Annotated in this window: 211 protein-coding genes, 2 tRNA genes and 3 pseudogenes (2 of these 216 running past the window's edge); 137 read left to right on the forward strand and 79 right to left on the reverse strand. The window is 35.1% G+C overall.

Annotated elements, in window-relative coordinates:
- The 7 genes and pseudogenes from argG to argH form a co-directional block, all read left to right on the forward strand.
- Positions 1-559, forward strand: the 3' portion of a protein-coding gene (gene argG, locus J3D55_RS10135; protein WP_259130792.1) for an argininosuccinate synthase. Its footprint begins 629 nt before the window's first position; 559 of the gene's 1,188 nt are visible here — the last part of the coding sequence; the start codon falls outside the window, past its left edge; it ends in the stop codon at positions 557-559.
- Between the two features lie 169 nt (positions 560-728).
- Positions 729-1,716 (forward strand): annotated as a pseudogene (gene argC / locus J3D55_RS10140) (N-acetyl-gamma-glutamyl-phosphate reductase).
- 313 nt (positions 1,717-2,029) lie between these two features.
- Complete coding sequence (locus J3D55_RS10145; RefSeq protein ID WP_259130794.1) at positions 2,030-3,169, forward strand: aspartate aminotransferase family protein; 1,140 nt, start codon at positions 2,030-2,032, stop codon at positions 3,167-3,169.
- 172 nt (positions 3,170-3,341) lie between these two features.
- A complete protein-coding gene (locus tag J3D55_RS10150) occupies positions 3,342-4,301 on the forward strand; it encodes an N-acetylornithine carbamoyltransferase (protein ID WP_259130796.1) in 960 nt (319 codons plus the stop codon).
- A 75-nt stretch (positions 4,302-4,376) separates the two neighbouring features.
- A complete protein-coding gene (gene argB / locus J3D55_RS10155; protein ID WP_259130798.1) occupies positions 4,377-5,171 on the forward strand; it encodes an acetylglutamate kinase in 795 nt (264 codons plus the stop codon).
- Complete coding sequence (locus tag J3D55_RS10160) at positions 5,146-6,228, forward strand: M20 family metallo-hydrolase (RefSeq protein ID WP_259130800.1); 1,083 nt, start codon at positions 5,146-5,148, stop codon at positions 6,226-6,228. The genes argB and J3D55_RS10160 overlap by 26 nt, the downstream gene beginning before the upstream one ends.
- A gap of 245 nt (positions 6,229-6,473) precedes the next feature.
- A complete protein-coding gene (gene argH / locus J3D55_RS10165) occupies positions 6,474-7,778 on the forward strand; it encodes an argininosuccinate lyase (protein ID WP_259130802.1) in 1,305 nt (434 codons plus the stop codon).
- A gap of 129 nt (positions 7,779-7,907) precedes the next feature.
- Here argH and J3D55_RS10170 read toward each other — a convergent pair whose 3' ends face one another.
- Positions 7,908-8,369 (reverse strand): Lrp/AsnC family transcriptional regulator, encoded by a 462-nt coding sequence (locus J3D55_RS10170; protein ID WP_081986772.1) that lies wholly within the window; start codon positions 8,367-8,369, stop codon positions 7,908-7,910.
- A gap of 240 nt (positions 8,370-8,609) precedes the next feature.
- Here J3D55_RS10170 and J3D55_RS10175 point away from each other — a divergent pair, with 240 nt between their 5' ends.
- The 7 genes from J3D55_RS10175 (at position 8,610) to J3D55_RS10205 (ending at position 16,123) form a co-directional block, all read left to right on the forward strand.
- A complete protein-coding gene (locus J3D55_RS10175) occupies positions 8,610-9,500 on the forward strand; it encodes an aspartate carbamoyltransferase catalytic subunit (RefSeq protein ID WP_259130806.1) in 891 nt (296 codons plus the stop codon).
- Between the two features lie 206 nt (positions 9,501-9,706).
- Positions 9,707-10,792 carry a carbamoyl phosphate synthase small subunit gene (locus J3D55_RS10180; RefSeq protein WP_259130808.1) on the forward strand — a complete coding sequence of 362 codons (1,086 nt, stop codon included), beginning with the start codon at positions 9,707-9,709 and terminating at the stop codon, positions 10,790-10,792.
- A gap of 41 nt (positions 10,793-10,833) precedes the next feature.
- Positions 10,834-11,187, forward strand: coding sequence for a four helix bundle protein (locus tag J3D55_RS10185; RefSeq protein WP_259130810.1), 354 nt, complete (start codon positions 10,834-10,836; stop codon positions 11,185-11,187).
- A gap of 57 nt (positions 11,188-11,244) precedes the next feature.
- A complete protein-coding gene (carB, locus tag J3D55_RS10190) occupies positions 11,245-14,427 on the forward strand; it encodes a carbamoyl-phosphate synthase large subunit (RefSeq protein ID WP_259130812.1) in 3,183 nt (1,060 codons plus the stop codon).
- Between the two features lie 161 nt (positions 14,428-14,588).
- Positions 14,589-15,143, forward strand: coding sequence for a hypothetical protein (locus J3D55_RS10195; RefSeq protein ID WP_259130814.1), 555 nt, complete (start codon positions 14,589-14,591; stop codon positions 15,141-15,143).
- Positions 15,144-15,146: 3 nt separating this feature from the next.
- Positions 15,147-15,575 carry an SRPBCC family protein gene (locus tag J3D55_RS10200; RefSeq protein ID WP_259130816.1) on the forward strand — a complete coding sequence of 143 codons (429 nt, stop codon included), beginning with the start codon at positions 15,147-15,149 and terminating at the stop codon, positions 15,573-15,575.
- A 14-nt stretch (positions 15,576-15,589) separates the two neighbouring features.
- A complete protein-coding gene (locus tag J3D55_RS10205) occupies positions 15,590-16,123 on the forward strand; it encodes a hypothetical protein (protein ID WP_259130818.1) in 534 nt (177 codons plus the stop codon).
- On the opposite strand, the gene J3D55_RS10210 is transcribed toward J3D55_RS10205, so the two are convergent.
- Positions 16,124-16,354, reverse strand: coding sequence for a hypothetical protein (locus J3D55_RS10210; protein ID WP_259130820.1), 231 nt, complete (start codon positions 16,352-16,354; stop codon positions 16,124-16,126).
- A 116-nt stretch (positions 16,355-16,470) separates the two neighbouring features.
- Between J3D55_RS10210 and J3D55_RS10215 the strand changes: the two genes are divergently transcribed.
- Positions 16,471-16,968, forward strand: a complete 498-nt coding sequence (locus J3D55_RS10215) for a hypothetical protein (protein WP_259130822.1) — start codon at positions 16,471-16,473, stop codon at positions 16,966-16,968.
- Here J3D55_RS10215 and J3D55_RS10220 read toward each other — a convergent pair.
- Positions 16,965-17,813, reverse strand: a complete 849-nt coding sequence (locus J3D55_RS10220; protein ID WP_259130824.1) for a hypothetical protein — start codon at positions 17,811-17,813, stop codon at positions 16,965-16,967. The genes J3D55_RS10215 and J3D55_RS10220 overlap by 4 nt on opposite strands.
- A 122-nt stretch (positions 17,814-17,935) precedes the next feature.
- Here J3D55_RS10220 and J3D55_RS10225 point away from each other — a divergent pair, with 122 nt between their 5' ends.
- The 8 genes from J3D55_RS10225 to J3D55_RS10260 all read left to right on the forward strand — a co-directional run bounded on the left by J3D55_RS10225 (position 17,936) and on the right by J3D55_RS10260 (position 24,384).
- Complete coding sequence (locus J3D55_RS10225) at positions 17,936-19,087, forward strand: ABC transporter ATP-binding protein (protein ID WP_259130826.1); 1,152 nt, start codon at positions 17,936-17,938, stop codon at positions 19,085-19,087.
- Between the two features lie 23 nt (positions 19,088-19,110).
- Complete coding sequence (locus J3D55_RS10230) at positions 19,111-20,988, forward strand: hypothetical protein (protein ID WP_259130827.1); 1,878 nt, start codon at positions 19,111-19,113, stop codon at positions 20,986-20,988.
- A 65-nt stretch (positions 20,989-21,053) separates the two neighbouring features.
- A complete protein-coding gene (locus J3D55_RS10235) occupies positions 21,054-21,923 on the forward strand; it encodes a hypothetical protein (RefSeq protein WP_259130828.1) in 870 nt (289 codons plus the stop codon).
- Between the two features lie 69 nt (positions 21,924-21,992).
- Positions 21,993-22,502: a methylated-DNA--[protein]-cysteine S-methyltransferase gene (locus J3D55_RS10240; protein ID WP_259130830.1), complete on the forward strand. Its 510-nt coding sequence runs from the start codon at positions 21,993-21,995 to the stop codon at positions 22,500-22,502.
- Between the two features lie 28 nt (positions 22,503-22,530).
- Positions 22,531-23,136 (forward strand): DUF2911 domain-containing protein, encoded by a 606-nt coding sequence (locus J3D55_RS10245; RefSeq protein WP_259130832.1) that lies wholly within the window; start codon positions 22,531-22,533, stop codon positions 23,134-23,136.
- A gap of 3 nt (positions 23,137-23,139) precedes the next feature.
- The gene (locus tag J3D55_RS10250; RefSeq protein WP_259130834.1) at positions 23,140-23,676 is read left to right on the forward strand and encodes a GNAT family N-acetyltransferase; all 537 of its coding nucleotides are present in this window, start codon (positions 23,140-23,142) and stop codon (positions 23,674-23,676) included.
- 106 nt (positions 23,677-23,782) lie between these two features.
- Positions 23,783-24,151, forward strand: coding sequence for a cupin domain-containing protein (locus J3D55_RS10255; RefSeq protein WP_259130835.1), 369 nt, complete (start codon positions 23,783-23,785; stop codon positions 24,149-24,151).
- Between the two features lie 2 nt (positions 24,152-24,153).
- Positions 24,154-24,384 carry a hypothetical protein gene (locus J3D55_RS10260; protein WP_259130836.1) on the forward strand — a complete coding sequence of 77 codons (231 nt, stop codon included), beginning with the start codon at positions 24,154-24,156 and terminating at the stop codon, positions 24,382-24,384.
- Positions 24,385-24,435: 51 nt separating this feature from the next.
- On the opposite strand, the gene J3D55_RS10265 is transcribed toward J3D55_RS10260, so the two are convergent.
- Both J3D55_RS10265 and J3D55_RS10270 read right to left on the reverse strand, forming a co-directional pair.
- A complete protein-coding gene (locus J3D55_RS10265; RefSeq protein ID WP_259130838.1) occupies positions 24,436-25,179 on the reverse strand; it encodes a dienelactone hydrolase family protein in 744 nt (247 codons plus the stop codon).
- A gap of 182 nt (positions 25,180-25,361) precedes the next feature.
- On the reverse strand, positions 25,362-25,790 hold the full coding sequence (locus J3D55_RS10270; protein WP_259130840.1) for a type I restriction enzyme HsdR N-terminal domain-containing protein: 429 nt from the start codon (positions 25,788-25,790) through the stop codon (positions 25,362-25,364).
- 7 nt (positions 25,791-25,797) lie between these two features.
- Between J3D55_RS10270 and holA the strand changes: the two genes are divergently transcribed.
- From holA to J3D55_RS10285, 3 genes are all read left to right on the forward strand, one after another.
- Positions 25,798-26,835 carry a DNA polymerase III subunit delta gene (holA, locus tag J3D55_RS10275; protein ID WP_259130841.1) on the forward strand — a complete coding sequence of 346 codons (1,038 nt, stop codon included), beginning with the start codon at positions 25,798-25,800 and terminating at the stop codon, positions 26,833-26,835.
- A 185-nt stretch (positions 26,836-27,020) separates the two neighbouring features.
- Complete coding sequence (trxB, locus tag J3D55_RS10280; RefSeq protein WP_259130842.1) at positions 27,021-27,962, forward strand: thioredoxin-disulfide reductase; 942 nt, start codon at positions 27,021-27,023, stop codon at positions 27,960-27,962.
- Positions 27,963-28,179: 217 nt separating this feature from the next.
- Positions 28,180-28,264: transfer RNA gene (locus J3D55_RS10285), tRNA-Ser, on the forward strand.
- A gap of 617 nt (positions 28,265-28,881) precedes the next feature.
- Here J3D55_RS10285 and J3D55_RS10290 read toward each other — a convergent pair.
- Positions 28,882-29,541 (reverse strand): 3-keto-disaccharide hydrolase, encoded by a 660-nt coding sequence (locus tag J3D55_RS10290; protein ID WP_259130844.1) that lies wholly within the window; start codon positions 29,539-29,541, stop codon positions 28,882-28,884.
- 412 nt (positions 29,542-29,953) lie between these two features.
- On the opposite strand from J3D55_RS10290, the gene J3D55_RS10295 reads away from it, so the two are divergent.
- From J3D55_RS10295 to J3D55_RS10330, 8 genes are all read left to right on the forward strand, one after another.
- Positions 29,954-30,382: a YybH family protein gene (locus tag J3D55_RS10295; protein ID WP_259130845.1), complete on the forward strand. Its 429-nt coding sequence runs from the start codon at positions 29,954-29,956 to the stop codon at positions 30,380-30,382.
- 14 nt (positions 30,383-30,396) lie between these two features.
- The gene (locus tag J3D55_RS10300; protein ID WP_259130847.1) at positions 30,397-31,089 is read left to right on the forward strand and encodes an alcohol dehydrogenase catalytic domain-containing protein; all 693 of its coding nucleotides are present in this window, start codon (positions 30,397-30,399) and stop codon (positions 31,087-31,089) included.
- Positions 31,070-31,363 carry a zinc-binding dehydrogenase gene (locus J3D55_RS10305; protein ID WP_259130849.1) on the forward strand — a complete coding sequence of 98 codons (294 nt, stop codon included), beginning with the start codon at positions 31,070-31,072 and terminating at the stop codon, positions 31,361-31,363. The genes J3D55_RS10300 and J3D55_RS10305 overlap by 20 nt, the downstream gene beginning before the upstream one ends.
- An 18-nt stretch (positions 31,364-31,381) precedes the next feature.
- Positions 31,382-32,365, forward strand: coding sequence for an L-histidine N(alpha)-methyltransferase (locus tag J3D55_RS10310; protein WP_259130851.1), 984 nt, complete (start codon positions 31,382-31,384; stop codon positions 32,363-32,365).
- A 17-nt stretch (positions 32,366-32,382) separates the two neighbouring features.
- Entirely contained in the window at positions 32,383-33,576 is a 1,194-nt protein-coding gene (gene egtB, locus J3D55_RS10315; RefSeq protein ID WP_259130852.1) for an ergothioneine biosynthesis protein EgtB, read from the forward strand.
- A gap of 5 nt (positions 33,577-33,581) precedes the next feature.
- A complete protein-coding gene (locus J3D55_RS10320) occupies positions 33,582-34,490 on the forward strand; it encodes an ABC transporter ATP-binding protein (RefSeq protein WP_259130854.1) in 909 nt (302 codons plus the stop codon).
- Entirely contained in the window at positions 34,487-36,052 is a 1,566-nt protein-coding gene (locus tag J3D55_RS10325; protein ID WP_259130855.1) for an ABC transporter permease/substrate-binding protein, read from the forward strand. The genes J3D55_RS10320 and J3D55_RS10325 overlap by 4 nt, the downstream gene beginning before the upstream one ends.
- 77 nt (positions 36,053-36,129) lie before the next feature.
- Entirely contained in the window at positions 36,130-36,807 is a 678-nt protein-coding gene (locus tag J3D55_RS10330) for a Crp/Fnr family transcriptional regulator (protein ID WP_259130857.1), read from the forward strand.
- A gap of 82 nt (positions 36,808-36,889) precedes the next feature.
- Here the strand turns inward: J3D55_RS10330 and J3D55_RS10335 are convergent, their stop codons facing one another.
- The 3 genes from J3D55_RS10335 to J3D55_RS10345 form a co-directional block, all read right to left on the reverse strand.
- Positions 36,890-39,169, reverse strand: a complete 2,280-nt coding sequence (locus J3D55_RS10335) for a glycoside hydrolase family 95 protein (RefSeq protein WP_259130859.1) — start codon at positions 39,167-39,169, stop codon at positions 36,890-36,892.
- The gene (locus tag J3D55_RS22705; protein WP_259130861.1) at positions 39,132-39,356 is read right to left on the reverse strand and encodes a glycoside hydrolase N-terminal domain-containing protein; all 225 of its coding nucleotides are present in this window, start codon (positions 39,354-39,356) and stop codon (positions 39,132-39,134) included. The genes J3D55_RS10335 and J3D55_RS22705 overlap by 38 nt, the downstream gene beginning before the upstream one ends.
- A gap of 1,283 nt (positions 39,357-40,639) precedes the next feature.
- A complete protein-coding gene (locus J3D55_RS10345) occupies positions 40,640-41,338 on the reverse strand; it encodes a MurR/RpiR family transcriptional regulator (protein ID WP_259130862.1) in 699 nt (232 codons plus the stop codon).
- A gap of 343 nt (positions 41,339-41,681) precedes the next feature.
- Between J3D55_RS10345 and J3D55_RS10350 the strand changes: the two genes are divergently transcribed.
- A complete protein-coding gene (locus J3D55_RS10350) occupies positions 41,682-41,873 on the forward strand; it encodes a hypothetical protein (RefSeq protein ID WP_259130864.1) in 192 nt (63 codons plus the stop codon).
- A gap of 431 nt (positions 41,874-42,304) precedes the next feature.
- Positions 42,305-43,411, forward strand: coding sequence for a putative porin (locus J3D55_RS10355; RefSeq protein WP_259130865.1), 1,107 nt, complete (start codon positions 42,305-42,307; stop codon positions 43,409-43,411).
- A 149-nt stretch (positions 43,412-43,560) separates the two neighbouring features.
- On the opposite strand, the gene J3D55_RS10360 is transcribed toward J3D55_RS10355, so the two are convergent.
- Complete coding sequence (locus tag J3D55_RS10360; RefSeq protein WP_259130867.1) at positions 43,561-44,457, reverse strand: helix-turn-helix domain-containing protein; 897 nt, start codon at positions 44,455-44,457, stop codon at positions 43,561-43,563.
- A gap of 193 nt (positions 44,458-44,650) precedes the next feature.
- Between J3D55_RS10360 and J3D55_RS10365 the strand changes: the two genes are divergently transcribed.
- The 10 genes from J3D55_RS10365 to J3D55_RS10410 all read left to right on the forward strand — a co-directional run bounded on the left by J3D55_RS10365 (position 44,651) and on the right by J3D55_RS10410 (position 52,706).
- A complete protein-coding gene (locus tag J3D55_RS10365) occupies positions 44,651-45,502 on the forward strand; it encodes an aldo/keto reductase (protein ID WP_259130868.1) in 852 nt (283 codons plus the stop codon).
- A 27-nt stretch (positions 45,503-45,529) separates the two neighbouring features.
- Positions 45,530-46,672, forward strand: coding sequence for an aldo/keto reductase (locus tag J3D55_RS10370; RefSeq protein WP_259130870.1), 1,143 nt, complete (start codon positions 45,530-45,532; stop codon positions 46,670-46,672).
- Between the two features lie 35 nt (positions 46,673-46,707).
- Positions 46,708-47,787: an alpha/beta hydrolase gene (locus tag J3D55_RS10375; RefSeq protein ID WP_259130871.1), complete on the forward strand. Its 1,080-nt coding sequence runs from the start codon at positions 46,708-46,710 to the stop codon at positions 47,785-47,787.
- 18 nt (positions 47,788-47,805) lie between these two features.
- Entirely contained in the window at positions 47,806-48,423 is a 618-nt protein-coding gene (locus J3D55_RS10380) for a flavodoxin family protein (RefSeq protein WP_259130873.1), read from the forward strand.
- A 115-nt stretch (positions 48,424-48,538) separates the two neighbouring features.
- Positions 48,539-49,189, forward strand: coding sequence for a carboxymuconolactone decarboxylase family protein (locus J3D55_RS10385; RefSeq protein ID WP_259130874.1), 651 nt, complete (start codon positions 48,539-48,541; stop codon positions 49,187-49,189).
- Between the two features lie 18 nt (positions 49,190-49,207).
- Positions 49,208-50,305, forward strand: coding sequence for an alpha/beta hydrolase (locus J3D55_RS10390; RefSeq protein ID WP_259130875.1), 1,098 nt, complete (start codon positions 49,208-49,210; stop codon positions 50,303-50,305).
- A gap of 40 nt (positions 50,306-50,345) precedes the next feature.
- The gene (locus tag J3D55_RS10395) at positions 50,346-50,810 is read left to right on the forward strand and encodes a cupin domain-containing protein (RefSeq protein WP_259130876.1); all 465 of its coding nucleotides are present in this window, start codon (positions 50,346-50,348) and stop codon (positions 50,808-50,810) included.
- A gap of 106 nt (positions 50,811-50,916) precedes the next feature.
- Positions 50,917-51,186, forward strand: coding sequence for a hypothetical protein (locus J3D55_RS10400; RefSeq protein ID WP_259130883.1), 270 nt, complete (start codon positions 50,917-50,919; stop codon positions 51,184-51,186).
- Between the two features lie 93 nt (positions 51,187-51,279).
- Positions 51,280-51,873 (forward strand): dual specificity protein phosphatase family protein, encoded by a 594-nt coding sequence (locus J3D55_RS10405; RefSeq protein ID WP_259130884.1) that lies wholly within the window; start codon positions 51,280-51,282, stop codon positions 51,871-51,873.
- Between the two features lie 248 nt (positions 51,874-52,121).
- The gene (locus J3D55_RS10410; RefSeq protein WP_259130885.1) at positions 52,122-52,706 is read left to right on the forward strand and encodes an HD domain-containing protein; all 585 of its coding nucleotides are present in this window, start codon (positions 52,122-52,124) and stop codon (positions 52,704-52,706) included.
- 59 nt (positions 52,707-52,765) lie between these two features.
- Here the strand turns inward: J3D55_RS10410 and J3D55_RS10415 are convergent, their stop codons facing one another.
- The 3 genes from J3D55_RS10415 to J3D55_RS10425 all read right to left on the reverse strand — a co-directional run bounded on the left by J3D55_RS10415 (position 52,766) and on the right by J3D55_RS10425 (position 57,160).
- Positions 52,766-53,464, reverse strand: coding sequence for a DUF1826 domain-containing protein (locus tag J3D55_RS10415; protein ID WP_259130886.1), 699 nt, complete (start codon positions 53,462-53,464; stop codon positions 52,766-52,768).
- Positions 53,465-53,581: 117 nt separating this feature from the next.
- Positions 53,582-54,769, reverse strand: a complete 1,188-nt coding sequence (locus J3D55_RS10420) for a GAF domain-containing sensor histidine kinase (RefSeq protein ID WP_259130887.1) — start codon at positions 54,767-54,769, stop codon at positions 53,582-53,584.
- Between the two features lie 510 nt (positions 54,770-55,279).
- Positions 55,280-57,160 (reverse strand): amidohydrolase, encoded by a 1,881-nt coding sequence (locus J3D55_RS10425; RefSeq protein ID WP_259130888.1) that lies wholly within the window; start codon positions 57,158-57,160, stop codon positions 55,280-55,282.
- Between the two features lie 742 nt (positions 57,161-57,902).
- Here J3D55_RS10425 and J3D55_RS10430 point away from each other — a divergent pair.
- The 19 genes from J3D55_RS10430 to J3D55_RS10520 all read left to right on the forward strand — a co-directional run bounded on the left by J3D55_RS10430 (position 57,903) and on the right by J3D55_RS10520 (position 84,139).
- A complete protein-coding gene (locus J3D55_RS10430; RefSeq protein WP_259130889.1) occupies positions 57,903-60,902 on the forward strand; it encodes a LamG-like jellyroll fold domain-containing protein in 3,000 nt (999 codons plus the stop codon).
- Between the two features lie 337 nt (positions 60,903-61,239).
- Positions 61,240-61,911, forward strand: a complete 672-nt coding sequence (locus tag J3D55_RS10435) for a contractile injection system cap protein (protein WP_259130891.1) — start codon at positions 61,240-61,242, stop codon at positions 61,909-61,911.
- Between the two features lie 12 nt (positions 61,912-61,923).
- On the forward strand, positions 61,924-63,876 hold the full coding sequence (locus J3D55_RS10440) for a phage tail sheath C-terminal domain-containing protein (protein ID WP_259130893.1): 1,953 nt from the start codon (positions 61,924-61,926) through the stop codon (positions 63,874-63,876).
- Between the two features lie 24 nt (positions 63,877-63,900).
- On the forward strand, positions 63,901-64,338 hold the full coding sequence (locus tag J3D55_RS10445) for a phage tail protein (protein ID WP_259130895.1): 438 nt from the start codon (positions 63,901-63,903) through the stop codon (positions 64,336-64,338).
- A gap of 11 nt (positions 64,339-64,349) precedes the next feature.
- Positions 64,350-64,808 (forward strand): phage tail protein, encoded by a 459-nt coding sequence (locus J3D55_RS10450; RefSeq protein ID WP_259130897.1) that lies wholly within the window; start codon positions 64,350-64,352, stop codon positions 64,806-64,808.
- Between the two features lie 12 nt (positions 64,809-64,820).
- On the forward strand, positions 64,821-64,994 hold the full coding sequence (locus tag J3D55_RS10455) for a DUF5908 family protein (protein WP_259130899.1): 174 nt from the start codon (positions 64,821-64,823) through the stop codon (positions 64,992-64,994).
- Positions 64,991-65,761: a CIS tube protein gene (locus tag J3D55_RS10460; protein ID WP_259130901.1), complete on the forward strand. Its 771-nt coding sequence runs from the start codon at positions 64,991-64,993 to the stop codon at positions 65,759-65,761. Before J3D55_RS10455 ends, J3D55_RS10460 begins: the two co-directional genes overlap by 4 nt.
- A gap of 6 nt (positions 65,762-65,767) precedes the next feature.
- Positions 65,768-67,438 carry a phage baseplate assembly protein V gene (locus J3D55_RS10465; protein ID WP_259130903.1) on the forward strand — a complete coding sequence of 557 codons (1,671 nt, stop codon included), beginning with the start codon at positions 65,768-65,770 and terminating at the stop codon, positions 67,436-67,438.
- A 1-nt stretch (position 67,439) separates the two neighbouring features.
- Positions 67,440-67,730 (forward strand): PAAR domain-containing contractile injection system baseplate protein, encoded by a 291-nt coding sequence (locus J3D55_RS10470; protein WP_259130906.1) that lies wholly within the window; start codon positions 67,440-67,442, stop codon positions 67,728-67,730.
- 12 nt (positions 67,731-67,742) lie between these two features.
- Positions 67,743-68,159 (forward strand): gp25 family contractile injection system sheath assembly initiator, encoded by a 417-nt coding sequence (locus tag J3D55_RS10475; protein WP_259130908.1) that lies wholly within the window; start codon positions 67,743-67,745, stop codon positions 68,157-68,159.
- A 4-nt stretch (positions 68,160-68,163) separates the two neighbouring features.
- A complete protein-coding gene (locus J3D55_RS10480) occupies positions 68,164-71,514 on the forward strand; it encodes a baseplate J/gp47 family protein (protein WP_259130909.1) in 3,351 nt (1,116 codons plus the stop codon).
- Between the two features lie 2 nt (positions 71,515-71,516).
- On the forward strand, positions 71,517-72,272 hold the full coding sequence (locus tag J3D55_RS10485; RefSeq protein ID WP_259130912.1) for a hypothetical protein: 756 nt from the start codon (positions 71,517-71,519) through the stop codon (positions 72,270-72,272).
- A complete protein-coding gene (locus J3D55_RS10490; protein WP_259130914.1) occupies positions 72,241-74,544 on the forward strand; it encodes a baseplate wedge protein in 2,304 nt (767 codons plus the stop codon). Before J3D55_RS10485 ends, J3D55_RS10490 begins: the two co-directional genes overlap by 32 nt.
- Before the next feature lie 11 nt (positions 74,545-74,555).
- Positions 74,556-77,534, forward strand: a complete 2,979-nt coding sequence (locus J3D55_RS10495; protein WP_259130916.1) for a hypothetical protein — start codon at positions 74,556-74,558, stop codon at positions 77,532-77,534.
- Positions 77,535-77,558: 24 nt separating this feature from the next.
- A complete protein-coding gene (locus tag J3D55_RS10500) occupies positions 77,559-78,155 on the forward strand; it encodes a hypothetical protein (protein WP_259130918.1) in 597 nt (198 codons plus the stop codon).
- 3 nt (positions 78,156-78,158) lie between these two features.
- Positions 78,159-79,640, forward strand: a complete 1,482-nt coding sequence (locus J3D55_RS10505) for a contractile injection system tape measure protein (RefSeq protein ID WP_259130919.1) — start codon at positions 78,159-78,161, stop codon at positions 79,638-79,640.
- 45 nt (positions 79,641-79,685) lie between these two features.
- Positions 79,686-82,847, forward strand: coding sequence for an eCIS core domain-containing protein (locus J3D55_RS10510; RefSeq protein ID WP_259130920.1), 3,162 nt, complete (start codon positions 79,686-79,688; stop codon positions 82,845-82,847).
- Complete coding sequence (locus J3D55_RS10515; RefSeq protein WP_259130921.1) at positions 82,831-83,037, forward strand: hypothetical protein; 207 nt, start codon at positions 82,831-82,833, stop codon at positions 83,035-83,037. The genes J3D55_RS10510 and J3D55_RS10515 overlap by 17 nt, the downstream gene beginning before the upstream one ends.
- A complete protein-coding gene (locus J3D55_RS10520) occupies positions 83,021-84,139 on the forward strand; it encodes an ATP-binding protein (RefSeq protein WP_259130923.1) in 1,119 nt (372 codons plus the stop codon). The genes J3D55_RS10515 and J3D55_RS10520 overlap by 17 nt, the downstream gene beginning before the upstream one ends.
- Positions 84,140-84,346: 207 nt before the next feature.
- On the opposite strand, the gene J3D55_RS10525 is transcribed toward J3D55_RS10520, so the two are convergent.
- Together J3D55_RS10525 and J3D55_RS10530 are read right to left on the reverse strand one after the other, a co-directional pair.
- Entirely contained in the window at positions 84,347-84,565 is a 219-nt protein-coding gene (locus J3D55_RS10525; RefSeq protein WP_259130924.1) for a CsbD family protein, read from the reverse strand.
- Positions 84,566-84,670: 105 nt separating this feature from the next.
- Positions 84,671-85,231 (reverse strand): helix-turn-helix domain-containing protein, encoded by a 561-nt coding sequence (locus J3D55_RS10530; protein WP_259130927.1) that lies wholly within the window; start codon positions 85,229-85,231, stop codon positions 84,671-84,673.
- Between the two features lie 168 nt (positions 85,232-85,399).
- Here J3D55_RS10530 and J3D55_RS10535 point away from each other — a divergent pair, with 168 nt between their 5' ends.
- The 3 genes from J3D55_RS10535 (at position 85,400) to J3D55_RS10545 (ending at position 87,158) form a co-directional block, all read left to right on the forward strand.
- Complete coding sequence (locus tag J3D55_RS10535) at positions 85,400-85,531, forward strand: hypothetical protein (RefSeq protein WP_259130928.1); 132 nt, start codon at positions 85,400-85,402, stop codon at positions 85,529-85,531.
- A gap of 593 nt (positions 85,532-86,124) precedes the next feature.
- Positions 86,125-86,784 carry a DUF6766 family protein gene (locus J3D55_RS10540; RefSeq protein WP_259130930.1) on the forward strand — a complete coding sequence of 220 codons (660 nt, stop codon included), beginning with the start codon at positions 86,125-86,127 and terminating at the stop codon, positions 86,782-86,784.
- A 104-nt stretch (positions 86,785-86,888) separates the two neighbouring features.
- A complete protein-coding gene (locus tag J3D55_RS10545; RefSeq protein WP_259130932.1) occupies positions 86,889-87,158 on the forward strand; it encodes a heme oxygenase in 270 nt (89 codons plus the stop codon).
- A gap of 86 nt (positions 87,159-87,244) precedes the next feature.
- Here J3D55_RS10545 and J3D55_RS10550 read toward each other — a convergent pair whose 3' ends face one another.
- The 13 genes from J3D55_RS10550 to J3D55_RS10610 form a co-directional block, all read right to left on the reverse strand.
- The gene (locus tag J3D55_RS10550) at positions 87,245-87,961 is read right to left on the reverse strand and encodes a peroxiredoxin family protein (protein WP_259130933.1); all 717 of its coding nucleotides are present in this window, start codon (positions 87,959-87,961) and stop codon (positions 87,245-87,247) included.
- Positions 87,962-88,103: 142 nt separating this feature from the next.
- Entirely contained in the window at positions 88,104-88,742 is a 639-nt protein-coding gene (locus J3D55_RS10555; RefSeq protein WP_259130935.1) for an NAD(P)H-binding protein, read from the reverse strand.
- A gap of 69 nt (positions 88,743-88,811) precedes the next feature.
- Positions 88,812-89,609 (reverse strand): DJ-1/PfpI/YhbO family deglycase/protease, encoded by a 798-nt coding sequence (locus J3D55_RS10560; protein ID WP_259130936.1) that lies wholly within the window; start codon positions 89,607-89,609, stop codon positions 88,812-88,814.
- A 56-nt stretch (positions 89,610-89,665) separates the two neighbouring features.
- Positions 89,666-89,875, reverse strand: coding sequence for a hypothetical protein (locus tag J3D55_RS10565; protein WP_259130938.1), 210 nt, complete (start codon positions 89,873-89,875; stop codon positions 89,666-89,668).
- A gap of 64 nt (positions 89,876-89,939) precedes the next feature.
- The gene (locus tag J3D55_RS10570) at positions 89,940-90,206 is read right to left on the reverse strand and encodes a hypothetical protein (RefSeq protein WP_259130940.1); all 267 of its coding nucleotides are present in this window, start codon (positions 90,204-90,206) and stop codon (positions 89,940-89,942) included.
- A 28-nt stretch (positions 90,207-90,234) separates the two neighbouring features.
- A complete protein-coding gene (locus J3D55_RS10575) occupies positions 90,235-91,557 on the reverse strand; it encodes an antibiotic biosynthesis monooxygenase (protein WP_259130942.1) in 1,323 nt (440 codons plus the stop codon).
- Positions 91,558-91,913: 356 nt separating this feature from the next.
- Positions 91,914-92,729 carry an alpha/beta fold hydrolase gene (locus tag J3D55_RS10580; RefSeq protein ID WP_259130944.1) on the reverse strand — a complete coding sequence of 272 codons (816 nt, stop codon included), beginning with the start codon at positions 92,727-92,729 and terminating at the stop codon, positions 91,914-91,916.
- A gap of 34 nt (positions 92,730-92,763) precedes the next feature.
- Positions 92,764-93,750 (reverse strand): aldo/keto reductase, encoded by a 987-nt coding sequence (locus J3D55_RS10585; protein WP_259130946.1) that lies wholly within the window; start codon positions 93,748-93,750, stop codon positions 92,764-92,766.
- A gap of 124 nt (positions 93,751-93,874) precedes the next feature.
- Complete coding sequence (locus J3D55_RS10590) at positions 93,875-94,447, reverse strand: carboxymuconolactone decarboxylase family protein (RefSeq protein ID WP_259130948.1); 573 nt, start codon at positions 94,445-94,447, stop codon at positions 93,875-93,877.
- Between the two features lie 4 nt (positions 94,448-94,451).
- Entirely contained in the window at positions 94,452-95,030 is a 579-nt protein-coding gene (locus J3D55_RS10595) for a cupin domain-containing protein (RefSeq protein WP_259130949.1), read from the reverse strand.
- 2 nt (positions 95,031-95,032) lie between these two features.
- A complete protein-coding gene (locus J3D55_RS10600; protein ID WP_259130950.1) occupies positions 95,033-95,260 on the reverse strand; it encodes a 2TM domain-containing protein in 228 nt (75 codons plus the stop codon).
- A 223-nt stretch (positions 95,261-95,483) separates the two neighbouring features.
- Positions 95,484-96,506, reverse strand: coding sequence for a bestrophin family protein (locus J3D55_RS10605; RefSeq protein WP_259130952.1), 1,023 nt, complete (start codon positions 96,504-96,506; stop codon positions 95,484-95,486).
- A gap of 85 nt (positions 96,507-96,591) precedes the next feature.
- On the reverse strand, positions 96,592-97,161 hold the full coding sequence (locus J3D55_RS10610) for a Crp/Fnr family transcriptional regulator (RefSeq protein WP_259130954.1): 570 nt from the start codon (positions 97,159-97,161) through the stop codon (positions 96,592-96,594).
- Positions 97,162-97,483: 322 nt separating this feature from the next.
- Here J3D55_RS10610 and J3D55_RS10615 point away from each other — a divergent pair, with 322 nt between their 5' ends.
- From J3D55_RS10615 to J3D55_RS10635, 5 genes are all read left to right on the forward strand, one after another.
- Positions 97,484-98,392, forward strand: a complete 909-nt coding sequence (locus tag J3D55_RS10615) for an alpha/beta fold hydrolase (RefSeq protein ID WP_259130956.1) — start codon at positions 97,484-97,486, stop codon at positions 98,390-98,392.
- Between the two features lie 201 nt (positions 98,393-98,593).
- On the forward strand, positions 98,594-99,157 hold the full coding sequence (locus tag J3D55_RS10620) for a TetR/AcrR family transcriptional regulator (RefSeq protein WP_259130957.1): 564 nt from the start codon (positions 98,594-98,596) through the stop codon (positions 99,155-99,157).
- 301 nt (positions 99,158-99,458) lie between these two features.
- Positions 99,459-100,373 carry a PNPOx family protein gene (locus J3D55_RS10625; protein ID WP_259130958.1) on the forward strand — a complete coding sequence of 305 codons (915 nt, stop codon included), beginning with the start codon at positions 99,459-99,461 and terminating at the stop codon, positions 100,371-100,373.
- A gap of 84 nt (positions 100,374-100,457) precedes the next feature.
- Positions 100,458-101,924, forward strand: coding sequence for a nucleoside-triphosphatase (locus J3D55_RS10630; protein WP_259130960.1), 1,467 nt, complete (start codon positions 100,458-100,460; stop codon positions 101,922-101,924).
- Complete coding sequence (locus J3D55_RS10635; RefSeq protein WP_259130962.1) at positions 101,917-102,381, forward strand: nucleoside deaminase; 465 nt, start codon at positions 101,917-101,919, stop codon at positions 102,379-102,381. The genes J3D55_RS10630 and J3D55_RS10635 overlap by 8 nt, the downstream gene beginning before the upstream one ends.
- Before the next feature lie 23 nt (positions 102,382-102,404).
- On the opposite strand, the gene J3D55_RS10640 is transcribed toward J3D55_RS10635, so the two are convergent.
- The 12 genes from J3D55_RS10640 to J3D55_RS10695 form a co-directional block, all read right to left on the reverse strand.
- On the reverse strand, positions 102,405-102,884 hold the full coding sequence (locus tag J3D55_RS10640; RefSeq protein ID WP_259130964.1) for a hypothetical protein: 480 nt from the start codon (positions 102,882-102,884) through the stop codon (positions 102,405-102,407).
- 71 nt (positions 102,885-102,955) lie between these two features.
- Complete coding sequence (locus tag J3D55_RS10645) at positions 102,956-104,203, reverse strand: condensation domain-containing protein (RefSeq protein WP_259130965.1); 1,248 nt, start codon at positions 104,201-104,203, stop codon at positions 102,956-102,958.
- The gene (locus J3D55_RS10650) at positions 104,200-105,468 is read right to left on the reverse strand and encodes a condensation domain-containing protein (protein WP_259130967.1); all 1,269 of its coding nucleotides are present in this window, start codon (positions 105,466-105,468) and stop codon (positions 104,200-104,202) included. The genes J3D55_RS10645 and J3D55_RS10650 overlap by 4 nt, the downstream gene beginning before the upstream one ends.
- 4 nt (positions 105,469-105,472) lie before the next feature.
- Positions 105,473-107,869 carry a glycosyltransferase gene (locus tag J3D55_RS10655; protein ID WP_259130968.1) on the reverse strand — a complete coding sequence of 799 codons (2,397 nt, stop codon included), beginning with the start codon at positions 107,867-107,869 and terminating at the stop codon, positions 105,473-105,475.
- Positions 107,862-108,653, reverse strand: a complete 792-nt coding sequence (locus tag J3D55_RS10660) for an alpha/beta fold hydrolase (protein ID WP_259130970.1) — start codon at positions 108,651-108,653, stop codon at positions 107,862-107,864. Before J3D55_RS10660 ends, J3D55_RS10655 begins: the two co-directional genes overlap by 8 nt.
- The gene (locus J3D55_RS10665) at positions 108,644-108,943 is read right to left on the reverse strand and encodes an acyl carrier protein (protein ID WP_259130972.1); all 300 of its coding nucleotides are present in this window, start codon (positions 108,941-108,943) and stop codon (positions 108,644-108,646) included. The genes J3D55_RS10660 and J3D55_RS10665 overlap by 10 nt, the downstream gene beginning before the upstream one ends.
- A complete protein-coding gene (locus tag J3D55_RS10670; RefSeq protein WP_259130974.1) occupies positions 108,931-110,856 on the reverse strand; it encodes a 4'-phosphopantetheinyl transferase superfamily protein in 1,926 nt (641 codons plus the stop codon). Before J3D55_RS10670 ends, J3D55_RS10665 begins: the two co-directional genes overlap by 13 nt.
- Positions 110,795-113,167, reverse strand: a complete 2,373-nt coding sequence (locus J3D55_RS10675) for a type I polyketide synthase (RefSeq protein ID WP_259130976.1) — start codon at positions 113,165-113,167, stop codon at positions 110,795-110,797. The genes J3D55_RS10670 and J3D55_RS10675 overlap by 62 nt, the downstream gene beginning before the upstream one ends.
- Before the next feature lie 18 nt (positions 113,168-113,185).
- Complete coding sequence (locus tag J3D55_RS10680; protein WP_259130977.1) at positions 113,186-114,049, reverse strand: SDR family NAD(P)-dependent oxidoreductase; 864 nt, start codon at positions 114,047-114,049, stop codon at positions 113,186-113,188.
- 61 nt (positions 114,050-114,110) lie between these two features.
- The gene (locus J3D55_RS10685) at positions 114,111-116,198 is read right to left on the reverse strand and encodes an acyltransferase domain-containing protein (RefSeq protein ID WP_259135084.1); all 2,088 of its coding nucleotides are present in this window, start codon (positions 116,196-116,198) and stop codon (positions 114,111-114,113) included.
- On the reverse strand, positions 116,104-118,443 hold the full coding sequence (locus tag J3D55_RS10690) for a type I polyketide synthase (protein ID WP_259130978.1): 2,340 nt from the start codon (positions 118,441-118,443) through the stop codon (positions 116,104-116,106). Before J3D55_RS10690 ends, J3D55_RS10685 begins: the two co-directional genes overlap by 95 nt.
- 88 nt (positions 118,444-118,531) lie before the next feature.
- Positions 118,532-120,196 carry a nitronate monooxygenase gene (locus J3D55_RS10695; RefSeq protein ID WP_259130979.1) on the reverse strand — a complete coding sequence of 555 codons (1,665 nt, stop codon included), beginning with the start codon at positions 120,194-120,196 and terminating at the stop codon, positions 118,532-118,534.
- A 651-nt stretch (positions 120,197-120,847) separates the two neighbouring features.
- Here J3D55_RS10695 and J3D55_RS10700 point away from each other — a divergent pair.
- The 4 genes from J3D55_RS10700 to J3D55_RS10715 all read left to right on the forward strand — a co-directional run bounded on the left by J3D55_RS10700 (position 120,848) and on the right by J3D55_RS10715 (position 125,381).
- Positions 120,848-122,263, forward strand: a complete 1,416-nt coding sequence (locus tag J3D55_RS10700; RefSeq protein ID WP_259130980.1) for an aldehyde dehydrogenase family protein — start codon at positions 120,848-120,850, stop codon at positions 122,261-122,263.
- Positions 122,264-122,275: 12 nt separating this feature from the next.
- Complete coding sequence (locus tag J3D55_RS10705; protein WP_259130982.1) at positions 122,276-123,136, forward strand: helix-turn-helix domain-containing protein; 861 nt, start codon at positions 122,276-122,278, stop codon at positions 123,134-123,136.
- A 389-nt stretch (positions 123,137-123,525) separates the two neighbouring features.
- Positions 123,526-124,356 (forward strand): alpha/beta fold hydrolase, encoded by an 831-nt coding sequence (locus tag J3D55_RS10710; RefSeq protein WP_259130983.1) that lies wholly within the window; start codon positions 123,526-123,528, stop codon positions 124,354-124,356.
- A gap of 236 nt (positions 124,357-124,592) precedes the next feature.
- Positions 124,593-125,381, forward strand: a complete 789-nt coding sequence (locus J3D55_RS10715) for an SDR family oxidoreductase (RefSeq protein WP_259130984.1) — start codon at positions 124,593-124,595, stop codon at positions 125,379-125,381.
- Between the two features lie 52 nt (positions 125,382-125,433).
- Here the strand turns inward: J3D55_RS10715 and J3D55_RS10720 are convergent, their stop codons facing one another.
- Entirely contained in the window at positions 125,434-126,123 is a 690-nt protein-coding gene (locus J3D55_RS10720; protein WP_259130985.1) for a DUF6261 family protein, read from the reverse strand.
- A 348-nt stretch (positions 126,124-126,471) separates the two neighbouring features.
- Between J3D55_RS10720 and J3D55_RS10725 the strand changes: the two genes are divergently transcribed.
- Positions 126,472-127,023 carry an REP-associated tyrosine transposase gene (locus J3D55_RS10725; RefSeq protein ID WP_259130986.1) on the forward strand — a complete coding sequence of 184 codons (552 nt, stop codon included), beginning with the start codon at positions 126,472-126,474 and terminating at the stop codon, positions 127,021-127,023.
- A 293-nt stretch (positions 127,024-127,316) separates the two neighbouring features.
- Here J3D55_RS10725 and J3D55_RS10730 read toward each other — a convergent pair whose 3' ends face one another.
- The 5 genes from J3D55_RS10730 to J3D55_RS10750 all read right to left on the reverse strand — a co-directional run bounded on the left by J3D55_RS10730 (position 127,317) and on the right by J3D55_RS10750 (position 137,800).
- Positions 127,317-128,738, reverse strand: a complete 1,422-nt coding sequence (locus J3D55_RS10730) for a sugar MFS transporter (RefSeq protein WP_259130987.1) — start codon at positions 128,736-128,738, stop codon at positions 127,317-127,319.
- A 278-nt stretch (positions 128,739-129,016) separates the two neighbouring features.
- Complete coding sequence (locus tag J3D55_RS10735; protein ID WP_259130988.1) at positions 129,017-131,476, reverse strand: glycoside hydrolase family 3 C-terminal domain-containing protein; 2,460 nt, start codon at positions 131,474-131,476, stop codon at positions 129,017-129,019.
- Between the two features lie 477 nt (positions 131,477-131,953).
- Complete coding sequence (locus J3D55_RS10740) at positions 131,954-132,832, reverse strand: alpha/beta hydrolase (protein WP_259130989.1); 879 nt, start codon at positions 132,830-132,832, stop codon at positions 131,954-131,956.
- A 392-nt stretch (positions 132,833-133,224) separates the two neighbouring features.
- The gene (locus J3D55_RS10745; RefSeq protein ID WP_259130990.1) at positions 133,225-135,525 is read right to left on the reverse strand and encodes a glycoside hydrolase family 3 protein; all 2,301 of its coding nucleotides are present in this window, start codon (positions 135,523-135,525) and stop codon (positions 133,225-133,227) included.
- Between the two features lie 10 nt (positions 135,526-135,535).
- Positions 135,536-137,800: a TonB-dependent receptor gene (locus J3D55_RS10750; RefSeq protein WP_259130991.1), complete on the reverse strand. Its 2,265-nt coding sequence runs from the start codon at positions 137,798-137,800 to the stop codon at positions 135,536-135,538.
- Between the two features lie 608 nt (positions 137,801-138,408).
- Between J3D55_RS10750 and J3D55_RS10755 the strand changes: the two genes are divergently transcribed.
- Both J3D55_RS10755 and J3D55_RS10760 read left to right on the forward strand, forming a co-directional pair.
- A complete protein-coding gene (locus J3D55_RS10755) occupies positions 138,409-139,158 on the forward strand; it encodes an NUDIX hydrolase (RefSeq protein WP_259130992.1) in 750 nt (249 codons plus the stop codon).
- Positions 139,159-139,165: 7 nt separating this feature from the next.
- The gene (locus tag J3D55_RS10760) at positions 139,166-139,627 is read left to right on the forward strand and encodes an NUDIX hydrolase (RefSeq protein WP_259130993.1); all 462 of its coding nucleotides are present in this window, start codon (positions 139,166-139,168) and stop codon (positions 139,625-139,627) included.
- An 8-nt stretch (positions 139,628-139,635) separates the two neighbouring features.
- Here the strand turns inward: J3D55_RS10760 and J3D55_RS10765 are convergent, their stop codons facing one another.
- Positions 139,636-139,866: a hypothetical protein gene (locus J3D55_RS10765; protein ID WP_259130994.1), complete on the reverse strand. Its 231-nt coding sequence runs from the start codon at positions 139,864-139,866 to the stop codon at positions 139,636-139,638.
- 163 nt (positions 139,867-140,029) lie between these two features.
- On the opposite strand from J3D55_RS10765, the gene J3D55_RS10770 reads away from it, so the two are divergent.
- From J3D55_RS10770 to J3D55_RS10800, 7 genes are all read left to right on the forward strand, one after another.
- A complete protein-coding gene (locus J3D55_RS10770) occupies positions 140,030-142,921 on the forward strand; it encodes an AsmA-like C-terminal region-containing protein (RefSeq protein ID WP_259130995.1) in 2,892 nt (963 codons plus the stop codon).
- Positions 142,922-142,934: 13 nt separating this feature from the next.
- Positions 142,935-143,546 carry an alpha-ketoglutarate-dependent dioxygenase AlkB family protein gene (locus J3D55_RS10775; protein ID WP_259130996.1) on the forward strand — a complete coding sequence of 204 codons (612 nt, stop codon included), beginning with the start codon at positions 142,935-142,937 and terminating at the stop codon, positions 143,544-143,546.
- A 128-nt stretch (positions 143,547-143,674) separates the two neighbouring features.
- On the forward strand, positions 143,675-143,890 hold the full coding sequence (locus J3D55_RS10780) for a hypothetical protein (RefSeq protein WP_259130997.1): 216 nt from the start codon (positions 143,675-143,677) through the stop codon (positions 143,888-143,890).
- 632 nt (positions 143,891-144,522) lie between these two features.
- Positions 144,523-145,398: an SDR family oxidoreductase gene (locus tag J3D55_RS10785; RefSeq protein ID WP_259130998.1), complete on the forward strand. Its 876-nt coding sequence runs from the start codon at positions 144,523-144,525 to the stop codon at positions 145,396-145,398.
- Between the two features lie 534 nt (positions 145,399-145,932).
- Positions 145,933-146,967: an IS110 family RNA-guided transposase gene (locus J3D55_RS10790; protein ID WP_259127999.1), complete on the forward strand. Its 1,035-nt coding sequence runs from the start codon at positions 145,933-145,935 to the stop codon at positions 146,965-146,967.
- Between the two features lie 146 nt (positions 146,968-147,113).
- Positions 147,114-148,295, forward strand: a complete 1,182-nt coding sequence (locus J3D55_RS10795) for a glycoside hydrolase family 88 protein (protein WP_259130999.1) — start codon at positions 147,114-147,116, stop codon at positions 148,293-148,295.
- Between the two features lie 173 nt (positions 148,296-148,468).
- Positions 148,469-150,274 (forward strand): hypothetical protein, encoded by a 1,806-nt coding sequence (locus J3D55_RS10800; protein ID WP_259131000.1) that lies wholly within the window; start codon positions 148,469-148,471, stop codon positions 150,272-150,274.
- Between the two features lie 127 nt (positions 150,275-150,401).
- Here the strand turns inward: J3D55_RS10800 and J3D55_RS10805 are convergent, their stop codons facing one another.
- Entirely contained in the window at positions 150,402-151,652 is a 1,251-nt protein-coding gene (locus tag J3D55_RS10805) for a hypothetical protein (protein WP_259131001.1), read from the reverse strand.
- A gap of 319 nt (positions 151,653-151,971) precedes the next feature.
- Here J3D55_RS10805 and J3D55_RS10810 point away from each other — a divergent pair.
- The 5 genes from J3D55_RS10810 to J3D55_RS10830 all read left to right on the forward strand — a co-directional run bounded on the left by J3D55_RS10810 (position 151,972) and on the right by J3D55_RS10830 (position 160,048).
- Positions 151,972-152,056: transfer RNA gene (locus tag J3D55_RS10810), tRNA-Ser, on the forward strand.
- A gap of 252 nt (positions 152,057-152,308) precedes the next feature.
- Positions 152,309-153,535 (forward strand): site-specific integrase, encoded by a 1,227-nt coding sequence (locus tag J3D55_RS10815; RefSeq protein ID WP_259131002.1) that lies wholly within the window; start codon positions 152,309-152,311, stop codon positions 153,533-153,535.
- A gap of 788 nt (positions 153,536-154,323) precedes the next feature.
- On the forward strand, positions 154,324-155,484 hold the full coding sequence (locus tag J3D55_RS10820; RefSeq protein WP_259131003.1) for an efflux RND transporter periplasmic adaptor subunit: 1,161 nt from the start codon (positions 154,324-154,326) through the stop codon (positions 155,482-155,484).
- A 3-nt stretch (positions 155,485-155,487) separates the two neighbouring features.
- Positions 155,488-158,643 carry an efflux RND transporter permease subunit gene (locus J3D55_RS10825; RefSeq protein ID WP_259131004.1) on the forward strand — a complete coding sequence of 1,052 codons (3,156 nt, stop codon included), beginning with the start codon at positions 155,488-155,490 and terminating at the stop codon, positions 158,641-158,643.
- A 16-nt stretch (positions 158,644-158,659) separates the two neighbouring features.
- Positions 158,660-160,048 (forward strand): TolC family protein, encoded by a 1,389-nt coding sequence (locus J3D55_RS10830; RefSeq protein WP_259135085.1) that lies wholly within the window; start codon positions 158,660-158,662, stop codon positions 160,046-160,048.
- Positions 160,049-160,359: 311 nt separating this feature from the next.
- On the opposite strand, the gene J3D55_RS10835 is transcribed toward J3D55_RS10830, so the two are convergent.
- The 3 genes from J3D55_RS10835 to J3D55_RS10845 all read right to left on the reverse strand — a co-directional run bounded on the left by J3D55_RS10835 (position 160,360) and on the right by J3D55_RS10845 (position 162,729).
- On the reverse strand, positions 160,360-161,280 hold the full coding sequence (locus tag J3D55_RS10835; RefSeq protein ID WP_259131005.1) for a helix-turn-helix domain-containing protein: 921 nt from the start codon (positions 161,278-161,280) through the stop codon (positions 160,360-160,362).
- Between the two features lie 65 nt (positions 161,281-161,345).
- Positions 161,346-162,119 carry an SDR family NAD(P)-dependent oxidoreductase gene (locus tag J3D55_RS10840; RefSeq protein WP_259131006.1) on the reverse strand — a complete coding sequence of 258 codons (774 nt, stop codon included), beginning with the start codon at positions 162,117-162,119 and terminating at the stop codon, positions 161,346-161,348.
- Positions 162,120-162,387: 268 nt separating this feature from the next.
- Positions 162,388-162,729, reverse strand: coding sequence for a DUF2511 domain-containing protein (locus J3D55_RS10845; protein WP_259131007.1), 342 nt, complete (start codon positions 162,727-162,729; stop codon positions 162,388-162,390).
- Positions 162,730-163,278: 549 nt separating this feature from the next.
- On the opposite strand from J3D55_RS10845, the gene J3D55_RS10850 reads away from it, so the two are divergent.
- Positions 163,279-163,605, forward strand: coding sequence for a helix-turn-helix domain-containing protein (locus J3D55_RS10850; protein WP_259131008.1), 327 nt, complete (start codon positions 163,279-163,281; stop codon positions 163,603-163,605).
- Between the two features lie 825 nt (positions 163,606-164,430).
- Here the strand turns inward: J3D55_RS10850 and J3D55_RS10855 are convergent.
- On the reverse strand, positions 164,431-164,787 hold the full coding sequence (locus tag J3D55_RS10855) for a response regulator (protein ID WP_259131010.1): 357 nt from the start codon (positions 164,785-164,787) through the stop codon (positions 164,431-164,433).
- A gap of 230 nt (positions 164,788-165,017) precedes the next feature.
- Here J3D55_RS10855 and J3D55_RS10860 point away from each other — a divergent pair, with 230 nt between their 5' ends.
- A complete protein-coding gene (locus J3D55_RS10860; protein WP_259131012.1) occupies positions 165,018-165,470 on the forward strand; it encodes a hypothetical protein in 453 nt (150 codons plus the stop codon).
- Positions 165,471-166,021: 551 nt separating this feature from the next.
- Positions 166,022-166,636 (forward strand): DUF4142 domain-containing protein, encoded by a 615-nt coding sequence (locus J3D55_RS10865; RefSeq protein ID WP_259131014.1) that lies wholly within the window; start codon positions 166,022-166,024, stop codon positions 166,634-166,636.
- A 146-nt stretch (positions 166,637-166,782) separates the two neighbouring features.
- Here the strand turns inward: J3D55_RS10865 and xth are convergent, their stop codons facing one another.
- Complete coding sequence (gene xth / locus J3D55_RS10870) at positions 166,783-167,562, reverse strand: exodeoxyribonuclease III (RefSeq protein ID WP_259131016.1); 780 nt, start codon at positions 167,560-167,562, stop codon at positions 166,783-166,785.
- An 872-nt stretch (positions 167,563-168,434) separates the two neighbouring features.
- Positions 168,435-168,986 (reverse strand): TetR/AcrR family transcriptional regulator, encoded by a 552-nt coding sequence (locus tag J3D55_RS10875; RefSeq protein WP_259131018.1) that lies wholly within the window; start codon positions 168,984-168,986, stop codon positions 168,435-168,437.
- Between the two features lie 115 nt (positions 168,987-169,101).
- Between J3D55_RS10875 and J3D55_RS10880 the strand changes: the two genes are divergently transcribed.
- The 3 genes from J3D55_RS10880 (at position 169,102) to J3D55_RS10890 (ending at position 171,212) form a co-directional block, all read left to right on the forward strand.
- Entirely contained in the window at positions 169,102-169,956 is an 855-nt protein-coding gene (locus J3D55_RS10880) for an AraC family transcriptional regulator (protein WP_259131020.1), read from the forward strand.
- A gap of 133 nt (positions 169,957-170,089) precedes the next feature.
- Positions 170,090-170,626: a DUF417 family protein gene (locus J3D55_RS10885; protein WP_259131022.1), complete on the forward strand. Its 537-nt coding sequence runs from the start codon at positions 170,090-170,092 to the stop codon at positions 170,624-170,626.
- A 52-nt stretch (positions 170,627-170,678) separates the two neighbouring features.
- Positions 170,679-171,212 carry a carboxymuconolactone decarboxylase family protein gene (locus J3D55_RS10890; protein WP_259131024.1) on the forward strand — a complete coding sequence of 178 codons (534 nt, stop codon included), beginning with the start codon at positions 170,679-170,681 and terminating at the stop codon, positions 171,210-171,212.
- 552 nt (positions 171,213-171,764) lie between these two features.
- Here the strand turns inward: J3D55_RS10890 and J3D55_RS10895 are convergent.
- A complete protein-coding gene (locus J3D55_RS10895; RefSeq protein ID WP_259131025.1) occupies positions 171,765-172,355 on the reverse strand; it encodes a hypothetical protein in 591 nt (196 codons plus the stop codon).
- A complete protein-coding gene (locus J3D55_RS10900) occupies positions 172,339-172,836 on the reverse strand; it encodes an RNA polymerase sigma factor (RefSeq protein WP_259131026.1) in 498 nt (165 codons plus the stop codon). Before J3D55_RS10900 ends, J3D55_RS10895 begins: the two co-directional genes overlap by 17 nt.
- A 643-nt stretch (positions 172,837-173,479) precedes the next feature.
- On the opposite strand from J3D55_RS10900, the gene J3D55_RS22520 reads away from it, so the two are divergent.
- Complete coding sequence (locus J3D55_RS22520) at positions 173,480-173,713, forward strand: IS1 family transposase (RefSeq protein WP_374759485.1); 234 nt, start codon at positions 173,480-173,482, stop codon at positions 173,711-173,713.
- Positions 173,714-174,076: 363 nt separating this feature from the next.
- Here J3D55_RS22520 and J3D55_RS10905 read toward each other — a convergent pair whose 3' ends face one another.
- From J3D55_RS10905 to J3D55_RS10910, 3 genes are all read right to left on the reverse strand, one after another.
- Positions 174,077-174,346 (reverse strand): hypothetical protein, encoded by a 270-nt coding sequence (locus tag J3D55_RS10905; RefSeq protein WP_259131027.1) that lies wholly within the window; start codon positions 174,344-174,346, stop codon positions 174,077-174,079.
- A gap of 98 nt (positions 174,347-174,444) precedes the next feature.
- A complete protein-coding gene (locus J3D55_RS22330; protein ID WP_310467502.1) occupies positions 174,445-174,525 on the reverse strand; it encodes a DUF6766 family protein in 81 nt (26 codons plus the stop codon).
- A gap of 5 nt (positions 174,526-174,530) precedes the next feature.
- Positions 174,531-174,791, reverse strand: coding sequence for a DUF6766 family protein (locus tag J3D55_RS10910; protein WP_259131028.1), 261 nt, complete (start codon positions 174,789-174,791; stop codon positions 174,531-174,533).
- A 1,197-nt stretch (positions 174,792-175,988) separates the two neighbouring features.
- Here J3D55_RS10910 and J3D55_RS10915 point away from each other — a divergent pair.
- Entirely contained in the window at positions 175,989-176,132 is a 144-nt protein-coding gene (locus tag J3D55_RS10915) for a hypothetical protein (protein WP_259131029.1), read from the forward strand.
- A gap of 734 nt (positions 176,133-176,866) precedes the next feature.
- Here J3D55_RS10915 and J3D55_RS10920 read toward each other — a convergent pair.
- Positions 176,867-177,421: a hypothetical protein gene (locus J3D55_RS10920; RefSeq protein WP_259131030.1), complete on the reverse strand. Its 555-nt coding sequence runs from the start codon at positions 177,419-177,421 to the stop codon at positions 176,867-176,869.
- A 471-nt stretch (positions 177,422-177,892) separates the two neighbouring features.
- On the opposite strand from J3D55_RS10920, the gene J3D55_RS10925 reads away from it, so the two are divergent.
- The 3 genes from J3D55_RS10925 to J3D55_RS10935 all read left to right on the forward strand — a co-directional run bounded on the left by J3D55_RS10925 (position 177,893) and on the right by J3D55_RS10935 (position 179,253).
- Complete coding sequence (locus tag J3D55_RS10925; RefSeq protein ID WP_259131032.1) at positions 177,893-178,654, forward strand: hypothetical protein; 762 nt, start codon at positions 177,893-177,895, stop codon at positions 178,652-178,654.
- Positions 178,655-178,769: 115 nt separating this feature from the next.
- Positions 178,770-179,039, forward strand: a complete 270-nt coding sequence (locus tag J3D55_RS10930) for a hypothetical protein (RefSeq protein WP_259131034.1) — start codon at positions 178,770-178,772, stop codon at positions 179,037-179,039.
- Positions 179,040-179,064: 25 nt separating this feature from the next.
- On the forward strand, positions 179,065-179,253 hold the full coding sequence (locus J3D55_RS10935) for a hypothetical protein (protein WP_259131036.1): 189 nt from the start codon (positions 179,065-179,067) through the stop codon (positions 179,251-179,253).
- Positions 179,254-179,632: 379 nt separating this feature from the next.
- Here J3D55_RS10935 and J3D55_RS10940 read toward each other — a convergent pair whose 3' ends face one another.
- A complete protein-coding gene (locus J3D55_RS10940) occupies positions 179,633-180,526 on the reverse strand; it encodes a cation diffusion facilitator family transporter (RefSeq protein WP_259131037.1) in 894 nt (297 codons plus the stop codon).
- 598 nt (positions 180,527-181,124) lie between these two features.
- On the opposite strand from J3D55_RS10940, the gene J3D55_RS22525 reads away from it, so the two are divergent.
- The 3 genes and pseudogenes from J3D55_RS22525 (at position 181,125) to J3D55_RS10945 (ending at position 183,230) form a co-directional block, all read left to right on the forward strand.
- Positions 181,125-181,259 carry an ester cyclase gene (locus J3D55_RS22525; RefSeq protein ID WP_374759486.1) on the forward strand — a complete coding sequence of 45 codons (135 nt, stop codon included), beginning with the start codon at positions 181,125-181,127 and terminating at the stop codon, positions 181,257-181,259.
- 915 nt (positions 181,260-182,174) lie between these two features.
- A pseudogene (locus tag J3D55_RS22530) lies at positions 182,175-182,351 on the forward strand (SBBP repeat-containing protein); the annotation flags it as partial.
- A gap of 60 nt (positions 182,352-182,411) precedes the next feature.
- Positions 182,412-183,230, forward strand: a complete 819-nt coding sequence (locus J3D55_RS10945; protein WP_259131039.1) for a T9SS type A sorting domain-containing protein — start codon at positions 182,412-182,414, stop codon at positions 183,228-183,230.
- A gap of 431 nt (positions 183,231-183,661) precedes the next feature.
- On the opposite strand, the gene J3D55_RS10950 is transcribed toward J3D55_RS10945, so the two are convergent.
- A complete protein-coding gene (locus tag J3D55_RS10950) occupies positions 183,662-184,348 on the reverse strand; it encodes a BON domain-containing protein (RefSeq protein WP_259131041.1) in 687 nt (228 codons plus the stop codon).
- 146 nt (positions 184,349-184,494) lie between these two features.
- On the opposite strand from J3D55_RS10950, the gene J3D55_RS10955 reads away from it, so the two are divergent.
- Positions 184,495-186,996, forward strand: coding sequence for a cation-translocating P-type ATPase (locus J3D55_RS10955; RefSeq protein WP_259131042.1), 2,502 nt, complete (start codon positions 184,495-184,497; stop codon positions 186,994-186,996).
- A 258-nt stretch (positions 186,997-187,254) separates the two neighbouring features.
- Positions 187,255-187,812, forward strand: coding sequence for an inorganic diphosphatase (locus tag J3D55_RS10960; RefSeq protein WP_259131043.1), 558 nt, complete (start codon positions 187,255-187,257; stop codon positions 187,810-187,812).
- 21 nt (positions 187,813-187,833) lie between these two features.
- Here the strand turns inward: J3D55_RS10960 and J3D55_RS10965 are convergent, their stop codons facing one another.
- From J3D55_RS10965 to J3D55_RS10990, 6 genes are all read right to left on the reverse strand, one after another.
- Positions 187,834-189,297, reverse strand: a complete 1,464-nt coding sequence (locus J3D55_RS10965; RefSeq protein ID WP_259131045.1) for an SLC13 family permease — start codon at positions 189,295-189,297, stop codon at positions 187,834-187,836.
- A gap of 46 nt (positions 189,298-189,343) precedes the next feature.
- Positions 189,344-190,186, reverse strand: a complete 843-nt coding sequence (locus tag J3D55_RS10970; protein WP_259131046.1) for an MlaD family protein — start codon at positions 190,184-190,186, stop codon at positions 189,344-189,346.
- Positions 190,116-190,403, reverse strand: a complete 288-nt coding sequence (locus tag J3D55_RS10975; RefSeq protein ID WP_259131047.1) for an MlaD family protein — start codon at positions 190,401-190,403, stop codon at positions 190,116-190,118. Before J3D55_RS10975 ends, J3D55_RS10970 begins: the two co-directional genes overlap by 71 nt.
- Before the next feature lie 12 nt (positions 190,404-190,415).
- On the reverse strand, positions 190,416-191,195 hold the full coding sequence (locus tag J3D55_RS10980) for an ABC transporter ATP-binding protein (protein WP_259131048.1): 780 nt from the start codon (positions 191,193-191,195) through the stop codon (positions 190,416-190,418).
- Positions 191,195-191,959, reverse strand: a complete 765-nt coding sequence (locus J3D55_RS10985) for an MlaE family ABC transporter permease (protein WP_259131049.1) — start codon at positions 191,957-191,959, stop codon at positions 191,195-191,197. Before J3D55_RS10985 ends, J3D55_RS10980 begins: the two co-directional genes overlap by 1 nt.
- Positions 191,960-192,074: 115 nt before the next feature.
- Positions 192,075-192,737, reverse strand: a complete 663-nt coding sequence (locus J3D55_RS10990; RefSeq protein ID WP_259131050.1) for a BON domain-containing protein — start codon at positions 192,735-192,737, stop codon at positions 192,075-192,077.
- Positions 192,738-192,978: 241 nt separating this feature from the next.
- Between J3D55_RS10990 and J3D55_RS10995 the strand changes: the two genes are divergently transcribed.
- Positions 192,979-193,914 carry a 1-phosphofructokinase family hexose kinase gene (locus J3D55_RS10995; protein WP_259131052.1) on the forward strand — a complete coding sequence of 312 codons (936 nt, stop codon included), beginning with the start codon at positions 192,979-192,981 and terminating at the stop codon, positions 193,912-193,914.
- A gap of 176 nt (positions 193,915-194,090) precedes the next feature.
- Here the strand turns inward: J3D55_RS10995 and J3D55_RS11000 are convergent, their stop codons facing one another.
- The 5 genes from J3D55_RS11000 to J3D55_RS11020 all read right to left on the reverse strand — a co-directional run bounded on the left by J3D55_RS11000 (position 194,091) and on the right by J3D55_RS11020 (position 199,486).
- Positions 194,091-194,564 (reverse strand): Dps family protein, encoded by a 474-nt coding sequence (locus J3D55_RS11000; RefSeq protein ID WP_259131053.1) that lies wholly within the window; start codon positions 194,562-194,564, stop codon positions 194,091-194,093.
- 269 nt (positions 194,565-194,833) lie between these two features.
- Positions 194,834-195,496: a BON domain-containing protein gene (locus tag J3D55_RS11005; protein ID WP_259131055.1), complete on the reverse strand. Its 663-nt coding sequence runs from the start codon at positions 195,494-195,496 to the stop codon at positions 194,834-194,836.
- A gap of 113 nt (positions 195,497-195,609) precedes the next feature.
- Positions 195,610-197,943, reverse strand: a complete 2,334-nt coding sequence (locus J3D55_RS11010) for a glycosyltransferase (protein ID WP_259131057.1) — start codon at positions 197,941-197,943, stop codon at positions 195,610-195,612.
- Positions 197,924-198,979, reverse strand: a complete 1,056-nt coding sequence (locus tag J3D55_RS11015; protein WP_259131058.1) for a glycoside hydrolase family 130 protein — start codon at positions 198,977-198,979, stop codon at positions 197,924-197,926. Before J3D55_RS11015 ends, J3D55_RS11010 begins: the two co-directional genes overlap by 20 nt.
- A gap of 27 nt (positions 198,980-199,006) precedes the next feature.
- On the reverse strand, positions 199,007-199,486 hold the full coding sequence (locus tag J3D55_RS11020; protein ID WP_259131059.1) for a hypothetical protein: 480 nt from the start codon (positions 199,484-199,486) through the stop codon (positions 199,007-199,009).
- A gap of 438 nt (positions 199,487-199,924) precedes the next feature.
- On the opposite strand from J3D55_RS11020, the gene J3D55_RS11025 reads away from it, so the two are divergent.
- From J3D55_RS11025 to J3D55_RS11100, 16 genes and pseudogenes are all read left to right on the forward strand, one after another.
- The gene (locus J3D55_RS11025) at positions 199,925-201,298 is read left to right on the forward strand and encodes a L,D-transpeptidase family protein (protein WP_259131060.1); all 1,374 of its coding nucleotides are present in this window, start codon (positions 199,925-199,927) and stop codon (positions 201,296-201,298) included.
- Positions 201,299-201,305: 7 nt separating this feature from the next.
- Positions 201,306-202,181, forward strand: coding sequence for a universal stress protein (locus tag J3D55_RS11030; RefSeq protein ID WP_259131061.1), 876 nt, complete (start codon positions 201,306-201,308; stop codon positions 202,179-202,181).
- 140 nt (positions 202,182-202,321) lie between these two features.
- Positions 202,322-203,509: a PAS domain-containing sensor histidine kinase gene (locus J3D55_RS11035; RefSeq protein ID WP_259131063.1), complete on the forward strand. Its 1,188-nt coding sequence runs from the start codon at positions 202,322-202,324 to the stop codon at positions 203,507-203,509.
- Between the two features lie 25 nt (positions 203,510-203,534).
- Positions 203,535-204,587, forward strand: a complete 1,053-nt coding sequence (locus J3D55_RS11040; RefSeq protein WP_259131064.1) for a response regulator — start codon at positions 203,535-203,537, stop codon at positions 204,585-204,587.
- A gap of 79 nt (positions 204,588-204,666) precedes the next feature.
- Complete coding sequence (locus tag J3D55_RS11045) at positions 204,667-205,023, forward strand: Rossmann-fold NAD(P)-binding domain-containing protein (RefSeq protein ID WP_259131066.1); 357 nt, start codon at positions 204,667-204,669, stop codon at positions 205,021-205,023.
- A gap of 84 nt (positions 205,024-205,107) precedes the next feature.
- Positions 205,108-205,539, forward strand: a complete 432-nt coding sequence (locus J3D55_RS11050) for an Hsp20/alpha crystallin family protein (RefSeq protein WP_259131067.1) — start codon at positions 205,108-205,110, stop codon at positions 205,537-205,539.
- Positions 205,540-205,646: 107 nt separating this feature from the next.
- Positions 205,647-207,014: an MBL fold metallo-hydrolase RNA specificity domain-containing protein gene (locus tag J3D55_RS11055; protein WP_259131069.1), complete on the forward strand. Its 1,368-nt coding sequence runs from the start codon at positions 205,647-205,649 to the stop codon at positions 207,012-207,014.
- 622 nt (positions 207,015-207,636) lie between these two features.
- Positions 207,637-207,945, forward strand: a complete 309-nt coding sequence (locus J3D55_RS11060) for a heme-binding domain-containing protein (protein ID WP_259131070.1) — start codon at positions 207,637-207,639, stop codon at positions 207,943-207,945.
- A 56-nt stretch (positions 207,946-208,001) separates the two neighbouring features.
- Positions 208,002-208,391, forward strand: a complete 390-nt coding sequence (locus J3D55_RS11065; protein WP_259131071.1) for a hypothetical protein — start codon at positions 208,002-208,004, stop codon at positions 208,389-208,391.
- A 125-nt stretch (positions 208,392-208,516) separates the two neighbouring features.
- Positions 208,517-208,963, forward strand: coding sequence for a thioredoxin family protein (locus J3D55_RS11070; protein WP_259131073.1), 447 nt, complete (start codon positions 208,517-208,519; stop codon positions 208,961-208,963).
- Between the two features lie 7 nt (positions 208,964-208,970).
- Positions 208,971-209,897, forward strand: a complete 927-nt coding sequence (locus J3D55_RS11075) for an FAD:protein FMN transferase (RefSeq protein ID WP_259131074.1) — start codon at positions 208,971-208,973, stop codon at positions 209,895-209,897.
- 42 nt (positions 209,898-209,939) lie between these two features.
- A complete protein-coding gene (locus tag J3D55_RS11080) occupies positions 209,940-210,188 on the forward strand; it encodes a DUF4266 domain-containing protein (protein ID WP_445432966.1) in 249 nt (82 codons plus the stop codon).
- 11 nt (positions 210,189-210,199) lie between these two features.
- The gene (locus J3D55_RS11085) at positions 210,200-211,369 is read left to right on the forward strand and encodes a DUF3570 domain-containing protein (protein WP_259131076.1); all 1,170 of its coding nucleotides are present in this window, start codon (positions 210,200-210,202) and stop codon (positions 211,367-211,369) included.
- Positions 211,370-211,375: 6 nt separating this feature from the next.
- Positions 211,376-211,606: a hypothetical protein gene (locus J3D55_RS11090; RefSeq protein WP_259131077.1), complete on the forward strand. Its 231-nt coding sequence runs from the start codon at positions 211,376-211,378 to the stop codon at positions 211,604-211,606.
- Positions 211,607-211,670: 64 nt separating this feature from the next.
- Positions 211,671-212,150 carry a phosphatase PAP2 family protein gene (locus tag J3D55_RS11095; protein WP_259131079.1) on the forward strand — a complete coding sequence of 160 codons (480 nt, stop codon included), beginning with the start codon at positions 211,671-211,673 and terminating at the stop codon, positions 212,148-212,150.
- A 1-nt stretch (position 212,151) separates the two neighbouring features.
- Positions 212,152-212,247 (forward strand): annotated as a pseudogene (locus J3D55_RS11100) (VIT1/CCC1 transporter family protein); the annotation flags it as partial.
- Between the two features lie 234 nt (positions 212,248-212,481).
- Here the strand turns inward: J3D55_RS11100 and J3D55_RS11105 are convergent.
- From J3D55_RS11105 to J3D55_RS11115, 3 genes are read right to left on the reverse strand one after another with little or no spacing between them, the layout of a single operon-like run.
- Positions 212,482-212,988: a YceI family protein gene (locus tag J3D55_RS11105; protein WP_259131081.1), complete on the reverse strand. Its 507-nt coding sequence runs from the start codon at positions 212,986-212,988 to the stop codon at positions 212,482-212,484.
- Between the two features lie 60 nt (positions 212,989-213,048).
- The gene (locus J3D55_RS11110) at positions 213,049-214,332 is read right to left on the reverse strand and encodes a hypothetical protein (RefSeq protein ID WP_259131083.1); all 1,284 of its coding nucleotides are present in this window, start codon (positions 214,330-214,332) and stop codon (positions 213,049-213,051) included.
- A gap of 34 nt (positions 214,333-214,366) precedes the next feature.
- Positions 214,367-214,903, reverse strand: coding sequence for a YceI family protein (locus tag J3D55_RS11115; protein WP_259131084.1), 537 nt, complete (start codon positions 214,901-214,903; stop codon positions 214,367-214,369).
- A gap of 539 nt (positions 214,904-215,442) precedes the next feature.
- On the opposite strand from J3D55_RS11115, the gene J3D55_RS11120 reads away from it, so the two are divergent.
- Together J3D55_RS11120 and adhP are read left to right on the forward strand one after the other, a co-directional pair.
- Positions 215,443-216,846, forward strand: a complete 1,404-nt coding sequence (locus J3D55_RS11120) for an NAD-dependent succinate-semialdehyde dehydrogenase (protein ID WP_259131086.1) — start codon at positions 215,443-215,445, stop codon at positions 216,844-216,846.
- Positions 216,847-216,956: 110 nt separating this feature from the next.
- Positions 216,957-217,991: an alcohol dehydrogenase AdhP gene (gene adhP / locus J3D55_RS11125; RefSeq protein ID WP_259131087.1), complete on the forward strand. Its 1,035-nt coding sequence runs from the start codon at positions 216,957-216,959 to the stop codon at positions 217,989-217,991.
- Positions 217,992-218,701: 710 nt separating this feature from the next.
- Here adhP and J3D55_RS11130 read toward each other — a convergent pair.
- Both J3D55_RS11130 and J3D55_RS11135 read right to left on the reverse strand, forming a co-directional pair.
- Complete coding sequence (locus tag J3D55_RS11130; protein ID WP_259131088.1) at positions 218,702-219,427, reverse strand: YoaK family protein; 726 nt, start codon at positions 219,425-219,427, stop codon at positions 218,702-218,704.
- Between the two features lie 91 nt (positions 219,428-219,518).
- A complete protein-coding gene (locus J3D55_RS11135) occupies positions 219,519-220,205 on the reverse strand; it encodes a Crp/Fnr family transcriptional regulator (protein ID WP_259131091.1) in 687 nt (228 codons plus the stop codon).
- Between the two features lie 129 nt (positions 220,206-220,334).
- On the opposite strand from J3D55_RS11135, the gene pckA reads away from it, so the two are divergent.
- The 8 genes from pckA (at position 220,335) to J3D55_RS11175 (ending at position 226,776) form a co-directional block, all read left to right on the forward strand.
- Positions 220,335-221,954, forward strand: coding sequence for a phosphoenolpyruvate carboxykinase (ATP) (gene pckA / locus J3D55_RS11140; protein ID WP_259131092.1), 1,620 nt, complete (start codon positions 220,335-220,337; stop codon positions 221,952-221,954).
- Positions 221,955-221,970: 16 nt separating this feature from the next.
- Positions 221,971-222,351: a glycine cleavage system protein GcvH gene (gcvH, locus tag J3D55_RS11145; protein ID WP_259131093.1), complete on the forward strand. Its 381-nt coding sequence runs from the start codon at positions 221,971-221,973 to the stop codon at positions 222,349-222,351.
- A gap of 3 nt (positions 222,352-222,354) precedes the next feature.
- Positions 222,355-223,452, forward strand: coding sequence for a glycine cleavage system aminomethyltransferase GcvT (gene gcvT, locus J3D55_RS11150; RefSeq protein WP_259131095.1), 1,098 nt, complete (start codon positions 222,355-222,357; stop codon positions 223,450-223,452).
- A 13-nt stretch (positions 223,453-223,465) separates the two neighbouring features.
- Positions 223,466-223,834: a glycine cleavage system protein H gene (locus J3D55_RS11155; RefSeq protein WP_259131096.1), complete on the forward strand. Its 369-nt coding sequence runs from the start codon at positions 223,466-223,468 to the stop codon at positions 223,832-223,834.
- A complete protein-coding gene (locus J3D55_RS11160; protein ID WP_259131098.1) occupies positions 223,831-224,427 on the forward strand; it encodes a methyltransferase domain-containing protein in 597 nt (198 codons plus the stop codon). The genes J3D55_RS11155 and J3D55_RS11160 overlap by 4 nt, the downstream gene beginning before the upstream one ends.
- A 100-nt stretch (positions 224,428-224,527) precedes the next feature.
- On the forward strand, positions 224,528-225,790 hold the full coding sequence (locus tag J3D55_RS11165; protein WP_259135087.1) for an aminotransferase class I/II-fold pyridoxal phosphate-dependent enzyme: 1,263 nt from the start codon (positions 224,528-224,530) through the stop codon (positions 225,788-225,790).
- A 240-nt stretch (positions 225,791-226,030) separates the two neighbouring features.
- Positions 226,031-226,231: a phage integrase SAM-like domain-containing protein gene (locus tag J3D55_RS11170; RefSeq protein ID WP_259131100.1), complete on the forward strand. Its 201-nt coding sequence runs from the start codon at positions 226,031-226,033 to the stop codon at positions 226,229-226,231.
- 341 nt (positions 226,232-226,572) lie between these two features.
- Positions 226,573-226,776, forward strand: coding sequence for a tyrosine-type recombinase/integrase (locus tag J3D55_RS11175; RefSeq protein WP_259135089.1), 204 nt, complete (start codon positions 226,573-226,575; stop codon positions 226,774-226,776).
- A 630-nt stretch (positions 226,777-227,406) separates the two neighbouring features.
- Here the strand turns inward: J3D55_RS11175 and J3D55_RS11180 are convergent.
- Positions 227,407-227,667 carry a helix-turn-helix domain-containing protein gene (locus J3D55_RS11180; RefSeq protein WP_374759487.1) on the reverse strand — a complete coding sequence of 87 codons (261 nt, stop codon included), beginning with the start codon at positions 227,665-227,667 and terminating at the stop codon, positions 227,407-227,409.
- 213 nt (positions 227,668-227,880) lie between these two features.
- On the opposite strand from J3D55_RS11180, the gene ccoN reads away from it, so the two are divergent.
- Together ccoN and J3D55_RS11190 are read left to right on the forward strand one after the other, a co-directional pair.
- Positions 227,881-230,160 (forward strand): cytochrome-c oxidase, cbb3-type subunit I, encoded by a 2,280-nt coding sequence (gene ccoN / locus J3D55_RS11185; RefSeq protein ID WP_259131103.1) that lies wholly within the window; start codon positions 227,881-227,883, stop codon positions 230,158-230,160.
- A gap of 15 nt (positions 230,161-230,175) precedes the next feature.
- Positions 230,176-230,686, forward strand: the 5' portion of a protein-coding gene (locus tag J3D55_RS11190; protein ID WP_259131104.1) for a cbb3-type cytochrome c oxidase N-terminal domain-containing protein. Its footprint extends 377 nt past the window's final position; the window shows 511 of its 888 coding nt (coding positions 1-511); its start codon is at positions 230,176-230,178; its stop codon lies beyond the right edge, outside the window.

Here is a 230,686-nt window from a genome sequence, read left to right on the forward strand (position 1 = left end):
GCCTTCAGAACTGGAAATTGAGTTCAAAAATGGGGAGGTTATAGCCGTGAACGGAGAGAATTTTGAACACTCTGTGTATGCGATTCAAAAAATTGAAGAATTAGCTTCTGCGTACGGAATAGGTCGTGATATTCACGTTGGAGATACGATTGTGGGAATTAAAGGAAGAGTAGGATTTGAAGCAGCAGCGGCATCTGTGATTATCAAAGCACATCATTTATTGGAAAAACATACGCTTTCAAAATACCAACAAATGATGAAATCCCAACTGTCAGATTGGTACGGAAACTGGCTTCACGAAGCACTTTTTTTAGATCCTGTGATGAGAAATATCGAGTCTTTCTTAGATGATTCTCAAAAAACAGTAAGCGGAAAAGTTTTTGTAACGCTTCATCCATACCGGTTTATTTTAAATGGAATTGAATCTAAGCATGATCTGATGTCCGACAAATTCGGAAGCTACGGTGAAGCAAACAGAGCTTGGACAGGCGAAGATGTGAAAGGCTACACGAAAATCGTAAGCAATTCCTTAAATATATATCATCAGATAAATAAATAAGATTTGGGCAGCTTATCCGCCTTCCGCTCCCAATCTTTTGTTCGTCGTTCCTCCTCACAAAAGGATTTCCGCTCAAGTCGGGCTGCACGCAATTCACCGCAATAATAGGAGTCCTGAAAGGACGACTTAAATTAGGATAGGATGAAAATCCTATCAAAAGAAATATAAAATGATTGAGATTAATCAAAAAGAAATAAAAACAGCAGGAATCATCGGAGCCAACGGTTACACAGGAAGCGAATTAGTTCGTCTGTTGGCTTTTCATCCCAATGTGTCTTTGCGTTTTTTATATAGCCGTTCAAATTCAGGGACAAAAATTTCAGATTTGTACCCGGATTTAGCGACGGTTTGTGAAATGGTTTTAACAGATCAGCCTGAAGAGGTAGATATTTTATTTTTATGTCTTCCTCACAAAGAAAGTCAGAATTGGCTGACTCAAAATGATATAAAAGATGATACGTTAGTAATCGATTTAGGAAATGATTTTCGTTTAGATGGTAATTTTGAAAACAGAGATTTTATCTACGGATTACCTGAAATCAACAAAAAACAACTTTCAGGAGCGAAAAGTATTGCTAATCCGGGATGTTTTGCAACGGCGATTCAGCTGGCTTTGCTTCCATTAGCTCAAAAAGGTTTGTTGAATGAAGTTTACACAACAGGAATTACAGGTTCAACAGGTGCTGGTCAGTCTTTACAGGCAACGACGCATTTTACTTGGAGAAACGATAATATTTCGGCGTATAAAACTTTGACACATCAGCATGTAGATGAGATTCTACAGCAGTTAGTTTCTTTTAATACGAATGAAATCAGTCTGAATTTTGTTCCATGGAGAGGGGATTTTTCGAGAGGGATTTTTACGAGTTTCCACGGTGAAAACAGATGTAGAACTTTCAGATATTGAGCAATTGTTTAGGGATTTTTATGCAGATGCGCCTTTTGTGAAGGTAAGTGAGAAAGCAATTGATTTAAAACAGGTTGTCAATACCAATCGCTGTGTGATTCATATAGAAAAGAATGGAAATGTTACAGTTATTCACTCAGCGATCGACAATTTGTTAAAAGGAGCTTCCGGACAGGCAGTTCAAAACATGAATCTTGCAATGGGTTGGGAAGAAAATTTAGGATTGAATTTAAAACCGATTGCATTTTAATGTGAATCGTCAATAAGTCAATTGTGAATTTTTAAACTCAAAGTAAAACCGACCTAGGAAAATGGAGCGTTAAGAAAAATAAATTTGTGAACGTTAAGAAAATTCTACTGTTCGAAGCGCGAGACAAAAGTCGAATCGAAGAACAAATATCAAATTCGCGCAAGTTTTAGAATTTTTAGAGAGCAAAAATATTTTTTAGCGAAAGTTTCCAGTCTTGAACTTTTGTTTCTTTTGTTTCAAGACAAAAGAAAAATATAATAAATAATGAAGTTGTAAAACCAGCAACTATCAACCAACAAGAATCAACTAAAAAATGAATTTATTCAACGTATATCCATTATTTAACATAAATCCGGTAAAAGCTCAAGGATCATTTCTTTGGGACGATAAAGGAGAAAAATATCTTGATTTTTACGGAGGTCATGCGGTAATTTCCATTGGGCACAACCATCCGCATTATCAAAGTCAATTAAAAAGCCAATTAGATAAAATATCTTTCTACTCAAATTCGGTTCAGAATGAATTGCAGACTGAATTAGCTGAAAAATTAGGAAAACTTTCAGGCTTGGAAGATTACAATTTATTTTTATGTAATTCAGGAGCGGAAGCGAATGAAAATGCTTTAAAACTGGCTTCTTTCCACAACGGAAAGAGCAAGGTTCTTTACTTTTCAGGTTCGTTTCATGGAAGAACTTCGGCAGCGGTTTCTGTGACTGATAATCCTAAAATCGTTGCTCCAGTAAACTATGACGAAAGATTTATTAAATCTGATTGGAATAATATCGAACAGCTTGAAGCGATTTTTGAAAAGCAAGGAAGCGAAATTTCATCAGTAATTATCGAAGGAATTCAGGGAGTTGGAGGAATTATGATTCCAACGGTTGAATTTTTAACTAAAATCAAAGAGCTGTGCGGAAAATATGATGCTGTTTTGATTTTGGATGAAGTTCAGTCAGGTTACGGAAGAAGCGGATATTTCTTTGCACACCAAGAATTTGGAATTGAAGCAGACATTATCACGACAGCAAAAGGAATGGGGAATGGTTTCCCGATTGGCGGTGTTTTGATTCACCCGAAATTTCAGGCAAGCAACGGTTTGTTGGGAACAACTTTCGGTGGAAATCACTTAGCTTGTGTTGCTGCGATCGCTGTATTAGACGTGATGAAAGATGAGAGTCTCATCGAAAATGCTCAGGAAATGGGCGAATATATTGAAAATGAAATGAAAGATTTTCCACATATTAAAACCATCCGAAGGAAAGGCTTGATGATTGGAATCGAACTCGATAGGGATTGCTCGGAAGTGAGGAACAGCCTGTTGTACAATCATCATATTTTCACAGGAAACTCCAATGATAAGGCTGTGTTAAGGATTCTTCCGGCGCTTAACATTAAAAAAGAAGAAACCGATCTATTCATCGGTGCTTTAAAAACTGTTTTAGAAAATCTCTAATTAATGAACCACAAAAATTTTAAACACTTTAATTTAAAGTTAAAGAAGTTCACTTAAGATTTTGAAAATCTTTGATTTTCAACTCATGTGTTCTACTATTTTCAAAGTTTTTAAACTTAAATCTAATGTAACTTATGTGTTAAAAAACTTTTGTGCTAAAATACTCAAAAAAATGAAAAAATTCACCTCTGTAAGCGACGTTGAAAACTTACAGGAAATTATAAAAAAAGCTTTACAAATTAAAGAAAACCCTCTTTCGGAAACCGAGAAAGGAAAAGGAAAAACAATCGGACTTGTATTTTTAAATTCAAGTTTGAGAACACGTTTGAGCAGCCAGATTGCAGCGCAAAATTTAGGTTTAAATGTTTTGACATTAAATGCAGCTCAAGAAGCATGGAACCTGGAATTTGCAGACGGAGCTGTAATGAACGGTGATACTGTTGAACATATTAAAGATGCCATTGAAGTATTAAATCAATATTGTGATATCATCGCCGTTCGTTGTTTTGCAGGAATGAAAAGCAAGGAAGATGATGTTAACGAAAGCATTTTAAGCCAGTTCGAGCGACATGCGAAAGTCCCGGTTATTTCTCTGGAATCTGCAACGCGTCACCCTTTACAAAGCTTGGCAGATTGCATCACGATTACAGAAAACTGGAAAAAAGAACATAAACCTAAAGTAGTTTTAACCTGGGCACCTCACATCAAACCGATTGCTCATGCGGTAGGAAATTCTTTCGCAGAATGGATGCAGGAAATGGATGTTGAGCTAGTAATCGCTAATCCGGAAGGTTATGATTTAGATAAAAATTTCACGAAAGATGTAAAAGTAATCCATAATCAGGATGAAGCGTTGAAAGATGCGGATTTTATTTATGTGAAAAACTGGTCGTCTTTTGATGATTATGCAGCAATGCCTGAAGTGAAGGAAAGCTGGATGTTGACGAATGAAAAACTAGCTAATACCAACCAGGGAAAAGTGATGCACTGTCTTCCGGTTCGTCGTAATGTAGAATTAAGTGATGAGGTAATGGATGGTGAAAATTCGATAATTTATCAACAGGCAAAAAACCGAATTTTCTCTGCACAAGCTGTCTTCTCTGAAATCTTGAATGGATTGAACTCTAAATAACTAAACCTCATAGGTTTCAAAAACCTATGAGGTTTTCACTCGCAAACCTTGACAAGGTTCTCAAAAAGTTTTGCAATGAAAGAAAAAATATACATCATAAAAATAGGAGGCGCATTAATCGATGATGAAGAATTATTGAACGAATTTCTGGGGCAGTTTTCTGAAATCAAGGAAAGGAAGATTCTTGTTCATGGCGGCGGAAAATTAGCAACAATTTTGGCTGATAAATTAGGCGTTGAACAAAAAATGATCAACGGACGAAGAATCACGGATAAAGATACATTGGATATTGTGGCGATGGTGTATGCAGGAGGAATCAATAAAAATATTGTGGCAAAACTTCAGCAGAAAAAGTGTAAGGCAATAGGTTTTTCAGGAGCTGATGCGAATTTAATTAAGGCTACAAAAAGAGAAGATGCCGAAATAGATTTCGGATTTGTAGGAGATATTGAGAAGAAAAGCGTGAATAAAAAATTGATTTCAAAATTGATTAAACTTAATCTCGTTCCTGTTTTTTCTGCAATTACCCACGACAAAAAAGGGAATCTTTTCAATACCAATGCTGACACGATTGCTTCGGTCATTGCGCAGGCTTTGTCTTCAAAATATGATGTTGAATTATTGTATTGTTTTGACAAAGAAGGAGTGTTGGAAGATATCGAAAACCCTGAATCTGTTATCAAAAATATTTCCGAAGAAGAATTTTCAATCTTAAAAAATGAAGGAAAACTTCACAAAGGAATTTTACCAAAACTGGAAAATGCTCTTGGAGCGATAAAAAATAATGTAAATAAGGTATTCTTAATAAAAGAAACCGAATTGAAAAACCATATAGAAAACCATCATGCAGGAACTGAAATCTGTTTATAGTAAAGAAGAATTACTAAAGAACGCGGTGGATTTGTTGAAAAAACTGATTGAGATTCCGTCATTCAGCAAAGATGAATTTAATACGTCTGTGGAGATTGAAAATTTTTTCAAAAAAAACAATATTCCGACAAAACGTTTTAAAAATAACATTTGGGCAGTGAACAAAAATTTTGATGTTTTCAAACCGTCAATTTTGCTGAATACTCATCACGACACCGTAAAACCGAATAAAGCCTATACTTTGGATCCGTTTTTAGCAATTGAAAAAGACGGAAAGTTATTCGGATTGGGAAGCAACGATGCAGGAGCTTCTTTGGTTTCGATGGCGCAGGTTTTTTTGCATTTTTATGATAAAGAAGATTTAAAATACAATGTAATTATTGCTTTGACAGCGGAGGAGGAGATTTCAGGTTTTGACGGAATTGAAGCTTTATTTCCCCAATTACCCAATATCGAGCTCGCCATTGTGGGAGAACCGACGCAGATGAATTTGGCGATTGCAGAAAAAGGATTATTGGTTATCGACGGGGAAATGAAGGGCACTCCTTCTCACGCTGCTCATCCGAACAACGATAATTCGATTGTGAAATGTTTGGAAGATTTGCAGCAAATTTTAAGCTTTAAATTTCCCAAAGTTTCGGATTATTTAGGGGAAGTTAAAATTACCTTGTCGGGAATTCATGCGGGAGTTCAGCATAATGTTGTTCCTGAATCGTGCCAATTTACGTTGGATGTAAGAGTTACGGATGAATATTCTAATCAAGAAGCATTTGAGATCATTCAATCGCAGATGAAATCAACTTTGACAGCGAGGTCTTTCAGATTAAATTCTTCAAAAATCGAAATGGATCATCCTTTTGTACAGGCAGGTTTGGAAATCGGGAGGACAACTTACGGTTCGCCAACTTCATCCGATCAGGCAATTATTCCTTGTACATCGGTGAAACTCGGTCCCGGCGACAGCACACGTTCTCACACCGCGGATGAATACATCTATATAAAAGAAATAGAAGAAGGAATTGAGATTTATATTAAGATTTTAGAGACGGTTTTATAGGTTGGAAGCTGGAAGAGGGAGGATGGAGGTTTATGTAGTTTGTCATTCAACTTTAGTTTTCAAAATAAATAATTATGTTATTCTGAATATAACTTGAAACTAAAAAGACAGAGTTAAGAATTACTTAAAAAGGATTCCATCTTTGTTATAATGATATGATTTTAGTTAAAATAAAATGAAGATAAAGCAGTTGGTAATAAACTTCCAGCACCAAGCTTCCATCTTCCAACAAAAAATTAAATTTTATGAAAAAAATATGGCAAAAAGACGATAATGCCACCAATATATTAGTCAATAAATTTACAGTCGGGAAAGATCTTGATTTTGATGAGCGTTTGGCAAAATACGATGTTAAAGGTTCGATGGCGCACTGTAAAATGTTGGCAGAAGTTGGAATTATCTCCAATGAAGAATCAAAGCAGATGTTGTCTGTTTTGGAAGAAATTTTAAATGATATCGAAAACGGAGCTTTTGAAATCGATAAAAGTGCGGAAGATATTCATTCGCAGATTGAATCTATTTTAATTGAGAAATTAGGAGATACAGGAAAGAAAATTCACACGGCAAGATCAAGAAATGATCAGGTTTTGTTGGATATAAAATTGTATTTGGTGGATGAAATCCGTGAAATTACGTCTTTAACGGATGAGTTTTTTCAAATCTTAATTAAACTGGCGGAACAACATAAAAACGTTCTGCTTCCGGGATATACGCATTTACAAATCGCCATGCCTTCATCGTTTGGATTATGGTTTGGAGCGTATGCAGAAGCCTTGTTAGATGATGTTGAAATGCTTTTCTCGGTTAAAAATATCATTAATAAAAATCCCCTTGGTTCAGCGGCGGGTTATGGCTCATCTTTTCCGATTGATCGTGAGAGTACGACGTATAATTTAGGTTTTCAATCGATGAATTATAATTCGGTTTACGCTCAAATGACACGCGGAAAGTCAGAGAAAATGTTGTCGATGGCAATGGCAACTTTGGCGGGAACATTGGGAAAATTTGCGTATGATGTTTGTTTATATTTAAGTCAGAACTTCGATTTTATAAGCTTTCCGAAAGAGTTTACAACAGGAAGCAGCATTATGCCTCACAAGAAAAATCCGGATATTTTCGAATTGGTTCGTGCACGTTGCAACAGAATTCAGTCGTTGCCTAATGAGTTTATTTTGTTGACGAATAATCTTCCTTCAGGCTATCACAGAGATATGCAGTTGACGAAGGAAATTCTTTTCCCTGCAATTGATTCATTGAAAGAATGTCTTGAAATTTTAAGCTATACGTTACCGAATATCCAAGTGAAAGATGAGATTTTGGAAGATGAAAAATACAAGTATCTTTTCAGTGTGGAGAAAATCAACGAAGAGGTGAAAAATGGAAGTTCATTCCGTGATGCGTATGTAAAAGTAGGGCAGGAGATTGAAAATAATGAGTTTGATTTTGAGATAAAAAACCTAAATCATACTCATCAGGGAAGTATTGGGAATCTTTGTTTAGATAAGATAGAATATCAGTTTAATAAATTGAAAAACAAATTATTGGGTTGATTTACTGCTGATTAAAACTTTATATAATGCTTCGACTTCGCTCAGCATGACAGCGCTACAAAATAACGTTTAGTATTAGAAATGTCATGTTGAGCGAAGTCGAAGCATCTTTTTAATTTATTAATATTTTTACCCCAAATCAATCTTAAATTTAGTCGATTTTTTCACCTCATGAAGCACAATAGAACTGTGATATTGTCCGATATTAGGAATATTTGAAATCACATTCACCGTAAAGTCATTATAAGAATTAATATCTTTTGCAATGATTTTCAGCATATAATCATATTCGCCGGAAAGACTGATAATTTCCTGAACTTCATCGTGTTGCATGATATTTTTCTCGAAAGTTTCCAACACTTTTTTAGATTGTTCTTTAAGGCGGACGTTGCAGTAAACGACAATATTTAAGCCTAATTTTTCACGGTTTAAAAGACCTACATATTTCTCAATAATTCCTTGCTTCTCCAGTTGTTTGATACGTTCATAGGTCGGAGTAAAGGTAAGACCGATTTTTTCTGATATTTCTTTTACAGAGTAGGTAGAGTCTTCCTGAATGATACTGAGAATCATTTTGTCTTTTAAATCCATAAATAAGGGTTGGTTTTAACAAAAATAGTATTTAAAAATGAAAATAATGAGATATTAATATTTTTTAATTTAATCTGAATTTAGATTTTGTCAATTCGCGGAAATGTTATATCTTTGCACCTAATGAATAACACAGTATTTATATCATTAGAATTACCGGGCGTAGACGCCCTTTACGATATTTATTTATTTTAAGCGAAGATATTTTCTTCGCTTTTTTTTTGTGAAAAATTAAGATATATGTTTACGATTACAGAACTAAGCACCGAGAGAATCAACAGTATAGTAACAGAAGCACTGGCTTTTGCCAACGGAAAAACTGCTAAAATTGAAGGAGAAGTTTTTTGCTCAAATCTCTTTTTTGAAGACAGCACAAGAACGAAAACAAGCTTCGATATCGCCGAAAGAAAATTAGGATTGCAGGTCGTTCCTTTTGATGCAGCCAACAGTTCTGTGAATAAAGGAGAAAGTTTATACGATACCGTAAAAACGATTGAAAGTTTAGGAGTAAATCTTGTCGTGATAAGAGATAAAAAGGACAGATATTTTGATGAATTAGAAAATATCAACATTCCGGTGATCAACGGAGGAGACGGAACGGGAAACCATCCCTCTCAATGTATGCTGGATTTATTGACGATTTATCAGGAATTTGGAAAATTTGAAGGCTTAAAAGTAGGAATTGTAGGAGATGTAAAACACAGCCGAGTTGCCAATTCAAATGCAGAAGCTTTAAGAAGATTGGGCGCAAAAGTATATTTCTCAGGACCAGAACAATGGTTTGATGAAGGCGCTTTAATTAACGGAACTTATCTTTCAGTAGATGAATTGATTAAAGAAGTGGATGTTTTAATGTTATTAAGAATCCAGCACGAAAGACACGATGCAAAAATGAGTTTCTCGGCTTCAGATTACCACAGAAAATATGGTTTGACGAAAGAAAGAGAAAAAGGAATGAAAAAAGAAGCGATTATCATGCATCCTGCGCCGATCAACAGAGGTGTGGAAATAGATACAGACTTGGTAGAATGCGAACGTTCAAGAGTTTTCAAGCAAATGCAGAACGGAGTTTTCGCAAGAATGGCAATACTTAAAGAAGCCTTAGAAAAAGAAGGACATACTTTTAAGTAAAAAAGAGCCAAGATAAAAGTAAAAGTTGTAGAGCCCTGAAAGGGCGACCTATTAATAGAAATGAAAGATAAAATAATCTGAGCCCCATCGGATCGGTCTGTTAATAGCCATGGGTGAAACCCTTGGAAAATAATAATAAAGGCAAAAAATTATGTCAGCCCCGTAGGGGCGACCTGTTAATAAAAATAGAAAATCTAAATAAAAAAATGAAGAAAAAGTTAATACTGGAGTCCGGTGAAGTGTTTCATGGAGAAGGTTTCGGAACAGAATTGGAAACTGCAGGAGAAGTGGTTTTCAATACCGGAATGACAGGATATCAGGAACTGATTTCTGACCCGTCTTATTGCGGTCAGATTGTTTGTATGACCTATCCGCTTATCGGAAATTATGGGATTAATAGAGATGATTATGAGAGTATCGAGCCGGCTATTAAAGGTCTTATCGTAAAAGAAGTTTGTGATTTACCATCCAATTTCCGTACTCAGATTACTTTAGATGAATTATTTAAAAAGAAAAACCTTTCAGGAATTTCAGGAATCGATACAAGAAGACTGACAAGAATTCTTCGTAACTCTGGAGTCGTGAAAGGAAAAATCGTAAATGCTGATACTGATGATGAGTCAGTAGTTTCAGAATTAAAATCAACAACTTTCCCAACCAATCAGGTAGAGCAGGTTTCTACAAAAACGCCTTACGCGAATCCGGGTAGAGGTTTCAAAGTTGTTTTAGTAGATTTTGGTTCTAAATTAGGAATCATCAGAGAGTTATCTCAAAGAAGCTGTGACATCATCGTAGTTTCACAAGATACAACGGCGGAAGAAATTTTATTGATGGATCCGGACGGAATCATGTTGTCAAACGGTCCTGGAGATCCGGAAGACAACCAACATGCGTTGGAAATGATCCGTGGATTATTAGGAAAAGTTCCAATCTTCGGAATCTGTTTGGGACACCAATTAATCGGATTGGCTTGTGGAGCAAAAACGTTCAAGCTAAAATTCGGTCACAGAGGAGGAAATCACCCAGTTTTAGATTTAGAAAAAAACAAAGTGGCAATAACTTCTCAAAATCACGGTTACGCGGTTGATCAGGAAAGTTTAAAAGGAACAGACTTAATTGAAACACACATCGCATTAAACGACAGAACAAACGAAGGTCTGAAACACAAGATTCACCCTTGTTTCTCAGTTCAGTATCACCCGGAAGCTAGTCCAGGTCCAGAAGATGCGAACTACTTATTTGATGACTTCATCCACTTGATGGAAGATTTTAAGAATAAGAAGAATCAGTAAAAAAGATTTAAGATATTAGACATCAGATAACAGACTTTATTATGCATAATTTTGAGAAATTACTTTTCTGGCAGAAGTCAATAGAATTAGCGAAAGAGGTTTATACAATTTGTGCTGAGTTACCGAAAGATGAAAAATTTGGTTTGATTTCTCAAATTAAAAGAGCTGCAGTTTCAATTCCATCAAATATTGCGGAAGGAGCTGGAAGAAACAACGACAGAGAATTTTACCATTTTCTTGGAATTGCAAATGCTTCCTCTTTTGAATTGCAGACACAATTAATTTTAACTCGAGAGCTCAATTTATTAAATGCAGAAAAAGTCAACAGTTTAATATCAAATCTAAATGAAATTCAAAGAATGATTTACTCATTTAAATCTAATCTAAAAAAGTAAAACAAAACGCTGGAAGTCTGAAATCTGACATCTAGCATCTCATATCTAAATTAGAAAATGGCAAAACGTACAGATATAAAAACAATTTTAGTAATCGGTTCCGGACCAATTATCATCGGTCAGGCGGCGGAGTTTGATTACGCAGGAACGCAGGCTTGTTTGTCTTTGAGAGAAGAAGGCTACAAGGTAATTTTGATTAATTCAAATCCTGCAACGATTATGACGGATGTTGAAATCGCTGATAAAGTATATATCGAGCCGATTTCACTTCAATTTGTAAGTCACATCATCAGAAAAGAGCGTCCCGATGCACTTTTACCGACTCTTGGTGGACAAACTGGGTTGAACATGGCGGTAGAATTGGAAAAATCAGGAATTCTTGAAGAATGTAAAGTTGAGGTTCTTGGAACTACGCTTTCTGCGATCAACAGAGCGGAAGACAGAGATCTTTTCCGTGAATTGATGAGAGAACTGAACGAACCGGTTCCTGAATCTGATATCGTAACGACAGTAGAAGGAGCAATTGATTTCGCAAATGAAATCGGTTATCCGGTAATTGTTCGTCCTGCCTTTACGATGGGTGGAACAGGAGGCGGAATCGCTGCAACAGAAGCTGAATTGAAAGAAATTGCAGAATTAGGTTTGAAATATAGCCCGGTTACGCAATGTCTTATTGAAAGATCAATTGCAGGTTTCAAAGAAATTGAATACGAAGTAATGCGTGATGCAAACGACAACGCGATTGTGGTTTGTAACATGGAAAATATAGATCCGGTAGGAGTTCACACAGGTGACTCGATCGTTGTAGCGCCTTCTCAGACACTTTCTGACAGAGAATATCAGATGTTGAGAAATGCTTCTTTAAAAATCATCAGAGCATTAGGAATTGAGGGTGGATGTAACGTACAGTTGGCTTTAGATCCCCATTCATTCGAATATTATATCATCGAGGTTAACCCGAGAGTTTCTCGTTCATCGGCTTTGGCAAGTAAGGCAACTGGTTATCCGATTGCTAAAATTGCTGCTAAAATTGCGGTAGGATTAACGTTAGATGAAATCATGAATCCGGTTACAGGAAAGACTTACGCTTGTTTCGAGCCGGCTTTGGATTATGTGGTAACAAAATTCCCGAGATTCCCGTTCGATAAATTCGAAACGGCGGACAGAAGATTATCAACACAGATGAAAGCGACGGGTGAAGTAATGGCAATCGGAAGAAATTTCGAGGAATCTTTACAAAAAGCAATCCGTTCTCTTGAAACTGGTCTTACTCATTTAGGTTTAAAGAAAAAACAGGCTGAAGCGCTTACTGAAGAAGAAATTGAAAGAAGAATCAGAGTTTGTGATGACGAAAGATTATTCATTATCGGAGATGCTTTAAGAAGAGGGTACGATTGGGAAAAGATTGTAGAATGGAGCAAGATTGATAAATTCTTCATCTGGAAAATCAAGAAGTTAATTGATTTTGAAACAACAATTGCTAATAATAAATTTGACTTAGAAACTTTAATTCAGGCTAAAAAATTAGGTTTTGCAGATGTACATATTGCAGAGCTTTGGGAAGTTTCTCAGCGTGAAGTTTATAATTTCAGAAAAGAAAATGGAGTAGTACCGGTTTTCAAAATGGTAGACACTTGCGCCGCAGAATTTGAATCTGAAACACCATATTTCTATGGAACTTACGAAGAAGAAAACGAAAGTGTAGTTTCGGATAAGCAAAAAGTAATCGTTTTAGGTTCAGGACCCATCAGAATCGGACAGGGCGTTGAGTTTGACTACGCGACAGTTCACTCGGTTTGGGCGATCAAAGAAATGGGTTACGAAGCAATTATTATCAACAACAACCCTGAAACGGTTTCTACAGACTTCTCGATTTCAGATAAATTATACTTCGAACCTTTAACGGAAGAAGACGTAATGAACATCATCGATCTTGAAAAACCAATGGGAGTTGTCGTTCAGTTTGGTGGACAAACAGCGATCAATTTAGCCGATAAACTGGCAAGTTACGGAGTGAAAATCTTAGGAACTTCTCTGGAAGATCTAGACAGAGCTGAAAACAGAGATAAATTTGAAAAAGCCCTTCAGGAAATGGGGATTCCTCAACCTTTAGGAAAAACTTCAACTTCAAAAGAAGAAGCGATAAAAATTGCCAACGAAATCGGTTATCCGGTGTTGGTTCGTCCAAGCTACGTGTTGGGAGGGAGAGCAATGGAAATTGTTTACACAGAAGCAGAACTTTCTCACTACATGGAATTTGCGGTAGAAGCAAGTCCAGATCAGCCGGTTTTAGTTGACCGTTATATCACCGGAAAAGAGGTTGAAGTAGATGCAATCTGCGACGGCGAAACGGTAATTATTCCTGGGATTATGGAGCATATCGAAAGAGCCGGAGTTCACTCAGGAGATTCAATCGCAGTGTATCCGCCACAGAATGTTTCTCAGGCAGAAATCGACACTTTGGTAGATTATACCGAAAGATTAGCTAAAGGATTGAATGTGATTGGATTAATGAATATTCAATATGTTTTATTGGATGGTAATGTTTACGTAATCGAGGTAAATCCGCGTTCATCGAGAACAGTTCCTTTCTTATCTAAAATCACGGAAGTTCCGATGGCAAACTTAGCAACGAAAGCTATTTTAGGTCAAAAACTGAAAGATTTAGGCTACAAAAACGGATTGGTTCCTAAAAAAGAAGGAGTCTTCGTAAAAGTTCCTGTCTTCTCATTCTCAAAACTAACGAAAGTTGACATCTCTCTAGGACCAGAAATGAAGTCTACAGGAGAAGTTATGGGGAAAGACACAACACTGGAAAAAGCACTTTACAAAGGATTAATCGCGGCAGGAAGAAAAGTTCCGATGCATGGTTCAATCTTGTTCACGGTAGCTGATAAACACAAGCAGGAAGCGGCAGATTTAGCAGCGAGATTCCATGAGGTTGGTTTCAGAATCTGGGCAACGGAAGGAACTGCAAAATTCTTCGGAGAACAAGGAATTCCTTGTAAAATCGGATATAAAATAGGAGAAGAAAGCGTAAACTTAATCGACTTGATTCAAAAAGGAAAAGTACAATATGTTGTCAACACCATGACGAAAGGAAAACAGTCTGAAAGAGACGGTTTCCAGATCAGAAGAATGAGTGTGGAAAACGGTGTTCCTTGTTTAACATCAATGGATACGGTAGAAGCAATCTTGAAAGTTATCGAAAGCATGAGTTTCAAAATGGAGACGATGTAATTTTCGGATTTAAATATATTTTTAAACCTCGTAAGTTTTCTTACGAGGTTTTTTGTTTGTTGATTTTTAGAAATTTTGTAGAAATTAGAAATATTAAATGTAAGTTTAATTCTGTTTTAGCAAATTTTCAAAAATGCATCAAATTATACTGAATTAAACCTATGATAATTACTTTAGAAAATATTAATGCTTTCTTTCAAGAATATCCGGTAAAAAACATTAAATGTGATCATAAGATTTTAACTGATTATGAGAAAATTTTTGGGGTCTTTGATGGGAGCTTTGGATATTTAAGTTACCTTGAATTTAAATCTAATGATAATTCAACAATATTTTTGGGATCGTACCCATTCAATGGTTCCGATTTGTGGAAATGTAAAAAATGTGGAAAACTTAAATTCTTTTATACAGAAGCAGGAGGTCATTTTCCAAAAATGATTGCTATTGATGTTGATTTTGACAAAAATTATAAATCAGATCCTTTTGTAAAACTTGTTTCAATTAATAAAGACAAATTAAGTAATTTTATAGAGAAATTTAATTTCAATGAATTAAAAAATCCAGAAAATATTCAAAAATTTGATGGTGTGAAAATTATAGATAAAGATATTGAATATATTTTTGGTTATCATGAATATGGTAATACGATAACTTTTAATATCGTCGCTGATAGAGATACTCTTAGAAAATTATTTGAATTTGAAAAATCTGATTAAAACATGTCAACACAAAATTTTTCATACTCCTTCACAACTTCAAAATCTCCGGAAGAAGTTTTCAATATTTTAATTGATCCTAAAAAATGGTGGATCGGTTTGCATAACGAAATCATAACCGGAAATTCTGAAAAATTAAACGATGAATTTACCTTTACTGCAGGAAATGGAGCTCATCATTCCGTACAAAAATTAGTAGAATTAATTCCAAATGAAAAGATAGTTTGGGAAGTTATAGACAGCAATCTGACGTTTTCAAAAAAAACAGACGAATGGACTGGAACTAAAATACGTTTTGAAACATTTAAAGAAAATGACAAAACAAAAGTAGTTTTCACTCACGACGGTTTGACGCCACAATTTGAGTGTTATGGCGGATGTTCAAGTGCATGGTTGCAGTATTTGAAAAACTTAGAAAAAGAATTGAATTAATTAAACAAAAATCTGTGCAAAAACCTATTAAAACTATCCTAATTTTTCTTTTCGTATTGATTTCGACCATATTTTTTGGGCAAAATCAAACTGAAAATTCTCTTTTAATTAAAGAGAATTTGGATTTCCCTTTTGGAACTATTGTAAAAATGAAGGTTGAGATTATTGACGGAGCCAGTTTAAATTTAAAAGCTCTTCAAGGGCAATATTTAATAAAAATTAAAGAAATCAATGATAAATCTCTTGAAAAACCTGTAATTATGGAATTTGTAGATGAATCAAGAGAATTTCCTACAAACAATTTTGCGCTGTACGAATTACTTTACGAAAAAGAAGTTGAAAATGGTTTAAGTTCCGATAAAATTGCAGAAATGAATAAAAACTATGTCGGAAAAATAGTTGTTGTTTTAGGATATGAGTCAGGGAAATTTACAGGAAGTCCGAATAAAAGCGAATATGTAAAAACTAATGTAAATTCATTTCAACTGGTAAATCAGGATTATGGATTTCATTTTAAAAATTATATTGTGATTGATTCGAAGTTGTAATTAAATGCCATATTTTGAACTCATTTCATCAAGAAAAGTTTCAATTTCGATAGGTTGATCGTAAGATCTTTTTTTTATTTTTTGAAGACTTTCTATTTGTTCTTCTGATAGCTTGAAATTGCTTTTTTCCTCTTGAAGAATTCCTTCAATATAGCCCAAAACCCGCTCCAAAATGTTTTCAGGTGCATCTTTCAGAATTTCATTGATGTTTTTTAATGTAACAGATTCCATCTCTTTTTGTTTTAAACAAATTTATGAAATAATTAATTTCAAATGTAATGCATCAAAAATTAAGTTGCTGGATGATAAAAATTGTATAATTTAGAAATTAGTAAAACAATACAATCATGGCAGAATATCAGGCAAAATCAGATAGCAGTTTATCTTTTGAATTAACAAAAAATGATAAATTAATAGGGAAACTTGCGTATAAAAGTTGGTTTAAGTTCAGTGCGGAAATTGAAATTTTAAATTCAAAATATCAGATTGAGCCGAAAGGTTTTTGGGGAACAACAGTCGAGCTCAAAGATGGAGGAAATGTCTTGATGAAATTCACCATGAATTGGAATGGAGATATCGTAATTCATACTTATTTTGACAATATTGAGGAGGATTATATTTTTAAATATAGAGGTATTTTTAAAGAATCATTTGTACTGACGGATCAAAATGGAAGCGAACTTTTAATTATGAAACCAGATTTGAAATGGTTTTCAATGAATTACGAATATAATCTTACAACATCCGATATTTTTGAAAACCTTCCGCATAAAGGAATATTGTTAATGAATTCAATACATTGTGCCAATTATTTTATGTCGATGATGATGTCAGGAATGGGTTAATTAATCTTATAATAAGGTTCATTAAAATATTTACTAGGCTTAATATAAACCACCTTTCTGTCTTTGTCAAAAATCCAGTTGAATCTGCGCATAACATCAGCTGCAAAATAATTTGCGTGCTGAGTTTTGAGGTCACCTGTAAAAAATCCGGCGGAGATATTTTTTAGGACAATATTTCCAAGCTTTAAAAAAGGTAAAACTCCTTGTTTCGTTGTGATGATTTGTCCGGCAGAATTTTTCATTGATTTTTCGCCTGTAATTTTTAGCTTTTCATTCAAATCATTGGCTTCTGCGAATTCATTACTGTACAACAAACCTCCTGAATAACCCGATTGCAGAAGAAAATAAGCTTCCTGCTGTTTGTCTTCAACCACGTTATCTGCAACGATGTAGAACTGTCCGTTTTTTACGTAAAGATTCATCGGCTGATAATCCTTTAGATCAGGTTCTTTATCATAAGAAACAAACTGATTGTTGTTGTAATCGATCTTAAAATATTTGTCTTTAAAAATTCCGGTTCCGATTTTTCCGTCGGCTTCATGACCAGTCAATTCATTGTCAAAAAAACGGATGTTTTCGTACTTTTTATTTCCAATTTTTATAGTGTTGCCATCACTTATTTCATCTTTAAAAATAATATGATCTGCTTTTCTGGTTCTTTCGGGAGAAATTGATGCCTCTTCCATCGCAATCTGGAACATCAGATGAAGAGAATCTTTATCATTTACTAAAGCTTTAACAATAATGTTATTATGTTTTGTAATTCTGAACGGAATGATTTCCTGTGCTTTAACAATAGAAATCGAGATGAAAATCAGGAGGGAGAAAATTGTTTTATTGAGCATTTTTTGTGATGGATAATTCGAGCTAAATGTAAGAAAAATTTGCATCCATTTTTGTTAAAATAAATTTGAAACCACTCAAAATGTATATCTTTAAAAACTAATAATTAATTTTTAAAAGCCAAATGACGAAACATCAACAGAGAATCGGTGAGGTATATCATTTTTTCGACAACAAAGATACCGTTTTAGGTTTCAGAAAGTTACTTGATTGTACCATGGATACTCAGAATATGGAGATTTATAAAGAAGCTATAGAGTTGACCGACTGGAAAGAACAATTCCCGACTTACACCGACGAACTTATAGAGAAATCAAAAAATCTGCTTCAAAAAATCGAGAAAATTCCGGTAAAGGAACATTCTTTGGAAAAATCGGTACTTCGGGCAAAAAATATTCTAAAATCTTACGGAAGCAATCGTTTTTCATTGGGTCCGGTTTCGATGGAAATTAATAAAGGACAGGTTTACGGATTGGTAGGAGAGAACGGAAACGGGAAAACTACGCTTCTTAGAATTTTGGCTAAAGAAATTTCTTATAATGAAGGCGATTTGCATTATTCCTTTAATGAAGAGCCGAAAAATGAGTATGAGCTTCGTACAAAACTGATCTATATTCCGCAACGAACCGCAAAATGGTACGGAAGTTTAAAGGATAATTTAAAATTTGTCCTTTCAAATTATGGTGTAAAAGCGGAAGAAAACGAAACAAGAACACTACTGATGATCGCCCGTCTCGGACTTTGGAATTACAAACACCTGAAATGGAACGAACTTTCTTCCGGCTACAAAATGCGTTTTGAACTGGCAAGAACTCTTCTTAGAAAACCCGAAATTTTATTATTGGATGAACCTTTGGCAAATCTTGATGTTTTGGCACAACAGGTGATTTTGGAAGATCTGAAATCTATTGCAAATTCTGTGAATAATCCGATTGCGTTGATTTTGAGTTCGCAGCAATTATACGAAGTAGAAAAAGTCTCGGATAAAGTGATTTTCCTGAAAAACGGACAATACAAAGATAATTCTGAGCTAAAAAATGAAGAAAACGACGGTTTAATTATAGAAATCGACACATCGAGTTCAAGAGAAGAATTATTGAAAGTTTTTGAAAGCTTTAATCTTGAAAAACTGAATTTCAACGGAGGTGTTTATGTTGCTTATTTCTCCGCAGACACAGCGTTTTCTTATGTGATGGCTGCTTTGGGAAATGCGAAAACAAACATCATTTACATCCGTAATATTTCATCTTCAACGAGAAGATTCTTTGTAAGTTAAAAATTTTCTTTAATTCGAACAAAATGCAAAAAATATATAAATTCAATCAATATTTACTAGAAAAATATCCTACGATTTGGAACACAAAAATTGTATGGATGCTTTTGGCGAGTGTCATTATTCATATTTTATTTTTCATCATTGGTTATATTTCACACGCAGATCCGGTTGCTCTTCAGAAGTTTGACGTAAGAGACGATTATTTTGAAGGAGGAATGATCTTTATTCATTTGATTATCTCCGTTCTGATGATCGTAGGTTGGCTGATTTTGATGTTTAAAAATAATGCTTTCAAGAACTTTTATCCTTTTTCCAGAGGGAAATTATTTTTACAGTTTCTTCAATATTTTGTCATTATTTTTGCATCTACAACATTCTTTTTTTCTTATATGACGGGTTTTAAAATGTTTATTAAAAATAAATATCCCGATAAAGAAATGGCAGAAAATGTAGCGTTGATCAACAAAGTATATCCCTTCTTTTCTCAGGAATTAGAAAATTATACACTCGATAACAAAACATTTCCTCAGTTTTCCAACTTGTATTGTGAAACAGATATTGAAAAAATAAACCGCAATCAGAAGTATTTTGTTTATTATGACAGAGTCTATCAGTACAATACATTATATTCAAAAACAGTTTATCAAAAAGATAAATATGGTGATTATTTATTCCCCGATAATGAGTCTGAACACGATCTTGCCTATGATGAAACCAAAGATAATTCTAAAACGTATTATTTTAAAAAGGATGTCGTAGACGTATCTCCGTATATTAAAACGACAGGGTTATCTTATTATAATTTTTCAACTCTATTTTATAAGAATGATCTTACAGAAAAGGGATATTTAAGAAGAAATCATTACAATGATGACTATATTAATGATGATAAAGAATCTTTCAAAAAAGAAAAATTTGAGATCAATAAAATCACAACAGATTTATTAAATAAAAAGGATCCGGCAGAAATTGAAAAATTAATGAATAATTTTCTTAAAATTTCAAAAAAATTCGGAATTCAGAACAATATTGATGCAAAAGGATGGGCAAAAATGGTCTATGCTCCTGAAAATTTTGAAGTTCATTATTTTATTAAAAAGTATAAAAATAATGCGAATGAACAATATGATCCTCTTAGAAACGGAGATGATAACGACTACAGCTACATTGAAGAAACCGCAACCGCAACAATAGATTCTACGGCTGCAAGTGTCGACGGAGCTGCAAAAAAAGATGCTGTGACGATAAAGGAATTTAATCCGGATATAAACAATCAGCTTTCTCCTACCGATTATTTCAGAGATAATCTTACTGATTATTACTATAGAACAGAGGATCTGAGATACTTCCTTGGAAATGTGGATATTGTAAAATCAACAGATTTTTTCTCAGAAAATATTCATATTTACCTTTGGATCGCTTTTTTCCTGTCAACGTTTATCTTTAGTTTTAGAATTACAGGATTAAAATCGCTTTTATTCAGTATAATAAGTGCTGGAGTTTTATTTTTAGCCGTTATTCTGATTACTGTTTTGTATTCCGTTTCTGTTGGGAGAGGAAGTGAGGAATTTTTTGTTTCCTATTTGGTATTCTTTATCGGGCTACTTATTTTGTTGATTCCTATGTTAATGATGAAAAAAGTTAAGAAACTCATTTCTTCTATTTTCATTAATATTTCTATGAATGGTTTTGTGCTTTTTGTACTTCTGATCGTTTTTATAATCACCCTGCATCAGGAGAAATACTGCCGCGAAATTTCAAGTAGAGTAAAATATAGTGAATGTGAAACCCTTGTAAAAATGTTGGACCTTAATTTAAGTTATATCATTTTGATTTTCGGTTTTATCTTTATGTATCTGTACACATCTGTTCTTCAAAAATGGAAGGCGATGCCGCAGTAATTTTATAATTTTATTACTTTGACTTGCTTAAATTAATTCCTAATTTTGTACTTTAATAATAATGTATGAAAAAATGTTTACTGGGAGTTTTTCTCGTTTTACTATCTTGTGGAAATTCTGATGATTTGGATAATCAAACAGACAATCTTAATCCACCGCAGGCAAAAATTCAAACTCTTACGATTCAAGACGAGGAAATTTCAAACGGAAATGCAACGCTATTAGAAAAACTGGATTTTAAATTTGAATATAATCAAGATAAATTAGTCAAAGTTTGGGATATTCATAATAATTATACGGAAAACCTTACGTACAATAATAATTTGCTTACGGATATTATTATTAATGGATACGTATATCCGGGATTAGAAGATCATGTTCCGTTGAACGTTCAAAGAAAATTAAGTTATGATAATAGTAATAGATTAATAAAATCAGAGAATCCTGTCGTTGCTAATGGTGCAAAATCTTACACAACATTTGAATATCCCTCTGCAGATATTATTATTGCTAAAAAATATACTCAATATGTAAATAATACAGTGAGCCAAATAAGTCTCGATAAAATTCATCTGAATAATGGGAATGTTACAAAAGTTGAAAAAGGAGATGTTAATAATCCTTCAGTTTTGACTAATGGGATAAACTATGAATATGATCAAAAAACTAACCCAAATTCTCTAATAGATAGAAATAGAATATTAGGATTATTCGATTATAGCTTTAACTTATTTATGTTACAGGATTATTCTCAGCTTTCTAAAAATAATGTGATCAAAAGAACAGAATATGTTATTACAAATGGAGGTGAATATTTATATGAGCCTACTAATTTCATATATGATTATCAGAACAATCTCACAAATAAAATAATCTATCAATATGATTGGCCTACTACACCGTCATTAAAAGTCTCTGCGATTTATGGATATTAATTAATGATTTTTTATATAAATTTAAACCTTATAAGTATTAAGCTTATGAGGTTTTATTTTTAAATGAAAATGCAAATACACCAAAAAACCATACAAACGCCACTCGGAGAAATGATTGCGTGTGCAAAAGACGAAGGAATTTGTCTTTTAGAATTCACCGACAGAAAAAATATTGAAAAACAATTAAAATCTTTATCTAAAAGTTTAGATGGAGAGATTATTGAAAAAGATCATTTTCATTTTAAACAATTAGAGCAGGAATTAAAAGAATATTTCGAAGGGAAAAGAGAAATATTTGAAGTTCCGTTATTTGTGAAGGGAACAGAATTTCAGGAAAAGGTTTGGCAGCTTTTAAGAGAAATTCCGATGGGCGAGATCAGAACTTACAAACAACAGTCAGAATTTTTAGGAAATCCGAAAGCAATTCGTGCCGTCGGAACAGCCAATGGAGTCAATAAAATAGCGATTTTAATTCCGTGTCATCGCGTTATCGGATCGAATGGCGAGTTGGTAGGTTATGCAGGCGGAATCTGGAGAAAACAAAAATTATTGGAATTGGAGAAGGCTATTCTGTTTTGATTTTGTAATTTTAGGCAAAATTTTACACGTGAAAAAGTTATTATTTGCAGTTTGCATATCAGCTTCAGTTTTCAGTTTTGCTCAGGATTATTCTGTACCGGCAGCAAGCCCGCGTCAGAAAGTAGAGCAGCAGTTTTCAATGTCTAAAATCTCTGTCGACTACGGAAGACCGGGAGTAAAAGGGCGTAAAATCTTCGGAGAATTAGTGCCTTACGGACAAGTTTGGAGAGCGGGAGCAAATTCATCTACAAAAATTACTTTCGGACAATCTGTAAACTTTGGAGGAAAAGTAGTTCCTGCAGGAACTTACGGACTGTTCATCGTACCAACAGAAAAAGAATGGAAAGTGATCTTAAACAAAGATTTCCAGCAGTGGGGAGCTTATACATATGATGCTAAGCAAGATGTGGTAGACGTTATGGTTCCTGTTAACAAATTGACAGATAAGCAAGAGTGGTTTGAGATTACACTAAACCCAACAGGAGAAAATAGTGGGAACTTGGTAATTAAGTGGGACATGGCTCAAGCTGAGGTCGCTTTAAAACCTTCAAGTCCGGATGCTGTCACTAAGATTGCAGATAAATTAAAAGAGATCAAAAAAATAGAATCTGACGCAGCAAAAACAAAAGGCTAAGAAATGAACTTTTCTATTCAGACTATTTTAGAAAATCAAGAATATCAATTAATCCCCTTACAACAAGGGGATTTTGAGGTTTTATACCAAGTGGCATCCGATCCTAAAGTTTGGGAACAACATCCTAACAAAGATCGTTATCAAAGAGAAGTTTTTGAAAACTTTTTCAAAGGCGCGATAGAAAGTAAAGGGGCTTTCAAGATTGTAGAAAAATTGACTGGAGATGTTTTGGGAAGTACCCGTTTTTACGATTTTGATAAAACTAAAAACAGTATTTTCATCGGATATACTTTTTACGGAACAAAATCTTGGGGAAAAGGGATTAATCCTCAGATTAAGAAAATAATGCTCGACTATATTTTCCAGTTTGTAGATACAGTGCATTTTCATATTGGAAAAGAGAATTTTCGTTCACAAATTGCATTGGAAAGATTGGGCGGACAAAAAGTTGCCGAAGAAGAAGTTGCTTATTTCGGAGAACCAACGAGAACCAATTTTGTGTACGAAATCACAAAAGAAAATCATTTTAAAGTTGATTAAACTAAAATAAATTTCTCACAGATTGTGCTAATTGAGCAGATTTGAATTGCTGAAACTTATCAACGTAATCCGCTAAATCAGCGAGAGATTTAAACAAAAAATTATCATGAAAAAATATAAAATCCAAAAATCACCATTTGTAGTTCCTACAACAGACGGAAAATTAATTGAAGAACATTGGGGAAATTCTACGGATAACTCTAATATTTCCATTGCGCATATGGTGGCACCTCCGGATTGGAGCGAGCCGCATCAGACTCCTGAATTTGATGAATTTACATTAATAATTTCAGGAAAAAAGCAATTTGAAATCGACGGAGAAATAGTTACTTTAGAAAAAGGACAAAGTATTTTGATCGAAAAAGGCGCGCGAGTTCGTTACAGCAATCCATTCTCAGAACCTTGTGAATATGTTGCGATTTGTCTGCCTGCATTTTCGATGGATTTGGTGAATAGGGAAGAAGAAATAATTTAAATATGGCATTACAAATTTGTCCAAAGTGTAAAGAAAACTCTTTTACTTGGTTTATCAACGGAAAAACACATTTAACGAGTTGGAGTTGTTTTAATTGCGATTATGAAGCGAAGGAAACTGAAAACGATCAGTATATTTGTGAAAATTGTGAAGAGCACACAAAAAGGAAGTTGAAAGATAAAGAAACAGAATACTGGTGGTGTTCTCATTGTAATAAAATCAGTGATTTATAATTAAAAACAACCTCAGTGATTGAGGTTGTTTTTAATTTTATTGTAGTTTAATTACTTCAAGATTTCCTTCAAAAACATAAGTGTATGATTCCAGGCTCTTTTTGACATCACTTCATTATAATCCGGCGATTTTGGATCGGTAAAAGTATGTTTTGCATTGGCATACGTAATAATCTGCCAATCTGCTTTACCTTCATTCATCTCTTTAATTAAGTTATTATAATCTTCCGGAGTTACGCCTTTATCTTCCGCTGGATTTTCAACTAAGATTTTAGTCGATATCGGATTGTTTTTTCTGGTTTGATCTTTTCCTATACCCCCATGAATCGAAACTGCGCCTACAACAGGTAGATTTCCTCTTACGGTTTCCAACGCTCCGGTTCCTCCGAAACAATATCCGATCACGGCAATTTTATTCGAAATCGCTCCGCTTTTCTTCAACTGTTCCAACGCCAGCGAAATTCTTTTCTGGTAAGCCTCATAATTTTTCTTGTAATATCCCGCCGTTTTCCCTGCAGATTCTGCATCGGTCGGAATATTTCCTTCACCATAAATATCGGCAACAAAAGCAATATAACCCTGTTTTTCAAGTTCGGCGGCGGCTGTTTTTGCTTCATCATCAATTCCTTTCCAGGCTGGTAAAATCAAAACTCCCGGAAGTTTTTTTCCGGCATTCGATGTTACCAAACCATTCAGTTTTTGCGAACCGTCCTGATAAGAAACTGTTTTTAAATTCTGACTGAAAATTGTTCCTGAAGTCATTAGAATTGTTGATAATAAGATTGAACGTATCATATATTTTGTAATTTAATCAAATCTATCTTAACACAAATGGCACTAATAATTTCACTAATATCACGATTAAAAATTTGTGTATTTTGTGAAAAGATTTGTGTGATTAGTGTTTTTGAATAAAAATCCTCCTCTAAATTAATGAAAATAACTTAGAATCAGGATTAATAGAATGTTATAAAATCTTAAGGTTTGTAAAATTGATACTGTTCGTTTTCGTAATACGCATTAATATGCTGCAAACCATTCGTTAAAATGATCTCTTTTGCTCCGATTACGGAGTTGTATCTTGCGGTTTGTTCGAACGTTTTTTCGGATAATTTAATTTGCGGAGCTTTGCATTCAATCAAAATAATAGGTTCTGTTTTTTCTGTAATTAAAAGGTCGATTCTCTTCGTTAAACCGTTTAAAACAATCTTTTTTTCTGTAATTAAAGCAGATGTAGAGTAGGACTTCACGGTGAGATAATAGTGAATCCAATGTTGGCGCACCCATTCTTCAGGGGTGAGCAAAAGGTAAGTTTTACGAACTAAATCATAAATAAAAAACTTATCTTTGTCTCTCTTGAATTTAAAATCAAAAGTTTCCTGAAAATTCAGTTTTGGAAGTTCCATTTATAAGATGAAAGAATTAGATTTAATCCTCAAAAATATTAAAAATAAAGAAGTTTTACCGATTTATTTTTTCCACGGAGAAGAACCTTACTTTATTGATCTTGCTGTAAAAGCTCTTGAACACGACTTTTTGACTGAAGACGAAAAAGCGTTCAATCAAACTGTTGTTTACGGAAAAGATACCACGTATCAGGAAATTCTTTCGTTGGCGAGACAGTTTCCGATGATGGGTGATAAGCAGGTTCTTATTGTAAAGGAAGCGCAGGATTTGAAATTAACTGAAAGCGAAAGCAAAGCTTTAGAAACATATGTTGAAAATCCCGTTCCATCAACAGTTTTGGTTTTCGCACACAAACACAAGAAATTAGACAGCCGTAAAAAGGTTACGAAATCTTTAGATAAATTAAATGCATTGTTTTTAAGTGAATCGATTAGGGAAAATAACCTTCCGAAGTGGATCGCCGATGAATGCATTTCATTAAATATAAAAACCGCCCCGAATATTTCTCATTTATTAGCAGAATACCTTGGAAACGACCTTTCCAGAATTGCGAATGAACTGAATAAATTAAAAATCATTCTTAAACCCGGTGAACTTCTGGACGGTACAATCATTGAAAACCACATCGGAATTAGCAAAGAATACAACGTTTTCGAACTTCAAAAAGCGTTAGGAACAAAAAATGCAGATGCTGCGTTTAAAATTGCTCATTTTATGGGTAAAAATCCTAAAAATAATCCTTTCGTGATGATGTTGTCGAGTTTGTATAACTATTTTTCTAATGTTATCATTTATAATACGATGATCGGTCAGTCGCCGCAAGTTATCGCTTCGCAAATGGGCGTAAATCCTTATTTTATAAAAGATTACGCAGAATCGGCAAGGCTTTATCCTTTGAAACATGCTACAAGAGTGATCTCAATTCTGAGAGAATTCGACATGAAAGGAAAAGGGTTGGGAGCAGTCAATATGAGTGAAGCGGAACTAATTAAAGAGTTGGTTTACAAGATTATCAATGTCGATAAGATTAAAATGAAAGTATGATTTAGTTGATTGTTTTTGGTTGTTAGTTGATGGTAATGCAATCTATCAACCAAAAACAATCAACAATCAACCATCGACTATTTACATCTTAGATATTGACAAGTATCATTAAAATAACTTTAATTACATATTAAAAATTCCGAAATTAGCAGTCGGAAATTTTTAAATCTTTTGAAAAGCAAATTATGGAGCAAAACATTTTAGATTGTGTGATCGTTGGATCTGGACCTTCTGGTTTCACAGCGGCAATTTATGCAGCAAGAGCAGACTTAAAACCAGAATTATATACAGGTTTGGAGCCGGGTGGGCAATTAACTACAACCACTGAAGTTGATAACTTCCCAGGATATCCGGCAGGAATTACAGGTCCTGAAATGATGATGGATTTGCAAAAACAAGCAGAAAGATTCGAGACAAAAGTGCATTACGAAATGATCACAAAAGTTGAATTTTCTAAAGAAGTTGGAGGTATTCACAAATTATACGCTGGAAATAAAGAGATTTTCGCTAAAACAGTGATTATTTCTACCGGTGCTACTGCAAAATATCTGGGTCTTGATGACGAGAAAAAATATAATGGAGGAGGAGTTTCTGCATGTGCGACTTGCGACGGATTTTTCTACAGAGGAAAAGATGTTGTGGTAGTTGGAGCAGGTGATACTGCGGCAGAAGAAGCAACTTATCTTGCAAAATTAGTAAATAAAGTGACGATGTTGGTGAGAAAAGGGGAGTTCAGAGCGTCAAAAGCAATGATTCACAGAGTTCAGAATACACCAAATATTGAAGTGAAATTTCACCATGAATTAATCGGAATTGAAGGTGAAAACAGCTTGGTAGAAAGAGCGGTTACGATTAACAACCAGACTCAGGAAAAATCTACAGTTGACGTACACGGAATTTTTATTGCTATTGGTCACAAACCGAATACAGATATTTTCGTTGGTCAGATCGATTTAGACGAAAACGGATATATCGAAACTGAAAAAGGTTCTTCAAGAACAAATCTTCCGGGAGTTTTTGCTGCAGGAGATGTTCAGGATCATATCTACAGACAGGCGATTACGGCTGCAGGAAGCGGTTGTATGGCAGCAATGGATGCTGAAAAGTATTTGGCAGAATTACATTAATTTTATTTAATTCAAAATATCAGACGCATCTTTCGGGGTGCGTTTTTTGTTTTTTATTTAAACTTTTTGTAGCATTCATCAAGGTTTTGAAAAATAAATAAACTGATTTTTAGCTTCTTATTAAGTTTTGTTAAAATTTGTATTAAAAATATTTTGTCAGAATTGAAAAACATTATATATTTGCACCACTGAAAACAACGATACCATCGGAGTTTTTGGAGAGATGGCAGAGTGGTCGATTGCGATAGTCTTGAAAACTATTGACTGTAACAGGTCCGGGGGTTCGAATCCCTCTCTCTCCGCTGGTTGAAAAACTAAAATAAGCTAAAACGCTGTAAACATCAATGTTTACAGCGTTTTTTGTTTTACACTGGAGTCAAAAAAAATCAAAACAGGTCACGATTTATATGACCTTTAGTGATCCATCGTGAAAATTGGAAAATGGGTCATGAGAAATTCAGTAAAACCTCTTTACAACCAAATTTTGTAACGATGATTACATCTTTTCTGTAAGGTTGTAATGCTTCTCAAGTACAAAATTCCTGCTTATGGTTCTATTAAAAGTAGTCAGATTGGTCATAGTTGTAGTCTAATTGTACGCGTGACGGGTGGGGTTGTCAGCGGTTGGATGTCTGACGTTTTTTTGAGATTTGATTAAAAAATGGGTATATTAAGAATAATGCTTTTTAGATGGTTACATACTTATAAATACCAAAAGAAGATTCTTCATTGTCTTTCATGAAAATTATAATCCTTCTTAATGATAGAGAAGAATTTTAGGAATATAAACTATTTGATACAGCAAAGTTGGAGATCAAAGGGTTGAAACTTGTATCCGAATCGAGACTATTTGAAGGTGTATTGAGGATTGGTTTCCTTTAGCCAAAAAATAATTTATTTCAACAGGTAGGAAATCTGTTTACTCTGTTGGTATCTGTTTTACTTGAATGTTCCTGAAATCAATAGCAGAACCTTCATAATTTAATGAAATCCTGCCTTCTACAGAAGATGCTTCCACACATTCGTTCACTAGTTTTTCATTCAAAAATTGGGTAATTTTTCCATTAACCGATTTGATCTTGATAGAGTTCCATTCGCCATAAGGCTTTTCATTTTCTGAGAATTTTGGAGAAGTAACACTTGCGCCTGGCTCAACCAGTTTTCCATTTACTTTTGCAGTAATCTGATCCATAAAGATGAAATCCCCTGTCGTATTTTCTTTGATTTGAAACTGAATTCCTTTAGGCCAGATCTTATCAGGTGAATCTGTAGGAATATTATACATGACGCCGCTGTTTTTCTTCCCTTTGCCTTTGTTATATTTCTCATCCATATTCCATCTGTATTCCAGAGAAAGTTCAAAATTCGTATAACTTTTTTTAGACATCAGATATCCGATATTTTCGCCATGCATTTTGATGATTCCATCAGAGAACTCATACACTTTTGAAGGTTCCTGTTTTTCAGAACTTGTTTTTATATAAGCATACCAATCATTCTCAGAACAGATTTTTTGCTGAACACCACATGAATTTAAAATAAAAAGAAAGACAAATAAAAAAATATTTTTTTTAAGCATAAACGAAAATTTAAAAGAACTTTATCAAAAGTTAAAAATAATACCGTAAAAGTAATTATTACATTTTGTATTTGAAGAAAAAAGAAGATAGGATGAGGCAAAATTTGCATTGGTATGCGGAAAGTCGTCCCATTAGCTGTTAACGTAAGTATAAAAATATTCAATCATTGTCGGGTATTTTACTTTGCTGAATTATTTGCCTGTTCCAGCTATTATTCCTAAAGATTTTAGAGGTTTGTAGATATCAATCCTATTTTTTTAAGCTAATAATATTAAATATTTACTGGAATTAAAGTATATCTATTTAACCTGTTATTTTCTTAAACTAGTTCAAGTATATTTCTTGTATTTGTTTATTGAGTTTATGGCTTACTTATAATCAATTTTGCATAGAGTATTTAAATACTTACGAATGAATGCAAACGAATTAATTTTAAATTTAGAAGTCATGAGCAATAACAAGAATTTAGTAGCAGAAGTTGTTGAAAATTATGCAGCTGCGATCAATGCAGGAGAGATTGATAAAATACGATCTTATTATTCAGAAAAAGGAATATTTATGCCTGAAGGTGTAAAAACATTGAAAAAGAATCAGATTGGAAATAAAAAGTTGCCGTTTTTTAAAGAAACAGATTTTAAAATTCAGTACAATGATATTAAAATTAAAGTGGATGACAACTATGCTTTTGTAGAAGCTGTTGCTCAAATTTCGGAAAATGATGTAACGGGATCTTCAAAGGTAGAAAAGAACAGTAGAGATTTTTTTGTTTTTCAAAAAGAAGGGACTGAATGGAAAATTCTTACCTATATTTTTAATAATTTTCAAGATTCTAAAGTTTAAACACCGATTTTATTATGAAAGCAGTAGTTTTATACGAAGCAGGTAGCCCAGAGCATTTGTGTTTGGAAGAAAGAGAAATGCCTTCTCCTGAGGAAAATCAAGTACTCATCAAGGTGAAAGCTTTTGGATTGAACAGATCTGAAATAATGACCAGAAAAGGCTTGTCTCCCGATGTTCATTTTCCCAGAGTATTGGGAATTGAATGTGTTGGAGAGATTATTGAAGATCCTTCGGGAGAATTTAAGAAAGGGCAGAAAGTTGCAGCTTTTATGGGCGGAATGGGACGTGATTTTGATGGCAGTTACGCAGAATATGCTGTTCTTCCAAAGTCTATTATTTCAACTTTTGAAAGCAATCTTCCGTGGGAAATTCTTGGTGCTTTACCGGAAATGTTTCAAACGGTTTTTGGTTCGTTGCATTTAGCTTTAAAAATTAAGAAAGAAGAAACTCTGCTCATTCGCGGCGGAACTTCTTCGATAGGTCTTTTGGCAGCTCAGTTGGCAAAATCAGAAGGTGTAAAAGTGGTTTCAACAACCAGAAATATCAATAAAAAAGAACTTTTGCTTGAGAACGGAGTAGATTTGGTTGTAATTGATGACGGAAATATTTCTCAGCAAATCGAGGATCAACAGATTAAAATAGATAAAGTTCTTGAGCTTGTAGGAAACTTCTACATTGAAGGACTCTTTGGCAACAATCTCAGCTGACGGAATTGTCTGCATGACGGGTATGCTTTCTGAACAATGGTCTATCAAAGATTTTGCGCCGATGGATTATATTCCTGCAGGTGCTTATCTTACGGTTTATGACAGTGGAGCGATGCGTGTCGATAGTCGATATTTTCAGGAATTTATAGATAAAGTTGAAAAAAAAGAAATCAATCCAAAGATCAAACGTATCTTCAAATTAGATGAAATTGTCGCAGCGCATCAGATGATGGAGAGCAATGAAGGTGGCGGCAAGATAGTTGTATTGACTTAATCCGAAAATTAATATCTCATGAATTTACAATTAGTTTCAAATCACAAGATAGAAAATTCACAGACCGATAATTTCCATTCGGATATTGTGGAGGGGTTAAAAAGTACTCCGAAAAAACTACACTCAAAATATTTTTATGACAAGGCAGGTGACAGACTTTTCCAGCAGATTATGGCAATGCCCGAATATTATTTGACCAATTGCGAGCTGGATATCTTTAAAAATAAAACGCAGGAAATAACTGATGCAATTACATTTGATGATTCGCCGTTTGATTTGATAGAATTGGGCGCTGGTGATGCAATGAAATCATCATTTTTGCTAAAAAATCTTACTGATAATCAAATTGATTTTACCTATATGCCAATCGATATTTCGGGTAATATCTTGTCTGTTCTTAATGAAAAACTGAACAACGAAATTCCCGAACTTGAAATTGTATCTTTAGAGGGTGAATATTTTGATATGCTCGACAAAGCAACTTCAATTTCTAACAGAAGAAAAGTAGTTCTTTTTTTAGGCGGAAATATTGGGAATATGGATATGGAAGAATCCTATCATTTCTGCAATGAACTCAGAAGAAAACTCAATCGGGGAGATATTCTTCTCGTCGGTTTTGATTTAAAAAAGAATCCACATACGATATTAAATGCCTATAATGATGCTGCAGGAATCACTTCATCATTCAATTTAAATCTTTTAGTAAGAATGAATCGCGAACTGGAAGCTGATTTTGATGTTTTGAATTATCAGCATTATCAGACTTACGATCCTGTTTCAGGTGCTTGTAAAAGTTATTTGATAAGTCTCGCAGAGCAAAATGTACACATCGGCAATGAAGTTTTCCACTTTGAAGAAAATGAAGTGATTGATATGGAGATCTCCCAAAAATTTTCAAAAAAAAATATTAGAAATATGGCCAATAATTCAGGATTTCATATTTTAAACGAAATTTCAGATTCCAAAAATTGGTTTGTAGACTCTATTTGGCAAGTTGTCTAATTTTAAAATTAATTCAAATGAAAACAAATTCAACTATTATTACTGATAAAATTCATCACAAAAATTGGGCAAAACGCTACTCGCAAATTCGTCAGCATTCCGTTGATATTTGTGAACCTTTGGAAATTGAGGATTACGTTGTACAGCCAATCGTAGATGTAAGTCCGCCGAAATGGCATTTGGGACATACGACGTGGTTTTTTGAAACTTTTATTCTCATTCCAAATATTCCGGATTATCAAGTTTTTGATGCACAGTATAATTTTGTGTTCAACAGTTATTACGAAACGGTAGGAATGAGAGTAATCCGTACTGACAGAGGAAATCTGAGTCGTCCGTCAGTTTCGGATATTTACAAATACAGAAAATATGTTGATGAAAAAATGCAGGATTTTCTTCAAAGTGATTTGATGAATGAAAGTATTGAATCTTTATTGGAATTAGGTCTTAATCACGAACAGCAGCATCAGGAATTATTGATAACCGATATTAAATATATTTTAGGTCACAATCCGCTTTTTCCTGTTTATAAAAAAGAAATTACCCAACAAAATGAGATTGAAAGTCATTCAGAAATGATTCAATTTAATGAAGGAATTTATGAAATTGGTTTTGAAGGCGAAGGTTTTTGTTTTGATAACGAATTGGGAAGACATAAAGTGTATTTAAATGATTTCGAAATTTCAAATCAATTGGTTACCAACGGAGAATATTTGGAATTTATGAAAGCTGAAGGCTATTCAGATTTCAGACATTGGCACGCCGAAGGTTGGGATTGGGTAAAACAGAATCAGGCAAAATCTCCATTATATTGGCATTTTATCGATGGAAAATGGATGAATTATACGCTAAATGGGTTACAGGAAATCAATCGTAACGAACCGCTTTGTCACATCAATTTCTTCGAAGCTTCCGCTTTTGCATCGTGGAAAGAAATGCGTTTGCCAACCGAAGCAGAATGGGAAGTTGCATCTAATCATTTCGATTGGGGAAAACGCTGGGAATGGACGAACTCTGCGTATTTGCCATATCCCGGATTTAAAAAAGAAGCCGGCGCAGTTGGTGAATATAACGGGAAATTTATGGTCAATCAGACCGTTCTTCGTGGTGCTTCAGAAGCAACGCCTGTCAGTCACAGCAGAAATACGTATCGTAATTTTTTCCCGACCAACTTACAATGGCAATTCACAGGAATCCGTTTGGCTAAATAATTTCTATGATAAAAGTTGAATCGGTTTCAAAACATTTTGGCGGAAGACCCGCAGTTGATGATATTTCCTTTCAGGCAAATGATAAGGAAATTTTGGTGCTTTTGGGAACCAGCGGTTGCGGAAAAACGACAACCCTGAAAATGATTAACCGACTGATAGAAGCTGATTCCGGAAATATACTGATCGACGGGAAAAATATCCGTGACCAGAAAGTAGAAAACCTAAGAATGGGAATTGGTTTCGTAATGCAGAATTCCGGATTGTTTCCACATTATACAATTAAAGAAAACATAGCAACTGTTCCAAAACTGCTGAAATGGGATAAAAAGAAAACCGAAAACCGAACTGAAGAACTGTTAAGCAAGCTCAATCTTTCAACAGATATTCTTTCCCGTTTTCCCAATGAATTAAGCGGCGGTCAACAGCAAAGGGTAGGAATTGCAAGAGCGTTGATCGCAAATTCTCCGATTTTGTTGATGGATGAGCCTTTTGGCGCTTTGGATAATATCACCAAAGCCGATATTCATTCAGAATTCAAATCTCTGGAGGAATTAAAAAATAAAACGATCATTCTGGTCACACACGATGTACAAGAAGCTTTTGAATTGGGACACAGAATCTGTTTGATGGATAAAGGAAAAATTATCCAAACCGGAACGCCAAAGGAAATGCTTTATCAGCCGAAAAATGATTTTGTTAAAGAGTTTTTTGCTGCAAACCGATTGTTGCTGGAATATAAAGTCACTATTTTAAAAGATCTTTCCCCGTTTCTTTCTGATGTTGAAATTGATTTTCCTGAAGATTCTACTGTTTGGAATATCTTACAAAAGTTAAGTTCAGACCAGCAAAATACAGCTCATTACGAGAAGATAACGAAGGCATTTAACGATTACCGAAAATTACAGATCGTATGACACAGCAAAGTCTTTGGCAGTTTGTTTCAGAACAGCACGAAAAATTATTAACCCAGATTACCCAGCATTTGGGACTAACGTTTTTGTCATTACTATTAGCGATTATCGTCGGTTTACCGTTGGGAATTCTCATCGCCAGAAAAAGAAAATTATCCGGTTCTGTCTTGGGTGTTGCGGGAATTTTACAGACCATTCCGAGTATTGCATTGTTAGGTTTTATGATTCCTGCTTTTGGAATTGGGGCAACTCCGGCAATTGTAGCCTTATTAATCTACGCTTTGTTACCTATTATCAGAAACACTTATACAGGAATTACAGGCGTAAATCCCGCTGTAATAGAAGCTGCAAAAGCAATGGGAATGAACAGGAAACAGTTGCTTTTCAAAGTAGAGCTTCCGTTGGCGATGCCTGTTATTATGGCTGGAATCAGAACTGCAGCGGTTATTAATGTTGGTGTTGCAACACTGGCTTCATTTGTTGCAGCCGGAGGTTTGGGCGAATTTATTTTTGGCGGAATCTCGTTAAATAATACCAATATGATTCTGGCTGGAGCAATTCCAGCGGCTTTATTAGCTGTTTTGCTGGATAAATTAATAGCCGTTTTGCAAAAAATTAAATATAAGAATTTCCGGAAATTAGAGTACATTATTCCTGTAATATTTGTGATTGTTGGGGCAGGTTATTGGTTCACTTCTAAATCTGAAAATAAATTAAAAGCAGGTTTCACTCCTGAATTTATGGGACGACAGGATGGCGATCTTGGGTTGCGATCTGTTTATGGTTTGAATGTGAATCCAAAGGTTGTCAATGACGCGATTATGTACAAAGCGGCTTATGAAAACGAATTGGATCTGATTAGCGGATATTCTACAGACGGCAGAATTAAAGCGTTTGATTTATACGTTTTGGAAGATGACAAAAAAATATTTCCCCCGTATTTTGCAGCACCGATTATTAAAACAAAAACGTTACAGAAATTTCCTGAACTTGAAAAAACACTTGATTTGTTGGCAGGGAAATTCAATGATTCAATAATGACAGATCTTAATTATAAATCTGATTATCTCAACCAAACGCCTGCAAAAATTGCAAAAGATTTTTTAATTAAAACTCAATTATACAAACATCCACGAAACGGAAATTCAGGAACGGTGCGCATTGGTTCAAAGATTTTCGGAGAACAATATATTCTGACAGAGATTTATAAAATGTTGATTGAAGGCTACACCAATTACAAAGTGGACACAAAAACGGGACTTGGTGGAACAAAAATTTGCTTTGATGCGTTGATGAATGATGCCATCGATTTTTACCCTGAATATACAGGAACCGGACTTTTGGTTTTATTAAAAGTTGACGAAAAAACACTTTCAACCGTCTCCAAAAGCGCAGAAAGCACTTACGATTATGTTAATTCGGAATTCCAGAAACAATACGGAATTCGTTGGTTGAAACCTCTTGGATTCAATAATTCTTATGCGTTGATGATGCGCAGGAAACAGTCGGAACAACTTAAAATTAAAACAATTTCTGATCTTAAAAAATACTTGGACGGAAAATAAAGAAACGAATAAATTATTGATGTTTTTAAACAAAATTAAGGCTATAACTTAAACAGGTTGATGGGAATTGCTAAGGTTTGAAGGAACTTTTTGTACCGAAAAACAATTTAAAGCAATATATTTACCTTTCTAAAAATCTAAATATTCTGGAACAACAACAAAACATAGAAGATCCCTTTGACAAGCTGATTCGAAGTTTTAATAATTCTTTTCCCTTAAATGAAAAAGAAGAGGAAGAAGTGAAAAGGCTTTTTAAAAAGAGGGTTGTGAAAAGGAGAGGCTTTCTTTTGCAGGAAGGTGAAGTTTGTAAGCAGGTCTCTTTTGTGGTGTCCGGATGTTTCAAAATGTATGCGGTAGATACCAACTTTAAAGAACATAATTTGCAGTTTGCTATTGAAAATGAATGGATTTCCGACATTCAAAGTTTTTATGATGAGAAGCCAAGCAAATTATATATTGAAGCCGTTGAAGCTTCAGTCGTTCTCCAAATCAACCACGAAGATTTGCTTTATTTGTATATCAATTATCATAAATTTGACCGCAATTTCAGGATTATCAACGAACGAAAATTTATCAACTTTCAGGACAGAATTTTACAAAGTATCAGTTTTACGGCCGAAGAAAGGTATCTCAATTTTCAACGAGATTTCCCTGAATTAATTAAAAGACTGCCAAACACACAAATCGCTTCTTATTTGGGAATCACACCAGAGTTTCTGAGTAAAGTGAGAAAAAACATCGTCACGAAAAAATAGCCTGATCACAAATATTCATTTATAAAAAAATAATCTGATATAAAAAAGATCGGGCTCTGTATGTTTTGCCTAATAAGTTACATTATTTCACCTCAAAAACATACGTTTTATTTTTCTCCGTATCAAAATCAAAAACCTGAGTTTCAGGGACAGGAAAGCCTTTTAATTCAGCCTTATCCGAAATCAAAGGTGTTTTAATAGTATTTACTTGATAATATTCATTGGGATTTTCTCCTGTTGAATTTTTTAATTGAGTCTTAGATTTCAGATTACTATTTTTCGCAATTCTTATTCTGCAATTTCCTCCTAAAGTAGAGGTAATGGTCAGTTTTGTTAATTGAGAATTTTTCCATTCGATATCAATTTCAAAACCACCTCTGGCTTTTAAACCTTTAATTGAGCCATTTGGAAGAGCGTCCGGAAGCGCTGGTAAAATGTAAATATAGCCGTCATAACTTTGCAACAACATCTCCGCAATTCCTGAAGTACAGCCAAAATTTCCATCGATTTGAAAAGGCGGATGCGCATCCAAAAGATTCGGATAAGTTCCTCCGGATTGTCCTTTTGTTTCCATCGGAGCAGGAGTTAATTGGTCTGAAATTAATTTAAAAGCGCGGTTTCCATCCAATAATCTTGCCCACCAATTTACTTTCCAGCCCATCGACCAGCCTGTTGATTTATCGCCTCTGTAAGTCATGGAATTTTTTGCAGCTTCTGTAAGGTCGGGATTTCTGAAAGGAGAAATTTGCCCGGAAGGAAACAATCCGTACAAATGCGAAATATGCCTGTGTTTATCATCGGTTTTGTCCATATCTTTCAGCCATTCCTGTAATTGAGCGTGTTGCCCGATTTGCATTGGCGGAAGTTTATTTAAAGCTGATTTTACTTCATCCGAAAGATTTTTATCTTCATTAAGAACCTTTGAAGCATTAACAAAATTATTAAAAACATCAAAAACCAACTGATTATCCATCGTTGTTCCCGCAGTGATTCCGACACTTTTCATGTAAGTATTTTCTGGCGACATGGAAGGTGAAACCACCAGATATTTTTTTGAAGGATCTTGCTGAAGAACATCCAGATAAAACAAAGCAGAACCTTTCAGCGCGGGATAATATTTCTTCAAAAATTCTTTGTCTCCGGTGTATAAATAATGATTCCAAAGATGCTGTGTAAGCCACGCTCCGCCCATCGGCCACATTCCGTAGAAACCACCATCCACAATTCCGGTGATTCTCCACAAATCTGTGTTATGATGCATATTCCAGCCTCTTGCGTGGTACATTTCTTTGGCAGATTCTTGTCCGGTGATCGATAAATCCTGAATCATATCAAACAGCGGTTCATGCATTTCGCTCAGATTCGTGTTTTCGGCGGGCCAGTAATTCATTTCTGTATTGATATTGACTGTATATTTGCTGTCCCACGCAGGATTGAGCTGATAATTCCAGATTCCCTGTAAATTAGCAGGTTGAGTTCCCTGTTGCGATGAGGAAATCAGAAGATAACGACCAAACTGGAAATACAAAGTAATCAGATCCGGATCTTTTGAAGTCGCAAATTCTTTTATTCTGACGTCGGTTGTTTTCTTCGCCTGCTCGGTTGTTCCTAAATCAAGACTTACACGCGTGAAATATCTCTGATATTTTTGAATGTGAGCTTTTAATTCAGCATCATATTTTTTGTTTAAAGCTGATTGTAAATATTCCGAAACTCTCGCATCTGGATTTCCCGAAATATCATTATACTTTTTGAAATTAGTCGCAATTGAGACATAAATAATCACTTCATCCGCTCCTGAAATATTAAGTTGATCTTGAGATGAGGTTAATTTTCCACCTTTTAAAACTGGAAAAGCCACCGTTTTGAAATTGATTTTCCCAATTTGATTATCAACCGAACCGCTTGTTCCATTAATTACCAGTTGATTATTCTCAGTGAAAATTGATTTTTTCAAATGTGGAGTAGAAGCATTGATGGAAAAATTCAAGCTTCCTTTTTTGCTTGAAGATAATTTAATCATAATCACATTATCCACAAAAGAAGAGAAAATTTCGCGCTTGAAAATGACTCCGTTTAGTTCATAAGAAACAGTGCTTACTGCTTTTTCAATATCTAAAGTTCGAGTGTAATTTTTAAAATTCTCATGACCTTTAAAATCCAAAAATAAATCGCCCATGGTTTGATAAGGCATCCCGTAATTCAGATCTTTCGGTGCGGCTCGCGGATAAGTTGTATTGGAAAGTTTTTGAGCTTCTTCAAATTTACTTTCATTCAATAATTTTCTTATTTTCTGAATGCTGTCAAACGTGTTTTTCGGCACATTATTTCCCGGTTTCTCCCGCCCAGATTGTTTCTTCATTCAGCTGAAGATGTTCCTGAGAAGCTCCGCCAAAAACCATAGCTCCCAATCTTCCGTTTCCGATGGGTAAAGCTTCGTTCCAGTTTTCTGCGGGCTTATTGTACCTTAGTTTTAAGTTTTGTTGGGCGTAAATGAAAATGGAAGCCAATGTTCCGACAATGGAAAGCGCAATTTTATTTTGAATCATTTATTAATATTTTTATGATTTACGAAAAAAAATATTTATCGATCAATCATTCATAAAGATGTACCTGTTTATGTACTAAACTAATGATTTTATATTAATTCATGACGTATTTTCTAGAGTATGATAAGCCTGTTTTTATAAACAAATAAATAACTGAAAATTAGCACATTGTTTTTGGCTTTTTCCTGTATAAGTATTGTTGATTATATGATTTCTAAGAATATTTAAGAATGTAAAGTATCCAAAATATAGACTTAAAAACTTGCTTACTCGTTCGATTGCATAAATAGGGAATTTTTCTATATCCGGTCTGCATCAATATGACAACTCCATTCAAGTTTTTTTGCTCCTTTCCAGATTGCCTATATCCTCCTTCATTCCTTTAACAGGGAAATCGTTCCTGAGGAGCTTCAAGTTCTTGCAGACAAACAATGTTGGGTTTTATTTTGTAAATTAAGAGTTTGTTTAAATTTAATTCAAACATTTCAAAAAGCAGTACTCATTTTTAACGCAAAGATTTAATTCAATCGTACTTATGATGAAGTGAGCAAAGATGAATCAACAAGTTGATTTGATGAAGCGTTGTTTTCACGCTTCGCGAAGCAAATTTTATTTGCCTTTGCCTTCTAAAAATAATACGGAATGTAAATATAATCTTTGCGTTAAAAAGAATAGCGTATTCTGTTTGAAAAGATCTTAAGTCTCTCAATACAAAGTTTTCAGTTTCAAAAAATATAAAAACCATATTTCAAATAAGGTTACAAAAATTTGTAATATAAAATTTAAACAGGCTCTAAATAGTCTAATAAATCTCAAAATAGTAATATATCAGAATTAATGCTTATCGTTTTCCATAATTTTTTAGAAAAGCTTAAAAATATTTAGAATAATGTGTCTCAAAAAATAAAACTTAAAAGCTCTTGAAAAAATTACCGTTTTTCTTTTTTAAGGAACGGTTTTTGTAATTTTTTTTGCTGAATATTTCTTAACCATCACATCTCAAAAATGATGAAAAATTATCTTTTACCCGCAGTGGTACTGCTTTTTTTCAGTTGTAAGGAAAATAAGAATAAATCCGGAGGGGCAGAACAAAGTGCCGAAGCAATTCTCTTCATTTGCCATTTTATTTTGTTAGATTTAGATGTTTTTTGGATAAAAGTCTGAATTATTATCAAAGAAATTTTATATAAAGACTCATCTTTAATTCTGATTTAAAAAGATGTAAGTCGCATATTATTAAGTTGTTAAATTTAATTCTTTGGTTTTTTAAGATTGTTGTTTTTTTAAGAATGAGATTCCAGCTTTTTGATTACTTCTTCAATAAAAGTGAAAAATGTAGTACGCGTTTTTTCGTGGGGAAGCAGATTCGGGTTTTGTAAATAATTAGTCAAAATAATTACAAAATCATATATTTCCATACAATCAGCAGACCCTTCTTCTAATAGGAAGACCGCTTTTCCGTTTTTTGAAATAATATTTTCATAAAGCGTTTTGAATGATTTACATTTCCCTGTGACAGAGAAAATAATAACCAGATTGTTTTTCTTTAGCAGATTGTTGATCGACGCCTCATTGGGAACAGCCCATACAGGAATGTCTAAAATACTCCTTAATTTATATTCAAAATACTGTCCTACAATAAATGAAGATCCATAACCAAATAGAATTATTTTGTCAAATTTTTGAAAATAATTAATAAAATGATCAACAACTTCCGGATTAAAATGATCTAGAAACTTTTTTAAACGTTCACTTTCATCAGGAATAACCGAAAAAGATTTTCCGCTTATAAGTGTTGAGTATTCTTTATAGCTTTTAAAACCCAATTTCTGTACAAATTTTGATATCTTGGAAGGTGAACAACTGCATGTTGTAGCAGCTTCTGTAATAGACAGCGTATTTTTTTCCTTAATCTCTTTTAATAAAATTGAATGTATATTCTTTTCTAATTCATTAAGTAGGTTTTTGTTAATGACGTACATCGGTTGGTAATTTTAAGGTAAAAGTATCATATTTCGTTAAATAAATAATGTTTCTGTTTATATTTTAGAGGGTGTTTCTTTTTCAGTTTTCCATTAATTGGGTGTATTTATTATATTATTTGTATTTTATTTTCCATTGTGAAATGGTGTTTATTTGCTGTAAAAATGCGTTAATATTGGTTAGAATAAGTAATATTTGAATTTTATGATATTGAATGCAATAATTAATTTTTAGTAGATTTAATTATTTTCCATATTTTTTTAATTAATTAAATTTTATGGAAAATAAATTTTTTAAACAGATAATTTTATTTATGTTTGTTAAATACAACGAACACAAATAATGAGTAATAAAGAAAAATTACACGACATTAGAAATAATCAGTCGATAGTAGACGATTTAAGCAAGATGCTGAAAAAGAGCCCAATTAATATGGCTTCTAATGATCTAGACGAAGCATCCACAGACAGGTATAAGAAATGTTCCCGCTCCTTTAGCAATTATTTATCCGGAATCTGCAGAACAGGTGTCTGAAATTCTAAGATATTGTAATGTATATGCTTGAAAAATTAAAAGCAGTTTTCCATCCTAATTGAATTATGAATTCAGGAACCATTTTCCCCCAAGCTGAAGGCGAAAAATTTCAAAAATAATATCAATCTTAAACTGGGCGTATGAAACGATATATTCAATTTTTCCTCATAGTTCTGGCTTTTATCCTCTTATTTATTTAAGAACCAATGATCGATAAGCAAATAATCAATGCTCGTCGGCTTATTGGGTATAAGGATTCTAATATGAAAAAATTGCAAGTGGCTTATTCCGTTACATTCTTCTTTGCCTAAGCATTCATATTCTTTCAAATCATTCAGTTTTTTAATGTTTAATTATTAATCGTAATACAAGAATTTATGTTTCCCATTAATATTCGATTATTCTTATTATTTATTTTAATAGGTAATTTTTTGTACTCCCAAAAGAGTATCAACACAATAGCCGAACCAGATACCATTGTTATAGATTCTGAAAAGCCCAAACTTAACATTCACGGAGCTTTTAGGGTGCATTATAAAAATGAGTTTTACAATGAAACAAGCACCAAACAGGGCGGAAGATTTGGCTTCGACCTGTGTGGTCTGGTTATTAATTCTTCGTATAAAAGGCTTAAACTTTTTGCAGACATGAGATTTATGCCGGCTTCAAGCGGAGGAACTATGCTGAAAGAAGGGTGGGTAAGCTATAATTTTAAAAATGGAGATGACATTCAGGTGGGTTTGGTACAAGATCCTTTTGGTAATTTAGATTATAACTCATACAGTTGGTTTTTGGGAATAGGATATGGGCTCGGTTTTGAAGGAAAATATGGGATGGGAGCCAAATATCATCATAAAAAAAAGAAATGGGATTGGCAGATTGCCTTTATAAAAAGTGGAATGGAAACATTTACAGAAGATCCCGACTTAAGAGACAATCAATGGTCGGCGGGTGTTTTGGGAGATAATAAAGAAATAAATCAACTGTCGGGACAGGTTTTATATAAAATGAAAACAACATCTGCTTCCCATACAATAGGAGTTTCTGCAAAAGCAGGACAGTTATATAATTTTATAGATGACAGAATGGGGGATCAAAATGCTTTTGCGGTGCATTATCATTTAGACTATAAAAGATGGGGAATAAAAGCTGAAGCATACAAGTATCAGTTTAATTCTAAAACAACAAATCCGGAATATGTAGATATAGGTTCTTTTAATTATACTTATCAGGTTGCTTCAAAAGGAAATGTTTACGCATTATCAGCCAGATATAGCATTCCTTTTAAAAATAAAACCATCAACGAAATTGCTTTTTATAGTGAATACGGATTTTTGGATAAAAAACAAGATATAAAACCTTCCCAAATGCTTACGAATGGTATAATGCTAAGAGCGGCAGATAATATATTTATCTATGCAGAATACGTTGCAGGGTATAATCATCCGTTTTTAGGCGGCGATCAGGCTAGTTTATATAATAGTGTTGATAACAAATGGCATGCCCGTTTTCAGTGTAATATTGGATATTATTTTTAATAGAGTTGGGGTTTTCAAGGTCTTTTTAAAGATTAAATAGTCGTGTACATTTAGTAAAATTATACAACAGCTTGTTCCAAAATGTGATATTTTAATAATTAAATTTAACCCTATAATTTATTTTTTGGAAGTTGATCGTACAGTAAATCTTAGTTCAAACTTCTGTATTCATTTGGTGTTACTCCTGTTCTTTGTTTAAACAGTCTGATAAAATGTTGTGGGTATTTGAAACCCAGTTCGTAAGCAATCTGAGCAATAGATTTATCTGCATCAAAAACCCTTTCTTTGGCTACATCAATTATTTTACTCTGAATGTATTCTTGTGCAGTTTTACCGGTTTCTTTTTTAATTAAATCACCGAAATAATTGGCAGATAAATGCAATTCGTCAGCACAATAAGCAACGGAAGGTAAGCCGATAGAATAAGGCTTTTCAGAAGAAAAATAATTATTTAATAAATCCTCAAATTTTTCCAAAATTCCTTTATTTACATTCTCGCGGGTAATAAACTGGCGATCGTAGAAGCGCTCACAGTAATTAAAGAACAATTCGATATTCGAAGCAATGAGTTTTTTACTGTGTTTATCAACTGATTGTTGCAGTTCTGTATCAATGATCGCAAAAAGATCCAGTACCAACTGCTGCTCCTTGGCAGAAAGATGTAAAGCTTCATTCGTATGATAGCTGAAAAAATGATAATCTGAAATGGTTTTAGCCAATGAAGTTCCTTTTATTAAATCAGGATGAAAAACCAATCCGTGTCCCATTGGCTGATAAAGATCTATTTTATTTTCTACATCCAAAACCTGTCCCGGTGAAACGAAGACCAAAGTTCCCTTTTGGTAATCATACGTTGCACGTCCGTATTTTAAATCTCCGCATTTCACATCTTTTAAAAAGATACAGTAAAGGTTAAAGTTCATTTTAGAGCCTGTTCTTTGGTGAGCTTTTGAGAAATCTATGACACTTACCAAAGGATGCAAAGTCTCATGATTATTAAATTTATTATAATCATCAACGGTTTCAAAATTAACTGTTGTACTCATTGCTTTATTCTTTTCTGATACAAATCTAAATATAAAAATCACCTCTTTTATACATTTTGCTCCATAACAGTAATATTGGTTATAAAACCCGTAATCCATCTACCAATAAGGTTATTAATAGATAGGAAATTTGCAGTAACCTATTGATTAACAATTTTGCTTCTTAGTGAAGCTTATTATTAAAATTTATAAAATGAAAAATATTACATTAAATAACGGCGTAGAAATGCCCATTTTAGGATTTGGAGTATTTCAGGTTCCTGATCCTGCAGAATGTGAAAAAGCAGTAATCGAAGCCATCGAAACAGGTTACCGACTAATCGACACCGCAGCTTCTTATATGAACGAAGCAGCCGTAGGAAATGCAATCAAAAAAAGCGGAGTTCCGAGAGAAGAACTATTTATCACCACCAAACTTTGGATTGACGGAACCGGCTACGAGAAAACAAAAGAAGCCTTCCAAAAATCATTAGAATTACTTCAATTGGATTATCTTGATTTATACCTTATTCATCAACCTTACGGAGATGTTTTTGGTTCTTGGAAAGCAATGCAGGAATTGTATCATGAAGGAAAGATAAGAGCAATCGGCGTTTCAAATTTCCATCCCGACAGAATTGCAGATCTAATTGCCAATAGCGGATTTACACCTGCAATCAACCAAATCGAAACCCATCCTTTTCATCAACAGGCAGAAACTCAGAATTTCCTTGAGGAAAATAATGTTCAGATAGAATCTTGGGGACCTTTTGCAGAAGGGAAAAATGATATTTTCAAGAATGAAGTTTTAACCGATATTTCAGCTAAATATAACAAATCGGTTGCGCAGGTTATTCTTCGTTGGCTGACTCAGCGAGGTGTTATTGTAATTCCTAAATCTGTAAAAAAAGAAAGAATGGTCGAGAATTTTGACATTTTCGATTTTGAACTTTCATCAGAAGATATGGAAACCATTAAAACTTTGGATACCAATGCAAGTCTCTTTTTCGACCACAGAGATCCGAAAATGGTGAAATTCCTTAGCGAACGTCCTCTGAACCGATAAAAAATTAATCACCAAAAACAATATTAAATGAATCGCAGAAATCTTTTAAAAACAGGCGGACTTGCCGCAATCGGAAGTGCATTAATCCCATTTTCATCTTTCGGGAAAAATCTTGAAAATAATTTATTTGAAGATAAAAATCCAATCTTACCTTCAGTAAGTCGCAGGAAATTAGGAAAATCATTGGAAGTTTCGGCAATAGGTTTGGGTGTTCAGAATATGAGCAGAACGTATCAGACGACGATTCCGAACCGTAAAGAAATGCACAATATCATTCAAAAAGCTTTTGATAATGGGGTTACTTTATTTGATACTGCGGAAGCTTACGGACCTTTTGAATGCGAGAAAATTTTAGGGGAAGCTACTTCTTCTTTCCGAAATAAAATTGTTATCGAAACCAAATTCGGCTGGAATATCGATCAGCAAACCGGCGCACGTTTACCCGGATTAAACAGCAAACCCGAACACATCAAACTAGTTGTTGAAGGAATGCTGAAAAGACTAAAAACCGACCGTATTGATTTATTGTATCAACATCGTGTAGATCCAGAAGTCCCGATTGAAGATGTTGTTGGCGCTATAAAAGATTTAATAAAAGAAGGAAAAGTTCTTCATTACGGACTTTCCGAGCCGGGCGTGGAAACGGTAAGAAGAGCGCATAAAATTCATCCTGTAACAGCCATTCAGAATGAATATTCATTGTTGTGGCGAGGTCCGGAACAGAAAATCCTTCCGCTTTGCGAAGAACTGGGAATTGGTTTTGTGGCATGGAGCCCTCTTGGAGTGGGTTTTACAACAGGTGCAATAGATGCCAATACAAGATTTGCTCAAGGTGATATTCGTGGTGGAGAAACCCGTTTTTCTCCTGAAAATATCACTAAAAATTTAGCAATGGTGGACATCCTTAAAAAATGGGGTGAAAAGAAAAATGCCACACCGGGGCAGATTTCACTGGCTTGGTTACTTCATCAAAAACCATTTATAGTACCGATTCCGGGGACTACACAAATGGCGCATATGCTGGAAAATGCAGGCGCAGATAATGTGAAATTTACAGCCAATGAATTTCAGGAATTAAGCAAAGAATTGGATGTTATTAAAATCTTGGGAGAAAGACTTCCTGCTTTTGTGCAGCAATTTTCAGATGTGGAAGCACCATTGAAAAAGTAAAGGAAATTAACAAATCAATCAAAATAAAAATAAATATGATAAAAAAAATAATGCAATGTTTCGGTTTGGTCTGTTTGATATTCCTTTCCAATACTGAAGTTCAGTCACAAAAAAATAGTAAACAGCAACCTTTAATAATTGCTGAGCAGGGCAGTTTTGCTGTAGGAGGAACTATGGTGGCCAATACCGGAACATTTGATCCTTATAAACCGACAGCAGAAGGACAAACTTTCCGCGGAGATCACGCGTATATTTTTTATCAGATTCCTGTAAAAGCCCGTAAATATCCGTTAGTGATGTGGCATGGAATCGGGCAGTTTTCCAAAACCTGGGAAACTACTCCTGATGGACGGGAAGGTTATCAGAATATTTTTCTGAGAAGAAATTTTCCTGTTTATGTAATGGATCAGCCGAGACGTGGAAATGCAGGACGGAGTACAGTTTCTTCTAAAATTGATCCTGTTCCGGACGAGCAGCAGTGGTTCAATGTTTTCAGGGTAGGAGTTTGGCCGGATTATTATAAAGGCGTGCAATTTGCGCGCGATTCGGGAACACTTAATCAATATTTCCGAGCAATGGTTCCCAATGTTGGAACGATTGATATTGAGGTTAATACGGATGCTGCATCGGCGTTATTTAATAAAATTGGATCTGCTATTTTGGTCACGCATTCTCATTCCGGTGGAATGGGTTGGATAACGGCTATTAAAAATAAAAATGTAAAAGGTATTATTTCTTATGAACCGGGAAGTGGTTTTGTTTTTCCTGAAGGAGAATTACCACAACCTATTGCAAGTTCTGCAGGTGCTTTGGAAGCATCTTCTGTTTCAAGAGATGATTTTATGAAATTGACTAAAATTCCGATAATCATTTATTACGGAGATAATATTCCTGAAAAACCCTCTAATATTCTTGGTGCAGATGGATGGAGAGCGCGTCTTGAAATGGCAAAATTGTGGAGAGATGTTGTGAATAAATATGGTGGTGATGTAACGGTGGTGCATCTTCCGGAAGTAGGTCTTAAAGGAAATACACACTTTCCTTTTTCTGATCTAAATAATATTGAAGTTGCCGACTTAATGTCAAAGTGGTTGAAAAATAAAAATTTAGATTAATTATTTAAATCAATATTAATGCAAAAGTTTGTTTTAATAATATTATCGATAATGTGCTTTTTCTCTTGCTCAAAAGCTCAGGAAACCGTGTCTGAAAAAAACGAAGTATCAAAAGGGAAAAAAATGTTGATTGTCTATTTATCCCGAACAAAAAACACAAAAACGGTTGCAGAGATCATTCAGAAAAATATAGGTGGAGATCTTGTTGAATTAATATTGGAAAACCCATATCCGGAAAATTATAAAGCCATTGTCGAGCAGGTAACAAATGAAAATGAAACAGGATTTTTGCCACCTCTTAAAACAAAGATTGAAAATATTGAAAAATATGACGTCGTCTTCATTGGTTTTCCAACTTGGGGAATGAAACTTCCGCCACCGATAAAAAGTTTTCTGAAACAATATAATCTGAAAGGTAAAACAGTCATTCCATTCAATACCAATGCGGGTTACGGAATCGGAAGCAGTTTTGACACGGTGGAAGAACTCAGTCTTGAAAGCAAAATATTGGAAGGATTTACAATAAAAGGAGGCATTGAACGTGACGGAATTTTATTTGTAATGGAAGGCAAAAAGAAAATTGAGGTAGAAAAGAAAGTGAAAGAATGGCTCACCAAAATTGGAATGTCAAAATAGCAAAACAACCAAAATAATCTTAAAAAGTAAAACGATGAAGCAACTGAAAATTTTAAGTTTTATAGCAGCAATAATAAGTGTTTCACTGTTTTCTAATACTATAAAAGCACAACAAATGTCAACATTAAATTCAAAAGATAAGAGCATTATTGCTATTTCGTCATATACAGCTCAAGGCAAATTATCCGAATTAAAAAAGAGCTTAAATACAGGTCTTGATACAGGTTTAACGGTCAATGAAATAAAAGAAATTATGGTGCATACTTACGCTTATTGTGGTTTTCCTAGAAGTATCAGAGGATTGCAGACTTTTATGGAAGTTGTTGAAGAACGAAAATTAAAAGGTATCACCGACAATATCGGCAAAGACGCTTCACTTATTGCCAATGACAGCAGCAAATACGAACGCGGCAAGAAAATATTAGGAGAACTTACCGGAACTCCGCAACCCGACAAGCTTTCCGGATATTCGGCTTTTGCGCCGACAATTGATACATTTTTAAAAGAACATTTGTTTGCAGATATTTTTGAGAGAGATGTATTGAGCTATGCGCAAAGGGAATTGGTAACAATTTCTGTAATCAGTGCCATTGGTGATGCAGATCCGATGCTTCAGGCACATTTAGGAATATCATTAAATGTAGGATGGACTTCGGAACAGTTGAAGGAATTTATTACTGTCATCAATCCGACCATTGGTAAGGAAAAATCAACAGCTGCAACGGCAGTTTTACATCAGGTTTTAAAGAATCGTCCCTCCAAATAAGTATAAAAGTTAAGAGAAATGAAGCAGTTAACAATTTCAATATTAGCAATAATGGCAGTGGTTGCAAACATCAATTTGAATGCACAAACAACAAATGCTCATCAGAAAGCACTCAAAATGGAACAGATAAAAGTCGTAGTTCATCATAATCCTTTTGGATTGGTTTATGATGATGCAATTACAGAAAACGTAGCAGGGAAAGTAAATATTCATCCTGTAACATATAAATTGAACGGGATTGATATTGCTGCCAATGTTTACACTCCCGCAAATTATGACCCTTCAAAAAAATATGCAGCAATCACGGTTGCTCATCCGAATGGAGGCGTAAAAGAACAGACGGCAGGACTTTACGCACAACATTTAGCAGAAGCTGGTTATATTACGATTGCAGCGGATGCTTCTTATCAAGGCGCAAGCGGTGGTGAACCTCGACATACCGATAAACCGATTTACAGAACGGAAGATATCCACGGAATGGCAGATTTCATTTCCCAATATCCCGGTGTTGATGCTAATAGAATTGGTGCTTTCGGGATTTGCGGTGGTGGTGGTTACACCCTAAAAGCCACTCAATCCGATAAAAGGTTTAAAGCGGTTGCGACTTTAAGTATGTTCAATTCCGGTGAAGTAAGACGTAACGGTTTTCAGAATTCAGGGTTGAATACAATACAGCAACGTTTAAAGCAAGCTTCAGATGCTCGAGCGCAGGAAGCTTCTGGTGGTAAAATAATGTATGCAGGTGTAGCGAGTGTTACCGATGAAGAAATTGCGAAAACTCCTACTGACCTGTATCGTGAAGGATATATTTATTATTACCGAACAAATTCACATCCTAATTCCACTTTTCTTTATCCTACAAGTAGTTTATTGGATTTAATGACGTGGGATGCGGCAGAAAATATGGATTTGATTAATCAGCCATTATTGATGATCGCAGGAAGCAAAGCCGACACAAAATATATGACAGATGAAGCCTTTCCAAAAGCGATACATGCCAAAAGCAAAGAATTATTCATTATTGATGGTGCAACGCATATTCAAACGTATTGGAGACCAGAATATGTAGAAAAAGCAGTGAGTAAACTAACTGAATTCTTTGGAAAAAATCTATAAAGCTTAAAAGAAAAGAAAATTCTAATGTATTGATAAATCGATGAAAAATATTGTTCCATTACTTATATCCGTATTGATTGTAGAAAGCTGTCATTCAAGGTCTAATTTTAATAATCATACAACCAGTGTTTTCCCAAAAGGCGAAAAAGTAACGAATAACAATTTTACAGGAATCGTCTGGTTGCAAATGTTAGGACAAGACGATAAATTATTGAATACTGGTGTCGGTAATGTAACTTTTGAACCGGGAGCAAGAACAAAATGGCATTTGCATCCGGCGGGACAGATTATTTTGGTAACCGATGGGATAGGATATTACCAGGAAAAAGGGCAGCCCAAAAAGATATTACGTAAAGGTGATGTCATCAAATGTCCGCCAAATGTAGAGCATTGGCATGGCGCAAGTGAAGACTCTTATTTCGTTCAGGTCGCTGTGACGGATAATGATAAAGGTTCGGTTGTGTGGCTACAACCTGTAACAGAAGAAGAATATCATAAGGAATAATCGATTACTTATTTGTGAAATTTACCTTAAAATTTCACTTTTCAGATCTGTGATTCAGAATTAATTCAGAATTGAGTTTCATTTTTGTCCTATAATAAACTCCATTGTGAAACAACTATCAATACTTTTAGGTTTAATACCTACGATATTAATTAATGCTCAAACTTCAAACCTGGGAACTGCCAATGGAAAACCAGCCGATACTTTCAAGGATAATCGAATTGAAAATATTCAGGAAGTTACCATTGTCGGTAAAAAAGCAGTTGTCGAAAATAAAGTTGATAAAATAGTTTATAATGATGTAACCTCTCAAAGTGGAGCAGCAATCGATGTTTTGAGAAAAGTTCCGCAGGTAACGGTTTGTGAAAACGGGTAAGTACTATTTTTTTAATGAATGTAATCCGGTCAAAAAATAAAGCGTCTCTTCAAAAAAGATGATAGCTTTGTAATATTCAAAAATTCAAACCTTATGAGCCTAAATTCTAAAACCAATATATTTAAAAAAATCGCAATTCCATTGGTTGTGATAGCATTGTTATGTGCTGCTTTTGCGTATTATCAGAAAAAAGTACGTTATAATTTAGTAACAATTTCAGAAAATAAAGTCTATAATTCGGCTGTTATTCCGCCTAATAAATTGCCTGAAGTTTTAAATGACTACAAAATAAAAAGTGTGATCGACCTTCGTGACGGTGCAGAACAGACAGAACTTAATCCTGAAACAAAAAAGCAGGTGAACGCGGAAGAAAATGCGGTAGACAAAATTGCAGGTGTTCATTATTTTAATCTTCCGACGGATCAGATTCCTGAAGACAGTACGGTGCAGAAGTTTTTAAAGATTATGGACAATCCCAAAAATTATCCTGTTTTGATCCATTGCCATCATGGTGTCGGTCGTTCGCGGTTGTTCAGTTCCATTTATAGGATCGAGTATGAAAATTTTTCCAATGAAGATGCAAGATCCAATGCGCGTTCTTTGTGGGAATTAAGTAATAATTTCTCAAAAAGCTCTGATAAAGGAATTTACCTTGTCAATTATCATAAAAGAAGCATTGTAAAGTAATAATAACCTCAAAAAAATATCGATGTTAAAAGCCGTTCTGTTTCAGAGCGGTTTTTTTGTGATACAGCTTTTTTGTGGAGGTTTTGTTCTGATTAAAATTCTAAATTTCTTCTAAATCATTACAGATTATTGTATAAAAATTAGATGTAATGAATGGGATAAAGCTGTTGTTTCTTTCATTCACCTATTTTTCAATGTATTGAATTAGGCTATAATTATAAATTTAATAAAAAAACTCAACAGTGATCATGGATAATTTAGTAGAAGCGGTAAGCAATTATGTGATCTTATTTCTTTCAGAAAATCTTTCGCAGAATCTCTCTTTTCACAGCATTGGTCATACCTATGATGTCGTGGGAGCGGCGCAGGAAATTGGGACGAAAAGTAACCTTTCGGAAGAAGAAATGCTTGTTTTGCAGGTTGCAGCGTGGTTTCATGACTGTGGATATGCGAATACTTATATGGGGCATGAGGAAGAAAGTAAAAAAATAGCAAAGAATTTCTTAGAAAATTTCGGGTATGAAAAAGACTTTATTAAAGCTGTTTTAAACTGTATCGACTCAACAAAATATCCTTCAAAACCTTTCTCCTTACTGGAAAAAGTGATGTGCGATGCAGATATGTACCATTTGACGAAACCGAATTATCCAAAATACGGAAAAGCATTAAGACAGGAATTTGAAAAATATCTCGGACTGATCTACACCGATGAAGAATGGCTGAAAAAGAACTGTAATTTCTTTAAAGATCATCAATATTATACAGATTATGGTCGAGAAATTCTTACAAAGTTTAAAGAAGTGAATATTCAATTAATGAACTGTTCGGAATAAATTTTAAAGGCAGTTAATTATTTATGAAAAGAATTAAAAAGGAATTATCAGACAATTATTCAACAAATCAAAAGCAACCTATATTCACCATCATTTTCAACAGGAGCTCTATGAACACAGGGCAAAACCTGTTGCGACGGATGATCTACCGCCAAACGCCAAAGATGTCCTTGTCCTAAATTGACAGGTTTTGCATCAGGTTTAGGCTGGTAATGAAGATCGAAGAAATAGTCTTTCAGGAAGGTTTCAAATTCCGCTTCCGGACCGTCATGTAATTCTCTAAGCTTTGCCCTGATTTCCGGAATCAAAATTTTTTGTTCAACCTGATCATTAGGAATAATATCACTTGCAGTACCATGATATGTACATAAAAAAGTGTCCGTTCCGATGGGGGAACGATCGACATGAAACGAATAAACATCTGTTGAAAAGAAATCCAGCTCTTCATCTCGGTCATAGCATTTAAGTAAATTGAGAGAAGGCAACGCTCCAAAATCTGTCAATAACTGTAAATCATTTAAGATAATTTCCCTTGCCATATTCCCTTTTTCTGAAAGTTGTAAATCTAGAAGATCTTCAACGGAAACTTCTGTAATATTTTCTTGCAATTGAAGTTTAGATACCAATTCTTTAAAATCTCCGGCTACATTTCTCTGCCAACAAATTGCATTCATAGTTCCATGAAAATGGGTATTTACAAGTTCGGAAAAAGTAGAAGCCAGCCCAATTTGATGGTTGTCAGAAAATGTATTGTTCATATTTTAGAAGAGATAATGAGGTATCAATTTTGGTTAATTATAATTTAATAAAGACTATCATTCAATAATATTCTTTAAAAAAGATTAACGGCAGCATATTGTAAACTCCAAACGAGTTTAGTATGGGATATGAAACGTAAAACAAGTTTGTTCTTCAGTAGAATCAACCATGATTTTACCTTCGTGGGCATCGGCAATTTCACTGGCAATGTAAAGTCCAAGACCCAATCCTTCTTGTCCGTGATGTACTTTTCCTCGGGAAAATGGCTTAAAGAGATGCTTTTTTGCTTCAGGTGATATTTTATTGCCTTTATTGATGACACACAGCTCGAAGCGGTTTGACTCCGTTGTTGCCTTTACTATTATAGGAGATTGTTTTTCTCCGTGGGTAATTGCATTGCCCAATAAGTTTGAGAAAAGCTGTGCAATACGTTTGTAGTCGGCTTTTATTTCTTTATCTAAAATGAAATCTGTCTGGATCAACTTATCCGGATGAACGATTCTGAGCTCGGTGATAACCTGATGAAGGCTGTCTTCGAGTTTTTCGCTATTTTCATAATTTAATTTGATACCTCCTCCTAAACGACCGCTTGCAAAATCAAGGATGTTGTCAATCAAACCTTTTGTACGGATCGTAGAATCTTGAATCACTTTTGCCAGTCTCATATTCCTTTCGTTCAGTGAACCTCGGAACAGAAGCTGAACAGCATTGGAAATCGCGTTCACAGGATTGCGCAGATCGTGACCCAACATCGCAATAAACTGTTCCCTGATCTCGGCATTTTTTTGTTCTTCCAACAGCTTACCTTCAGTCTCACTTAAGGTTTGAATGGAATCCAGATTAAATGCAATAAGCTCTGCAAAAAGCTTGAACATATTGATCGTTTTTTCATTGTTCACCAATGCAGGTCTCGGATCGATGGCGCATAAAGTCCCGAAAAAATCACCATTTTTTAAAATCAAAGGAATGGAAATATAGCTTTGAAGACCATACGTTTTCGGAGTATGATGATCAAAATAAATAGGATCTTCATCCACGTAATCTATTGCAACCGTTTCCTGAAATTCCCGTACCTGATGACACAGCGTAGTTTCTACCTTAAGCTCTCCTCCGATTCCTAATCCGAAATTGATTTTATCATTTACCGCACAAGCTATCCATCGGTCTTCGGTAACTCTTGCTACCACTGCGTAACCCATTCCTGTGGTGCTGCATATCACCTCGAGTATATTGGCAACAGCAGGAATCTGATTAACCTGTTCGATATCCTTTTCAAAATCGTTTGCATTAACACGGGGTTTCATATGATAAATCGTTGATCGTTGTTGATGTAAGGCAGCTTATCCTCAAAGCGTACTCAGGCGATAAAGATAAGAATAAATCCTTTATGGCATGAAGGATTCTGGAGCTCTTAAAAACGTGGTATTTATATTAAAATATTTTTAATATAAATATGTTTAGATTTTTTATTTGAAGCTTTTTCCTGCTCTTCGCAGTTGCTATTTTGTATTGTTTCGGGGTGCGGCTAGGATTTTGCGACTGGTACAAATCAAACCTTCAAGGTTTTAAAAACCTTGAAGGTTTACATCCACATCCACAATATTTGTCATTCTGAAACCTTTAGGTTCACGTAGTCAAAGCATTCACGTACGAATCTTTTCAAATTATTTTATAATAATATTTTCAGGAAGACAAACTTTATAGAAAATCATAATCTAAAATAGGAGTAAAAACACAAAAATATCCCCTACTTCTGCAGGGGATATTCATAATAGATGTCCGAAAGATCATCTTTATTTTAGATATATTTTGATTTATTGTGCCTCTCCAATATAAACAGGAACACCGCCCAACCAAGTCTCTACCACCTGAATATCTCTCATTTTCATGTATTGTTCGGATTGAGTTTTTAATGAAAGCGGATCTTCACCTAATATCACAAAATCTGCAAAGTACCCTGTGTTTAAAGATCCCACCCATTTGTCGGCATAGCATTGCCATGCAGCATCGTAAGTTACAGCAACTAACGCCTGCTCCGGTGTAATGCATTCTTCCGCATTTAATACTTCAATACTTGTTGTATTCTCTTCCATTATTCTGGTAATGGATTGCTCCATCATCCTCAAAGGTCCCAATGGACTTACCTCATTGTCACTATGAAGGGTAATTCTCATACCAACGGCAAGAGCAGAAGCACAAAGATCAAGCATTTTTACTTTTTCACCGAATATGACCTTACTAAAAGCCTGTCCCCAATATCCAACGTGACCGATAAGGAAACTTGGCGAAACGCCCATTTGAAGCATAGCCGTAATGTGTTCTGCGGTAAGCATAGAGCAATGTTCTATACGGTTACGCAAACCGGGTCCTTTGTATTGAGCAAGCGCACTTTGATAAGCATCTATTGCAAAGGTTACCGCCTGATCGCCATTGGCATGGATCATTAAAGGCCAGCCTTGATTTACAACGGTACTGATTAAAGTATTATAATTTGGAGGCATGCTGTTTGCCGGAACGCCTGTTTGCAAATAATTGAAAATCCCGATATTTCCAGGATCGCATCGATAAGCAGTACTCTGATAACCAGTTAAGCCTTGGTTTGAACCATCCGAAACCACTTTAACGTGCCCGTAATACACAGGTTTATACTCAGTTGGCTGCTGATAGTTTCCAAGTTTAGTAACATCCGCCTGATCGGCACAAAGGTATGCTCCACCGATCCTAACCAATGCAGGATGGCTATCTACATAATTGGTCAACAATTTTTCAAAACCACTATTCAACCCTGCATCATACATAAAAGTTGCTCCCCTTGAATTGGCTGTTTGAAAAAGTTCAGTAAGATATTTTTCAATATCAACTGCCATTGCAACGATCTGTGGTGCTACCACTTTCATTGCCGGTCTCATTTCCGGACTCTGCTCAAGCGTGCCTTTGGTTTTATTAATGTAATTATCAACTGTTAGATATTTATCACGTACTTCCTTGTTGTTGTCGAACACGTAATTTAAAGCCTGAGTGTTTAAATAAAGCGTATGCATTGAAGCACTTAACAGCATCATTGGAAGATCAGAATTAATATTATCAAGTATCTTATTATCAATTGGTTGTAACTCTTCCTTACCTGTACCTGTACCCGTCACGAAAGGCATCAGTGAAGGATCCAATCCTCTTCCTAAAATTACAAATTTAGGAATTTTAGAAATTTTAGAAAGGTTACTGTTTATGGCGTTTCCTACGGTAGTTAAATCGTATGGCGATCGTAAATTTTGCCCTTCAAATGGACTTACGTCTATCCATTCGGTCATCATCGCTGTTGGAACGATATGAACGTGTGGCTCGATCAGACCTGGAAGTAAGGTTTGCTTACCTGCTAATTCTCTGGTTTGATATCCCGGATAGTTTTGAGCCATAAATTCTGCTACGTCAGTTTTTTTGCCCGTTACTACCACGTTTCCTCCGGCGATTCCGATGGCTTCCACCGTATCCGTTAATCCGTTAATCATTGGTCGGATGGTACCGCCACTGATCATAAGGGTTGGAGATGGTGTTGGAGGTGTCGTGCTTTTCCCTGATTTGGATTTCATTTTTGCAAGGTTTTCAGCGCTGAAAAGCTCTTCTTTAAGAATTTCTAAAACCGGGTTATTGCATGAGCAATGTGTGCAGCCATGAGCATGTGTGTGTTGATTTTCCATAGAGTTGATTTGGTTGATTTTTTTTAAAGTCTTGAATGTATTTAATTTGTTTTTTTGAGTTCTTTATCTTTATTTATAAGCATACGAAAAACCAGCCTATCATTGGGTGAGGCTTATTTAATGATTAAAATAAAAAAGGAATATCTGTACGGTAATAGGGTTACGTAGCTATTGGGATATAAGTCGTTTTCATTTTGTTTTCAGGTATTAGTTTCGAGGTTAAAAATATGAAAAATATCCTTTTGTTGTATTTTTTATCACAAAATATTGATTAATTTATTTTTTTGCTTAAAGTTTTAGTTTACAATAAGTTTGAAACGGTAATAAGTTATTCAATTTCCCATATTTCATAAACCTAACTATCAGAAGATTTTTAACCTTTACATTCGTTTGTTAAAGATTTTAAAAGAAGCTGAAAAGAAAATTGAGTAAAGAATAAAAATCAAATTAGGTGAAGGGTCTTCAAAAAAAGGTAATGAGATGAAATCTTCTAATTAAAATATCCTGAAAATAACTTCAAATTCGGAGACTTTTGCGAAGATGGTAAATGACTTTAAAGCTTATTTTAGATTAAATTTAGGAGAATTATAATTACAAAAAAAATTGTTCGTTATCGAGAGAAAATAGTATGCTTCTTCTTAGAGAGGGCTGTAATTAGTTGGTATATAGTAAATAAACAGGACGGAGCAGGATGCTCATCTTTGGTTTTGTAGATAGATTAGTTAACACAAAATTAATACTTATGAAAAGCAAATCTTTACTATGTAAGCCAACTCTTAAAGCTTTACTGTTTTGCGGACTAACATTCTCCACGATCGATTTTAATGCTCAAACATTAGCATTTCCGGAAGCTACCGGTTTTGGTAGATATACCACAGGAGCAAGAGGGGCAACAAATCCTCAAATTTATCTGGTAACGAATTTAAATGACAGCGGTGCAGGTTCGTTCCGTGATGCGGTGAGCCAGCCGGGGCGATTTGTAATATTTAAAGTGGGAGGTATTGTTAATTTACAATCAATCGTTGCTGTTGCTGCCAATACCACGATTGCCGGACAAACTGCTCCAGGAGAAGGAATCGTATTTTTGGGACCGAGAGTTTCATTTTCAGGAGCGAATAATACCATTGCCCGATATGTTCGTCTTCGTTATGGAGGGACATCTCAAAATCAGGATGCATCAGGAATTGCCAATGGTGCGAATATTATTTTAGATCACATGACTTTTACCTGGGGGACAGACGAAGTATTTTCTGTAAACTGGGACGGAAACGGTACAAGTCCGGATAATATAACGATTCAGAATTCTATTATAGGACAGGGAATGCACCGTCATAATCACTCTGCGGGAGGATTAATGCAACCGCCGCCGGGAGGAAAGATCAGCTTAATCGGAAATTTATATATCTGTAATAAAACCCGTAATAATAAAATAAAAGGGATTAACGAATTTGTAAACAACGTCGTTTACAACTGGGGGAATTACGGAAACACGTATGGACACACTCAATCGGGAGAAGCCTACATTATGGGCGGAGATTCGGCGGGACCTTCTTATGCTAATATTCTTAATAATTATTTTATCGGAGGTCCAAATACTAATAGTGCTGTTACAACACCGTTCAGTGTAGGAAATGCGAATTTCAATTTATATGGTTCGGGAAATTACTTTGATAATAATAAAAACGGAGCCTTAGACGGAGCTTTAGTTCCTCAGGATTTAACAGGATATCCGGTTGGAGATTTAGCAGCAATACAGACAACTGCTTATGATTATCCGATGAAAAATACGACAGTGACGGCTCAGTCTGCATTTGATAAAATTATTACAAATGGAGGAGCATCTTATCCGAGACGCGATCAGGTGGATCAATTAATGATTTCAGATTTACAGTCGAAAGGAACAACAGCTACTTATGTGTATGTTCAAACTGATTTAACAACTCAATTTGGCTTTACCAATGGTGGTGCAGGACACGTTTATGGTGCTCCGGCTCCTTTAGATACAGATAATGACGGTATGCCCGATGCGTGGGAAACTGCTAATGGACTGAATCCAAATGTTTTCGATGCTTTAGCAGTAAGCACAACGCATGCTCCGTATCTGAATATTGAGGTTTATATTAATAATTTACCCAATGTAGCACCTCCGGATTTTATTATTCCACCATCCAATTTGAATTTCACGAATGCCGTTACAACGGGAAGTACACCTTCAAGTTCTTTAACAGTTAACTGGAATGATAATGCCGCTAATGAAACGAATTATGTTTTAGAGCGTTCTCCAAATGGTACTGCTTTTACAGTTATTGCAACTTTGCCTGCAAATACTACAACTTATAATGAAACAGGTTTAACACCGAATACTCAATATTATTACAGAGTTAAAGCAGTGAATACTACAGAATCTTCGGTATATGTATCTTCATCTGTTACGACACCGCCTATTCCGGCTGCTCCTGCAGTGGCAGCGAATCCGACACCCGCAAATGGAAATAATAGTGTAGAGCTGAACAGTGGCAATTTGCTTTTGAAATGGACAGGAAGTGCAAACACAACATCGTATTCAGTGTATTTCGGAACAAATCCTTCAAGCTTGACCAATATTGGTACTGTACCTTACAGCGCTACACCATCTTATCAACTTAGCAATTTAAATCCTGCAACCAATTATTATTGGAGAATTGATGCCAATAATGCTCTTGGCCTTGCAACAGGAAATGTTTGGAGTTTCCGTGCCATAACACAAAGTCTTGTTGGGAACTGGCCATTTGCAGAAGCTCCTTCAGCAGGTGCACAAATTGCAGATTTAACGTCTTTTGCCAATGATGGAGTTTTGGACGTAGCCTATGATAATGCCAGTGTAAGAGTACCTGGAAAAGAAAACAACGCCCTTGATTTTGCTACTGCACCAAGTAGCATGTACATCGCGAGTATTCCGAATCAGGATCAGATTTTATTTAATACTAATTCTTTTACCGTTTCTTATTGGATGAAAGCTCCGGTAAGCATGATCCCGTCGTCTTCGGCAACCAGTCTTTATGTATTGTGTAAAGGTTCTTTCACTAAAAATACAACAACGGGAGCTACAGGGAAACGTTTTAATGTAGAGATTAAAGGAGGTCAATTGCGATATGCGATCGATGATGACGTTACGAAAAAAGAAATTACATCACCTATTGCCAATTATTTTACAGGGAACTGGGTACATGTAGTGATCCAGAGAGATATTACCGCACATAAAATGAGAATTTATACGAATGGTGTTTTAAGTACTGAAGGAGATGAAACTGCCGTTACAGGTATTGGTGAAGCAAGTGATTTGATTATCGGAAACATCGGTGAACTTGAGTTTTTATCAACAACTAATGCTCCAGCTCCTTATAAAGGTGCATTTGATGAACTTAAAATGTACAATTATGCATTATCTCCAACGGAAATAGCTGCTTTGTACAGTCAGGCAGTATTGAAGAATGACGAATTCAGCATCAGTAAAAATGTGGGAACGGTATATCCGAATCCTGTAAAAGACCAGATTTTCATTAAACTTCCGGAATATAAAAAATCTAATTTAACGGCGACATTACTTGATATGACAGGAAAGATCATCATTAAGGAAAAAATAAATGCCGACGGAAAAGGAATCTTTAATTTAAATATTGCAGGTAGAAAAGTATCAGGAAACTATATCCTTAATGTTTCAGGAGAAAATCTAAACAGTAATTTTAAAATTATTGCTAAATAAATCAAAAGCGAAATTTCATTAATTCATATTTATACAAAGAGAATCCTTTCAAAACTATTTGAAAGGATTTTTCTTTGGTTATAAAACAAGTTTTACTTAAGCTTTTATAGCCATAAATCCAGTGATAATAGCTGTTGTTATTTTTTTATAAAAGCTTATTATTTTGGAAAATAATCGGATTAAATTTCATGAAGACAATATAAAATTCCCACAGAATTGTCTAAATGGTTTTCTTGTTACTTGTTGAAATTCAGTGTTTTTCCCATTGCGTAAATGGGGTTTTTACTGTGAGTCTATTACTTTAAATTCGGCAGCTTTGTTGGTATAAAACTAAGCCATGAAAATTACAGATTTTCTTTCAAAACTTGTTACTGCAGTCAATGCAGAAATAACAGGAACTCCCATTGTTGAAATAGCCAATATCGCTACTTTGAATGAAGGAGATGAATTTCTGTCTTCCAAATCTTCTATTATTTTATCGATTGTAAATATCGAAGAAGATAAAATACTTAAAAATCAGACTTTATACAAAAATTATATTCCATCAAGTGATAGTATAGAAAGATACAAAAATCCCACTCAGAATTTAATTTTATCGCTCTTATTTGCCTCTTACAACATAGACCAGTCGAAATACACAGAAGGAATTGATAAGCTGGAAGTCGTTATTCGATATTTTCAAAATACGCGAGTTTTTTACTGGCAAGCTCCCAATTTATCAGAAAATATACCGGGAAGCGGTTCTTACGACAAGCTTATATTTGAAATGGTAAGCCTTAAGACCGATCAGCTCAACCAAATGTGGTCTTCCCTCGGAGCAAGATATATGCCTTCGGTTTTGTATAAAGTACAGATGATTTCGATTCAGTCAGAAGAAACTTCGCCGAACGAGATCATTAAAAAAGCTAAAATCCAGCTTTGGGAAAACAATCCTAATGATTCTACCGGACACATTGAGTCGGGTACTTTCACCAAAGATGCCAATAACGAAATTATAACAACTACTTAAAAATTAGTAATCATGAATATTAGTGCCATTAAAACTCCGGGAGTGTATATCAATGAGATTGATGCATTTCCTCCCTCTATCGCTCAAGTTGCTACTGCCATTCCTGCCTTTGTAGGATATACACAAAAAGCAACCTCTCTGAATGTTCCTACTCGAATTTCTTCTTTAATGGAATACGAGCAGTTTTTTGGCGGAGCTCCTTCTCCTGCAGGTATTTCAGTAGATTTGGATAGTAATCTGGTTCCTTTGGATACGTCTTCTGTCACAGAAAGCAAATTCAAGCTTTACAACAGTATGCGTTTGTTTTATGCCAATGGAGGCGGAGAATGCTATATCGTTTCTATCGGGCTCTATACAAGCAATCCTACTTTTGACGGAGGAACGAAAGACGAATTTAATAAAGGAATCGACAAGCTGGAAAAATATGATGAACCTACATTGCTGTTATTTCCGGATGCTGTTAATTTATCAGCTTCTAATTTAGGAGCAGTACAGGTACATTCGTTAATGCAGTGTCAGAAACTGATGGACAGATTCACCATTATGGATGTAAAGCAGACTGCAAACTTAATCGATGACAGCGAAGATTTCAGAGATGAAATAGGAAACCAAAATCTGAAATACGGTGCTGCTTATTATCCTTATTTGCAGGCTAATTTTCCTTATCAGTTCAGATTTAATGATATTAACGGAACTGCTGCAGGAAAAGTAAATTTTGCTTCTATCTATGCAACGGATTTAACGATAAGTCCGTTATTAACTAAATTTGATGTTACATATAAAAAAGTATATCAAAATATTGCTCTTAATGATACTGGCAACGGATACAGCATAAAATGGGGCGAAAAAAATAAAGATAAGATCACCATTGCCAACGATTTTAATAATACCGATGATTATGTAAATAAATTATGGAGCTATCTGGGAATCTTAGGACAAACGACTTCTTTGGCTAATCCTTTTAAAACCTATGTACAAAGTCTTATTACGGTATCTTTAAAACAATATGCTCAGAAATTGGTCGATTTCAAAGCGGTTTATGATGGCTTAAAAACCACTGACGGAGTAGATGCTGATTCAAATCCGGATGATTTGGATGACATCGTTCTTACGCCAGATCCGAATGTTACATTTGAAGATACAATCTGGAGAAGTGGTGCATTTGCGGCTTCCGTTACAAATCCTTATGCAGGAGCTTTAATTACAACAAATTTAGCCGATAAAGCAAAAATTCAGGCGGCTTTGGATAAATTACATTCTCAAATCATTGCTGCGATGAATTCTGCGGTAAGCGCATTAGAAAATTACGTAATTGAAGAAGAAAATAATCTGATTTCTAATATTCCGCTTTTCTCAATCATTGTTTCAAAACTTTCTCAATCGATGAATACGGTTCCCCCTTCAGGAGCTATTGCGGGAATTTATGCTCAAACTGATGCCACAAGAGGAGTTTGGAAAGCTCCGGCAAATGTAAGTGTAAACTCAATAATCGGTTTAACGGATGATATCAACGACAAAGATCAGGAAAATATGAACATCCACGAAACCGGAAAATCCATCAATGCCATCCGAAAATTTACGGGAAGAGGAAATCTTGTCTGGGGTGCGAGAACATTAGCAGGAAACAGCAACGACTGGCGATACGTCAACGTAAGAAGATTGGCAAATATGATCGAAGAATCTGCGAAAAAAGCCTGTATGCAGTTTGTATTTGAGCCTAATGTTGCTCAAACATGGGTTAATGTGAAAGGAATGATCGAAAATTATTTAACAACCCTTTGGAACGACGGTGCTTTGGCAGGAGCAAAACCCGAACACGCATTTTTTGTAGCAGTCGGATTAAACCAAACCATGTCTGCACAGGATATTCTGGAAGGCAGAATGATCGTAAAAATAGGATATGCTCCTTCAAGACCTGCAGAATTTATCATTTTGGAATTCAAACAAATGCAACAAAAATCTTAATTATTAACTCTAAAACTATACATCATGCCAAATACAGATTTTCCGCTACCAAAGTTTCACTTCAGTGTAGAATGGGGCGGTAGCAAAATAGCTTTTACAGAAGTTTCCGGATTAAACAAAGAAATGGATGTTATCGAACATCGTGTAGGTTCAAGCCCCGAATTTTTCAAAAAGAAAATGCCCGGAATGCTGAAGCTCAGCAATATTACGCTCAAAAGAGGAGTCTTTGTAGGAGATAACGAGTTTTATGACTGGTACAATACGGTAGCATTAAATACCGTAGAACGCCGAAATATCACCATCTCTCTATTAGACGAAAACCACGAGCCAAAAGTGGTCTGGAAAGTAAAAGACTGTTTTATCATTTCTTTAAAATGCACGGATATGAAATCTGATGCAAATGAAGCAGCTATAGATACAGTAGAAATAGCCAATCACGGATTTACAATGGAACACGTATAAATCTAAACATCATGTCTGATAGCAATCCCATCCCCGGTTTTTACTTTTCTGTAATCTTTGAATTATTGCCGCAATTTAGTGTCGATACAAAATTTCAAAGCGTTAACGGACTGAAAGTTACGATGGAAACCGAAGCTTACACCGAAGGCGGACAAAATAAATTCAAGCATAATTTGCCGCTGCGTTCCGGATATCAGGATTTGGTTCTGAAAAGAGGATTAACCTCGGATATGTCTGGTTTGTCGATGTGGTGCAGTCAGGCGTTGGAAGATTTTGTTTTCTATCCCGCCAATCTGATTGTTTCTTTATTAAACGAAAAAGGAAACCCTCTGAAAGTCTGGTATGTATCACACGCCATTCCGTTGAGTTATGAATTCAGTGATTTTGATGCAGAACAAAATAAAATTGTTATCGAAACCATTACGCTGAAATATAACTTTTTTAAAGAGCTTCCGGTTCCTAATTTTTAATAATTATTGAAAATGGCTATTCAGATAAAAGAATTACACATCAAAGTAAAGATTGAAGAAGAGCCGGTAAATTCTGCCCGCTCTCAGCAAATAGATCCGTTAAAAATACAGGAACTAAAATCGCAGCTCGTAAAAGAGTGTACCCGTGAAGTATTAGAAAAACTGAAAGAAAGAAAAGAAAGATGATACAGGCAGCATTAGGGATTATAGACAAAATGCGGATCGAAGTATATGAAACCAACGACTATAAAAAGACCCCTAAAAAAACCATTTTTGTTCAGCTTAATCCCGAAAAATACAGTCTTAAACATAATGTTATGTTTTGTGATGGTCAGCCGATGGGAGCTTCTTCTAATAATTTAAGTTTTAACAGAATAGAAGGGGAGGAAGTAACTTTTGATTTCATTTTTGACAGTTCAGGTGTTGTACCGCCGGGAAAAATAAAAGACGGAAAAGGGGAAATGTCTTTGCTGGATAAAGCCGGAGATGTTCTTGATGCTTTATCACCCGCAATCGTAAACCCTTTTGCCGAAATTAAAACGGTGGAAAAGGATGTAGAGGAATTTAAGGATCTTGTAATGGGCTATAACGGGAAAACCCATCAGACAGCCTATTTACAGATTCTTTGGGGAGGCTACAAATTACAGTGCCGATTAAAAAGCATGGACATTGAGTATACGCTTTTCAGGAAAGACGGAAGACCGATCAGAGCAAAGGTAAAATGTATTTTCAAAGGGACCGCGACGTATGAAGTGATGGTTGCCAAACAAAATAAAATGTCTCCTGATTTAACGCATCACAGAACGGTTACCATGAATGATAAGCTGGCTTTAATGGCAGAAAACATCTATGAAAACCCTTCGTATTATGTAGATGTAGCTCAAACCAATCAGTTATTAAGTTTCAGAAAAATAGAAACCGGGCAAAACATTTCGTTTCCGCCTATTAAATAAAATGATATGCCTGTTCAACCTTATATATCGACTGATGACCTTCTAAAACTGGAATTTTTAGCAGATGAAAAAGACAATGGTCTTGATGCTTTGCTTAAAGAAGCACAGGTTACTTTTGAGCTGAATAAAATCCCGTTTGCCAAATTTACTTTTATCGCTTCAAATCCTGATGTAGATTCTAAAGCAGATTTACCGACGGATTTGCTTAAAAAAGGACAGAAAATAGAAGTAAAAGTTACGGTAAATAAAAAGCCACAGACTTTGTTCAAAGGATTTATTAAATCTATTGAAAAAAGCATCAGCGAAAGCTACACAACGGTAAAAATAGAATGTAAAGATCAGGCGTATAAATTAACGACACCATCTGAAAAGTCTGATGACAGTACCGAAACTTTCAAAGCAAAATTAGATGGATTTTTGACTCAGACTAATGTTACCAATAAAATTGAATCTAAAGGACAAAGCTGGGAAGAAGAACACATAACCCGGAATATTCATACGATTCCGTGGGATTATCTGGTCGGATTTTTAGACTCTATCGGGATGATGGTGAATGTAAGAAACGGAGAATTCAATATTTTGGATATTTTAGAAGCTGTTCCTGAAGAAAAATATATAGCAGAAAACGGAATCAATATATTCAAATTTTCAGGCAGAGAAGACGAATCAAAAAAATTAAGCAAAGCTTCAATCGAATATTGGGATCCATCTTCTCAGTCAATGGAAAAAATAGAAGCAGAACAGGAAGCTGAAAAAAATATAAAAACACTGACGCTTAACGAAAGCCGTTTTTTAACAGGCACGATGACAAGAATGGCAAATACATTTCTTAAAAGAAGCAACCATGCTGTCATTCAGGGAGAGCTTTCAACCTTCGGAAATCTGGAAGCCAAAGCAGGAGATTTTTTAAGCTGTAATAAAATCAATAAAGAAATTGATAAAAAGAAATTATTAATATCCAAAGAACATCACACCTTCGAAAATGCCTGCTGGAAAACCGAATATACGTTGGGTGTAGAATCAGAACAGTCTTTTGCTGAAACCAATTCGCCTTCCGTTCCTGCTCAACAGGCGCAAACCGGACAAACCAATTCGGTAAGCGGATTACAGATCGGTGTTGTGACTCAGATCGAAGAAGATCCTGATAATCAATTCAGAATAAAAGTAAGAATACCCACACTTTCTGAAAACGGGGAAGGAGTCTGGGCAAGATTGGGTAATGTATTTTCAGGAAACGAAATGGGAAGTTTTTTTATTCCTAATGTGAACGATGAGGTGATTGTAGGATGTCTGGGAAATAATCCCGATACACCGATTATTTTAGGAAGCCTTTACAGCTCACAAAATGCAATGCCTTTTCCAATTAAAAAAGAAAATTATACGAAAGCTTTTGTAACCAAAGAAGGTACAAAAATACAGTTTGACGACGAGAAAAAATCTATTGAGTTCAGTACAAAAAAGGGAAATAAACTTTTGATAAGTGATGATGAAAAAGGCTTTGTACTCGAAGACGAAAATGGAAACAAAATAGTGATGAATGAAGACGGAATCACATTAGACAGCAGCAAAGATCTTATTCTTAAAGCCAAAATGGATTTCAAAATGGATTCGGCAAAAGCGGCGCTTTCCGCATCTGCAACAATGGATGTAAAAGGATCAATCATAAAACTCAATTAATATGCCTGCAGCAGCAAGAACCAGTGACATGCACGTTTGTCCGATGGTTACAGCAACAGTCCCACATGTAGGAGGTCCCATTTTACCGGGAGGAAATTCTACCGTATTTATCGGCGGAATGCCGGCTTCGGTAGTAGGAGACAGTTGTGTTTGTACAGGACCGCCCGATACAATTGTAAAAGGCTCGGCAACGGTGCTTATTGGCGGAACTCCTGCCGCAAGAATGGGAGATTCTACAGCACATGGAGGAACGATCGTTTTAGGTTGTCCGACAGTGATAATTGGAGGTTAAAAACTAAAAACTATGAAAACAGATGACTTTTTAGGAAAAGGATGGGGATTTCCTCCGACTTTCAATACAATTACCAGAACAGTAGATACAGTTTCCGGTGAGAAAGATATTCAGGAAAGTCTGCAGATTTTAATGAGTACACAGCTTACGGAAAGAATCATGCGTTCCGACTTCGGCTGCGATCTCACACCGCTTCTGTTTGAAAGCGTAACGGTAACGCTCCTCACAAAAATTAAAGGCATCATCGAACATGCTATTTTAACATATGAACCGAGAATAGATGTAAACGATATTTATTTTGGCTCAGAAACCAATGATACACAAGGGATTATTAGAATTGAGATTGAATACACGATTCGTGCAACCAACTCAAGGCTTAATTATGTATTTCCGTATTATCTAGAAGAAGGAACTTTTATTAAAATCTGACATCATGGAAAATTGTTCTTCAAAAATATCAATCCATCAGGGAATGGGAACAACCCAGAATGCAAGGTTTTTATCAGCCTTACAACCCTCTTATTTTCTCTTGGACGAAAGAGAAGAGATAGATTATGTTGTATTGGCTCAGAAAATGTCTCAATATATAAATTATTTTAACGAATCTGATCCTAATAACGAACAAAGCGACTGGTCACCATTTTTTGCTTGGGAATCTACTGCAATTCTAGCCCAGATTTTCAAATGGAATATCGAAGATTACGAGAAAAAATATGAAAATAGTAAAAAATCTATTGCCTTAATCAATGATAATGTAGAACAGAAAAAACGCATCAAAGAGGTTTTTGAAAAAATTCAGTCCGATTTTACCAAGCTTACCGATAAAGTCTCCACTTTGGATGACAGTCTTTCAATAAAAGAGTTTTTACTAAGTTCTAAAACAGCGATTGAAGCTCAGTTGAATGCGATTTTGTTAAAGATCACCAATGAAAATTCAATCATCACTTTATTACAAAGTTATCAGTTCAACAAAAATATTCAGAATCTTTTCGGATTGCTTTTGTATTGGAAAAACAGCACCGAAAAAGCATTCACGCAGCAATTAGAAAGTTACCCTTCTCACACTCCGCATTATGCTTTGTTTCTGGCTTTTTTAAAGCTTTTGGGTATCGCAAAAAATCATCTGAATGACTTCACCAAAAGACATCTTGATTTTTATTATAAAGATATTTTACAGTTGCTTCCACAAAAAGCGCAACCGGATTTTGTTCATGTATTAATCGAACCGGCTGCCAATAAAAACGCATTTCTGTTACCAAAAAACACCGTTTTTTCAGCAGGAAAAAATTCGTTGGGGAAAAATAAATTTTACGCTTCCACTTCAGATCAGGCGATTAATTCTGTGAAAATTAAATCTTTTCTAAGCCATCATATTGATCAGAATGGCTGGAAAAAAACAGACCTATTTCCTTTAAATGCAACAAACACCCCTTTTACTGCTTTTCCATCTTCATCAGAAAATACGGAAACCGGTTTGTTGTTGGCAAGTCCGTTGTTTTATATGAAAGGCGGAACGAGAACGATTACATTGAAATTTGATCCTCAGATTTTAGATCCGAATGCATTTGATTTCTGGATTACCGGAGAAAAAAAATGGATTGAAATTACTCAGGAAAATAAAGAATTAACTCAAGATAAATATATTAAACTCACTATTCCTGCTTCCGAAAAAGCAATTATTCCGTTTAATAAAGAAATTCATACGGGAGAAGTTATTGCAACATCACACCCGATTCTTAAAATAATTCCTAAAAACAATACCCAAAAGATTGATTGTAAAACGCTTGAAATCGGAATCACTGTAAGCGGACTGAAAAACCTGATTGTTGCGACAGATACAGGAGTTGTAGACATCAATAAACCTTTCAAACCTTTCGGAGATTTTCCTAAAAACGGAAACGGATTTATCATCGGTTGCAACGAGTTTTTCATGAAAAAAGGAGCAACTGCGCAGTTTTCAATCGAATCGGATGCGTTGTCGTCTTATTTTTATACAAATCCAGTTAATTCAAGTGGAATTAATTCAAACATAAATGCAAGTTCAATTGCTTCTAATGTAAGTGCTTCTAATCTGATTAATACTGCTCAGAATTTTAATAAGGCTTCTGAAAATCAACTTATTGGTGATAATATATTTTCGTCATTTCAGAGCTTGAATTGGATGAGTCAGATCTATATTCCTTCGATTTATTTTTTCCGTGGTCTTGTTGATAATTCTTTATTATTTGAGATGAAAAACGGGAAATTCAGCAATGAAGGAAATAAAATTTTCGATTCTGTTTATACCAACAATAATCCTGTAAAAGAATATGCAGAAGACGTGATTCCTGATAAAGAAAGTATTTCCGGATACATCAGAATTCAGCTTAATGATACCAAATACGAGAAAGAAAAATTTTTAGAAAAATATATAAAAGCGGCTCAGGAAAAGACTACTTTACCCGAAGTTCCGGTTATTCAGTCTTTGGTGATGAATTATTCTGTCACTCAAAAATATAATTTCAATACTTCAGATAACAGTCTCAATGTGTTGGAATATTATCATCTTTTACCTTTTGGATATGAAAAATTAAGTCCGAAATCTTCTTTATCATTCATTCCGGATTTACCAGAAAAAGGAGAAATTTATATCGGATTTGAAAACGCACAACCCGGAAACGGATTAAGTGTCCTTTTTCAAATGGCGGAAGGAACAGCCAATCCGAGAAAAGAACCCGCAAAAATCTCATGGGAATATTTATCCGGAAATCAATGGACATCAATAGATCCACACGATATCGGAGATGAAACGCTCGGTTTATTGCAATCTGGAATCATCAATATAACTGTTCCTGATTTTGATAATACACCAACTGTTGTCTTGCCCAAAAATCTTTTCTGGCTGAGAATTTCAGTCGATGAATTAGACAGAATCTGCCATTTTATAGGCATTCACGAACAAGCTTTAAAAGCCGTTTTATTTGATTTTGAAAATAACGGAAGCGGTTTTCTGGAGGTTACGCCAAAAGAAACGGTTTCAAAATTATATCAACCCAATTCTTTTGTTAAAAAAGTAAAACAGCCGTATCCTTCTTTTGGAGGAAGAAAACTGGAAGAAGATACGCAGTTGTATCAACGCAGCAGCGAAAGACTGAGACACAAACAAAGAGCGATCACTTCGTGGGATTATGAAAGATTGATTTTGCAGGAATTTCCTGAAGTATACAGAGTAAAATGCTTAAACCATTACCGATACGATTCGGGAAATGTTTCGAATGTTTCTGCGGGTTATGTAACGTTGATTCCTGTTGCGAAATCACTCAGTTCATCCACCGTTTGGGAATGGAAACCATTATTAAGCTTAAGTACGTTGCAACGCATCAAAAACAGAATTATGGGATTGTGTTCTCCGCACGTTCGGTTATGTATAAAACCACCTGTTTTAGAGAAAATACAAATCACCTGTAAAGTTAAATACAGAGAAATTCCCGGTGCAGATACTCGTTTGTATGCAGATCTTTTAAAAGAAACGATCAACCGATATATCAGTCCGTGGGCTTACAGCGATCTCGACATTGATTTTGCAAAGAAAATAGAATTGTCATCATTGATTCAATTGATCGATAATCAGTCTTTTGTGGATTATATTATTGATTTTAAAGTTAATCAGCTCATTCTGGATGATGAAGAAAATACAGTCATCAAAGAAATGGCAGATGTAAGGGAAATTGTTCCGCAAACAGATTATACTTTGTTTATTCCTAATGATACTCATGAAATTAAAGAACTCAAAAACAACTGTTAACCATGAATCCCGAATATTACATACCGTCAGAAAGAATATTGAAGCCTTCGCAGGATTATAATTTTTTGCGAAAAGAAGGTTTAAAATATATCGAGAAACTGGGAAACACTTTCTGGACAGATTACAATGCTCATGATCCGGGAATTACAACTCTGGAAGCGCTTTCTTATGTGATTACAGAATTGGGATACAGAACAGATTTTGATACGAAAGATCTTTTGACCAACACAAACGGACAAATTCTGAACGGTTCATTTTTCACTGCAAGAGAAATAATGACCAATGCGCCGTTGACAGAATTGGATTACAGAAAATTGCTGATTGATATCGAAGGTATTACCAACGCTTGGTATTTAGCGACAAGAAAAGAAACCGATCAATTTGATTATCATTTGCCTCATCCTGCAGAACAAAAATTATACATCAATATTTTAGAGGATAAATTAAGTTTTACTTCAAAAGATAAAAACAATACATCATTAGAACAGCTTTCCGTAAGAGGTTTAAATAAAATTATCATCGAACTGGATGAAGATGTAGCTCTCGGAGATCTCAATACAACCGAGCTTGAGTTTGCATTTTTACAATCTTCACGTTGGGTACAGGTGAATATAACTCCCGAATTTTCTTCATGGAACGATCCTAAAGCACTTCTTCTGAGCAAAATGGATAAAACCTTCAAAATAAAAAATAAAAAAGTAGAGATAAAAGATAATACCGTGGTGATTGTTGTTGAAAGAAACCACTCAAGTAAATGATACCTTAAAATTTATCGTCGAACCTTTTGATAAGAACGAACTTCAACAGGTGAAAGATCATTTCAGTACAGAAAAACCGATTTGTGAAATCATTTCTTTATTGAAAGAGAAAAAAGAAAAAGTGGACGGGATTTTCAGAACCGTTCAGCAAAAACTGCATCAAAACAGAAACCTTACCGAAGATTTTCTTTGTGTGGAAACCATTCAAAGTGTGGAAATAAGCTTCTGTGTCGATGTAGAATTAGCACCTGAAACCGATTCTGTAGAAGCAATGGCGCAGATTCAGATGGCAATTGAAAAAATCTTGAATCCTCCGGTTCATTTTTACACGTTGTCTCAATTGATGGAGCAGGGTTTAGATTCTACCGAAATATTTTTAGGACCAAAATTGGAACATGGTTTCCTCAATGATAAAGAGCTTCAAAAAGCGCAGCTTCCGAATAGCATTCACGCTTCGGATATTATTGCGGCCATTATGGAAATTAAAGGAATTGTTTCTGTTGAAAATCTTTTGATGACGGCTTACAATTCTTTGGGACAACCGATTACGGGAAGCATGAACCAAAAATGGTGTTTTCATTTATCAGGCGAAGAAAAACCTTTGTTTTCTGCTGAGAAATCAAAAATATTACTGTTTCAGAAAAATATTCCTTTTCTTTTGTCAGAAAACAGTCAGATGTTGGTGGATCAGAAGGTTCAGCAGCTGAAAGCTCAGATAAAAAACTACAAATTATATTCTGTTCAGAGTGATTTGCCGATTCCGAAAGGTCAATTTTATCAGTTGGATGAATATTACAGTGTTCAGGAAGAATTTCCTGTGAATTACGGTTTGGGAGCCAACGAAATTTCTGATAAAGCTCCCGAAAAAAGAAAGGCTCAGGTGAAACAATTGAAAGCGTATCTGCATTTTTACGATCAGTTACTGGCAGATTTTTTCAGTCAGTTGTATCACGCTAAAAATATTCTGGATATCGAACCGGTAAAATATACTTATTTCCCTAATTATCTGGATAAAAACCCGAAAACAGGAAAAGATTTTTACTCAAAAGAAATTTACAGAGATAACTTTAAAAACGCATTATTAAACGGTGAATCTGAATTTGATGTTTCTCTGGAAGAATCGCAATCTGTTTTCAATGACAGACGAAACCGTGCTTTAGATCATCTGATGGCTCGTTTTAGCGAAAGTTTTAACGATTATGTCTTTATGATGTACAAAGTAAGTCAGGATTCTGGCGGTTTGGGAGAAATGACTTTTCAGGCGAATGATCTGATTCAAGATAAAGAAGCATTTTTAAAAAATTATGCAGAAATCAGCTCTGAAAGAGGATTGGGAATAGATTATCTCAACGCAAAAATCCTCAATGATAAATTTGATTTTCAGAATTTTTGGGAAACAGATCACAGAGGAGGTTACGAAAAAAGAATCGCAAAATTATTGGGAATCAACAACATCGGTTTGAGAGATATCGTAACAGAAGATCAGGTTCAGACGCAATGGACGTTGCCGGTAAAGATTAGTAATCAATCTGTTATCTGCAAAATTGTGCAGCCTTTAATTGATTTAGCTGTAAAATGGAAATGGACTCAACAAAATTTACTCAATCCAAGTGTTTATTTCATTCATAAACAAGGCAGTAAGTTTTTCATTTATTTAGGCGAAAATCCTAAGAAAATAGCAACGATAGATAAAACTTTCAAAAGCTATGAAGAAGCCTCAGAATTTTTGTATCAACTGATTCAATTACTAAATGAAGCGTATGAAAATTTCTACTGTTTGGAACATGTTTTAATCAGACCTTTTCCTCCTTTTGACAATGATACAGAAGATTTGTTGTCGGTTTGTCTCAAAGATGATTGCAAAGATGAAGCGAATAATGATCCTTATTCCTTTAAAGCAACCATCGTTTTACCGGGATATTTATCAAGATTTAAAAATATTACTTTCAGAAGATATGCAGAGCAGATTTTCCGTCAGGAAGCTCCGGCTCACGTTTTATTGAAAATTTGCTGGGTCGGTTATGAAGATATGATGAATTTCCAGAAAGCGTATAAAAACTGGCTGGGAAACTACAGACATTTCAGACTTAAATATTGCAGCAAAACTTTAATTAAAAAAGATTTTACAACTTTTAGTCAACATCATAAAGAACTGATAAAAAGGCTCAAAGAGCTCAACACGATCTATCCGGAAGGAAATTTATACGATTGTCAGCTCAGCGAAACCACCAATCCGATTGTACTAGGTAACACCTCATTAGGAACTCTTTAAAATTTACAACCATGAAAACTCAAAATCCATCCAAATATCCTGTTTTTGAAGCCGATCAGGTTTTAAGTCAGAAACACCTGAACCGCGCCGTAAGTTACCTTGAAGAGCAAGATCGGCTTACCCGTGTCGGAGGCATCGGCATTGGTATTGTCTGTGGTTTGGAAATTTCTCATCCGCAACCGAACCAGATTATCATAAGCTGTGGAACGGCGATTACTTCTTTGGGATATCAGATCAATTGGGAAGAAAAAACGTTCAGTTATTATCATCCGATCGAATTATCTGCGGATTTTCTCGCTCCGAAATTTATCGATGGAGAATATTTGGATCTTACGTTACCTCATGCCAAAAAATATGAGCCGTTAAAAAATTCCATTGAACTTTTACCGACCAATACGCTGGAAGTTGACCGAATTGCGATCCCGAATAATTTTTTCAAAGATAAAATTGTCATTCTGCTGTTGGAAACTTCGTTAATTGACGAAAAAAACTGTGTAACAACCAATTGCGACGACAAAGGCAAAAGAATTGAGTTTAAAATAAGACCGTTATTGATTTCCGTTAATCAATTAAATTCTTATCTGTTCCCTGAATATCCGAAAGTGATGAATTTTGAAAAAATTTCGTTACCGAGATACAATGTTCCTCACAATCAATTGATAACAGGTTCGGATGTTTTGAATGAATTTAAAAAGAATTTGTCGGATTCTGTCATCAGCAATGTTTCAGATAAAATAAGTTTAGCTTACAAAAGTTACAAATCAATCATCAGCAATACCGTTGATTTTAATGTATTGAATAATCCGAAAACCGCTCTGGAAACGGTGATTAATGCTCATAAAAACAGTATTAATGTACAATATTTATGGGATTGGATGTCGGATATTTCTTCTGCTTACAACGAAATTATAGAGTTTAATGAAAGAAATCCCTCTTTATGTTGTGTTGATGAAACGATGTTTCCTTTTCATGTCGTTTTAGGAAAAGTGGATGATAATGATATTAATTACCGAACTCCGTTTTTCTCCACTCAAAATAGTTCGTTAAAAAATAATCAGAAAAGAAAAGAACTGTCTTTGTTGTTTGAAAGACTGGTTCATTTGATTAAATTCTGGAAAGTGCAGAATAACGGCATCAAAGTAACACCTTCAGTTTACGGAGATGTTCCGCTTTCTAAAAAGTCGATTCCCTATTATTACGATCAGATTTTAGAGTTAAACAGAAAATGGAGTCCTAAGAAGACAGGGAAAAATAAAAACAACGAGATCCTTTCTTATCATTCCGAAACAGCCAATTACACCAATTTGGATGTGGTGAAAAAGCCTTTGCTGTATGATATTGAAAAGTTCAATTTCTTTAACATTGAAGGGCATTTAGGCAAAAAATACACTGATGTCGTTGAAGAATTAAATATATTAAAAAGCAGCTATAACCTTCCGTTTAAAATCACTGCTTTGAATGCAACTGATTTTGTAGGAAAAGTACTGGATATTTCAAAATTTGAAGGAAGATGGGACGATCTGGAAACCGATTATGATTTGGCGAGAAAAAGATTATACAACATCACAGAGTTTGTAGTCAATTGGATTACAAGCAATAAAGCAACGATTGTTCAGCAAAATTTACTGGCAGCGGAAAGTATTGATAATTTAAAAAATATTTTAAGTCAGATTAAAAACTTATTGCCGAATGATTTGAAAGAGTTTTTGCCGAATTTCGTTAGTTTTAATCAGGTTTTCAAACAGTTAAATCAAACTTTTTTAATCCACAGATGGTGTATTCAGTTTATAAAACCTCAGTTATCAACGACCGCCGAAGATCTGATTGACCGATTTGATGATATTAATGAACTCTTTCTGGAAGATCCGTTTGCGGTAATTTATGAAGAAACTCAGATTCGTTGGCAGAAGATTTACAAAGATATTTTCTTTTCGACTTTTATACAAAAACATCCCGGAATAGAGCATAAAGCCGGCGTTACAAAAGGCGGAACTTTTATTTTGGTGTATGTAGATTCTACGATTTTTAAAGCTGTAAAACCAGTTTTACCTTACACTCAGATCCTGACTTTACTCACGAATTATCAGAACAATTTTACCCAAGTTCCGACAAGCGTAAAACAGGATATTGAAGCAAGCATCAATTTTAAAGATTACACGACTCAAATCATCACTCCGCCGATTGAAGAGCTTGATAAATGCAAACAGGAAACCGAAAACATCAAAGCAAACATCCTGAAACTGGCAGATTTTAATATGTCTCCCACGTATACCAAAGAAATGAAATCTTATTTATTGGGAAATCTTTCTTACGCAATGCAGTTTCAGGTGAGTACAGCGACCGATATTCCTAATCAGCAAATGGTGATTGCAGATTTTTTCCTTCCGTATGTATGTTGCGGCGAAGGAAGTACGATTGAAATTAAAATTGAAAAAACCGATCCTTCGTCAATTGCGCTGAAAACTTTACAATATTGCAATACCGATGATAAAGAATATGAAGTTGTGATAAAAGGAAAATCCGGCGGAACTTTTTCGGGAACGGCGAAAGATGCAATTGTTCAGAAAAGTGATAAATATTTCTTAAAACCGAATCATACATCTCTTAAAAAAGCCGGAAAATATACTTTACAATATGAAAGTGAAGGCGAACTGAGCAATACACTGGAAATTGAGATTTCCGAGCCTAAAGAAATTGCCAACTGGAGCGCGATAAGAAATCCGAGAGATGTAAGGGCTTTTGAATTCCTCAATACCGATCAGGAAGACAAGCACGAATATGAGCTCGATTTTGGTGATAAATCTACGCCATTAATCACCGATGTAAAATCAATAAGATATGTTTTCCCATTCAACGAAAAAACGAAAACATTTACGGTAAATATTAAACAATTAGGCGAAATGTGCGCAAATACACAACAAATAATCGTAAAAACCGGAGATTTCAACAATCCTGATTTTAATGATAAAGATTTTGATACTCAAAAATAATAACACCAACTAAAAACAAATATCATGGCAACAAGAACTCAGGTAGAAGCAAAAATAGCAGGAATAAACGATGGCGGAAATAATACCGCAGCAGAAGTACGCGACGTGCTCAATAATTTGCTGGATTATACAGAAAATGTACCGTTTCCTTCGGTTCAGGACATAGAATTTTTCCATTTCTGGACAGACGATAAACCTGTTTCGGATAAGCTGCAAAATATGTTGTGGTATTCTATAAAAGGCATCAAAGATCAATGGATCAATTTTACTTTTACCATAGAAATTAATAAAACATCGGCATCGGCAACTTCCAATGCTTCGAATAATGTCTATGCTTTTCCGCTGCAGGATAAAGACCTTAAAGCGATAGAATATCTTAAAAACATTGTTCTTCTCAATGAACCGACGGTACGATTTCTGATTCCTTACACGACGAATGTGAACGATCAATTGATCGATTATCCTCTAAGTACAAGCATTTATTTTCAGGACAATAATATTATTTTCGATTTTAATAATAATCTGATGGTTAAAAACAATTCGGAATTGGGAATTGCGACAGGAAAAGCAAGTTCATCTGTTTCATTTCATTATCCTTTTTCCGGTAAAAAGCTTAAATAAATTATGCATCTTCTCCAGCAACATATCGTAGACGTTCAGTGCTCTTCTCAGCTTTTGGGGAAAGAGATACAGAATTCGTTATCCGATGTTTTGGAGAAAGATTTTTACCCGAAACTGGAACTTATTTTAGACAAATATTCAATAGAAAATTACGAATGGGAAATAGAAAATATTTTTCTTGATCTGCCGAAAATTTCTGAGAAAGACTGGAAAAAAGAGCTGGTAAATCAGACATTATTTAAAATTGAAGAATATCTGAAAGATCATTTTCCGGTGTTGGAATTTAATAAAACTAAAGAAAAATTAGAGCTTTTCGGATTTGAATCACAGACAAAATTTGCCGAAAATTTATTTTTTGACTATTTAAAAACAGGAATTATTGCCGAAAATTCTTACTCGAAAAACATAGACGAAATCTTTGAAGCAATAGAAATTTCAGAACTTTTTATTGAAAAAATCATTGCTATTTTTAATGAAAACAGAACTGCGTTACTCAGATTTTATTTTAATTCTAAAGAATCTTTTAAAGAAAAAATAAGTGCTGAAATTTTAAAATATTCAACCTCAAAACAACCGATTTCTGAAGTAGTAAAAGTCTTTTTTAATTCTGAAATTAAATTTTCTTCCGTTGCAGAACTTGAAAATTGGTTGAGAAACCAGCAAATTTCTTCTGAAAATAAAGATTTAGAAAACAAAAATTTACAAAGCAAAGAATCACAAACTAAAAATAATGCGCAAGATGATTTTAATGAAAATGATCGAAATCCAGAGAAACCTGAATCTGATAAAGATGTTTTAAATAAAGAAAAAAAATCAAATGAAAAAGGCAATGAAAAACCTTCTCTGAATAAGGGGGAAATCACTGAAAACGAGACAGAAAATAGTCTTAACTTTAATGAAACTAATGATCAGAATATGAAAAAAGATCAACCTAATATTCCTGAAAATGTGAAGACAGATACTCCCGAATTGCAGATTTCATCGCTTTATATTGACAATGCAGGTCTTGTTATTCTGCATCCGTTTCTTTTAAATCTTTTTCAAAAACTGAATTTGTGCAATAATGAGGCCTGGACTGATAAAGAAAGTCAGCACAAAGCGGTTTTATTGACTCAATATTTAATTACCGGTCAGGAAATTTTCTTTGAAAATGAATTGATTTTAAATAAACTGATTTGCGGCTTTCCGATTGAAAATGTGATTAATACAAAGCAAGAAATCAGTGAAGAAGAAAAAGAAATTTGTAATGATCTATTGCATGTTGTTTTAGAATATTGGTCGGTGATGAAAAATTCATCAGTAGAAGCGCTCAGAGAAACTTTTTTACAGAGAGCAGGAAAATTATCGCTGTCAGAAGCCCATTCTTGGGAACTGTGGGTAGAAGAAAAAGGAGTAGATGTTTTATTAACCAGTTTACCTTGGGGAATTGGTATGATACAAACACCTTGGATGGAAGAATTTTTAATGGTTTATTGGAATTCTTAAGATTAAAAATGCAATTAAACAAAATGGACTGAAAAACCAATTGAGATGGAACAAGCTGAAAAACAAAAACAGACGAGCCCGAAAGCCAAAAATGAGAAGAAAAATTCTTTTTTTGTGAAGAAAAGCTCACCACTAAAAATTGCATCTAAAAATGATCCTAAAGAAATAGAAGCAGATTCTATTTTGAATTCGTTGGATAAAAACGCTTCTGCCTCACTTTCATCAAGCAATGGGAACAGGATTAACAGAAAAATTAAGGATGAAACCAAAGATGAAAATGAAGATTTTGATGCTCCAAAATTAGTCGAAGAAGTGTTGCAGGAATCCGGCGATAGTTTACCCGATGAAGCAGCACGTTATGCAAATCGGTATTTTGCCAACAGTCTGTCGAATATAAAGATACATACGGATAGAAAAGCAAATGTAGCAGCAGAAAGCATCAATGCAAGAGCTTTTACCTACAAAAATCATATCGTTTTTAATGCCAATGAATTTAATATAAATACTGCTCAGGGAAAGAAAATTCTTCTCCATGAGATTGTGCATATCATTCAAAATCATTCTGCTAACAATAAGATCTACAGATATAGTATAGAAAAAAGTAATGATGATAAGATAAAAGAAATACAGGCAGGAGAATTAATCAATATTAATGTGACCGATTTTGATTTACCAAAAGACAAAGGAGACGTAAAAGATAAATATGATGCCTATGTTGGGCAGCTTTTTTCGGTTGTAGAATTAAGCAACGCCAATAATAAAAGGACATTTCATGATACAAGACGTTTAGATTTATTAAATAAATGGAAAACCAAAGTTGCTTGGGATAATATAGACGAAAGCCAGCTTAATGATGCACAGAAGAAAATTTATTATACTGTAAAAGCATCTTTAGATCAAAAAGATATTAAAGACGGAGCTGAAAACTATAAAAAATGGACTAATAATATTGACCACATTATAGAATTGCAGTTAGCCGGAAGTGATGGTATAGACAATTTGCAAATATTGCCAAGTGACCCAAACCAGAAATCGGGTAGAGCGATTAATGAAACCATTGGAAAAATAACAGATGATTTCAAAAATGCTAAGGGTGCAAATTATTACAAAACATCAAATCAGCAGTTAAAAATTAATATTCAGTCGGTTGCCTTTACGGGTACGTCTTTTCCAGATATAAATGGGGTTGTGTTTCCTGTAGAAACACAATTGCAAAATTTTAAAGGAAAAAAGGAAATTAAAAAAAATACATTAAAATTTCAGGCAGGAAGCAACAAAGCAGAGGCAGAAGTAGAAGAAGACAAACTGAAAAAAGATAAATTCGAAGAACTTACGCAAACTACGATTAATAAAAGCTTTTCGAGATTTATACCTCTAATTTATATTGATAATGTAGGCGAAAAAGGGAAGGGCTTTCACGGGAAATTCAATCATCAGATGGGAAGTAGAAAATTACCCATAGATATGAAGAATAATTCGGCGGTTATGATACTCAAAAGCGATGCAGAAAATAATCTGAAATTTTCTCCTGCTGAAAAAAAGCTTGCAGAGAATGCCATTACGTTTTATTATCCTTATCTAAGTCCCGGAAAAATAACTTCATTAAAAGAAACTAACGGAGAAATTTCTGGTACGGCAAAAATATATCCTTCCGTAAAATTTATTAAAGAATTGGATATTCATTTTTCTAAAGATGAATTTAAAATATCTAAAGACATAAAAATAACTTCTCCCATTCAAGGTTTAAAAGTTACAGAATCTAATATCTCGCTTAATCTTTTTCCTGATTTTAAAGCTCAGGGAAGCATTTCGTTTGCTGTAGGAAATGAGAAAAAACCGCTTATGAAAGGGAAAATAGATGCAGGTGTAGACACTTCCGGATTTTTTGCCAAAGGAGAAGGTGAGTTTTTTATACCTAATGTAGATGAAGCCAAAGCAAAAATTGAATATAAAAAAATAGATAATAAATATTCTTTGCTGGCGAATGTAAATGCAAAAATTACTTCAAAAAATAATAAATTCTTAAAGGGAGGAAACATTGATGCGACTTACAGAGATGGAAAAGTTGAGGCAACAGGAAATATCGATTTAGACATTCCAAACACCAAAAATACCAATATAAAAGTACAGTATAGTAATAGTAATTGGCTCATCAAAGGAAAAACAACTGTTGCAGTTCCTAAAATAAATGATGTGACTTTGGATATTATGTATGATTTAGGAAAAAATAAACTGACAGGAATCGGAGAAACCGACTTCACATACAAATCATTTAAAGGTCATATTAAAATAAAATATGATGACGGAAAAGTTTCCGGTGACGGAACATTGGATGTCACCAAAGGAAAAATAAAAGGAAATGCTGCGGTAAAACTAAGCCCGAATGGAAATCTTTCCGGAGAAGGAAATATCACCTTACAACTGAAAAAGGATATTGAAGGAACAGCAGGAATTATTTTTGATGAAAAAGGGAAATTTACGGTAAAAGGAAAAATAAAAGTATTAAAACCTTACACTTTATTTACCGGCAAAAATTTTGAAAAAATGTTGCTGAATCAATCGAAAAGTTTCCCGTTACCCGGAGTTTCAGCAGGTCCTATTGGTGTACAATTGGAAATAAAACTGGTCTCCATGTTCAAAGCGGGAATAGGTCCTGCAGAATTACGGGATATTGAAATTGACGCTCAGTTTAATCCTTTTGAAGATGATAAAAATCCGTCGTTTAAGTTTTCTACGAACCTGAATATTGCGGCATTTGCAGAGCTTTCGGCTTCTATTCAGGCAAGTATCGTGCTTGATGCTCTTATTGCTAATCTGAAAGGAGGAATAAAAGTAACAGGAATTATGAGGCTGAATGCAGGGATAAATACTAAATTAACAGTAGAGTATGCTAATGACGTTTTTGTGGTCAGTTCTGATCTGTCGGCATTTTTAGCACTTCTTTTATTATTAAATATAGAAGGCATTGTTGAAGCTAATATTGCAGAAGGCTATCTTGGACATTGGGAAAAAAGCTGGCTATTGAAACAGTTTTCTTATTCACCTCCAGGATTGAATGTGGGAGTCAGTCTGCCAATCAGATATGCTTCAAATGAGCCATTTAAATATCCGTCTATTAATGATTTTAAAATCATCGAACCTAAATTAGACTCGGAAAGTATGACAAAAGATACGGTAGGCAAAACCGGAGATGAAAAAAAGAAATAATATAACAGATATGCCATTTAAAATATTAAAATCTTACATCATTCAGCAACTTCTCTCTTTGGAAGAAGAGCAGGAAGAATATGATTTTCAGAACTCATTTTCTGAAATTTTAAAAAGAGAAACAACGCATGAAGAAGCGGTAATTTTATTAATAACTTTAGTTTCCTCATGTATTGCCGCATTTTTTTGATGATATTATTAAAGAGCTTTATCCCGAAGGCGGAGAATTTCCGGAATTGGGAGGTATTCGGTTGGAAAATCACAGAGGAATGTTGCCAACCGGAGAAACGGCACAGTATATTTTAGCAAAAGAAAATATTGAAAAACGTTTACAAATTCAACAATTTTTTGACACCACTCATTGGTTTTTCAAAGAACAGATAATCACCATAGATGCTGTAAAACAGGGCGAACCTTTAATGAGCGGAAGACTTATTTTAAAATCTGAAACGGTACATTTATTATTATACGGAGAAAAATTAAAACCGAAATTCAGTCCCGATTTTCCGGCTAAAGAAGTTTTTACCCAATTAGAATGGCAGGATTTGGTGGTAAATGCTACTGTTCAGAACCAAATTCATCAGATGAGACTTTGGGTAAAGCATCATCAGACATTACGGGAAAACTGGGGAATCGGGAAACACCTTCTTCCGGGATACAGAGCTTTATTTTACGGTCCTTCCGGAACGGGAAAAACACTTACGGCAACTTTATTGGGGAAAGAATTTCAACGCGAAGTTTATCGCATCGATTTGTCACAGGTTGTTTCTAAATATATTGGAGAAACAGAAAAAAATCTTGAAAAAATCTTTACGCAAGCAGAAAATAAAAACTGGATATTGATTTTTGACGAAGCAGATGCCCTGTTTGGAAAACGTACGCAAACCAAATCTTCAAATGACCGGTATGCGAATCAGGAAGTGAGTTATTTGCTGCAAAGAGTAGAAAATTTCAATGGATTAATCATTCTTACGACAAATTTTAAAAACAATATTGACGATGCTTTTCTCAGACGATTCAATTGCTTAATCAGCTATAGTAAGCCCGATGCCGACGAAAGATTTCTATTATGGCAAAAAATGATTCCTGAAAATACTACTTTAGAAGATGTTGATATTCTTCGTAAAATTGCCACCAATTATGACTTAACCGGAGCTCAGATTGTTTCCGTTGTTGCTTACGCTTGTTTGCAGGCAATTGAAGAAAAAGTTTCGATCCTTAAAAATGCTTTTTTATTAAAAGGTATAGAAGCTGAATATCTGAAAGAAGAGAGAGCATTTGCTTATTTGTAATTTTCTAATTCATTCATTTGTAGAATGCTGTAATTGTCTTACGATGTTAAATAACTCATGTTTTAAATCTTTTGTGACAGGAAAAAAGCTTAAATAAAGTGTATTATTTACAAAAAAAAGAGCAGAGACTTAAAAAGCTCCTGCTCATTTCTATTAAAACCCTTTAAAAATATATGTACTAATTTTCGGATTTTAATAATAAGATTATTATGAAAACTGAGTGTTATTGAGGATTTTAATAACTTCTTCACGGTTTTTGCTTAATTTATTTTCTAATCTACCCAGCAATTCGGCTTCCTTTCCTTTTTCAAACATAAGGTCTGAATCTTTTAGATGCGAAAACTCTTCTTTAAGCTTTTGGCATTGTTCTTTCCAGTTTCCTGTAATTTTGAAGGGTTGCTGATCTTTGTTACCATCCTTATCCATAATCAGAATATTAACGTAATAGAATTATTACTACTCAAAGATGATCTTTACATGGCAACAAATGCTATATATTTCAGAAATATATTTGTATATATCACACTTTTTTTAGAGGTCTTCCAGATTTTTGAGACGTTTTTGCTTTAGTTGTCTGTAAAATGAAGGAGAAAGTCCGGTTATTTTTTTGAACTGGTTAGAAAGATGGGCAACACTGCTGTAGTTGAGTTTGTAGGAGATTTCGGTAAGGTTGAGTTCATCATATAAAAGCAGTTCTTTTACTTTTTCCACTTTATTGATGATGATAAAATGCTGTAAGGTGATTCCTTTTACCTCAGAAAATGTGTTGGCAAGATAAGTGTAGTCATAGCCGAGCTTTTCACTGATATAATCCGAGAAATTTTCTTTGGGTAGAGATTCGGAATAATGAACCATTTCTGTGACAACATTTTTTATTTTTTCTATCAGAATACTTTTTTTGTCGTCTAATAATTCAAGTCCTGTTTTGAGGAGGTTTTCTTTTAAAATCCGTCTTTGCTTAGCCGTGATATCATCCGCTGTTTCCACCAAACCGAGGTCTACTACTGCGTTTCTGATATTCAGTTTTTCCAGTTCCTGATGTACCACCATCTTGCAGCGCAGACTTACCATATATTTTATATACAACTTCATAATCCTTACCGTATTTACAGCCTGTTAATCAATATTTTAAACAGGTACTTCTTCAAAGCTAGGACTTTAAATCGTAAATAACTATGATTTATGTAATAAATCGAAAGACTATTACAAAGCTTTGCTTCACTAATAAATGACCTTTACGAATAACAAAAAATATTTACAATGGCAAAAGAGAAAGACGGAAAGAAAAAAGGAGATAAATCGCCTGCTTTAAAATCGCTAAAAGAGAAGAGAGAGGATAAGCAAAACAAAAGAAAAGACAAAGAAAGTGCAGACAGAAATGCTGCAACTTAAATGGTAGTAATAAAAAAAGAAGAATTTACTCAGAAAACCGATGTGGAGGAGAGAGTTAAAAGATGATTTAAAAAAACACTATTTATAATAAATCGAGATCGCTTTTATCAATACTTTTCCTCCAAAACGTAAGCGATTTGCAGCTTTTTCTGTGCTGAAATGGTGCAATTACTCTAATTTAAGTTAAAAAAATCCTCTTATATAAATAAATTTAATTTTTAATAATTATTCGTTAATTAAGTCAAATTGTTTTAATTTCTTACTTGTATTATTGTAATTTAAAACAAAAATTGAATTAAAGGCATGATTGTTGTTAATTTAATAATACCAAATCACAAAATATTATGTTGCTTAATACTCATCAATCAACAAATAATGCAGTTATAGAGCTTAATTTCAAATTGATATAAAAATAATAATGATAAATTCCGGCATAACCGGAATTTATGTTTTATACTCAAGGAGGAATAGAAAATAATCAAAATCTGTTCGGTCGTTTTTCGATTGGGCATTTTGTTTTGTATGAAGTTTAGGGTAGAAAAACTTACAGAAAGAATTGAATAGGATAGTTTAATGTTTTAAAAATCAACACCATGCAGACAAATAAAAATAATTTTTTCTATAGAAACGGATTAAGCATTGTTGTATTAAGCTTATTCTTCATATTTCTTTTTTGCCAGTTTATCACAGGATGGCATGTTAAGAATGATGAACTTTCAGAGGTGAAATTGCCGTCTTTAACGCTGTTTCAATACTTCTGCAGTCCGCATTTTATGCAGGCAACTTTCGAAAATTGGGAAAGCGAATTTTTACAAATGGGGATGTATGTTTTATTAACAGTATCTTTAAGGCAAAAAGGTTCAGCAGAATCCAAGTCTCTATATGGAAAAGAAGAGGTAGATAAAGAACCGGTGGCTCATAAAAATGCACCGTGGCCTGTGAAAAAAGGAGGTTTTATATTGTCTGTTTACAATCATTCTCTTTCTATTTCATTAGGAATTTTGTTTGTTTTGAGCTTTATATTTCATTTTACGGGAAGCCTGAACAATTATAATGAAGAACAGATTCAGAAGCATTTGATAACATCAGATTGGAAAGAGTATTTTGTAAATTCTCAGTTTTGGTTTGAATCTTTTCAGAACTGGCAAAGTGAATTTCTTGCCGTAGCATCGTTGGTTATCCTTTCAATTTGGTTCAGAGAAAAAGGATCTCCCCAATCAAAACCTGTAGATGCATCTTATGACGAAAATTGAACGTGATTAAGGTCATAAAATCAATATGTAACAAAGAAATATGAACAATATTTCTCTTTATTTCTTTTAAATTAAAATGAATAAAGCTTTTAAAATTATTAATAATGGAAACAATCCGTCTATATAAATTTAAGGATTCGATCAGTAGGAAAATGCAATTTTTGAATAAAGAATCTAATCTGGATGATCTTGATGAGTCAATGCAAACGAAATTCCTAGATGTTGAAATTGTAACAGAATATGTGATCAATATTTCCAACGATTTTATTTATGAAAACGTGTCGTACAAAGAACTGATACAATTGTGCAGCTCCGCAAAAGAAACCATCGAACATTATTTTGTGAAGACAAACAATGACTTCGATTTGATATAAAAATAAACAAAAAAAGAGTAGAAGATTCTACTTTTAATAGTAAAAATCAACTACTCCTTAAAAAAAACACTTCACATAAAACACGCCTATAAAAGCGAACTTATTCCGTTTTTTAATTCCTCATGAATATTTTCACTGGAATTAATAATTTTCTTTATCACCCCGTTTTTATCAATCACCATACTTGCCGGCCAAGAGCTGACATTGTATTTTTTATTAGCTTCCTCAGATCCCGGAAGAAGGGTGTAATCGAAAGGATGTTTGGTCAAAAATTTCTTTACCTGATCTTTGGTACTAAATGTTAAGCCCAAAAAAACGACATTTTTATCTTTATAATCCTGAACCAATGTATTAAGCTCAGGAATTTCGTTAATACACGGAATACAGGTTGTAAACCAGAAATTTAGCACCACTACTTTTCCCTGAAGTTTCTTCAAAGACCATTTTTTGCCCTGCAGATCTGTAAGTTCAAATTCCGGGGCATTTTTATTGAGGAGAGAAAAAAGTGCCTGATCTTTGGCAGCACTTATTTCTTCCAGTTTTTTCTTCATTTCGTCCGTCATTTTCACCAAATGGGTGATTCCTTTTTTGTCGTCCTCTTCAGTATGTTGAAAAATTACCCGGTCTTTTCCCCAAGCTGTACTTAAACTGTCAAATTTTGCCATATCAAAAACTTTTCCGTTGAGAAGGTAAGTACTTGATTCTGAGTTTTGTTTTGCTTCGGATTTTACCTGTGCAAAGGCTACATTAGAAAGAAAAACTAATGCAGCTGCAATGAAATAAAGTTTACTATTGGTTTTCATAAAATTGGTATTAATCATTAATTGGTAAGAGAAAGCATAAATTTTCCCGTTATGTTTAAATATAAATTATGCTGAATCATAAATTTTACCATTTACGATCCTTAGAATTCAATAATTTTAAAAGCTGTTATTTAAATGAAAATCAGAAATTGAAAATCTTTTCTAATTCTACAATGTGCTTTCCATTGGGAAGAACTTTCGGAGATTTGGCGAGCTTTTCAGCAAGAATATCAGTAGGTAATGGTCGGAATTTTTTTGCTATTCCAAAGCTGTTCAGAAAATTCAAAACAGGAATAATGATTCGTTCGTCTCCACGATCTGTTCCTTTTCGTAATAAACTTGCCGGTCTGAAAATAATATATTGTTCAAAACCAAGTCTATCAATGTCTTCTTCCAGCTTGCCTTTAATTTTAGAATAAACAACTCTGCTGGTTGCTGAAGCGCCATAAGCCGAAAGAAGAACCGTTTTTGAAACTCTTTTTTTTCTGGCAATTTTTGCAAAGTTTAAAGGAATTTCGTGGTCGATGTGCCATTGTTTTTCCTCCGAACCGGCTGCTTTTGAAGTGGTTCCAAGACATGAAAATAAAATATCTCCATCGATGAATTCTGTTACATTTTCTAAATTTTCAAAATCGGTTAAGATTTCTTTTAATTTAGGATGATTGATGTTGCTGAGTTTGCGGACAAAAATCACAATTTCAGTGTATTCAGGATCATTCAATAAGATATTGACTAAATCTTTTCCGGTAGCTCCCGTCGCTCCAATTACCAGTGCTTTCATTGTGAATTTATTTATAATCGAGGAAGTTTTGGTGAAAAACACCTTACTTCCCCGATATTTTTATTAAAATTAATTTTTTACCAACCAGTTTTCTACCGCTCTTGAGAAATCTGCTACATCGATCGGGTGGCGGCTTGTAACGATATTTCTGTCTGTAACAACGGGCTCATCGACTACCGTTGCTCCTGCATTTTTCAGATCAACCTGAATGTTCCAATATCCTGTTAGTTTTCTTCCTTTTAAGATATCAGCAGAAGCCAATACGACAGGAGCGTGACAGATTGCGGCGATCAGTTTTCCGGATTTATTGAAATCCTGAATAAATTTAATAACATCTTTGTCGTAACGAAGGTTATCCGGATTCCAGGCTCCACCAGGAATGAAGACTGCATCGTAATCATTTACTTTGATCTGATCGGCAGTTTTATCAAATTTAATCCATCCTACAGGCTGTAAATACTGGATTGCCATAATGTGGGTTTTAGACATTTCAGGATACATAAGTCCGTATCTTTCGGGTGCAGGATTGTATTTTGGAGCTACAATATCAACCTGAGCGCCCAATTGTTTGAAATACCAAACCGGTCCCAATAATTCGATTTCTTCAAAACCATCGGCTGCGATGACAGCGATTCTTTTGCCTTTAAGAACGGTTTTATCCTTTATAGGTTTAAAGAAAAAGTCTTTTAACGCTTCGTTTCCGGGTGCATTTAATAATTGGGAAACGGGCATGTTGACAACAGCAGGTTGTGAAGAAAGCTGGTTCACCACTTCAAGTTCGTGGCTGCTTTTTGATTGTGCATTTAGATTTGAAACAGCAAATATACAGATGATAGCTGCTAAAAATGTTTTGTACATTGTTTTCATTTTGTTTAGGTTTTAAGGATTAATATTGTTTTTTTAATAAATTGTTTATGAATTACTTAATTATATTTTTTGAATTTATTCTCGATATCTTTCGCGAAAGCAATACCTTCTTTTTTCAGATGCTTTTGGAGGAATAATCCGCCCAATCCATAGAGTGAAAAGACTGTTTTTAATAACCAGTTGGGATAATCGATACCGAACATGCATACAAATTCGCAGGTATTTTCTGAGACAGGTCTTATCTGCATTTCCCATGGAACTCCCACTGATATCGGGACAAATCTTAAAATATACACATCAGATTTCGAAGAATATAAGAAGACATGATCTTTAGAAACTGTATTGCATTGTATAATGCTGCACAATCTGGTCGATGCCTATGTTTTCTACATTCGTGCTGAAAAGCGTCTCCCCTGTGAAGTAGGAACTCATGGCAATATGAGCCGGAGAATAAGAGGTGTAATCTGTTTCTTTCATCTCTGTAAACCATTTTCCGAGGTCAATATGTTCAGCAGGAAGATTAATGAGAAAGCTTGCGAGATACCTGTCTGAATATTTTCCGGTGGATGCTTTTGAGTTGGTGAAGGTTGTTTTCATTTTTAGTTTTTAATGGTTGATGACTGATTTATTCTCGGGTAAGCGGTGCAAATTCAATCAGGTTATGAAGTCCTTTTTGGAAAGGCTGTTCTTTGATGCTTGTATTCAGATAATCGATTACCGGCTGAATAGGAGGGAATTTCAAATGATATTGAAAAGCATCATCTCCCCTGAATTTTTCAAAAGTCACAAATTGCGTCGGATCGTTTTCAAACTGAGACAATTGATACGTCACAACTCCCGGTTCGCTTCTGAATTGCGGCATCGCAACATGATACGTATCTTTAAAAGTCTGCTGTGTTCCTGCTTTTGCGTCTACGAACAACATGATGGTGAGTTGATTATCTTCTTTTTTTGAAGTTCTGCGCCATTGTTCTTTCGAAATGGGTTCAAGATCTTTTACATCAATGGTTTTAATGGGCTGTGTTAATGCTTTTTTAGCTAAAGAATTAATTTTTTTCGCTTGCGAATCGTTGTTAAAATTCTCCAGTTCGTTTACATTTTTCCAACGTTCGATTACCCATAAAACGGAAGGTTTTTCTTTCTCATAATAGGCTTCAGACATGATATTTCCTTCTTTGGAAAGCGAGCTTTTTACATATTCAGAAACCACTTTTTGAAACTGATCCTGATATTCTTTTTTTACTTCAAATCGGGTGAGTTTTCCTACGATTTCTTGTTGTTTAAGCTGTTCCAACATCGCTTCACCAACAGCTTGAGCAGACTGCGGATTTTGTCCTGTAATCAAACGCTGATCTGTTACCACATGAGACTGCCAAAGTCCGGATTTTTCAAATGTTGCGCCACGTTCTATTAGTTTGTTTTCCAGTAAAAAAGGAACGACTTTGTCCAGTTTTACAGCAACTTCTTCTTCATTGGTAAAGGCATTTACTTTTTTGCCATCAACAAGATATTTCCCATTTGAAAGCTTGATGTTGACAATTCCGGCTGGACCGTGACAAACAGCGCTTACAATGCCATTTTTTTCGTAAATTTTGGCTGCGATATTGGATAACTGTTCGTCTTCCGGGAAATCCCACATCGCACCGTGACCTCCTGCAAAATGGATGGCTGCATAATTTTCAGGGTTGATTTCTGAAGGCTTAAATGTATTTTCCACCTTTTTCCTGTATTTTGAATCTTCCCAGAATTTTTTGTTAATCGAATCTCCAAGATTAAGTCCGTCAACCGGAGCTTTTCCGCCTTTCGGGCTTACAAAATCAATCTCATATCCTGAATTCATCAGTACGTTCCAGGGATGAGCGACTTCTGACAAGTAGAATCCTGTTTTTTCACCGGTATTTCCTTTTTCGTCGTGGCTTGTTACCACAAATAATATTTTCTTTTTCATTTTATCTGAATTTTGCGCCTTTGCATACGTATTACACAATAATAGAAGTGCAGAAAAGACGGTAATGAAATTGTGCGAAGCTGATAAGAATATTTTAGCTATTGTAATCATAATATTGGGTTTTTATGGTTGAGTATTTATTGTGCTTTGTATTGAACATTTAAGATTAGTTCATTGATATTCAATTTTCTATTACAAATGTACAACTGGATGAAATCTTATGAAATGACGGGAATCACTAAAAAAGTGTGATCAGAATCACAAACAATTGTTTAATAAAGATGAAAAAGAAGTAAGATTTAGAAAAGAAACGACCAACCTTTTGACCGATTGGTCATTTCTTATTTTAAGCCAGATTATTGACCGATTTTAATTAATAAATCTGAAACGTCGTTTGGTTTAGACAAAAATGGAGAGTGACTTGTATTCACTTCATAGACTTTTGAAATTCCTGCCTTGCTGATCATTTGATCCTGAAAATTTGGAGAAATCACAATATCCTGAAGCGTTTTAATATATACTTTTTGTACACTTCCGAAATTTTGAGCAGTTAAAGTCACCTTATTTCCCAATGGGATTGCCGGTTCGGGACGATAATTATTTACGACAAGATCTTTTGCAGCCTGTGAACCATCGTTGATGAAAAGATGAACTAAGTTTTCGCTTTTCACATCAAATGTCAATTGATCTGCTGATTGAACCAGTGAACCTCCCAATTGAGAACCCGGATCAAGCATTGCTAAATCTCCCAAAGATTGTCCCGATTCCGGTAAAAAAGCACCGATATAAACCAGTTTTTTAATTTTTGAAGGCACTTTTTCAGCTACGTTTGAAATTACCATTCCAGCCATGCTGTGTCCTACAAGAATTACTTTTCCTTCTGTTTTATTCATTGCATCGATTACTTTATCACGATAAACATCCAAACTCAAAGTGTGAGTAGGTGTGTTGTCTGCACCGTGTCCCGGTAATTCTACGACGATTACTTTCTGACCTTGCTTTTCAAGATTGGCTTTTACGGTATTCCAAACGTAAGGAGCTTGCCATGCACCGTGAACCAATATATACGTTTGAGGAGGCGCTATTGTTGTGTTTTCATCGTCTGTAGAACATGAAGAAGACGTGAAGAGTGTAAATACTGCCAAAAGCAGCGTTAAAAACATTGTTTTCATTTTCTGTTGTTAAATTTGTTGTTTGTATTATTTTTTAAGAGAAGATTTCTAATTCTTTGTTGATGAAAAGAAGTTCTTCCTGAGTAAGAGTAATATCTATAGATTTTGCATTGCTGATCGCCTGTTCGCTGTTTCTAGCTCCTGCAAGAACGACTGAAATTCCGGGTTGTAAGGTGGTCCATCTTAAAACCAATTGAGCCGGTGTTGCATTTTTATCGTTGGCTAAAGGTTCAATTTTGCTAAGGAAATTTTTCACTTTTTCAGGATCGAATTGTCCGAAATAACCGTTTCTATGGTCATCCGATTTCAAATGTTCTCCTTTAAAATATTTTCCGCTTAATAATCCTCTTTCTAACGGGCTGTAAGCAATTAATCCGATGTTATTTTCAATCGCAGCCGGAACAATATCTTTTTCAATCAAACGGTTCAACATGCTGTAGGGAAGCTGATTGGATGCTAATTTTATTGTTTTCTGAGCTTCAAGCATTTGATTTTTATCGTAATTACTCACTCCTGCAGCACGAATTTTTCCCTGTTCGATCAGTCTTTGCAAAGCTTCCATTGTTTCGTCAATCGGAGTGGTAGAATCTGGCCAGTGCAATTGTAAAAGATCGATATAATCTGTTTTCAGACGTTTTAAACTTTCTTCGGTTTCCTTGATAACATTGGCTTTTGATGCATATTTATACAAAGGATAAACATTTCCGTTGTCTTCCTGATCCCACATATAATCTCCTTTTCCTTCGTTGCTTCCGTCCCAAACCATTCCGAATTTTGTAAGGATCTGAATTTTTGAGCGATCCATATCTTTAATGGTTCTTCCGATTAATTCTTCACTGAATCCTAAGCCGTAAAAAGGCGCGGTATCAATGGTGGTCACGCCATGATCGATGGATGCTCTGATGGCGTTTTGAGCTTCATTTTCTTCTGTTCCGCCCCACATTGTTCCACCGATTGCAAAACTTCCGTAAGTAATTGCTGATAACTCGAGATGGGTATCTCCTAATTTTCTGTATTCCATTTTGTTTTAATTTTTATTGTTAATTTTTTTATATTTAATCTTCTGATTTATAGGACAAAGTTAAGTCTGTAAATGCCCTTGAATAAAGGATTGAAGTCACTATAAACGTGTGATGAGAATCACATTATTTGGTATTGTTTTCCGGAGCGGGAATATCAAATCCATTCAAAATCATGGCGATAAAAGTGTAGCTTCCGATTAAGAAGAAAAGTTCTCCTACAGCTTCTTTTCCTAATACATCAACAGCATATTGATAGGTTGAATTGGAAACAATTTTTCCGTGAGTTAATGTATAAGCAATATCATAGGTAATTGCTTCCTGTTCATTCAAACCTTCCGGACGAATTCCCGCGGAAAGTGAGGCAACAATACTTTTAGAAAGACCAAAAGCTTCCGCCATAATTTCGTGAACATACAGCTCAAAACGAGCTCCGAATGTGCTTCCAACTGTTAAAATCGCAACTTCACGTACTTTTTTATCTAATGTTGCATATGTATCCAGTGTTCTGATAAAACTCAAAGCCGGAATTCCGAATTGCGGAAAGTGCAGCATTGCCGGAAAAGGTCCTAATAAAGCTCCCTGAGAATCAATCATAGAAGCTTGTCCCTGACTTTTTGTAATAAGATTTGAGATCTCGTCATGTACAAAACGCAGTTCGGTATCAAGACTTTCCTGAGGTAGTGGTTGTAGACGCATGATATTAGTTTTTAAGGTTAAAATTGTTGGTGAATTGTCCGTCGATTAACACAAACGCCATTCGGCAAATTTTCCCTGATCTGTTTGCCCAAGCGTGATTTGTACCTGCCTGAACAACAATATCTCCCGCTTTAATCGTCGTTTCTTCCTTGTCCAGAATCATGGTGATTTCTCCTTCTAATACAATTCCGTAATCAAGAGTTTCTGTGCGGTGCATTAATGGGTGAGGAGCGCCTTGAGAAGAGGTTGAAGCTTTTTCGTCTCCCATAGATTTGAATTTTTCGGCAGCTTCTTTTCCTGTTAGATTTCTTATTTCATCGCCTTCTGGTGGAAATTCTATGACTCTTATTCTCGTTCCGTTTTTTGGTGGAGGAAGTATTAATCCCGGTTCATCAAGTTCATCGGGTTGCGGATGAATTAAAACCGGAGTTTCTACCGTATGCCAGATTTCAAAAAATGTGGGTCCGCCTTTTCCTCCAACTAATTGCGTGTTTACAGGAGGTGCATCACAAATGATTACTGCTTTTCCATCTGAATCGTGACCTGTCACAATACGTCTGAATGTTTTATGTTGTGTTTCCATTGTTATTTGTTTTTAAGGTTTTTGAAAAAATAAACTCCCAGAAAATGGAAAATAATTCCGAGCATCCAAGCTGGAGTAGACCAAAGCGGCCATATATAAGTTCTGTCTGTTAAATACCAAACCAACCAGATAAGTGGGGTAGTAAGTAGAAAAACTAAAAGGTGAATTCTAAAACCTTTTTCCGGATTGATGTGAGCTGATGTTGAGCTCAAGTGTTTGTAATGTGTCATGATAGTGTAATTTTTTGTGAAACGTATTTTGTTTATTTTCAACAGGAATTTTTTATTGATTCGCTGTAGTTGTTTAATTTTCTATTGCAAAGTTGGCGAAGAAATGAAGGCGTTACCTGACACATTTGCGTCAAAAAACAATTGTGATGAATTTTTTTTGATACAAATAAAAAATGCCTGTCGTTTGACAGGCATGAAGTATAATAGGTTGATTTTAAAATTATTAAAGAAGAATGTTGTCTTTAGGCTGAATCGGTTCGGGAATATCTTTTTCGCCCATCATTTGGAGCAGATCGATCTCAATAGTCCGGCAAATGGAAAGCATCGGAATGTCATTTTGAAGACCTTCAAACGGATTTTCAGAATAATCGCCGATAAGCTCCATCACAACATAAATAAATCCTACGATGACACCCACGGGAACGCTCATCCAAACCATATCATCGCCCAGTTTTGCAAATTCTCCTATAATGCCAAAAGGCAGAAGAAATACGAAAATGCAGACAAAAACAAAGCTGAAACTGGCAAATTTGCGCGGAAAAGGAAAGTTTTTAATGCGTTCGGCGCGTCCCTGATCGTCGTAAAAATTGTTGATGACAGATTGTAATTCAATTTGTTGCATACAATTGATTGCGGATTCATCAACAAGAGTCTGAAGAAGTTTTGTCTGTCTGTCCAGAAGCTGCGTTGAAATATTATTATAGATTTTCAAATCTTCCATTTCTTCATGTGTGATGTACCGTGAACAATGGATTTCTTTCAATTCTTTTTCAAAATTGTTAAATAATTTATCCCGCCTTTTTTGATTATAAAAACCAAACATTCCGTACAGGCTTACATGTTCCCACTTCATGGGTTTTAATAATTGTTCACGAAATTGATACAGATAAACAATATGATTGTAAATAATTTTTTTCCTTATTTTATCAGTGTTTTCAGTAGCTTTTGCATTTTCGGCTTTCATGTTTTTCACCATAGTTCCAAGCTTTCTGCTGTTATTGACCATAGCGCCCCAGATTTTTCGGGCTTCCCAAAGTCTGTCGTATGACTGATTGTTTTTAAAACCTACATAAAAAGCAACAGCAGTACCCACCAACGAAATCGGAAGCCAAGGAATGGTAATGAATTTCCAATGGGTAAAATAATATAATGCTGTCACAGAAAGCATCCACGGGAAAAGCCACAATAAATGCTGACCTGCAAATTTGAAAATATCTTTTAAGGAAAGGTGTTTTTTAACAAGCATATTCTTTTATTTTTGAACTAAATAGAATGAGATAGGAAGGGTGAACTAAGCGAAATCACAAAAAATTAGAGATATTACCCTCAATTTATTTTTCTCGAGGATGTAATCTGCTTAATGTTTCCCGGCTTACCCCGATGAATTCTGCAATACATTTTTTGGGAACATGCTGCAGAAGATCCGGATACAGCTTGGCAAATTGCTCATACCGTTGCTGTGGCGTGTTTGATAATAATAATTTTATTCTTTGCTGAAGTGCAACAAAGCCATGAGTAAGTTTCACCCGGAAAAAATGTTCCATTTTATGCATGTCTGCCGCGATTTTTTCTCGTCCCAAAAGACTGAGACACAGAACTTCACCTTCTGCAATGCATTCAAGATACATCGTGGCGGGAATCTGGTTGAAATAAGATTTGTAATCAGACATCCACCAGTTTTTAAGGGCAAACATACAGATATACTCTTTTCCTTCTTCGTCTAAATAAAAAACCTTGTAAATCCCTGACAGAACGAGATATTCGCTCCTCACATCATCCCCTTCACTAATCAGGAACTGATTTTTTCGCACCTTTTTCAATGTGAAAAATGACTGTATATAATCAAATTCACCATCATTGAGGGGAGTGATTTCTTCAATATGATTCCTGAGTACATCCATAATCGTTGAATAAGGTATTAGCTTAACATAAAATTAGGAAAAAATGTTTATTATTTTTATATAAAATTTGCGATAATGTTAAATTTAATATTAGATAAATAACATAAATGTGATTAATATAAATTATTTATGAATAATATAACAATTTGGTGTGAATTATATTTTTTATTTAATGTGAATTTGACTTTTTATTTAAACAACTCATTTCACTATCCCAAATGTCCGATTAACTACTGAAAATGCCCGTTTGAACGACTTTTCAAATGTCTCGTTTATTTTTCCGCTTTATGTTTGCACCATAATCATACAAAAATAAACTACAATGAAATCAATTAGAAAAATCTCAATGACAAGTGTTTTATGTTTAACACTTTTTACAACAACAGCAATGTCTTGCAGGGAAGAAAGTGAAATTACCACGATTCAGGAAACGCAGACAGAGAATCATCAGACTGCCAAAACCAGATTTATTAGTGTAAAAGGAACTTCGTTTGCCTATCGTATTTTTGGAAAAGAAGGCGGAATTCCTTTGGTGCTTTTGCCGGGATTGGGCGGTTCTATGGACGATTGGGATCCTGCAATTACTAATGGTCTGGCTCAGAAATATAAGGTGATTATATTTGATAATAAAGGAGTTGCGGCTTCACAGGGAACTACGCCGGACAATATTCAGGCTATGGCAAATGATGCAATAGATTTTATAGAAGCTCTGCATTTGAATAAAGTCAATATAATGGGTTTTTCAATGGGTGGATTTATCACTCAGAGAGTGGTTTTAACGAAACCGTCCATAATCAATAAGGTAATTTTAACGGGAACCGGACCAAAAGGAGCCATCGGATTATCTAATTTACCGAATATCATTGCGGGAACGGCAGGATTGGGACCTGAAGAATCTTTTCTCAAGTTCGGATTTACCCAATCCACGGAAAGTATTGCAGCCGGAAAAGCTTCGTATTCAAGAACTCAGCTTCGTACGACGGACAGAGATCTTGCGTTAAGTGATGCGACATCTGCTTCACAATTTGCAGCGGTTTTGAGCTGGGCACAACCCAATGCAAACGCTTTGGAAGAAATAAAAGAGATTAAAAATCAGGTTCTTATCGTTCATGGTGAAAATGATCTTCCTGTTTCGGTTCAGAATGCTCAGAATATGGCTCAGAATTTAGATCATGCGGAAACTGGTAATTTTCCCGGATTCGGGTCATGCCTCTTTTTTCCAGAATCATGATGCATTTGTGATAAAAGCGATACAGTTTTTAAATAAATAATTCAGACTTTATATTTTATCTGATTTCTTATATAAAAAAGCCTTTAAATCTTATGTTTAAAGGCTTTTTGCTTGTAAACGAGTGATATAACAGAAATATCTTATCGTTAAAATTAATTACCGAACGTTTGGTAAAATAAAAATATGTTTTACATTTGTAGCATGAGACCACAAAAAGTAGAAGATACAGAATTGCTCAGTTCATTAATGGAAGTCATCCGATTCAAAGGATATGAAGGTTCCAGCCTTAATGAATTGGCGAGTGCAAGTGGATTGCAAAAGGCAAGTCTGTATCATAGATTTCCCAAAGGCAAGCAACAAATTGCATTGGCGGTGCTGTCTTTTGTGAAAGAATGGGTTCATAAAAACATTTATTTAGTTTTAACTGATAAGGAAATAACTTCTTCAGAAAGAGTAAATACAGTTCTCGAAAATATTATCGCTTTGTACAATAACGGTGAAAAGAGTTGTATTTTGAGTGCACTTTCGGTACAATCCAGCGTTGAGCTTTTCAATGCTGAAATTAAAATCATTATGGAAGAATGGATCAGCGGATTCTATGCATTGGGAATCGATTGCGGTCTCGAAAAAGACAATGCAAAAAGTCTGGCAACAACAGTTTTGATAAGTATTGAAGGTAGTTTAATTGTATCGAAAGGGTTGGGAACGAATCAACCTTTTTTGGATGCTTTAACTTATATCAGAAAACAATATTTAAAACAATAAAGAATTATTTTTGAATATTCATTTTTCAACCTAAACTATGAGCTAGTAATTTGTGACTATTATAAATCAAACCTTCAAGGTTTTTAAAACCTTGAAGGTTTACAAACAGAACGTTGAATTGATTATGATGGGTTGAAAAAACGACAAAAATCCTAGCCCTGATTGCAATGAAAATCCTTTTTTGTAAAAAAAGATTGTAATGGAAAGCAGGAAAAAGCTTCAAATAAAAAGTCTAAACAGATTTATTTAAAAAAACCAACGACTGGTATAAATGATGCCAAACCTTTCAAATTTATATAGTATGAACGAAACATATCACGAAGGAGAAAAAAAGATTCAGCAGATTACCGGAGAAGCAGATATTGCTAATTCTCTTAGTCGGTTGATCACCAATATGGTAACTGCGGGTGCTATTAATTTCCTTGAAAAACAGCCTATGACTATTGTAAGCAGTGCGGCATCACAAAATAAAATCTGGGTTTCTGTTTTGATCGGTGATTTTGGTTTTGTGAAAGTTCATGAATTGGATTCTATCTCTTTTGATAAAACGTTGATCAGAAGCACTCCAAAAGATATTTTTTACGAAAATATTGAAAAAGATCACCAGATCGGAGCTTTATTTATTGAGCTTGCCAAAAGGAAACGCTATCGTGTAAACGGAACAGTGAAGCTTGAAGACAATCTGATGATGTTACATATTAATGAAGCTTATCCCAATTGTCCTAAGTATATCCAACGTCGCGTTATCGCTCTTCCGGAGCATTTTACGACTCAGGATGCTGTGATAAGTAAGGGAACAGATTTTCCTGCAACATTTCAGGAAATGATTCGTAAAGCAGATACCGTTTTTGTCGGAAGTAAAGCCGAAGACGGAAGAATGGACGCTTCTCATCGTGGCGGAAATCCGGGGTTTATAGAAATTCTTGACGATAAAACTATAAAAGTTCCGGAATATCCGGGAAACAGTATGTTCAATACCATGGGAAATTTTGTTCAGAATCCTTTTGCCGGACTTTTGTTTGTGGATTTTGAAAAAGGGGAAACTTTACAATTAACGGGAAGCGTTGAAATGAAGTTCAACCAAACGGGAGAAGATCTTGTAAAAACAAACGGCACAGGTCGCCATTGGATTTTTAAAATGGACGAATGGATTTACATTGAGAAACATCATGACGTACAATGGGAATTTTTGGATTATTCACCTTTTAATCCTTAATCGTATTCAATCTTAGAGAATCAGGTACAGGTAAATTTTCTATTTATAAAAGAAAACAAATCCTGAAATAAACTAATAAACCTTATGGAAAGCACAACAGGAATACAAACCCAAACAACGCTGCGGCTGATTTATCTTTGGGCATTTGCCGAAGCGGGACTTGGAGGTTTGCTTCATCTGTATCACATTCCGCTTACGGGGTTGATTGTTGGTGGCTTTTCGATTATTATCAACGTATTTCTTGCGAAATATTCGGCGAATAATTATAAAGTTCTGTTGCAGGCTACACTTTTGGTATTGTCTGTAAAATTCATGATGAGCTCTCAAACTCCGTTAGGCGGTTACATTGCGGTCGCTTTTCAGGGATTGTTGGCTGCGTTTATTTTTCCGGTTTTTAAAGTCAATAGATTGAGCATCATTATTTACAGCATCATCGTGATGTTGGAGTCTTCTCTGCAGAAATTTATAATGGTTGCTGTCATTTTCGGGAAAGATTTTTTTGAGACGATATTATCGATTATTTCGGAGACATTTAGAATTGAAAAATCTTCAATAGACGATGTTTTGATGTCATTTTTTCTACTGTATATTGGGTTGTACGTCGTTTGGGCAATAGGTATCGGATTATGGACAAGGCAGCTTTTAAGCTCCGTAAGCGGAATTAAAATTCATAAAGATTTGATTCGTAAAACAATAGATTCGATCGAAGATAAAAAAACGATCCAATCGACACGCAAAAAACGACGTTATCTTCTTATATTTTCGGTGTTTTGCTTCCTTATTTTAATTGTTCTGTACATTACAAAAAGAGCAGAATTGTGGCAGTTCTTGCGCCTAATTTTGGTGATTGCTTTCTTTTATATCTTAAATAAATTTGTTATTAAAAAGCAGATCTCGCGTTATACAAAAAAGAATAATTCTGTTATTGCAGATATCATTTACAGTTTGCCGGGACTTACTTTATATTCAAAAGTTGCATGGAAATTAGCTTCGGATCATTCTGGTATTAAACGGATTAAAGAATTTGTGACCTATGTAATCTGGCTTACTATTTTTTACGAAAAAGATCAGAACAGAAAAATTCTCATTTTAAATGGCGATATCCAAACCGGAAAATCTTCGGCGTTAATGAACTGGATTAAAAATAAAAACGCAGGCGGAATTATAACACCAACAGTCAACGGAAAAAAGCAATTATATAATATTTTAACTAATGAATATCAACCGTATGAACTCGATTCTGCCGCAGAAAATTCATTGGTTGTCGGGAATTATTTTCTTGATCAAAGTGCATTTATTGAGACTAAAAAAATCGTTACTGATTCCATTAAACAAAAAAAAGAATGGATTATCATTGATGAAATCGGAAAACTGGAACTGGACGGCAAAGGAAATCATGAAACGGTTCAATATTTATTGGACAATTTTAATGAAAATCTGTTGCTTGTTGTTCGTACCTCATTGGTTGATAAAGTGATAGGTAAATATGAACTCGAAAATTTTACAATAATTTCTAACGAAGAATTAATAAATCAAAATCAAAATGAATGATGATAAAAAATACATGATGGAATGTATTGACCTTGCGAATCAGGCATTAATAAACGGAAATCCACCCGTCGGAGCTTTATTGGTTTTTGAAAATAAAATTATAGGCAAAGGCATCGAATCCGGAAAATCTACAGGCGATATTACTCAGCATGCGGAAATTTTAGCGGTGAAAGATGCTTTACAACAAGGTCATCGAGATATTCTGGACAAAGCGGTACTTTTTTCAACTCACGAACCTTGCGTCATGTGTTCTTACCTGATCAGACATCATAAAATTGCAAAAATTGTTTTTGGTGTCACTGTTCCTTATTTGGGTGGACAATCTTCAGAGTTCAAAATTCTTGAAACCGAAAATATTCCGAAATGGGGAAGTCGTCCTTTGATCGAAACCGGATTACTGAAACATGAATGCGAAATATTAAATGAAAAATATGCAGCACTTTTACTCAATCAGTAAACCGGAATTTGAGCGAAATGATATCAATTTTCAATTAAATCAGATGAAACCGGCACCGTATTTTTGTGCAGATGTTTTTTCAATCTTCTTATCGGAAGATAGGTAAACAAAATAGAAAGTAAACCCGCAAGAACGCCCACGACAACAGCCATTGCCGTTGCATCCAGTTTGTAATATTTAGATAAAATTAATTGCGCAAATAGCAAACATGACAATACAAATGAGCCCGTAACCAAGCCGTGTAAAATGCTCAGTTTGGTCATTAGTTTTTTTAAATTAAGTTGATTATCAACCGCAAATTCAATAGCTTTTTGATCTGCAGCATCGGTCACTCTTTTTATAATATCAATCGTAAGAACAACGGGAAGAAATATCGCCATCGGCAACGTAAGACGAGCCAGACATTGCGTTCCTTCGAAAAAATGAGTATATCCTAATTCTTTAAAACTCGCATAAGCAATAATAAAATTAAAGAACACATTGGGAAGAACATAATAAATCATCCGCTTCCTTAGAAAGCGATTGAGAGTGGTTTTTTTGATGAGTTTTGGTTGAGCTTTTTTTATTTTAAATTTCATGAAGTCAGGAGCTCAATAGCTTTATTTTTAATTTTAACAGCTTCTTCTTTCGGAAGAAAATTTTCATTAGACATAAACGTAAAATCCATTTCCTGATTATACGTCGTCGTCACCAAAGTGTTGGAATTCAACCAAGGAAAAGCAACCGTCGGACTGAAAATGGTTTCTAACGTAAAGTTTCTATATTCACTAGGGATATCAATTCTACCCATATTCGACAGCGTAATATCGTGTCCGCCTTTGCTGGATTTTAACATCGAAATCATGCGTTCCACAACCGGATGCATATTTTCGCCCATCCACAGCAATTCTCTGGCTTGCGTTTTTTCTATCTTTTCTACCAAATCTTTTTTAATTTGTTTGGCGTGATCCATCAAATCGTTGTTTCCTTTTTTTAATGAAAGTTCAACCGTCGGCGCAAATGCAAAGATATGATCTTGTTTTATTTCTGGGATAAAATGACGAACGTCGACAGGACTTATCACTTTTCCTTTCGACTGATTGCCCTGTATTTCCTTAAAAGCCTGCATAAACGCAGAACACAGCAAAGCATGTACAGAAATACCGTTTGCTTTACATTTTTCTGTTATTTTTTTGGAAACAACCGCGTTCAGTTTTCGGTGAATGGCGTAGTTTTCCCCAAGATTTCGGTTCTTACTTTTCCCTTGAATTAAAAAGAATAATTTTGCCATCATTAAGAAAAATCTGGCTGTTCGTTTCTTCTTCTTCAAATTAAAATCTGCAGGCAGAAAATCATCCGCTGAATTGAAAGGCTGATAAGAATTTAGCTGAGTGGAAGGATCATCCAACAGAGCAAGAATCTCACGCATCAAAGTGACACCCGTTGTTCCGTCGCAGATACAGTGAGGCATTACCCAAAGAATTTCGGAAGTCTCTTCTCCACGAATCCATATCACTTTAGCCAATGGTTTTTTGTCATCTTCAAACAGGTGATACCATTGGTTTCTTGATTCGTTTAACCAGTCATTTTCTGTTTTTCGTTCTACCACATGAAACGGGATAGGTTGTATTTCTTTTTCTTCAACGAAAAAGGGATATTTTTCTGTGGTATGATCTATTTTCACCCGCAGCAAAGGGTGTTTTTGTTGAATTTTAACCAAAGCAGATCGTAAGTCTCCTTTATCAATACGACCTTTTATCCTTACCGTAAAAACACAGTTAACCGGAGTTTTAGAATCAACATACATGATTCTTTCTACCATCATTAATTTTCGTTTCATCATGATACTGCCAAAGATTTTACTTTTTGTTGTACGGTTTTAATCATCTCATCACGAATCGCCAATGCTTCGGAATAGGGTAAATAACCTTCGCTTCCCATAAAAGAAAAATCCATTTCTCCGCGGAAAGTTGAAGTCACCATCGTCGTAGTATTTCCCAAAGGTCCGATCACAGACGGACTGAAAATGTCTTCCAGTGAGAATTCTTTGTATTCATGAGGAATTTGAATCCTTCCTAAATTAGAGAACATACAATCGTTGGAAGATTTGCTGTTCTTTAATAATTTAGTAAAATTTTTCAACGCATCATGCGCAGATTCCATCACCATCATCGTGATGTACGGATTGAGTTTTGCTGTTTTTTTCTCTACAGTTTCCTGCATCAGTTTTAAATTGTCTTCAAACCCCAATTTTTTATTTAACGAAACAACAATCATTAATCCGAAAGCAAAAATATGATCGTCTTTAATCTGATTCGCAAAACGTCTGATATCAACAGGACATGACACTTTATTGAATGCTTTTTCTTGCTTTATTTTCTCAAATGCCTTTAAAAGAGTGGCACAGAAGAATGTATTTACCGTAACTTTTTGAGATTTGCAATAAGAAATAAGTTCCTTACTGGTCTCTTCATCGAATTTCCAGTGAATTAAATAATCGCTTTGTCGATCGGTCGCTTTTTTACCAACAGGAATACATTTAATTGCCGTTGCAGCTAATCTTCCGATTACTTTTGCCTTAATTTTTTGTCCGTTACTGTTAAGAATTTTAGACGGAACAACATCCTGAATTCCCAAAATCGGATTTTCCAGACCGATTTCTGCCGATGGATTATCCAGTAATTTTAAAAATTCATATAATACCGCCATTGCAGAGCCACCATCGCACAAACAATGGTGGAATACAAACATCATATCTGAAATTTCTTCTCCTTTGATCCAGACGAATCTGATAAGCGGCTGTTCTTTGTAATTGAACATTTTGTACCACTCATTTTTAGATTCTTCCAGCCAGTCGTTTTCTTCTTTTTTAGCGAGTATTCGGATCGGAATTTTTACTTTTTCTGAAACCTCAAACCAGGGAATATTTTTTTCATCATGCCCGATAACAGCCTTTAACCACGGATGTTTCCCCTGAAGCTGGCTCAAAGCATGCTGAATGTCTTTCAGGACAAATGTACCTCTTAATCTGAAAGGAATCACTGTATTAAAAGGTTCTGTACCGTCTCCTAATAACATTCGCTCACCAAATAACAATCGTCTTTTCATAGGCTTAAACCGGAACTAAGGTTGATTGTTCTACAAAATTTTCTAATAATTCTACCGCGCGATCATTTCCGCCTGCGTTGATTAAACTTGATTGAACTTCCTTCGCTGCATTTCTGTACGTCGGATTTTCCAACAATTCAAAAACAGTTTGTCTAAGCGCTTCAACACGCAATCTTTTATATCTGATGCTGATTCCGCAACCTGCTTTTTCGATCAGTTTTGCAATGTGAAAATGATCGTAAGCGATGGGTGTAATCAACATGGGTAATCCATTCGTAAACGTATCATTAACGGTATTAAAACCACCATGACAAATAACGGCATCCATGTGAGGCATTAACGCAGATTGAGGCACAAAACTACTCACAATAAAGTTAGACGGCCATTCCTCGAAAATTTCCGGTGGAGTAGCAGCAATCACAGTTACAGGCTGATCTGCAAATGCTGCGATTACTTTTTCGAAAAATGCTTTTCTGATATCGACCAATAATGTTCCTAATGAAACAAATATTTTTGGTGTAGTTGACGCATTTAATTTATCCCAATCAAACGGTGCAGGATTTGGTCTTCCTTTTACAGGACCTACAAATTTCATATGAGAAGGAACTTCTTCAAAATCTGCAAATTTTTGAGACGTGAAAATCAAATTCAAATGATGAGAATGAATAAAAATTCCATCATCTTCAATGCCGACTTCTTTTTGAAGTTCTTTAATTAAATTCTGTTGCCATTCGAAAATTTTCGGGGCACTGTTCTCCGTATCGCCCATCACATCGGGTGGAACAGGCGTTGTCGTAACACACGGAATATTATTTTTATGCGCAAAAAGGGCTCCTCCAAAAGTGATACAGTCGTTCACGATCACATCGGGTTGCCAGTCTTTTGTAAGCGTTTCCAATCCGGGCATCATCATTTTAGCGAAAGGAACATAAGTCTCTTCCAAAGCCAGTTTCATCACTTCAGGACCAGAACAAGCAGGACCATCGTCCTGTCTTTTTAAAATTTTTGCAATTTCATCCTGATACGGAATTAAATCTTGTTCAGGATAAAAATAACTTCCGCCTTCGGGAATATGTTTGTTGTCTAAAGGCGTAATTCCGAACCATTTTACTTCATGACCACGGGCAATTAAACTCGCTCCAACACTCAAAGTCGGACTGATGTGTCCAAAAAACGGCGGAACAACAAATAAAAATTTAGACTTAGGTTTTTCCATAGTTGAAGTAGAAATAGCGTTTTCCAATAAATTGGCTGCTGTTGCGCTTCCACCGGCTTCGATGAAAGATTCGCGAACGGTTTCGGCAGCTTTTTTATAGTCAGGATTCGTTAAAATATGTTGTACGGCTTCGTTTAAATGATGCGCTTTAAATCGATTAAAATTAAGACGTTCTCCCGCTCCGGTACGCACAACACGACCCGCAACATGCGACTGGTCATACGCAATAGGGATCACCACCAACGGCAAACCGTTCGATAAAGCTTCGGAAACCGTATTGTGACCGCCGTGAGAAACAACGCCGTCAAGATGAGGCAGCAAATCTAATTGAGGAACTTGTTGATACACCATAAAATTTTCCGGCCATTGCTCGAAAAGCTGAGGATCTGAAACGACAACTACGGTTAAATCTTCATCTTTAAAAGCATCAACCACTTTTTGGAAAAATGCTTTTTTATGTTCGTGATCGAAAGTTGTTCCGATGCTTACTAAAATCTTTTTGTTTGAATTAGCATTGAATTTTTCCCAGTCAAATTCACAAGAAATACGGCGTTCCGTAAGAACAGGACCTGTGAATTGATAATTGGAAGTTAGATCCATTTCGCCAAAGAAATAGTTGGAAGTAAGAACCAACGTCAATAAATCCGAACAATCTAATGCACGGTTTTCTTCAACGCCTAATTCCTGTTGCAACGCAATAATTTGCTTTTCTTCCCATTCATGAACTTTTGGAAGTTCACTCATAATCTTAATAGCAGCCGGAGCTGTAACGGTCGTAGCGTAGGGAAGTCCTAATTTTTTAGCAGCAATTGAAGCCGCAAATAACTGATGATCGCCGATCACCAAATCGGGTTGATATTCTTTTAATAAAGGAATAATTCCGTTATAGCAATGTCTGTTTAAAGGAATCAAAACATCTTCGTAAAGAAATTTGATGCTGTCGATTCCATAGACAACTTTTTTAGAAATAATATCGAGATAGTTTTCGCTGTCTCTTTTTTCTTCGTCGGTCTGGTCGTATTGAATCAACAATAATTCTCCGCCTTCCGGAAGTTTATGGGTTAAATTTTGGTCAAGACTTATCCATGCAACTTGATGCCCTCTTTCCAGAAGAGTAGCACCGATGCTTAATGTTGGGTTGACATGACCAGTTAAAGGTGGAACTACAAATGCAAATTTAGCCATGGTTTTGAGATAAGGTTTTTAATGATTTTGATAAAAAATGAGCGATGGTTTCTGCAATCAAAACAGGTTCCTGAATCGGGATGTTGTGATCTCCGGGAATTAATTCCAACTCGGCTTTTCCGATGTGTTCATTCAGCCATTCTCCTGTCGGTCTGCAATTGGAATCTGCTCCGTACATCAAGAATGTTGAAGGTTTTAATTCAGAAAAATCAACTTCGCTCAGAAAATGCTTTTCTTTAATCATATCCGCTTTAATCGTGGTCTGATTAAACAAAAACTCATACATGCGATGGTTTTTTTCCATCTGTCTTTTGCCCATCTGCACTTTTGTGGTGTCGGTAAAATTGGCTACATAATGTTCCAGAAACTCTTTGCTATACTGCTCGATAATACCTCTGGCTTTTTCGTCCTGCGGATCGGGAGCTTCGATGACAACTAAGTGATCGACACGGTTTGAAGCTTTTAAAGCTGTTTTTAAAGCAATCAATCCTCCAAAACTATAGCCGACAAGATGCGCTTTTTCGATTTCCAAAACATCCATCAACGCCAACACATCGGAAGACATATTTTCTAAATCGTAACCGTCTGTGAAACGCTCGCTCATGCCGTGACTTTTCAAATCGTACATCACGACGTGGAAATGTTTTGCCAGAATCGGAGCAATATTAAAATAATAAATGGAAAGGTTGCTGAACATACCGTGGATCATTACCACAGTTTGTTCAGCCCCTTTGTTGAGTTCCTGAATATGAACCTTTTTATCGTTTACAGAGATTATTGGCATTCGTAGATGTAATTGATAATCATACTTAAATCAAGGTCGATCAACTGATCCAGATCCATTGAAGACAACCATCCCGTGAAATCGATCTGCTCACCAAAATGCGCTTTGATTTTTTCTGAAAAAGAAACGATTTCGATGCTGTCCATTTCAAGATCTTTTGTGAACGAACTTTCCGGGGTAATGTCCATTTCTTCTACAAATTCTTCGCCTATCACTTCAGTAATAAAACCTTTTAAAAGAGTGAATAGTTCTTCGTGATTCAATTTTAGTGTGTTGTTTATAGTGTCCATCCGATAATGTAATTTTTAAATTTAATAGTTTTGATTTCTGTTTGATTGATCCATAAAGAATCTTCTGTAATTTTTTCGACTTCTAATTTTTTAGGATTTCCTTTCAATCCTGTTCCCAAAAATTTTCCGTACGCTTCTTTTGCTACCCAAAAACGGGTCGTCCATTCTGCCTGATTTTTGTCTTTTAATAATACTAATTCGTTATCTGTAAAGACCAAATCGTAGAATCCTGAACTTCGTTCTTCGATGATTTCCATGTCGATTCCGACTGGTTTTCCGCTTTTTGCAATTCCGACGGCATCTTTTCCTTTATGAGCCAAAGAAATATGGATATCTTTTGTAGAATCTCCAATTAAATAAGGTTTTCCGACCTCATCTGATGCGACTTCAAAAGTAATAGGGAAGCAAGGATGATTTTTCTCTTGTTTAAGAAGGTTTCTTACGGCATCTTTTACTGCAACACGACTTACCATCCAGCCTTTTCTCTTGTTTGGAAGGAGGTTTTGATGATGCTGTTTTTCCGTTTGATTAAAATATCTTTTCAGAATAAAATCCCACGACGCAACTCTCGAATACGCCTGATGAAAGAAAAATACCTGAGGTGCGATTTCTTCCGAAAGACGGTTGTGTAAAGGTGACATTGAAACATTCCATAAGGCAGCGTCGATTTCCAAACGGCGGTTTTGCCACCCTGAAATTTTGCACCAAACTTTTCCGTTTCTTGTTAAAAGAATATCTCCAATGGCAAATTCGTCGTTCATTTCAGTAAGACTACACGTACATTCAAAAATACCTTCCTGATCGTGTAGATCTCCGAAAAATTCAATGTCTTTGATTTTTACAGGAAATGCAATTCTGTCTTTTGTTAACGTTAATTGCAGCCAAAGTCCAAATAACTGACCTGCGTTGTCCAACAGCGAACCTTTTCCACCGTTTCCTTTGATTTTTCCGATAATTCCTTTCGTTCCAACCTTTGAAATCTCCGTAATTCCCTGATATTTTTCTCCATGAAACATGTGCATGTCGTAGATTTCTTCGGGAGTTCTTTCGATCGGTAACAAATCACCAATTGGCAAATTGAAGGAAGGATTTGGTCTTGCAGATGAGGTTAAGAGTACTTCTGCATTCACAAAATTTTCAATATCAAGATAAGCGTGATTGGTGGATCGCCATTCTGCTTTTACTGTTTTTTCAAAAGGTTTTGCCACATTCATCCATTGGAAAACACTTACATTCATGATTTTATGAACTTGGCTTCCCGGAATTTCAGCTTGTGCGATTTCTGCTAATTGTTCAAAAATCATCGTCATCGGAATCACAGGTTCCATATCAGCAACTTCTTTCCAGCCTTTTGGTTGTCTCAGCAAACTGTGGTCGATCAGATAAGGATGATTTTCCAACGTCACGTACAACGTTTTTTCAAAATTCTTGCTTATTGGCGTTTGTACTTTTGGAAGCACCACATTCGGAATCGTTACTTTCGGACGGTCTTGGAACAAGGTCAACACTTCTTCCTGCATACGAATCATATCCGAGATATTTTCGTGGAATGCCTGAACAAGCGGATGTCCTGATTTTGCTACCGTTGCAGAAATTTTTTCTTTCGGTATATCAATAGATTTAGCTAAATTTTTAATGGCTGCAAAATCACGGATAATTGGTGAACCTAATTCAAGTTTCATCCCTTTTCCTGATGATTTTTTTGATGAGGTTTGAATATCCAAAAAGTCCAACGCAACTACTTTTCCTTCTACAAATAAAGCGGCAACTACTCGCTGAAACTGAGCCAATGCAGAACGTGTTGGAACGCTTGAAGCAATCGTGCTGAATGCTTTTCCTTTCAAAGTATCATCAATAAATCCGATTAATCCACCGGTTTCCGACTTGAATAAAGAATCTTGCATCTTCTTCATACAATTTATCCGTCAGTTCACGGAAACGAACGGGCTCAACAAGGTGTTCCGCACTCAGTTTTCTAATGGCGTCCTGATCCGATGGATAAGGCTCCAATGTCGTTGCAGACCACAATGGTATTTTTGTTTTTTGAAACTGTGCTTTTTCCATTCCTGCTAAAATCACATCCAGTTTATCGGCGATAAAAGGCGAGTGAAAACCTGACTGGAACGGCAAAATCTGATGAAATATCTGTTTTGATTTTAAGACAGGAACCAATTCATCCAACGCCGAATTACTTCCGCAAAGAATCACCTGATTCGGGCAATTGTCATTAGAAATATAAACGTTTGGAATTTTTTCAATAATAGGTTTTATGGTTTCAATTCCGGCTCCGATGGCGATGAATTTCGAATCTTTTAATTCAAAAGTTTCTGGATTTAAAACATCAATTAAAGCTTTCACAGAATTTACTTCCGCCAATTCAGAAGAATAACCGGCAAGCCATTCTCCTAAGCTGTGTCCCGCATTCATATCGGGAGTAATTCCCAGTTTCTTTAATGAATTATCAAGAATACTGCAGTTGTTGAAGATATTTAAAGCATCATTTAATAATCCTTCACCTTCCGTTTCAATCGGTGCGGTGATGTTAAAATAACGACTTACACTTTCTACTTCACCTTTCGCCAGACCGTCTAGTCCGGGAAATACGAAAGCTACTTTTTCTCCGTTTTGCAATAGAGGAGCATTGGTATACCAAATATCCTGCTTGTTGCGCCAAGGATTATTTTTAGCAACAATTTTAATGGCTTTTTCTATTCTTGCAGGAGTAGGATCGAACATTGCTATACGATAATTTCCTTCTCCTAAAGTCGTGTCGTTATTTTGTAAAGAGGCTAATAATTCTTGGTGTGTTGGTCTGGCTAAGATAAGAACTTTGTCTTTTTTAGGCATATCGTAACCTTCCAACACCACATGTGCATTGATTCCTCCGAATCCGAACGCATTAACAGCAGCCACTTTTGGCAACCCCGTTTTCGACCAGCTTTTCGCTTCCTGTACAGGTTCGAATCTGGTATTCTGCATATCCGAAGTCGGGTTTTCGCAGTATAAAGTTGGTGGTAATGTATCGTTGTGAAGGGCAAGACAAGTTTTTATCAACCCTGCAATTCCTGCAGCGGGCATTGCGTGACCGATATTCGATTTTACAGAACCTATTCCTGCGATTTTAGCATCTTCTTCTTTTCCAAAAAACTGAGCTAATGTCTGAAGTTCGGTTTTGTCACCAAGTGGCGTTCCGGTTCCGTGAGCTTCAATATAACCGATCTGGTTTTCGTCTAAATCTGCATTAGCCCAAGCTTGTTGTAAAGCTTTTAACTGACCTTTTACAGAAGGACTCATCACGCTGGTTCCGTTTCCATCGCTGCTTACGCCAATTCCTTTGATAACGGCATAGATTTTATCCTGATCGCGAACGGCATCTTCCAATCTTTTTAAGACCACAAAACCGCAACCTTCACCAATCAATAAACCATCTGCATCATTGCTGAAAGGCTTAATTTTTTGTTGATGAGATAATGCTCCTAACTGTGCGAAAATACTCCAGAAAGCAGCGTTTTGTCCGGTGTGAACTCCACCTGCAATCATGATATCGGAACGACCTCTCTGAAGTTCCTGTACCGCATGATCTACAGCAATTAAAGCACTTGCACAAGCCGCATCAACGGTAAAAGCTGCACCTCCCAAATTGAATCTGTTGGCAACCAAAGAAGCAACAAGATTAGGAATCAATCCCATTGCGGTATCGGCTGCAAAACGACCTTTTCTTTCCTGAAAAGCATGTTTTACCTTTTCAATATCAGCCGAAGAAACTTCGGGCAGCAATTCCTTTAATAAAGAAGAAATTTGTTCTCCCGTTCTTACAATTTCGATGGCACGAGTTGCGCCGGGTCCTGTGTAGTTTCCTTTTCCAATGATGATTCCTGTTTTTTCGAGCGAAATATTTTTCTTAAATATTCCGGCATCGTCTAAGGCTTTTTGAACCAGATCAAGCGTTAATAAATGATCGGGCTCAGTCCCTTCTACAGCCAAAGGTAAAATTCCGAAAGCGGTAGGATCAAATTCATAATCAGAGATAAACCCGCCACGTTGACAATAAAAACGGTCAACGGGATTTGTATTATTACTAAAATGAACAGGATCAATACGATCTGCAGGAGCTAATTGGGTAGAATCTACTTTATTGATAATATTCTGCCAGAAAGTGTTGGCATCTTGTGCCCCCGGAAAGACACAAGAAAGACCAATTACAGCAACATCTGTTTTTTTCATACTTATCTTCTACAGCGTTTACCAGTTACTTCCAGACATGATCAATACCTGACTTTCTGTTCCGTATTTTATTTCGTTAAGGAAAATTTCCTTGCCTTGTTCTAATGGAATTAAAGAAATTCCTCTTCTTTCATATTCGGTTTCCAGTGTTGGAGAAACCATTCCTGCACCTTTCCAAGGACCCCAGTTGATGGAAATTACTTTTCCTTTTAATTTTTTATTTAAAGCGTTTGCATAATCATCCAAAACAGAGTTTGCAGCAGCATAATCGGTTTGCCCTTTATTTCCGTAGACAGAAGCAATGCTTGAGAATAACACCACAAACTGACAATCTGTGCGTAGTTTTTCTGCCAATACACGAAGTGGTTTTACTTTGGTATCGAAAACTCTTCCGAATGAGCTTGTTGTTTTTTGCTTGAATAATTTATCTTCCAAAAGACCTGCACCGTGAATAACACCGTCTAAACGATTGTATTTTTCGTAAATAGAATTAATCAATTCAGATAAACCATCTTCATCACAAAGGTCTAATGATTGGTAAACAATCGTATTTCCCATTTGCTCCATATCACGGATTGTGCGTAGGATCTGATTGTTTTTGAAAACTTTTATTGTTTCTTTTTCGATTTCAGAAGGAGAAGTGAATGTTCCGGATTTGATAAGATAAGCTCTTATTTCTTCCTTTGTTTTCATAGCTTCTAATTCATTGTTTATTATCTGATTTCTAGGATCTTCTGATCTTCCCACCAAAATATAAGTACAAGGATAAGCCTGTGACATATGTTTTGCGAGTTCGGAAGTAATTCCTTGTGCGCCTCCAAGAACCAAAACAACAGAATCTTTATCTAACTGAATTTGCGCTTCACTCAAACCTGTTGACAAAGGCGATGGGATGATGTTTACTTTATGTCTCTGATCGTTTTTGTAAATAACTTCAGAAGGATTATCGGTTGATAAAATTTCTTTTAAAGCAATTTCTGCAATCTGATCGATTTGTTGAGGAGAAACTAAGACTGATTAATCTGCAATTCGTCTGTTCAAACTCACGAGCTAAACTTTTGAAAAGTCCCGGATGTCCTTTATAATGACGAAGAAGGGTAGTATCCGTCAATTCCTGAACATGAGCCGGAGTGTCTGAAATCAGATAAATCCATTTTGCTTTATCAAGATCCATTTTTTGAATCATATCAACATGATCGATGATGTTGTGCTTTACAGAAGATGAAAACAAATCAAGAATAATCAATCCGTCAAAATCCGTCAAATCTTTGTCTGTATCTACCAATTCTGCAATCGCACCATGTTTTTCAAGCTCATTTTTGATATCAATGGTCTGTTTGCTGTTGTCCTGAGTGATGGCAAAACGCTTTCCCTGAAGTGTTTCGGTGTTTTCATTTAAAGAAACATCAGTCGGCGTCAAATCAAAACGAAGACGTGATAATGGGCTTTGTTCTACTTCGGGAGTGCTTGTTTCATTGGCTTCGCCGCTCATTTCATTAATCCAGGAAGCTAATCCTCGTAATGTTTTGATGGCAGCTAATTTCTCCATTAAATCATCGGCTTTTTCCAAATCCTGACCAAAACCGATCTTTGTTTTAAGATCTCCGATAATTTCCATACGTTTGATGGAATCGATGCTTAAATCTGCCTCTAAATCAAGGTCTAAACCTAACATTTCTTTCGGATACCCCGTTTTTTCGCTTACAATATCCAAAATTGCTGTCTGCAGCTGTTCAAGAGAGAATGTAGACTGCTTTTGGGGTGTTGAAGCTGTAGTTTGTGCCGATTCATTTTTTTCGGAAACCGCAGGAGTTCCTGTGTATTCTGTAAGCCATGAAACCAGACTGTTCAACGTTTTTATTGAAGCCAATTGCTCCATGATCGTATCTTCATTCGCACTGTTGCTGGATAAAGTACCCAACTCATTTTTCATTGTACCAATGATCTCCACTCTTTTAATAGAATCGATGCTTAAATCTGCTTCAAGATCCATTTCCATACCCAACATTTCCTGAGGATAACCTGTTTTATCGCTTACAACTTGTAGTAATAAAGACTTAATATCCTTTGTAGGAGCCTGTTTTACAGGAACGACAACCGCTTTCTCAACGCCATCATTTTGTGGAGAAGAGATAATCGCTGCCTGATTATTTGAATGTACAGGAACAGACGAAGCATAAACAACAGGAGCTGTATTTACCTGAGGATTTTGTCCCAAAAAGGTAAGCATCACATCGCGTTGCGCCTGTATCATTAATTTCATACTATTTAAATATTCCTGCAACATACGTTCAGTATTCGTTTGACTTTCAGTTACAGAGACTTGCGTATTATTTGTAAAGTTGTTCATTTGGATAGGATTTATGATTGGTAATGCACCGTTTACAGGCAGTGAACCTGTCGTCGGATGAGCAGCTTGTCCGTTTACGCGCCAAATAGCCGGACTTTTCTTATACAATTCTGGTTGGTCGATCTGAATTAACTGAGCATTACGACCATCAAAAAGTTTAGCAATATTAAAATTTCGACCAGTTCCTAAATATTGAGCAAGCGTTGAAAGAAGATGCGTTAATTTGTTTGTATTATTATCTTCAACACACAAGGTCAATTGATCTTTTTCCAAACAAGATTTTGTTAATCCTGTTAATACTTTTCCGGGACCGACTTCGATGAATATTCTTGCGCCATCGTTGTACATCGCCTGAAGCTGTTCAACGAATCTTACAGGCTGCACCAAATGATCGGTTAATCTTTCCTTGATATCTGAAACCTGTGAAGGATAGATTTCTGCGGTCGTATTCGACCAAACGGGAATCTGCATTTCATTAAATGGAACATCTTGTAAAACAGTTTCATACAATCCTTTAGATTTTGCCAATAACGGACTGTGGAATGCACATGCCACTTCTAGTTTTTTGGCAGAAATACGTTCTTGTTTAAGAACTTCCATCAGTTTGTTGATCGCTTCTGTACTTCCTGCAACCACACATTGCGTCGGAGCATTGTAATTTACAGGATAGCAACCTTCCACTTTGTCTAAAATTGGCTGTAGGTTTTCTTTTGTAGCACTTACCGCAATCATAGAAACCGGGATCTCCTCCTTCAACGGAATTCAAAATAGACTGAGCTCTTTGAATACTTAAATTAACCAGTTTTTCTTCTTCAAATACACCTGCAAAACATAAAGCAGGCAATTCACCATAGCTATGACCCGCCAACATATCCGGAACAATACCGATAGATTGAAGGAATTTAGCTAAAGCCAAATCAACAATCCCCAATAAGGGCTGTGCTAATCTTGTATCTTTAATCGTTTCTTTTTGTTGCTTTAAAGTCGCTTCATCAAATGTTTTTGAAGGGAAAATAACTTTCTCCAGTTCAGAGTGAGAATCGATCAGTTTTCGCATTTCAGGGAAGGCTACGAATAAATCACGAGCCATGTTGATGCGCTGACTACCTTGTCCAGGGAATAAAAAGGCAACTTTACCTTCTTTTTTATTTACTGTAAAAGTGTCTTTGCTTTCAATTCCTGATAAAGCTAACTCGATGTTCATCATCAAATGTTCCGTCGTATCAGCAACAATGCTTAACTGAACCTGCTTTTCTGAACTGATCGCTAAACTGTAAGCAATATTTTTTAATGAAATACCATCATTTACTTCAAGTAAAGATTTAATTTGATTTAATTGAATTTTTGCTTCATCATACGTATCTCCACGGAATACAAATAATTCTGAAGGCCAAGACTGCAATACGGCAGAATCGTCTTCTTTAGGATGATTTGCAATTACGGTGTGGAAATTTGTTCCTCCAAAACCAAACGCACTGATTCCTGCATAACGGTTTTTCTCACTCCACAATCCACTTTCTGCATGAAAAGCAAATGGACTCGTTTCTGCATTATAATACGCATTAGGTTTCTGAAGATGAAGGGTAGGAGGCTTTACACCATGATACACCGCTAGAGAAGCTTTAATTAAACCTGCCAATCCAGCTGCACATTTTGTATGTCCTATCTGAGTTTTTACCGAACCTAAATGCGTCTGACCCGGCAAAGCTCCTGCACGACTGAATAAATTAGTCAATGCGCTCAATTCCGTTTTGTCTCCAACTACTGTTCCTGTACCGTGAGCCTCTACCATTCCTACTGACGCAGCACTGATACCAGCTTGTGCATATGCGCGCTCCAAAGCTCTTACCTGACCGATTTTTCTCGGTGCAGTAAGACCTAAAGCTTTTCCGTCACTAGATCCTCCAACTCCTTTAATAACAGAATAAATACGGTCGCCATCGCGTACAGCGTCTTCATATCTTTTTAAAACAATGATAGCAACACCTTCACCAAGGGCAATTCCGTCTGCTTCACTGTCGAAGGTTGCACATCTGCCTTTTCTGGAAAGTGCATGTGTGCTGGAGAACATCAGATAATCATTAATACCGTTATGGAGATCAGCTCCACCGGCAAGAACCATGTCTGATTTGTTTAATATCAATTCCTGACAAGCCAATTCAATAGCGGCCAAAGAAGAGGCACAAGCAGCATCTACAGTGTAGTTTCTTCCACCTAAATCTAAACGATTGGTAATTCTACCTGCGATAACATTCGCTAAAATACCCGGGAAAGAATCTTCCGTTGTATGGGGAAACGCTTCTTTTACCTCTTCATGAAGTTCTCCAAAAACTTGTTTGTAGAATCCTCTGAAACTGTAGCTGTTGGCAAGATCATTTCCGCCTTCTGCACCGATAATTACAGAAATATTTTCTCTGTTAACGTGTTTATCGCCATATCCTGCATCTTCCATCGCACGCTTTGCAACCAATAAGGTTAACAATTGTGTAGGTTCAATCGCCGCAAGAGATTGTGGCGGAATACCGAAAGCTAAAGGATCAAAATCAATTTTAGGAATAAATCCGCCCCATTTTGAATGAGATACATCAGATTCATTGGAATCCGGTTTATAATAAAGATCTTTATTCCATCTTTCGTCCGGAACTTCTGTTATACTGTCTTTTCCTAAAATAATATTTCGCCAGTATTCTTCTAAATTTTTTGCATCAGGGAAAATACATTCCATACCGACAATAGCGATATCTAATGGTTTTTCTGTTGATGTCGGCGCTTCTGATAAAGCAGCGTCTTTTATATATTCGTAATTGTTTACAGCAACATTTTGGTGAAGTTCATCCAATGAAATCACTTTGTCATGCATGGTTGCAACCTGCCCGATCATGTACATTCCAAGATCCAATTGCTCGTCTTTAGGAATATTAACCAAGTTATTTCCTTGTCTTTCTACCCCTTTTGCAGCAATTCTTAAACGACCTACATTTAACTTTTCTAATTTCTCCCAGACTTCTTTTTTATCAGTTTCCAGCTTCTAAGAGTTTTGCTTTTTCTGTATTAAAATGTTGAGCAAACGCAGTGTCTAAGCAACGAGTTTCGTGTCCAGGTGCGGTTTCCAATAAAACGGTTTCCTTTGCCTGCATCGCCTGCAATTGGAATTCGTCCTGAATCGCTCCACAAGCAACTGCTTCTTCTGTGTACAGATAGGCAGTTCCCATTAATACACCCACTTTTACGCCTCTCGCAGCTAACGGAGCTGCCATAATAGAAACAAAAGCTGTTGAAAAATCATTGTGAATTCCTCCTGCGAAAAATACACTGATGTTTTCAGGGTGATCTTCTTTTAAGATACGCTCAATCTGTTTTTCCCAAAGAACCATACTTGAAAGCGGACCAACATGGCCTCCACATTCGCGTCCTTCAAATATGAAGTTTGTAGCGCCTTCTTTTAAGAAAATGTCTAACAGAGCAGGAGAAGGAACGTGAAGGAACGTTTTAATTCCTGCTTTTTCAAATATTTTTGCCTGTGCAGGTCTTCCTCCGGCAATTAAAACTACGGGAGGTTTAGCTTCCAGAATGTAAGATGTTTGTTCTTCTCTAAGTTCTTGAGGTGCAAATCCTAAGATACCCACTCCCCATGTTTTTTCACCGGCGAGTTTTTTAGTTTCCATTACTAAAGCTTTAGCTTGTTCACCTTTCAATAAAGATAAAGCGATAAAAGGTAAAGCTCCGGCTTCTGCTACAGCATTGGCGAACGAAGGAACATCACTCACTCGAGTCATTGGTCCTTGTGCAATCGGGTATTTTAAATTAAGGTCTTTTGCTAAAATATTATTTTCATCGATTACCTGAAGTGCTTTTGCCTGTTTCAGGTGACCGTACATTGCTTCTTTGAAACCGAAAATTAATTTTTTCAACGTTTTGAAATCCTCATACAGATCAACCGCTAAAGAAATATCCTGTCCCATAGGAATATAGCTCTTGCTGATGTCTAGATCGTTAAAATATTGTTTAAGATCTTCAGCATTTACATTTTCCGGCAACGCTGGAGAATTTGGTCTTACCAATACACGGTGATTGGCTATGATTTTGGTTTCTGTTCCATTTAATTTTGAGCATACGCTTTTTATGTCTTGAGGAACAGAGCTTTCAGGGAATAAAGCAAGCTGACTGTCTAATACAATTCCTGTTGCTCCCAGTGATTTTGCAGCAGCAGCAGTATGAAGTCCGATTCCTCCTTGTACCCAAACAGGAATGTCTTGGATTTCTTTAATGACACGTTGAAACAGTATAAATGTCGATTCGTAACCGACTAATCCACCGGCTTCGTTTCCTTTTATAATAATGCCTTCCGCTCCTGATTGCTGAGCTTTTCTGGCTTCTTCTAAACTGCTTACCTGATAAATAACAGGCAGATCTGAAGAAATAGTAATAGGAGTGCCGAAAGAAACGATAGCGAATTTTACTTTTTGCGGTATTCGAAGTGATGCGAGTTTTTCGTCTGAAAAATATATTCCAAACGAAGGTATGTCTGTCTGTTCAAGCTGATTCAATGCTTCTTGAGCAGTAGATAAATCAATCCCTAAGCTTAAGATGGGAAATGCGTCCGCCTGATGCAATTTTAGCATAAGGTTGACATCCGGTTTTTCAAAAGGAGTTACTCCAAAAATGGTCAAGTTTTTCATTACATTCATATATTTAGTAATAGCTGGAAATTCATAAAAAATGTTAAATTCTCTACAAGGGGATTTAAATTAATTATGGCGGGACAAAAATAATTATAATTATTGTATTTTCAAAAATAAATATGTTTTTTTAATTATTTTTTATTAAAAACAATTATACATTAATTTATTGTTAAAAATAAGTAAACTGTATCTTATTTTTAAAAACAAGTTGGTACAATGTTGAGGATTATAATTATAAATGTTTATAATTAAGTAATGTCTAAGCAAATATATAAATAAAAATAAAATACTTCAATAATATGAGATTTATTTTTCAATATTAAAAAATGATAATATGATGATGAAATCATGAAATCTTAAAAAAATAATTATGTTAATTTAAGAAATACAGGTGGAATATTTTATGATAATAAATGTAACCTGTTGGCATTATAGGATATATAGAAAAAATTCTATAGCGAGTAATTTTAACACCAATAGTTATTGTCAATATCTTCTATGCAAAACATAATATGATTAAGCAATAATTTTATTTTATATTTTTTTTAATTCTTATATAATTGAGCTTTTCTGCAAAGTAATATTGAGCTTTTTTACAAAGTAAAGTGTTTCTAACGATGCTACCTTTGTTGTATTAAAATTAAAGAAATGAAAAAAGTAAATAAAATTTACATCAACGGCGAGTTTGTAACGCCAAACGGAACAGAAATTTTTAACCTGATTAATCCAGCCAACAATATAAAGATTGGTGAAGTGACTCTTGCTGATGAAATCGATACCCGAAAAGCCATCGCAGCAGCAAAACAAGCATTCAAAACACTCTCTAAAACGACTGTTTCAGAACGTATCCAATACTTAGAACAACTAAAAAATGCGGTTTTGAAAAGAGAGCAGGATCTCACCAATATTATGATTGAAGAATATGGAGGAACGCATCAGTTTGTAACGTTAAGCAACAAACACACAGTAAGTTGGTTCGACAGTATGAAAGAAGTGCTTCAAAATTTTGAATTTGAAAAAAACATCAATTCTTCCATCGTAATATTGCAACCTGTCGGAGTTGTAGGAATCATCACACCTTGGAATGCAAGTAACAGCTCAATTTGTAGCAAAGTTGCCGCAGCCATTTCTGCAGGATGTACTGTCGTTATAAAGCCTAGCGAAATGAGCAGTCTGCAAACACAGGTTTTAATGGAAGCTTTTCATGAGGCGGGTCTACCGAATGGAGTGATTAATTTTGTGACAGGTTTAGGAAATGTCGTAGGAACAGAATTAACCAATAATCCTGATGTTGCCAAAATTTCTTTCACAGGTTCTACAGCCGTAGGAAAATTAATTGCTAAAAATGCTGTCGAAACTATGAAACGTGTAACATTAGAATTAGGCGGAAAGTCTCCAAATGTCATTTTAGACGATGCAGATTTAGAAAAAGCAATCCCCACAGCAATTTACGGAGCTTTCATGAATAGTGGACAAGCCTGTATTGCACCAACAAGACTTTTGGTTCCGGAACATAAATTAGAAGAAGTGAACGCAATGGCAAAGTCGATTGCAGAAAAAATCGTGGTCGGATTACCGGGAAATGAAGATACAAATATAGGTCCGATGGTAAGTGTGAAGCAGTTTGAGAGAGTTCAGAGCTATATAAAATTAGGGTTGGAAGAAGGTGCTACTTTATTAATTGGAGGAGAAGGAAAGCCGAAAGGTCTGGAAGCAGGAAATTTTGTAAAAGCCACCATTTTTACCAATGTAAAAAATAATATGCGTATTGCTCAGGAAGAGATTTTCGGTCCTGTGATATCTATTATTTCTTACAAAACAGAAGAAGAAGCGATTGAAATTGCGAATGATACTCCGTATGGTTTGGCTGCTTATGTAAGTTCGGGAGATTACGATCGTGCACTTAGTGTAGCGTCGCAGATTGATGCGGGAAGAATTTGTATCAACGGTTTCAGTCATGATCCGATGGTTCCGTTTGGAGGCTTCAAACAATCCGGAATCGGAAGAGAATATGGTGCTTACGGATTGCAGGCTTATCTTGAACCGAAAGCCATTCTGAAATAATAATTTGTAAATTTGATAAAAGCGTTGTCGCCACAGACGACGCTTTATATTTCTATCGCTATGAGTAAAGAAACATCAGATATTGTCTATTCCTGCTATCATGAGCTCAGCAGAAAAGGGGAGAATTTTGTTCCCGTGCATGCGCTTTCGTATCAGTTGTCGGGAAGTTTTGTTTTGGAAGACGGCAAAGAAAAATACAGGGCAGAACCGGGAGATTTTAATTTAATAAGAAAAAATCAGCTTGTAAAGTTTGTAAAATTACCTCCTGAAAATGGTGTTTTTGAAAGCATGAATATTTATTTAAGTGAAGAAAACTTACACAATTTTGCTAAAGAATATAACCTTTCTGCAGATCATTTTGTGGCTGTAAAACCTCTCGTTCCGGTAGAAATGAATGTTTTGCTTCAAAACTATATCACTTCTTTACAAACTATTGTTGAGAGTAATCATTTGAGTAACAAACCTCTTATTGATTTAAAAATAAAGGAATTGCTGCTGATTTTATTACAAGTTCAGCCTGAATTAAAAAACATTCTTTTCGATTTTTCAGAACCTCATAAAATTGATCTTGAAGCTTTTATGAGCCAAAATTATCGGTATAATGTCAATTTAGACCGCTTTGCCTATCTTACGGGAAGAAGCCTTGCAACATTTAAACGTGATTTTGAAAAGGTTTTTCATACTTCGCCCCACAAATGGATTTTACAAAAACGATTAAATGAAGCCCATTTTCTCATCAAAGAAAGAGAAAAATCTGCATCAGATGTTTACGTTGATCTTGGTTTTGAAGACCTTTCTCATTTTTCATATACTTTTAAAAAACAGTTTGGCTACAGTCCCACAAGAATTAAAAAGGATGAAAAAGTGGAATAATTTAATATTTTTCTGAATGAGTAATCTGTGTAATAATAAACAGTTATGATTAAATTTTTATTGTTTTAAGTGATTTAAAATTTATAACTTTATAATTAAGAATTTGTTTGAACTTTATTTTTACCACAAAAGAGGCAAAAGATTAACACGTTAGTTTTTAAGGTTCATCATTAAACTGTAAATAAGAGCACAATAGCTTTTAAAAATCTTTGATTTTTTCTTTTATACACTTTTGTTTTCTCAATAAATAAAATGGTATGCAATCAATAATAGCTTTTGTCTCTTTTGCGGTTAAGTTTTTATTATTTTAAACATCTTATTAAATAAATTATTAAGAAATAATGTCTTAGATCATTTAAATAAAAAACTAATCCCAAAACTCAAAAACAATGGATACAGCATTAACAGCAGAAACTCAATTTGCAGAAATCGACAACAACAAAATTGCCTATCGAAAATTCGGAGACGGAGCGCCCTTATTTTTTGTCAACAGATTCAGAGGAATTATGGATACTTGGGATCCTTTATTTTTAGATTATCTTTCAGACAGACATATGGTTATCCTTTTTGATTATCCGGGGATCGGAAGCTCAGAAGGAGAGCTGCCTTTGGATATTGTGGATGTCGCAAAAGTGGTTCCTCAACTTGCAGATTATTTAGGAATAGACAATTTTAATGTTTTGGGATGGTCTTATGGCGGATTGGTTGCTCAGGCGGTGACTTTCCAAAATCAAGACCGTGTTTTGAAAACAATTTTAATAGGTACAAATCCTCCTGGAGAAAATGAAATCCCTATCGAACCCGTATTTTTTGAACATGCCCTGAAACCTGTGAACGATTTGGAGGATGAATATTACCTGTTTTTCGAGCCTTCATCAGCAAGAAGCCGACAAAAAGCCAAAGATTCCCACGACAGAATAGGACAGCGACTTAATAGTGATCTCATTCCTTCTACCCCCGAAGTTTTTCAAAGATATATTACAGGATCGGGAACAATGAGAGAAGATAAACTTAATTTCCGTGAAGGTTATAAGACTTTAAAGTCTCCTGTTTTGGTTATTTCCGGAGATCACGATATTAGTTTTGCTACAGAAAACTGGTTTCCATTATTGAGAAATGCGCCAACAATGCAGCATATTATATTAAACGACACAGGACACGGCCCTCAACATGAACATCCTGAATTAACAGCACGTTATATCAATGTTTTCTTAGGGTAAATTTTAAAATATCTTATTGAACTTGTTTAAATATGTTTAAATTTTTAATGAATGTCCATAGTTAGTAATATTTTAGTTTTCAACGGTTTGTTTGTTATTCCGTAGGAATCTCAACAGGCTGAAAATAAGGAAGTTTAGATTCCTACGGAATGACAAAATGAATGCTGATTTTAGCGTTATAATTAAAAACGGACATTCATTTAGTTTAAACAAGTTTATCATTAAAAATAAAATTCATGAATATTCAACTAAATTCAAAAAATGCTTTGGTAGGCGCTGCAACACAGGGAATAGGAGCGGGAATCGCCACAGAACTGGCAAAATGCGGAGCGAATGTCACGATAATGGCTCGAAATGAAGAGAAATTGAAAAATTTCATAGCTTCTCTGCCCGTTTTGCATGAAAATCAGAAACATCAGTATTTGGTCGCTGATTTTTCAGATTTTGAAAACTATAAAAAAATCATCACTGAATATTTCAAAGATAATACGGTAGATATTCTTGTCAATAATACAAACGGTCCCGATCCGGGAATGGCTTTGGATAAAGGTGTTGAAGATTATCAGAAAGCTTTTGATCTTCTTTTTAAAACGGTTTGCGAAACGACAACTTTGGCTTTGCCTTATATGATCGGACAAAATAACGGACGCATCATCAATGTTTCGTCCTTATCTGTGAAAGAGCCGATCGCTAATCTTGCGCTTTCAAACTCTATTCGTTCGGCGGTAATTGCATGGTCGAAAACGCTTTCCATTGAAGTTGCAAAACATAATGTAACGATTAATAATATTCTCACAGGATATTTTGATACCGAAAGAATTAAAAATTTAATCAGTCATGAAGCTAAACAAAGTGACAGATCGGAAGAAGAAATTAAAAAGGGCAGAGAAGACAAAATCCCAATGAAAAGACTGGGGAAACCTGAAGAATACGGTCATCTGGTTTCTTTTCTGGCATCTGAATACGCTTCCTACATTACAGGAACAAGCATTCCTCTCGATGGTGGTTTGAATAATACATATTAAAAAAAAGAGGTTAATTATTAACCTCTTTTTTAATTTATAAACCTTTTCTCTTTTAGTTTTTCTTGATTTCAGAAGTAGAATTTTCCCCTGCTTTTGTTAACTCATTTATATCAAAATATAGAGACTGCCAATCTGGAACATCCTTCATGGCGGTGATAAGAGTAAGGAAAGATTTCAATGTTTTCTCCAGATCTTTACGAATTACAGAGGCGCTTTTCATCTGTCGAAGGTCTGCGTTAGCTTCTGCCTGTTCTGCAAATAGAGTTTCAAAAGCATTGTGTTTGCTTTTCATTTCACTGAAAGCCGTATGAAGAGAAAGCCCCATTAATTTTTGTATATTCTCATTGGTTTGCAGAGTTTCAATCAGCTTTTTCATCTGTGCGCTCTGTGAAGAATAGCTCATGCGATCGAGATCAAGACCATGAATTTTGAAAATGTGATACAGATCTTCCGCATACTGATGATTGGGTAGTGAGCTCATTTTTCTGTAGCTGTTCAGATAAGATTTTAAATTTGTAAAAGCGATGTCTCTGTCTCTGTCTGCGCTGTTTACATCTCGTCCTTTTCCGCTAAAAGTAGGTTTTGTATAGACGGCATCGTAGTCTTCGTACATGCTTTTTACTTCATTAATAAGGGGATGGTTACTAATGACAGGATAATTTCCCGATGCTGAAGTATTGATGAGCCTTTGTGCTAAAGTCGCCAAGTCTTTTGTACTTAGCCTTGATAGGGTGATTTTCATAAATCAACGGTGCTTATGATAATAAATTTTTTCTGATCTAAAGATATCATTTTTTATTTATTCCGAAACATTATGTTTGAGTTAAAAGGAGCTTGTGATTGAATAGAAACAGCCTGTTTGAACTCACCTGATTTTTTGTTTGAATTAAAACAGATTGTTTTGATTGAAAGTATTTTTTGTTTTGGCTGAAACATGGTGCGGGAATTAAAATGGAAAGTTGTTTGGTCTGAAATAGGATAGGTTGAAAAATCAACGCTAGCGCGAGCTTCCAGCTCGTGTCTTATAAAAAACTCAAAGAATCCATAAACTTTATACCATTTGTTGTATTTTTATTTTAAACAAAACACAATGAGTAGAAAATATAAATTTCACGAAAAAGACTGTGCTTATTTTATAAGTTTTGCAACTGTTTTTTGGATAGACGTGTTTACCAGACTTGAATATTTTGACATCATTATCAGTTCTTTAGATTATTGCAGAAAAAATAAAGGAATGATCATCTTTGGTTATTGTATTATGCCCAGTCATATCCATTTGATATTTCGATCCGATGATGGCAAGCCTTCAGAATTAATAAGAGATTTTAAAGGTTTCACCTCTAGACAAATGCTGAAAGCTATTCAGGAAAATAATCAGGAAAGCAGAAAAGAATGGCTGCTCTGGATGTTTAAAAAAGCAGGAAGTAAGAATTCTAACGTTAAAGAGTATCAGTTTTGGCAACAACATAACAATCCGATAGAAATATGGTCGTTAAAAGTATTTGAACAAAAACTAAATTATGTCCATCAAAATCCTGTTGAAAGTGGTTTTGTAATCGAACCTTGGGAATGGAAATATAGTAGTGCCAGAAATTATTGTGATGATTATGATGGAGTTTTAAAGATTGATGTTAATCTGTGAACTTAATGTAATTATTCTATTGTTAAGTTTTATTGCTAGCGTGAGCTTCCAGCTCGTGTTTATATTATTAAATATTCAACAAAAAACCTGCTCAACGACAGGTTTTATATTTAAAAAATCAAATGCTAATGTCAAAATGGGGTACGAGCTGGAAGCTCGCACCAGCGTAAGATTCATACATCCATTTAATATATAATTCTATTGCTAGCGCGAGCTTCTAGCTCGTGCTTACATCATAAATATTCAACAAAAAAACCTGCCCAAAAGCAGGTTTTAATATATAAAAAAAGATCTTAATGTCCCGATTTCGCATCACCATCCTGTTTCACATGACTTAAATATTTAGTACAATACGCACCAAAAATCAAAATCAAGATATAACAGAATACAGGAATAATAAAGGAATGCTGAACGCCAAACTGATCAGCCAAATATCCCTGAAAAATAGGAACAATCGCGCCTCCCAAAATCGCCATCACCACCAAAGACGAACCTTGACTGGTGTATTTTCCTAATCCCGAAATCGCCAATGTATAAATATTAGAGAACATAATAGAATTGAAAATTCCGATTCCTAGAATGCTGTACATAGCCAGTTCGCCGTGATTCAACATCGCTGAAATCAATAACACAACATTGACTCCTGCAAAGATTGATAACGTTCTTGCCGGAGCAGATTTTCCGATAAAAAAGGCAATGAAATTCAGAGCGATAAATACCAAAAAGAAACTGATCTGCGCAAATGTAAGATCAACAATACTGAAAATCACAAGAAAAACAGCAGTTGCCGCTCCTAACATATACAATGCTTTTTTGCCTTGACTAATGGAATGATTCAATGAAATAGCTCCAAGAAAACGCCCGATCATCGCACCTCCCCAATATAAAGAAAGGTAATTTTTACTCACCACTTCGGATAAATTCATCACCTGAGGTTGCTCTAGGAAGCTGATAATGAAACTTCCTACCGCGACTTCTCCACCTACATAACAGAACATGGCAAGAACTCCAAATTTCAGATGGTTATGTTGCAACGCTCCGAAACCTTTTACGATTTCTTCCCCTTTTACCTGAAAATCAGGGAGCTTAACTCTTGAAATTAATAGGGCAACCAATAATAAAATTCCAGCAAAAATCAAATAAGGAATTTTTGTAGCGGCAGCACTGAAAGAACCGTCAGATGCAGAGAATAATTCAAAAATCAAATGTCCGCCCAAAACCGGAGCGATCGTTGTTCCGAAGGCGTTGAAAGCCTGTGTCATATTCAATCGGCTGGATGCGGAATCTTCCGGTCCAAGTAGAGAAACATAGGCATTTGCAGTGATTTGCAAGACTGTAAACCCTAATCCCAGAATAAATAATGCTCCCAAAAACAAACCATAAGATGAAAATGTTGCAGCCGGATAGAATAAAACGCAACCTAATGCGGCAAGGAAAATCCCAAAAAGAATTCCTTTTTTGTAACCGACTTTATCGATCGGATCTCCACTCGATGTGGACACCAGAAAATAGATAAGCGAACCTATAAAATAAGCTCCAAAGAAACAGAATTGTACCAACATTGATTCAAAAAATGTCAGTTTGAAAAGCTGTTTCAGATAGGGGATCAGAATGTCATTCATACAGGTGATGAATCCCCACATAAAAAATAAAAGTGTAATGGTAATCAGCGGAACGGTATAGTTCCTTTTCGATTGTACTTCATTATTGATCATATACATCTAATTTAAAAAGAGGCTAAAGATAGCCCCTTTTGTTTATAATATCTTAATTTGAGACAATAAATTTATCATTTACTTATCATATTTTTATCGCAAAGAAAAACAAAGGGATTGTGTCTTTTGAAACTTTTTTAAGAGAAGCAAAACCACTATGTTTATCAATGTAAAACGAACCTTGCAGATCCAAAATAAATGAAATGCCTTTGTATATCTTAAAATTTTGAGTAAACATCTTAAAAAACTTTGTTTGTCTTTGCGGTTGAAATATTTAATTAAGGCTTCATATCTTCAAACTTTTCATCCGCAGGAAAAACATGCTGAACTTTTTCAACCGTCAGTTCTTTCGGAACAGAAAATTCTGCTGTCTGCTTAATATCCAAAGACGATGCACCTACAGAAACTTTGTAATTTCCTGCGTCTGCAATCCAAGCTGATTTTGCGGTTACGTATGAAGCCAGATCTTTCGGATTTAAAGTCAGAGTAATAGTTTGAGATTCTCCGGGTTTCAGATCTTTTGTTTTAGCATACGCTTTTAACTCAGATTTTGGTTTGTCGATGGATTGATTAGGAGCAGAAAGATAAAGTTCTACCACTTCTTTTCCTGCGACTTTTCCTGTGTTTTTAACTTCAACACATACTTCTAATGTATTATTAAAAGTTTTTGAATTCACTTTAATATTAGAATAAGTAAAATCTGTATAAGACTTTCCATAACCGAATTCATAGGAAGGTTTCACATTGAAAGTGTTGAAATAACGATATCCCACATAAACGCCTTCTTCATACGTCACATCTTTCGGATTATCCGCAGGAATTCCTGGGAAATTTTTCGCCGATGGTGTATCAGAATATTTATTAGGGAAAGTCATCGTCAGTTTTCCGGAAGGATTTATTTTCCCTGAAACGACATCAGCAACGGAATGTCCACCTTCCTGTCCCGGTTGCCAAGCTAATAAAATCGCATCCACTTTATCTTTCCATGAAGCGGTTTCAATAACGCCACCAATGTTTAAAATCACCACCACTTTTTTCCCTTTTGCGTGGAAAGCTTTTGAGATTTTATCCAGCATTTCAATTTCTTCTGTTGCTAAATTGAAATCATTATCTACAACTCTGTCGCCGCCTTCTCCAGAATTTCTTCCCAACGTTACGAAAGCAATTTCAGAAGTTTCGGCTTTTTTGGCGATGAAAGCATCGTCCATTTTCATTTCAGGAAGTCTTTCGGGCAATGCCAAAATTCCTCTTGCTTTTCTTCTTTCTTTTTCGGTTGCAACTTCTTTTTCAGCGTGTGGTTTATACAGGTTAACCAATTCTTTGTCTAATTTGTAACCCGCTGCATTCAGACCTTCTAATAAAGAAACCGTGTGTTTATTGTTAACGCTTCCACTTCCAGTTCCACCCGTAATCCAAGCGTAAGATGTCACTCCGAATAATGAAACTTCTTTCTGTTTATCGGCAAAAGGCAACGCATTTTTATCATTTTTAAGCAAAACCATTCCTTCTGTGGCAGCACTTCTCGTTACTTCTGCATTTTGAGCCAGATTTGGTTTGTCACTGTATTTGTATTGAGCGAAAGTGGGTGTTTTAAAAACATATTCCAGAATTCTTTTTACATTGAGATTCGCTACTTCCTGAGACAATTTACCTGAATCTAATGCTGCTAAAAGAACTTTTTTCTGAGCAGGAATTCCGGGCATCAAAAGGTCGTTTCCTGCATTCATTTGTTTTACGACATCAGAAATTCCACCGTCTTTAATGGATTCAAATCCCGGGAAACCTCCGAACCAGTCGGTCATTACAATTCCTTTGAAACCCCATTCGTTTCTCAAAACCTGAGTCAATAAATCATGACTGTCGGAAGTATAAACGCCATTCACTTTATTGTAAGAAGACATTACCGTCCAAGGTTGAGATTCTTTCACGGTGATCTCAAAATTCCTAAGATATAATTCTCTCATCGCTCTTTCAGAAACGTGTGCATTAATCGTCAAACGGTTGCTTTCCTCATTATTTGCAGCGAAATGTTTGATTGAAGTTCCCACACCTTGAGACTGGATTCCGTTCACAATGGCCGCAGCAGTTTTCCCTGCAACTAAAGGATCTTCAGAATAATATTCGAAGTTTCTTCCGTTCAATGGATTTCTATGAATGTTTAAAGCGGGAGCCAATAAAACATCAACTCCATATTCTTTCACTTCATTTCCCATGGCTTTTCCAACCTGTTCCAGCAACGTTTTATTCCATGTCGAAGCCAACGCTGTCCCCACCGGAAAGGCCGTCGCATAATAGGTTTTTGAATCATTATCTCTTGTCGGAGCAATTCTCAAACCGGCAGGACCATCTGCAACAACCGTCGCAGGAATTCCGAATCTGTCGAAATTGGATGTTCCTCCCGCAGCTCCAGGAACCAAACCTTGTTTTGAATCACCGACAGGACCTGTCAATACTTCAATTCCGGGCATTCCCGTTCCGATGAGAAGATCCACTTTTTCTGCGTTCGTCATTTGTTTGATGATCGCATCGATTCTTTTATCTACCGAAAGGCGCGTGTCTTCCCAAACATCTAATTTTCCGTTTTTGTTGAGATCTTTAAATGATTTGCCGTCAACTGTTACCGTTGCATTTTTAGTTTGAGCATTCGCAAAAGGCGATGCAGCCAATAAAGCCAAGAATAATCCTGAATATTTTGCTTTCTGAGAAAGTCTGATCAATGTTGATACATTCTTCTTCATATATAGATATTTTATTATTTAATTTGAATGAATTTTTAAAACCACAAAAGGCGCAAAAGCTTGTTAATATTAATTTTAAGCATTGTTATCCGTTAAAAACTAAAATATAATTAACAGGTCACTCCTCTGGAGTTTTAATTACAAAAAACAATTATTTCCTATTGTCAGTTAGCTCCTAATGGAGCTGCATTTAGTCCCATCGCGACTTACTGTTAATAGAAAAATGTAGTTCCAAAACAAAGCTCCATCGGAGCGACCTGTTGATTTATCCTATAAACATTGAATTAGTCAAATTTTTTACAATTTTTATCGGACAACAATTTTTTTTAAGCTTAAAAACTTTGAAAATGAAAGAATACATTAGCTTAAAATCAAAGATTTTCAAAAAACTTAAATGGACTTTTCAACAGTATAATTTCACTTAAAACAACTTAAGTGTTAAAAGACTTTTGTGATTTTTATGGTTTAATTAGAATACTATAAAAACTTGTGGAACTTCAGCCAATCCAAATAAACATCCGACCATTTGTCGACAGGAAGATTCTGTTTTCCCATTCCGAAGCCGTGACCACCTTTTTCGTAGATGTGAAGTTCGGTTGGTTGTCCTGCTTCTAGCCATTTGTTGTACAACAAGACTGATTTTGGAGCTAATTTCAATTGGTCATCACTTGCAGCACAAATGAACAATGGAAGCGTAGATTTCGGAATTTCTATATCTAAAATTTCCTGACTTGGTCCACCGTAAATCGAGGCTGCAAAATTGGGTAGAGTAGAAGCATCTTTGCTGTGAAGAACGCTTTCTAAAATGACACTTGCTCCCGCAGAAAATCCGATAACGCCTAGTTTTTCAGGATTGATATTTAATTCTTTTGCATGAGTTCTGATGTAGGAAATTGCTGTTTTGATGTCTTCTCCTGCCATCACTTTGATAGGTTCAGTTTTCGCATCAAACGCTTTTCTGTCTTTGATGTTTTCCATCATTTCTTTAGCAGGGTCGTTGGATTTTGTTTCCAATAATCTGTATTTTAAAACGACTGCTGTGATTCCATTTTCTGCTAATTTTTTAGCGACATCAATTCCTTCTCTGTTGATGGATAAACTTTGAAAACCTCCACCGGGAGCGACAATGATTACTGTTCCGTTAGCTTTTGCCTTGTTGGCTTCAAAGACTAACATTGAAGGTTGAGCAACATTAAAAACCACCTCAGTTTTGAATAATTCATTGAATTGGTGAGCTTCTTTCTGCGTCCAGTTTTCTGTTCCAGGTGCTTTTCCGCTGTATAATGGAATTGATTTTTGAGCGTTGATTGTGCTTAATCCTAAAAGAAATGCACTTGTTATAATGAGTTTTTTCATTTTTATTTTTTTTGATTATTACACTGTTTTTAAGTTCACAAAGGCGTTTAACTCAGCAAAGGCTTAAATCTATATTTTGCAGTTAGTTTGTCATTCCGTAGGAATCTCGGTTTTAGTATTTCAATATCATTGCTGAGATTCCTATGGAATGACAAAAAATGCCGCTGATTTATCACTTCGAATTGCACGCAGCCCGACCTGAGTGGAGCTCTTTTTGTTATTGCGATTGACTGGTGGTTCAACTGATTAACTCAGTTTCTTCGGAATGATAAAAAAGCGGGAACGGAGGGCGGATAAAGCTGCCCAAATAATTCAGAGATTATCATGAGCTTAAAAACCGGACGATAAATGCCCGGTTTTAAGACATCAATCAATAATCAATTTATGATGAATCATTTTTTATATTTCTCTGTTCTGGCATCTTTAATCACACCAGACCAGTTCATTCCGTATCCGAAATCGTAATTGTGACCTTCGGAATCTTTGTGCGTTTCCATGTCGTAAGGAACATCTTCTTTTTGCTTTTCAACAGTCGCCATATTGGCAGGCATCTGAAGCGGAAGCAAGCCTGAAGGTTCGTATTTTCCGGTTACGATATCTACGACTGCCTGATTTGATACATTGAAATTCATCAGAATTGCATCTGCGTGTTTTTCAAATTCATTAAAAATCATTGGTTTAGAAGCAGTGATAGAAACAATTACGGGTTTTCCGTTCATTGCTTTGTAAGCGTTTTCTATGGCTAACAAATCGGTGAAGTTGGTCGCTGTAGAAGTTTTGTTTTTGAACGTTCGGTCGTGTACATTCGGTGCAACAACAGGATCTCCCGCTGCAATACTTTTTTCACGAGCTTCTGTCGCAGTGTACGTTTGGTACTGAAGAGAAATCGGCACATAACCGTTTCCGCCTTCTTTGGCGTCGATGTCGCTGTAACCACCTTCTTCACTATGAGGACTTTTTACAAAAACCAATGCGAAATCGGCTTTTGCAGGGTCGTCCGTAACGTTGAAATGCTTTTTAATTTTTTCGATATCAACAGGATATTCTAATGACGGTTCGGTGTAAATTCCCCACCAATTGAACGTTGCCGGAGAATATCTCTTCGGAATGTAAACCGTTTTTCTTTCTTTAATCGGAAGAATATTGGCTTTGTTTTTCAACATCACGATAGATTTTACCTGAGCTTCGTAACCTGCTTTCATAAATTCGGGATTTCCAACGATTTTCTTGGTTTCTTCTGCATTTACATAAGGGTTTTCAAACAATCCTGTTCTGAAGAAATTTCTCAACAAACGAACAGCAGACTGCTCAAATTTTGCGCGATACGCCTTTTCGCCGTGTTCTTTCACACCCATTTGATAGGCTTCCAAAACGGGAGCTTTGTCGTTGTTTCCTCCGAACTGGTCAACTCCTGCTTCCAACACTTTGTAATGACGCTCTGCGATTGACATTTTTTCAGTTCCCCAAGGTTTTCCGGCAAACATTCCCGGAGTTTTTCCTTCGTCTGCTGTAATCAGCCAATCGGTGCAGACAACGCCGTCGTAGCCGTATTTTCCACGTAATAAATCGGTTATTAAATATTTACTGAAACCATTTCCTACATTTTCTCCGTTTTTCGTATCCTGATTAAAACTGATGGTGTAATAAGGCATTACTGCAGAAGCTTCTTTTGTTCCGCCAGTTAATTTAAAAGCACCATCAATAAAAGGTTTTACGTGGTTTTGAAAATTATTTCCCGGATAAACTGCATATTTTCCCATCGCCCAATGACCGTCGCGACCGCCTTCTTCAGGTCCACCTCCCGGCCAGTGTTTTACCATGGCATTTACACTTTTGTTTCCCCAACCGCTTTTGGTTGCTCCTTTTCCGATGGTCGTCTGAAAACCATCAATATAACCTCTCGCCATATCTGCCGTTAATTCCGGGCTTTCGCTGAAAACGTAAGCGATTCTGTACCAACGAGGTTCTGTTCCCAAGTCGATTTGAGGAGATAAAGCCGTTGAAATTCCCAACGCTCTGTATTCCTGAGCGGCAATATTTCCGAATTTTTTAACCAATTCAGGATCGAAAGTTGCACCCATCGCCAAACCATCCGGCCAAAGAGAAATCTGTCCTCCTGCTCCTTCATTAAATTCTGCCGTAACGGTTGCCGAATGTCTAGGATCTGTACTGTTGTTGGCTGGAATTCCCAATCCCAAACCTTCGATATACGCCTGAATATTGTTGCTCCATTTGGCTGCAATTTCCGGAGATTCTACCGTTGTTACCAACACGTGACGAAGGTTGTCGTCTTTTAAGAATTTCTTTTGCTGATCTGTTAAGTCAAAAGCTTTTGCGCCGCTTTCTTTGTAGAACATTCCGTTGTATTTTCCTGCTCTGAAACCGTCTGCAGGAGCAGGAGCCGATTGATGACCGCTGTACAACATCAAACCTGCAATCTGTTCCACCGACATTTTTGAGGCTAAATCTTTTGCTCTTTCGTCAACAGAAAGTCTCCAGTCTTCGTATTTATCGAGTTTTCCGTTTTTATTTAAATCTTTAAATTTATTTCCGTCAATGGTCAGAATTTTAACTCCTGAATCAGCCGAATATCCTAAAACCGGACCTTTGGAATTGGTGACGGTCTGAATGTTTTGCGAAAATGCTGTTATTCCTAAAAATAAGGCGGCTACATTTAAAACTGTTCTTTTCATTGTTTAAATTTTAGAAATTAAAGCTTACTGAGAATTGACCTGTCAAAGGCATAATGTAAGTTCCTGTCAAGAGTTTTCCGTAGTATGGACTTGCATCGGTAATCAGTTCGGCTCCGTTGATCGTTCCGCTTGCTCCTCTCTGGTTCAGGAAGTTGATAACTGTCGCTCCAACATTGATATTCTTATTAACCGTATAAGTTACCCCACCGAAAGTTTCCCATCTTGGTGCAAAATATAAAGCATTCGTAAGGTTGGCGTATTGTTTTGAGAAATATCTGAAACTTGCCCAGAATCTAAATTTATCAACGGTATAACTCGGATCGATTTCCATCAATACTTTAGCAACACCTAAAACATTGTTATCATTATAATTGTAATCTTTTCCGAAAGCATTGAAATTAAATTTCTTATAAACCGGATTTTGGAAAGTCACCAAATAATGTAAATTAAATCCTTTGAATGGCTTCAAAACAAAATCTGTCGTCCAGCCCAATGTCTGGATATCATAATACACCGTTGTAGTTTGTGCCTGAGAAGTATTGGCGGGATTTACTAAGTTGTATCTGTTTAAGTTATTGTTCTTTTTAAGATATGTCGCCTGAGAAATTAGCTGGATATAATCTGTATTCCAGAAAATTCCCAACGCTCCCAACGGACTTTTAATTTTGGTGGTATTAGGTTCGAAAGCCTGAGAATAACTTTCCAGTCTTCTGTTTTCTTCAGTGTAAAGGAAATTTGCGATGACTCCGAAATTTTTACTGATGTTGTAAGTTGCATTCAAACTTCCTCCAATCTGATAAAAACTTTGATTGATCTGATTAAACTGACTTGCATCTGTAAAATTGAAACCTACTGTTCTCGGAGTTAAAGAATATTCTCCGTCGATGATATGATTTTTTAAATGCAAACCATAACTTAGGTTAAAATTATCTGAAACTTTCCATTCATCTGTTCCGTAAACCGAAAGTTTATTTTCTGTTCCGCTGTGGAATTCTCCACCTGCATTGTAGTTATAAAAACCATCGGAATCTGTTGTCGGTCCGATCAATCTTTGAGGTTGCGGCTCGACAGTCTGGAAGAAAAATGATCTATTAGACGTGAATTTATCGATATTATAATACTGTTCTAAAACTCCAAAAGTAACATTGTGATTTCCTAATTGTTTGTTTAAACTAAAACGTCCTGCAATATTGGTAATCGGAGTTGCCGGTGTGTGCATCGCCAACTGAGTTCCAACGGCTCCCGAATAAGGCTGCCCTGTTGAAGCAATTGTATATCCCGCAGAAGCATCAGCATTGAAAATACTTAACGGAATAATATTGGAAGATTTTGCTGTCGCAAAGTGAGCTCTTGTTGAGAATTTGAAATTCCAGCCGTTGTTTAGTAGATAATTCCCGAAAATATCGATGTTGTGAGAGGTATTTCTGTTGTCATTTCCAGCCATATTTGCCCAGTACGTTTCTCCGGAAAGAATATCTTTCATTTTGATTCTTCCGTCATTCACAACGTAAGAATCTCTACCGATTTTGAAATTGTCAAGCTCCGTTACTTTTCCGTTTTCTCCGTACTGGAAAACCGCGTAATTTCCTACGTTGTAAGAATCTGCATACTTGTATTGGATCGAAATCTTTCCTTTATCGTCTTTGAAGTATTTGGTAACACCTGCTCTGAAAATCTTTGTTTCGTCAACATTTCTCGCAAAACCAAGCTTAAAAGTACTTGGATCGTAGTTTGCAAAAGCGCCAACTGTGTACGTCCAGCCGTTTTTAGAAATCGGTCCGGAAGCATTTACATCACCTTGCAGCCAACCGAAAGTACTGGTTGTGAATTTTCCTTTTAATTTAAATTCTTTCGTTCCCGTCTGAGAATAAGAATTCACTGCAAAACCAAGGTCTCCCATTGTATTTGCTAGTTGATCCATTTTCAGAAGTCCTGTTTTTTCAAGACCTACGCTTTGTCTCCACGTTTTGTTGGGAAGTTCCGGCCAGAAAAAATACACTGCAGGTAAGTCGTTTTCAAGAATGGTAATTCCTCCGACTGTTGATGGCAAACCGATATTCACATCTCTCGGACTTGTGTTGTTGGCTGCGTTCAACATTACGTTTCTGTTGTTGTCTTCTTTGGATGAAGTTGTCACGGTTTTTACACCTTCTTCAGCTTTTGTAGCTGCTTTTACAGCGTTTTTTACGGCAAGACTGTCGGTTTCCTGTCCAAAAGCTGTAGCAAAGGAAAGTATCAATCCTAATGCTGAAATTTTTAAAGTTAGTTTTCTCATCGTACAATCAGTATAATTTCTTCTTTATAGTTTTAATTTATTGTTTATCAGTATTTTAAATATTTATTTTAATCAGAAATAAAGAAATAAAAATACCCTGCATCCAAAATTCTCATTGGATGAACTTTTGTTTAAATATCAGCACCGGATTGATAATTGTTAGCCGGCTTTCATCAGCATTTGTAGTTTGGCGGCATTTGTATTGAAGAAACGTTTAATAAAATTGGTTTCGGACAATACTTTAAGCCTTAATCGGAATGGTTTTTCTGTCATTTCCTATCAGATTTTATTGGTTATAAAATTTTTAATTCAAATAAAATCAGATCAAAAAAGCAGGTATTTTCATTGTTTCAATATGAAGCATTACAATACTACATTATCTCTTTCGATTTACCAAGAAAAATATTAATAAAAGTTAATATTGATTTTAATTAATTGATTTTCAGTTTGGTAATTTTAAATATTTTGCTTTTATTTCATTGATTCTATATGAAACAATGATAAAAGTCATTCGAAAAAATCCCCAAAAATCAATTCAAGGAACCATATTTGCACTCTCTCAAAAATTTTATCATTAAATTTGTAATTAATACATTTTCTTATAACAAATGGATTCTAAAGAATTAATTTTACAACGATCAAATGAGGCTAAAGAAATATTTATTCCTCATTTATCTGCAGATCCTGTGATTTTCGGTTTTGATCAGAACGAGCTGAAGGTTCTTCTCTTGAAAATGAATTACCGAAAACAGTGGTTTTTACCCGGCGGATACGTTCGCAAGGACGAAGATCTTGATGATGCGGTTGTAAGAATTGTAAAAGACAGAGCCGGAATTAATGATGTTTACCTTGAAGAATTCGGCGTTTTCGGAAAGAAAAACAGAAGTGAATTTTATTTTGAAGACTTCGATGAAACGCTTTTTCACAAGCAGAGATTCGTAACAATAGGATATTACGCATTGTATAATCCTGATCGTTTTAAGCTTGTTGCCGACGAATTCAGTGAAAGCTGCGAATGGATTTATCTGAGCAAACTTCCTGAGATTGAATTGGCAATGGATCATCGGGAAATTATACAAAAAGCTTTGCTTACTTTAAGAGAAAAAATATCTCATAAACCGATAGGATACAATCTTTTACCTGAAAAATTCACCCTTTCGGAATTGCAGAAATTGTATGAAATTATCCTTGGAAAAGAACTGAACCGAGGCAATTTTTACAGAAAAATAAAAAATCTGGGAATTCTGAAAAAATTAGACGAGCGAAGAATGGGCGGTGCGCACAAAGCTCCTGATCTATATTCTTTCGACGAAGAAAATTACTTAAAAGCTTTAGAAAACGGCTTAAGCAGCTGGTAAAATAATCATGAAAACAAGCGCTGGAATTCTATTATTTAAAAGAGAAAAAGAAAATATTTTTTATTTTCTCGTTCATCCGGGCGGACCTTTCTGGAAGAATAAAGACATTGGCGCATGGTCGGTTCCCAAAGGAGAAGTATCGGAAGGCGAGAGTCTTATCAACCGAGCTTTGATCGAATTCAACGAAGAAACAGGTAAAAAAGTAGACGGAGAATTTATTGAATTGAAACCCATAAAGCAAAAAGGAGGAAAAACTGTTTTTGCGTGGGCTTTGGAAGGTGATTTGGAAATGTCAGGATTTCAGAGTAATACTATTTTTATAGAATACCCTCCAAAATCAGGGAAAACCATTGAAATTCCTGAAGTTGATCGATGGGAATGGTTTGTTTCAGAAGATGCTAAAAGTAAAATAAATCCTGCACAGACAGAATTTATTGTTGAGCTTGAAGAATTGCTGAAATCAACATAATTGCTTTATTAATCAACCGTTTCTTTATTAAAACTTACCACTTCATAATTGTCATCAGAACAATAATCCTTGCAACTTTCATCATTAAAAGATTCGGGATTTTTTAAAAAGTCTTTGATAAATTTTGCACTTTCATCTGTATTTGAAGGTGTTATTATAATGTGGAAAAGCTTCAATACAGATTCATCGGCATTTTTCAGAGCGTCTTTTTTGTGGATTTTGGCTTCTTTAAAATTCATACAATCTTTTTTAATAGTTATTTAGTCTAATGAATAAATTATGCCATAAAGTATTATTCCGGTGTAATAAATCAATGAATGTAGTATTGTTTTGGGATAAATTTAATCGTAATGGCTTGATTTTAGATAGCTGTTAATTTATTAATATCAAAATTATCGGATCATGGAAAGGTTTAAAAATATAGTTTTGAAAATTCTGAAATGGACGGGTATTTCTATAGCATCCATTCTTTTTCTGATGTTTATCATCCCGATTTTGTTTCCGGGAACGATTTCTGAGCAGGTAAAAATATTTGCCAATAAACATCTTGCCGGAAAGCTCGATTATAGAAAAACACATCTTACATTTTTCAGACATTTTCCTTCGCTTACGGTTTCCGTAGACGATTTTTTATTGAAAGGATCAAAACCTTTTCAGGAAGATACTTTGCTGGCTGCGAAAGAAGTTGCAGTGGGAATTAATCTTAAAAATCTGATTTTCGACCGACAGGTGAAAATCGACGAAATATATGTAACAGACGCTTATGCCAATGTTTTTGTGAACAGTAAAGGAGAAGCAAATTATAACGTTTACGTTTCAAAACCGTCTGAAAAACCGAAAGATACCACCGAAACCGGAACTTCCATTAAGCTGGATTTAATCAAATTAAGAAATTGGAATATCAAATATAACGATCATTCTGCCAGAGTTTTAGTAGATGCAAAAGGCTTGAATTATACCGGGAAAGGAGGTTTAAGTGAAGATATTTTCGATCTTACAACCAATCTTGATATTTATAAACTTGATTTTAGCTTAAATAGAATTTATTACGCAAAACAGAAAACCTTACACGCAGATTTAATTACGAGAATTAATACCAATGCGTTGACTTTTGTGTTGAGGAAGAACGAATTAAGAATCAATGATTTGCCTTTAAAATTTACAGGTTTTGTAAGCATTTTGAAAGATGGATATAATCTTGACATCAATGCAGCTTCCGAAAAAACAACCATTCGTGAGATGATTTCTGTGTTGCCGCCACAATATCTGGACTGGGCAAAAGATACCAAAATTGAAGGAAACAGCGATTTATTTTTCAGTTTAAAAGGTAGATTTAGTGAGCCTAAAAACCTTAAACCGAGGTTGAAAGCACGTTTATTAGTGGAAAATGGTTTTGTTTCCAACGGAAAAGCTCCTGTTCCGATGAAGAATCTTAATATGGATCTTAATGTAGATTTGCCTTCTTTGGACACAGAACAATTGGGTCTTGATCTTAAGAATTTAAGTTTTGATCTTGGTCCGAATAATAATTTCAAAGCAGTTGTAAAAACTAAAGGTTTAAATGAAATGCAGATCAACGCCAATGTAAAAGGAGCAGTAGATTTGCAGACGCTCGATCAGGCTTTGGGATTGAAAGATATTGACGCGCGAGGATTGATGAACACAGACATTAAAGCAAACGGAATCTTTAGTTTAGATAAAAAATTATTCCCGAAAACGAACGGTTATCTTAATCTGAAAAACGGTTGGTTGAAGACAAAATATTATCCAAACCCTATTCAGAATATCAATATTGTTGCGAATATTATCAATACAGATGGTACTTTCAAGAGTTTGGGAGTGAAATTGGATCCATTTAAATTTGATTTTGAAGGAAATCCGGTTTTCATCAATGCAGATCTGCAGAATTTTGAAGATGTTTTGTATAAAGTTCGCGCAAAAGGAGTGTTGAATGTCGGAAGAATCTACAAGGTTTTTGCTAAAAAAGGATTGGATATCAGTGGTTTAATTATGGCAGATTTGTCCTTAAACGGTCGACAAAGTTATGCTACGAAAGGGCAATACAGCAAATTGGATAACAGAGGAAATTTAATTTTAAAAAATATAAAAGCAACGACAGAATATCTTCCAAAATCTTTTTACATTAAAGAAGGGAATTTCCAGTTTGAAAATGAAAAAATGTGGTTCAGAAAGTTTTTTGCGACGTACGGAAAGTCTGATTTTGCTTTGAATGGTTATCTTTTAAATACAATTAATTATTTCATCGAAAGAAAAGGAACACTTCACGGAAAATTTGTTTTGAATTCTAATTATATCTTGATTGATGAATTTATGGCGTTGAAAAACGGTGATAATTCCGACAAATCGATAGAAGTTGAATATGCAAAAGCCGAAAATCCAAAAAGTAGCGGAGTCGTGATTATTCCAAAAAATCTGGATGTTTCTTTGGAAGCGAATGCGAAAAAAGTTGAATTTAAAGGCTTAGGTTTACATCATTTAAAAGGACTTGCTTCTGTGAATACAGGTCAGGTTTATCTTAAAAATACATCGTTTGATATCGTCGGAAGCCGCATGAATATTGATGCGCGTTATCAGGATGAATCTCCGTTAACAGCTAATTATGATGTCGCTTTAAAGGTTCTTGATTTTGATGTTCAGAGAGCTTACAACGAAATTGATATGGTTCGTGAAATGGCAACAGCAGCGAAAAATGTGAAAGGAATTGTATCTTTAGATTATAAATTAAAAGGAGATTTCGACAAAAATATGAAACCAATTTATCCGTCTCTGGAAGGTGGAGGAATTGTGAATCTTCGTGATGTGGAAGTGAAAAATCTGAAAATGCTTTCCGCAGTTGGCGATAATATCGGTGCAAAAGCTTTTGATAATCCCGATATGAAAGGCGTAAATATCGAAACTCATATTAAAAACAATCTGATTCACGTTGATAAATTTACCTTTAAAGTTTCTATTTTGAGACCGACAGTAAGTGGGACAACAAGTTTTAACGGGTTGCTCGATTTAAGAATCAGGGTAGGAATTCTCCCCGGCGGATTGATTGGTTTTCCGATTGTCGTAACGGGAACTCACGAAAAACCGAAAATTAAAATTTTCAGTAAAACCGGACAGGGAATCGTGGATGCGCTATATAATAAAAAAACGAACAAGGTGATTCGTGAGGAGAGAAGAGCTGAGAAAAAAACGAGAAGACAGCAGCGTAAAGAGAAAGAAGCTCAGGAACAGAAAGCGGAAAAATCTGAGAAACAGATCAGTAAAGACCTTAAGGAAAAATAAATTTGATTGAAAAATGAGCCAGTTAAGTCTATTTAATTCAGATGAATATTACCAGTTTCCGCAAGAATTACTGGAATATACGGAGCATTTTTTACCCGAAAAAGAAGCCACAGAACTCGAACAAACATTATTACAAAAAGCTCCTTGGAAACAAAATACTCAGAAAATGTATGACAAAACGGTTCTCACTCCGCGTTTAACAGCTTGGTTTGGCAACGACAAAAAATCGTATCATTTGGGTGGAAACGAGTTTAAGGTTAACGAATGGTTGCCGGAATTATCAGATTTAAAAGATAAAATTGAAAAGTTTTCAGGCTATGAATTTAATTCCGTTTTACTCAATTTATATCGCGACGGAAATGATTCCGTTGCTTGGCATCGCGACAAAGAAAGCGAGTTGGGGAATCGTCCCGTAATTGCTTCTGTAAGTTTAGGACAGGTAAGAAATTTTGATTTTAGGAATGTTGAAGATCATCAGAAAAAATATAGTTTGGCGTTGCAGAACGGTTCGTTATTAATTATGAAAGGCGATTTACAGGTAAATTGGGAACATCGTATCGCGAAATCTACAAGGAAAATGAAACCCAGAATAAATCTTACTTTTCGACTTATCCGGGAAGTATAATAGTAATCATTTTCAATAAATAAGTTAATTTCTTACATTGTTGAAAAAATGTTGAAAAATTAATTTTATTAATGATAATTTGGCAAAGATATTGTGTATTAGTAATTGAACTATTAAAATTAACAGCTATGATTTCTTATTACGATTTTAAAAATATGCCGGATCAGGCGCAATGTAGTTTAGCCATCAACGAAGGACGTATTATGAATGAAACAACGGTGAAAACATTAAAATATATACTCTACGAAGTGTCATATTTTACGGTTGAAGTTATTTTTAATACAGAAAATAATAAAATTGAAGGCATGAATGTTTTTCAGAATAAAGGAGCGTATTCGATATAATCGAGCGCTTTGAATAGACCTAAAATTTATCACTATAAATATAAAGAACAACTTTCATGAGGTTGTTCTTTTTTTGTAAACTTATGCTTTTTATTTGAAGCTTTTTCCAGCTTTCCGCACTCGCTATTTTGTATAAAACAAAAAATCCCCAGAAAGAATCTGAGGATAAAAACTAATAACCATGAAAACTCAAATTAAACATGAGTTAATCAATTGTATTAAAATATTATGCCATAATTTTTTTATGGAAAAAAATTTAAGACTATTTAAGATTTTTTAAGAAAAAATAATATATTTTGTCTTTATATAGCTTCTTCAATATGAATAAAATGTAATAAATCATATCAGTGGATTGAAAAGTAGAGATTTCGTGAACAACTTCAAATCCTAATTTCTGATAAAATAAAATAGTGCTGTCAAAATAGAGACGTGATGAAATGCTGTAATATTCTGTTAATTCCATTGTGAAATTTCTTTTATTCAAAGGTAAAATTCATGATCCTGAAAAGAAATAACTTACAAAATTGGTAGTTGATGAAAATAATTCTAAGTTTTTAAAATTAAAGTTTAAAATATTCTTTATGGCATAATAATAGGTTGATTTTCTGTAACTAACCAAAACTATTCACAAAATGGAATCAAGCAATATATTACAACAAAGTCTGAGAGGAAAAACAGTCGTCATCACCGGAGGAAGCAGTGGAGTAGGAAGGGCAACAGCGGAAGCATTCGCATTGGAAGGCTGCAATATTGTAGTCGCAGCTAGAGGAAAAGAAGGGTTGGATGAAACGGTGAGTTTGTGCAGAGATTTGGGTGTTACCGCTTTGGGTATTCCGACGGATGTATCGATTGCAGGTGATGTTCAGAATCTTGCCAATAAAGCACTACAATTTAACGGACGAATTGATATTTGGGTGAATAATGCCGGAGTTATGGCAAGCGGAAAATTCGAGGAAATCCCGATGGATCTGAATGAGCAGGTTATTAAAACTAATCTTTTCGGTTATATGCACGGAGCTTACAACGTTTTGCCGATTTTCAAAAAACAAAATGAAGGAATTTTAATAAATAATGTGTCGATTGGCGGTTTTATGCCCGCTCCGTACAGTGCCGTTTATTCTTCAACAAAATTTGGAATCCGCGGAATGATGGAATGTCTTCATGGTGAAATTTCAGATTTCCCTAATGTTCATATCTGTAATTTGTATCCTCAGATTCAGCGTTCTACGGGAAATATGCATTCAGCAAAATATTCGGGATTGAATTTTAAAATTCCGCCGTTTGCAGCAGACCCAAGAGATACAGCTGCGAAAATGGTTGAATTGGCAAAAAATCCAAGAAAAGATTTGTTTCCGGATTTTACATCGATGATGATAAAAAATCTGTACGGATTATTTCCAAAACCTATTATCAATACAGCTTCTGCAGCGATGAGATTGTTAATGAAAGTGAAAAACGCACCCTCAGATTCCGGAAATGTTCTTGAACCATCTTCAGAAACCTCATAGAATTTATGGAGAAACCATACTTCCGGTTCCTTCCAGAAAGACAAAAATAGCGATGGTTGCAGGACTTGGATTAGGGTTGGCTTATATGTTGATTAAATTTAAATCTTCAAATAATAAATCTTGAATTTAAAATTAATTTAAACATAAATCTTTTATATTGAATTTTTATTTTACCGCAAAAGAGACAAAATATTATAAATCAGTTATTTAATTTGATTATTAAACTGTAAAATAAGGATACAACAGCTTTTATAAACTTTTGTTTTCTTAATAAGTAAAATGATAAAAATCAAGACTAGCTTTTGTCTCTCGTATGTTTGTATTTATAAATATAAGTTACTTTAAATAATAAAACTAAGAGGCAGCAGAAATATTTTGTGAGAGGTAATTTTTATTAATATACCGGAAAAAGAAAGATTCTCTGTCTCTAAGTTTCTTTAAAATCTGAACAGTACTTAGGAAGTTTTTACATTCCGTATAAATGCGAGAAAAGATTACAAGAAACTGCAGTTTTTTCACTTAAAATTAAACATCATGGAAAAGCAATGTATCGGTATTGATATTTCAAAAGATTATCTAGACTGTTGTTTTGGAACTTCAGACAGCTTTCAAAATCAAAAATTTGGGAAGAGTAAAAGATTTAAAAATGACTATTGTGGATATAAAGAATTATTGCAGTGGTCGGATGAACAGAATGCCTCAAGAGAAGTATTTTATGTAATGGAAGCCACGGGCGTTTATTATGAGCATTTGGCTTATTTTTTAAATGAGCATCATTGTAAATTATCTGTGCTATTACCCAATATGGTGAAGCATTATTCCCGCAGTCTTAATGTGAAAACCAAGACAGATCAAAAGGATTCAGAGGTTTTATGCAGGTTAGGATTGGAAAGGAAATTAAGAACCTGGAATATGCCTACTAAAATTATGCGTGATTTAAAATTTTTAAGCCGTGAATACCGTGAAGTAAAAGCTAAAATCAATCAGGCTAAGAATCAGCTTCATGCAAAACATCACAGTCATGACTGCCCTGTCTCCACTCAAAAAAGGTTAAAAACACAGGTTTCCTTATTAGAAGTACAGGTATCGGAGATCGAGTCGGAACTTAGGCTTTTAGTAATGTCTGATACAGAGTTTTCTGATAAAGTTAAAAAAATATGCAGTATTCCGGGAGTAAGTTTTATTACAACAATATGTATTATTGCAGAAACCAATGCCTTTGCGTTAATAACAAATGGAAGACAACTGGCAAGTTATGCAGGTTTAGATATTCAGCACAATCAGTCTGGGAATAAGGAAGGGAAGACAAGAATATCTAAAAAGGGAAACAGTTTTATCCGCCATTCTTTATATATGCCCGCTTTATGTGCAACCAGATTCAATCCGTTAATGAAAGAGTTTTATAACAATCTAAAAGACAGAAAACCTGTGAAAAAAATAGCAGTAATAGCAGTCGCAAGAAAGTTGCTCATTTTAATTTATAAACTTTGGAAAAGCAATATGGAATTTGATCCTAATTATATAGAAAATAAAAAAATAGACAGGGTTGCGCCTGCCTACACAGGATGAATAAATATTCTCCTTAAATAGTTTATACAAATATCTGAAAATATTTGGAAATGAACACAGTACCTTTTGCGGTAAATTTTTATTTGTTTAAACAGGTTTAATAATTTAAAATTTAAGTAAATTGTGCTAAAGAATCTTTCTAATCAATGACTTTACACAAAATATCTATCGTTGCTTTTTCTGTTTTAAGTATGGCTTTTCATGCGCAAAGTAAAAAGGAAATGTCGAAACTGATTCAAAATGAATTTCAATTTGCTGAAAAGCAGTATAAATTCTTGCTTAAAACTGTTCCTCAGGACAAAATGCCACAATCTTATAAAGACGGAAAGCTTGTTACGAAAGACGTTTCGTGGTGGTGTTCCGGTTTTTATCCAGGTTCGTTGTGGATAATTTATGAGCAGACGAAAGATCCTGAAATTAAAAAAGAAGCCGAAAGAACGTTAAAAATTATTGAACCAAATAAGACTTTTACAAGAGATCATGATTTAGGTTTTATGATGTTTTGCAGTTTCGGAAATGCGTACAGAATTACAAAAGATCCTACATATAAAGATATTATTCTGACTTCTGCGGAATCACTTTCCACAAGATTTCGTCCCGGAATGCAGGCGATTTTGTCTTGGGATAAAATGGCAGATTTCAAAGCACCGGTCATCATCGATAATATGATGAATCTTGAAATGCTGAATTGGGCTTCACAAAACGGAAGCAACAAAAAGTTGGGAGAAATCGCTGTTTCTCACGCTAATACGACGATGAAAAATCATTTTCGTCCGGATTACAGTTCGTATCATGTGATTGATTATGATATAAATACAGGTCAGGTTTTGGGTAAAAAAACTTTTCAGGGATATTCTGATTCTTCGGCTTGGGCGAGAGGTCAAGGTTGGGCTTTGTACGGTTACACGATGATGTATCGGTTTACAAAAGATGAAAAATATTTGAATCAGGCTCAACAAATTGCGAAGTTTATTCTTAACAATCCTACATTGCCGAAAGATAAAATTCCGTATTGGGATTTTAATGATCCCAAAATACCGAATGTTCCGCGAGATGCTTCTGCTGCTGGAATTATTGCTTCTGCTTTGTTAGAATTAGGTCAATATTCAAAAGGTAATGAAAATAAAAATTATGTTGATGCTGCAAAACAGATGTTGATCAGTTTATCCAGTGAAAAATATCAGTCAAAATTGGGCGAAAACGGAGGTTTTTTATTAATGCACAGCACAGGCGGACTGCCTTTGAATTCTGAAATTGATGTCCCGTTGATTTATGCGGATTATTATTTTCTGGAAGCTTTAAAAAGATATAAAGACTGGTATTTATAGAGTTTGGGGCAAATCGAAGATTTGCCCCAAACTATTTTATTTAATGACTTTAAACATATCCAAAGAAATTCATGTGTTATTTTATGCATAATTAATTTTAAACTGATACTTTTGGGTCAGTGAATTAGTTGATGGGAATTTAGAGGTAAGAAATTATTTTAATCAATATAAAAATGATCAAAAAACCTTTACACAATTTCCATATTCCCGTAATGGGATTGGCTTATACGATAGACAGTCCTATTCGTGTGGCGCAATACGGGATATCTTCCGTAATTTCTATAATTGATGATGAGATTATAGAAAAGATGAAAAGTTTTTACAATAAGAAGTTTAATCTGAATTACTCAAGTATTTCAAACAAGATTGATGACTACCGAGCCAAAAGAATTACCGCTTATCTGGACATGGTGGATGATATTGTGAATCAAAAATTTGAAGCTTTCAAAGAAGAAATTTCAAACAACAAAAGAGCTCTGAAAAGCTTTATAGAAATGCTTCCGAATACTTCAGAGTTCAAAATCGGTTTGCAGAATTTCCTGAATCAAAAGGAAAATATCACTTCTGTAATTAAAAATTTTATAGAAAATCATCTTTCTCCAGGAAATATCGATGTCAACATTATGACCAAAGTTGACAAGGATAATTTTAAGAATAATGAACCATTACCCGTAATTTACAACGATGCTCATGCGTCTTTGCGTGGTTTTGCAAACAGCAAATTATCTTCTTCAATGGTACTTTCTGCGGGAATGAATCCTCGATTGTACAGTTATATCGAAGAGTTTGATGACTTCTTTCCAAACGAAAATGGTGAGCTTAAAAAGAAAATTATTCTGAAAGTCAGTGATTTCCGTTCTGCGATGATTCAGGGGAATTTTTTGGCTAAAAAAGGACTTTGGGTTTCCGAATACAGAATAGAATCGGGATTAAACTGTGGCGGACACGCATTTGCAACAGAAGGTTTGCTTCTTGGACCCATTTTGGAAGAATTTAAACAAAAAAAGGATGAATTGATTCAATCTGCTCATAATTTAATGATTCAATCTTTGGAACAAAAAGAAAGACATTCTGTTTCTGAACCTTTGGAGATGAAAATTACCGTTCAGGGTGGAGTAGGAACGTCAGAAGAGCATGATTTTTTGCTAAAAACTTATAATGTTGACAGTATCGGTTGGGGTTCGCCGTTTTTACTGGTTCCGGAAGCGACTTCAGTCGATAATGAAACGAGAAAACTGCTTGTAAAATCAAAAGAAGAAGATTTTTATCTGAGTAATCTTTCGCCTTTAGGAGTTCCATTTAATACGGTAAAAGGGACTTCAAATGAAATTCTTAGACATGAAAAAGAAGAGAAAAACCGTTATGGAAGCTCGTGTCCGAAAAAATTATTGGCTTTAAGTAAAGAATATTCTTCAGAAGGAATTTGTACAGCTTCAAAAAAATATCAGGAGATTAAATTTGCAGAACTGGAAGCTGAAAAGAAAGATATTTCAGACGAAACATTTCAAAAAAGAAAACAAAATATAGCCGAAAAAGCCTGTCTTTGTGTGGGGTTGGTAAATTCAGCTTACATGGAGCAAAAATTGGAAATAAAAGGTGAAAAACAGGGCGTTGTGATTTGTCCGGGACCTAATTTGGCTTTTTTTGATAAAGAAGTTTCTCTTTCAAAAATGGTAAAACATATTTATGGGAACGACAATATTCTGTCCCATCCTAATCGTCCGAATATGTTTATTAATGAGTTAAAAATGTATGTCGATCATTTAAAAAAAGAACTTAATGATTTTATGGGAGAGCTTACCAATTCTCAGATAAAAAAGTGGAAAACATTCAAGGAGAATCTTTTGAAAGGAATTGATTATTATGAAAGTCTTTTTGCAGCATCAGATTTTTTTAAGGAAGATTTGTTTGTTGGTGGCCAGCTTCGACAATATCAATTAAAACTTTTAAAAATAGAAATCCCAAAGATTGAGAAATAAATGAGAAAAACCTTCAAGTAAAATTGAAGGTTTTTGTTTTAATAATCAGGGTTTTTGGTTAAAAAGATAATTAAAAGCCTGCTTACATTTTATTTAATAATAATTTAATCTCTGATATGCATTTCTGCTATTCATATTTAGAAAAATCAACCGCAAATATGCATCGATTGACCTGGCTTCCATTCTGTGCTCCTGCATTGGGTTCAAATTCCGTCAAACTCCACAGGTAACCATATTGAGATTCGTAATAAAGGGATTCGGATCCATACGGCCATCGGTAACGTACAGTATCATCGGCACCATCGGTATAACGGGCTAATCTTGCATTTGAACCATAAGAATCGCTTGGAGATCCGGTACACGAAAGCCATGTTCTGTTCCCTTTTCTGAATACTCCTTGGATTCCATGAGCGTGATTACTGGTAAAAAGACTATTCTTTGGAGTCACTGCGACAATTCCTGTATTTTGAAGCATCCCATTTGCGTCAACAGGAAAACCAAATATTTGAGGAACAATGGAAGCATCGGCACTCCCTGCATAATATTGTCCCGTCCAGAACTGAGTTCCTTCATCATTGACTTGTATAGTGGAGAAAGGATCGGCATTATTGATCTTTTGATACCCTATCTGAGGCAATATGTATCGATAATTGAAGGCGAATAAATTCCCGTTGGCATCTTTACCACATTTCTCATTGGTTGTGTCACCTGTACTTACTTCAATTATTTTATTTAAATCAAATACACGAACTCCTAAATTTGTGCTGCTGAGATATATTTTATCCTTAAAATAAGCAATTCCACCGGCATGTACGTTCAATGGAGCATAAGAGCCATATTGTGAATAGGTTGTTGTAGTTGCCGGAATATCAGGCTGCACCAACAGAATATGACGATACATCAGATAAGTACTTGAACTCGGACTGATGTCAATCAAAGTAATGCGGGAGCCTTTATACGCAGCATCATCTTTTGCATACCAGCTCACCAACAGATAACGAACACCATTTTTGGTAAAACCTGCAATTCCTTGAGGTCTCCAAATCGATGTCGTTTCATCATCGGTATTCCAACGGATTCCTCTTACCCTGTTTTCTTCAGGGATATTGAACCCATAGACCTCGGTGTAAGCACTTCCGCCTATAGACTGACGGTTTTTATCGATCTGAGATGGGTTTAGAAAGCTAAAGCCAGAATTGATATAGGGGCTTGTATCTACATAAGCATTGACACTTACGTCCGTAGCCGCCTTATTGACGTTGGGTTTTGACGAAAGCTCTTCGTCCATTGAAGCTGAAGCAATTTCGTTATTCTGGCATCCGATGCTCGTTACTGCAAGCATAAGCATCCATCCAAGAAATTTTTGTCTTTGAATCATGATTAATAATGTGTTTTAATAGTTTTTAAATTGCTTGCGAAACTATCAGATTCTCTTTTTATTTGGATGACGTCAGCATTAATTATGTATTAAATTTATGATTTTAAGATTACTCTATCTATACCTTTCAAAATTACTTATGCTTATTGTAATTTTTTATGGTTTTCCATCAACGAAGTAAGCTCAATAAAATAATTTTTTTATGCTGAAATTTAGGATGATAAGTTTTTTTAGATGTTTTTCGAAAAAAATATTTTGTCAGAATCCAAAATGTTTATATATTTGCACCACTGAAAACAACGATACCATCGGAGTTTTTGGAGAGATGGCAGAGTGGTCGATTGCGATAGTCTTGAAAACTATTGACTGTAACAGGTCCGGGGGTTCGAATCCCTCTCTCTCCGCTGGTTGAGAAACTAAAATAAGCTAAAACGCTGTAAACATCAATGTTTACAGCGTTTTTTGTTTTGCGCTAGAGTCAAAAAAAATCAAAATAGGTCACGATTTTTATGACCTTTATAATGACCAATCCCGAAAATCGGGAAATAGGTCACTAAAAATTCAGGGAAACCCGACCAGTAGGCAGTTTAAAGATTGTACATCTTGCAGAAAGTGGTAACAAAAGCTAAATTATTAACAATTAAAGTTACCACATCATGAACAAAACATTCAACCTGTTATTCTTTATAAAAAAGAATAAAATCAGAACCAACGGAACCGCTCCCATCTACTTGCGAATCACGATAGATGGCAAGGCAGCGGACATTGCCGCTAAGAGATATATCGATCCCCAGAAATGGGATGGCAAAGCGCATAAGGCAATGGGTAACTCTCAGGAGGCTAAGACGCTTAATGTCTATCTTAAGACTTTAGAGCAACAGGTTTACGATTCACACTACGTAATGTTAAAAGAGGATAACAATGTAACGGCAGTTGGTTTAAAATCTAAACTGCTTGGAACTGATATCGAGCAAAGAATGCTCATTCCTATCTTTCAAGAGCATAATGATAAAGTAGAAGCCCTGGTCGGTCACGATTTTGCTCCCGGAACATTGGAGCGTTACAAAACATCATTAAAACATACACAGGAATTCATTAACTGGAAGTATAAAACTTCTGATATCGATATCAAGGCTATTGATCACGCTTTCATTATGGATTATGATTTCTGGCTTCGAAGTGTACGTAAATGCGGAAACAATACCGCGGTGAAATACATTAAGAATTTCAAAAAAATCATCAGGCTCTGTATGGCACACGGCTGGCTCAACAAAGACCCTTTTCTTGGCTATAAAGCAAAGCTCAAAGCTGTAGAACGACCGTTTCTTTCCAAAGAAGAAATCCAGACAATGTATGAAAAAGAATTTGTTTCCGATAGATTGACACAAGTAAGGGATGTTTTTCTTTTCTGCTGTTATACGGGTTTAGCTTATGTTGATGTGAAGAAATTGACAAAGTCTCATATCAATATCGGCATTGATGGCGACCAATGGATATTTACTCGTCGTCAAAAGACCGACAGCTCAACCAGAGTGCCTTTACTGCCGCTAGCTAAAGAGCTGGTTTTAAAATATGAGAACCATCCCCAATGTATAAACTTAGATGTTTTGTTTCCTGTTGTAAGTAATCAGACTATGAATTCTTATCTCAAAGAAATTGCGAGTGTTTGTGGAATCAATAAAGAGTTGACATTTCATATTGCAAGACATACATTTGCTACTACGGTTACATTGTCTAATGGCGTTCCCATTGAAAGCGTAAGCAAAATGCTCGGTCACACCAACATAAAAACAACACAGCACTATGCAAAGATTTTGGATCAGAAAGTGAGCGATGATATGTCGGTTTTGAGAAGTAAACTTGAGAGCAGTGAGTTTAATTGAGATCAAAATAGTGATGGAGATATTAAATTTAATCCCGGCTTGGGATCAAGACGACCGTATCTTCAAACAGTTTTATAAATGATTTAGTTCGTTTAAGCCAAATTAAAAGAGAAGGGGCTATCCCAAATCTAGCATTAAGTTTATTGTAGTTGTAAAGTTTTTTGCAATATAATTTTAAATATTTGAAACAATCCAAGTTGAAATAATTTGACTTTATTTTATTTCAATTGGCTTTTCTCTTTTCATAAAGATTTTATGAAGTACATTTAATTTGTATATAGTTAATAGGATTTATGTAAAGATGAAACTTGGTACATTAAAGTATATTGTTGCCCTAATTATAATATTTGATCTAATTATTAAAATAGGGTATATGAATAAATTTAATTTTGTTATCATTATATTGAAATACATATATATCATCTAGTGCAACTCAATAAAACAATCACCCCTCTCTACATCGGTAAAGAAGGTTTGATTTCTGTGATATATATTTATCAACCTATTTTACAAGGCTGTTAATATACTTTTCCAGCAGTGGATTCACAATGGATTGGGATAAGATCTTAGTTCCTGTAGATAAAAAATAAATTTAAATTTTTTTTTCTAAAAGAATAATGATACCTACTCCTGATGAAGACATTTTATTTAAAGTGTAAATATTTTCACGAGATTATTTAACAAAACCTTATTTTTATCATCATAGGTTAGATATCAAGTTTTAGTTTTAAAATGTCTTTGATAATTCTAGGTTTTTGTTTGATTTTATTTTGTGAAAACGCGTTATTATGATAAAAAATAAATTTGTTCTTTTGATTTCGGTGATATTGTTATCATGTGGTGATAAAAAAACAAAGACAAAGGACAAAGACAAAACTATACAAAGTTATCAGGTCTTAACTTTGGCTCCCAAACAGGTTACAGTTTACAATGATTTTCCGGCTTCCGTGCAGGGACAGAATGTTGTAGAAATCAAGCCCATGGTGTCGGGTTATCTTCAGGATATTTATGTGTCGGAAGGAGCTACTGTAACAAAGGGACAACTTTTATTCAGAATCAAAAATCCTCAGTATGAACAGGATATTGTGACGGCAAAAGGCGCTATAAAAATTGCAGAAGCCAACGTAAATACAGCCCGTATGAATGTGGAAAAAGCAAGACCTTTAGTAGAACAGGAAATTGTCAGCAAATATCAGCTGAGTTCAGCACAGTATGCCTTACAATCAGAACAGGCGGCTTTGTCTCAAGCAAAAGCCACTCTCGCCAATGCAATGACTAATCAAGGTTATACCTATATAAGAAGTCCACAAAGTGGAACAATCGGACTTATTCCTTTTAAAATTGGCGCTTTAGTAAGCAGTACTTCAACGGAATCATTGACAACATTATCCAATACAACGAATGTTTTTGCTTATTTTTCTTTGAATGAAAAGCAGGTAATGGATTTTCTAGCAAATATGCAAGGTACTACAACCTCTGAAAAACTAAAAAATATGCCTCTCGTCACATTAGTAATGGCAGATGGAACAGTATATCCCGAAAAAGGCAGACTGGAAACGGCGAGTGGCGGCATCGACACAAGTACGGGGACGGCTACTTTTAAGGCAACATTTAGTAATAAATTAGGTCTTATTCAAAATGGGGCAAGTGCTACAATCCGTATTCCTGTTAATATGGAAAACTCATTGTTAGTTCCACAAATAGCTATTTATCAAATGCAGGATAAATCATTTGTATATAAATTAACGAAAGGAAACATGGTGATGAGTACAGCAGTAACAACCTCGCCGACAGATGATGGTAATTTTGTTGTCGTAAAAGATGGAGTTAATGCAGGAGATAAGTTAGTTCTTAATGGACTTAACATTAGTGACAGCACAGTCATCAAACCTATGCCAGCTAATTCGGCTACCATTTATCGTGCCATGAAAACCAAATCAAACCCATAGGTCATGCTAAAATTATTTATAAGAAGACCGGTATTGAGTACAGTAATCTCTGTAATCATTATCGTATTGGGTATTTTGGGAATAAGCAGTTTGCCTGTAGCACAATATCCTAATATTGCACCGCCCACGATTCAGGTTTCTGCTTCTTATCCCGGTGCAAATACAACTACGCTGATCAATAGTGTGGTTTATCCACTAGAACAGCAAATCAATGGGGTAGAAGGGATGACGTACATGACTTCTTCGGCGAGTAACACAGGTTCGGCAAGTATCAGTGTGTATTTTGCGGTAGGAGTAGATCCCAATCAGGCTGCTGTAGATGTACAAAATAGGATAAGTACTGTATTGGCGAAACTTCCGCAAGCTGTGACACAGGCGGGTGTAACTGTAAGAAAGCAACAAAGTAGTAATGTTTTAATCGTCGGATTATTCAGTGATAAGGTCCAATATGATCAGAAATTTTTACAAAATTATGCAGCGATAAATATTGTTCCACAGTTGCAAAGAGCAAAAGGAGTTGGCGGAGCCAATATTTTTGGGGGAGCCATGACTTATGCAATGCGTATTTGGTTACAACCCGATAAAATGGCCGCTTACGGGTTGGTTCCTGCTGATGTAACCACAGCCTTAAATGCACAGAATTTTAATGCAGCTCCCGGTAAAATCGGGGATAATATGGGACAGGCTTTTCAATATGATATTACATATTCGGGAACGTTGGCTTCATTAGAACAGTTTCAAAAGGTTATTGTTAAATCTATAGGAAACGGGCAATATTTATATCTAAAAGACATTGCACGTATCGATCTGGGAACCCAAACTTATACGAGTGCTACAGCTATTAATGGTAAACCCGGAGTGGCAATTTCGATTAGCCAAACGCCTGGATCAAATGCTCAGGAAGTAATTGTTGGGGCACAGAAAGTAATGGCTGATGCCTCAAAAAACTTTCCTTCCGGTATCAAAATGCTGGAATTAGTTAATATCAACAACTTTTTGAATGAAAGTATTTCAAAAGTAATTCACACCCTTGTTGAATGTTTTTTACTGGTATTTTTAGTAATCTTAATTTTTTTACAGGATGTAAGGTCAACGATTATTCACGGAGTTTCGGTTCCGGTGTCTATTATCGGGACGTTTTTCTTCCTGTATTTATTTGGATATAGTCTTAATTTATTGACTTTGTTTGCTTTGGTACTCGCAATTGGAATCGTGGTAGATGATGCTGTGGTGGTGGTTGAAGCAGTTCATAGTAAGTTGGAACATGGTTATACTTCTCCCCGTAAAGCGGCAATTGATGCAATGGGTGAAATTGGACCTGCTATTGTTTCTATCACGCTTGTGATGGCTTCTGTATTCCTTCCGGTGACTTTCTTAGGAGGTTCGGCAGGGGTTTTTTACAAGCAATTTGGAATTACTTTGGCGATTGCCATTATGATTTCGGCGGTAAATGCATTGACGTTAAGTCCTGCTTTGGCGGCTATGTTTTTACGACCCCATAAAGAGGAAGAAGAAGCTGCTAAAAAAGGTTTTCTTCAAAAAATAAAGAATGGATTTAATTCGAATTATGAAAAAGTAATTAATAAATACACCAATTCTGTCAATTTTCTGATCAGAAGAAAATGGCTCACAGCGATTATTGTTATTGCTTTTGGAGGTCTATTTTATTTCACGATAAAAAGTGTGGCTTCGAGTTTTGTTCCTGCCGAAGATATGGGAACTGTTTTCGTCAATGTAACACTTCCTGCTGCAGCTACAAAAGAAAGGGTACAACTTGTCAATAAGCAGATTGACAGTATTGCTCATACCATTCCTGAAGTAAAAGCTACTATGACTACTTTGGGACAAAATCAGTTAGGAGGAAGCGGAAGTTCTTACGGAATGCTGATTCTGCGATTGACTCCTTGGAGCGATCGTCCCGGTGTTACGGATAAAGATATTATTCAGCAGCTTACGGAAAAAACAAAAAATATACGCGGGGCATCCATTAATTTCATGCAACAGCCCACGATCAGTGGTTTTGGAACGAGTGGAGGTTTTACTTTTCAGATAGAAGACAGGGGAGGGCACAGCATCAGTGATTTTTATGCCGTATCGCAAAACTTTTTAGATGTTCTTACCAAAAGACCTGAAATTCAGTACGCAGCGACAGCATTTAACCCTAATTTTCCACAATATGAAGTGGATGTAAATATTGCTAAATGCGAAGACAACGGCATACAACCCTCAGAAATTTTAAATCTGATGAACGTGTACTACGGAAGTTCGTACGTAAGCAACTTTACAGAATTTGGACAACAATATCAGATTATTCTTCAGGCCGATAATCCTTACAGAGGAACGGTGGAACAGATGAATAATATTAAAATACGCACTGCCAGCGGAACGATGAGCCCTGTTTCGGAATATATTACGATGAAAAAAGTGTTCGGACCTTCATCTATTTCCCGATTTAATATGTATAATGCGATTTCCATCAACGGTTCACCAAACAATGGATACAGTACAGGACAATCTATGGAAGCTATTAATGAAGTGGCAGAACAGGTTTTGCCACCCGGTTATAGTTTTGAATACAGCGGAATGAGTAAAGAAGAGCAAAGTTCTGGTTCTCAAGCGAGTATTATATTTTTATTAAGTCTTTGTTTTGTCTATCTATTATTAAGTGCTTTATATGAAAGTTATATTCTTCCATTAGCTGTAATTCTTTCATTACCAGTCGGATTAAGCGGGATATTTGTCTTCGCGAAATTATTTGGAATTGATAATAATATTTACGTGCAGATCTGTATGATTATGCTGATTGGACTTTTGGCTAAAAATGCTATTTTGATGGTTGAATTTTCTCTTGAAAAAAGACATGAGGGAATGGGATTGCTGGAAAGCGCATTGGAAGGAGCCAAAATCAGAATCCGACCGATTTTAATGACGTCGTTGGCTTTTATTTTTGGTTTAATGCCTTTGATGTTTTCTACGGGAGTTGGAGCAAACGGTAACAGATCGATTGGTATCGGTTCCATTGGCGGAATGTTGTTCGGAACATTGCTTGGGATATTTGTAATCCCCGGATTGTATGTGATTTTCCAGGGATTGCAGGAGAAAATCAAGTCTAATAAATATGATGAAAACGACGAATTGATTGTTGAGGACAAAAAATAATCTTACAGTGAAAAGCATGACACATTTGAAAAAATATAAATCAATTCTCTATATATCGGTTTTTTCGGTTGTACTTTATAGCTGTGATGTTACGAAACCGTATGTTGAAAAACAGTCGGTTCCGGATCATTTATATGGAGATTCACTTACAGGAGCAGATAAAACAAGTATGGCTGTACTTTCCTGGAAAGAGATTTTTAAAGATCCTTTATTGCAACAGCTTATTTCTGAGGGAATTGAAAATAATTTAGACTTAAAAACAGCAACTGCAAATCTAAAAGCTGCAGAAGCTAATTTTGTACAAAGTAAGCAGGCATTATTGCCTTCGCTTTCCGGTAATGCTTCGGCGGGAGAATATCATCCGTCTAATAATCAGGCGGCTAATCCACAGGTTTATCAGTTGTATGCACTTTCGTCATGGCAGGTTGATATTTGGGGCAAACTGAAAAGCACCAAACGATCGATGTATGCCACTTATCTTGCCAGTGATGCCTACAGACAGGCGGTGCAGACACAGCTTGTTGCCAATATAGCGATTACTTATTATCAATTGCTGGCTTATGATGAACAGTTGAATATTGTTAATCAATCTTTAGAAGTCTATTCAAAAGATACCGAAACAATGAAGGTTTTAAAAAACAGCGATGTGGTTACAGGCGCAGCAGTAGTGCAAAGTGCTGCAAATTATTTCGCCGTAAAATCTACCGTTCCTGATATAAAAAATAATATTCGCCAGGCAGAAAATACATTGTCTTTATTACTTGGAAGAACGCCGGGAACGATTAAAAGGGATTCAATTTTTAACGAACAGACTTATAATGAATTATCAACAGGTTTACCTTTAGAATTACTTGCCAACAGACCTGATGTAAAAGAAGCTGAGCTCCAATTGCGAAGCTATTTTGAACAGGTAAATGTTGCCAAAACCTCTTTTTATCCTTCCCTTACGATAACGGGACAGGCTGGTTTATATTCAACACAGTTAAAGTCATTTTTCAGTGCGGGTGCCTTCCTTGCTAATATTGTCGGTGGTTTGACACAGCCAATTTTTAATAATGGACTTAATAAACAACGATTAAAAGTAGCACAAGCCAATTACGAAGCCGCAGAATATAATTACAGCAAAGTATTGCTCACAGCAGGGCAGGAGGTTTCTAATGCACTCTATCAATATCAAATGGTAGATGAAAAAACGTCTTCCCGTCAGGAACAGATTGCCAATCTTGAAAAAGCAGTACATTTTACAAAAGAATTATTAAAATACACAAGTGCAACCAATTATACAGATGTTTTGACTTCGGAACAAAGTCTGTTAACCGCAAGACAAAGCGCAGTTACGGATAAATTACAGCAACTTCAGGCCGTTGTGAATCTGTATGCAGCATTAGGGGGCGGCTGGAAATAAAAAGAATATTCAAGAAGAAAATAATAATTAAATCAGATGATAAATAAAAATCTGGGTCATGGAAAATTGGTAACGGTTCAGATGTGGAGCTGGTAAAACGGGTGAGCCCTTATGGATAGTAGTGGAAATAGGTATTTTTTATTTGTAATTACAGTTACTGTATAAAGCTGGAGACCGCTAAACAGGATAGCGCCAGATTAAGCAAAGAATTGGAGATAAGGAAGACCGAGTATACTAAAATAATTATAATTTTTATCGTCGCCCTGATCATAGGTCTAATTATTACAAAAGTCTCTTGATCTTACACTTCATTAATTAAAGGATTGTCTAAATTCCAAAGGAGAAACGTTTGTTTTGGTCTTGAAAAGTTTGCTGAAAGATTGTGGATGTTCAAAACCTAATTCATATGCAATTTCACTTACCGTTAATTCGGTTGTAGTCAATCTTTCTTTTGCTTTTTCAATGAGCTTTTCGTGGATGTATTGTTGTGTATTTTGTCCGATCAGCGAGCGCAACATATCACTTAGGTAACCAGGAGAAATATTCAACTGATCTGAAAGATATTGCACGGTGGGAACTCCTCGATGCAAAGATTCCTGATTGTTGAGATAGTCATTCAGAATGGTTTCTGTTTTTTGAAGAATGTCATTGTTGACCGCCTTTCTGGTAATAAACTGGCGTTTGTAAAACCGGTTGACGTAACTCAGCATCAACTCTATTTGCGCAATCATCACCTCCTGACTGAATTCATCAACACGGCTGTTAAGTTCCTTTTCCATAATTTGGTAAACTGAAAGGATGATTTCTTTTTCTGTATCTGATAAATGCAGAGCCTCATTGGATGAATAAGAGAAGTAACCGTACTGCTTTATTTTCTTTGCCAAAGGATGTCCCAGCAGAAAATCAGGATGGATAAGCAATAGATAACAATAAGTTTTGCTGTTGTAATCCGTGCTTCCCACCAATTGATTGGGCGCTAAGAACAGCATGCTTCCTTCATTGTAATCGTAGTAATCCTGTCCATATTTCAGCCTTCCGCTGTTTTTTGTGATGAATGTTATTTTATAGAAACTCAAGACGTCGTAGATCGGTGCCATTTCGGTATTGAAAGGATTGTCCTCGTTGAAGTGAACAAGACTGATAAGAGGATGATGTGGTGCGGGCAAGCCAAACGCCTGATGACTTTGTGATATGGATATAAAACGTATCAATTTATCGTCTTTATTTTTCATCTTATAAATTTATTAAAAAAACCTATGACAAATTGCTCATCATAGGTTTCTAAGTTGATTAAACCTTACCAGGGAAGAATATTGTCTTTTCCGCTGAAATTGGCAGGTCCTGTAAAACTTCCAGTTGGAAGATCTTCGGTCAAAGCTACTCTTATCGGTTCAATAGAACCTTCTTCCACTGTATCTGTTCCCTGAAAATTATTGAGTGCTGTAGCCGTAAAGCCAGGACTTACAAGGTGTACTTTGATGCCGGTGTTTTCCAATTCTATCGCAAGAGAAAGAAAAATCCCGTTGAGTGCCGTTTTAGAAGCTCCATACGCCGCATCGAAGGCTGAACGGTAAGGGTTTTCCGGATTTGAATTGATTCCAAGAGATCCTAATGCACTGGAAACAGTCACAATACGTGCGGCAGATGCATTTTTCAATAAGGGTAAAAAAGCCTGAGTTATGGCGAGTGTACCAAAGACATTCGTTTCCCAGACGGTTTTCAATTCGTTGATCGGCACGATGCTCGCACGTTGTGCTCCCAATACTTCTTCCATTGTGCGCCCGGAATTACCTGCAGTTGAGATGGCGGCGTTATTGACCAATAATGTAAGATATCCAAATTCACTTTGTATTTTTATCACTGCCGCATTGATGGAATCGGAATCAGTAATATCCAACTGGATTGCTTTTGCAAGACTGCCAATTTCAGCAACTGCAGTTTCGCCTTTTTGTAAATCTCGGGAACCTGCATAAACGGTGTAACCATTATCTGCAAGGGCTTTTGCAATTTGAAAACCTACACCTGTATTAGCACCGGAAACAAGTGCTACTTTTTGTTCATTTATCTGCATAATTTTATTTAAATGTAATACAGCAAAGGTGGATATTAAAAAGGCAGTACTTGTAGTCAAATCGAGACTACCTGAAGTCAAATTGAGGATTGACTTCTTTTTTTTTATCTTAGAATGACTTTTCAAAAAGCAAGCATGGTAAACATCTTTTTTGCGCTTTTGGAAATAGGTTTTGGAAATTTAAAATGATAGGATAGTAATGAACTTAAATAGACACTAACGGTTAAGGTTGCCAAAAAGTTTTTTGTATCCTATGTATAAAGTATTGTTATTTATTCTCACAGATCATTAGTCCCTGCGTTATAAAATCTACATAGGGAATTTTAAGACCGTCAAATTTAGGGTCATCCAGCCAGATCTCTTCTACATCACTGATAGATGGGTCATTGTTGGAAGCTCCTTTTGCAGTACCATTGAGGGCGTAGATCTTTCCATTGCTTGTTCTGCCATAGATTTCTTTGTAGCCGGAACAATAAACTTCTATCTCATTAATAGAGAATGGCCAGTCACCGATGTAGTCCTGTTTGGTGAACTTAAGTGTATTTTTTTCAGCAGGCGCACTACAGGATAAAATTAAAAATAGTACTGAAAATAAGCAGAAATTTTTCATGGATAAAGATATATTATCGACAAAAGTAAGGATACTAATGGGTAACAAATTACGGGTTTCCGTAACTGATTTTTGCTATTTTTAGTTACTAAACGGATTATTTGGTAGATAGCTAACTGTAAAAAGCAGTTGGAATGAGTTGTAGATATTTGTTCGGAAGGAAAGAAACAATATTGTATTTATTCAGCAATCCATATGACAGGCACTTTGCACTGAAATACATGGGTTTACTTTTAGTGAAATATACACTTACGAAAGGAAAAGGAGTTTTATCAAACAGTTTTTTTGAGATTTGAGCAGCGAAGGGAATTTTTACCACGCTGCAAATTTTTAACAGCAAACACCGTAATTTGATAGTTTAACAGTAATGATCAATCTATCGAAATTTGAATATAGTTATAGTTGTGGATAAGACAAGATGCTTGCCGATAGATTTTTAATGGAATATCCATAAATTTACGTAGTTATCCTGCTCAGTTAGTACAAACAAAAAGTTAGTGCTTGGAGGGGTATATTCAATAAATGGCCTAATAATCAAAAAATGTTACGTTGAGACCTAATTATAAGCGGATTTATCATGATATTCTGAAAGAGAAGTACCCTGAGAAATTGGAGGATGCTAAGGTTTTGTATCTTCTAGATAATTTAAAAACAGTTGATGATATTCTTAAAATTAATGCACTAGTTTCAGATTCTTCAAGAAAAAGTTCTACAAATAACCAGAAATTAAAAAATTACGATAAACAAACGGTGCTAAAGCTCCTGCAATATCAAAGAAAACATCAGTTATCTACCAATTTTATGTCAAAAAAATACAATATGAGCAGGAATACCATTTCCAAATGGTGGAAATTATTTGGGGATGAAGTAGAATAGTTTCACATTTTATAACCAAAATCGTTGTCTTCGGTGACGGTTCAGAGGCGAAGTTTTTATGTAACAGACATCTGTAGGTTATCAATTAATGAATTTACAGTTGAAGAAGAAAGTGACTGATTAAAAAACAAAATCCCCCATAATTAAAAAATGAGGGATAAAACACAAATGATGAAAAAAAATTTATTTTCATAGCTAATATAAATATTTTCAAAACATCAGCACAGAGAGTGACTGTTAAAAATTAGTTAATTAAAGTGCTTCAGGTTACCAATGTATTCTAAGATTCCATTACGGTACCCTGTTCAGATGGAAAGTTGGCAAATGATGTGAATGCTTGTGAATAAATTTTGAAATAGACTATCTATCCTAATAATTCCTAAACATATTCATAGTACCAAAAGAAAAGAAAGTAATCATATTGAAAAGAAATTTCTTGATTAAAGAACTGATTTAAAGAGGTTAGGAAGAAAAAGTATTAATAAAGATGAAAAGACAGATACAATAATGCTATATTAAGAATTTATTTTTGGGCAAATTTTCTCAATAAAAATAAAAGGTATAGATGTTTATCTTATTTAAAATAGGAAATTAATATAGAAATGTTTGACTTTCACCGTAGTGGGCTTTACCTAAAAGTGAACACTAACTTTCTTATATTCATATTTGGCGACTCATATTGATCATTCAATTTCACTTAAAAGTCGTCCTCGGCTTCTTAATTAGGTTCACATTTGAATCCTTCCAATGAAATTCTAATTAACTAGATTCAAATGGAAACCTTTGTGGACAATTACTCTCAACGTTTTGCTGGTGTCCAAAAGATTAGGAATTTTTTTTGACGACATCTATCATATGATTAATATCGAAAGGTTTTTGCAGATAATCATTGGCTTTACATTCTTTTGCTATTTGTGGGAGGTTGTTTGAAGTGGAAGTAAGTACAGCTCCGATTTCATCTGTATTAGGATCAGATTTTAATTCTTCGATCACTTTTGCTCCTTTCTTCCCACCTTGTATGTGGTCATCTATAATGACTACATCGGGCTCAATTTCGTCAATTTTTTCTATGGTTTTGGTAGTTAATGATGGAATAACGGCAAAGCCTTCCTCTTCTAATACCTGATCCATGATATCCAAAATATCTTTATTATCTTGGATAAGGACAACCTTCTTTTTCATAAGAATTAATTTTATATAAAAATAATGAAAAAACCATTACGAAATCACCACAACTTGACTACGAATAAACAACAGCTAAAATACGTTATAAAAAAAATAACAGTTAAATTCATTGAGGATCCAAGTGTATAGTTTTAATTTAATTCACTGATGAATAGCTAGAAAATAAAAATAAAAAAGATGTATATCATACATCTTTTTTATTAATTTAGATAAGTGTATTGTAGCCTATGAAGAAAAAAGATTCCTTGCAATTAACTACAGTGAAGTTTAAGAAAAATAAGGTAGGATTTACTGTTGCAGCCATCATATCCCTAGTTTTGGGAGGGATGTTTTATTTTATTTTTAAGGATGAAAGTATTATTATAGGTTGGTTTCTATTTGCAGCCGGAATCATTCTATCAATTTATTGTTTATCAAATGCAACTAGTCATGTTGTGGTATTGGAGCTTAACGCAAGGGGGATTAAATATAAAAAGTATCACTACAGCTGGGCTGAATTACGCAGCTATTCGATACGTGAAGAAAATCATGAGGACGCTTCATTTACTTATTTGGTGTTGAATTTAAAAAACATAAAAACCCCACTTGCAATTCAGCTGGATTGGATTGATGATCAACAGTCAGTGAAACATCATATGGCTATTTTCGCAGAGGCTTTTCAGATTGAATTTGAGGAATAGATAATTAATTTAATTATTAAATATCAATACCATGAAATTTCCCCGAAATTTACTTGAATACATCACTAATTTATTAATAAACATCAACCAGGCTGTTTCAGTAGCAGAAGTGTGACTTCAGTATTGTTACAGCTTGCCTTCTCGCAGATACTGAACGCAAGTTTGTTTTACAAAGGCGGTACAACGACCTATACTTTATCCGAAAAAGTTATTTATTAAACTCTCCTACAAGTTCAGCAAAGAGACTACCAAACAATATAGTATAAATTTTTCTCTCGAATCTTTGCTCTTGCCTCATCTATCAGAAGTCCCATCTATGTTATTTACGGATATTTCGTCTGGCAGATGAAATCGGCGACAGCTTTCATGAATATGACAAAAGCAAATTGCTCAAAAGATTAATTTGGTCAACTTTAGAAACTACATATAGACAACTTTGGATACCATTCTCTGAAAATTTATATTTTTTATGGAAACGTTTGGCAAATAAATTGTTACGGTTTGAAAAGAGCAATCTTAATCACAATTCACCAAGTAATTTATATAATATTATGAAAAATTCAATTTTAACGATTTTGGCAGTTTCTGTTATAGCAGGCTGCAAAAAAAATGAAAGTACAGCTGTTAATCAGTCTGCAGATACCAGTACTATATCGGCTCCTGTGGATTCCGGAATGCCAGTCCAGGATTCTGCTACAATCTCTGGAGCTGTAACGGATACTGCAACTGATCTTAGCAGCCAGGATAAACAATTTGCTGATGCAGCAGCAAGAGGAGGAATAATGGAAGTAATGATGGGCAAGCTTGCTGCAAGCAATGCTAACAATGCAACGGTAAAAACTTTGGGAGAAATGATGGTCACAGATCACAGCAGAGCGAATGATGAACTCAAAAAATGGGCATCTATAAAAAAATATACTTTGCCAACCGGTTTAGATGTCGAGCAGCAAAAGAAATATGATGCTCTTAAAGCAAAAAAAGGAGTTGAGTTCGATCATATGTATACTGATTTAATGGTTAGTGATCATCAAAAGGATATCGCAGAGTTTAAAAAAGAGGCTTCTGCAGGTACAGAAACTTCATTAAAATCTTTTGCCAGTACTACACTTCCTACTTTAGAGCATCATCTGATGGAATCTGAAAAAGCGAAGAAGGCAGTAAAATAATGCATCTAAACTATTGGTAAAACCTGCTATGCATATATAGCAGGTTTTTTTTATATCTTAAAAGATGCTTGAAGATATAAGAATAGTCAACATACATAAAGCTAGAGATGAAAGGGATATAATTTATCCATTCTTATAATTTTTAATCATCCGTTTTTATCCAGTTCAATCCACACAGGAGCATGGTCACTGCTTTTTTTCCATCCACGAACATGTTTGTCTACACCGGCAGATTTTAACATCGGCTGTAAAAAAGGGCTCAGAAGAAGATGATCGAGGCGAATTCCTGCATCACGATCGTAAGCTTTGTAGAGATAATCCCAGAACGTATAAATTTTCTCGTCAGGAAAGAGTGTTCGGATAGAATCTATCCAGCCTTTTTTCAATAGACTTTGAAAAGCTTTTCTTACTTCTATTCTGTAAAGCGCATCATTTTCCCATTTTTCAGGTTTGTAGACATCCAAGGCGTTTGGTATGATGTTAAAATCACCAATAAGTATAGCAGGAAGCTCCATATCGATGAGCTGATTGGTTCGCTTCTTTAGTCTTTTGATCCAGGAAAGTTTATAATCGAATTTTTCACCGGGATAGGGATTTCCATTAGGAAGATAAAAACAACAGATGACCATTTGATCAATAATTGCTTCAATATAACGACTTTGCAGATCGTTTTTATCACCTGGTAAAGATTGCTGTACTTCAACAATTTCGAGATCTTTTGTCAATATGGCAACTCCATTCCAGCTTTTCTGGCCTTTCCAGATTGCCTGATATCCTGCTTCATTTATTTCCTTAACAGGAAATCGTTCCTGAGGTGCTTTAAGTTCCTGCAGACAAACAATATCGGGATTTGCTTCATGTAACCATTGAAGCAGTACCGGCAGGCGTCCGTTGATTCCATTTACATTATAGGTTGCTATTTTCATAGGGCTTTTTCTTTTAAAGCATAGGTTTATCGTCGAAATGGCTTATCAATTCTGAAATCGATAATATTTTCAGAAGAATATAAATGTACATGCCATATATCAGATTTAATGCCAATCATTTTCCAATTAATTTATAGATAATTAAAAAATAAAGTCGGAATTAGTGAAGAAGGTAAAATGACTAAGTATAAACTAAACGACAATACATAAAAAATTCTTAAAATATCTTCCCATTTGTTAAATCTCCATTTCCTAAAGGTGTTACTATTAAGTTCATGAATTAAAAACTTAACGTATTCCCAGAGACCAAGAAAATAATGGATTTAAATTTGGAAAAAGAACTCTCCAATGTATTACAGATACATTGCTTTTGGAATATGATTAAAAAATATATACCGATCGACTCAATATCTACCCTAAATTAATTCCTAAACGTCTTAATAGTAACAAAAGAAGAGAAATTAATCATATTGAAAGGAAATTCCTTGATTTAGAACTCATATAAAAAGATTAGGGTGAAGATTATCAGTCAAGGTGAAAAAGACAGATATATTGATGCTATATTAAGAATTTGTTTTGGGGAAATTCCCTTAATGAAAATAAAAAGAGATGATCAAAAAATTTATTAACTTATATTTTTACGGAAACAATGATAAAAAAGTGTCCCAAGCTCGGGGAGACTCACATGTTATTTTTAGATAGGGCTTAATTGGATTAAGGTAACGGTTTAGACATGGAATACTTTTGGAGCTCCACATCTGAACCGTCCCCTAATTTTAAGGATGGTGCAGCTAATTTTTCGAAGGGCGAGCAAATCAAGAATAACAACTTATAGGATCGGTTGCAAATAAATTCAAACCTCCAAGAATTTGTCAAGAAAGAATTTGGGCAGCAATTTTTTTCGCTTTTTCTACCGGCCATTTTTGATGATGTACTTTATTGGCAATAAGGGCTCCCTCAAAGAGAATATAAATTTCATCAGCCAGATCTTCCTTGTCAATAGGCTCGAGAATATTTTTAAACAAGTTTCTTACCCCATTTTTCTGCTTTTGAATTTGCTTTACAATCCGTTCAGCATCTGTGGAAATTTCAGATATCAAATTCAAAAAATTGCATCCATAATATTCATCTCCTTGCACCATATCAATTAGGAAATCAAATATGGCGAGAACCTGTGCTTTAGGATCTTTTCCGCTTTTCGAAGCATTCAGCAGTGCTAAATCAGTAGCTGCTCCACTACTGATTAAATATTCCATCAGGATATCTTCTTTGGTACGGAAAGCAGTATACAAAGTAGACTTTACAACACCGGATTCTTCAATAATCTGATTGATGCCTGTATTTACATACCCCTGCTTGTAAAAAAGGCGGGATGCTGTGTCTATGATTGCTTTTCTCGCATCATTTTTTCTTTGATTAGCCATAGTGCAAAATTAGAATGTTTTTGTAACACGGACAAGTCTGTTCTTTTTGGATCACTAAAAACATTTTTAAAACAAACCAGTCTGTTTTTTATTATATTTGTAGAAATTTAAAAGAATGGTTCATCAATTTTATAATAAAAGAACAGATGCATTATTTCGCATGATCTACGGTGAAGAAATACTTGACCGGAATTTTTATGGAAAAGACCAAAAAGAAAAGCTGCTGACCATAGCTTGGAATCGCGGGCATGAGCAAATTATGATTATAGATAATCTTCCTTATAAATTTCCCGCTAACACTGTGCATTGCTTAATGACTAACGAGAATTTTTACTTTGAAAATGCCCAAGATATTGTAGTATGGCAATTTAGTCGTGAATTTTACTGTATTGTTGATCATGATAAAGAGGTGAGTTGTGTAGGCTTTATTTTTTACGGGTCTCCACAAAAAATGTTTATTGAGCTGTTTTCCAGGGATCAACATCAGATTGATCATATCCGCCAAATGCTGATCGATGAATTTGAAACCGATGACCATATTCAAGGTGAAATGCTGCAGGTCATTTTAAAGCGACTGATTATCATTGTAACAAGGTTAGCAAAAGCACAGTATATTGATGAAGATAAATTGCCTGAAGAAAAATTAGATATTGTAAGAAAGTATAATTTTCTTGTTGAGACCCACTACAAGAATGAACATCAGGTAAGTTTTTATGCTGACCAGCTGTGTAAATCACCAAAAACACTTTCCAATCTCTTTGCCCTTTACAATAACAAGAGTCCTGTAACAATTATCCAGGAACGGATTGCCCAGGAAGCAGTAAGATTATTCTATTATACCGATAAAACTGCTAAAGAAGTAGCTTATGAGCTTGGATTTGAAAACGCCAGTCACTTTGGGAAGTTTTTTAAAAGGGTTACAGGACAAACCATAACGGAGCTTAAAACACAAAAACCCGTGACTAAATAATGTTGAAGGCAATCAGGAATCGCCATGTCGGGAAAAATTGACCTCACGTTGGGCATTTCCGGCCTTTTTCTCCGTTTTGTTTTGTTTGATCTTTGTCCTATCAAAATATATATCATTAACAAAACAATTCAAAATGAAAAACTTAGAATTAGGCAACATGTATCAAATGAACAAAAAGGAACATAATATTATTGTAAGGTTTGCTGCATGGATCAGCAAGAAGAATCTTCCTTTTTTCGTGATTAGCATCGGTATGATTGTAATGCTTTTGTGGGCAGGATCATATAAAATGACCATACCGGGTGCAGACGGAATTGTACCACTTGTCACAAACAGTCCATTAATAAGCTGGCATTTTAAATTGTTGGGAACATATGTGGGCTCTGACTTTATCGGTTTAACTGAAGTCATAGCTGCGATTCTTATAATAATAGGATTTTTCAAGCCACAGATTGGAATTATAGGAGGAGCAATAGGCATTATAATGTTTTTTACGACAAGTACAATGTTGATAACTACGCCGGATTCATTGGTTGATGTAAATGGTGTAAAATATATGAGTTTCCTCGGCCTGTTTTTGTATAAAGACATTATCGGATTAGGAGCTTCATTATTTTTAATAACACAATTTGGTAAAAAGGCAATGCTAAAAGAAATAAAAGCGAGATAATAAAAGGCTAATAATTAATAATTCAATAACATACTTAAAAAAAGAAAATAATATGAAATCAGTAAAAGTACCAACAAGAGAACAGGTGTCAGAAACCAATCAAGTATTATTCGATACTCTGAAAAAGAACATCGGAAGTGTTCCCAATTTATTTGCAGTGTTTGCGCATTCTGAAAATGCTTTAGGAAGTTATCTAGCTCTGTCAGGAGCAAAGACATCTCTGAAAGCTAAAGAAAAAGAAGTGATAAATTTAGTGGTAAGTCAGGTAAATGATTGTGCTTATTGTCTGGCTGCTCATACAGCAATTTCTAAAATGCAAGGGTTTACAGATGAACAGATTGTGGAAATTCGTAAAGGAGGGGCAAGTTTTGACACAAAATTGGATGCATTGGCTAAATTGGCTAAAAGTATTGCAGAAAATAAAGGTCATGCCGATGAGCAGTCAATTGAAAATTTTTATGCGGCAGGTTATAGCGAAGGTTCATTAATAGATGTTGTATTGGTAGTTGGAGATAAAACCATTACTAATTATATCTATGCGTTGACCAATATTCCTGTAGATTTTCCGGCTGCACCGGTAATTTAATCTCCAATATTCACATGAATTGGATTACTATAAAGGTAAATAAAAAGGAGATATAGAAAAATGGCTGTCACATATTTGGAGACAGCCATTTTTAATTTTTACAAGAGATTCGGGCAGGGGTGAGAATAACTTTACTTTTAGCTTCTGACTATTCAATATTTAGTAATTCAGGATTATTTATTCATTGATCGAATACTCAAATTCCCGTAAAAGCAATAGCTGTTATAAATATAAATTGAATAATGATATCCTTTGATGTAGCAATTCGAATTTTTTAGGTTATAAATAACTGGAATGATTATATGTGAATTTAATATCTGAAACGTTACCCGCTTGAAGATGAAAGTAACTTATTAAAAAATAAAATCCCTCACAATTAATAAATGAGGGATAAAAACACAAATGATGAAAAAAAATTTATTTTCATAGCTAATATAAGTATTTTCAAAACATTAGCAGAGAAGATGACTGTTAAAAATCAGTTAATTATATTGGGGTAAGGGTTCAGATGTGGAGTTTTTAATTACCTTACATCTAAACCGTTACCTAATTTTATTCTTCAAAACCTTTTTCCAAACTTTGCAGAGCATTGATAACGGTCTCTAGTTTATCTCTTTGTTTTTTGACTTGTTTTGGTCTGATGAAAACCCAAGAGATTACTATCCAGAGAAAGATAAGTCCGTAGGTTAATAATCCTCCCATTAAAGACATTCTCATTGTGAATTCGAAAAGGTAACAAGCCAAGCCAAGAGAGAGAATTATATAATAAATATTGATCCCTTTCGTCTGCATATAGAAATTTTTCTGTTGCAGAATTTTTAGGATTTTAAGATATTCTTGATTATTAAGGGAGGGATTTATTTTGCTAATAATATTTATTTTCTGAAAATTCTGGAAGATGTATATTCCAAGGGCAATAAACATTAAGATCATTCCTGATTTTGTAAGAATATGTAGATCTGGAAATCTAAACCAAACCCAGATTATCATTCCCGTTGAAACACACAAAGAAAGAATTTGAAATATGGTCGCACGTATCTGTTTTTTTCTATATAAGTTAGCTTTTTCTTTGATTTCTTTAATATTCGGAATTTCCGTTTTTTTATTATTCCAAATGTCTTTAAAATTATAATTGGGTTCCATATTTTCTAAACTTTTCGGTTAATTTTTCTTTGATTCTGTGAATTTTGACTCTTACATTGGCAGGAGAAATCCCTACCACCTCTGCGATTTCCGCTTGTTTCATTTCTTCGAGCTCCAGAGAAATGATAATTCTTTCAAGCTCCGGCAATTCAGAAATGCATTGATAAAGAAAACCTGTCATCTTTTCTTGCTCAAGCTTACTATCTTTTTCTGAAAGATCTTTGATCTGATAAGGAAGTTCGTTTTTGGGCATTCGCTTTTCGAGATGAATTTGTCTTAGACAAATATTCGAGGCAATTCTGTAAATCCAAGTTCCAACAGCAGCTTCTTGTCGGAATTTTGGCAATTGTTGGAAAACGGCGATAAAAGTTTCCTGACACAGATCTTTAGCCATGTCATCATCATTTACATAACCCATGCAAAGGCGAAAGATCTTTTTCCAATAGGTATGATAAATTTCATCGAAGTTTAGGTTGTTCATTTATCCTTTTAGACTTTAGTAAACATCCAACCGGAAATGTTACAAAAATTTTTAGTTAAGAGCCTGTTTAAATTTTATATTACAAATTTTTGTAACCCTGTTTGAAATATGGTTTTTATATTTTCTTGAGAATAAAAGTTTTGTATCAAAAGACCTAAGCTTCTTTCAAATGGAATACACTCTTATTTTTAACGCAAAGATTATATTTACATTCCGCATTATTTTAGAAAGCAAAGGCAAATAAAATTTGCTTCACAAAGCGTGAAAACAGCGCTTCATCAAATCAACTTGTTGATTCATCTTTGCCCACTTCATAATAAGCACTATTGAATTATATCTTTGCGTTAAAAATTAATACTGCTTTTTGAAATGTTTGAATTAAATTTAGCCAGACTCTAAGGTATAGAATCTTGTATTATGAGTTTTATTTTGAAGTAATTCAATAAGTAATTTCTCCTTTTAGTAACCGTTTAGATGTGGAGTTGGTAAAAGGTGTGGACTTTTATGGATAGTAGTGGAAAAAGGTGTTTTAATCATAGCAGCTTATAACAAAGCAGAGGGCGTTGGTATAAATGGAGTAGGTAAATTACTAAGTATAAGCAAAACGACAATACTTAAAAAACTCTTAAAATAGCTTCGAATATTGTTAAGTGTCCAATTTCCTATAGGCGTTACCATCGAAGTTGATGAATTAAAAACCCACACCCAAAACAAAAGTAATGAACGCTGGGTAGTTACAGCGTATTGCCGAGAGACCAAAAAAATAATTGATTATAAATTTGGAAGAATAACTACCAAAACTCTACAATGTGTTACAGGTACATTGCTTTTTGCTAATCCAGTTAAAATATATACATCTATCCTAAGTTATTCCTAAACGTCTTCATAGTACTAAAAGAAGAGAAACTAATCATATTGAAAGAAAATTTCTTGATTTAAAAACTCATCTAAATTAGGTTAGGAAGAAAAAACATTAATAAAGGTGAAAAAGACAAATATACTGATCCAATATAGTATTTATTTTTGGGGAAATTCTCTCGATGAAAATAGGAAAAATAATTGCTTATTTAAATTAGGAAATTAATAAAGAAATGGTTGACTTTTTCACTAGCAGGGCTTAAGCTAAAAGTGAAGACTAACTTTCTTATATTAATCATTCAATTTCACTTGAAAGTGTCCTCGGCTTCTTTAAGTAGTTTAAGGTATTGTCCGTTTTTAAATCGAGACCATTAATTTGCAATTATATCAAATCATAACCACGATTATTTTTTACAAAATAGTATTCTTTAGTTTGGTCTGCAGAGCTGCACAATTGGATCAATTCTTTATATGATACATTTTCATAGATAAAATCGTTGGAAATATTGATCACATATTCTGTTACAATTTCAACATCCAGCAATTTTGTTTGAATTGACTCATCAAGATCATCCAGATTAGATTCTTTATTTAAAAATTGCATTTTTCTACTGATCGAATCCTTAAATTTATATAGACGGATTGTTCCCATTATTAATAATTTTAAAAACTTTACTCCTTTTAATTTAAAAGAATAAAGAGAAATATTGTTCATATTTCTGTGTTCATATTTTTATGACCCAATTACATTTAATTTTCGTCATAAGATGCATCTACAGGTTTTGATTGGGGAGATCCTTTTTCTCTGAACCAAATTGAAAGGATAACCAACGATGCTACGGCAAGAAATTCACTTTGCCAGTTCTGAAAAGATTCAAACCAAAATTAAGAATTAACAAAATACTTTGTTCTTCATCATAATTTTTCAGGCTTCCCGTAAAATGAAATATAAGACTCAAAACAAACAAAATCCCTAATGAAATAGAAAGAGAATGATTGTAAACAGGCAATATAAAACCTCCTTTTTTCACAGACCACGGTGCATTTTTATGAGCCATACGTTCTTGATCTACTTCTTCTTTTTCTTTTTCTTTCAAAGACTTTGATTCTGCTAAACCTTTTTGCCTTATGGTATCTCTTAATAATGAAAAAGAGCTTTTTCCATAATCTCTGTTATTTTTTGCTTGTCTTCTTTAAAATTCAATCTTTATGAATTTTCTTTTGAAATAGGGATTAACAAATAAATTATCCGCATATATTTCTCTTATGGTTTGCATAAAAATGAACATATTCTTATTAGAAAATGCTTGTTTTTCATTTTTGGTGAAGCGTTCAAAACATGCTTTTAAAAAGCTAATTGTTCGTTGTTGGCCGCCATAATTAAATTTTTCACTAAGATAGGAAAAAATTACGGTATGATATTTGAATTTATTAAGATACAAATCACTTACAAATATATCTTTCAAATTATAAGGTAGTTTCAATTTTTGAGACTGCCTTTTTTATTTTTAATATTTATGTCTTAATACTGCTAGTTGAAAAACTAGATTTTACTAGAGCCTGCTTATTTAAGTAGGCTCTTTTTTGTTTATCGGTTCATAATCGATTAGAAATATGTTAAAGTAATAATTGGCAAAGCTGAAGATAACACACCACTACTCAAAAATTCAAATCTCCTAACCCAGAATAAACACACAACCATAAGACTATGCTGTAAAATCGGTGTCTGATTATTATAAGAATTTAAAGTTTGAATATGTACGAATCCGTTGGAGTAAGAGCCTTTTTGTATTCATTTTTAATTTTTACGGACCAGCTATAACAGGTCAAAATAATGTGTGTTGAACGAAATATAATAAATTAACAATTAATGAGTTATGGGCAATCCGATAATGCGCCGCAAAAATCAATACTCTCCTTATTCCAAACCCGATTTTATCATATCTGCTTTGTTCCCGTTAGGTACCAACATAATATGTCATGTCACAAAAATTGAAACATTACCTATAATGTGGTTCACCACACATATACAAATAGCCCGGGCACAATGAAGATATTTAGGTAGCCTCAGGATTGATCAGGATTGCTGAAGAAGATGGAATGAATCCCATTCAGCGATATCAGCATGGGTATGACTTTCCAATTTACAGCTGGGTATCCCTTTTATGGGTATTCCATAAGGATTATGTAAAGTTTTTTCAGAAAAAAATTGGCGCTCATCAGAGCGAGCCTCCCAAGCTGGAAGATTTTAATTTATTTTCTGCAAGAGCCCTTATTACTTCCTGTTTATTGTATTGCCAATATTAGTGCTGGATGTAAACTGGTGGCAATTTCTGATCGGTTTTCTGCTTTTACATATTGCTGAAGACGTGACCATGAGAGGACTGGTCTTTCAGTTGGCTCATGATGTTGAAGTTACCAATTTCCCTATGACGTAAAGAAGTTTTTCTTTATTTGAAAAGATTTTAAATAATATTGCTCACAATTTAAAGTAGTTTTATAATTTAATTGTTACGAAACTGATATCAGAACAAATGCAGCGTAACTACTTTCCTATACAAATAGAACAAAAACTTATTCAGAACAGCGGCTTGATATATTAAGGTTGTTACATAATAGTACTCATTCATTTTTTTAGAAATGGTGACCGGATTTTATTTCAAACAAAAATGGCGGTGAGACTAATTCAAATAGGGTAATTTAATAACCTAATATTTATGATAAAAGTAAGTTATATCATTTTTACCTGAAAAAGTAGCTGCTTAAAAAAGCAAAATCCCTCAAATTAAGATATGAGGGATAAAACACAAATGATGAAAAAAAATTATTAATGCTAATTTAGTGTTTTTAACATATTAGCATAGAATGTGAATGTTAAAAATAAGTTAAATATAATGCTTACAGTAACAAATGCGTACTTTTTCGGAGTACTTTACAACCAAATATTTTGAAATGCGACAAAGGATAATATCATATACTGATCTCCATTTACTGGAACTTTTAGTAATCATTATTATTCTTTTTCTAGGCATAAATTTACTTATAGACATGACAATAAAAATTTCGTTAGTTGTGGTTCTTACTTGACTTAAGGAAGATAGAAAAGTAGTACGATTAAAGAACAGATTTAAAACATGGGAGTTTTTATTAATAGGCAATTCCTGTCTTGCCACTATTTATTTACTGGATTTATATCAGAAAACTCAGTTGCGATAAAAAAATTACTGAATTCATAACCAGGGGTAATATTATTGAATTTTACACCCAAGATTTTTCCGCTGAATACAATATCACTGTTCTTTTTAATGCTATTCAGTTTTTTATATAATTTTCCATTTTTAGGGATGGGCATTACTTCAACGAAAGAAAAATAATCTTGATCACCTTTATCATAATTATTTTCAATACCTATTCTCATAACAACTGTGTCTTTTGAATAATCTTCCACTTCATCTAAATCGAGTAACGTAATTTTGCCCTTCCAATTATTGCATATTTTAATTGAATTTACTTTGGATGTATATTCAAGTTTAGCATTCTCTAGCTTTTCGGAATTGCTGCTGTCTTTTTTTGCCTGAACGTTAATTTTTTTTGTATAGTTTAAAAGCTCTGATTGTAGTACAGAATTATCTTCTTTACCATTCTGCTCTTTTGTAGTTTTTTGCTGGCACGAAGTGAAGATTAGCATTGAAACAAGAACAGTCAGTGAACGGGTGATGTTTTTCATATTAATTGGTAAATTTAAAGTTGTTTCTTAAATGATTTATTAAAAATAAACTAATAAATATAAAGCAATGATAAAATTATCTGTTAAATGCACCCTCATCTCAACATACTAAAGAAAATTTAGCCAATACCAACACTGGAAAAAATAATATTTGTTTTAGGAATTCACTTTTTTACGGGTTGGTAAAAGGAAGAGACTATAAAATTGCAGGATTTTGATTTTAATAATAGGATTTCAACTTATTTTTTTATCTCAATATTGATCCTACATTTTGTTAATTCTTTTTTTTATTATCTATAAACTAAACTTCTGGTATAAAATATGTTAATCATATACGAAGTTCCAGTTTATGATTAAACAAATGTCAATTATTTTAAATAATGGATATACTATTTAAAATGGTATTAAAGAAAAACTGGTTATTTAAGTATAGCTATGAAAAAATTAATAAACAATTAAATCAGATGGATTATGAGCAATAAAATCTCCTTACTCTTTGCATTATTCCTTCTTTCATCTTGCCATTCTCAAAACAATAAAACTGTTGATCTGGCGAAAATATCGGGTGATTTTAATGCCTCAGAATTTTATGAAAACAAAATTAAAAAGACCAATGAGATCATTTCGACAGACCCTAAAAGTATGGACAAGAAAGAAGCCTTGAATCTTTTAGATAATGCTTTTTTTGTAAAAGATACCTTAGGTTACTTTAAAACGGATGGGAGATTGCCTACCGACCTGTCTTTAGAGCCAACCAATGACTGGATGGTGAGAGACAAAAAACCAACCGAAATATTTGGATATGGCTACAAAACGGTAGCTTATGATCCTGAAAAAGACAAGATAGCTATTTTAAATACGGTAACATTCCCAAAAATGGATATGGTAGAAGACCGTAAAGGCCACTTAATGTATCTGGAAGTGGGGAAGACTTCAAAAAATACTGCTGACTATAATAAGATCACAGAATACCTCAGTAAAAACTGCAAGAAAGTTGCCGTTGATGATGATTCCAATGCTTCTTATTGGGAAGGAAAGGTCTTCTACTATTATCTTTTTAAAGAGGATCATAAAGAAGAGGAGATCTCTTTTGATTCACGGGGAAATAAAACATCCAAATCGGTAGATGTAACAGAAATTAAATTATCAATGTTTGAAAAATCTTACATTGAGAAAATGGAAAAATTGGAAATTTATTCGGCAGGCAATAAATTTTGGAAAAAACCTTTGTGATTAACTTAACAGTAGTTAACGAATTCATTCGGGATATATTGAGGATAAGAAAAAATAAGGACAGTAATAAGTCGTATACAATATCAAAAAACATCATTAACAAAAACAAATTCACATGAAAGCTAAAACATTATTTGTAACAGCAGCAATTGCAGGAATGCTATCAACGGTCAACTCATGCTCGTATTTTGAAAGTGGTAAAAACCGTGAAAAAGGGACGCCTATCGAATCGTCAAAAACGGCAGTACAAAAAATTGTCGTTGACAAAGAAACAAATGAAGGAAAACGTTTTTCTATTACAGGCTATTTGAATTATTCTGCAGGAATGACGGTTTATGTTGACAGACCCCAAACAGTATATGTTAATACAGAAACCCGGGGATGATGGCGAAACAATTACTCCCATAGAGATGGATTGGAAACAAGATGGGCACAACACTGTTTTTGTTCCTGAAGAGGTAGGACGAGGATCTGATAAAACAATATTTTATGATAATGAAGGAAAACCACTTACAACGAATGACAAGGTGGAAGTTTCATTTGAGGTTGGGAAAGCATCAATTTATCCTGTTGAAGTAAGGATTGACAAAGTAAAATAATATAGAAGAGCATGTCGTGGCATTCTGTGAATTGATTTGGAAAAATTCACAGAATAAAATTCAGCAATTAAAAAAAAAGCAGAAAATTTGTGGATGAATAATCTGATAGGATATTACTAAATTTAACATTATTATATGCAGGCAAATTATTTTATACTTTTATTTACAGGTCTTTTTTTAATAGGCACATACATTAATTACGGGTATACTCAAAAGAAAGGGATGGCATTCCGATACAGCCCCGTTTTTTTAATCATTATAGCTGTTTTATTTTTGGTTTCTTTATATGGAATTATCTTTGGAAAACCATATAATGGAATATAAGGTAACCAATAAGTTTAGAATCTATCTTAAGATTGAGATGAACAATTTGATTAACTTATTCTGGCTGAATAATGACAAACCGAACTAATGGAAATTCATTTTTTATATGTTCACGAATGCGGTGTATGGCTTCAGTGATCTCTTCAGTATCAAGATGATCTTCGAAATCTATTATCAGCATTAGCACAACTTCTTCTGGTGACTGGTACGTAGATAATATACTTTTTGTTCTCACTACAGCGGCATCTTTTTCAGCCAGTTTTGCGATCTTTTCTCTTGTTTCAGGAGCGATTCCTTCTCCCATCAATAAGCTTCTGCTTTCCCTTGCCAGTATGAAAGAGACAAATACCAATATCAACCCAACAATGACCGATGCAAGTCCATCCAACTCAGGTATTTGAAATGTATGGCTGATCCCCATTAATATCATGACAACGATAAGTCCTGCCACCGCCGCACCATCTTCGAAAACAACGAGAAAGCTCGCAGGATCTTTACTTTTGATGATTGCATCCCACCACCTTGTACCGTTACGGGTTTTATTGAATTCTTTTACGGCGATAAACAGAGAAGTTCCTTCGAAAATGAGGGAAAGAACTAACACAATATAGTTCCAGAACGGATCTTTCATCAATTCAGGCTCCAAAATGTGTGAAATTCCCTGATAAATGGATAAGGCACCGCCCAAACCAAATATTAAAATAGAAACAACAAAAGACCAAAAATAAATTTCCTTGCCATATCCAAAAGGATGAGATTCATCGGCTGTTTTCTTACTTCTTTTCAAGCCATACAAAAGCAACAGCTGGTTGGTGGTATCAACTGTTGAATGGATTCCTTCAGAGATCATCGAAGAACTGTTGGTAAATGTTCCTGCAATAAACTTTGTCAACGCAATAAGCAGATTGGCAGCAAGTGCACTGTAAATTGATTTGTGATTATTGGCCATTTATGATAGATTCAATATGAGATGGATGAGATTATTTAAAAACTTAGCAGACAAAAAAGCTTTATCACAGCTAATGTAAGTAATCATCTAATAAAAATATTGCTTTTAGTCCGAACCGCCAATACTGCCAGAAATTTTTTTATTTGTTGGATAGGAATTATAATTAGTGTAACGAATTGGCGTTGAGTTGAATTATTTGGCTTCAAATGACAATGTAGTATAAAAAATAAAGTAAATTAGCCTAACTGCAATTACGGAAATTACAGTTGTCATTACTTAAAAAGTATAACCAATACGACTTACCTTATTAAAAAACTAATGAGTAGGAAAAATTACATCATCGTAGGAATATTGGCGCTTATCGCTTTATTAGTGATAGGAGTATTGTCGTACTTGATGGGTTGAGCAGTATGGGAAATCCAAATGGAAGCAGGGCGCCCGATTATCCTTATTTTATAACAACCGAGCCTTTGACAGTCAAAAAAATAGGAGTGCCCAAATTAACCATTATCGGAATGATGCGCAGTGATTTTCCGGATATTCAGTGGAGTATTTAAGAAACGATCTCTAAGAATGATAAGGGGCGGTTAGGTTCACGATGGAAGGAACCCATAAAGAAACTTTTTTGGGTGTATCCGCAACAGGAAAACCGACTGCAGTTAGCGCAATGAATTTTTACCGTTTGTCTGATAACGAGATCATAGAAGAAATAAGGACAACCAGATATGCTTAATTTACTGACACAAATAGGAGCACTACCTGCAATGTGATTACACGTCGAAATATTCTCCATTTTTATGATCTCATAAAGGGTATGTAGATTTTGTCAGGTAGTTGAAAATTAAGTACTACAATACCTGCAATGGCTGATCAGGTTTTGGATTATATTGTTTTTGGTGGCAATAGGCAAAACTTTGGTAATCAATCCGGATTGGTAGTGCTAGTCGAAAAAGGAGATGAAGAAGGATAGCTTCAAATCTTAAGCTTGATGCAGCGGAAGAGAAGAAAATACCATCGGGATTGATAGCAGTTTTTGAAGCGTTAAAAGGTGGGTTTCATTGGAGTCGTAAATAAATTAAAAGTAATAATCTGGATAAACATTTTCAAAATAAATAAAAATGGCGCAACTTGTCTTAAAGTGACGCCATTTGGCTGTTTGTGACCAAGATGAGCGTATCTTCAAATACTTTTATAGACTATTTGCTTCGATTGATTGCAATTAAACAAGAATTACAAAGTTCATTTTTATTTAGTAATTTTTATAATATAGAATAATTGTGAACCTTTAGCAATTTAATTTCTAAAATTAAAAATAAGTGAAATTGTCATAATAGCCAGAGAATTAGGGGCAAAGGGAATAAGAGCCGTATGTCCTTTTCTTGCCAAACTGATGAGAGAACGTGACCTGAGAAGTATTAAAGAAAAAATTTAGGAAGAGTACTAATTGGCTACGCCGAACCACTTGGTTAGGTTTCTTCACATAGAATCTGTTGTTGAAAATCATTTGAATCAAAACTTTCATGTTAAAAACAGAAGAGAAATAAGACTCTTATGTACATCAGTTTTTTTCTGATAGAAAGGAGGTAAATAAATAGTATATGAATTTATACTTACCTTATCTTTACAACATATTTTATACAGAAAAAGAATGAAAATATATTTAATTAATTACATTTTTCTCATTGCAGCTTGCATTTGCCCTTCACAGGCAGGTGCTCAGCTATACACACAGACCAATCTAGGCAGCGATTTCAACTCCTCAAATGGGGTAGCTGTAGATCCTTCCGGCAACATTTATGTTGCCGACCGGTTGAATAATCTTATAAAAAAAATGAACCCTGTCGGCGGAAACATCCAGATCGTCGGGCTCTATTTCCAGGAGCCTATGGGAATCGCCCTGGACGCGGCAGGTAATATTCTGGTTTCGGAAACGCAGACCAATAAAATTAAAAAAATGACTCCCGACGGTACTAATTTGCAGACCATAGTCAATGGCGGTATGAACAGTCCGCATGGAGTTACCGTAGATACGGCAGGAAATATCTATCTGGCAGATTCCGGAAATGGTGTTGTTCGGAGATTTAATAGCGCCGGCCAAAATAATACGATACTCGGCAATGGCTTCTTCAATCCGAATCAGGTTGCCGTGGATGCTGCCGGGAATGTTTACCTAGCAGATGGAAGTCATAAGATTAAAAGAATCAATGCCACAGGCGGACCCGTGCAGGAACTAGGATCCGGCTTTCAGTATGCATATGGAGTTGCAGTGGATGCTTCTGGTAACATATATATAGCAGATCATATCAACAATGTAGTGAAAAAAATGAACAATAGCGGAACTAATATCCAGACCATTAGCGCATACATTTATCATCCGGTAAGTGTAACGCTGGATAATCAGGGAAATGTTTACGTAACTTCAGCAAGTTCCTCACCAGTTATAAAGTTGGCACCGGCTTCCCTATCTGTCACAGAGGCTTCATCCAAAAAAACCGGGATTTACCCGAATCCGGCTAAAGACATGGTGTATTTTTCGGAACAATTAAACAGCATAGCAATCCATAACGTTTCAGGAATTTTGGTATGGCATCAGAAAGATGGGAGTGTGTCAGTTAATATTTCCGCATTCCCAGCCGGTATGTACATCATTACGGCTAAAAACAGCAAAGGGCAGGTCATAACAAAAAAAATAATGAAGGAATAATACGGGTGTTTATCAGATCATGCAATTTCTATCAAAATAATTACGTGAGGTATTACTACAGGTCATTTGGGTTTAACATCACTTACAAATTCGGAAAGCTTAAAGACGAGATCCAGAGTACCAGAAGAAAAATTCAGAATAACGACCTGACCAATTAGAATACGGGCGATCTATTGTCTTTTCGCTCAATAATTTTATTTCTAATCAGCTTTTAAGTTGAATTTTATAATAATGTTCTCTTCAATCTATCCTTTTGCTCCTGTCTGTTTTTGCTCATCATACCTGCTGAAAAACATATGTAGTTAGGATTTTATGAGTTATTTCCTGATGATGTTAAATTTCAATTGCTATTTAAACGTTACTCTATACTTCATTAGATGTAATTTCGTGGCAATTTTTCAATGTTCCGGTACACCGATTGAATTGGAGTCTTACAGCTCAGAAGATAAACCATTTTTTGAATATTCATAATCTACGAATAACCCGTTATCTACATGTTGTATCCCCGGAGTTTTCCATGCAATGCGCTCAGCTTCGTCTTTTTGATGCCAGGAATTTACTGTTCCTGTTAAAGTCACTGTAGTGCCGGATACATTTATATGAATGTCACTATTGTATACTACCCAGTTCATTTTCATTGCATTTTCAATATCTTTTTGTTTTATAACATCTATTATTTCTGATTTGATTTTAATATGATTGATAATCGCTTTTACTCCCGGAAGATAATGGATTGCATTTTTTGTAATTTCTCTCTGATAGTCCCACTGCATTTCTCCCTCTAAAGTTACCTGCCCGTTTTCAACAATTACTTTGATCATATTCTCCGGAATAAATACATTCGATTTAAAAGCTTCTAAAATTTCATAGGCAATTTCGTTGTCGGTTTTTGATAAGGAATCTGGAGATTTCACGATGATATTTTCTATTAAGACTTTTACTCCAACAACTTTTTTCGCAGCATTTTCTGCCTCTATTTTTTTAACATAGTGATCAACTTCTCCCGTAAGAGAAACCACACCGTCTTTTGCAGTGACTCCGATTTCTGCTGAGTGTAATAATGGTTCCCATTTAATGGCATCCTGAACATTCTTTTGTAGTTCGGCATTTGTTTTCATTGTATCTTAATTGATCATTCAAAATTCCAGAAACTTTCCAGAATATACTATGATCAGTATCACGATGAAACCTGATACTGGTTAGGCAGGGAAATTCAATTTATATATAAATAATTGCCTATTTTTAGATAACCTATTTATTTGATATGTCTTACAACTTGCCCGAAAATCTTACAGGTCTTACCGAAAATGAAGTGAAAGCTTCCAGACAACGATATGGATATAACCGGTTGGAAGCTATCCGTAAAAACACCTGGTTTGATTTGCTTATTGGTATTTTAAAAGAACCGATGCTGATTTTACTGATCATTATTTCAATTATTTATGTGATTGTGGGAGATTATGGAGAGGCTGCTTTTATGTTTGTGGCAATTATGGCGGTGACCGCCATATCTTTTTATCAGGATAACCGTAGTAAAAAAGCGTTGGAAGAACTTGAGAAACTCAACGAACCTTTAAGTATGGTGATCAGAAACTCGAAAGTAGTAGAAATTCCGACCCATGAAATTGTCGTAGGTGATTTATGCATCATAGAAGAAGGAAGGATTATCAATGCTGATGGAGTAATTGTACACAGTAATGATTTTTCCGTGAATGAATCTTCGCTTACCGGCGAAAGTTTTTCAGTTTTTAAGGATAACAAATCTGAGGACAATCTTGTTTATAGCGGAACTATGACGGTTTCGGGGTTAGCTGTTTTTAAAGTAAATAAAATAGGCAAAGAAACACGTGTCGGCAAAATTGGAGAATCAATACTGAATATAAAAGAAGAAATTTCACCACTACAAATCCAGATCCGGAAGTTTGTAAAATGGATGGCAGTTATCGGTATTGTTATTTTTTTGATGGTTTGCATCTTCAGTTATATTAAAACCGGAGATCTTGTAACGAGCCTTCTTAGTGGATTAACACTTGCAATGTCTGTACTTCCCGAAGAAATTCCTGTGGCATTTACAACTTTTATGGCTTTGGGTGCCTGGAAACTAATGCGTGAAGGAATTATCATCAAACGGAGCAGTATTGTAGAAACTTTGGGAAGTACCACGGTCATCTGTACCGATAAAACAGGTACTATTACTGAAAATTCAATGAAACTTCAACATTTATACAATTACGTTTCCGACAGGATTTATGGAGAAAAGGAATTTAAAAATGATGATTTAAGTGAACTGATTGATTATGCCATGTGGAGCAGTGAGCCAGTCCCTTTTGACCCGATGGAAATAACCCTGCACAAAACGTATGAGCAGACTCAACAGAATGATCTAAGAAAAGAATATCAGATGTTTCACGAATATCCGCTTGAAGGGAAACCGCCTATGATGACCCATCTTTTTGAAAACACAAGTAAAGAGAGAATCATTGCCGCGAAAGGCGCTCCCGAAGCTATTCTTAGTGTTTCTAAGCTTTCAGAGGCAGGAAAAAGTAAGATCAGAGATATTATAAAAACATTTGGACAGCAAGGCTATCGCGTATTGGGAGTCGCTAAGTCGCACTTTGAAGGAAACAGCTTTCCAAAAAGCCAACAGGATTTTGATTTTGAATTTTTAGGACTGACTGTCTTTTATGATCCTCCAAAAAAAGGAATAAAAGAGGTATTTCAAAGTATTTATGATGCCGGGATTAAGGTAAAAGTCATTACCGGCGATAATGCAGATACAACCAATGCGATTGCGCTTCAGGCAGGAATTAAAAATGAGGCTCCTGCAATCAATGGCAGTGATATTATAGACCGTTCTGAAAAAGAGCTTATGCAGATTTCAGAGAATACAGTTTTGTTTACCAGAATGTTTCCCGATGCCAAGCTTGCGGTAGTAAATGCCCTGAAAAAGAAGGGGGAAGTGGTAGCCATGCTTGGAGATGGAGTTAATGACGGTCCCGCGCTAAAAGCTGCCCACATTGGTGTAGCAATGGGAAATAAAGGAACAGAAATTGCCAAATCAGCTGCTGCACTGGTGATTACTAATGATGATTTAGAAAAACTAATTGTTGGAATTGCTGCAGGAAGAAGAATTTATACTAATATCAAAAAGGCGATTCAGTATATTATTTCCATTCATATTCCTATAATACTGACGGTTTCTTTACCTCTGTTTTTGGGATGGGTATTTCCTCATATATTTACTCCTGTTCACATCATTTTTCTTGAGTTAGTAATGGGACCCACCTGTTCTATTGTTTATGAAAATGAGCCGATGGAAAAAAATACAATGAAACAGCCTCCAAGAGCTATGGGAGATACTTTTTTAAGTTTAAATGAATTGGGAATCAGTATTATTCAAGGGGTGATGATCACCCTCGGGGTTTTATTTGCCTATCAGTTCTCGTTTCAAAACGGAGGTGATGAAGAGAAGACAAGGGCAATGGTATTCAGTACCTTAATCTTTGCCAATATATTACTGAGTTTTGTCAATCGATCATTCTTTTATAGTGTGTTGGAAAGTTTCAGAAACCGAAATCCTTTACTCATCGGCATTTCTGCTTTAGTTCTAATGATGCTTTTAGTTATATTATACGTAAAGCCAATTTCTCTATTTTTTAAAGTAACAACGCTCAATATAAGCGAATTGGGGATGACTGTTTTCATCGCAGCTGTTTCTATTTTATGGTTTGAAGTCTATAAATATGTAAAAAGAAAGAAAAGATGAAACTATGATAAGCAAGTGTGGTAATAATTACCTTTAAAAAAAGGACTGGTTTTAAACCGGTGTCTTCACCTGGCAATATCATTTTTTTAGTGACTGATATCATTTCTTGGAATGAATAATTTAATGAATTTTACACAAGCAAATTAATAACCATGACGATTAGCGCAGCATGCAGTTTGTTTAAAAAAATTTCACAAAAAGAAGGGCATTTATTCAGGAGTGCTCTTCTTTTAGCTAAAAAAAATCAATACTACGATAATGATAGGAAATCAACACCCGTGGCATGATGTTTCTCCCGGAGAGCATCTGCCACAAATAGTTACAGCTGTTATTGAAATACCCAGTGGCAGCCATACAAAATACGAAATCGACAAACTATCAGGACTGATAAGACTGGATAGGATTCTTTTATCTTCTATGTATTATCCTGCCAATTATGGGATAATACCACAGACTTACTACAGTGACGGAGATCCACTAGATATTTTGGTTTTATGTTGGGAAAGCCTCGTTCCGCTAACCTTGGTTGAGGCAAGAGTGATAGGAATACTGGAAATGACAGATGAGGATAAAAAAGATCATAAAATAATAGCTGTAGTCGAAAATGATTCCTCCTTGACGGATGTTCATGATATTGAAGACCTGCCTGCTTACACCATTAATGGGATTCAGAATTTTTTCGAAGAATACAAAAAATTGGAAGGAAAAGCCGTACAGGTATTTGGTTTTAAAAATAAGGAAGAAGCTTTCGACTGTATTGAAGAGAGCTTGATGATGTATGTTAAAGAAATCAAGCCTAAAATAAAAGAGGATTAATGTAATATGATCCTTTTGATTTCATAATTTCATACCCGGCATCATGGGGATAAAGAACCAGCATACCAACGAAATGATGATGATACAAATAATATTAAGAACAAATCCTGTTTTCATCATCGTCTGAATTTTTATGTTGCCTCTTGCAAAGATTATTGCATTTGGAGGAGTTCCCATAGGAAGCATAGATGAACAGCTTGCACTTAAGGTCATTGGAATTCCCAGTAGAAGGGGATCAATGTGTAAGGATAGGGCTAGAGTAGTCACAACGGGTGAAAGAATCATCACTAAAGCCAGATTGCTGATCACTTCGCTTAAAAAAATAGAAATGGCAGATATTGTCAGAATAATTAAAAGAAGATTATCTGTAGTAATGTAGGTCAGGCCGCTGGCCAACTCATTGGCTAATTGTGATGCCTCAAGAGCACCGGCCAATGCTATCCCTCCTCCAAATAGCAGCAGTATGTCCCAGGCCATCTTTTGAGTATCACGCCAAACCAGTAGTCTTTCAGGTTTTCTGTTATTTTTATTACCGGATGGAATTAAGAATAAAAGAATGGCACTCAATAGGGCAATAACCGTGTCATCTAGTATTACAAAATTTTGCCAATTGTTTAACAGGTCTTTTGAAATCCATAATAAAACGGTAAAAATGAAAATCAGCAGGATCCGCACTTCGGGTCTGCTTATTGCTCCCAACTGAAGTTGGGATTTTTTTATCGTGTCTGAGGCCTCATTATTGTGTTGAACATTATTAGGATACATTATTTTGACAAGTACTCCATAAAGGATTAATAATAAAACTAAAGTCAGCGGCAAAAACAGTACCATCCAGTCAGAGAAACCGATGGTGTAATTGAACCTGTCTTTAATATATCCCACATAAGCAACATTTGGCGGGGTGGCAATGACAGTACCCAAAGCAAAATTGGAGGCATAAGCTATAGAAAGGAGAAGTGCTAAAGAAAAGTTTTGTGTATTTTTTTCATTTTTATTGTGATTCTTAACGACGTGGATGACTGATACAGCCAAAGGATACATCATCATAGTTGTTGCGGTATTACTGAGCCATAAACTGAGGAAGCCCGTTGCCATAATAAACCCGAGGATAATACGGTTTCCATTGGTTCCTGTGATTTTTATAATGCCAAGGGCTATTCTTTTATGAAGGCTCCATTTTTCAATGGCTATTGCAATGAAAAAACCTCCCATAAATAAAAAAACGATTGGATCTGCATAGCTTTCAGCGACTTCTTTTATGGAAGAAACACCAAAAGCCGGAAATAAAGCAAGAGGTATTAAAGCGGTAATAGCCATAGGCACCGCTTCAAATATCCACCAGACAATCATAAGAACAGCGACAGAAAGGACCTGATTGGCGTGATGGGATAATGTAAAAGGATTAATTATAAAACTCAATGCACTGAGTAAGAGCCCAATGATGAGGCCGATTTCTTTTCTGTGAGTTTTGTAGTAGGTTGGCATGGCGGTCAGAATAAATGGATCATAGTTTTGAATGGATTAACAACAATTATCTTTTTTCTTTTTCAGCTTCTTTTTTCTTTTTATTAAAATAGCCTCTTAACAAAAAGTTATTCTTCGCGGCGGCTTCTATTTCCCTGAGTTCATCGACACCTTTCCCAATATTGATAATCGTGGAATCTACAGATCTGCCAAGTTTGGGATTATTAGTAAGCTTGGATAGCACATTCTCATCATTATTTATTTTTGAAGTAAATTGTATAAGCTCATCAGAACTTTTTTCAAGGTTACGAAGTGTATTTTCTATTGAAATAGCCAAAGTATAGTTGGAAGATAGCTGAGAAAGCACATTATTTTTATCATTGAGTTTTGTAGTAAAAATACTTATTTCACGGGAGCTGTTCTGTAGATTAGAAATACTGGTTTCAATATTATCTGACCATTTCTTATCGGTAAATATTTTTGCAACCGTTCCGTTTTTATTATTCAGTATGGGGGTGAATTTTGCCAGTTCCTGAGAGCTTATCTGTAGATTTTCTACTGTCCTGTCTATGCTGGTAGCAAAATCTTTATTGGTCATTATTTTTGTCAACAGGCTATTCTTATTATTCATTTTTGCACTGAACTCAACAAGCTGATCGGTAATTGCTTTTGTATTATCAGCACTTTTCTTTGCACTTGAAAAGATGTCGTCTATTTCAATGGTTTTATAAGAGGTAATCATATCATTATCCTTTACTATCGTAGAGGAAGTGGTACCTGGTGAAATAATAAGAATTTTATCACCCATTAACCCGTCTGATGCTATACGGGCAACAGCATCAGTTTTTATATATTTCTGAACATCCTTTTTGATTAATAACTTTACCAGAAACCAATGAATCTGAAACAAAATCTATTTTGCTGACTGTTCCGATGTTAATTCCGGATAGACGTACCGTACTACCTTGTTTCAGCCCGCTGACATTTTTAAATTCTGATCGCAAGACGAAATTAGAACCAAACAAATTTCTGTTGACCCCAATAAAGTAGATGGCTGTTATGAAAAGAAGGATGCCTGCTGTGACAAAAATTCCCAATTTCCAGTTGTTTGATGACTCGTTGCTCATGGCTGTTTTTGTTTATTTTTCAAAAAAAGATTTTACCCAATCATCGGCGTTGTTTTCTATGTCTTTAAAGCTACCTTCGGCTTTAATTAGACCGTCTTTCAGGACGATGACTCTGTCACCAGTATACTTTGCACAGGTTAAATCATGTGTTATGATAATGGATGAGGTATTATATTTTAGTCCGATATTTCGGATGAGCTCAATGATTCCACGGGCTGTGATGGTATCTAGACCTCCGGTCGGTTCATCATAAATGATAATTTCCGGTTTAATGATTAATGCTCTTGCCAGTCCTATTCTCTTTCTCATTCCTCCGGACAGCTCTGCCGGCAATTGATCAATAGCTTCTTCCAGTCCTACGTTTTGTAACGCTTCTATAACAGCAGATTCCATTTCCTCTTCAGTAAGATTTTTTTTATTATGCTGTAGGGTAAAAATTAAGTTCTGTCTGACTGTCATAGAATCATATAAGGCTCCGTTTTGAAAAAGAAACCCAATTTTCATCCGGATCTGATTTAGTTCTTCCTCATTGAGCTTTGTTATATCTTCTCCAGATATAAATATTTCCCCTTTATCCACTTTAGTGAGACCGACCAGACATTTAACAGCTACGGATTTACCTGAGCCTGATTTTCCCAATATGACCAGGTTTTCGCCTCTTTTAACGGTAAAGCTGATGCCGTTCAACACCTTATTACTGCCATAAGATTTGTAAACATTTTTAAATTCTATCAGTGATGTGTCGGTTGCTGACTGGTCATACCCGATAAGTAAATTTTTATTATTTTCCATTACAATTCAAAAAATAGGTCGGTTACCTGCACTGCTATCAAATCAATGATAAATATCATCAATGAGGCTAAAACTACGGCTGAATTTGCGGCTTTTCCTACACTTTTTGTGCCTCCCGAAGCATTAAACCCTTCATAACAGCCAATAATCCCGATAAAAAAACCGAAAAAAAAGGTTTTGATGATCGCCGGTAAAATATCTGTGTATTCCAGGGATTCAAATATGTTTGAAAAATAATGTTCTACATTGCTTTCGCTGTGCATATTGATACCAATAAAACCACCCATGATTCCAATCAGATCGGCATATAGTACTAAAATCGGAATCATTAGTGTTGTAGCGAGGGTTCTGGTTACGACCAGATACCGATAGGGATTGATCGCTGAAACTTCCATGGCATCAATTTGTTCCGTTACTTTCATGGATCCTAATTCTGCTCCAATTCCTGATGAAACCCTTCCGGCACAAATCAAAGCCGTAATAACAGGAGCAATCTCCCTTATTAATGACAGCGAAACCATACCGGGTATCATAGACTCGGCTCCGAACCTTGCCATAGCAGGACGCGACTGTATGGTGAGTACCAGCCCCATGATAAAACCTGTTATGGTCACTAATGCTAATGACTGATAGCCCACAACAAAACACTGTCGGGTAAACTCTTTAAACTCAAAGCCCGGTTTGAAAATTTCTTTAAAAAAGCGGCTGGAGAATGAAGCTATATTGCCTACAATACTGAAGTTTTTTTTAAAATAGGTTTCCACGATATGATGTTTATAATGTTCATATAGTTAGATTGTCCATTATTGATATTTGCAGAAATATTTTCAGCCGATAGACAAAATGTACAATCCGGAACGTTTAAGAATTAGTAATGAATTATAGATCGTACTCATAATCCACTGTTAACTCATTTTTTACATCTTGTATACCGGGAGTTTTCCAGACGATGCGACCTGCTTCTTCCTTTTGATGCCAGGTGTGGACGTTTCCGGTTAATGTGACTGTTGTTCCGGATACTGATACGTTGATCTCACTACTGTCAATTGAGCTTCTTTTAAGAGCCTGCTCTACATCTTTTTTTTCAACAGTGTTCTGGATTTCGGGGTTAATGGTAATATTATTGTAAATACCTTTGACGCCGGGAAGATACCTGATGGCATTTTCTGTAATATCCCTTATGTACTCCCAAGACACTTCACCATCAAGATCTACCCAGCCGTTTTCTACTTTTACAGTTATTTTTTCTTGTGGAATAAATGAGTTTGCATTAAATGCAGCTATAATTTCACCGGCAATTTCGACATCAGTTTTTGACCGGGGATCTGGCAATTTTACTTCAATATCTTCTACCAGAATTTTTACTCCTGAGACGTTTTTTGTGGCATGCTCTGCCTGTAATTTCTTTGCATAGCTATCTACAGTTCCTGTAAGAGTTACGATTCCGTTTTTTACAATAACTCCGATTTCTGCTGAATTTAGTAGGGGTTCCCATTTAATAGCGTCCTGAACATCTTTTTGTAATTCTGCATTTGTTTTCATTTTGTTATAAATTTATATTTCAAAGGTCAGGAAACCTTATTGAAGATAAGATGATCTACATCACGATGAAATATGATGTTGATCAGATTAAATATTTGGCAGTGTATGGTTTATTGTTGAAATTTGAATAATAGAATCAATAATTTTTGAGCTGTCCATTGTTACTAACCTTTGGATGTGTCCAACGGATTTGTCGGTTATTAGACCTATTATAATTCTATAGTATTCTAAAAATTAAGAAATGAAAAAATCTGTTTTAACCATCACACTGAACCCGTCCGTAGACAAGAGCAGCAGTGTTTCAAATATAATTCCAGAAAAAAAATTACGTTGTAATTCTCCCAAGTATGAAGCTGGGGGTGGGGGAATTAATGTATCTCGAGCCCTAAAAAGATTAGGAGTAAATTCAGATGCCTTTTTTACTTCAGGAGGCAGAACCGGCAAGTTACTGGAAGGTTTGCTTCAAGGCGAGCAGCTGAATATAAGACCTTTCTATGTCACTTCAGAAACGCGGGAAAATTTTATTGTTCTGGATACAGCCTGTAACAAACAGTATCGATTTGGATTTCCTGGAGAACTCTTAACAAAAGAAGAGCAAAACGAAATTTTAAAAAGTGTTGAGGAAGTGAATCCGTTTCCTGATTTTGTAGTAATTAGCGGCAGTTTACCTACAGGAACTGATTCAAATTTTATGAAACAGCTTGTTAAGATGTGTAAGTCAAAGGGAAGTAAGGTAATTATTGATACATCAGGGGAAGCTCTGAAAACAGCGGTAGAAGAGGGGGTGTTTTTATTAAAACCGAATATTGGGGAACTTGCCTTTTTAGTGGGAAAAGATAAGCTGGAAGAAACTGATGTAGATCAAGCTGCCCAGCTTATCATTTCGCAGGGTAAAGCTGAGGTTGTAATAGTGTCATTGGGTTCTCAAGGAGCTGTTTTATTTTCAGCAAGCGAAAAAATTAGGATTGAGGCGCCGCCTGTAGAAGTGAAAAGCACTGTTGGTGCCGGAGACAGCATGGTTGCCGGAATGGTTTCTGTGTTAATACAAGGCGGAAATTATAAAGAAGTCCTGTCCATGGGAATCGCGTGTGGATCTGCCACTACAATGGCTGAAGGAACAGGACTTTTTACAAAAGAAAATGTAGAGCGATTATATAAAGAAATTCAAAAACAATAGACAAAGTTCCTTTTTGAGATGCTTTTTACAAACCCAATCTTGAGAAAAAGTCTTAGTGGAATTTGCAAAGTAATGAGTACTATGATTGTTAAAGCGGCCGATGCTTTCATGGTATTATGTTTTTTATTAAAAATTAGATATCTCAACAGTGGCTACATTTTTTAATTCTTAATTTATCATAATAAATAAGAACGTAAAAACCAGGCCATTTTTTGATGTGTTTCTATGAGGCGAATTATAAAATGCCCCGTTGCTATGTCATGGAAATCATCTGTACAGCACATGACATGCTCACGAAGTTTAATGATAAGACTTTCATGATCTTTCAACAATTCTGTAATTAAAGTCTGGCTATTGTTTATCTTTCCTTCTTGTTCTGTAAGATGGGTTAAGTCAAGATGCGAGTGTAAAGTTGCCGGTACGAGATGCCCAATAGAGCGGATTCTTTCTGCAGTACTGTTTATGATTTTATCCAATTGTTTGCATTGAGTTTCAAAAAAAATCTGTTTGTCATAATAGTCAGCCCCTTCAACATTCCATTGGGCATTTTTCGTTTTCATATATAAAACGTTTTCATCTGCCAGTATTTTTATTAGTACATCAGCAACTGCCTGTCGGTGATTGTCTGTAATTCCAATTTGAATTTTCATAATTAATTGATTTTTAACGTTTTTATTAGACTGTAATGAATTGATTGATATCGGCCAGCATTACTTTTGCTCCCTCTTCTAAAAATATTTTACCTGTAATTTTTCCAATGCTTCCAATCCGCCGATTATAATGGTTACTTTATTTTTAATTTTTTCATGATTTCAGATTGGTAGAATGATTTTAATTTTAAAAATGATGCAGCATGAATGATATAAAACCTGTGAAAGACGATATTATCTTCCACAGGTCAGAAGTTGATCAGGCATTATTAAAATGCGTATTCGTAGTCAACTTCCAATTCATTTTTCACATTCCAGATACCACGGGTTTTCCACGCAATACGTCCAGCCTCTTCTTTTTGATACAATGAATTTGTAGTTCCTGTTAAAGTTACTGTAGTTCCTAAAACGGATACTTTAATATCACTATCATAAATTGAGCTTCTTTTCAGTGCGTCTTCAATATCTTTTTTTTGTATTGCATCGTCTAATTCTGATTTGACTTTAATTTTGTTGATCAAGCCCTTTACACCGATAAGATATTTTACTACCCTTTCTACCTCTTCTTTTTGGTAATGCCAAGGTAATTCACCTTCTAAAGTAACCCAACCATCCTCAACTTTTACCATTATTTTGTCATCGGGAATAGAATAATTTGATTTAAATGCGTCTAATACTTCTTTTGCGACTTCGGCGTCAGATTTGACCCATGAGCTTGGAAATTTCACTTCAATATTTTCAACTAAAGCTTTTACTCCCGCAACTTTTTTTGCTGCACTTTCTGCTTCTGTCTTTTTTGCATAGCTGTCAACGATTCCGGTTAAGGAAACGATACCATCTTGTACGGTGATACCAATTTCTGCTGCGTGCAATAAAGGTTCCCATGCAATGGCATCCTGAACCTCTCTTTGTAATTTCGTGTTTGCTTTCATTTTAATTTTTTTGGTTAATAAAAATGTTAAGATTGTTAATTAAAAATTTATTGTAATTGATTTGAAATTCAAGTTATTGATTCCTTAGTAAGAGCACAGAAAGCTCTATCATTTCAGATTGGTTTTAAGAAATGTATTTTTTTATCTTGTGTGTTTTGTCCTGGTTTTTCTGCTGATTTAGTGTTTTTTTCCATTGTCAGTCTTGCCATTAAGTAGCTGATGGTGGATTCAGCCCCCTGGTTTAAATTGATAGAGCTTTCTTCCAGACCATCATAACATCCTCCGGTGCAGGGATTATAAATTATCTGGTTCAAATGATTATTTCCTAAAAACCAGTCAAAAGCAGTGAACATTTTATCCTTGTAGTCTTCAATTTTGAAATTGTTGTAAAATTCGTTTAACGCTAGAATGGTATAGGCTACATCAATGGGTTGCTCTCCACCTATATGGTCCGTATTAATTTCCTGGCCATTATGCATCCAACCTTTATTAGAGATTACTTTAATCGCATCCTGAGAAAATATTTTTGACAGTAGAAAATCAAATGAATCCAAAGCAACTGATCGATATATTGGTTTACGGGATGTTAACCAGGCAAAAAGCATCGCCTCAGGAAGCACACTATTGGCGTATGTGAGATAACTTTCATACCACTGCCATTGATCATCAGTTTCATGTCTATACATCTGAACTAAACGGTCGGCAAGTTGTTCTATAAGTTGAATATTTAACGGATTATCATTTTTAGTATTCGCAAAATATAATCCCTTAATAATAAATGCCATTGCCCTAGTCGAGTGAACGTATTCGGCTTGCAAAATAACTTTATAAAACAGTTTCTTTGCTTTAATAATTAATTCTGAAGGGATGATCTCTTGTATCGAAATTAGGTATCCCAATGCCCATATCGCTCTGCCAAAAGAATCTTCAAGATTACAAGTACCGTTTTGGTCGGTAAATTGTTTTTTAACATCAACATAATTTAAAAAAGAGCCTTCTTCCTGAAAAGTAAATAGTATGAAATAAAAGTAGATATTGATGTAATTCAAATCATCTTTTCTTTTATAGATCCTGTAATATTGGCACATTGCTATTAAAGCTCTTGCATTATCATCCAGCGTATATCCCGACTCTTCATCCGGACGATTTATAATTGAAAATTGAAGAATCCCAAAATCAGTGGTCATATTTTTCAAATGATTCAGGTTGATTTCCGGCATTTTGTATTGAATATTTAAATTGGAATTTGAAATATTTTTAAACAGCTGAACATGAGCTATTGCAGAATTTTCCCAAGCCGTTGGAGCCATTTGATGTAAACCGTTTAATGCAATCTTATTTCTTAATAATTCATCATCCAATAAGTTAATTACCTGTTTGGCGAGTTGCAGGGAATCATTAAAACCGATGATAGTACCTGCTCCTTTTTCCAATACTTCCAGAGCATGTGGAATAGGGGTGGATATAATAGGGCAACCACAGCTGATAGCATAGGAAAATGTGCCGCTTACCGCCTGATTGAGATCTTTGGAGGTAAACAGATAAATGTCTGTCATCTGCAGATATTCCAGTAAAGTATCAAGAGCCAAATATTCATTAACAAAAGCTACATTTCCGGATAACTGTAATTCTTCGATTAATAATTCTAAGTTTTGTCTGTATTTTTCACCTTCCTGCTGTACAACACACGGATGAGTTTTTCCTATAATCAGAAATAAGGTTTCAGGATGTTGCAAAATGATAGAAGGCAAAGCTTTTAGTGTTGCTTCGATACCTTTACCTGAACTCAGCAAACCAAAAGTTGAAAGTACTTTTCTGTTCAGGTAATCATATTTTTCTTTTAAAACTTTTTTATCAATATACTGTACTAAGTGTGTGCCGTGTGGTATCACCGTAATTTTTTCTTTTATGATCAGATAATCATCCTCTAATATTTTTTTGGCAGCCTGAGTCATTACGATTATCATATCTGTAATCTCAGCGATGCTCTGAATATATTGTTGTGTTTCCCTGTCCGGTTTGGGCAAAACGGTATGGAATACCACTACAGAAGTTTTCTGTATAGATTGCAGGAGCATTAGTAATTCTTTTTCATTGCCTCTAAATAAACCGAACTCGTGCTGCAGAACAACTAACTCCATTCGATCGGAGGCTGTAATATCACGGATTAATCTGTAATAAGAATGAGGGTTTTGTGTTTCTAATATATAATCGACATTCTCATCATAATCATGCTTTCCATTTTCCAATGCACATATTTTAATATCAAAGGATTCTGAGAATTTGTTGTTAATGGCTTGAATTAAATCCTGAGTATAGGTTGCAATACCACATTCCCTGGGTGGAAAAGTAGTGATCATTAAAAGCTGCGGTATTTTTTTCTCCAGCAAAAATTGTGGGGAATTTTGTTCAAGCAGTCTCTCGCTTCTATTTAATCTTATTTTCATGTTGCGAATTTTTATAATTTATTAGTTCTTTTAGTAATTCCGAAAGAGACATAGAGGCGCAGGCAATATGTTCGTCCGCTGCTCCATAATAGATATATAATGTGTCTTCACGAACCAATGTTCCAGTGGGAAAACAAACGTTATTAACTTTTCCATACAGCTCGTAATTGTATTCAGGCTTAAATAATGGGTAGGGTAAACGGGCAATTTCGCGGGTAGGATCTTCTAAATCTAATAATGCTGCACAAACACAATATACATAGCCAGCAGCGGTATCATGAACTCCATGATAGATCAATAGCCAGCCTTTTTCTGTTTCAATGGGAGGGCATCCACCTCCCACATAGCTTACTTCATGGTCATATTTTGATGAAATAAGTAAGTGATCGCTAAACATTAAGAGAAAGTTATCCCAAAAATTATGGGTTAGCTCACTTAAATCCGTAACACCAACAATCTGAATGTCTGGTTTTATACGATGTAAAAAATATAGTTTCCCGTTAATACGCCTTGGAAATAATATTACATTTTTATCCCAGATCAGTATCTTTTTACCCTTTTTTTTAGGAACAATATATTTTCCGTTGAAACGAAAGTATTTTTCATTTAATTCGCCTCTTGACTCTGCTAAATGTTTAAACTCTTCATAGGAATATTGTGGTACGATAAGTCCTCTTTTCTCCCATGTCACCAAATCTTTTGATGTAGCTAATGCCCCTAATGCATTGATACCATCATAAGCAGTGTAGGTCAAATAATATACATCATCAATTTTTACAATCCGTGGATCTTCTATACCTTCTTTTTCATAATCATATTGTGGATAAAGAATAGGGATTTCCATCCGGTTTTCAACCGTTAATGGTGTTTTTAACTGACAATAACCAATGCTTGAATAATTGTCTTTGCTCACCGCCCTGTAAAATAGATGAGCTGAGTGGTTTTCACTTAGAATGGTTGGATTTAGAACACCCAAGCTTTCAAATCCATGGTTGGTCTTTTCCAGGATGATACCTTCTTTTTTTACATTGATCATGGCGTGTTATTATTTATTTAGTATTGATTATTTTTCAATAAATCCCTCCTGCTGCATTTTATTACGAAGGGTACGGGCAATTTCGTTCGTTAGTCTTTTTACTCCCTTCGGATCATACGTTTCTGTAATTCCTGACCATATTATTTTATCATCTTTAATAGAATAAATTATAGTTTCAATAATGAATTTTTTGGTGATGGTATAATTGCCGGGAATATTGTAATACATCCAGTTTCTGTAATAATAGGTGATGAAATCATTATAATACATGGGGTACATATAATATTGCTGGGGAGTATATACCTTTTCTTTATCTACATCAATCAGACGCATCGTTATAGCAGCATCAAAACCGTCTTTTTTTATTTTACTCCGTAAAGCCTGTTCATTCTTTCTGTTAAAACTTTCATCCAGATAACTGTAAGAGGTAATACCTTTTCCATCAAGATATTTCATCATTTCATCTTCAGCACTTCTTCGGTTGGTTTCATTTCTTAATAGTGCCATCACCAGTACTTTTTTCCAATCTGTAGGATGGATCTGTGTATCTGGGTCCCGCCAACTGCTTGCTATATGGGTGGAGCTGCAGGAATTGAGAAGCACTGTAAATACAAATACTGTAAAAAGGATCATCTTATGATAGTGTGATTTTTTCATGAAATGTTTTATTTTAATTCATATCAAAGGTCTTGAAACAGCATTGGAAATAATATGACATGCATCACGGGAAAAAATGATGTTGGTCAGTTCATCAGTTCAACCTTCTACAAGAGCTAAATCAACCGTTGGTTACAGAACTGATTTACATTGATCTCTTTATTTTAAGTGTTCGGAGAAGCCTTGATGAAACTTAAATTAATTTATAGCTGTATCATTATTTTTAGTGATGGCAGTCATTATTTGACAGTAAGGTAATTTGGAAATTTGTGGTATAAATTTCAGATTATGAAAGCTTTTTTAACCTTCACAATTATTCTTTGCTGTGCAATGATCACACGGGCTCAGGATTTGAAAATGACTAATGAGATTGCTTCTTCACTTAAAGATAATGTTACTCTCTCGAAATTGAATTACCCCCAATCGGTCACTCAGTTTTATGTCAGGAATAATTCTGAATATGCCTGGATACACCCTGCACAGAAATCAGATCAGCCAGAAATAGCAATGTTGTTGCTGGAGTATTCCTACCGATTCGGACTGTCTTTATCTGATTATCATTGGGATGTTATTTCTCTTCAGAAATTAAAAAAATTGAGAGACACGCCCACAGAAACGACTCAAAAAGAAAAGGCAATGTTTGATATTTTGATGACCGATGCTCTTATTACTTTCATTAATAATCTTCATTTTGGAAAATATAATCCTTCCTACAGCTCATCCTATATTGATATAAATGATATTAATGGATTTCGCTCAGAGAATGTCTTGTTATATGCAAGACAGCATGCAGATTTTCTTAAGATGATTGTTGATGTTCAGCCTAAAATCAAAGCATATACAGACTTTCAGAATTATTTGAATACCCTTTATGCAGAAAATGACTGTATAGCGCCCCAAACGGAAATACAGAAAATCATCATTAATATGGAACGTCTCAGATGGATTAATAACCAAAGTATCCCGTATATTTTAATAAATATTCCTTCTTACGCATTAGAATTTCATCAAAAAGAAATTGTATCTGATTTTAAAGTTATTATAGGAAAACCGACCACCAAAACTCCGGTTCTGGAAAGCAAAATTAATTATTTTACAACAGCCCCGGACTGGAAAGTTCCCCAAAGTATTTTCGTAAAAGAAATGCTTCCAAAAATTTTAAAAAACAAAAGTTATTTAACAGATCATCCTTATTCAGTTTACGATAAACAAGGTAATGAAGTCGAAATAACTTCGTCAAAATTAAAAGAGATCCGTCAAAATCCTCATCGATATAGTGTCAGACAATCATCTGGTTGTGATAATGCATTAGGAGCAGTGGTTTTTAGATTTGAAAACTCTTATGGAGTATATCTCCATGATACTTCTCAGAAACAATTGTTTAATAAAGATGAAAGGGCTTTCAGTCATGGATGCATTCGTGTTGAAAATGCTAAAGAACTCGCATCTCTCCTTTTAGAAAATGATGGCTCTGGAAATAAGATTTCCATTTTAGAAAATGCAATGGCTGATTACCAAAGAAAAGATTTTGTTTTGAAGCAGCCGGTTCCTATTATCATTACTTATCTGACTTGCTTAATAAAAGATGGAAAACCTGTACTCTATAAAGACATTTACCATTTTGATGATTCACTCGAAAATAAATTTAACCAAAATAAATAATAAAATTATGAGAACGATTGTAGTACCTACAGACTATTCAAAGCCGGCAAAAAATGCTGCATTGTATGCACTTCATCTTGCTAATGCCTTGAAATCCAATATTCATTTATGCTATGCTTTTGGCCTGCCCATTGAAAGTCCTATGCTTGGGCAGACCGCGTGGGCTTTATATGAATATCCGGCTTTACAGGATGAAAACAGTAAGGAGATGAAAAAACTGGTAAAAGTGCTTGAAGATAAAGAGAAAACTTTATGGGGAGATGAAGCTTTTCCTTATCATCCGTCGATATACTATTCTTGCGAGGGAGGTGATGTTGTGCAGTTAATAAATAATACAGCAGCCAATAATAAAACATTGCTCATTGTAATGGGGATGCAGGGAGCCGGAATGCTTGCCCGTTTTATTTTTGGAAGCAACAGTCTTAAAATGATTGAAAATACACAATATCCGCTCTTATTAATTCCTCAAAACCATAAATATAAGGAAATAAAAAAGATCGCTTTTGCAACAGATCTGAACAAAAAAGATATAAAAATTGCTCAATCTTTGATTAAGTTTGCCCAATATTTTGATGCCGAACTTTTAATTACTCACATTATTCAGAGCAATAATGATGTGATTCAGGATACTTCTTATGAACATAAAAAAGAAGTCTTTTTAAAGGCTCTTGATGGTAAAGTTTGTTATAACTGTATTTACAGCGAAAATATAGATTACGGTTTAGATATCCTGAAAAATAAAGACATTGATATCTTGGCAATGGGACATGACCACAGGAGTTTTCTCGAAAGATTTACTAAAAGCAGTCATGCTGCAAGACAGGCTGCAGAGTTAGAAATTCCACTATTGATCATTCCGGAAACTGATCATCTGTTTTTTTAATATTTTAGATTTCAATTTTTTTATTCTTTTTTATTGAGAATAATTAATATTAATTTGTTGTTTTAACATTTTTTTTACATTCACATACTATTTTTTATATTAAAACGCATAACTTTATATGATGATTTAATATATGGATTATGGAAAGTGCCAAATTATTACAAGCCATTATTGAAACTGCTATTGATGGTATTATAACCATTGATAACAGAGGGAGAATAGAAAGTATGAATCCCTCTGCACTAAAAATATTTGGGTATAAAGTAGAAGAATTAACAGGCAAAAATATTTCAGTACTGATGCCAGAGCCTGATAAAAGCAGGCATGATGGTTATCTTATTCATTATCAGGATACTGGAGAAAAGAAAATCATTGGAAAAGGAAGGGAAGTTAGGGGACTAAGAAAAGATGGTACACAATTTCCTTTCAGGCTTGCTGTAAGCGAAGTGCAATATCAGGATAGGGTGATCTATACAGGTTTTATCCATGATCTTTCAAAAGAAAAAGAAGCAGAAGAATCTCTTAAAAAATACGCCGCCGAGCTGGAAGAATTGGTAGAGAACAGAACAAAATCCTTAAAAAAAATGCTTCATGAATTGGAAAAAGCAAAAGAAGAGGCTAGTATGGCCTTGGAAAAGGAGAAACAACTCAATCGGATGAAAAGCCGTTTTGTTTCAATGGCATCGCACGAATTTCGTACTCCTTTAAGTTCCATGCAGTTATCGGTTATTTTGATAGAGAAATATCTTCATACTTCCGACAATATCCAAATATTAAAACATCTCCATAAAATTAAAACGGCAATTGGTAGTCTGAACGGTATTCTTAATGATTTTCTTTCATTGGAAAAGCTGGAGGCCGGTATTGTTTCTCCTAATTATGACGTATTTGATATCATGAAGTTTTCAGAAGAACTTACGGAAGAAATGCAGCTTATCACCAAAGAAGATCAAATTATTATTTATCAGCATACAGGATCAGAAAATGATGTAAATCTGGATCAAAATTTATTAAGGAATTGTTTAATGAATTTAATAAGTAATGCTATAAAATATTCAGGAGAACATACGTTGATTGAATTCTCTACAGAAATAAATGAAGATAGATTTGTGCTTTCAGTAAAAGATAATGGAATAGGAATACCTGAAGAAGACCAATCTGGTCTTTTTCAGCCATTTTTCAGAGCACACAATATAGGCAATATTCCAGGAACAGGATTAGGACTCAATATTGTGCAACGGTATGTAAATCTCATGGATGGTAGAATCCATTTTGAAAGTAAATCAGGTGAGGGCACCGAATTTATTTTATCATTTCAGAAAAAATAATTAATAAAACTCCAATTTAGTTCCAATGGAAAAAACATGCATATTGATTATCGAAGATAATGACGATATCCGCGAAAGTACTTCGGAGATCCTTCAACTTGCCAATTATGAAGTATTTCAGGCTTCTAATGGTAGGCAAGGAGTAGATCTGGCTATTAAACATATCCCGGATGTGATATTATGTGATATTATGATGCCGGAACTTGACGGGTATGGGGTTTTACATCTTTTAAGCAAAAGAGAGGATACTGCGCTTATTCCTTTTATTTTTATAACGGCAAAAACGGAACGGGTAGAAGTCCGAAAAGGAATAGAAATGGGTGCAGATGACTATCTTACCAAGCCTTTTGATGATATAGAACTCCTCAGTGCTATTGAAAGCCGATTGAAAAAGAAAGAACGTCAGAAAAGTCTTTACAGTAATATTCTTACTCAAATGACAAATTTATTTCATGGTTCACATGGTCTTGATGAATTAAAGAAAGCCTTTGATGAACGAAAAGTGAAGTTCTTTAAAAAGAAGCAGATTATATACTATGAAGGCGATACTGCAAATGCTGTTTATCTTATTATATCAGGCTCAGTGAAAACAACAAAAATGACGGAAGATGGAAAAGAACTTATGACAGGAGTCTACAGCCTGGAAGAATATTTTGGAATCACGTCATTATTTGCAGGAAAAGAATATAAAGAGACAGCTGAAGTATTGGAGGATGCGACCTTATGTTCAGTTCCCAGACAAGTTATCGATCAATTGTTTTATAAATATCCTGATGTAGCAGAAAAATTCATCAAAATTCTTGCACAAAATGTTATTACCCATGAAGAGCAGTTATTGCAACTTGCCTATTTTTCTGTGAGAAAAAGAATGGCAGAGGTCTTACTTAAACTCCGTGCAAAACATCCTCACACCGACAATTTTGAAATTTCTAGAGAAAATCTTGCTTCTATGGCTGGAATGGCTATTGAAACGGTAAGCAGAATTCTCAGTGATTTTAACGAAGAAAATTTAATAGACAGAAGTGCCGGGAAGATTACCATACTCGATGTTTTAAGACTTCAAAAGCTTAAAAACTAATCTGTATCACTTTTTATAATGATTTCATGCATTTGTAAGTTCTATGCAGTTCAATACATTTGAAGATTGAACAGACAGTATGAAAGTCATAGTTTATAATATCAGCCAAGAAGATAAAAAGCTTCTGGCTTTAGCTAATCGTAAAAAACATAAAATTACGATTATAGTAGATCCTTTAAGTGAAGCTACAGTCCATTTTGCAGAAGCAAAAGACACTGTCATAATCATTGATCAGGAAACCCCGGTTTCAAATAACCTTATTTTGAAACTTATATTCTATGGGATCAAATATTTTATATTCAGATTCCAGGAACAGGTTACCATGGATGTATCAATAATTCAGGATTCCGGATTGAAATACATTACCGTTCCAGACTCAAAATTAGCTATTTCCTCAATAATTGAAATCCTCGATGCCTGGGAAAAAAGTGATTAGTATCATTTCAAAACGCAACGATAGTCATGATTTAAAAATTATTTCCATTATACCTTTGGAGTATAAACCTTAAAATAATTTTTTATGAAAACTTTAGAAAAAACCAATCCAGCAAATCAATCTCAATCATTAGAATCTCTGGTAGAAGATTTTTGGAAGAATGATAATATTGTTAATCAGTCGGTTAAAGCTGAACCTACTGTTAATATTATTGACAAAAATGGTATTTATAAGCTAAAAGTTTCGGCTCCGGGATTCAAGAAAAAGGATTTCAAAGTAGCTGTTGAAGACGGAGCACTGATCATCAGTGCTGAAACCAGTGCAGAGAAAAAAGAAGAAAAAGAAAATTATGTAAGAAAAGAATTTTCAGCTTCCTCATTTGCCCGCAGTTTCCGTTTACCTGACAATATTACATTAGGCCACATAAAAGCCAATTATAAAGGGGGATTATTAAATATTACTATTAATAAAACTAATCTGGATAAAAAAGAAGTAAAAGAGATCAAAATACGCTAAAATTTTTCAGTATTAATTCATAAAACCTGTTACGCATTTTAGGAGATTATTCAAGTGTCAAAGCCTGAGTAAACTAAGTGTGCAACAGATTTATAAAAATAAAAACAATGGACACTATCATTCTAAAATCTCTTGGAGGAGCTGAAACAGTTACCGGATCCAAGCATTTACTAAAAACGCCTGAACTTAATATATTAGTAGATTGTGGGTTATTTCAGGGCATTAAATCTTTGCGTGAACAAAACTGGGAATCGTTAAATGTCAATGTTGCTGAAATAGATATTGTCATTCTTACCCATGCCCATCTTGATCATTGTGGATATATTCCTCTTCTTGTAAAAAACGGGTTTAAAGGTAAAATTTATATAACTGAACCTACCAAAGAATTGGCAAAATTGATTTTACTTGATAGTGCAAAACTGCAGGAAGAGGACGCGAAGAAAGCAAATTTTCACCATTATACTAAGCATAATCCCGCAAAACCGTTGTACACGATAAATGATGCTGAAAGATCTTTTAAACAATTTTTCACTGTTAAAGAGAATCATAATGTCAAATTAAGTGATCATATCCAGTTCAGATTCAAGCCTTGCGGACATATCATTGGGGCTTGCTCTTTAGAAATTGTATGTTTTGGAAAAACTATTGTTTTTTCAGGTGATATCGGACGGACTCACAGTGCAATTTTACCTCCTCCTGATTTTTTCACCAAAGCAGATTTTATAGTAATGGAATCTACTTACGGAGACAGACTTCATGATGCAGCCAATTTGTATGATAAATTGGAACAATGGATCAATCTCACTGTTAAGAACCATGGTAATATAATTATTCCCAGTTTTGCGGTGGGCAGAGCACAGGAGCTTATTTATATTCTTTATCAGCTCAAGGAACAGAACAGAATCCCTTACAATCTTCCTGTAATTATGGATAGCCCAATGGCTGCTTCGGCCACTGACATTATGGTTGAATACGCTCAATACACAACTGTTAATAAAGAAAAATGGCTGGAAATTATTGAACAGATGAATATCAATAGAGAATATACGAATACTGAAGAAATCGTTCATGACAAGCATAGTAAAATAATAATTGCAGGCAGTGGGATGATGACAGGAGGTCGTGTTCTTGAATATTTAAAACATGATGTCGGAAACAGCCGGAATACCGTATTAATTGTTGGTTTTCAGGCAGAAGGTACTCGTGGAAGAGCATTACTTAACGAATCTCATGAGTTGAAAATTCACGGAAGATACTATCCTGTAAAAGCAAATATTGTTGAATTGACGGGATTGTCTGCCCATGCTGATCAATCTGAACTGATGGAATGGATAGGGAAATTTAAAGATGCTCCTCAACAGATCATGTTGGTTCACGGTGAACCCTCAGCGCAAGAAGCATTAAGGGTAAAAATTCAAACGGAGTTGCAAATACCGGTAAACATTTTAGTAAAAGATAAGGAAGTGGTTTTCTGAAGTAGTGCTGAAAGTTGCATTATTTTATAATCATTCTAAAAAGGAAAAAATCTAATTTTGTGTTGTGAGAAAGTTCATTTCCATAATATTACTTTCCTTTTATTTGGTTCCGACAACTGAGTTATATCAGTTGCTGAAGATTCCTGTCTTTATAGAAACTATAAATCCTGACATCACTTTTGAGGTTAAAAAGCAGTCAATAACAGATCATCATGAGAAAATTTATTCCTATGATGTATCCTTTTATGATAAAGGTGCTTTAAATTCTATATGGCGACCTCCTAAATATTGTTAGTCATTTCCGTTTTTTTACGGTTCAACACGTTTGTATTGGTCTCTATTCTGCTGTGATTTGGCTGGAGCCAATCACCTTATGTTTTCTATAATGTAAAAGTAAAATTAGGCAAGTGAAGAGGAATAATTCCGCTTAAGTTATAAAAAAATAAATTCAAAAAAATAAAATAATGAAGAAGTCATTTTTCACCATAAAAAATATTTTAACCGTACTGTTGTTACTGTTTATCGGTATTCAGTTTATTGGTGTTAAAAAAATATCAGCCAGAGCGGATCTGTCAATGCTATCGGAAATTATTATAAAATACCTATAACAGTTCAAACCATTTTGAAAACGAGCTGCTATGACTGTCATTCCAATAACACTTTCTATCCCTGGTACAGTAATATACAACCATTGAAATGGTGGTTGTCTGATCATGTGAATTCCGGAAAAAGACATTTGAATTTTGACGAGTTCAATTCTTACAGCCAGGAAGAGAAGCTTAAAAAACTTGATGAGATTATTGAAACTGTCAAAGACGGAGAAATGCCGCTTACTTCTTACACAGCCATTCATCAGAAGGCAAAACTTTCGCTGTCTGATCGATTCGAAGTAAAAAAGTGGGTAAATGAAACAAAGAGGGAAGTTAAATAATTGACTGCTCATAATTTAAAATCATTCTAACCAAAACATTTCATAATTTTGATTAAGTGAAAAAGTTGATTTCAATATTGCTCTTATCTTTGTATTTGGTTTCCACAACCGAACTGTATCAGCTTTTGAAAATTCCTGATTTGATCGAGCATTATTGTGAACACAAAGCTTTGAATCCGGAAATGTCTCTCACTTCATTTCTGAAAACACACTACGATCATCCGTTGAAAGACGGAGATTATGGTAAAGATCAAAAATTACCTTTTATTATTCATTCGGCACCTCTTGCACTGTTTTTTACTATTGAACAGGGATTTCGTTTTGAAATTAAAAATGACAGTTTCAAACAGATCCGCTCTCACAAAATACCTTCCTATGACGAAAACTTTTGCTTTAAAGGTTTTATAAATTCAGTATGGGAGCCGCCAAGATATTTTCAGAGCTAAATTTTATTTTAACTTGATTATTTATATAATCAAATTAAAACTTCTATAATAAAGTTCATTTTTCAGCTTTATTAATATTCCTATTACATAATAAAAATAAAAAAATCATTATAAAATTTTAAATAATGAAAACAATAATTTTAGCCTTGATAATGGCAGTTTTTTCAATTGGCATTCAGGCTCAGAACCGTATGGATAATGCCAAAAAACAGGCTACAGAAAATAAAGAGCTTATTTTGCTCAATTTTTCCGGTTCCGACTGGTGCATTCCGTGCATTAAGCTTCATAAAAACATTATCGAAACAGAAGATTTCAAAAAGCTGGAAACAGAAAATATAATTGTCTACATCAACGCAGATTTTCCGAGAAACAGGAAAAATCAACTTTCCACAGAACTGAAAAAAGAAAATGCTTCACTTGCGGACCAATATAATTCAAAAGGACTGTTTCCTTATACCCTTTTATTGAATTCCGAAGGAAAAGTACTGAAAAGCTGGGAAGGTCTTCCTTCTGAAAACGCTTTGGCTTTCAGCAACGAGATCAGAGATATCAAAGACAATCAAAAACAGTAAGAGAGTTATGCTAAGAGAATTCAAAAGACCCCAGAAATTAATGGGGAATGCTTTTGAAATTACCGTTGTCAACAATGACGAAAAGACTGCGCAACATCATATCGACGCTGCCGTTGACGAAATCCGGAGAATTGAAAAATTACTGACGACGTTCAATGAAGAAAGTCAGACCAACCTCATCAATCAAAATGCAGGAATACAACCTGTAAAAGTTGATCTGGAGGTTTTTGATTTAATTGAAAGAAGTTTGAGAATTAGCAATATCACAGACGGATATTTTGACATTTCTTATGGTGGAATCGATAAAAGTTTTTGGAATTTCGACCGGGAAATGAAACAGCTTCCTAATCCTGAATTGATTAAAGAGCATTTAAAATTAGTCAATTATAAAAATATTCTATTAAATCGCGAAGACCAGACCGTATTTCTGAAAGAAAAAGGAATGAGAATCGGGTTTGGAGGAATCGGAAAAGGGTATGCAGCAGAAATGGCAAAAAGACTTCTCCAAAAAAAAGGTGTTATATCGGGAATTGTAAATGCTTCCGGTGACCTGACAACTTGGGGAAATCAGGCTGACGGAAAACCCTGGACTATCGGAATTGCCGATCCGGAAAATGCAAAACAGCCATTTTCTTATATGAATATCACAGATATGGCCATTGCAACTTCAGGAAATTATGAAAAGTTTGTTGTCATCAACGGTAAAAAATATTCTCATACGATCAATCCTAAAACCGGAATGCCGGTTTCGGGTGTAAAAAGTGTTACCATTTTTTGCCCGAACGCAGAAATTGCCGATGCAATGGCAACTCCCGTAAGTATTATGGGAATTGATTCTGCCCTCAATATGGTGAATCAGATCAACCATCTGGAATGCATCATTATCGATGATCATGACAAAATTTATTCATCTCAAAACATTAATCTAAAATGAAATCGAAGATTCCATTTTAAATAAAAAACAAACTTAATTCAAATGAAAAATTTCATAAAAATAACAACAGCAATTTGCTTTTTAGTAACAATTGCTTCAGTACAATCCTGTACAACCGTAAAAGAATACGAAAAAAACAAATTAAACGATGCCGAAATGGTTCTTGGAAACAGAACAATAGAAAAAACAGAATTGAGCTTCCAGTCTTACAGAGAAGGTTTCCTCGGGAGCAAACGCAGGAAAAGTGGGCGGCGGTTGCGGATGCAATTAAATAGTAATTATAATATTTAATTTAAATTTAAATGAAAAAATTGATAATAAGCATCGTTGCTCTTTTCGGAATCTTTAATGTAAAAGCGCAGGAAAATACAAGCAGCGAACAGCCGAAAAAACTGACTTTTGATGAAGCGAATCTGGTTTCCAGCTATTACAAACAGGACGGAAACAATTCGGCAGTAACAGGAGGAATAGGTTCTGAAAAACTTACAGATATTTCCAATACCATTGATGTTACAATGGTGAAATATGATAAAAAAGACAGAAAAAATAAATTCAACTTCAGTGTCGGGATCGATCATTATACATCGGCATCTTCCGATATGATTGATCTGAAAGCCAATTCATCAGCTTCCCGTGCAGATAACAGAATTTATCCCGCATTAAGCTGGAGTCGCGAAAACGAAACAAAAGGCAGCACGTTGATGGCAGGCGTTTCATTCTCAAGTGAATTCGATTACCAGTCTTATGGTGCAAATATTGGTTTTGCTCAAAAAACAGCCAACAAAATGGGAGAATTTACAGCAAAATTCCAGGCTTATCTGGATCAGGTAAAATTGATTGCTCCTATAGAATTGCGAACTGCTGATAATGAAGGCACGAGCGGCAGAAATACTTTTGCGCTATCACTTTCGTATTCACAAATTATCAATCAGAATTTCCAGGTGGAGCTTTTGGCAGACGGGATTCAGCAGACGGGATATTTGAGTTTACCTTTTCACAGAGTTTATTTTACGGACAATTCTGTTCATCAGGAAGCGTTGCCTGATAAACGTTTTAAAATACCTTTGGGAGTAAGAGCTAATTATTTTCTGGGTGATAAAATAATTCTGAGAGCATATTACCGCTATTATACTGATGATTGGGGATTAAAATCAAATACATTCAGTCTGGAAACTCCGGTGAAAATTTCTCCCTTTGTTTCGGTGAGTCCATTTTACAGGTATTATTCTCAGACCGCGGCAAAATATTTTGCACCTTATCAGGAGCACACGGCTTTTGATGATTTTTACACAAGCAATTATGATCTTTCAAAGTTCGACAGTCATTTTTACGGAGCAGGAATCCGATTCAGTCCAAAGAACGGTTTATTTGGTATCGAACGGCTCAATATGCTGGAAATCAGATATGGGCATTATACAAAATCTGTGGGTATGAAGTCTGATATCATTTCGTTAAACTTAAGATTTAAATGATAGATTATGAGATTATTAACCATGATCCTAATCACTTTAACCTGTTCAAACATTTGTTTTGGGCAGGTTACATATGATTCAATTAAACTAAAAGATCCGAATTTCGGAAGGTATGATGACAAGGTTTATAAACCCACTTATAAAAAACTGATTGTCCCAACGGTTTTTATTGCCTACGGTATTGTGAGTTTAAGTTCCGATGACCTTAAAAACCTGAATAGATCTACTTCAATATGAAATTGGCGAACATCAACCAAAACATATCAAGCTGGATAATTATACACAATATTTACCGGTCGTAATGGTATATGGATATAATCTTGCAGGAATAAAAGGAAAACATAATTTGAAAGAAAGGACGATTATTTATGGAACCTCTCAGCTTATTTCCGCCGCCTTCGTATTACCTTTAAAACATTTGGTAAAAGAAGAGCGTCCTGATGGATCCAATAACTTCTCTTTTCCTTCCGGCCATACGGCAGCAGCTTTTTCTTCGGCACAATTTTTATTCAGAGAATATAAGGATAAAAATTTTTGGCTGGCTATTAGCGGTTATCCCGTTGCCATTTTTACAGGGATTTACAGGACATTAAATAATAAACACTGGGTAGGAGATGTAGTGGCAGGAGCAGGATTTGGTATTTTAAGTACTGAATTAGCTTATTGGTTATTTCCCACTGTCAATAAGCTGTTTAACAAGAAAGAATCAAAAAATATAACATTAATATATCCTGTTCTTGAGCCTAAAAATTTGGGTGCAGGACTTGTTTTAAACTTTTAATATACATCATCAATTAGAAAAACATTATGTAAATAGAATTGGCTGGCTTCGTGCAGCCGTTTTAGGAGCGAACGACGGTTTGTTGTCTACTACAAGTAATTTTAATTGATTTTAAATAGGCATTTGGCACTTAGTATAATATCGGAAGCAAAGGCGTAGGTATCGAAAACTTCCACTCGACATAGTCTTATTTGAATCGATGCACATCTTGGTAGTTTAACTTTGATCGGGAGCGAGCGGGGCTGCCGACGTGGTCAAACAAAAAAACAACATCACCGGTTAGAGCGGGTGATGTTGCTTTGCAAAATTTAATTATATGAAAAAGTAGTCTCTAAATTCTCATTGCCAGACTGAATATCAGGTCGAGGTCGTCCTTCACAACGATCATTCCGCCCATCTTTTTTGGAGGTATGATGTTGAAATCACTGAATTTGAGACTCTTGCGACCTATCAGTTTGTTATTCTGTATAATGAAATCTACGTGATATTTCTTAGTTTGATTCATAATCTTTACTTCTATAACTGCAAGGAGATTTTTCTGATCCTTGGTAAGGCTGAGAAATCGGATGGTCATCTCAGGATATTTTTCCACATTCAGCATTTTTCGGAAATCCCTGATCATCATCTTATTGCCGCAGTCGAAATCACTCACTTTTAAAATGATATTAGGTAGATTTTTTTCTGAGAGAGAATAAGAATCAAGGTCATTTTTAAATGTGGTATTGAAAAATTGAAAACTGCTGACATTTGTACTGCCATTAATTTTTACAAAATTTTCCTGAGCATTGATCATTGTTGTAGAAAATAAGAAAAGTAGTACCATATAGAAAGGTTTCATAGCTTTAGTTTTAAGAAACAGAGGAACTACTAGTTTCCTCTGCTTCTGTTAAATGAAGACTTAAAAAGATATTACAGCTTCCAGCATAAATCCGTTAAATTTACCATCTCTGCGGATGTTTGTTGTTGGATATCCGTCGTATTTCTGGTTGACATATTCTAATTTTGCAAGGATGTTTTTAGTCATAAACCAGCCTCCGCCAATATTATATCGGTCTACACTGATGTCGTCTCCGGTGATTAGTTTTCCGTCCACTTTGTTGTACCGTCCGCCGAAGTATAAGTTTTCAGTATTTCCGAATCTGTAGATAAGTTCTGCTGCATATTGGTTGTACGTTCTTCTATCAGTTTCTACGAGGTTACGTCCAGATGCGGATTCGAAGATTCCGAAGAATTCCAATCCTTTATATTTCAGAAACGGGTTGATCATAAATGAAGTCATCGTATTTGAAAAGTCAGGATCTACCATTCCGGATCTCATTTGAGCAGAAGAAGTGGCTGCTGTATTTTCCATCACAAAATAGTATCTGGAACCGGCTCTGTCTCCATTGTAAAAGTCAAGTCTTGGCGCTCTTGCAATATTGTAGACAGATCCTGTTAGTCTTACTCTTAGGTCTTGTGTAATCTGTTTATCATAGCCTAATTTTCCGTAAATGCCGGGACTTGTTCCTCCAGTAGCGGTTTGATTAAGTTTTCCGTTAGTCACACCACCCATTATGATAATGCCGTTTCTTCGATAGTATAGTTCTGCAAAAGGAAATGTAGCATAAGCATCCATCAGGTAATTTCCGACAAACGGATTCAAAATAGCGTAAGCATTATCGGTTCTTCTTAGTTGCGCATCACCATAGTTGATTTGATCCTGACCTACTTTGATGGTTGTATATTTCATTAGCTCCTCTGCAAAACCTTTTTGGATGAAGTCCAACTTATCAATTTGTAAGTATCCACCTTTTACATAAGTTTCGTTATGGTGTCTTGAAGACAAGAATGTTCTCAAGTGAAGATTAACACCGTCATATAAAGCGACGTCCAGGTCTAAGTTGGCGGTTGGGAGGTTGATGTTATTTCCTATGTCGTACAACTGAGTGGTATTGACACCGTTAACCATTACCGGTGTCGCATTATTCTCATGTCTTATTCCCTGGAATTGTAATGCAAATGCACCTCCCACTTTTACTCTTAAGTGATCAAAAGTGGAAACAGTATCTTTTGGGTTTTCAAATACCGTCAATCCCCGTTGGTCTCTTGGTTTCAAATTGTCCAATTTACCTTCTTGAGCGATTGCGGATGTTGCTGTTAATAAAGCTGCGATGAAGCCGACTTTTAATATATTTCTTTTCATGATATTAAATTTTATTCAGTTAATTGATTTGAGTTTAGTCTGCGACTACATTTACTTTTACGGTGACAACATCACCAGTTTTGATTCCCATAAACCCTGGGCGTTCCATTCCGAATTCTGACATTTTGATCGTTTCGGATCCGTCAATGATATAAGTGTTTCCTTTTTTCACAATGGAGATAGGGAACGCAACGGTTTTAGTAGCTCCTGCAATTGTTAATTTTCCAGTAGCATTGCTTTTTCCAAGATTGATGGAAGTAGCCGTAAAAGATATGTTAGGAGCTTTTTCTGCCTTCAATGCATCATAGGCCTTCTTTTCCATCGTCTTTCCCTTTTCTGCCTTTAGATTTCTGACAGGGACGGTGAAGGTCACATTCGTGATTGCATTTCCCGAAACAGTTCCAGAAAAATTTGCATTGGTACCGGTCATTTCCCAGTCGTGCATCGGAGATGTTCCGAGAATAGTGATGGCCGTACTTTTTTGGGCTAATCTTTGAGCATTTGATAATTGTGGTAATAACATACTTCCTAATACTAAACCAAGCGCCATAAGATGTTTCGTAGTTTTCATTTTGATATTATTTTATTGTTTTAATTGTGTTTTTTATATTTTATACGATGAAGAAGTGGTCGTAATTAATTTTACTCGTATAATAAATAGGATGATTTAAATTTTGTTTATCGTCACGATACGAGATTAGTATTGATTGTACCGCATTGATTTCTCCGAATTTTTGATTAGAAGTTGATCTAAATTCATAGGCCAAAGGTAAAATATGAGTAAGGTTCAGAAGATGACGGTAATTTCATTTTGTAATGATCCTTATCACTTTGTTCTTTCACCTTCTCTGGCATCATATTTTATGATTATCTTAAATTTCAGTAATCCCATAATTCTTGACTTTCATGATGTCTTTTCATTATTTAAAGACGGGTAATCGCTTAATTATCAATAATTTGTATTAATTAGGTTCGTCAAATGTCGTTGTAAGATTATAATTAGTTGGGATATTAATTTACTTTGCTGATGATCACAAAGATTAGTGATGGGGGTCATTTTCTGTATACTTTTCTGTTTCTAGATTTGTTCAACCTTTTAAAATAAATAATATGGAAACAATAAGAACAGCATCAGTTATTAAAACAGTAAATCCATTCAATAATGCGCTTGTGAAATCTTTTGATGAAATGACGGAGGAACAGATTGAATCAAAAATTAACCTTGCGAACGAAGCTTTCAAAAGCTGGAAGAAATCCGCAAAGTCTGAGCGTGCGAAATTATTGCACCGCGTTGCAGAACTGATGCGAATTAAATTAGATCACCTTGCAGAATTAGCAACCTTGGAAATGGGAAAACTGATTAAAGAAAGCCGTGTAGAAGTCGCTTTGTGTGCAGATATTTTTGAGTATTATGCAGAGCAGGGGGGAAAATTCCTGGCCGATCAGCCCCTGGAAACACCAACGGGCTCGGCATTTATCAGTTACGAGCCGCTTGGCGTCTTATTAAGTATTCAGCCCTGGAACTTTCCTTTTTACCAGATCACCCGCTCTGCGGCACCCCATTTAATGGCAGGAAACACGATGCTTCTTAAACACGCCTCTAATGTACCGCAATGCGCTCAGGCAATGGAAGATATTTTTCTGGAAGCAGACTTTCCTGAAGGTGTTTATCAGAATTTATTTATTCCGGGCAGCAAAACCGCCGGCCTGCTTGCTGATAAAAGGATCAAAGCAGTGACATTTACCGGCAGCGAACCTGCAGGGTCAGCGATCGCAGCAATGGCCGGCAAGCTCGTCAAAAAATCTACTTTGGAGCTTGGCGGAAGCGATGCTTTTGTAGTGCTCGATGACGCTGATATTGAGCAGGCAGTTGAAGCAGCTGTGCGTGGCCGTATGTGGAATGCCGGCCAGGTTTGTGTATCACCTAAAAGAGTGATTGTGGAAGAAGCTGTTGCCGAAGAATTTTTGGAAAAAGTAAAAGCAAAATTCACAACCCTGAAAGTAGGTGACCCAATGGAGGAGCTGACCGATCTTGCGCCCCTGAGCAGTGAAAAAGCCGTTGACGATGTTATCAGACAGGTTCAGAAGGCGGTTGAACAAGGTGCGAAATTAGTGACCGGGGGTAAACGAATTGACCGTGCAGGTGCCTTTATGGAACCTACGATTCTGACTGACATTCAACCTGGCTTTGCTGCCTATCACGAAGAGATTTTTGGACCTGTATTGATGATGTACAGGGTGAAAGATGAGCATGCAGCTATCGAATTGGCGAATGCTACAGATTTTGGCCTGGGAGGTACGGTCTTCAGCACCAATCAAGAGAGAGCGATTCGTGTGGCCAGACAGATGGATACAGGGATGGTGTACATCAACCATGTCACAGGTATTGCGCCTGAACTTCCGTTCGGCGGAACTAAACACTCGGGCTATGGCAGAGAGCAGTCGGCTGCGGCCATCTACGAATTTGTCAATGCAAAACTGATACGTACCACTTCTCCGGACGCTGCATATTAATACAGTAAGGGTCTGCAAAACAGCATACTTTCTTATTTTCCAATTTAACCTTTAATTCAGCATATGGCTTTACTATCAATAAAGCCTTCTGCTCTAGAACTCTATAAATTATGATACCAAAAAAAATGAAAGCAGCGGTGATCCACGCTTTTGGAGAGCCATTACAAATTGAAGAAATGCCGGTGAGAGAACCGGGAGACAATGAAATATTAGTGAAGGTCATTGCCTGTGGTGTTTGCCATACCGATCTGCACGCCTGTGAAGGAGACTGGCCTGCCAAACCAAAGATGCCTCTGGTTCCCGGACACGAGGCGATAGGGTATGTTGTTGCCTTAGGAAATAGTGTAAAAAACATTAAAGAGGGTGATATTGTCGGTGTACCATGGTTATATAGTGCCTGCGGATGTTGCGACTATTGCTACACGGGCTGGGAAACCCTTTGTGAAAGTCAGAAAAACGGAGGCTACAGTGTAGATGGTGGTTTTGCCGAATATGTGGTCGCCGATGCAAGATATGTTGCCCGTTTTCCTTCAGGTATTAATTTTGCAGAAATGGCACCAATTATTTGTGCAGGTGTTACTGTTTACAAAGGTCTGAAAGAAACCTATGCCAAACCGGGGGAATGGGTAGGCATTTCCGGAATTGGGGGACTGGGACATCTTGCCATTCAGTATGCCAAAGCGATGGGCCTGCACGTGGCAGCGATTGATATTGCCGATGATAAATTAAAACTGGCCAAAGAATTAGGGGCAGATATCACCGTAAATGCTAAAGAAAATGATCCAGGATCGTTCCTTAAGAAAGAGACCGGTGGGATGCATGGCATGCTGGTGACAGCACCATCGACAACTGCATTTAATCAGGCGCTCGGTGCACTTCGACGTAAAGGGGTACTTTCCTTAAACGGACTACCTGCAGGTACCTTTGACCTCTCGATTTTCGACACGGTGATCAATGGAACCACGATCCGGGGTTCCATTGTGGGAACACGTAAAGATATGGAAGAAGCCATTGCTTTTGCCGTTGAAGGAAAGGTGAAGGCTACTGTAAAAACAGCCAGACTCGAAGATATCAATACCGTTTTTGATGAGATGAAAAAGGGAGATATCAGCGGCAGAATGGTTCTGGAAATCGCAAAGCCATAGCTTTCTCTGCTACAATTTATTTTAATAGTATTGATGGTAACAATAAGGCATGACAGAGCTTAGATATATAATGACAAAAACATTGGTATTTGTGCACACCACGATAGTGATATGGCTTCGGTGCCGGCTAACGCTCAATCATTAGCCCCTTAATAGAGGCTATCTCAAAGTACCCTCTCTCTGACTTCCTATGTGACAAATTTTGTCATTTAGGAAATTCTCAGCGTAATAATTTACCTTTGAGACAGCCTTATTTCATTTAGACTAATATTTTTGAGCAAATACGCGTATAATCTGCTGAATGTTGCGGATATTGAAGGAATGATGCAGTATGATCTTTATTCTATGGAGCAAGATAATGGTTCCCAAACAAATCGGTAGGTATTGACTTCTGACGCTTTTGGAAGTGTATCATGGAAGTCCATTACTTTAACTACAATAATGCATGTTTTTCCAATATCTCCTGGACCAGGAAATTATACATTTAAAACTACAAACCCTTCGGGAGAGGACAATGCGTTCATTACTCCTCCCCAGATACATGGCGAGTTACGCAGGTCTTCAATCTTAGAGATCCGGAACTTTTTTTCTACTCTGGAAAATGTCATAGCTTATATTTTTGTTCCTGTTGGACATGAAAATAAAGTAGCTTAATCTGTCGTTGATTATATTTTTCAAAATATTTAAAACAAGAAACAAGAAAAATAAAACTATCTCAATTTTCTTTTCAGGTGATAGTACCGGAATAATAACTCGTCATACCATAAGGCAAATAATAGTAGACTTGCGGGAATAAGGAGAGTTTTCAATTGAAAATGCTGATATACAAGTGCTCCAAGTATTCCGCCCAAAAAGAAACAACTGATGATCATAAGCTTTAAAAAAATGCTTTTGTTTAATTGTATTCTTCTTCCTTTTCCCCCATGAAAAAGCAGTAGTGACAACTCGATTCCCAGATCTGTAAAGAGTCCTGTGAGATGGGTGGTTCTTACTACGGACTGAGAAACGCGGGTAACAAGAGCATTTTGTAGTCCCATCGCAAAAAGCAATGCCGAAGAAATTATTAGCGGTATAGAAGGACGATCAGATAAGAGTTCGGGTGAAAGACCTACGAAAAGCATGATCCCAATTTCAACAGATAGGGGAATGATATAAGAGGTATGGGATTTATATTTTGAGGCCCATTCCATGATAACCCCTGAAACAAAGGCTCCAAATAGGAAAAACAGGATATACAACAAATAAATAAATGCCATTTTAAAATTCCTTACAAATAGTTGTTCCGAGAAATAGGCAAAGTGTCCCGTTACATTTGTGGTTAGGGTACTTACAGCAAGAACCCCCGTGATATTCACTAACCCTGCAACGCAAGACAGAATAGAAGCCAGTTTTAAATTATGGGAATATGTTCGTCCTTTCCCTTTGTGTCTAAACATGAATAATTCCTTTAGGTTAATTGTAAGCTATGAATTTGAAAGACAAAATTATTTCTTGCAGGCCATCAGAAGCCATAGAGCGCAAAAAAAATTATCTATTAATATTAGCAATTCGGATTAGGCTTTCCAAATCTGTCAATTGTATTTTTCTTCCTTCCATTGTGATAAGATGATCCTCACGGAAATCATGAAGTATACGGGCTAATGTTTCATTGGCTGTTCCTACCATATTGGCAAGATCTGTTCTGGAAAGAGTGATATATATCTTATCTTCCCAATCATTTAATCTATATTTTTTATGAAGGATTAACAAGCTTAGCGCCACACGCTCCCTGACCGTCCGTTGGGATAAAACGGTCATAAGATTAGCCATTACACTGAATTCATGGCTAAGGCTTTTGAGAAGCAATGTTGAAAATACTTTCGACTGATCAAGAATATTCAAAAAATCCTCTTTGGGGATAAAAGCAATAGCAGAATTTTCTATGGCCTGGGTTGTATCTCCATAGGAATCATTGCTTAATATCGCTGAATATCCAAAAAATTCTCCAGCATTATAGATGTAAATAATCTGTTCCCTGCCATCATTGTCCACCTTATACTTTTTTACTTTACCCTCTTTTAAAAAAAATATCCCATTAGGAATAGTCCCTTCAGTAAATATGGCTTCATTTTTACGGTAATTTTTAACCTGCATTACCTTTTGAAGCATTTCCTTATCATATGGGGAAAGCTCCTCAAAAAGATATTGACTATTAAAAATAAACTTTGAAATCATGGTTTACTAAATTAAGCAATTTTAAGACAATATAAATTTGACTTAAATCAAGTTTAGAAAAGGTGTACGTCATTTATTTTTCCTTGCAAAGCCCCTACTTTTGTGAACATAACAAATCTGCATTGATTTATGGAATATTTAAAATCTCTAAGAAATATTGGAATTGTACCCAGTAAAGAAGTTTATTGGAATTTATCCGTGCCTCAACTGATATCTCAGACATTAAAAACCGGCCAAGGGAGTATCACAAGGTCAGGAGCTTTGGCTTGTGATACCGGTGAATTCACGGGACGTTCTCCGAAGGATAAATATATTGTGATGGACGATACAACCAAAAATTCCATTTGGTGGGGAGAAGTTAATCATCCTTTTTTTCCTGAAGATTTTGAAAGGTTGTATGACAGCGTTATAACCCACCTTTCAGACCGAGATATTTATATTAGGGATGCCTACGCTTGTGCAAAGCCTGAATATAGGTTGAACATAAAAGTTATTACTGAGACAGCATGGTCAAATTTGTTTGTGAACAATCTTTTTTTGAGACCTACAGAAGCGGAATTGGAAACCTTTCAACATGAATGGCTGATCCTTAATGCTCCCGAGTTTAAAGCAATTCCTGAAATCCATAAGACCCGTCAGCATAATTTCACCATTATCAATTTCACCAGGAAAATAATCCTTATTGGAGGAAGCGGGTATACCGGAGAAATCAAGAAGGGAATTTTTACAGTATTAAATTATATTTTACCATTTGAAAAAAATGTACTGCCCATGCACTGCTCTGCTAACATAGGAGCAAATGGGGATACATCTGTATTTTTTGGTCTTTCCGGAACAGGGAAAACTACGCTCTCTGCGGATCCTTCAAGAAAGCTAATCGGTGATGATGAACATGGCTGGGATCATGAAAATGTTTTTAATTTTGAAGGTGGATGTTATGCCAAATGTATAGGCCTGAGCAAGGAAAAAGAGCCGCAGATATTTTCCGCCGTTCGCTCCGGAACTTTGCTTGAGAATGTGCGCTTTTTTGAGGGAACCGATATTGTTGACTATGACAACGTTTCAGTCACAGAAAACACTAGAGCGGCTTATCCTATTGACTTTATCGATAATGCAGTGCATTCTTCCATAGGTAAAACTCCTAATAATATATTCTTTTTAACCTGTGATGCTTTTGGAGTTCTTCCTCCCATATCAAAATTGTCAGTAGGGCAGGCTATGTATCATTTTATCTCAGGATATACTGCAAAAGTGGCAGGAACCGAAGCTGGAATTACAGAACCTCAGACCACATTTTCAGCATGTTTTGGAAAACCTTTTCTGCCGCTTCATCCCACACAATATGCAGAACTGTTAGGGAAAAAATTAAAAGAAAATAATATCAAGGTATGGCTTATTAATACCGGCTGGTCCGGAGGAGCTTACGGTATAGGGGAGCGTATGAAGCTAGCGTATTCCAGGGCTATGATATCGGCTGTACTCGAAAATAAATTGGAAAATGTAGATTTTGTTTGTGATGCTGTATTTGGACTTCAAATTCCTGTAGAATGTGAAGGGGTACCATCTGAAATTTTGTATCCTGGAAATACGTGGAACGACCAGTCGGAATATGATGAAAAAGCTTTGCATCTTGCTAAGCAGTTTGTACAAAATTTTAAGTCTTTTGAGTCTTTTGCCGATGAAGAAATATTAAGCGGAGGTCCCCTGATCAAAACTGAGATTAACTCATTGAAGAAGCATATAAATTAATAAAAGAACTACAATAATGAAGATTCCTAAAAACCTCTTGTACACTGAAGATCACGAGTGGGTTAGATTAGAAAATGATATAGCCTATATCGGAATTACTGATTTTGCCCAGCGTGAATTAGGAGATATAGTGTATGTTGAAATAGAAACCCTTGGGGAAGTTTTAAAACAACATGAGATATTTGGAACAGTTGAAGCTGTAAAGACAGTATCTGACCTTTTCTTGCCCATTGCCGGAAAGATACTGGAAATTAACCCCAAATTAGAAATAAATTCTGAACTGGTAAACTCTGACCCTTATGGAGAAGGATGGATGATTAAAATAAAAATTGCGAATCTTTTTGATATGGAATGGCTGTTGAGACCTGACACGTATACATGTTTAATAGGATTATAATAAATGACAACTAAAAAACTAAAGAAAACGGCATTTAATGCGATGCATCATGTTCTTGGAGGGAAAATGATTGAATATGCCGGGTATGAAATGCCTGTTCAGTACAAAGGAGTCACTCATGAACATGAAATGGTAAGACGTGGTATTGGAGTTTTTGACGTTTCTCATATGGGCGAGATTTCAATACAGGGAAAAGGTTCTTTGGAATTAATCCAAAAAATCACTTCTAACGATGTATCAAAGCTTTATCCGGGAAAAGTACAATACAGCTGTATGCCCAATGATATCGGCGGACTTATTGATGATTTGCTGGTATATAAAATAAGCAAAAACGATTATCTGCTGGTAGTTAACGCCTCCAACATACAAAAAGATTTGGATTGGATCAAAAGACATAATTCTTTTGGAGCAGAAGTAACCAATATTTCAGATTCAGTTTCTTTATTGGCCGTTCAGGGACCGAAATCGGTAGAAGTCTTACAAAAGCTGACGGATATTAATTTAAAAGAACTAGAATCTTATACTTTCACCATCGGTGAATTCGCCTATATTCCGAATGTTCTAATCTCAGCAACAGGATATACAGGAGAATCAGGATTTGAAATCTATGTAGAAAATAAATATGCAGCCCATTTATGGGGAGCTATATTTGGAGCGGGAAAAGAGGAAGGTATTGAGCCAATAGGATTGGCTGCAAGAAATACACTGCGTCTTGAAATGGGGTATTGCCTTTATGGAAATGATATTAATGATTTTACTTCACCATTGGAAGCTGGCCTGGGTGGGATAACAAAATTTACTAAAGATTTTGTTTATAGTGGATTCTTAAAAATTCAAAAAGAAAAAGGAGTTACTAAAAAGCTGGTTGGTTTTGAAATTGAAGACAAAGGGATTCCTCGCCACGGGTATGAAATTTGGGATCATCAGCATCAAATAATTGGAACAGTTACCTCCGGAACGCTCTCCCCTACACTCAAAAAAGGGATAGGGATGGGATATGTCTGTGTTGAAAATACTAAGCCTGGAAGTGAAGTTTTTATTAATATTAGAAATAAACCCGTTAAGGCTGTTGTTGTTGCGGTTCCATTTGTTAAAAAATAGATTAACTCATTGTATGCTTGTTCCCAAAAATCTTTATTATACTGAAAATCATTTATGGTTAAGAAAAATAGGATTATATGATTTCTGTATAGGTATTACAGATTTTGCTCAAAAGGAGATAGGAGAAATTCACCTGATTGAATTTAGCCCGCAAGAAGCCATAAGAAAAGAAGATCCTTGGGGAGCTGTTTATGGAATTAATAAGACTTTTCAGCTCTTAGCTCCCTGTGATTGTAAAATTATGGAAGTAAATCAAAATGCAACCCTAAAGCCTTCGCATATTAACACAGATCCTTATAACTGCTGGCTTTTTATTCTTTCAACCCATATCTCAACGGATGAATTTTTAACGTATAATGATTATAGAGAAATAACAAAATGATTTTTAAACAGCTTAGACAGAATATTGATGTAAAGGATGCCGTTTTTAATGAAATATATCCTTCGAATATACAGGCAGTAGCAGAAAAACACTGGACTCCCGTTGCAGTTGCTAAAATGGCAGCAGAATACTTGGCGGAAAAATCGGGTAAGAAGGTACTTGATATTGGTGCGGGTGCAGGAAAGTTTTGTCTAGTGGGTGCAGCTTCTACAGAGGGATTTTTTTATGGAGTGGAGCAGAGATCTTCCCTGACTAAAATATCAAGGAAAATAGCAGACCGGCATAATATCAAGAATGTAAAATTTATCAATTCCAATATCAATGAAATTTGCTTTTCTGATTATGAATCCTTCTATTTTTTTAATTCCTTTTTTGAAAATATAGATACTTCATCTCCGATTGACAAGACAATACTTCCTGACAGTGAATTATATCATTCTTATTCAGATTATGTAAAAGAACAATTAAATAAAACTCCCGTTGGAACCCGCTTAGTTACGTATTGGAGTAAATGGGACGAAATCCCGAGGAACTTTGACTTGGTAGATTCTGCCTGCAATGGATTTTTAAGTTTTTGGAAAAAAGTATCTTAACTCAGTTTTGGAAAAGATAAACTCCATTTTCTCTCTTAAAGAAAACTATCTGAAACTATTAATTCAAAGTAATTATAATTATAAAAACATTTTTCAAGAAATGAATATAGTAGATAAAATAAAAACCCGTCTTGGCCCTCTGGGAAATCATGCTCATTATGCACACGGATATTATGCCTATCCCACGCTTGAAGGAGAGATTGGTAATAGCATGTTTTTTAATGGAAAGAAAAAACTGGTTTGGAGTCTGAATAATTATTTAGGCTTGGCTAATCATCCTGAAGTTAGACAGGCGGATATTGAAGGAACCAGGAACTATGGTCTTGCTTATCCTATGGGAGCAAGGATGATGAGTGGAAATACGAAGTTGCATGAAGAATTTGAAGAAAAAATAGCCGATTATGTTCAGAAAGAAGATGCCTTTTTACTAAATTACGGTTATCAGGGGATGGTATCAATCATTGATAGTTTGGTGGATCGAAAGGATGTAATTGTTTATGATGCTGAATCCCATGCTTGTATTATTGATGGAATACGTTTGCATCTGGGGAAACATTTTGTTTTTAAGCACAATGATATAGAGAATTGTGAGAAGCAATTGGAACGCGCAAACAAAATAGTATCTGAAACAAAAGGAGCCATATTGGTGATAACAGAAGGTGTTTTTGGAATGCGTGGAGATCAGGGAAAACTGAAAGAGGTTGTTGCTCTGAAGAAAAAGTTTAACTTTTCTTTATTGGTAGATGATGCTCATGGTATTGGTTGCTTAGGAAAGACTGGAGCAGGCACGGGTGAAGAGCAAGAGGTGCAAGATGGCATCGATTTTTATTTTGGAACGTTTGCAAAATCATTTGCTGGTATTGGAGCTTTTATTGCCAGTACGAAAGAAACAATCTCATTTCTAAAGTATAATATGCGGTCTCAAATATTTGCTAAAGCATTACCAATGCCGATGGTATTCGGTGCTTTAAAAAGATTGGAATTAATGCGTACAACACCAGAACTTAGAGAAAAGCTTTGGAAAATAACCCACAGTTTACAAAAAGGCTTAACTAAAGCAGGTTTTGATATTGGTAATACAAATTCTCCGGTAACCCCAGTTTATCTCAATGGAACTATAGAAGAAGCGACAGCGTTGGTTCGGGATTTACGCGAAACCCACCAGCTGTTTTGCTCTATGGTGGTTTATCCTGTTGTACCGAAAGGAATAATCATTTTACGATTGATTCCTACTGCTGTTCATACTTTGGAAGATGTAGAAACGACAATTGCTGTATTTAAAGAAATCAGAGCTAACTTAAACTCCGGTTATTATAAACAGCAATCCGGAAATAGTAATACATTAGAAGCGAAAACAATTTAAGCAAATGTCTATATATTGTAATCTTTACTAAAAGTATTATTTTATAAACTGAAATACATGGTCTGAATATTATGTATATTTTTTTTGGTATTACTATATTTTGTAGTAATACCTTTTTTTGTGGTTATTGAATAAATGTTTCTCCCACATGAGCTGTACAAAAATCTCTTGGTAACCTTTAATAAATAGAGAAATTTTATCTTAAAAGAGTGTAAATTAAAACATTTATCTAATAAAGATGTGGATGTTAAAATAGCAGAAGGTTTTAAAACATTTTTGTTGTCTTCAGCTAAGTCTAATGAAAAGAAAAACGTAATTTCAAGAAATACAGCCTCTACCTATTTTCCCATCTTTAAAGCTTTTTTAAAACAGGCTTTTATTGACGACAACATTACTTCCGATCTTTCTGCAAAAATAAAGGAATTTCTAAACAGCAGTTAAGACGTGAGTATTTGATAATATCTGCTTAATAAGCTCGTGAAGACTTCCTTTAGGAATAATGTTATAAAAAGGACTGCTTTATTTTCAGCTGTTACTGGATTACGACATTATGATATTCAAAAACTGCGATGCGAAGAGATCAGTTTTGATGATCAGCAGATACGGGTAAATTTTACCAAAAAAAAGAAAGGCAGTTGAATATATGCTAATCTCAAAGCACGATTTTGACTTATGTGGAAAACCAGACCATCCACAAAGTCTTGTTTTTGAAGGCTTGCCGGATCCGTCATGGATTTCCCGACCGCTAAAAATGGAGTGAGTCAGCAGGCATTAGTAAGTACATAACGTTTCATTTTTTTCGCTACACGTTTCCTACCTTACCGCTTAAAAAAGGAACAGATATTTATATGGTAAGTAAAATGCTGGGACACACTGATGTCAAAACGGCCCAAATCTATGCAAAAGTCGTTGATGAAAAGAAAAATACTGCTGCAAGTGCGATAGTACTGGAGGAGTATTACGTAGATAAAACTATCAATTTATGATTTAAAAGATTCGCGCTATGGATGCCAATGATGTTAACTTTAATAACCTGCCCAAAATGGTATCGTATCTCATTTCAGAAATGGTAGAGTTGAAATTATTACTCAATAATCAAACTGATCCTGCGGTTCCTGTTAAGATTACAACGGGTAAGAAACAGAAAAATTCCCTGCTATAAAAATGGTAAGAAATTGTATTTTTTCGAAAACGAGATAATTGATTGGAGCTGTTGTGGTAAAAAAGACCTTACAAGAAATTGATCAAGAGACAAAAAGTAATTTCAAAAAAAAATATAGCTTGTGAGACTGAGGAACAGAAATAAGGGCTGATGAAATGATATAGTGACAAATTCATTTTTTAGAGAGACATCAGCGTTTTCGATTTTAGCATTAATTATCCGTATTATTTTAGAATTGCCTGTAAATTTGGCTTTTGTTTTTTTATCAATATACACATAGGATTTTCATTTTTAATCCGTGATATAATGAATGGTTCTTCATTTCTGGATAAAATTATGTAAGAGGAACAATACATTATTAAGGAAAAGAGATGAAAAGTGTAAAAGATAAAGAGCAGAACAATGGAATTAATAAGGCTTTTTCAAATGAAACAGCCTTATTAATTATAGTTTCTTATAGATATTCTTTAGGTATAGAAATATTATTCTTTTTCATATGCTCTAAAAGCCCATGGTATTTATCTTCAAAATCATCGGTACATTTATGAGAAATACTGCATATTTCGGAAGGTTTAATTTCAAGAATATCTGAGATCTTCGTAAGGGTTTCAAGATTTATCTTCACTTTAGAATTTTCGATATCAGAATACGCTTTTTGTGAAATTCCCATTTCGAAAGCCATATATTCCTGAGTAAAATCCTTACTTCTCCTCATTTTCCTGATATTTTGTCCACATATTTTCATCTCTTTTGGCTTTAGTAGTTTTCGGTATATTTTAGAAGTATATCTATTAGACTTACCCAAAGTTAGTGAATACCTTTGTCAAAACATTATCATAGTACATGATATTTAAAACCTGAGTTAAAAATTTACTTATAAACTTTTGTTTTAACGAAAAATATCACCTCAGTACAATACATAGGAATTATGGAGACGCAACAATTTAATTATGACAATAATATTGTCAGAGCATTTCTCTATGCTACAATTGCATTCGGTATAGTCGGTTTTTTACTCGGACTTACCGCTGCGCTGATGCTTTTTTATCCTGAACTTCCGGAATTTTTATTCGGAACAGATGATACAACCATTAAAAGTTTGGCATCTGGAAATATTCAGGGATTGATTAATACACAAGGAGCTTTAGGCTTCGGAAGGATCAGAATGTTGCATACGAGTGCAGTAATTTTTGCATTTGTCTGTAATTCCTTTTTCTGTGGTGCTTATTATAGTATGCAGCGATTATTAAAGACAAGAATGTACAGCGATACCTTATCTTGGATTCACTTCTGGACTTGGCAAATTATGATTATTTCTGTAGTCATCACTTTCTTAATGGGAATCAATACATCAAAAGAATATGCAGAACACGAATGGCCGATTGATATTTTAATTACCATTTCGTGGGTAGTTTTCGGGATCAATATGTTCGGAACGATAGCGAAAAGAAGAGTGAGACACCTTTACGTAGCCATTTGGTTTTACATGGGAACATGGCTTGCTGTAGCAATGCTTCATATCTTTAATAATCTTGAAATCCCGTTATCTTTCACTTCATGGAAATCATATTCTGTGTACGCAGGAGCGAAAGATGCGTTGGTTCAGTGGTGGTACGGTCACAATGCGGTTGCTTTTGTCTTGACGACTCCGGTTTTAGGGTTAATGTATTATTTCTTACCAAAAGCTGCGGACAGACCCGTATTTTCCTATAAATTATCAATTATTCACTTCTGGTCTTTGATCTTCGTTTACCTGTGGGCAGGACCGCATCACTTACAATATACTGCTCTTCCGGCATGGGCTCAAGCGGTGGGAACAGGTTTCTCCATTATGTTGATCGCTCCATCTTGGGGAGGAATGTTGAATGGACTTTTAACTTTAAGAGGAGCTTGGGATAAAGTAAGAGAAAATCCGATCTTGAAATTCTTTGTTGTAGCTGTGACTTGCTATGGTATGGCAACATTTGAAGGACCGCTTTTAGCAACAAAATCTTTAAATAAAATTGGTCATTACACAGACTGGGTTATCGGTCACGTACATATTGGAGCATTGGGATGGAATGGTTTTATGGCGTTCGGTATCGTTTATTATCTTACTCCTGTAATGTGGAGAACCGAAATTTGGTCAAAAAAATTAGCCAACTGGCATTTTTGGCTGGGAACTTTAGGAATTATTTTCTATGCTGTCCCTATGTATATTTCAGGATTCACACAAGGATTAATGTGGAAACAATTCAATCCGGATGGAACTTTAGTTTGGAAAAACTGGCTGGATACGGTAACTGCAATCATTCCATATTATAAAATGAGATTTTTGGGAGGTCTGTTTTATCTTTCAGGTGCCATTTTAATGGTTGTAAATGTTATTAAAACCGTCAGAAAAGGGTCATTCCAAAAAAATGTTCCGGCGGAAGCTCCAGCTCTGGCAAATATCGGAACTGCCAGAAAAGAAGGCGAAGGAATCCACCTTTGGATCGAGAGAACTCCGAGAATAATGGCAATACTAGCTTTAATCACAGTCGCTATCGGAGGTTTGGTAGAAATTATTCCCACCTTAACTTTAAAACAAAGTGTTCCTACAATTTCAGCGGTAAAGCCTTATTCTCCGTTAGAATTAGAAGGCAGGGATTTATACGTTCGCGAAGGCTGTAACGCCTGTCACTCACAAATGATAAGACCTTTCCGTGATGAAATTGTAAGATTTGAAGGGAAAAACGGACAATACTCTAAAGCTGGAGAATTCATTTATGACAGACCTTTTCTTTGGGGATCAAAAAGAACAGGACCTGATTTACAGAGAGAAGGAGGAAGAAACCCTGATTCATGGCATTTTAAACACATGTACAACCCGAGAATTACTTCTGCAGGATCAATAATGCCGCGTTTTCCTTGGCTTATCAAGAATAAATTAGACAAAACGAAAATGGTGGATAAAATGAAATTAATGAAAAATTATTTCGATGTTCCCTATTCAAAAGCTGAGATAGATTCCGCCAATCAATGGGCAGACAATCAGGCAAAAGGTATTGTACAAAGAATTTACACCGAATCCAATGATGTTAAAGAGCAAATAGAAAAAGATAAAACCACGAAAGGACCATCATTCGTTCCGCTTGAGCAAAGAGAAATTGTAGCTATGATCGCTTATCTACAAAGATTGGGAACAGATATCAAAACCACCCAAATTCAAACAGCAAGTGCAGAATAATTTAAATTTATTACAATGAAAACAAGAACTCCCATTTCAGTATACATCCTTCTTACAATAGGTTTGACGATCATGGCGTTCGAAATGTTCGCACAAGATTCAGGATATTTTTCTTCCCCGTTTTTCTGGGGACTGATGTTAATTGCAATCATTTTGCTATTAATCATGAATTCTATCGGAGATTTAATTGAAAATCAAAATTTCACCAAATTATCAGATGAAGAAAAAGCAGAATATGTAAAGGATAAAAACACGCCTTATTTTCAGAAACTTTGGAATTCGGCATTCAAAAAACAGTCGGTGACTGAGGAAAAAGATATTTTAATCGATCATGGTTTCGACGGAATTACAGAGCTTGACAACTCGCTTCCAAAATGGTGGATCGGCTTATTTTACTTCGGATGTATTTTCTGTGTGGTGTATTTAACGGCTTTTGCGTTCACCGATTACGCCCATCCTGAAGCTGAATTGAATCATGAAACCAAAACAATGCTCGCTTCCATCGAAGAATTTGAAAAAACAGCTC

This window comes from Chryseobacterium ginsenosidimutans (assembly GCF_024807225.1).
GTDB lineage: Bacteria > Bacteroidota > Bacteroidia > Flavobacteriales > Weeksellaceae > Chryseobacterium > Chryseobacterium ginsenosidimutans.

Bases quoted from the DNA above. Each gene is read 5' to 3' on its own strand.
- J3D55_RS10145 (WP_259130794.1), top strand. From the start codon at position 2,030: ATGAATTTATTCAACGTATATCCATTATTTAACATAAATCCGGTAAAA.
- J3D55_RS10150 (WP_259130796.1), top strand. From the start codon at position 3,342: ATGAAAAAATTCACCTCTGTAAGCGACGTTGAAAACTTACAGGAAATT.
- argB (WP_259130798.1), top strand. From the start codon at position 4,377: ATGAAAGAAAAAATATACATCATAAAAATAGGAGGCGCATTAATCGAT.
- J3D55_RS10160 (WP_259130800.1), top strand. From the start codon at position 5,146: ATGCAGGAACTGAAATCTGTTTATAGTAAAGAAGAATTACTAAAGAAC.
- argH (WP_259130802.1), top strand. From the start codon at position 6,474: ATGAAAAAAATATGGCAAAAAGACGATAATGCCACCAATATATTAGTC.
- J3D55_RS10170 (WP_081986772.1), bottom strand. From the start codon at position 8,369: ATGGATTTAAAAGACAAAATGATTCTCAGTATCATTCAGGAAGACTCT.
- J3D55_RS10175 (WP_259130806.1), top strand. From the start codon at position 8,610: ATGTTTACGATTACAGAACTAAGCACCGAGAGAATCAACAGTATAGTA.
- J3D55_RS10180 (WP_259130808.1), top strand. From the start codon at position 9,707: ATGAAGAAAAAGTTAATACTGGAGTCCGGTGAAGTGTTTCATGGAGAA.
- J3D55_RS10185 (WP_259130810.1), top strand. From the start codon at position 10,834: ATGCATAATTTTGAGAAATTACTTTTCTGGCAGAAGTCAATAGAATTA.
- carB (WP_259130812.1), top strand. From the start codon at position 11,245: ATGGCAAAACGTACAGATATAAAAACAATTTTAGTAATCGGTTCCGGA.
- J3D55_RS10195 (WP_259130814.1), top strand. From the start codon at position 14,589: ATGATAATTACTTTAGAAAATATTAATGCTTTCTTTCAAGAATATCCG.
- J3D55_RS10200 (WP_259130816.1), top strand. From the start codon at position 15,147: ATGTCAACACAAAATTTTTCATACTCCTTCACAACTTCAAAATCTCCG.
- J3D55_RS10210 (WP_259130820.1), bottom strand. From the start codon at position 16,354: ATGGAATCTGTTACATTAAAAAACATCAATGAAATTCTGAAAGATGCA.
- J3D55_RS10215 (WP_259130822.1), top strand. From the start codon at position 16,471: ATGGCAGAATATCAGGCAAAATCAGATAGCAGTTTATCTTTTGAATTA.
- J3D55_RS10220 (WP_259130824.1), bottom strand. From the start codon at position 17,813: ATGCTCAATAAAACAATTTTCTCCCTCCTGATTTTCATCTCGATTTCT.
- J3D55_RS10225 (WP_259130826.1), top strand. From the start codon at position 17,936: ATGACGAAACATCAACAGAGAATCGGTGAGGTATATCATTTTTTCGAC.
- J3D55_RS10230 (WP_259130827.1), top strand. From the start codon at position 19,111: ATGCAAAAAATATATAAATTCAATCAATATTTACTAGAAAAATATCCT.
- J3D55_RS10235 (WP_259130828.1), top strand. From the start codon at position 21,054: ATGAAAAAATGTTTACTGGGAGTTTTTCTCGTTTTACTATCTTGTGGA.
- J3D55_RS10240 (WP_259130830.1), top strand. From the start codon at position 21,993: ATGCAAATACACCAAAAAACCATACAAACGCCACTCGGAGAAATGATT.
- J3D55_RS10250 (WP_259130834.1), top strand. From the start codon at position 23,140: ATGAACTTTTCTATTCAGACTATTTTAGAAAATCAAGAATATCAATTA.
- J3D55_RS10255 (WP_259130835.1), top strand. From the start codon at position 23,783: ATGAAAAAATATAAAATCCAAAAATCACCATTTGTAGTTCCTACAACA.
- J3D55_RS10260 (WP_259130836.1), top strand. From the start codon at position 24,154: ATGGCATTACAAATTTGTCCAAAGTGTAAAGAAAACTCTTTTACTTGG.
- J3D55_RS10265 (WP_259130838.1), bottom strand. From the start codon at position 25,179: ATGATACGTTCAATCTTATTATCAACAATTCTAATGACTTCAGGAACA.
- J3D55_RS10270 (WP_259130840.1), bottom strand. From the start codon at position 25,790: ATGGAACTTCCAAAACTGAATTTTCAGGAAACTTTTGATTTTAAATTC.
- holA (WP_259130841.1), top strand. From the start codon at position 25,798: ATGAAAGAATTAGATTTAATCCTCAAAAATATTAAAAATAAAGAAGTT.
- trxB (WP_259130842.1), top strand. From the start codon at position 27,021: ATGGAGCAAAACATTTTAGATTGTGTGATCGTTGGATCTGGACCTTCT.
- J3D55_RS10290 (WP_259130844.1), bottom strand. From the start codon at position 29,541: ATGCTTAAAAAAAATATTTTTTTATTTGTCTTTCTTTTTATTTTAAAT.
- J3D55_RS10295 (WP_259130845.1), top strand. From the start codon at position 29,954: ATGAATGCAAACGAATTAATTTTAAATTTAGAAGTCATGAGCAATAAC.
- J3D55_RS10300 (WP_259130847.1), top strand. From the start codon at position 30,397: ATGAAAGCAGTAGTTTTATACGAAGCAGGTAGCCCAGAGCATTTGTGT.
- J3D55_RS10310 (WP_259130851.1), top strand. From the start codon at position 31,382: ATGAATTTACAATTAGTTTCAAATCACAAGATAGAAAATTCACAGACC.
- egtB (WP_259130852.1), top strand. From the start codon at position 32,383: ATGAAAACAAATTCAACTATTATTACTGATAAAATTCATCACAAAAAT.
- J3D55_RS10320 (WP_259130854.1), top strand. From the start codon at position 33,582: ATGATAAAAGTTGAATCGGTTTCAAAACATTTTGGCGGAAGACCCGCA.
- J3D55_RS10325 (WP_259130855.1), top strand. From the start codon at position 34,487: ATGACACAGCAAAGTCTTTGGCAGTTTGTTTCAGAACAGCACGAAAAA.
- J3D55_RS10335 (WP_259130859.1), bottom strand. From the start codon at position 39,169: ATGAAGAAACAATCTGGGCGGGAGAAACCGGGAAATAATGTGCCGAAA.
- J3D55_RS22705 (WP_259130861.1), bottom strand. From the start codon at position 39,356: ATGATTCAAAATAAAATTGCGCTTTCCATTGTCGGAACATTGGCTTCC.
- J3D55_RS10345 (WP_259130862.1), bottom strand. From the start codon at position 41,338: ATGTACGTCATTAACAAAAACCTACTTAATGAATTAGAAAAGAATATA.
- J3D55_RS10350 (WP_259130864.1), top strand. From the start codon at position 41,682: ATGAGTAATAAAGAAAAATTACACGACATTAGAAATAATCAGTCGATA.
- J3D55_RS10360 (WP_259130867.1), bottom strand. From the start codon at position 44,457: ATGAGTACAACAGTTAATTTTGAAACCGTTGATGATTATAATAAATTT.
- J3D55_RS10365 (WP_259130868.1), top strand. From the start codon at position 44,651: ATGAAAAATATTACATTAAATAACGGCGTAGAAATGCCCATTTTAGGA.
- J3D55_RS10370 (WP_259130870.1), top strand. From the start codon at position 45,530: ATGAATCGCAGAAATCTTTTAAAAACAGGCGGACTTGCCGCAATCGGA.
- J3D55_RS10375 (WP_259130871.1), top strand. From the start codon at position 46,708: ATGATAAAAAAAATAATGCAATGTTTCGGTTTGGTCTGTTTGATATTC.
- J3D55_RS10380 (WP_259130873.1), top strand. From the start codon at position 47,806: ATGCAAAAGTTTGTTTTAATAATATTATCGATAATGTGCTTTTTCTCT.
- J3D55_RS10385 (WP_259130874.1), top strand. From the start codon at position 48,539: ATGTCAACATTAAATTCAAAAGATAAGAGCATTATTGCTATTTCGTCA.
- J3D55_RS10390 (WP_259130875.1), top strand. From the start codon at position 49,208: ATGAAGCAGTTAACAATTTCAATATTAGCAATAATGGCAGTGGTTGCA.
- J3D55_RS10395 (WP_259130876.1), top strand. From the start codon at position 50,346: ATGAAAAATATTGTTCCATTACTTATATCCGTATTGATTGTAGAAAGC.
- J3D55_RS10405 (WP_259130884.1), top strand. From the start codon at position 51,280: ATGAGCCTAAATTCTAAAACCAATATATTTAAAAAAATCGCAATTCCA.
- J3D55_RS10410 (WP_259130885.1), top strand. From the start codon at position 52,122: ATGGATAATTTAGTAGAAGCGGTAAGCAATTATGTGATCTTATTTCTT.
- J3D55_RS10415 (WP_259130886.1), bottom strand. From the start codon at position 53,464: ATGAACAATACATTTTCTGACAACCATCAAATTGGGCTGGCTTCTACT.
- J3D55_RS10420 (WP_259130887.1), bottom strand. From the start codon at position 54,769: ATGAAACCCCGTGTTAATGCAAACGATTTTGAAAAGGATATCGAACAG.
- J3D55_RS10425 (WP_259130888.1), bottom strand. From the start codon at position 57,160: ATGGAAAATCAACACACACATGCTCATGGCTGCACACATTGCTCATGC.
- J3D55_RS10430 (WP_259130889.1), top strand. From the start codon at position 57,903: ATGAAAAGCAAATCTTTACTATGTAAGCCAACTCTTAAAGCTTTACTG.
- J3D55_RS10435 (WP_259130891.1), top strand. From the start codon at position 61,240: ATGAAAATTACAGATTTTCTTTCAAAACTTGTTACTGCAGTCAATGCA.
- J3D55_RS10440 (WP_259130893.1), top strand. From the start codon at position 61,924: ATGAATATTAGTGCCATTAAAACTCCGGGAGTGTATATCAATGAGATT.
- J3D55_RS10445 (WP_259130895.1), top strand. From the start codon at position 63,901: ATGCCAAATACAGATTTTCCGCTACCAAAGTTTCACTTCAGTGTAGAA.
- J3D55_RS10450 (WP_259130897.1), top strand. From the start codon at position 64,350: ATGTCTGATAGCAATCCCATCCCCGGTTTTTACTTTTCTGTAATCTTT.
- J3D55_RS10455 (WP_259130899.1), top strand. From the start codon at position 64,821: ATGGCTATTCAGATAAAAGAATTACACATCAAAGTAAAGATTGAAGAA.
- J3D55_RS10460 (WP_259130901.1), top strand. From the start codon at position 64,991: ATGATACAGGCAGCATTAGGGATTATAGACAAAATGCGGATCGAAGTA.
- J3D55_RS10465 (WP_259130903.1), top strand. From the start codon at position 65,768: ATGCCTGTTCAACCTTATATATCGACTGATGACCTTCTAAAACTGGAA.
- J3D55_RS10470 (WP_259130906.1), top strand. From the start codon at position 67,440: ATGCCTGCAGCAGCAAGAACCAGTGACATGCACGTTTGTCCGATGGTT.
- J3D55_RS10475 (WP_259130908.1), top strand. From the start codon at position 67,743: ATGAAAACAGATGACTTTTTAGGAAAAGGATGGGGATTTCCTCCGACT.
- J3D55_RS10480 (WP_259130909.1), top strand. From the start codon at position 68,164: ATGGAAAATTGTTCTTCAAAAATATCAATCCATCAGGGAATGGGAACA.
- J3D55_RS10485 (WP_259130912.1), top strand. From the start codon at position 71,517: ATGAATCCCGAATATTACATACCGTCAGAAAGAATATTGAAGCCTTCG.
- J3D55_RS10495 (WP_259130916.1), top strand. From the start codon at position 74,556: ATGAAAACTCAAAATCCATCCAAATATCCTGTTTTTGAAGCCGATCAG.
- J3D55_RS10500 (WP_259130918.1), top strand. From the start codon at position 77,559: ATGGCAACAAGAACTCAGGTAGAAGCAAAAATAGCAGGAATAAACGAT.
- J3D55_RS10505 (WP_259130919.1), top strand. From the start codon at position 78,159: ATGCATCTTCTCCAGCAACATATCGTAGACGTTCAGTGCTCTTCTCAG.
- J3D55_RS10510 (WP_259130920.1), top strand. From the start codon at position 79,686: ATGGAACAAGCTGAAAAACAAAAACAGACGAGCCCGAAAGCCAAAAAT.
- J3D55_RS10515 (WP_259130921.1), top strand. From the start codon at position 82,831: ATGAAAAAAAGAAATAATATAACAGATATGCCATTTAAAATATTAAAA.
- J3D55_RS10525 (WP_259130924.1), bottom strand. From the start codon at position 84,565: ATGGATAAGGATGGTAACAAAGATCAGCAACCCTTCAAAATTACAGGA.
- J3D55_RS10530 (WP_259130927.1), bottom strand. From the start codon at position 85,231: ATGAAGTTGTATATAAAATATATGGTAAGTCTGCGCTGCAAGATGGTG.
- J3D55_RS10535 (WP_259130928.1), top strand. From the start codon at position 85,400: ATGGCAAAAGAGAAAGACGGAAAGAAAAAAGGAGATAAATCGCCTGCT.
- J3D55_RS10540 (WP_259130930.1), top strand. From the start codon at position 86,125: ATGCAGACAAATAAAAATAATTTTTTCTATAGAAACGGATTAAGCATT.
- J3D55_RS10545 (WP_259130932.1), top strand. From the start codon at position 86,889: ATGGAAACAATCCGTCTATATAAATTTAAGGATTCGATCAGTAGGAAA.
- J3D55_RS10550 (WP_259130933.1), bottom strand. From the start codon at position 87,961: ATGAAAACCAATAGTAAACTTTATTTCATTGCAGCTGCATTAGTTTTT.
- J3D55_RS10555 (WP_259130935.1), bottom strand. From the start codon at position 88,742: ATGAAAGCACTGGTAATTGGAGCGACGGGAGCTACCGGAAAAGATTTA.
- J3D55_RS10560 (WP_259130936.1), bottom strand. From the start codon at position 89,609: ATGAAAACAATGTACAAAACATTTTTAGCAGCTATCATCTGTATATTT.
- J3D55_RS10570 (WP_259130940.1), bottom strand. From the start codon at position 90,206: ATGAAAACAACCTTCACCAACTCAAAAGCATCCACCGGAAAATATTCA.
- J3D55_RS10575 (WP_259130942.1), bottom strand. From the start codon at position 91,557: ATGAAAAAGAAAATATTATTTGTGGTAACAAGCCACGACGAAAAAGGA.
- J3D55_RS10580 (WP_259130944.1), bottom strand. From the start codon at position 92,729: ATGAAAACAATGTTTTTAACGCTGCTTTTGGCAGTATTTACACTCTTC.
- J3D55_RS10585 (WP_259130946.1), bottom strand. From the start codon at position 93,750: ATGGAATACAGAAAATTAGGAGATACCCATCTCGAGTTATCAGCAATT.
- J3D55_RS10590 (WP_259130948.1), bottom strand. From the start codon at position 94,447: ATGCGTCTACAACCACTACCTCAGGAAAGTCTTGATACCGAACTGCGT.
- J3D55_RS10595 (WP_259130949.1), bottom strand. From the start codon at position 95,030: ATGGAAACACAACATAAAACATTCAGACGTATTGTGACAGGTCACGAT.
- J3D55_RS10600 (WP_259130950.1), bottom strand. From the start codon at position 95,260: ATGACACATTACAAACACTTGAGCTCAACATCAGCTCACATCAATCCG.
- J3D55_RS10605 (WP_259130952.1), bottom strand. From the start codon at position 96,506: ATGCTTGTTAAAAAACACCTTTCCTTAAAAGATATTTTCAAATTTGCA.
- J3D55_RS10610 (WP_259130954.1), bottom strand. From the start codon at position 97,161: ATGGATGTACTCAGGAATCATATTGAAGAAATCACTCCCCTCAATGAT.
- J3D55_RS10615 (WP_259130956.1), top strand. From the start codon at position 97,484: ATGAAATCAATTAGAAAAATCTCAATGACAAGTGTTTTATGTTTAACA.
- J3D55_RS10620 (WP_259130957.1), top strand. From the start codon at position 98,594: ATGAGACCACAAAAAGTAGAAGATACAGAATTGCTCAGTTCATTAATG.
- J3D55_RS10625 (WP_259130958.1), top strand. From the start codon at position 99,459: ATGAACGAAACATATCACGAAGGAGAAAAAAAGATTCAGCAGATTACC.
- J3D55_RS10630 (WP_259130960.1), top strand. From the start codon at position 100,458: ATGGAAAGCACAACAGGAATACAAACCCAAACAACGCTGCGGCTGATT.
- J3D55_RS10635 (WP_259130962.1), top strand. From the start codon at position 101,917: ATGAATGATGATAAAAAATACATGATGGAATGTATTGACCTTGCGAAT.
- J3D55_RS10640 (WP_259130964.1), bottom strand. From the start codon at position 102,884: ATGATTTATTATGTTCTTCCCAATGTGTTCTTTAATTTTATTATTGCT.
- J3D55_RS10645 (WP_259130965.1), bottom strand. From the start codon at position 104,203: ATGATGAAACGAAAATTAATGATGGTAGAAAGAATCATGTATGTTGAT.
- J3D55_RS10650 (WP_259130967.1), bottom strand. From the start codon at position 105,468: ATGAAAAGACGATTGTTATTTGGTGAGCGAATGTTATTAGGAGACGGT.
- J3D55_RS10655 (WP_259130968.1), bottom strand. From the start codon at position 107,869: ATGGCTAAATTTGCATTTGTAGTTCCACCTTTAACTGGTCATGTCAAC.
- J3D55_RS10660 (WP_259130970.1), bottom strand. From the start codon at position 108,653: ATGCCAATAATCTCTGTAAACGATAAAAAGGTTCATATTCAGGAACTC.
- J3D55_RS10665 (WP_259130972.1), bottom strand. From the start codon at position 108,943: ATGGACACTATAAACAACACACTAAAATTGAATCACGAAGAACTATTC.
- J3D55_RS10670 (WP_259130974.1), bottom strand. From the start codon at position 110,856: ATGAAGAAGATGCAAGATTCTTTATTCAAGTCGGAAACCGGTGGATTA.
- J3D55_RS10675 (WP_259130976.1), bottom strand. From the start codon at position 113,167: ATGAAAAAAACAGATGTTGCTGTAATTGGTCTTTCTTGTGTCTTTCCG.
- J3D55_RS10695 (WP_259130979.1), bottom strand. From the start codon at position 120,196: ATGAAAAACTTGACCATTTTTGGAGTAACTCCTTTTGAAAAACCGGAT.
- J3D55_RS10700 (WP_259130980.1), top strand. From the start codon at position 120,848: ATGAAAAAAGTAAATAAAATTTACATCAACGGCGAGTTTGTAACGCCA.
- J3D55_RS10710 (WP_259130983.1), top strand. From the start codon at position 123,526: ATGGATACAGCATTAACAGCAGAAACTCAATTTGCAGAAATCGACAAC.
- J3D55_RS10715 (WP_259130984.1), top strand. From the start codon at position 124,593: ATGAATATTCAACTAAATTCAAAAAATGCTTTGGTAGGCGCTGCAACA.
- J3D55_RS10720 (WP_259130985.1), bottom strand. From the start codon at position 126,123: ATGAAAATCACCCTATCAAGGCTAAGTACAAAAGACTTGGCGACTTTA.
- J3D55_RS10725 (WP_259130986.1), top strand. From the start codon at position 126,472: ATGAGTAGAAAATATAAATTTCACGAAAAAGACTGTGCTTATTTTATA.
- J3D55_RS10730 (WP_259130987.1), bottom strand. From the start codon at position 128,738: ATGATCAATAATGAAGTACAATCGAAAAGGAACTATACCGTTCCGCTG.
- J3D55_RS10735 (WP_259130988.1), bottom strand. From the start codon at position 131,476: ATGAAGAAGAATGTATCAACATTGATCAGACTTTCTCAGAAAGCAAAA.
- J3D55_RS10740 (WP_259130989.1), bottom strand. From the start codon at position 132,832: ATGAAAAAACTCATTATAACAAGTGCATTTCTTTTAGGATTAAGCACA.
- J3D55_RS10745 (WP_259130990.1), bottom strand. From the start codon at position 135,525: ATGAAAAGAACAGTTTTAAATGTAGCCGCCTTATTTTTAGGAATAACA.
- J3D55_RS10750 (WP_259130991.1), bottom strand. From the start codon at position 137,800: ATGAGAAAACTAACTTTAAAAATTTCAGCATTAGGATTGATACTTTCC.
- J3D55_RS10755 (WP_259130992.1), top strand. From the start codon at position 138,409: ATGGATTCTAAAGAATTAATTTTACAACGATCAAATGAGGCTAAAGAA.
- J3D55_RS10760 (WP_259130993.1), top strand. From the start codon at position 139,166: ATGAAAACAAGCGCTGGAATTCTATTATTTAAAAGAGAAAAAGAAAAT.
- J3D55_RS10765 (WP_259130994.1), bottom strand. From the start codon at position 139,866: ATGAATTTTAAAGAAGCCAAAATCCACAAAAAAGACGCTCTGAAAAAT.
- J3D55_RS10770 (WP_259130995.1), top strand. From the start codon at position 140,030: ATGGAAAGGTTTAAAAATATAGTTTTGAAAATTCTGAAATGGACGGGT.
- J3D55_RS10775 (WP_259130996.1), top strand. From the start codon at position 142,935: ATGAGCCAGTTAAGTCTATTTAATTCAGATGAATATTACCAGTTTCCG.
- J3D55_RS10780 (WP_259130997.1), top strand. From the start codon at position 143,675: ATGATTTCTTATTACGATTTTAAAAATATGCCGGATCAGGCGCAATGT.
- J3D55_RS10785 (WP_259130998.1), top strand. From the start codon at position 144,523: ATGGAATCAAGCAATATATTACAACAAAGTCTGAGAGGAAAAACAGTC.
- J3D55_RS10790 (WP_259127999.1), top strand. From the start codon at position 145,933: ATGGAAAAGCAATGTATCGGTATTGATATTTCAAAAGATTATCTAGAC.
- J3D55_RS10795 (WP_259130999.1), top strand. From the start codon at position 147,114: ATGACTTTACACAAAATATCTATCGTTGCTTTTTCTGTTTTAAGTATG.
- J3D55_RS10800 (WP_259131000.1), top strand. From the start codon at position 148,469: ATGATCAAAAAACCTTTACACAATTTCCATATTCCCGTAATGGGATTG.
- J3D55_RS10805 (WP_259131001.1), bottom strand. From the start codon at position 151,652: ATGATTCAAAGACAAAAATTTCTTGGATGGATGCTTATGCTTGCAGTA.
- J3D55_RS10815 (WP_259131002.1), top strand. From the start codon at position 152,309: ATGAACAAAACATTCAACCTGTTATTCTTTATAAAAAAGAATAAAATC.
- J3D55_RS10820 (WP_259131003.1), top strand. From the start codon at position 154,324: ATGATAAAAAATAAATTTGTTCTTTTGATTTCGGTGATATTGTTATCA.
- J3D55_RS10825 (WP_259131004.1), top strand. From the start codon at position 155,488: ATGCTAAAATTATTTATAAGAAGACCGGTATTGAGTACAGTAATCTCT.
- J3D55_RS10830 (WP_259135085.1), top strand. From the start codon at position 158,660: ATGACACATTTGAAAAAATATAAATCAATTCTCTATATATCGGTTTTT.
- J3D55_RS10835 (WP_259131005.1), bottom strand. From the start codon at position 161,280: ATGAAAAATAAAGACGATAAATTGATACGTTTTATATCCATATCACAA.
- J3D55_RS10840 (WP_259131006.1), bottom strand. From the start codon at position 162,119: ATGCAGATAAATGAACAAAAAGTAGCACTTGTTTCCGGTGCTAATACA.
- J3D55_RS10845 (WP_259131007.1), bottom strand. From the start codon at position 162,729: ATGAAAAATTTCTGCTTATTTTCAGTACTATTTTTAATTTTATCCTGT.
- J3D55_RS10855 (WP_259131010.1), bottom strand. From the start codon at position 164,787: ATGAAAAAGAAGGTTGTCCTTATCCAAGATAATAAAGATATTTTGGAT.
- J3D55_RS10860 (WP_259131012.1), top strand. From the start codon at position 165,018: ATGAAGAAAAAAGATTCCTTGCAATTAACTACAGTGAAGTTTAAGAAA.
- J3D55_RS10865 (WP_259131014.1), top strand. From the start codon at position 166,022: ATGAAAAATTCAATTTTAACGATTTTGGCAGTTTCTGTTATAGCAGGC.
- xth (WP_259131016.1), bottom strand. From the start codon at position 167,562: ATGAAAATAGCAACCTATAATGTAAATGGAATCAACGGACGCCTGCCG.
- J3D55_RS10875 (WP_259131018.1), bottom strand. From the start codon at position 168,986: ATGGCTAATCAAAGAAAAAATGATGCGAGAAAAGCAATCATAGACACA.
- J3D55_RS10880 (WP_259131020.1), top strand. From the start codon at position 169,102: ATGGTTCATCAATTTTATAATAAAAGAACAGATGCATTATTTCGCATG.
- J3D55_RS10885 (WP_259131022.1), top strand. From the start codon at position 170,090: ATGAAAAACTTAGAATTAGGCAACATGTATCAAATGAACAAAAAGGAA.
- J3D55_RS10890 (WP_259131024.1), top strand. From the start codon at position 170,679: ATGAAATCAGTAAAAGTACCAACAAGAGAACAGGTGTCAGAAACCAAT.
- J3D55_RS10895 (WP_259131025.1), bottom strand. From the start codon at position 172,355: ATGGAACCCAATTATAATTTTAAAGACATTTGGAATAATAAAAAAACG.
- J3D55_RS10900 (WP_259131026.1), bottom strand. From the start codon at position 172,836: ATGAACAACCTAAACTTCGATGAAATTTATCATACCTATTGGAAAAAG.
- J3D55_RS10905 (WP_259131027.1), bottom strand. From the start codon at position 174,346: ATGGGAACAATCCGTCTATATAAATTTAAGGATTCGATCAGTAGAAAA.
- J3D55_RS10920 (WP_259131030.1), bottom strand. From the start codon at position 177,421: ATGAAAAACATCACCCGTTCACTGACTGTTCTTGTTTCAATGCTAATC.
- J3D55_RS10925 (WP_259131032.1), top strand. From the start codon at position 177,893: ATGAGCAATAAAATCTCCTTACTCTTTGCATTATTCCTTCTTTCATCT.
- J3D55_RS10930 (WP_259131034.1), top strand. From the start codon at position 178,770: ATGAAAGCTAAAACATTATTTGTAACAGCAGCAATTGCAGGAATGCTA.
- J3D55_RS10935 (WP_259131036.1), top strand. From the start codon at position 179,065: ATGGATTGGAAACAAGATGGGCACAACACTGTTTTTGTTCCTGAAGAG.
- J3D55_RS10940 (WP_259131037.1), bottom strand. From the start codon at position 180,526: ATGGCCAATAATCACAAATCAATTTACAGTGCACTTGCTGCCAATCTG.
- J3D55_RS22525 (WP_374759486.1), top strand. From the start codon at position 181,125: ATGGAAGGAACCCATAAAGAAACTTTTTTGGGTGTATCCGCAACAGGA.
- J3D55_RS10945 (WP_259131039.1), top strand. From the start codon at position 182,412: ATGGGAATCGCCCTGGACGCGGCAGGTAATATTCTGGTTTCGGAAACG.
- J3D55_RS10950 (WP_259131041.1), bottom strand. From the start codon at position 184,348: ATGAAAACAAATGCCGAACTACAAAAGAATGTTCAGGATGCCATTAAA.
- J3D55_RS10955 (WP_259131042.1), top strand. From the start codon at position 184,495: ATGTCTTACAACTTGCCCGAAAATCTTACAGGTCTTACCGAAAATGAA.
- J3D55_RS10960 (WP_259131043.1), top strand. From the start codon at position 187,255: ATGATAGGAAATCAACACCCGTGGCATGATGTTTCTCCCGGAGAGCAT.
- J3D55_RS10965 (WP_259131045.1), bottom strand. From the start codon at position 189,297: ATGCCAACCTACTACAAAACTCACAGAAAAGAAATCGGCCTCATCATT.
- J3D55_RS10975 (WP_259131047.1), bottom strand. From the start codon at position 190,403: ATGAGCAACGAGTCATCAAACAACTGGAAATTGGGAATTTTTGTCACA.
- J3D55_RS10980 (WP_259131048.1), bottom strand. From the start codon at position 191,195: ATGGAAAATAATAAAAATTTACTTATCGGGTATGACCAGTCAGCAACC.
- J3D55_RS10990 (WP_259131050.1), bottom strand. From the start codon at position 192,737: ATGAAAACAAATGCAGAATTACAAAAAGATGTTCAGGACGCTATTAAA.
- J3D55_RS10995 (WP_259131052.1), top strand. From the start codon at position 192,979: ATGAAAAAATCTGTTTTAACCATCACACTGAACCCGTCCGTAGACAAG.
- J3D55_RS11000 (WP_259131053.1), bottom strand. From the start codon at position 194,564: ATGAAAATTCAAATTGGAATTACAGACAATCACCGACAGGCAGTTGCT.
- J3D55_RS11005 (WP_259131055.1), bottom strand. From the start codon at position 195,496: ATGAAAGCAAACACGAAATTACAAAGAGAGGTTCAGGATGCCATTGCA.
- J3D55_RS11010 (WP_259131057.1), bottom strand. From the start codon at position 197,943: ATGAAAATAAGATTAAATAGAAGCGAGAGACTGCTTGAACAAAATTCC.
- J3D55_RS11015 (WP_259131058.1), bottom strand. From the start codon at position 198,979: ATGATCAATGTAAAAAAAGAAGGTATCATCCTGGAAAAGACCAACCAT.
- J3D55_RS11020 (WP_259131059.1), bottom strand. From the start codon at position 199,486: ATGGCACTATTAAGAAATGAAACCAACCGAAGAAGTGCTGAAGATGAA.
- J3D55_RS11025 (WP_259131060.1), top strand. From the start codon at position 199,925: ATGAAAGCTTTTTTAACCTTCACAATTATTCTTTGCTGTGCAATGATC.
- J3D55_RS11030 (WP_259131061.1), top strand. From the start codon at position 201,306: ATGAGAACGATTGTAGTACCTACAGACTATTCAAAGCCGGCAAAAAAT.
- J3D55_RS11035 (WP_259131063.1), top strand. From the start codon at position 202,322: ATGGAAAGTGCCAAATTATTACAAGCCATTATTGAAACTGCTATTGAT.
- J3D55_RS11040 (WP_259131064.1), top strand. From the start codon at position 203,535: ATGGAAAAAACATGCATATTGATTATCGAAGATAATGACGATATCCGC.
- J3D55_RS11045 (WP_259131066.1), top strand. From the start codon at position 204,667: ATGAAAGTCATAGTTTATAATATCAGCCAAGAAGATAAAAAGCTTCTG.
- J3D55_RS11050 (WP_259131067.1), top strand. From the start codon at position 205,108: ATGAAAACTTTAGAAAAAACCAATCCAGCAAATCAATCTCAATCATTA.
- J3D55_RS11055 (WP_259131069.1), top strand. From the start codon at position 205,647: ATGGACACTATCATTCTAAAATCTCTTGGAGGAGCTGAAACAGTTACC.
- J3D55_RS11070 (WP_259131073.1), top strand. From the start codon at position 208,517: ATGAAAACAATAATTTTAGCCTTGATAATGGCAGTTTTTTCAATTGGC.
- J3D55_RS11075 (WP_259131074.1), top strand. From the start codon at position 208,971: ATGCTAAGAGAATTCAAAAGACCCCAGAAATTAATGGGGAATGCTTTT.
- J3D55_RS11080 (WP_445432966.1), top strand. From the start codon at position 209,940: ATGAAAAATTTCATAAAAATAACAACAGCAATTTGCTTTTTAGTAACA.
- J3D55_RS11085 (WP_259131076.1), top strand. From the start codon at position 210,200: ATGAAAAAATTGATAATAAGCATCGTTGCTCTTTTCGGAATCTTTAAT.
- J3D55_RS11090 (WP_259131077.1), top strand. From the start codon at position 211,376: ATGAGATTATTAACCATGATCCTAATCACTTTAACCTGTTCAAACATT.
- J3D55_RS11095 (WP_259131079.1), top strand. From the start codon at position 211,671: ATGGTATATGGATATAATCTTGCAGGAATAAAAGGAAAACATAATTTG.
- J3D55_RS11105 (WP_259131081.1), bottom strand. From the start codon at position 212,988: ATGAAACCTTTCTATATGGTACTACTTTTCTTATTTTCTACAACAATG.
- J3D55_RS11110 (WP_259131083.1), bottom strand. From the start codon at position 214,332: ATGAAAAGAAATATATTAAAAGTCGGCTTCATCGCAGCTTTATTAACA.
- J3D55_RS11115 (WP_259131084.1), bottom strand. From the start codon at position 214,903: ATGAAAACTACGAAACATCTTATGGCGCTTGGTTTAGTATTAGGAAGT.
- J3D55_RS11120 (WP_259131086.1), top strand. From the start codon at position 215,443: ATGGAAACAATAAGAACAGCATCAGTTATTAAAACAGTAAATCCATTC.
- adhP (WP_259131087.1), top strand. From the start codon at position 216,957: ATGATACCAAAAAAAATGAAAGCAGCGGTGATCCACGCTTTTGGAGAG.
- J3D55_RS11130 (WP_259131088.1), bottom strand. From the start codon at position 219,427: ATGTTTAGACACAAAGGGAAAGGACGAACATATTCCCATAATTTAAAA.
- J3D55_RS11135 (WP_259131091.1), bottom strand. From the start codon at position 220,205: ATGATTTCAAAGTTTATTTTTAATAGTCAATATCTTTTTGAGGAGCTT.
- pckA (WP_259131092.1), top strand. From the start codon at position 220,335: ATGGAATATTTAAAATCTCTAAGAAATATTGGAATTGTACCCAGTAAA.
- gcvH (WP_259131093.1), top strand. From the start codon at position 221,971: ATGAAGATTCCTAAAAACCTCTTGTACACTGAAGATCACGAGTGGGTT.
- gcvT (WP_259131095.1), top strand. From the start codon at position 222,355: ATGACAACTAAAAAACTAAAGAAAACGGCATTTAATGCGATGCATCAT.
- J3D55_RS11155 (WP_259131096.1), top strand. From the start codon at position 223,466: ATGCTTGTTCCCAAAAATCTTTATTATACTGAAAATCATTTATGGTTA.
- J3D55_RS11160 (WP_259131098.1), top strand. From the start codon at position 223,831: ATGATTTTTAAACAGCTTAGACAGAATATTGATGTAAAGGATGCCGTT.
- J3D55_RS11165 (WP_259135087.1), top strand. From the start codon at position 224,528: ATGAATATAGTAGATAAAATAAAAACCCGTCTTGGCCCTCTGGGAAAT.
- J3D55_RS11180 (WP_374759487.1), bottom strand. From the start codon at position 227,667: ATGAGGAGAAGTAAGGATTTTACTCAGGAATATATGGCTTTCGAAATG.
- ccoN (WP_259131103.1), top strand. From the start codon at position 227,881: ATGGAGACGCAACAATTTAATTATGACAATAATATTGTCAGAGCATTT.